154 protein-coding genes, 3 tRNA genes, 1 other RNA gene and 1 pseudogene are annotated in these 161,684 nt (G+C 56.6%); 59 read left to right on the top strand and 100 right to left on the bottom strand.

Translation table 11 applies throughout. The features are described from left to right. Positions 1 to 203 precede the first annotated feature (203 nt). The 8 genes from ACYVJT_RS03640 to serA form a co-directional block, all read right to left on the bottom strand. Positions 204 to 929: a LysR substrate-binding domain-containing protein gene (locus tag ACYVJT_RS03640; RefSeq protein ID WP_343956220.1), complete on the bottom strand. Its 726-nt coding sequence runs from the start codon at positions 927 to 929 to the stop codon at positions 204 to 206. A gap of 35 nt (positions 930 to 964) precedes the next feature. Continuing rightward, positions 965 to 1,672, bottom strand: a complete 708-nt coding sequence (locus ACYVJT_RS03645; protein ID WP_343956369.1) for an HAD family hydrolase — start codon at positions 1,670 to 1,672, stop codon at positions 965 to 967. Further along, entirely contained in the window at positions 1,666 to 3,177 is a 1,512-nt protein-coding gene (gene gltX, locus ACYVJT_RS03650) for a glutamate--tRNA ligase (RefSeq protein ID WP_343956221.1), read from the bottom strand. The genes ACYVJT_RS03645 and gltX overlap by 7 nt, the downstream gene beginning before the upstream one ends. Positions 3,178 to 3,238: 61 nt before the next feature. Next, on the bottom strand, positions 3,239 to 4,012 hold the full coding sequence (locus tag ACYVJT_RS03655) for a fumarylacetoacetate hydrolase family protein (protein WP_343956222.1): 774 nt from the start codon (positions 4,010 to 4,012) through the stop codon (positions 3,239 to 3,241). A gap of 25 nt (positions 4,013 to 4,037) precedes the next feature. Further along, positions 4,038 to 5,165, bottom strand: coding sequence for a branched-chain amino acid aminotransferase (locus ACYVJT_RS03660; RefSeq protein WP_343956223.1), 1,128 nt, complete (start codon positions 5,163 to 5,165; stop codon positions 4,038 to 4,040). Between the two features lie 30 nt (positions 5,166 to 5,195). Continuing rightward, on the bottom strand, positions 5,196 to 6,242 hold the full coding sequence (locus ACYVJT_RS03665) for a 3-isopropylmalate dehydrogenase (protein WP_343956224.1): 1,047 nt from the start codon (positions 6,240 to 6,242) through the stop codon (positions 5,196 to 5,198). An 11-nt stretch (positions 6,243 to 6,253) separates the two neighbouring features. Then, positions 6,254 to 7,852 carry a methionine--tRNA ligase gene (metG, locus tag ACYVJT_RS03670; RefSeq protein ID WP_343956225.1) on the bottom strand — a complete coding sequence of 533 codons (1,599 nt, stop codon included), beginning with the start codon at positions 7,850 to 7,852 and terminating at the stop codon, positions 6,254 to 6,256. Continuing rightward, positions 7,849 to 9,450: a phosphoglycerate dehydrogenase gene (serA, locus tag ACYVJT_RS03675; RefSeq protein WP_343956226.1), complete on the bottom strand. Its 1,602-nt coding sequence runs from the start codon at positions 9,448 to 9,450 to the stop codon at positions 7,849 to 7,851. The genes metG and serA overlap by 4 nt, the downstream gene beginning before the upstream one ends. A gap of 576 nt (positions 9,451 to 10,026) precedes the next feature. Here serA and ACYVJT_RS03680 point away from each other — a divergent pair. After that, a complete protein-coding gene (locus ACYVJT_RS03680; protein ID WP_343956227.1) occupies positions 10,027 to 10,578 on the top strand; it encodes a hypothetical protein in 552 nt (183 codons plus the stop codon). Positions 10,579 to 10,652: 74 nt separating this feature from the next. Here the strand turns inward: ACYVJT_RS03680 and ACYVJT_RS03685 are convergent, their stop codons facing one another. Continuing rightward, the gene (locus ACYVJT_RS03685; RefSeq protein ID WP_343956228.1) at positions 10,653 to 11,636 is read right to left on the bottom strand and encodes a COX15/CtaA family protein; all 984 of its coding nucleotides are present in this window, start codon (positions 11,634 to 11,636) and stop codon (positions 10,653 to 10,655) included. Positions 11,637 to 11,747: 111 nt separating this feature from the next. Continuing rightward, positions 11,748 to 13,160, bottom strand: coding sequence for an FAD-binding oxidoreductase (locus tag ACYVJT_RS03690; RefSeq protein ID WP_343956229.1), 1,413 nt, complete (start codon positions 13,158 to 13,160; stop codon positions 11,748 to 11,750). A gap of 141 nt (positions 13,161 to 13,301) precedes the next feature. Here ACYVJT_RS03690 and ACYVJT_RS03695 point away from each other — a divergent pair, with 141 nt between their 5' ends. The 4 genes from ACYVJT_RS03695 (at position 13,302) to ACYVJT_RS03710 (ending at position 15,161) form a co-directional block, all read left to right on the top strand. Continuing rightward, positions 13,302 to 13,634 carry an ArsR/SmtB family transcription factor gene (locus ACYVJT_RS03695; protein WP_343956230.1) on the top strand — a complete coding sequence of 111 codons (333 nt, stop codon included), beginning with the start codon at positions 13,302 to 13,304 and terminating at the stop codon, positions 13,632 to 13,634. Continuing rightward, complete coding sequence (locus ACYVJT_RS03700) at positions 13,627 to 14,076, top strand: SRPBCC family protein (RefSeq protein WP_343956231.1); 450 nt, start codon at positions 13,627 to 13,629, stop codon at positions 14,074 to 14,076. The genes ACYVJT_RS03695 and ACYVJT_RS03700 overlap by 8 nt, the downstream gene beginning before the upstream one ends. 121 nt (positions 14,077 to 14,197) lie before the next feature. Beyond that, positions 14,198 to 14,647, top strand: coding sequence for an SRPBCC family protein (locus tag ACYVJT_RS03705; RefSeq protein ID WP_343956232.1), 450 nt, complete (start codon positions 14,198 to 14,200; stop codon positions 14,645 to 14,647). Positions 14,648 to 14,789: 142 nt separating this feature from the next. After that, complete coding sequence (locus ACYVJT_RS03710) at positions 14,790 to 15,161, top strand: carboxymuconolactone decarboxylase family protein (protein ID WP_343956233.1); 372 nt, start codon at positions 14,790 to 14,792, stop codon at positions 15,159 to 15,161. 334 nt (positions 15,162 to 15,495) lie between these two features. Here the strand turns inward: ACYVJT_RS03710 and ACYVJT_RS03715 are convergent, their stop codons facing one another. From ACYVJT_RS03715 to ilvD, 5 genes are all read right to left on the bottom strand, one after another. Next, positions 15,496 to 15,672 (bottom strand): type II toxin-antitoxin system PemK/MazF family toxin, encoded by a 177-nt coding sequence (locus tag ACYVJT_RS03715; RefSeq protein WP_343956234.1) that lies wholly within the window; start codon positions 15,670 to 15,672, stop codon positions 15,496 to 15,498. A 311-nt stretch (positions 15,673 to 15,983) separates the two neighbouring features. Further along, on the bottom strand, positions 15,984 to 17,012 hold the full coding sequence (ilvC, locus tag ACYVJT_RS03720) for a ketol-acid reductoisomerase (protein ID WP_343956235.1): 1,029 nt from the start codon (positions 17,010 to 17,012) through the stop codon (positions 15,984 to 15,986). A gap of 28 nt (positions 17,013 to 17,040) precedes the next feature. After that, complete coding sequence (gene ilvN / locus ACYVJT_RS03725; RefSeq protein ID WP_343956236.1) at positions 17,041 to 17,550, bottom strand: acetolactate synthase small subunit; 510 nt, start codon at positions 17,548 to 17,550, stop codon at positions 17,041 to 17,043. A 2-nt stretch (positions 17,551 to 17,552) separates the two neighbouring features. Next, the gene (locus ACYVJT_RS03730) at positions 17,553 to 19,388 is read right to left on the bottom strand and encodes an acetolactate synthase large subunit (protein ID WP_425579848.1); all 1,836 of its coding nucleotides are present in this window, start codon (positions 19,386 to 19,388) and stop codon (positions 17,553 to 17,555) included. Positions 19,389 to 19,697: 309 nt separating this feature from the next. After that, positions 19,698 to 21,419 carry a dihydroxy-acid dehydratase gene (gene ilvD, locus ACYVJT_RS03735; RefSeq protein ID WP_343956238.1) on the bottom strand — a complete coding sequence of 574 codons (1,722 nt, stop codon included), beginning with the start codon at positions 21,417 to 21,419 and terminating at the stop codon, positions 19,698 to 19,700. A gap of 190 nt (positions 21,420 to 21,609) precedes the next feature. Between ilvD and ACYVJT_RS03740 the strand changes: the two genes are divergently transcribed. Further along, positions 21,610 to 21,685, top strand: a tRNA-Lys gene (locus ACYVJT_RS03740). A 200-nt stretch (positions 21,686 to 21,885) separates the two neighbouring features. On the opposite strand, the gene ACYVJT_RS03745 is transcribed toward ACYVJT_RS03740, so the two are convergent. The 3 genes from ACYVJT_RS03745 to ACYVJT_RS03755 form a co-directional block, all read right to left on the bottom strand. Further along, the gene (locus ACYVJT_RS03745) at positions 21,886 to 22,494 is read right to left on the bottom strand and encodes a class I SAM-dependent methyltransferase (RefSeq protein ID WP_343956239.1); all 609 of its coding nucleotides are present in this window, start codon (positions 22,492 to 22,494) and stop codon (positions 21,886 to 21,888) included. A gap of 384 nt (positions 22,495 to 22,878) precedes the next feature. Further along, complete coding sequence (locus ACYVJT_RS03750; RefSeq protein ID WP_343956240.1) at positions 22,879 to 23,181, bottom strand: addiction module antidote protein; 303 nt, start codon at positions 23,179 to 23,181, stop codon at positions 22,879 to 22,881. Then, positions 23,178 to 23,492, bottom strand: a complete 315-nt coding sequence (locus ACYVJT_RS03755) for a type II toxin-antitoxin system RelE/ParE family toxin (protein WP_343956241.1) — start codon at positions 23,490 to 23,492, stop codon at positions 23,178 to 23,180. Before ACYVJT_RS03755 ends, ACYVJT_RS03750 begins: the two co-directional genes overlap by 4 nt. Positions 23,493 to 23,913: 421 nt before the next feature. Between ACYVJT_RS03755 and ACYVJT_RS03760 the strand changes: the two genes are divergently transcribed. The 3 genes from ACYVJT_RS03760 (at position 23,914) to ACYVJT_RS03770 (ending at position 25,130) form a co-directional block, all read left to right on the top strand. Beyond that, positions 23,914 to 24,156 carry a type II toxin-antitoxin system prevent-host-death family antitoxin gene (locus ACYVJT_RS03760; RefSeq protein WP_343956242.1) on the top strand — a complete coding sequence of 81 codons (243 nt, stop codon included), beginning with the start codon at positions 23,914 to 23,916 and terminating at the stop codon, positions 24,154 to 24,156. A gap of 156 nt (positions 24,157 to 24,312) precedes the next feature. After that, positions 24,313 to 24,549, top strand: coding sequence for a hypothetical protein (locus tag ACYVJT_RS03765; RefSeq protein WP_343956243.1), 237 nt, complete (start codon positions 24,313 to 24,315; stop codon positions 24,547 to 24,549). A 158-nt stretch (positions 24,550 to 24,707) separates the two neighbouring features. Next, positions 24,708 to 25,130: a VOC family protein gene (locus ACYVJT_RS03770; RefSeq protein ID WP_343956244.1), complete on the top strand. Its 423-nt coding sequence runs from the start codon at positions 24,708 to 24,710 to the stop codon at positions 25,128 to 25,130. A gap of 34 nt (positions 25,131 to 25,164) precedes the next feature. On the opposite strand, the gene ACYVJT_RS03775 is transcribed toward ACYVJT_RS03770, so the two are convergent. Further along, positions 25,165 to 25,809: an NAD(P)-dependent oxidoreductase gene (locus ACYVJT_RS03775; protein ID WP_343956245.1), complete on the bottom strand. Its 645-nt coding sequence runs from the start codon at positions 25,807 to 25,809 to the stop codon at positions 25,165 to 25,167. Positions 25,810 to 25,969: 160 nt separating this feature from the next. On the opposite strand from ACYVJT_RS03775, the gene ACYVJT_RS03780 reads away from it, so the two are divergent. Genes ACYVJT_RS03780 through ACYVJT_RS03795 form a run of 4 tightly spaced genes read left to right on the top strand, consistent with a single transcriptional unit; the run spans position 25,970 to position 29,105 of the window. Beyond that, the gene (locus ACYVJT_RS03780) at positions 25,970 to 26,806 is read left to right on the top strand and encodes an ABC transporter ATP-binding protein (protein ID WP_343956246.1); all 837 of its coding nucleotides are present in this window, start codon (positions 25,970 to 25,972) and stop codon (positions 26,804 to 26,806) included. Further along, positions 26,803 to 27,441, top strand: coding sequence for an ABC transporter permease (locus ACYVJT_RS03785; protein WP_343956247.1), 639 nt, complete (start codon positions 26,803 to 26,805; stop codon positions 27,439 to 27,441). The genes ACYVJT_RS03780 and ACYVJT_RS03785 overlap by 4 nt, the downstream gene beginning before the upstream one ends. Beyond that, positions 27,438 to 28,133 carry an ABC transporter permease gene (locus tag ACYVJT_RS03790; protein ID WP_343956248.1) on the top strand — a complete coding sequence of 232 codons (696 nt, stop codon included), beginning with the start codon at positions 27,438 to 27,440 and terminating at the stop codon, positions 28,131 to 28,133. Before ACYVJT_RS03785 ends, ACYVJT_RS03790 begins: the two co-directional genes overlap by 4 nt. A gap of 42 nt (positions 28,134 to 28,175) precedes the next feature. Next, positions 28,176 to 29,105 carry an ABC transporter substrate-binding protein gene (locus tag ACYVJT_RS03795; protein ID WP_343956249.1) on the top strand — a complete coding sequence of 310 codons (930 nt, stop codon included), beginning with the start codon at positions 28,176 to 28,178 and terminating at the stop codon, positions 29,103 to 29,105. A gap of 18 nt (positions 29,106 to 29,123) precedes the next feature. Here the strand turns inward: ACYVJT_RS03795 and ACYVJT_RS03800 are convergent, their stop codons facing one another. After that, the gene (locus tag ACYVJT_RS03800; protein ID WP_343956250.1) at positions 29,124 to 30,392 is read right to left on the bottom strand and encodes an AI-2E family transporter; all 1,269 of its coding nucleotides are present in this window, start codon (positions 30,390 to 30,392) and stop codon (positions 29,124 to 29,126) included. 264 nt (positions 30,393 to 30,656) lie between these two features. Between ACYVJT_RS03800 and ACYVJT_RS03805 the strand changes: the two genes are divergently transcribed. From ACYVJT_RS03805 to ACYVJT_RS03840, 8 genes are all read left to right on the top strand, one after another. Next, positions 30,657 to 31,388, top strand: coding sequence for a metal ABC transporter ATP-binding protein (locus ACYVJT_RS03805; RefSeq protein WP_343956251.1), 732 nt, complete (start codon positions 30,657 to 30,659; stop codon positions 31,386 to 31,388). A 3-nt stretch (positions 31,389 to 31,391) separates the two neighbouring features. Then, positions 31,392 to 32,276 (top strand): metal ABC transporter permease, encoded by an 885-nt coding sequence (locus ACYVJT_RS03810; RefSeq protein WP_343956252.1) that lies wholly within the window; start codon positions 31,392 to 31,394, stop codon positions 32,274 to 32,276. After that, entirely contained in the window at positions 32,273 to 33,199 is a 927-nt protein-coding gene (locus ACYVJT_RS03815) for a metal ABC transporter solute-binding protein, Zn/Mn family (RefSeq protein WP_343956253.1), read from the top strand. The genes ACYVJT_RS03810 and ACYVJT_RS03815 overlap by 4 nt, the downstream gene beginning before the upstream one ends. A gap of 49 nt (positions 33,200 to 33,248) precedes the next feature. After that, entirely contained in the window at positions 33,249 to 33,725 is a 477-nt protein-coding gene (bcp, locus tag ACYVJT_RS03820) for a thioredoxin-dependent thiol peroxidase (RefSeq protein ID WP_343956254.1), read from the top strand. Positions 33,726 to 33,789: 64 nt separating this feature from the next. Continuing rightward, positions 33,790 to 33,872 (top strand) — tRNA-Leu (locus ACYVJT_RS03825). A gap of 193 nt (positions 33,873 to 34,065) precedes the next feature. After that, positions 34,066 to 35,679 (top strand): ABC transporter substrate-binding protein, encoded by a 1,614-nt coding sequence (locus tag ACYVJT_RS03830; RefSeq protein ID WP_343956255.1) that lies wholly within the window; start codon positions 34,066 to 34,068, stop codon positions 35,677 to 35,679. Positions 35,680 to 35,744: 65 nt separating this feature from the next. Next, a complete protein-coding gene (locus ACYVJT_RS03835) occupies positions 35,745 to 37,244 on the top strand; it encodes a malate:quinone oxidoreductase (RefSeq protein WP_343956256.1) in 1,500 nt (499 codons plus the stop codon). An 83-nt stretch (positions 37,245 to 37,327) separates the two neighbouring features. Continuing rightward, entirely contained in the window at positions 37,328 to 39,025 is a 1,698-nt protein-coding gene (locus ACYVJT_RS03840) for an HNH endonuclease signature motif containing protein (protein ID WP_343956257.1), read from the top strand. A 14-nt stretch (positions 39,026 to 39,039) separates the two neighbouring features. Here ACYVJT_RS03840 and ACYVJT_RS03845 read toward each other — a convergent pair whose 3' ends face one another. The 3 genes from ACYVJT_RS03845 to ACYVJT_RS03855 form a co-directional block, all read right to left on the bottom strand. After that, entirely contained in the window at positions 39,040 to 40,290 is a 1,251-nt protein-coding gene (locus tag ACYVJT_RS03845; RefSeq protein WP_343956258.1) for a Na/Pi symporter, read from the bottom strand. A 358-nt stretch (positions 40,291 to 40,648) separates the two neighbouring features. Then, positions 40,649 to 43,747: an AAA family ATPase gene (locus ACYVJT_RS03850; protein ID WP_343956259.1), complete on the bottom strand. Its 3,099-nt coding sequence runs from the start codon at positions 43,745 to 43,747 to the stop codon at positions 40,649 to 40,651. Further along, a complete protein-coding gene (locus tag ACYVJT_RS03855; protein WP_343956260.1) occupies positions 43,747 to 44,907 on the bottom strand; it encodes an exonuclease SbcCD subunit D in 1,161 nt (386 codons plus the stop codon). Before ACYVJT_RS03855 ends, ACYVJT_RS03850 begins: the two co-directional genes overlap by 1 nt. 46 nt (positions 44,908 to 44,953) lie before the next feature. On the opposite strand from ACYVJT_RS03855, the gene ACYVJT_RS03860 reads away from it, so the two are divergent. After that, a complete protein-coding gene (locus ACYVJT_RS03860; RefSeq protein WP_343956261.1) occupies positions 44,954 to 45,859 on the top strand; it encodes an ADP-ribosylglycohydrolase family protein in 906 nt (301 codons plus the stop codon). 2 nt (positions 45,860 to 45,861) lie between these two features. Here ACYVJT_RS03860 and ACYVJT_RS03865 read toward each other — a convergent pair whose 3' ends face one another. Next, on the bottom strand, positions 45,862 to 47,673 hold the full coding sequence (locus ACYVJT_RS03865; RefSeq protein WP_343956262.1) for a DUF2207 domain-containing protein: 1,812 nt from the start codon (positions 47,671 to 47,673) through the stop codon (positions 45,862 to 45,864). A 118-nt stretch (positions 47,674 to 47,791) separates the two neighbouring features. Between ACYVJT_RS03865 and ACYVJT_RS03870 the strand changes: the two genes are divergently transcribed. Then, positions 47,792 to 48,346: a hypothetical protein gene (locus ACYVJT_RS03870; protein ID WP_343956263.1), complete on the top strand. Its 555-nt coding sequence runs from the start codon at positions 47,792 to 47,794 to the stop codon at positions 48,344 to 48,346. Between the two features lie 72 nt (positions 48,347 to 48,418). Here the strand turns inward: ACYVJT_RS03870 and ACYVJT_RS03875 are convergent, their stop codons facing one another. Next, complete coding sequence (locus ACYVJT_RS03875; protein WP_343956264.1) at positions 48,419 to 50,758, bottom strand: putative Ig domain-containing protein; 2,340 nt, start codon at positions 50,756 to 50,758, stop codon at positions 48,419 to 48,421. A gap of 191 nt (positions 50,759 to 50,949) precedes the next feature. Here ACYVJT_RS03875 and ACYVJT_RS03880 point away from each other — a divergent pair, with 191 nt between their 5' ends. After that, on the top strand, positions 50,950 to 52,632 hold the full coding sequence (locus ACYVJT_RS03880) for a P-loop domain-containing protein (protein ID WP_343956265.1): 1,683 nt from the start codon (positions 50,950 to 50,952) through the stop codon (positions 52,630 to 52,632). A gap of 36 nt (positions 52,633 to 52,668) precedes the next feature. Next, the gene (locus ACYVJT_RS03885) at positions 52,669 to 53,298 is read left to right on the top strand and encodes a methyltransferase (protein WP_343956266.1); all 630 of its coding nucleotides are present in this window, start codon (positions 52,669 to 52,671) and stop codon (positions 53,296 to 53,298) included. Here ACYVJT_RS03885 and ACYVJT_RS03890 read toward each other — a convergent pair. After that, positions 53,287 to 53,511 carry a CDGSH iron-sulfur domain-containing protein gene (locus tag ACYVJT_RS03890; RefSeq protein ID WP_343956268.1) on the bottom strand — a complete coding sequence of 75 codons (225 nt, stop codon included), beginning with the start codon at positions 53,509 to 53,511 and terminating at the stop codon, positions 53,287 to 53,289. The genes ACYVJT_RS03885 and ACYVJT_RS03890 overlap by 12 nt on opposite strands. Continuing rightward, positions 53,508 to 54,449, bottom strand: a complete 942-nt coding sequence (locus ACYVJT_RS03895) for an iron-containing redox enzyme family protein (RefSeq protein ID WP_343956269.1) — start codon at positions 54,447 to 54,449, stop codon at positions 53,508 to 53,510. The genes ACYVJT_RS03890 and ACYVJT_RS03895 overlap by 4 nt, the downstream gene beginning before the upstream one ends. 141 nt (positions 54,450 to 54,590) lie before the next feature. Here ACYVJT_RS03895 and ACYVJT_RS03900 point away from each other — a divergent pair, with 141 nt between their 5' ends. After that, positions 54,591 to 55,211: a protein-L-isoaspartate O-methyltransferase family protein gene (locus ACYVJT_RS03900; RefSeq protein WP_343956270.1), complete on the top strand. Its 621-nt coding sequence runs from the start codon at positions 54,591 to 54,593 to the stop codon at positions 55,209 to 55,211. Between the two features lie 27 nt (positions 55,212 to 55,238). After that, positions 55,239 to 55,910, top strand: a complete 672-nt coding sequence (locus ACYVJT_RS03905) for an alpha-ketoglutarate-dependent dioxygenase AlkB family protein (RefSeq protein WP_343956370.1) — start codon at positions 55,239 to 55,241, stop codon at positions 55,908 to 55,910. 10 nt (positions 55,911 to 55,920) lie between these two features. Here the strand turns inward: ACYVJT_RS03905 and ACYVJT_RS03910 are convergent, their stop codons facing one another. The 8 genes from ACYVJT_RS03910 to clpS are packed head-to-tail and all read right to left on the bottom strand — an operon-like array spanning position 55,921 to position 61,824. After that, entirely contained in the window at positions 55,921 to 56,634 is a 714-nt protein-coding gene (locus ACYVJT_RS03910) for a hypothetical protein (RefSeq protein WP_343956271.1), read from the bottom strand. A 36-nt stretch (positions 56,635 to 56,670) separates the two neighbouring features. Next, positions 56,671 to 57,711 carry a 3'-5' exonuclease gene (locus ACYVJT_RS03915; RefSeq protein ID WP_343956272.1) on the bottom strand — a complete coding sequence of 347 codons (1,041 nt, stop codon included), beginning with the start codon at positions 57,709 to 57,711 and terminating at the stop codon, positions 56,671 to 56,673. Further along, on the bottom strand, positions 57,708 to 58,325 hold the full coding sequence (gene rdgB, locus ACYVJT_RS03920) for an RdgB/HAM1 family non-canonical purine NTP pyrophosphatase (protein WP_343956273.1): 618 nt from the start codon (positions 58,323 to 58,325) through the stop codon (positions 57,708 to 57,710). The genes ACYVJT_RS03915 and rdgB overlap by 4 nt, the downstream gene beginning before the upstream one ends. A 9-nt stretch (positions 58,326 to 58,334) precedes the next feature. Further along, a complete protein-coding gene (gene rph / locus ACYVJT_RS03925; RefSeq protein WP_343956274.1) occupies positions 58,335 to 59,072 on the bottom strand; it encodes a ribonuclease PH in 738 nt (245 codons plus the stop codon). Positions 59,073 to 59,083: 11 nt separating this feature from the next. Then, positions 59,084 to 59,893, bottom strand: coding sequence for an MBL fold metallo-hydrolase (locus tag ACYVJT_RS03930; protein ID WP_343956275.1), 810 nt, complete (start codon positions 59,891 to 59,893; stop codon positions 59,084 to 59,086). A 34-nt stretch (positions 59,894 to 59,927) separates the two neighbouring features. Then, on the bottom strand, positions 59,928 to 60,821 hold the full coding sequence (gene murI, locus ACYVJT_RS03935; protein WP_343956276.1) for a glutamate racemase: 894 nt from the start codon (positions 60,819 to 60,821) through the stop codon (positions 59,928 to 59,930). Then, positions 60,818 to 61,507, bottom strand: coding sequence for a DUF2017 family protein (locus tag ACYVJT_RS03940; RefSeq protein WP_343956278.1), 690 nt, complete (start codon positions 61,505 to 61,507; stop codon positions 60,818 to 60,820). The genes murI and ACYVJT_RS03940 overlap by 4 nt, the downstream gene beginning before the upstream one ends. A 20-nt stretch (positions 61,508 to 61,527) precedes the next feature. Beyond that, positions 61,528 to 61,824, bottom strand: a complete 297-nt coding sequence (gene clpS / locus ACYVJT_RS03945; protein ID WP_343956279.1) for an ATP-dependent Clp protease adapter ClpS — start codon at positions 61,822 to 61,824, stop codon at positions 61,528 to 61,530. Between the two features lie 101 nt (positions 61,825 to 61,925). Here clpS and ACYVJT_RS03950 point away from each other — a divergent pair, with 101 nt between their 5' ends. From ACYVJT_RS03950 to ACYVJT_RS03965, 4 genes and pseudogenes are all read left to right on the top strand, one after another. Then, positions 61,926 to 63,248 carry a nicotinate phosphoribosyltransferase gene (locus ACYVJT_RS03950; RefSeq protein ID WP_425579845.1) on the top strand — a complete coding sequence of 441 codons (1,323 nt, stop codon included), beginning with the start codon at positions 61,926 to 61,928 and terminating at the stop codon, positions 63,246 to 63,248. A gap of 54 nt (positions 63,249 to 63,302) precedes the next feature. Continuing rightward, on the top strand, positions 63,303 to 63,968 hold the full coding sequence (locus tag ACYVJT_RS03955; RefSeq protein WP_343956281.1) for an isochorismatase family protein: 666 nt from the start codon (positions 63,303 to 63,305) through the stop codon (positions 63,966 to 63,968). Between the two features lie 80 nt (positions 63,969 to 64,048). After that, positions 64,049 to 64,207: pseudogene (locus ACYVJT_RS03960) on the top strand (variant leucine-rich repeat-containing protein); the annotation flags it as partial. A 112-nt stretch (positions 64,208 to 64,319) separates the two neighbouring features. Next, positions 64,320 to 64,655: a DUF4870 domain-containing protein gene (locus tag ACYVJT_RS03965; protein WP_343956371.1), complete on the top strand. Its 336-nt coding sequence runs from the start codon at positions 64,320 to 64,322 to the stop codon at positions 64,653 to 64,655. Positions 64,656 to 64,893: 238 nt separating this feature from the next. Here the strand turns inward: ACYVJT_RS03965 and ACYVJT_RS03970 are convergent, their stop codons facing one another. The 6 genes from ACYVJT_RS03970 to ACYVJT_RS03995 all read right to left on the bottom strand — a co-directional run bounded on the left by ACYVJT_RS03970 (position 64,894) and on the right by ACYVJT_RS03995 (position 72,625). Continuing rightward, positions 64,894 to 66,660: a DEAD/DEAH box helicase gene (locus ACYVJT_RS03970; protein WP_343956282.1), complete on the bottom strand. Its 1,767-nt coding sequence runs from the start codon at positions 66,658 to 66,660 to the stop codon at positions 64,894 to 64,896. A 99-nt stretch (positions 66,661 to 66,759) separates the two neighbouring features. Beyond that, on the bottom strand, positions 66,760 to 67,110 hold the full coding sequence (locus ACYVJT_RS03975; RefSeq protein ID WP_343956283.1) for a DUF3039 domain-containing protein: 351 nt from the start codon (positions 67,108 to 67,110) through the stop codon (positions 66,760 to 66,762). A 54-nt stretch (positions 67,111 to 67,164) separates the two neighbouring features. Further along, positions 67,165 to 68,763 (bottom strand): hypothetical protein, encoded by a 1,599-nt coding sequence (locus ACYVJT_RS03980; RefSeq protein WP_343956284.1) that lies wholly within the window; start codon positions 68,761 to 68,763, stop codon positions 67,165 to 67,167. Continuing rightward, positions 68,748 to 69,527 (bottom strand): ABC transporter ATP-binding protein, encoded by a 780-nt coding sequence (locus ACYVJT_RS03985; protein ID WP_343956285.1) that lies wholly within the window; start codon positions 69,525 to 69,527, stop codon positions 68,748 to 68,750. The genes ACYVJT_RS03980 and ACYVJT_RS03985 overlap by 16 nt, the downstream gene beginning before the upstream one ends. A gap of 81 nt (positions 69,528 to 69,608) precedes the next feature. Further along, positions 69,609 to 70,529 (bottom strand): tetratricopeptide repeat protein, encoded by a 921-nt coding sequence (locus ACYVJT_RS03990; RefSeq protein WP_343956286.1) that lies wholly within the window; start codon positions 70,527 to 70,529, stop codon positions 69,609 to 69,611. A 41-nt stretch (positions 70,530 to 70,570) separates the two neighbouring features. Beyond that, positions 70,571 to 72,625 carry a hypothetical protein gene (locus ACYVJT_RS03995; RefSeq protein ID WP_343956287.1) on the bottom strand — a complete coding sequence of 685 codons (2,055 nt, stop codon included), beginning with the start codon at positions 72,623 to 72,625 and terminating at the stop codon, positions 70,571 to 70,573. Between the two features lie 145 nt (positions 72,626 to 72,770). Here ACYVJT_RS03995 and ACYVJT_RS04000 point away from each other — a divergent pair, with 145 nt between their 5' ends. Next, positions 72,771 to 74,009, top strand: coding sequence for an AI-2E family transporter (locus ACYVJT_RS04000; protein WP_343956288.1), 1,239 nt, complete (start codon positions 72,771 to 72,773; stop codon positions 74,007 to 74,009). Here ACYVJT_RS04000 and ACYVJT_RS04005 read toward each other — a convergent pair. After that, a complete protein-coding gene (locus ACYVJT_RS04005; protein WP_343956289.1) occupies positions 74,006 to 74,338 on the bottom strand; it encodes an Rv1322 family protein in 333 nt (110 codons plus the stop codon). The genes ACYVJT_RS04000 and ACYVJT_RS04005 overlap by 4 nt on opposite strands. Positions 74,339 to 74,415: 77 nt before the next feature. Here ACYVJT_RS04005 and nucS point away from each other — a divergent pair, with 77 nt between their 5' ends. Together nucS and ACYVJT_RS04015 are read left to right on the top strand one after the other, a co-directional pair. After that, positions 74,416 to 75,111, top strand: coding sequence for an endonuclease NucS (nucS, locus tag ACYVJT_RS04010; RefSeq protein WP_343956290.1), 696 nt, complete (start codon positions 74,416 to 74,418; stop codon positions 75,109 to 75,111). Next, entirely contained in the window at positions 75,089 to 76,033 is a 945-nt protein-coding gene (locus ACYVJT_RS04015; RefSeq protein WP_343956291.1) for a hypothetical protein, read from the top strand. The genes nucS and ACYVJT_RS04015 overlap by 23 nt, the downstream gene beginning before the upstream one ends. 71 nt (positions 76,034 to 76,104) lie before the next feature. Here the strand turns inward: ACYVJT_RS04015 and ACYVJT_RS04020 are convergent, their stop codons facing one another. From ACYVJT_RS04020 to argS, 19 genes are all read right to left on the bottom strand, one after another. Continuing rightward, positions 76,105 to 76,557: a DUF2550 family protein gene (locus ACYVJT_RS04020; RefSeq protein ID WP_343956292.1), complete on the bottom strand. Its 453-nt coding sequence runs from the start codon at positions 76,555 to 76,557 to the stop codon at positions 76,105 to 76,107. Further along, a complete protein-coding gene (locus tag ACYVJT_RS04025; protein WP_343956293.1) occupies positions 76,558 to 76,830 on the bottom strand; it encodes a F0F1 ATP synthase subunit epsilon in 273 nt (90 codons plus the stop codon). Between the two features lie 3 nt (positions 76,831 to 76,833). After that, entirely contained in the window at positions 76,834 to 78,285 is a 1,452-nt protein-coding gene (gene atpD, locus ACYVJT_RS04030) for a F0F1 ATP synthase subunit beta (protein ID WP_343956294.1), read from the bottom strand. A 64-nt stretch (positions 78,286 to 78,349) separates the two neighbouring features. Next, on the bottom strand, positions 78,350 to 79,243 hold the full coding sequence (locus tag ACYVJT_RS04035) for a F0F1 ATP synthase subunit gamma (RefSeq protein WP_343956295.1): 894 nt from the start codon (positions 79,241 to 79,243) through the stop codon (positions 78,350 to 78,352). Positions 79,244 to 79,307: 64 nt separating this feature from the next. Beyond that, positions 79,308 to 80,942 carry a F0F1 ATP synthase subunit alpha gene (gene atpA / locus ACYVJT_RS04040; protein ID WP_343956297.1) on the bottom strand — a complete coding sequence of 545 codons (1,635 nt, stop codon included), beginning with the start codon at positions 80,940 to 80,942 and terminating at the stop codon, positions 79,308 to 79,310. Between the two features lie 71 nt (positions 80,943 to 81,013). Beyond that, entirely contained in the window at positions 81,014 to 81,826 is an 813-nt protein-coding gene (locus ACYVJT_RS04045) for a F0F1 ATP synthase subunit delta (protein WP_343956298.1), read from the bottom strand. Then, complete coding sequence (locus ACYVJT_RS04050; protein ID WP_343956299.1) at positions 81,826 to 82,401, bottom strand: F0F1 ATP synthase subunit B; 576 nt, start codon at positions 82,399 to 82,401, stop codon at positions 81,826 to 81,828. The genes ACYVJT_RS04045 and ACYVJT_RS04050 overlap by 1 nt, the downstream gene beginning before the upstream one ends. Before the next feature lie 68 nt (positions 82,402 to 82,469). Next, on the bottom strand, positions 82,470 to 82,685 hold the full coding sequence (gene atpE / locus ACYVJT_RS04055) for an ATP synthase F0 subunit C (RefSeq protein ID WP_022871288.1): 216 nt from the start codon (positions 82,683 to 82,685) through the stop codon (positions 82,470 to 82,472). A gap of 167 nt (positions 82,686 to 82,852) precedes the next feature. Then, positions 82,853 to 83,695, bottom strand: a complete 843-nt coding sequence (gene atpB, locus ACYVJT_RS04060) for a F0F1 ATP synthase subunit A (RefSeq protein WP_486389584.1) — start codon at positions 83,693 to 83,695, stop codon at positions 82,853 to 82,855. A 324-nt stretch (positions 83,696 to 84,019) separates the two neighbouring features. Then, positions 84,020 to 84,427: a hypothetical protein gene (locus ACYVJT_RS04065; protein WP_343956300.1), complete on the bottom strand. Its 408-nt coding sequence runs from the start codon at positions 84,425 to 84,427 to the stop codon at positions 84,020 to 84,022. 1 nt (position 84,428) lies between these two features. After that, on the bottom strand, positions 84,429 to 85,592 hold the full coding sequence (locus ACYVJT_RS04070; protein ID WP_343956301.1) for an MraY family glycosyltransferase: 1,164 nt from the start codon (positions 85,590 to 85,592) through the stop codon (positions 84,429 to 84,431). Beyond that, a complete protein-coding gene (locus ACYVJT_RS04075; protein ID WP_343956302.1) occupies positions 85,589 to 86,305 on the bottom strand; it encodes an L-threonylcarbamoyladenylate synthase in 717 nt (238 codons plus the stop codon). The genes ACYVJT_RS04070 and ACYVJT_RS04075 overlap by 4 nt, the downstream gene beginning before the upstream one ends. Positions 86,306 to 86,346: 41 nt before the next feature. Then, positions 86,347 to 87,237 carry a peptide chain release factor N(5)-glutamine methyltransferase gene (gene prmC / locus ACYVJT_RS04080; protein ID WP_343956303.1) on the bottom strand — a complete coding sequence of 297 codons (891 nt, stop codon included), beginning with the start codon at positions 87,235 to 87,237 and terminating at the stop codon, positions 86,347 to 86,349. Beyond that, a complete protein-coding gene (gene prfA / locus ACYVJT_RS04085) occupies positions 87,237 to 88,322 on the bottom strand; it encodes a peptide chain release factor 1 (protein WP_343956304.1) in 1,086 nt (361 codons plus the stop codon). The genes prmC and prfA overlap by 1 nt, the downstream gene beginning before the upstream one ends. Before the next feature lie 92 nt (positions 88,323 to 88,414). Beyond that, a complete protein-coding gene (gene rho / locus ACYVJT_RS04090) occupies positions 88,415 to 90,520 on the bottom strand; it encodes a transcription termination factor Rho (RefSeq protein ID WP_343956305.1) in 2,106 nt (701 codons plus the stop codon). Positions 90,521 to 90,789: 269 nt separating this feature from the next. After that, the gene (gene thrB / locus ACYVJT_RS04095; RefSeq protein WP_343956306.1) at positions 90,790 to 91,764 is read right to left on the bottom strand and encodes a homoserine kinase; all 975 of its coding nucleotides are present in this window, start codon (positions 91,762 to 91,764) and stop codon (positions 90,790 to 90,792) included. Positions 91,765 to 91,766: 2 nt separating this feature from the next. Beyond that, a complete protein-coding gene (locus ACYVJT_RS04100) occupies positions 91,767 to 93,083 on the bottom strand; it encodes a homoserine dehydrogenase (RefSeq protein WP_343956307.1) in 1,317 nt (438 codons plus the stop codon). Positions 93,084 to 93,153: 70 nt separating this feature from the next. Further along, the gene (gene lysA, locus ACYVJT_RS04105) at positions 93,154 to 94,566 is read right to left on the bottom strand and encodes a diaminopimelate decarboxylase (RefSeq protein ID WP_343956309.1); all 1,413 of its coding nucleotides are present in this window, start codon (positions 94,564 to 94,566) and stop codon (positions 93,154 to 93,156) included. Then, complete coding sequence (gene argS, locus ACYVJT_RS04110; RefSeq protein WP_343956310.1) at positions 94,566 to 96,236, bottom strand: arginine--tRNA ligase; 1,671 nt, start codon at positions 96,234 to 96,236, stop codon at positions 94,566 to 94,568. Before argS ends, lysA begins: the two co-directional genes overlap by 1 nt. Before the next feature lie 156 nt (positions 96,237 to 96,392). Between argS and ACYVJT_RS04115 the strand changes: the two genes are divergently transcribed. From ACYVJT_RS04115 to hrpA, 3 genes are all read left to right on the top strand, one after another. Further along, positions 96,393 to 96,468, top strand: a tRNA-Arg gene (locus tag ACYVJT_RS04115). 182 nt (positions 96,469 to 96,650) lie between these two features. After that, positions 96,651 to 98,036 (top strand): NAD-dependent succinate-semialdehyde dehydrogenase, encoded by a 1,386-nt coding sequence (locus tag ACYVJT_RS04120; protein ID WP_343956311.1) that lies wholly within the window; start codon positions 96,651 to 96,653, stop codon positions 98,034 to 98,036. Between the two features lie 125 nt (positions 98,037 to 98,161). Then, positions 98,162 to 102,253 carry an ATP-dependent RNA helicase HrpA gene (hrpA, locus tag ACYVJT_RS04125; protein WP_343956312.1) on the top strand — a complete coding sequence of 1,364 codons (4,092 nt, stop codon included), beginning with the start codon at positions 98,162 to 98,164 and terminating at the stop codon, positions 102,251 to 102,253. On the opposite strand, the gene ACYVJT_RS04130 is transcribed toward hrpA, so the two are convergent. The 6 genes from ACYVJT_RS04130 to ACYVJT_RS04155 all read right to left on the bottom strand — a co-directional run bounded on the left by ACYVJT_RS04130 (position 102,250) and on the right by ACYVJT_RS04155 (position 106,838). Next, positions 102,250 to 102,678, bottom strand: a complete 429-nt coding sequence (locus ACYVJT_RS04130) for an HIT family protein (RefSeq protein WP_343956313.1) — start codon at positions 102,676 to 102,678, stop codon at positions 102,250 to 102,252. The genes hrpA and ACYVJT_RS04130 overlap by 4 nt on opposite strands. A gap of 79 nt (positions 102,679 to 102,757) precedes the next feature. After that, positions 102,758 to 103,744: a sulfurtransferase gene (locus tag ACYVJT_RS04135; protein ID WP_343956314.1), complete on the bottom strand. Its 987-nt coding sequence runs from the start codon at positions 103,742 to 103,744 to the stop codon at positions 102,758 to 102,760. 181 nt (positions 103,745 to 103,925) lie between these two features. Continuing rightward, the gene (locus tag ACYVJT_RS04140) at positions 103,926 to 104,738 is read right to left on the bottom strand and encodes an AAA family ATPase (RefSeq protein WP_343956315.1); all 813 of its coding nucleotides are present in this window, start codon (positions 104,736 to 104,738) and stop codon (positions 103,926 to 103,928) included. Continuing rightward, a complete protein-coding gene (locus ACYVJT_RS04145) occupies positions 104,738 to 105,166 on the bottom strand; it encodes a Mu transposase C-terminal domain-containing protein (protein ID WP_343956316.1) in 429 nt (142 codons plus the stop codon). Before ACYVJT_RS04145 ends, ACYVJT_RS04140 begins: the two co-directional genes overlap by 1 nt. Beyond that, on the bottom strand, positions 105,118 to 106,188 hold the full coding sequence (locus ACYVJT_RS04150; RefSeq protein ID WP_343956373.1) for a TnsB C-terminal domain-containing protein: 1,071 nt from the start codon (positions 106,186 to 106,188) through the stop codon (positions 105,118 to 105,120). Before ACYVJT_RS04150 ends, ACYVJT_RS04145 begins: the two co-directional genes overlap by 49 nt. 44 nt (positions 106,189 to 106,232) lie before the next feature. Further along, positions 106,233 to 106,838 (bottom strand): recombinase family protein, encoded by a 606-nt coding sequence (locus ACYVJT_RS04155; protein ID WP_343956318.1) that lies wholly within the window; start codon positions 106,836 to 106,838, stop codon positions 106,233 to 106,235. Between the two features lie 258 nt (positions 106,839 to 107,096). On the opposite strand from ACYVJT_RS04155, the gene cmtR reads away from it, so the two are divergent. From cmtR to ACYVJT_RS04170, 3 genes are all read left to right on the top strand, one after another. After that, positions 107,097 to 107,459, top strand: a complete 363-nt coding sequence (gene cmtR, locus ACYVJT_RS04160; protein WP_343956319.1) for a Cd(II)/Pb(II)-sensing metalloregulatory transcriptional regulator CmtR — start codon at positions 107,097 to 107,099, stop codon at positions 107,457 to 107,459. Beyond that, entirely contained in the window at positions 107,456 to 108,058 is a 603-nt protein-coding gene (locus tag ACYVJT_RS04165) for a cadmium resistance transporter (RefSeq protein ID WP_343956320.1), read from the top strand. The genes cmtR and ACYVJT_RS04165 overlap by 4 nt, the downstream gene beginning before the upstream one ends. Positions 108,059 to 108,290: 232 nt before the next feature. Then, positions 108,291 to 108,710 carry a Fur family transcriptional regulator gene (locus ACYVJT_RS04170; RefSeq protein WP_343956321.1) on the top strand — a complete coding sequence of 140 codons (420 nt, stop codon included), beginning with the start codon at positions 108,291 to 108,293 and terminating at the stop codon, positions 108,708 to 108,710. Here ACYVJT_RS04170 and ACYVJT_RS04175 read toward each other — a convergent pair. The 6 genes from ACYVJT_RS04175 to guaB1 form a co-directional block, all read right to left on the bottom strand. After that, positions 108,695 to 109,537, bottom strand: a complete 843-nt coding sequence (locus ACYVJT_RS04175; protein ID WP_343956322.1) for a metal ABC transporter ATP-binding protein — start codon at positions 109,535 to 109,537, stop codon at positions 108,695 to 108,697. The two genes, ACYVJT_RS04170 and ACYVJT_RS04175, sit on opposite strands and share 16 nt — an antisense overlap. Beyond that, entirely contained in the window at positions 109,534 to 110,406 is an 873-nt protein-coding gene (locus tag ACYVJT_RS04180; RefSeq protein ID WP_343956323.1) for an iron chelate uptake ABC transporter family permease subunit, read from the bottom strand. Before ACYVJT_RS04180 ends, ACYVJT_RS04175 begins: the two co-directional genes overlap by 4 nt. 35 nt (positions 110,407 to 110,441) lie before the next feature. After that, a complete protein-coding gene (locus ACYVJT_RS04185) occupies positions 110,442 to 111,461 on the bottom strand; it encodes a metal ABC transporter substrate-binding protein (protein WP_343956324.1) in 1,020 nt (339 codons plus the stop codon). Positions 111,462 to 111,580: 119 nt separating this feature from the next. Next, positions 111,581 to 112,675, bottom strand: a complete 1,095-nt coding sequence (locus ACYVJT_RS04190; RefSeq protein WP_343956325.1) for a hemolysin family protein — start codon at positions 112,673 to 112,675, stop codon at positions 111,581 to 111,583. Continuing rightward, positions 112,672 to 114,015, bottom strand: coding sequence for a hemolysin family protein (locus ACYVJT_RS04195; RefSeq protein WP_343956374.1), 1,344 nt, complete (start codon positions 114,013 to 114,015; stop codon positions 112,672 to 112,674). The genes ACYVJT_RS04190 and ACYVJT_RS04195 overlap by 4 nt, the downstream gene beginning before the upstream one ends. Before the next feature lie 167 nt (positions 114,016 to 114,182). Next, positions 114,183 to 115,640: a GMP reductase gene (gene guaB1 / locus ACYVJT_RS04200; RefSeq protein ID WP_343956326.1), complete on the bottom strand. Its 1,458-nt coding sequence runs from the start codon at positions 115,638 to 115,640 to the stop codon at positions 114,183 to 114,185. A 330-nt stretch (positions 115,641 to 115,970) separates the two neighbouring features. On the opposite strand from guaB1, the gene ACYVJT_RS04205 reads away from it, so the two are divergent. From ACYVJT_RS04205 to ACYVJT_RS04215, 3 genes are all read left to right on the top strand, one after another. Further along, entirely contained in the window at positions 115,971 to 119,729 is a 3,759-nt protein-coding gene (locus ACYVJT_RS04205; RefSeq protein WP_425579849.1) for a multifunctional oxoglutarate decarboxylase/oxoglutarate dehydrogenase thiamine pyrophosphate-binding subunit/dihydrolipoyllysine-residue succinyltransferase subunit, read from the top strand. A 132-nt stretch (positions 119,730 to 119,861) separates the two neighbouring features. Continuing rightward, the gene (locus tag ACYVJT_RS04210) at positions 119,862 to 120,473 is read left to right on the top strand and encodes a GDSL-type esterase/lipase family protein (RefSeq protein WP_343956328.1); all 612 of its coding nucleotides are present in this window, start codon (positions 119,862 to 119,864) and stop codon (positions 120,471 to 120,473) included. A gap of 50 nt (positions 120,474 to 120,523) precedes the next feature. After that, positions 120,524 to 120,598: a 50S ribosomal protein bL37 gene (locus tag ACYVJT_RS04215; RefSeq protein ID WP_425579850.1), complete on the top strand. Its 75-nt coding sequence runs from the start codon at positions 120,524 to 120,526 to the stop codon at positions 120,596 to 120,598. Between the two features lie 77 nt (positions 120,599 to 120,675). Here ACYVJT_RS04215 and rsrA read toward each other — a convergent pair whose 3' ends face one another. Both rsrA and ACYVJT_RS04225 read right to left on the bottom strand, forming a co-directional pair. Continuing rightward, positions 120,676 to 120,963: a mycothiol system anti-sigma-R factor gene (rsrA, locus tag ACYVJT_RS04220; protein ID WP_343956329.1), complete on the bottom strand. Its 288-nt coding sequence runs from the start codon at positions 120,961 to 120,963 to the stop codon at positions 120,676 to 120,678. Further along, the gene (locus ACYVJT_RS04225) at positions 120,960 to 121,640 is read right to left on the bottom strand and encodes a sigma-70 family RNA polymerase sigma factor (RefSeq protein WP_343956330.1); all 681 of its coding nucleotides are present in this window, start codon (positions 121,638 to 121,640) and stop codon (positions 120,960 to 120,962) included. The genes rsrA and ACYVJT_RS04225 overlap by 4 nt, the downstream gene beginning before the upstream one ends. Positions 121,641 to 121,890: 250 nt before the next feature. Between ACYVJT_RS04225 and aroA the strand changes: the two genes are divergently transcribed. The 10 genes from aroA to ACYVJT_RS04275 all read left to right on the top strand — a co-directional run bounded on the left by aroA (position 121,891) and on the right by ACYVJT_RS04275 (position 128,121). Further along, on the top strand, positions 121,891 to 123,252 hold the full coding sequence (gene aroA, locus ACYVJT_RS04230; RefSeq protein ID WP_343956331.1) for a 3-phosphoshikimate 1-carboxyvinyltransferase: 1,362 nt from the start codon (positions 121,891 to 121,893) through the stop codon (positions 123,250 to 123,252). Then, a complete protein-coding gene (gene rsgA, locus ACYVJT_RS04235) occupies positions 123,249 to 124,349 on the top strand; it encodes a ribosome small subunit-dependent GTPase A (RefSeq protein WP_343956332.1) in 1,101 nt (366 codons plus the stop codon). The genes aroA and rsgA overlap by 4 nt, the downstream gene beginning before the upstream one ends. Before the next feature lie 24 nt (positions 124,350 to 124,373). Further along, on the top strand, positions 124,374 to 125,198 hold the full coding sequence (hisN, locus tag ACYVJT_RS04240) for a histidinol-phosphatase (RefSeq protein ID WP_343956333.1): 825 nt from the start codon (positions 124,374 to 124,376) through the stop codon (positions 125,196 to 125,198). Continuing rightward, positions 125,179 to 125,637 carry a fluoride efflux transporter FluC gene (locus tag ACYVJT_RS04245; protein ID WP_343956334.1) on the top strand — a complete coding sequence of 153 codons (459 nt, stop codon included), beginning with the start codon at positions 125,179 to 125,181 and terminating at the stop codon, positions 125,635 to 125,637. Before hisN ends, ACYVJT_RS04245 begins: the two co-directional genes overlap by 20 nt. Continuing rightward, positions 125,634 to 125,978, top strand: coding sequence for a FluC/FEX family fluoride channel (locus tag ACYVJT_RS04250; RefSeq protein ID WP_343956335.1), 345 nt, complete (start codon positions 125,634 to 125,636; stop codon positions 125,976 to 125,978). The genes ACYVJT_RS04245 and ACYVJT_RS04250 overlap by 4 nt, the downstream gene beginning before the upstream one ends. Before the next feature lie 188 nt (positions 125,979 to 126,166). Next, positions 126,167 to 126,313: a P-loop NTPase family protein gene (locus ACYVJT_RS04255; RefSeq protein WP_343956336.1), complete on the top strand. Its 147-nt coding sequence runs from the start codon at positions 126,167 to 126,169 to the stop codon at positions 126,311 to 126,313. A gap of 12 nt (positions 126,314 to 126,325) precedes the next feature. Then, positions 126,326 to 126,667, top strand: a complete 342-nt coding sequence (locus ACYVJT_RS04260) for an AAA family ATPase (protein WP_343956337.1) — start codon at positions 126,326 to 126,328, stop codon at positions 126,665 to 126,667. Positions 126,668 to 126,676: 9 nt separating this feature from the next. Beyond that, the gene (locus ACYVJT_RS04265; protein WP_343956338.1) at positions 126,677 to 126,979 is read left to right on the top strand and encodes a hypothetical protein; all 303 of its coding nucleotides are present in this window, start codon (positions 126,677 to 126,679) and stop codon (positions 126,977 to 126,979) included. After that, complete coding sequence (locus ACYVJT_RS04270) at positions 126,976 to 127,893, top strand: ABC transporter permease (RefSeq protein ID WP_343956339.1); 918 nt, start codon at positions 126,976 to 126,978, stop codon at positions 127,891 to 127,893. Before ACYVJT_RS04265 ends, ACYVJT_RS04270 begins: the two co-directional genes overlap by 4 nt. Positions 127,894 to 127,899: 6 nt before the next feature. Further along, positions 127,900 to 128,121, top strand: coding sequence for a helix-turn-helix transcriptional regulator (locus ACYVJT_RS04275; protein ID WP_425579846.1), 222 nt, complete (start codon positions 127,900 to 127,902; stop codon positions 128,119 to 128,121). Positions 128,122 to 128,186: 65 nt separating this feature from the next. Here ACYVJT_RS04275 and ssrA read toward each other — a convergent pair. The 14 genes from ssrA to ACYVJT_RS04345 all read right to left on the bottom strand — a co-directional run bounded on the left by ssrA (position 128,187) and on the right by ACYVJT_RS04345 (position 139,621). Further along, positions 128,187 to 128,555, bottom strand: a transfer-messenger RNA (tmRNA) gene (gene ssrA, locus ACYVJT_RS04280). Positions 128,556 to 128,668: 113 nt separating this feature from the next. Next, positions 128,669 to 129,178, bottom strand: coding sequence for an SsrA-binding protein SmpB (gene smpB, locus ACYVJT_RS04285; RefSeq protein ID WP_343956340.1), 510 nt, complete (start codon positions 129,176 to 129,178; stop codon positions 128,669 to 128,671). Between the two features lie 109 nt (positions 129,179 to 129,287). After that, on the bottom strand, positions 129,288 to 130,865 hold the full coding sequence (locus ACYVJT_RS04290; protein WP_343956341.1) for a peptidoglycan DD-metalloendopeptidase family protein: 1,578 nt from the start codon (positions 130,863 to 130,865) through the stop codon (positions 129,288 to 129,290). Between the two features lie 61 nt (positions 130,866 to 130,926). Beyond that, positions 130,927 to 131,841, bottom strand: a complete 915-nt coding sequence (ftsX, locus tag ACYVJT_RS04295; RefSeq protein ID WP_343956342.1) for a permease-like cell division protein FtsX — start codon at positions 131,839 to 131,841, stop codon at positions 130,927 to 130,929. Continuing rightward, positions 131,841 to 132,575, bottom strand: coding sequence for a cell division ATP-binding protein FtsE (gene ftsE / locus ACYVJT_RS04300; protein ID WP_343956343.1), 735 nt, complete (start codon positions 132,573 to 132,575; stop codon positions 131,841 to 131,843). Before ftsE ends, ftsX begins: the two co-directional genes overlap by 1 nt. A gap of 146 nt (positions 132,576 to 132,721) precedes the next feature. Then, positions 132,722 to 133,912, bottom strand: coding sequence for an acetyl-CoA C-acetyltransferase (locus ACYVJT_RS04305; protein WP_343956344.1), 1,191 nt, complete (start codon positions 133,910 to 133,912; stop codon positions 132,722 to 132,724). A gap of 141 nt (positions 133,913 to 134,053) precedes the next feature. Beyond that, complete coding sequence (gene prfB / locus ACYVJT_RS04310; RefSeq protein WP_343956345.1) at positions 134,054 to 135,160, bottom strand: peptide chain release factor 2; 1,107 nt, start codon at positions 135,158 to 135,160, stop codon at positions 134,054 to 134,056. 40 nt (positions 135,161 to 135,200) lie between these two features. After that, positions 135,201 to 135,632, bottom strand: coding sequence for a Tad domain-containing protein (locus ACYVJT_RS04315; protein WP_343956346.1), 432 nt, complete (start codon positions 135,630 to 135,632; stop codon positions 135,201 to 135,203). Then, the gene (locus ACYVJT_RS04320; RefSeq protein ID WP_343956347.1) at positions 135,629 to 136,054 is read right to left on the bottom strand and encodes a TadE/TadG family type IV pilus assembly protein; all 426 of its coding nucleotides are present in this window, start codon (positions 136,052 to 136,054) and stop codon (positions 135,629 to 135,631) included. Before ACYVJT_RS04320 ends, ACYVJT_RS04315 begins: the two co-directional genes overlap by 4 nt. Then, positions 136,035 to 136,412: a TadE/TadG family type IV pilus assembly protein gene (locus ACYVJT_RS04325; protein ID WP_343956348.1), complete on the bottom strand. Its 378-nt coding sequence runs from the start codon at positions 136,410 to 136,412 to the stop codon at positions 136,035 to 136,037. Before ACYVJT_RS04325 ends, ACYVJT_RS04320 begins: the two co-directional genes overlap by 20 nt. Continuing rightward, positions 136,413 to 136,601: a hypothetical protein gene (locus ACYVJT_RS04330; RefSeq protein WP_343956349.1), complete on the bottom strand. Its 189-nt coding sequence runs from the start codon at positions 136,599 to 136,601 to the stop codon at positions 136,413 to 136,415. A 19-nt stretch (positions 136,602 to 136,620) separates the two neighbouring features. Continuing rightward, positions 136,621 to 137,553: a type II secretion system F family protein gene (locus ACYVJT_RS04335; protein ID WP_343956350.1), complete on the bottom strand. Its 933-nt coding sequence runs from the start codon at positions 137,551 to 137,553 to the stop codon at positions 136,621 to 136,623. Beyond that, the gene (locus ACYVJT_RS04340) at positions 137,550 to 138,398 is read right to left on the bottom strand and encodes a type II secretion system F family protein (protein WP_343956351.1); all 849 of its coding nucleotides are present in this window, start codon (positions 138,396 to 138,398) and stop codon (positions 137,550 to 137,552) included. The genes ACYVJT_RS04335 and ACYVJT_RS04340 overlap by 4 nt, the downstream gene beginning before the upstream one ends. Beyond that, on the bottom strand, positions 138,395 to 139,621 hold the full coding sequence (locus ACYVJT_RS04345) for a TadA family conjugal transfer-associated ATPase (protein ID WP_343956352.1): 1,227 nt from the start codon (positions 139,619 to 139,621) through the stop codon (positions 138,395 to 138,397). Before ACYVJT_RS04345 ends, ACYVJT_RS04340 begins: the two co-directional genes overlap by 4 nt. A 201-nt stretch (positions 139,622 to 139,822) precedes the next feature. On the opposite strand from ACYVJT_RS04345, the gene ACYVJT_RS04350 reads away from it, so the two are divergent. Further along, on the top strand, positions 139,823 to 142,801 hold the full coding sequence (locus ACYVJT_RS04350; protein ID WP_343956353.1) for an FtsK/SpoIIIE domain-containing protein: 2,979 nt from the start codon (positions 139,823 to 139,825) through the stop codon (positions 142,799 to 142,801). Here ACYVJT_RS04350 and ACYVJT_RS04355 read toward each other — a convergent pair. The 4 genes from ACYVJT_RS04355 to infC all read right to left on the bottom strand — a co-directional run bounded on the left by ACYVJT_RS04355 (position 142,798) and on the right by infC (position 145,149). Beyond that, complete coding sequence (locus ACYVJT_RS04355) at positions 142,798 to 143,664, bottom strand: TrmH family RNA methyltransferase (RefSeq protein WP_343956354.1); 867 nt, start codon at positions 143,662 to 143,664, stop codon at positions 142,798 to 142,800. The two genes, ACYVJT_RS04350 and ACYVJT_RS04355, sit on opposite strands and share 4 nt — an antisense overlap. A gap of 20 nt (positions 143,665 to 143,684) precedes the next feature. Then, the gene (gene rplT, locus ACYVJT_RS04360; protein WP_343956355.1) at positions 143,685 to 144,068 is read right to left on the bottom strand and encodes a 50S ribosomal protein L20; all 384 of its coding nucleotides are present in this window, start codon (positions 144,066 to 144,068) and stop codon (positions 143,685 to 143,687) included. A 72-nt stretch (positions 144,069 to 144,140) separates the two neighbouring features. After that, complete coding sequence (gene rpmI / locus ACYVJT_RS04365) at positions 144,141 to 144,335, bottom strand: 50S ribosomal protein L35 (RefSeq protein ID WP_029629501.1); 195 nt, start codon at positions 144,333 to 144,335, stop codon at positions 144,141 to 144,143. Positions 144,336 to 144,462: 127 nt separating this feature from the next. After that, complete coding sequence (gene infC, locus ACYVJT_RS04370) at positions 144,463 to 145,149, bottom strand: translation initiation factor IF-3 (protein WP_425579847.1); 687 nt, start codon at positions 145,147 to 145,149, stop codon at positions 144,463 to 144,465. Positions 145,150 to 145,536: 387 nt separating this feature from the next. On the opposite strand from infC, the gene ACYVJT_RS04375 reads away from it, so the two are divergent. Then, on the top strand, positions 145,537 to 145,923 hold the full coding sequence (locus ACYVJT_RS04375) for a DUF1844 domain-containing protein (protein ID WP_343956356.1): 387 nt from the start codon (positions 145,537 to 145,539) through the stop codon (positions 145,921 to 145,923). Here ACYVJT_RS04375 and ACYVJT_RS04380 read toward each other — a convergent pair. Further along, positions 145,920 to 146,330, bottom strand: a complete 411-nt coding sequence (locus tag ACYVJT_RS04380) for a hypothetical protein (RefSeq protein ID WP_343956357.1) — start codon at positions 146,328 to 146,330, stop codon at positions 145,920 to 145,922. The two genes, ACYVJT_RS04375 and ACYVJT_RS04380, sit on opposite strands and share 4 nt — an antisense overlap. A gap of 340 nt (positions 146,331 to 146,670) precedes the next feature. On the opposite strand from ACYVJT_RS04380, the gene ACYVJT_RS04385 reads away from it, so the two are divergent. Continuing rightward, on the top strand, positions 146,671 to 146,919 hold the full coding sequence (locus ACYVJT_RS04385; RefSeq protein WP_343956358.1) for a WhiB family transcriptional regulator: 249 nt from the start codon (positions 146,671 to 146,673) through the stop codon (positions 146,917 to 146,919). An 82-nt stretch (positions 146,920 to 147,001) separates the two neighbouring features. On the opposite strand, the gene ACYVJT_RS04390 is transcribed toward ACYVJT_RS04385, so the two are convergent. From ACYVJT_RS04390 to ACYVJT_RS04405, 4 genes are all read right to left on the bottom strand, one after another. Further along, positions 147,002 to 148,480 (bottom strand): sensor histidine kinase, encoded by a 1,479-nt coding sequence (locus ACYVJT_RS04390; RefSeq protein ID WP_343956359.1) that lies wholly within the window; start codon positions 148,478 to 148,480, stop codon positions 147,002 to 147,004. A gap of 48 nt (positions 148,481 to 148,528) precedes the next feature. Continuing rightward, entirely contained in the window at positions 148,529 to 153,391 is a 4,863-nt protein-coding gene (locus tag ACYVJT_RS04395; protein ID WP_343956361.1) for an NAD-glutamate dehydrogenase, read from the bottom strand. Between the two features lie 102 nt (positions 153,392 to 153,493). After that, the gene (locus tag ACYVJT_RS04400; RefSeq protein ID WP_343956362.1) at positions 153,494 to 155,068 is read right to left on the bottom strand and encodes a CpaE/TadZ family protein; all 1,575 of its coding nucleotides are present in this window, start codon (positions 155,066 to 155,068) and stop codon (positions 153,494 to 153,496) included. Positions 155,069 to 155,074: 6 nt separating this feature from the next. Next, on the bottom strand, positions 155,075 to 155,713 hold the full coding sequence (locus ACYVJT_RS04405) for a flagellar biosynthesis protein FlgA (RefSeq protein WP_343956363.1): 639 nt from the start codon (positions 155,711 to 155,713) through the stop codon (positions 155,075 to 155,077). 210 nt (positions 155,714 to 155,923) lie between these two features. Between ACYVJT_RS04405 and ACYVJT_RS04410 the strand changes: the two genes are divergently transcribed. After that, positions 155,924 to 156,151, top strand: a complete 228-nt coding sequence (locus ACYVJT_RS04410) for a helix-turn-helix domain-containing protein (RefSeq protein WP_343956364.1) — start codon at positions 155,924 to 155,926, stop codon at positions 156,149 to 156,151. A 15-nt stretch (positions 156,152 to 156,166) separates the two neighbouring features. On the opposite strand, the gene ACYVJT_RS04415 is transcribed toward ACYVJT_RS04410, so the two are convergent. Continuing rightward, entirely contained in the window at positions 156,167 to 156,736 is a 570-nt protein-coding gene (locus ACYVJT_RS04415) for a hypothetical protein (protein WP_343956365.1), read from the bottom strand. 225 nt (positions 156,737 to 156,961) lie between these two features. Here ACYVJT_RS04415 and ACYVJT_RS04420 point away from each other — a divergent pair, with 225 nt between their 5' ends. Continuing rightward, positions 156,962 to 157,990, top strand: coding sequence for a LysM peptidoglycan-binding domain-containing protein (locus ACYVJT_RS04420; protein WP_343956366.1), 1,029 nt, complete (start codon positions 156,962 to 156,964; stop codon positions 157,988 to 157,990). 37 nt (positions 157,991 to 158,027) lie between these two features. Further along, positions 158,028 to 158,678 carry an Rv3235 family protein gene (locus ACYVJT_RS04425; protein ID WP_343956367.1) on the top strand — a complete coding sequence of 217 codons (651 nt, stop codon included), beginning with the start codon at positions 158,028 to 158,030 and terminating at the stop codon, positions 158,676 to 158,678. On the opposite strand, the gene secA is transcribed toward ACYVJT_RS04425, so the two are convergent. Continuing rightward, positions 158,675 to 161,422: a preprotein translocase subunit SecA gene (gene secA / locus ACYVJT_RS04430; RefSeq protein WP_343956368.1), complete on the bottom strand. Its 2,748-nt coding sequence runs from the start codon at positions 161,420 to 161,422 to the stop codon at positions 158,675 to 158,677. The two genes, ACYVJT_RS04425 and secA, sit on opposite strands and share 4 nt — an antisense overlap. Positions 161,423 to 161,684: the final 262 nt, after the last annotated feature.

The raw sequence follows: 161,684 nt of genomic DNA on the forward strand, positions 1-161,684 counted from the left end.
TGTCGAAATGACCACTGCTGCATCAACAGCCGCATCACGAAACGGTAATCCGTCATCGAAATCTCCTATTTCAAAGATCACACAACCTCGTGTTGTGTGTGAAATAGAGCACACCACACAGCGGAGTCTCACCGCTACTGGATACCCATACCGGCGTTACCCGATCGTCAGACCGTCGTCACTGGATCGTCAGACAGCCGTTACTAAATACGCACTCCTAACATGACTAACGCAGCCGCCGCATCCCAGTCACTTGCATGATGGGCAACACTCGGGGTGAATCCGGCCGAGAGGCACGTGGTGAGAAACAACTGATAGTTGGCGCTGCCAACCCGGTCGGTGATCCAAGCTGCCGATGCCAAGGTGGCAAAATCCACCGAGTCCATCGCTGCCATGGACGAATCCTCATGCACCAGCAGATCCAGGGGATCTTTGACCAACAGGCTCTGTTCGAACCGCGGGTCGTTGACCGATGGCACTTCGGCATTGACCACAAGGACCGCGAGATCGGCCGTCTCGGTCACCAGCTTCTGGAAACAGCCCAGAGGATCAGCCTCCTCGATGCGGACCTGGAGGTAGGGGTGTCGTTCCTGGAGGCTGTTGGCCAACCGGGGCAACAGTGCGGCCATTGGGGTCGAGAAACCGCAGAGTCGAAGCAGCGATCGTTCCGCGTTGCCGCGCTGGGCAATGTCTGCGTGAATCTCATTGGACAACCGAGCGAGTTCAGCAGCCCGATCCGCTAGCAGCCGGCCGGCCGGCGTCAGCCGAACAAGGCGTCCTTCGGTGCGCAGCAGCGTCACGCCGAGGTGCTCGGCCAGACTACGCAATTGAGCCGATACCGCGGACGGCGTGTAGCTCAGGGCCTCGGCGGTGGCGGTGACGGTCCCGTATTCCAGCCAACGCTTGCAGTACCAATAACCGTCGGTCAATCATGCGATGTACCCGACCTCGGGTTCGACATAGCTCAGCTCGACCATAGTCTCGGCAGCTGCATGACGTCGTCCAACGAGCCAACAGTCAACACCTGATCCGGGGCGTGGAGCGTGTCCTGACGATCAACCAGCAGTGAGATGAGTCCCGCGTCCCGGGCGCCAAGCCCGTCATTGATGACGTCGTCACCAATCATCAGTGTGTTTTCGATACGAGACCCGAGCTGACGTGCGCCCTCCAGGAACATGGAAGCATCCGGTTTGGGCTTACCGGTGACGTCGGTGCCGATCACGACATCGAAGGCCAGACCAACTTGTTCAAGTTTCAGTCGCTGATAGTCCGTGACATTATTGGTTGCCGCACCATAGGGAATGCCGCGGGCCTGAAGTGCTTGCAGCAGCGGTGAGACATCCTCGAAGGGCGCCCAGTTGCTGGAGACGACGTCTTCGTAGCCCACGACCCAGAGCTCTTCGGCGGGCTGACCGTCGAGTTCGAGAATTCGCATCGCATCGCCCACCCGGGCGAGGCGTTGTTCAGCAAAGGACATCTTGCCGTTGATATAGGCGTTATAGAAGTTTTTCGGGTCGTGCACGAATGCTTCTGCCGCAACATCGAAGGCAGGATGCGATGACACCCCGTCACCACATTGGGCGGCCAGCTGTGTGCGGAAGGCAATGTGCTGGGCCCCGGCGAGGTTGATCAGGGTGTCATCGATATCAAAGAGGACTGCTTGGACTAGGATTGCGCTGCCTTAAAGTTGGCGATGCGCTCCAAGGCTTTCTCCGGTCCCATAATGACCAGTGATTCAAACAGCGGTGGTGACACCTTGCGGCCCGATACGGCGGTGCGCACCGGTCCGAAGGCGTGGCGTGGTTTCAGCTCCAGCTCATCGATCAGTGCTGTGCGCAGTGCCGCCTCGATGGATTCCAGCTCCCAGCTTTCCAGATCCGACAGCACGTTTTCTGCTGCGGCAAGGACCTCGACCAAGTTTTGCGGCATGCCCTTCATGGCGGCCGGTTCGACTTCGATGGTTTCGGTGAAGAGGAAGGCCAGCATGTCGGCGGCTTCCCCCAGTAAGTGCACGCGTTCCTGAACCAGCGGTGCTGCCTGGGTAAGGATTTCCGCTTCTCGATCGGTGAGTTCTTCGCCGACCAGGTCGCGATCCTGCAGGTAGGGAATCAAGCGGTTGCGGAAATCTTCTGCGTCCAGACGGCGGATGTGTGTGCCGTTGATGGCGATGGCTTTCTTCTCATCAAAGCGTGCTGGGTTGGCGAGCACGTTATGAATGTCGAAGTTTTCAACGAATTCCTCCGGTGTGAAGATGTCTTCGTCTGCTGACAGTGACCAGCCCAGCAGGGCCAGATAGTTCAGCAGGCCTTCGCGGATGAACCCGTTGTCGCGGTGGTGGAACACGCTGGACTGTGGGTCACGTTTTGACAGTTTCTTATTGCCCTCCCCCATCACGTATGGCAGGTGACCAAAGGTTGGTTGGAAGTCGGCAACACCGACGGCATATAGCGCACGGTAGAGCGCAATCTGGCGTGGTGTGGAGGACAGCAGGTCTTCGCCGCGTAACACGTGGGTGATGCCCATCAGCGCATCGTCCACGGGGTTGACCAGGGTGTACAGCGGTGATCCGTCGGCGCGGACGACCACGAAATCTGCGACCGAGCCCGCACTGAAGGTGATGGTACCGCGCACAGTGTCGGTAAACGCCAGGTCGTGGTCTGGCATGCGCAGCCGCCAGACGGGTTTGCGGCCTTCTGCTTCAAACGCTGCGATCTGTTCGTCGGTTAGGTTGCGGTCGTATCCGTCGTAGCCGAGTTTCTGGTCGCGACCAGCGGCCGCGTGACGTGCTTCGGTTTCCTCAGCGGTGGTGTAGGACGGGTAGATGTAGCCACCGTCTTTGAGCTTTTGGATGACGTCTTGGTAGATCTCACCGCGTTTGGATTGGCGGTATGGTTCGTGCGGTCCACTGACTTCGACCCCTTCGTCCCAGTCGATGCCCATCCATTGCATGGCATCGAGCAGTTGGAGGTAGGACTCTTCGGAGTCGCGTTTTGCGTCGGTGTCTTCCACGCGGAAGATCATTTTTCCGCCGGTGTGCCGTGCCCAACCCCAGTTGAACAGGGCGGTGCGAATCAAGCCCACGTGCGGGGTGCCGGTTGGCGATGGTGCGAAGCGCACGCGCACTTCGGCGTCGGAAGAAACTGCAGGGATATCGTCGGGATTGCGAAGCTGGCTCATGGTGACCAAGTCTAGCGTCCGTGACTGCGCTGCAGTGTCCTCGTGACCGTGTTGCTAGCCCCTAGCCAACGGTTGGACGCCGCACCGTGGTTGACAGGGTGCCGATGCCGTCAATCTCACATTCGACAATCTGGCCGTCTTCGACTGCGCCGACGCCGGCCGGGGTGCCGGTGAGAATCACGTCACCCGGTAGCAGGGTGAATGCTTCTGAGATATAGGACACCAGTGTGCGCACGTCAAAGATCATGTCCGCGGTGTTGCCATCCTGTCGCAGCTCTCCATCGACCCAGGAACGGATCTGCACGTCGTCGGGTTCCAGTTCGGTTTCGATCCAGGGCCCCAGTGGGCACGAGCCGTCGAAGCCTTTGGCACGGGCCCATTGATCTTCAGCACGCTGTACATCCCGGGCGGTGAGGTCGTTGCCGACCGTGTAACCGAAGATGACTTCGTCCACGCGCTCCACGGGTACATCCTTGGCGATGCGTCCGATGACGACGGCCAGTTCAGCCTCGTAGGAGACTTCTTCGGTCCAGTCGGGCAGCAGGACTGGTTCATCTGGCCCCACCACCGAGGTGTTGGGCTTGAAAAACAGTAACGGTGTGGATGGCACCTCGTTGCCGAGTTCTTCGGCGTGTGCTTGCCAGTTCCGGCCCACACCGATCACTTTGGAGCGCGGCAGCACGGGCGTCACCAGACGCACGTCGTCGAGTTTGAGCGTTTCGTTGGTTGGCACAATCCCGGCATACAACGGGTCATTGGCTAAAACGGTGATGGTGTCATCTTGGACGACGCCGTAATGAAATTCTTCGCGGTGTACAAAGCGTGCAATGCGCAAGGTCAGCCTCTTTCTGCGAACGCGTTTAGGCTAGGCGGTGCATCCAGCCGTAGGTGTCTTCTTCGGCTCCGGTTTGAATACCGACCAGGCGCTTCAGCAGCGCGTTGGCGACCGGGAAGTCCTCGGAGGGGGTGTCGTAGATTTCTTCGCCGTCGGCGACTCGGCCGATTGGGGTGATCACGGCGGCGGTGCCACAGGCAAACACTTCTTGGATGTCACCGGAGGCGACGCCATCTTTCCACTCATCAAAGGTGATGTGGCGTTCTTCGACTTCGAGGCCTTGTTCTGCTCCCAATTGCAGGATGGAATCGCGGGTGATGCCTTCCAAGATGGTGCCGGTGAGTCTTGGGGTCATGAGTTTGTTATCTTTGGTCACAAAGAACACGTTCATGCCACCGAGCTCTTCGAGTGAATCATCGGGGCTGCGGTCGAGGAAGATGACCTGGTCGTGGCCGCGGGAGGCACCCTGAAGTTGCCCGGCCAGTGACGCGGCATAGTTGCCCCCGAATTTCGCGGAGCCGGTGCCGCCTTCGCCTGCGCGAGCGAAGTCACGCGAGACCCAGATGCTCACGGGTTTTGGTTCCCCACCGAAGTAGTTGCCTGCCGGTGACGCGATCACGTGGAAGTTAAAGTTGCGGGCCGGACGGACACCGAGGAATTCTTCGGTCGCAATCATGAATGGACGCAAATACAGCGACTGCCCTTCGCCGTTGGGCACCCATGCGCCGTCTTGTGCCATGAGTTCTTCGAGTGCTTTGACGAACACGTCCTCGGGCAGCTGTGGCATCGCCATGCGGTGTGCCGAGCGGTTCATGCGTGAGGCGTTGGAGTATGGGCGGAAGGTCCAGATCGATCCGTCTTCGTGACGGTAGGCTTTCAGGCCCTCGAAAATTTCTTGGGCGTAATGCAGCACGGCTGCGGCCGGGCTCATGGCCAGTGGACCGTATGGTTCCACGCGGGCGTCGGACCAGTCCCCTACCATTTTCAGGTATTCACCGGCCTCAAACGCTTTGGCTTGACCGTCGAGGTCGGCCGTCCAGTCGACGGTGACCATGTGGTCGGTGAAGTACTGGCCGAAGCCGGGGGCAGCTAGGATGTCGGCGCGTTGCGCATCAGATAGTCGCTGTTGGTTGGGTTCAAACCTAAATTCCATGATGGACCTTCCTCCACGTGCTGTTTCGCATTAGACCTGTGCTGCAATCGCGTCGCCCACCTGCGAGGTGGTGCGAGCTGTGGCGCCTCGTGCGGCCAGGTCATCCCATACTGCCGTATGTACTTTTTGGGCTGCCTCTGCGTAGCCTTCTTGTTCTAAGAGTATGGCAGCCGAGAGGATGGCTGCGGTTGGGTCGGCTTGTTGGGTGCCTGCGATATCCGGGGCCGAACCGTGGACTGGTTCATACATGGATGGTGCAGTACCGGTGATATTCAAGTTGCCCGAGGCCGCCAGCCCAATCCCGCCGGTCACTGCTGCGGCAAGGTCGGTGACGATGTCGCCAAACATGTTGTCGGTGACGATCACGTCGAAGCGGTTTGGATCCGTGGTCATGAAGATCATGGCGGCATCGACGTGCAGGTAGTCGTGGGTCACGTCTGGGAATTCTTCGCCAACTTCTGCAACGATGCGGTTCCACAGGTGCCCGGCATGGACGAGCACATTGTGTTTGTGCAGCAGGGTCACGTGTTTGCGTTGGCGCTGCTGGGCGTATTCGAACGCAGCTCGCACGACGCGCTTGACGCCATAGGCGGTGTTGACCGAGGTTTCGTTGGCGACCTCGTATTCGGTGCCGGCGCGCATGGAGCCACCGTTGCCCACGTAGAGCCCCTCGGTGCCTTCTCTAAAGACCACAAAGTCGATGTCGCCGGGGTTGGCGAGCGGTGACGTGGCACCCGGGTAGAGCACCGATGGGCGGAAGTTTACCGCGTGGTCGAAGGCAAAGCGCAGTTTGAGCAGAATCTCGCGCTCGAGTAGACCGGACGGAATGCGGGTGTCATTCGGGGCGGCACCCACGGCGCCGAACAGGATGGCCTGGTGTTGACGGATGGCTGCCAGTGTTTCATCGGGCAGGGTTTCGCCGGTGGATAGCCAGTGCTCAGCTCCGAGACCGTATTCGGTGGTTTTAACGTGGTCTGCACCGATGGCTGCTTTGAGCACTTTGAGGGCCTCGGCAGTGACTTCGGGGCCAATGCCGTCGCCGGGGATGAGTGCCAGATCTAATACGTTGTTGCTCAATGCGTACCTTCTTACTCGTCTGCTTCTTCGTGGCGTGGGAAGACCGGGGTGGGTTTATCGATCGGTGTTCCCGGTGCAAGCTGTTCGTCCCAGGCGGCATAGGAGCGTGCTCCGGACCCAGAGGCGTTCGTGGCCCCGGCATCGGCAGATGCTTCCACACCGAGCGCGTCCAGGAGTTTCGTCGCTGATTCCGGCATGACGGCTTGGATGAGTATTGCGATGCGACGCACGACTTCTAGAGTCACCCAGAGCACGGTTTTCATCCGGGCCTCGTCAGTTTTCCGTAGGACCCATGGCTGCTGGTCGGCGAAGTACCCGTTGGTATCGTCGAGGACTTTCCATGCGGCAACGAGCGACCGGTAAAAGTCTTGGGTCTCGAAGTGGGTGCGCCAAGTTTCCAATAGTGACGCAGCATCGGAAAGGAGCTGTTCGTCTTGTGCTGTCAGCTCCCCCGGTGCGGGTATCTGGGCGTCGAGGTTTTTGTAGACCATCGACAGGCTACGCTGGGCCAGGTTGCCCAGGTTATTCGATAGATCCGCGTTCTTACGGCGCACGACCCCGTCGTGGGAGTAGGACCCGTCGGAACCGAAGGGGAATTCACGCAGCAAAAAGAACCGCACGGTGTCGAGTCCGTATCGGTCAGCCCAGTCTGAGGGGTGGACGACGTTGCCCACCGACTTGGACATCTTTTCGCCTTCGTTATTCAAAAATCCGTGGATCATCACGCGTTTTGGCAGTTCGATGCCCGCCGACATCAAAAATGCGGGCCAGAAAATGCAGTGGAAGCGCGAAATGTCTTTCCCGATGACGTGTAAATCTGCCGGCCAGAAGCGTTTGAGTTCGCTGTGCTCATCGGGGAAGCCTGCACCGGTGATGTAGTTGGTCAGCGCATCGACCCACACGTACATGACGTGGTTTTTCTCGGTGGCTAGTTCCGGGTTGGTCGGTTCTGGTACCGGGATGCCCCAGTCGAATGAGGTGCGCGAGATCGACAGATCTTCAAGCCCTGATTCCACGAAGCGGATGACTTCGTTGGCACGAGTGGTCGGGGCAATGAATTCCGGGTTCGCCGCATAGTGTGCCAGCAGTTTGTCTGCGTAGTTGGACAGCCGGAAAAAGTATGATTCCTCTTCGGTCCAGGTCACTTCGGTGCCGGTTTCGGTGGCAATGCGCTCACCTTCGTCATTGACGTGGGTCTCGTCGTCGGCGAAGAAGCGCTCATCACGCACCGAATACCAGCCGGCGTAGGTGTCCAAGTAGATGTCGCCGTTGGCTTCCATGCGGCGCCAAATCTCTTGGGCTGAGGCAGCGTGGTCGGTATCGGTGGTGCGGATGAACCGGTCGTAGGAGACGTTGAGTACGTCGTCATCCATCTGCTGGAAGACCGCAGCGTTGCGGGTGGCCAATTCCAGGGGTGCGAGACCCTGTTCCACAGCCGTCTGCTGCATCTTTTGGCCGTGCTCATCGGTACCGGTTAGGTAGCGCACATCGTAACCGTCAAGGCGTTTGAACCGTGCCATCACATCGGTGGCAATGTATTCGTACGCGTGCCCAATGTGTGGTTCGCCGTTTGGGTAGGCGATCGCCGTTGTCAGATAGTAGGTGTTCACCGGACAGTTTCCTCCAAATCAACCTCGGCGGCCTTTTCTGCGTGAATAGCATCTGCGACCTGGTCCATGAGTCCACCTGGTAGCGCCGAGTCCAGGGTGAGGATGGCGAGTGCTTTGGCACCGTCGGCGCGCAGGGCAACATCCATGGTGGCAATATTGATGCTGCGATCGCCCAGTTGCATACCCATGGTACCGATCACGCCTGGACGATCTTCGTATTCCAACACGAGCATGTGGTCTGCGATGGCGACTTCAAATTCGTAGTTGTTAATACCGACAAGTTTTTCAACTTGCTGTGGTCCGGTCAAGGTGCCGGTCACATTGAACTCTCGACCATTGGCTGAGACGGCTTTGACGGTGATGGTGTTGCGATAATGTGGAGAATCCGAGGTGGTCGACAAGCGGGTTTCGATACCACGACCTTCGGCCAGTACCGGGGCGTTCACATAGGAGACCTGTCCGGAAACAACGTCGGTGAAGACCCCTTTCAGTGCTGCAAGTTTCAGCGAGTCCACGTTCTTTTCGGCGAGTTCGCCAGCGACGACGACTTCGATGGCCGAAACCGAAACGCCCTTCATCACGGCAGATAGGATGCGACCAAGTTTTTCGGTCAGCGGAATGCCGGGCCGCACATATGGGTCGATCACTCCCCCGGCCACGTTCACGGCATCTGGGACGAGTTCACCGGCTAATGCCAGGCGAACAGATTTTGCCACGGAGACCCCGGCTTTTTCTTGGGCTTCTTCGGTTGAAGCACCCAGGTGCGGCGTCACGGTGGCGGAGTCGTGTTTGAAAAATGGCAGGTCTTTGGCTGGTTCTTCAACGAACACGTCGATCCCCGCACCAGCAATCTGTCCGGCATCCAGGGCACGGCCCAGAGCGTCTTCATCAATGAGTCCACCGCGGGCCACATTCACGACGTAGGCCGAGTCTTTCATCATTGTGAATTGCTCATCGGAGATCATCCCCAAGGTCTCTGGCGTCCGGGGCATGTGGATGGTGACGAAGTCTGAGGTTTCCAACAGCTCATCGAGGCTGAGCAGCGTGGCACCGAGCTGCTGTGCGCGCGCCGCGGTGACATAGGGGTCGTAGGCGGCGATGTGCATTTCGAAGGATTTCATACGTTCGGCAACCAGGGAACCGATACGGCCGAGGCCGATGACGCCGAGGGTTTTTTGGTAGAGCTCAATACCCTTATAGGCAGAGCGTTTCCACTGGCCGTCTTTGAGTGAGGCGTTAGCCGGGGCAATATTGCGTGCCGAGGAGAGTATGTGTCCACAGGTGAGTTCTGCTGCAGAGATGATGTTCGATGTTGGCGCGTTGACCACCATGACACCGGCTTCGGTAGCAGCTTGTGTGTCGACGTTGTCGAGTCCGACTCCGGCACGTGCGATCACTTTGAGATTGTTTGCCGCACCGATTGCTTCGGCGTCCATCGTGGTCGCTGAACGAATCAGCACAGCGTCGGCGTCAGCGAGTGCTGGCAGTAGCTGATCACGGTCGGAACCATCGGTGTTACGAATCTCGAAGTCGGTTCCAAGAGCATCCATGGTGGCCGGGGAGAGTTCTTCTGCGATGAGCACTACTGGTTTGGACACGAACGACACACTTTCGTTAATAGGAAAACTTTGTCATGAGCGCACAGCTCACCGCATCCATATTAGTGCCCGGAGGAACCGTGTTTTGCACTGGTACATTCAGTGAAGCTCCGCATCTCCCCCTAATGCCGGAACCAGTCCGCATAGGTTTGAAAGGTTGGCTACCTCGCGTGCCGGGTGGCTTATGGACCTAATGGAACCTCACGGAGCCGGTACGGCCTCCACTCCCCCGATCTTGGAACGTCAATGCTCGATGAAAACTCCTCATTTAGAGGATCTGCTTGAAGCCCAGCAGGGAAAATTGCGCTCACTTATTCGTTTTAACAAGCGTTATTTCTGTGTGGTTGTGACGATCTAACTCCTGACGTACAATTACAAACGTAAGCCCCGAGTGGACCGCTGGTTTCGACCATGTCGCCGGGGCACTGTTTTTGGCATACTGTTCCTATGGTTGATACGTGGATCGATAAGTGGCTTGGCACTGCTCGATTTCAAAGATATGTCAAAGAATGTGCCGGTGACCGTGCACGCGCGCTCGATCTTTACGAGTGAAATGTTAACGCTGGTCAGACACTGATGCACGACATTGCACATTTTGAAGTTGCACTCCGCAACGCATACGATGCTGCAATCTCCGCCGTTTGGCCCCATCAGAATCACTGGCTACTTCATCCTGAATCTCCGGCCGTCATGCCAATTTGGCGTACACGAAACGTGAAGGGCATTAAACGCGGCTCAGACGTCAACTTCGTTACCCGTAAGAACGTCGATGACGCGATCAAACGCTGTGGCTACGGCCGGGCGTCTCCCGGCAAAGTTATCGCTGAGTTTTCGTTTGGGTTCTGGCGTCAGCTAACGACGAAGGCCATGGAAAAAAGCATTTGGGTGCCATACTTACACAATGCTTACCCACAAGGAACTTCGCGGAGCATCGTCGACGCTCAGATCAAAACGGTGAATGATTTACGCAACCGTATTGCTCACCACGAGCCCTTATTTACCTCGACGCTAGATCCCACTCGCGCTCACGAGGGACTAACGCACTGTCTCCTGCTATTATCACCGGAAGTACATAATTACGTGTCAAATACATCGACGGTCGCCCAGGTGCTTGCTTCAAAACCCTGAGGCCTAATGTCTTGCAATAGAGCACGCCTTCCGTAAGCGAGATAACGCATCCCACCGCACCAGACCACGAACTGCTAAGCTTCGGCTGGCGTCTGCTCGATAACGAGTTCATTCTTCGGAGTGAGCTTTTGAGCCGGCTCTTTCAGCCGAAGCACCATAACACTGGTCATTGCCGCGACGAGGGCAGCGAGCACCATGTGGACACCGACAGCAATTGGTGGAAGTCCACTACGTGCTTGGTATACGCCGACTGCGATCTGGATCATCAGTAAGACCACCAGGCCCAGTAGCGACCGGTATGGCTGCAAATTGCTGGCCTTGGCCCAGACAAGGAGCACCAGGCACATGATACCGGTAATGTATCCGGGCCAGGCGTGAAGATGGCTCAGCACAGTCGCATCGAATCCATCACGCACGACATCTGCGTCACCCGAGTGAGGGCCCGCAGCTGTGGTAAACACGCCTGTGATAACAATGATTACGATGCCCAGAGCGGCGATTGCGGCAATAGCCCAAAACACTTTTGGTACGGCTGGAATTCGCGGGCCAGCCGGCTCAGTCATACGCACAAGATATGCGGCAGTTGTGCACACAATCACGATAGAAACCGAATAGTGAAAGCCCACAAGGACGGTGGCGAGACTTTCCCATACGACGAAAGCTCCAACGAGAGCCTGAATAATCACAAGACCTGTGACAGCAATTGAGAGACCAAACAAGTCTTTTCGTTGGGAACGGATACGCCAGGTCAGGACCAGTACGACAACAGCTGCCAACAGCACGGGCCCGCTGAGCGTTCTATTGGCAAATTCGATAATGCCGTGAATGCCTGTTTCGGCAGTTGGCGTGAGTGAGCCAGGAGTGCACAGTGGCCATTCGGAGCAGCCAAGTCCCGACCCGGTAAGACGCACGGCTCCTCCCGTTGCAATAATCACAACGTTTAAAACACACGAAATCCATGCAGCAGGCACGAGAAATCGAGGTAGACCACTGCGAGTGGTCCCTGAACTCTTGAGCTGGGACGACAAATCAATCCTCTCGAACCGGGCAGATAGCATAACGCGATCCCCGCCGAACTGGGGTATCTCCCTTACTCTAAAGCCCGATCATCCTGGCGATCACAAGTATTGCTGCCTTGCACACACCGCCTGCAACCCCATCACGGGCGATTATTCATCGGCAGTGAGGCCTGCGGGATCATACACGGCACCGGGGTTGAGGATGTTGTGCGGATCAAGCGCCGACTTTATCCGATTATTCAGCTCCAGAGCATCCTCGCCAATCGAGTCAACCAACCATGGCCGCTTGAGTCGACCCACACCGTGTTCACCGGTGATGGTTCCGCCGAGCCGAACAGCAAGCTCCATCACGTCACCATACGCCAGGTGTGCTCGTTGTTTCTGCTCGTCGTCCATCGGGTCGAACACCAGCAGCGGATGGGTGTTTCCGTCACCGGCGTGGGCAATCACCGCAATCGTCACATCCCGGTCTTGAGATATCTGCTGGACTCCTCGGACAAGATCGCCCAACCGAGGCAGCGGGACGCCGACGTCCTCCAACAGAATCGTGCCCTTTTGCTCAACGGCGGGGATGGCCATGCGGCGGGCCACAATGATGGCCTCGGCTTCTTCGACGTCGGACGCATGGAATACGTCGGTCGCGCCGTGCTGATGACACGAAGCCTCCATCATTTCGATCTCTCGTGCCGCGTACTCTGCTGGCTCATCGGACTGGATGATCAACATTGCAGCGGCGTCGCGATCAAGTTCCATCCCTGTGGCATCCTCCACGGCATTGATCGTGGCGTTGTCCATGAATTCCAGCATCGACGGGCGCATACTTGACGCGATCGCAAGCACCGCTTTGGTCGAATCATCGAGCGTTGCAAAAGTAGCAACCAGTGTGGTCGGCGGACGCTGAGCGGGTACTAGTCGTAGTGTGACCTCGGTGATCACACCAAGCGTGCCTTCACTACCGACGAAGAGTTGTGTCAAGTTCAAACCGGCAACGTCTTTGAGTCGCGAGCCGCCCAGGTTCACTTCCCGGCCATCGGCAAGCACCACCTTCATGCCCAGTACATAGTCGGCCGTCACCCCGTATTTCACGCAGCACAGTCCCCCGGCATTGGTCGCAACGTTGCCGCCGATGGAGCAGAATTCAAACGATGAAGGATCCGGCGGGTACCACAGGCCATGCTCAGCTGCAGCAGCCTTGACTTCGGCATTGAACGCACCCGACTGAACCACGGCAGTTCGGGTCTGCGGATCGATACTGATATCGCGCATATTCTCCATCGACACCACGATGCCGCCGTCGACCGCGGAGCTGCCGCCGGACAACCCGGATCCTGCTCCCCGGGTGACAACCGGCATGCCGTGGGCTGCAGCGAAACGTATGGTGGCCTGCACATCTTCAGAACTTGTGGCGCGCACGACGGCAACCGGCGTACCTGCACTGGGATCGTTGGCTCGGTCCCAGCGGTAGTTGTCTATCGTCGCCGGATTGGTTACGACATTCTGCGCGCCAACGGCATCGATGAGCCCCTGAAGTTGCGGTGCATGAACGGTAGATGTCTGCGCCAATTTCAGCCCCTCACGTGGCGATATTCTGAGTGCTATATGTCACCTCTGTGGATCGTATCACGCCCTCATCAAAGAAGGTCCTGTGATACACGTCATACATGAGTATTATGCAAGCAACCACTTACGTAAGAGGTCGCTTACATGACAACGCAAGATCGCCTGAGTTCAGCTTTCGCAGCGCTAGCTGATCCAACGCGCAGAGATATTTTGTATCGCTTGCGCGGAGGGCCACTGACGGTCAGTGAACTCGCGACACACTATCCCATGAGCCGACCGGCCATCTCGCAGCATCTAGCAGTACTTGAGAAGGCGGGCCTGGTAGAACGAAATCGCCGTGCACAGTGGAGCGAATGTTCACTAGCACCCAACAGCCTCGCCGAAGTTGCAGCATGGGTCGAGCAACAACACACCGCGTGGAACGAGCGCTTCGATCGACTCGAAGAATATCTCACCAAGGAGAAGCCCGATGAGTAAGACCGACATGACACAAGCTTTTACGATGATCCGAAACTTAGATGCCACTCCCCAACAGGTCTGGCACGCCTGGACAGATCCGGATGCCATCTCAGACTGGTGGCACCCGCGCGATACCTCCACTCCGCGCGAGGAAGTGGAGGTCGATGTCCGCGTTGGAGGACACTACATCTACACGATGGTCAATGACGGCACCGGCGAACGTGTTGTGACCGGTGGTGTCTACAAAGAAGTGATACCACCAAAGCGACTGGTCTTCACCTGGGGCGAGCCCGGAGGAGACCCCGAGGACACGCCGGTGGTCACCGTAACTCTTGAGCCCGATAACAACGCCACACTCATGACATTTGAGTTGCGCGGCTTTTCAGGTCAACCCGGCGACGGCTTCGTCTATGACGGCTGGGATGAAGCGCTTGACGTCCTGGAAGAGTATTTGGCCTAGTCGTCCACGCTCGACGCGTCTGGCGGATTTTTGGTCATTACGTCGCTTTTCAAGTAATGCGAGAGTAACATAGATCACACAACTCGAGCGGTGTACCATCGTTTCGACAAGGAGGATCACCATGAATACGACGAACTTAGCGCAAGGTTTTACCAACATCCGTTACGTTGAAGCGACCCCTGCACAGGTCTGGGACGCGTGGACTGAGCCAGATGCTATTGCCCAGTGGTGGCACCTCCCCAACACCACGACCCCTCGTGAAGGGCTTGAGTACAACGTCCATGTCGGCGGCTACTACATTTACACCAGCATCGACGATGAGTCTAGAGAACGGACCGTCTCCGGTGGAATTTTTCAAGATGTGACACCGCATGAGCGGCTCGTGTTTACCTGGGGTGCACCTGGTTTCGACCCAGAGGATCTGCCTGTAGCCACTGTTACTCTCGAAGAGACCGAAGACGGTACGTACGTTTCTTTTGAGATAGAGGGAGTATCCGGAGAGCTCGGCGATGAATCCTTCTACGACACCTGGGACCAAGCCTTGATCAGGCTCAAAGAATATCTCGCTTAACCATTTGCACGACGTTCGGCCGGTTTTCGGAAGGCGCCCGGAAGACCGGCCGAACTATGTCCTGACAAGCCTTTTCCCAACATCCCCAGAACTGTCTTGATGATAGCCTGCATGTGGTCCGTTTATTTTCAAGGAGGATGCAATGGAACTCAGCATGGATAAGGGCAATCAATTCGTCGAAGAAACTCAATCACCGGAAGGTACAGCTGCCTGGAAACAGCAGCTCGACGAGTACGCTCCTGGTGCGTCTGACTGGGTTGTTGGTGCAGTTTTCGGTGGAACGTATCAGCGTGAAGGTATTGCACTGCGCGACCGTCAGATGCTGAATATGGCCGCGCTGGCAGCGATGGGCGGTACTGAGCCACAACTGACCGGACATATCAAGACTGCTGTTGATGTCGCCGGCATGACCAAAGAAGAGGTCGCTGAATGCTTTGTCCACCTTATGCCGTACATCGGCGTCCCTAAAACGCTTGCAGCGATGCGTTGCATGAACGCTGCTTTCGAAGACTAATGTCACGTCGCAAAGTGCGACTAAAGATTTTTTTTAGTCCCACTTTCTCCTCAAACTGGGATTAGCGACAAGCCACTTGCACTGGGCAGCCCTGGATGCGGCCCCGCTACCAAAGCACGTCCGCAAGAATCACACGAGTCAGCTGAACGGTTATCACACATGCCGGACGGGTGCACGGTTTCGGTGGGCAATCCCATATTGCGAGAACCCGGGATCGCGGTCATTGATGAGCCTCAGAGTCTGTACTTTGACAGACCGGAGGATCGCCCAACAGATAACCACGGTTGATAATCTAACTCGAGCTTGTCAGCTCAGACTTGTCCCTGCACAACCGTCACAACCCAAGCACACGACGTAAGCCTTGGTCGACATCGCGCATGATGCTCTCGGGGATTTGCCCTGTCCAATCCGTTAGATCGCTCTGATCGAGAGTAACCAGTACGGTAATATTCACCACAGAATCTCGAGCCAACCCGCTGATTAGGCTCGGAAGAAACACGTTCCCCGGCATAACTGCAAGATACCAGGGCACCGTTGATCTGGTCCGTCAGCGAGCTGGCATCTAGTTCGTCGAGATAGTGATCAGCGGCATGCGACAAGAGCCCTGAGCGACTCATACCCAATTCGCTGGCTCGCTTAGTGACGTGATGATACGTCTCATCTGGCATAGAAATAGCAGTCTTCATAATTATGAGTATGACCTAGTATTACTCTCTGTGGAAGCGGTCGCTTCGCGGCAAAACTCGAAAAAATTGCATTAACGACTCAGCGGGGTATCGGAACTCTTTCCGATACCCCGCTGAGTCGTTGGTCTAACGTGACTTAGCGAGCGGCTGTGCCCTCGGTGTAGTCGTCGTCGGATTCGGCTAACCAGGAGAACATGCCACGCAGTTCGCGCCCGGTCTTCTCGATTGGGTGTGCTTCTTCTTGTTCACGAAGCTTCTTGAACTCTGGTGCACCAGCAGCCTGGTCGTCCATGAAGCGCTTGGCGAAGGTGCCGTCCTGTACTTCTTTGAGGACTTCCTGCATGTTTTCTTTCACGCGAGCATCGATGACGCGTGGACCGGAAACGTAGTCACCGAATTCAGCGGTATCGGAGATGGACCAGCGCTGTTTGGCAAGGCCACCTTCGACCATGAGGTCAACGATGAGTTTCAGTTCGTGCAGTACCTCGAAGTAGGCGATTTCTGGCTGGTACCCGGCTTCGGTGAGCACTTCGAATCCTGCCTGGACCAGGTGGGATGCGCCACCGCACAACACCGCCTGTTCACCAAACAGGTCGGTTTCGGTTTCCTCGGTGAAGGTGGTTTCGATGACACCTGCACGGGTCCCGCCGACACCCTTGGCGTATGCCAGAGCGAGGTCTTTGGCTTGGCCTGATTCGTCTTTTTCCACTGCCACGAGTGCTGGCACACCGCGGCCTGCTTCGAACTCGCGACGCACAACGTGGCCCGGGCCCTTTGGCGCGACCATGGCGACGTCGATACCGGCTGGAGCCTTGATGAATTCGTAGCGGATGTTGAACCCGTGAGCGAAGAAGATGGCGTTGCCTTCTTCAAGGTGCGGTTCGATGGATTCGGAAAATACCTGTGCCTGGTACTGGTCTGGAACCAGGATCATGATGAGGTCGGCTTCCTGAGCGGCTTCTGCCACGGTGACGACGCGCAGGCCTTCTGCCTCGGCTTTGACCTTGGACTTGGAGCCTTCCGCCAGGCCGATGCGGACGTCAACACCGGAGTCACGCAGGGACAGGGAGTGTGCGTGGCCTTGGGAGCCATAACCAATGACGGCTACTTTACGGTTCTGCAGCAGCGACAGATCGGCGTCGTCGTCGTAATATTTTTTGGCCATGAGAGTGTCATTCTCCTTGAGGGTTGGGTTATTTGGTCAGTGCACGGTCGGTCATGGATTTGCCGCCGCGGGCAACAGCGATAGTGCCGGATCGCACTAATTCGCGGATGCCAAAGGGTTCTAGGACCTCGAGCAGTGCTTCGAGTTTTTGTGCAGAACCGGTGGCTTCTACCGTGACGGCATCTGTGGAGACGTCGACGACATTGGCACGGAACAGTTCGACTGCTTGGACTACAGATGCGCGGGTGGAGGCATCGGAGCGGACTTTGACCAGGATGTGGTCGCGCTGGGAGGACTGTTCAGGGATCAGTTCAACGATTTTGATCACGTTGACAAGTTTATTGAGTTGTTTGGTGACCTGCTCCAGGGCATCGCCTTCTGCTTCGACGACGACGGTCATTCTGGACAGGTCCTCGACCTCGGAGGGGCCAACGGTGAGCGATTCGATGTTGAATGCGCGACGGGCAAAGAGTCCGGAGACGCGGGAGAGGACGCCCGGAACGTCTTGGACCAGTACCGAAAGGGTGTGGCGTTGCATGCTTAGTCCTCCTCGTCCCACTCGGGGGTCATATCCCGGGCTACTTGAATTTCGTCATTGGATACACCTGATGGCACCATCGGCCACACCATGGAATCGGCCGAGACCACAAAGTCGATGACCACGGGACGATCATTGATCTCCATGGCTCGTTCAATGGCGGGCGCGATGTCTTCCTCTGTTTCGACGCGGATGCCTTCGGCCCCGTATGCGTCAGCAAGTTTGACGAAGTCTGGCACGCGAATCGAGTTCGCACCCGTATTCAAGTCGGTGTTGGAATACCGGGAGTCATAGAACAGGGTCTGCCATTGCCGCACCATGCCCAGCGAGGAGTTGTTGATCAGCGCAACTTTGATGGGGATCTGGTTGATGACGCAGGTGGCCAGTTCTTGGTTCGTCATTTGAAAGCACCCGTCACCGTCGATGGCCCACACGGCACGATCTGGTTCGCCAACCTGTGCTCCCATGGCTGCCGGAATGGCAAAGCCCATGGTGCCCAACCCTGCGGAGTTCATCCACTGGTTGGGGCGCTGGTAGCCCACGAATTGTGCGCCCCACATCTGGTGCTGGCCAACTCCGGCCACATAGATGGCTTCCGGGCCCACATTTTCATACAGGGATTCGATGACCTTCTGCGGGGCCATCAAACCGTCATCGGTTGCGGTGTAGCCCAGCGGGTAGGTATCACGAGTGCGGTTGAGGATCTTCCACCAGTCCTCCAAATCCGGCGTACCGTGTTCGGCGAAGCTGGTGCTGACCTGTTCGGTCAGCTCGGGCAGGATCGCTTTGACATCCCCGACGATGGGCACATCTGCGGCACGGTTTTTCGAGATCTCAGCAGGGTCGATATCTGCGTGGATCACTTTTGCCAGCGGAGCAAAGGAGGACAGCTGACCGGTCACGCGATCATCGAACCGCGCACCCAGCGTAATGAGCAGATCAGACATTTGCAGGGCTGAGACCGCAGCGACCGTACCGTGCATGCCGGGCATGCCCAGGTTCTGGGGGTCCTCGTCAGGAAAAATACCGCGGGCGTTGAGCGTGGTGACAACCGGCGCGCCGGTGGCTTTTGCTAATTGGGCGAGCTCTTCGGCGGCTTGGGCACGCACGGCACCGCCACCCACGTAGAGCACGGGGCGCTTGGCGTCTTGGATGAGCTTCGCTGCTTCGCGCACCTGGCGGGAGTGGCCCCGGGTGACGGGACGATAGCCTGGCAGGTCCATGACCGGTGGCCAAGAGAATTCCATCTCCGATTGCTGGGCATCTTTGGTGACATCGACCAGTACGGGGCCGGGACGGCCACTGTTGGCAATGTAGAAGGCCTCAGCCAGTGCTTGTGGGATGTCTTGGGCGTCTTGAACTAAGAAGGAGTGCTTGGTGGTGGGCATCGTGATCCCCACGATGTCGGCTTCCTGGAAGGCGTCCGAACCGATGAGTTTGGAGCCGACCTGGCCGGTAATAAACACCACGGCTTCGGAATCCATGTTCGCATCGGCGATGGCGGTCACGAGGTTGGTCGCGCCTGGACCGGAGGTGGCGATGGCGACACCGGTTTTGCCGGTGGCCAGGTAGTAGCCCTGCGCGGCGTGGCCGGCGCCTTGTTCGTGACGCACCAGGATGTGGCGGATCCGTGAGGTGTCCATCAGTGGGTCATAGGTGGGCAGAATTGCTCCGCCGGGAAGCCCGAAGACATCGGTCACGTCGAGTTCTTCAAGTGAACGCACAATGGCTTGTGCACCGGTCATCGTGGTGGGCTCGACCACCTGGTTTGGCCCGGGGACGGCCTGCGCGTCGGAGTCGTGTACAGTTTTTTCCCGTTGTGGCGGGTGGGATGGCATCACCGACGGGGTGATATGTGATCCAGAACTCATGGAGTATGCCTCGATCAGTCGTAAGTTGTGTGCAGTTATTGCTGTCGACGTCGTTCACGTCGTAGGGTGCTGCGCGGTGTTGCGATACCCATAAAAAAACCCCGGCTTCGGCGGGTTTGCCTGCTCGGGGTTCAGCACATGGATGGCGGTGTCGCCTACTGAAATCTTCTTCAGTCCATGCGCTGCTAAATAACGACTACTAGGGTCTTCGACATGCCCCTTATATTCGTCGTGTTGCCCTAAAATGTCAAATCGGGCACCCCGAGCAGGTCTTGCCTATAGCTCGATTTCTACGTTGCAGTGTGCGCCTTCTGCCGCGGACTGCACGAGTTTTGCGTACTTGCCCAGCACACCGGAAGTGAACTTCGGTGGGATGGACTGCCAGTTTTCTTTGCGGGCCGCGAGCAGTTCTTCAGAGACATCCAGATCAATCGTGCGGTTGGCAATGTCGACGCGGATGACGTCGCCGTCTTCAACCAGTCCGATGGGGCCACCAACGGCGGCTTCTGGGGCAATGTGTCCGATGCATAGGCCGGTGGTTCCGCCGGAGAAGCGACCATCGGTGAGTAGCAGGACATCGGTTCCGAGCCCGGCACCTTTAATAGCACCGGTGATCGCCAGCATTTCGCGCATGCCTGGTCCACCCTTTGGGCCCTCATACCGAATGACGACGACGTCGCCTTTTTTCAGCTCATTTGCTGCCAGGGCGTCCATGGCTTGCTGTTCGCGTTCGAATACCCTCGCGGTACCTTCGAATACCTCTGCGTCGAAACCTGCCGATTTCACGACCGCGCCTTCTGGTGCCATCGAACCGCGCAGGATGGTCAGACCACCGGTTTTGTGGATCGGGTTGTCCAGGGTGCGCAATACGGCCCCGTCGAGCTTTTTGGGCTTGAGGTCTTCCAGGTTCTCGGCAACGGTTTTACCGGTGACGGTTAGTGCATCGCCGTGCAACAGGCCTTGGTCGAGCAGCGCCTGCATCACGACGGGCACACCGCCGATGCGGTCCAAATCAGTCATGACGTAGTCGCCGAATGGTTTCATATCCGCGATGTGTGGGATCTTGTCGCCAATGCGATTGAAGTCTTCGAGGTTCAGCTCGACACCGGCTTCGTATGCAATAGCCAGCAAGTGCAACACGGTGTTGGACGAACCACCGAACGCCATCATCACGGCAATGGCGTTTTCGAAAGCCTTCTTGGTCAAAATGTCACGGGCTGTGATGCCCTGGGCCAACATATTAACGACGGCTTCACCGGCACGGCGCGCATCATAATCACGACGACGATCAGCCGATGGCGGGGCGGCCGAGCCCGGCAGGGACATACCCAACGCCTCGCCGACCGATGCCATCGAGTTTGCGGTGTACATACCACCACAGGCGCCTTCACCCGGGCAGATGGCGCGTTCGATGGTGTCGAGATCTTCGTGGGACATCGTGCCGCGAGCACATGCGCCCACTGCCTCGAACGCGTCGATCAGGGTGACTTGACGTTCAACGCCGTCGGACAATGTGGCATAACCCGGCATCGTCGAACCGGCGTACACGAACACTGACGCGAGATCGAGACGAGCAGCTGACATGAGCATGCCCGGCAGTGACTTGTCACAGCCAGCCAGCAACACGGAACCGTCGAGACGCTGAGCCATCATGACGGTTTCGACCGAGTCGGCGATGACTTCACGGGACACCAGTGAGAAGTGCATGCCGTCGTGACCCATGGAAATACCGTCAGATACCGAAATGGTCCCGAATTCCAGCGGGAATCCCCCACCAGCGTGCACACCGGTCTTGGCGGCTTCGGCGAGACGGTCCAGCGAAAGGTTGCACGGGGTAATTTCGTTCCAGGACGAGGCGATACCAATCTGTGGCTTGTCCCAGTCGTTGTCACCCATGCCTACCGCGCGCAGCATGCCGCGCGCCGGAGCACGTTCGTATCCATCGGTTACATCGCGCGAACGCGGCTTCATGTCAATTTCAGGGTTCTTAGACGTCATGGATCAAATCTTACTGATCTCGTGTCCTACAAAACCTCACGTGACTGATCGTGTCTCACACAACACTCTGAGACGATGTTCACGCGGTGGTTTTTACGCGTCCTGTAGAGTCGTTGCAACGAGCTGACAATGGATTTTACCTAACCGTCATTCTTTGATAAAGTCTTTCTTCGTTGCCCAAGCGCAACGCGCGCCTTTAGCTCAATTGGTAGAGCACCTGACTCTTAATCAGTAGGTTCCGGGTTCGAGTCCCGGAGGGCGCACCATAGGTCTCATTCTCGCGCGGGAATGAGACCTTATTGGTTTAACAGCTCATCCACGACGACAATGAAGGGTTATGCCCGTAGTCCCATCTGTAAATGGTGCGAACTGTTGGGAATCAGATGAGTTAAACTGACCACTTTCATTGACGCAACACATCATGGATTCGGCATTACGGCTCACAATATAGCAGGGCTGACCGTGGTTACGTTGGTCGTCGCCAAACGAGGGCGTACCGAAACAGAGGAAGGCGCCTCCACTCACTTCCAGGCAGAGTGGCCCTTGCGATCCGTCTGGCTTCGGCATAGGCGTGCGGGAACTGCATTTCGACGGGTGCTGAGTGCTGCCAGTAGCCGTACTTGCGTGGAAGTGCCCTGTGCTGGACGGCGCCAAGCAAGTCGATGGTGTAGTCGCTCAGCGTGCTGCTCCGAGCACAACCGATGACGACGAGGACTCCGCCCGGTACCGTCAGGGCTGCAAGTCTGTTCAAGGTTGCCGTGAGGTCGGGAAGATGATGAACGGTGGCGATCGAAGCGACAAGATCAAAGTGACTCTCCGGCAGTGCAAGCTGCATGACGTCGCCGATGAGCCAAGTGATGTCCGAGCATTGTTCACGAGCCCGGGCGAGCACGTTGGAATCGATGTCAATTCCCGTGACATCCGGGATAGACTCACGCAACGCGTGTGCCAGCAAACCGTCCCCTGTACCGATGTCGAGAGCAGTCCCAGCCCCCTTCGGCATAGCACTCAGCACGAGGCGATCGTAATAAGTATTATGGTTCCAACGCTTTGCTGTGTTGTCTGCCCCTGCCATGCAACTCTTCCTGCGTTCGTCAACGCTTTCGCGTTGCCGTCCCGCAAAGTTATGCCAAACCCTCCTTCATAGTCACCCTGAAGCCATCCGACAACCTTGCCATCAATCGTGGCAAGATAATCGGATTCATGTCTGATATGCGCAAGAATCTCTCGCAGCCTATTTGCCAACTCCGTGTTCCAGCTTTAAATAAGTTGGCGAGTTGCGGCTTCTGCTTATCAGTCAGTGATTAAGTAGTAGCTACGAAGTTCTATTATTTCTATTATTCCCCCGAATGCACCCAACACTTCGGACAGACCTGAGAAACGCAGAGAAGCCTAAGATCTATTTTCATGAGGGCCGTATATTGCGCTTCTATCACTATGGAGTCGAGCTTGGACCGGATTATGCGATGGCTTCGAAGTGCAAACGAAGACCGAGAGCTCGAGCAACCTTCACCACAGTGGCCAGGCTCGGATTGCCATCAGCGGAGAGCGCTTTATACAGCCCCTCACGACTCATACCAGCTTGTCGGGCAATCTCGCTAAAGTTTCGTGATCGAGCAATAGCACCGAGGGCCCGCGCGATCACACTTGGATCATCGTCACCTTCTTCAATGATTGCCTCCAGGTACGCTGCAACGTCTTCGACAGAATTTAAGTAGTCAGCCGTATCAAATGGAGCAAAAGTTTCTATACCATTACTCATCGTGATCCTCCTTGCGCTTGTTTCCAAGTGTCAGCAACACTATGAGCAGTCGTTATATCTGCGCTCTGTGTCGACTTGTCCCCTCCTGCTAGCAACAAAATCAACTGATCGTCTTCTTGCAAAAAGTAGACTCTGTAGCCTGGACCATAACGAATCCGTAATTCAGAGACCCCACCACCGACCGGTTTTACATCACCGGGATTCCCTGCGACCAGTCGTTCAACCCTGACGAGGATTCGGGCAACAGCGTGGCGATCCTTCAACTTTCTCAGCCATCGTTCAAATATCGCCGACCTGACAACCTCAACCATATGTCAACTATAGTTCACGCCCGAGAAAGCTTGCAAGGTCCGGCACAGCAATTTGAAGACAATCTCTGGCGAACTATCGAAGAACAGATAATCAGTAGGCTGCCGGTTCGAGTCCGGCGGGTAGTACCATACACCCTCGTGCTGCACTCCAGTGCGATGGCATTTTTTCTTCAGACAGCTGTTATCCGACGCAGGATACGTCCATGCTAAAGGCGCTATACAATGAGCGGTCGAGGCTACGTCAGGACTGCTTTGACCGGAAAAGCTGGAAAGCCTAGGTTGGGTCAGGTCGCCGAATTGCGTTCCATTACTGAGACACAGATATAGGCCCATCGACCGTAAAGAGATGGGCTGCCCTGTGTTTTTCGGACACCTGATGCGCGCACTAGTTTTTAGCGCGTACGAGTTGGACAATGAAGTCATGACTTCCATCAGCCAGTCCGAGTTTCGCAATCATCAAAGTGACTACATTGCTGCGGCGCAGCGATCCCCCGTCGAGATTACTGCTCGCGGGACGAACCGCCGGGCGGTGATTGTCTCACCGGAATTTTACGACCGGGCCATTGAAGCACTAGAGAACCAAATTGACATCGAAGGCGCGAAAACGGCTCGCCAGGAAGAACGAATTTCGCATGATGAGCTGATGATGGAGCTAGATAGATAAGTTCACCAAACTTCACCTAGTTTACTCAGTCATACGAACCCTTCCGCGGCAAAAGCCCCACAAAAGATCCACTTCTCAGAACACAAACGACTTCTACAAGTCATATCGGAGAGGGCCTTCTCAACACCAGTCACCACAGTTTAGGCAGGATAATAGATGAGCACTGAGCAGGATGTACGTCAGCTCGCGACGGCATTACCCGAAGTTATTGAAAAGACCTCGTACGGAATACCCGCGTTCTATGTCGCCGGGAAAATTTTGGCGCGGATGCATGAACAATCCGACGTCCTGGTGTGTTGGCGTCCGAGTATGGAGCATCGCCAAGAACCACTCGATGCAGATCCCGAAAAGTTTTCACTACCGAGCATTATCACGGCCATGTCAGCGTACTGATTCGGCTCGATCATGTTGCCATTGATGAGCTGGCGGAGCTACTCACGGAAGCATGGGAATCGCGAGCGCCGAACCGGCTGAGTGACAAAGAGGGCCTACCGCAGCGGGAATCTACGACATAAACTGACGGCATCCAGCCTTCCGAACAGGAGACCGTCATGTCGCACTCACTGGCCACGTATGTAGCACTTCCCGGTACAACCGCAGAGGCAATGGAACACTGGCACGAGGTATTCGGAGGCGAGCTCAACATCCTGCGCTATGGCGATACGCCCATGGAGGGTCTACCCTTTGAGCCCGATCCCCAAGCCGTCGCACATTCGACGCTAGTACTACCCGCTGGCGTTATTGCAGGCGGGGATGCAATGGATGATGGCAAAGACTACCCGCTACAAGGCACTGCGTATTCACTCTTGTATACCGTGGACACCCCAGATGAAGCACGGACCTACATTGACAAGCTTGTCGATGGCGGCGGTTCCATCGGCATGCCGTTCGAACAAGCTCCGTGGGGTGACTGGTACGGTCAGATCTTTGATCGGTTCGGTGTGATGTGGGCATTTTCTTGCGAAACGGACTAGCCCTCGCCAACCTTTCACCAGTGGGCCCCGTAATTTAGCGAGCGACGGTCACGAACTGTCGAAACGTCACCGGATTCTCCAGCTGTTGAACTATACAATCTGCGACATCTGCCCGTCGGGCAAACACTGCGCCCGGCAGGTGGTTGTCGAAAGCAACCCGGTAGTGCCCACGTGCCTGGTTCAATAACTGCGGTGCTCGCACGACCGTCCACTCCAAGCGGCTGGCGACCATTTTTCCTTCCATCATGCGCAGATCGCGCAGACTCCCACGGAGAAAACCCAAAACGAGCGGACGAGCAATGCGCCGCATGAGCACGCCATCGCCCTTAGCGTTGCCAAAATCTACGGCACTCATGGCAATGAGCCGCCGGACGCCCGCTGCGCTCATCGCGTCGATAATGCTCCCCATCGCATCCGAACACACCGTTGTGGCACGCATGGGAAAACCGCGAGCGCCAAGCGTTGAGACCACCGCATCGGCGCCCTCAATATAAGGTGTAATGTTCGGTGGATTCATGACATCGGCGGCCGCGATGCTCAGCTGTCCTGGTGCCGTGGTCTCATCAGCAAACGAACCCGTGTTGCGCACTATCGCTGTGACGTGGTGACCTGCAGCGAGGGCTTGGTCCACGACGTGATGGCCGGTGCGTCCGCTGGCTCCGAAGATGGTGATTCGCATGCTCGATCCCCGTCACTATATCGTTCATGGTCTGCTGGTCACAGTATAAAAGTGTGTGCCTTCATGAGAAGTACTGATGGGAAAAGACCACGTCTCACGGAGAGTGTTCCTCACGCGATAGCATCGAAAGAGTCTGTTGTCCTCTCGAGGAAAGTTGCACATGATTTCATTTGAATCGGTCACGAAAACCTATCCGGGACCGCGACGTGCCGCACACGAGGTGGTGGCGGTCCAGGACACGAGTTTCACCGTGGATACCGGGACGATTACGGTACTGGCCGGTTCATCGGGATGCGGCAAGACCACCCTGTTGCGCATGGTCAATCGGATGGTCACGCCCACGTCTGGGACTATACGGATCGACGGGGATGATATTGCCGAGTTGGACCCGGTGAAGTTGCGACGCAGCATCGGCTACGTGATGCAACATGCCGGACTGCTGCCGCATAAGACCGTCGCCGAAAATATTGCCGTGGTCCCGCGGCTCAACGGTGCAACAAAAGCGACGGCCCGGGATGCCGTTGGCCGGATGTTGGAACTCGTCGAACTGCCCTCTGATATGGGCGGACGCTATCCGGCAGAACTCTCCGGAGGTCAAGCACAACGTGTCGGGGTTGCCCGAGCCTTGGCTGACGAGCCCAATATCTTGTTGATGGATGAACCCTTCGGTGCCGTCGACCCGCTCGTGCGTGCAGGGTTGCAGCAACAACTGCTCGATATTCAGCCGGAACTGGGCACCACCCTGCTGTTCGTGACCCACGATATGAACGAAGCACTGCGCTTGGGCCACGAGATCATTCTGCTGGCAGAACACGGCCGGATCGTGCAGCAGGACTCCCCCGGTCAGCTCGTCGCCGAGCCAGCCAATGCCTTTGTCGAGGACTTTCTCGGGCTCAACGGCATGGACCAGAACCTACGGACGCGCATCACCGAGGACGGTCGCACCCTGGTGGTGGATTCCCTGGGTCGTCCGGCAGGCTTCTTGGAGCAAACATGACGTGGGTGCTCGAAAATCTCGATGTCATACTGCGAGCGCTCGGGTGGCATATTGTGCTGAGCGTGCCGGCGATTGTTGCCGCGTTGTTGTGTTCAATTCCATTGGGCTGGTTGGCGCACAGGCTGCCGCGTTTGTCGGGACCGATTATCACCGGTTCGGGCCTGCTCTTTGCTATCCCGTCGTTGCCATTGTTGATCATCCTGCCCGTCATCACCGGGGCTGGACTTCGTGACGGAGTCAACGTGGTCATTGCGCTGACCCTCTACGGGATTGCCTTGTTAGTGCGTTCGGTTGCCGATGGGTTCAATGCGATATCGTCACAGACCCGGTTGGCTGCCACGGCCCTGGGCTACTCTGCGGTGCGGCGTTTCCTTACCGTCGATCTCCCGTTGGCCGCACCGGTCATTCTCACCGGGCTTCGCGTCGTCACCGCGTCGACGATCGCCCTGTGTACGGTCGGAGCAGTCCTGGGTATCCCGTCATTGGGCACGTTATTTACCGATGGTTTCCAGCGCCAAATCCTGGCTGAAATTTTGGTCGGTATCGTCCTGACACTGGGCCTGGCCGGCGCTCTGGACGGCCTTTTACTGGTGACGGGCAAACTGCTGTTGCCCTGGCGGAAGGTGGTTGCATGAACGTCATCGTCGAAACCTTCCGCTGGTTACTGCGTCCTGAAACGTGGAGCGCCGGTGGCAACGATCTGCTGACTCGTAGCTTCGAGCACCTGCAATACAGTGTGGTGGCCGTTGTGCTCGCTGCGCTGCTGGCGATTCCAACGGGTTGGTGGATTGGCCACACCGGAAGATTCTCCGGTCTCATTGTGTCGATCACCGGTGCGGCACGTGCCCTACCCACCCTCGGGCTCATCACCTTATTCGGGCTGCTGCTGGGCATTGGGGCCTTGCCCCCGATGATCGCACTGGTCATTCTGGCGATCCCGTCCGTTCTGGCGGGTACCTACTCGGGCATCAGCTCCATCGATCGTTCAGTATTGGACGCCGCCCGGGCGCAGGGGTTCACGACACCCCAGGTGGTCACACGAATCCATCTACCGCTGGGGCTAGCGATGCTGATCGGCGGGCTTCGGTCGGCTTTCATTCAGGTCATGGCTACCGCAACCCTGGCGGCCTACGTTGGCGCCGGCGGGCTCGGTCGGTTCATTTTCCTCGGGATCAACACGCAGAACACCCCGATGATGTTGGGCGCGGCCGTGTGGATCATGGTGCTGGTCATCGTCGCTGATGCACTGTTTGGGTTAGTGCAACGAGTGGCCACGCCCGCCGGCGTTCGTCGTCTCAATGTTGTGCTGGCAAGTGCCCGTCAATAATCCGTTGCCTTGGTCCGCACGCTGACCGTAATGTGAACTGATATGAAATCACAGCCTGCATCATCACGTCCCGTTCTGTACTCCGTCATCTCACTGACCTCCGCCGCGCTGTTGCTCACCGCCTGTGGTGCCAACACTGACCCACTGGAAGAGGGTGACGGTGAGACCACCTCCGGTGAAGACGCGATCGTCATCGGTTCGCAGGCGTACTATTCCAATGAGATCGTTGCAGAAATCTATGCGCAGGCACTCGAAGCAGAAGGCTTTGACGTGGAACGTGAATTCCAGATCGGCCAGCGCGAGGTCTACATGCCAGAACTCGAAGCCGGAGAAATCGACCTGCTCCCCGAATACACGGGCAACCTGGTGCAGTACTACCAGGATGAGGCCGAAACCGGCTCACCCGAAGCAGTCCACAGTCAAGCACAAGACGTACTGCCCGATGGCCTGCAAGTCCTCGACTGGGCCGAGGCGACCGACCAGGATTCCTATGTCGTGACTTCTGAGACGGCGCAGGAACACGAGCTGGAGTCCATTGGTGACCTGACGAATCTCGGCGACTCCGTCACGATGGCCGCCAACTCAGAATTTGAGGCACGTCCCTACGGGCCCGACGGCGCACAAGAACTCTACGGGGTAACCGTTGAAGTGGTGGGTGTCGAAGATTCTGGTGGACCGCTGACAGTGAGCGCGCTCGTCGACGGCGATGTGGACGTCGCCGATATTTACACGTCCTCCCCTGCAATTGCAGCAGAAGATTTGGTGATCTTAGACGACCCAGAACACCTCATCCTGCCGCAAAACGTGGTGCCGGTTGCCAGTGAAGACCTCGACGACCAAGCCGTCGAGGTCATCAACACGGTCCAAGCAGACCTCACCGCCGATGATTTGGTCGAGTTAAACACGCGCTCGGTAGACGACCAGGCTTCTTCGGATGATGTGGCTCAAGAATGGCTCGAGAACCGAGAATAACCTGTCTACCCGGCGCGGTTAGTCATCGGCAACAGCAGCTTTTTGCTTCTCGACCTCTTTACAAGCTTTCTTTGCTTTGGCTTCGGCCTTGCGGTCTTGCTTCTGTTGTTCCAGTACGCGCTCTCGTTCGGCGCTCACGGCTGCAATTTGCTCCTCGGCTGTATCGACCGGATCAACTTGCATGTGCTCATCGCGTCCGGTCCAGACTTTGATGACGCTCCAGGCCACCGCAACTAGCGGTACCGACAACACGGCCCCGACGATACCGGCGAGTACGGTACCCGCGGCCAGCGCGATCAAGATGACCAGGGCGTGTAAGTTCAGTGTTTGCGCCATGACCACCGGCTGCAAGAAGTTGCCCTCCAACTGGTTGACCAAAATCACCGCACCCAGCACAATCAGCGCGACGACAGGCCCATTGGCCACGAGTGCCACCAGCGTGGCTAAAATACCCGCGACTGTGGCACCAACCATTGGGATAAACGCACCAAGGAAGACGACCACACCCAGCGGGATCGCAAGCGGAACCTGCAAGATCAACAGTGCCAAGGTAATACCGACCGCATCGGCCGCGGCAATGATAGCCGTACCGCGAATGTAGCCACCGAAAGTATGCTGGGCACGATCCCCCGATGCGATCCATTGGCTACGGAAGTGCGCCGGGCTCCAGGAGACAAAGAACGCCCAAATCCGATCGCCATCTTTCAGCAGGAAGAACAGCATCACCAGCAGCAAGACGAGGCCGGTGAAAAACGAGCCCGCCGCGCTAATCGTCGTCACCGCGCCGGTCCCAAATTCCGCTGAGGTCAAAAAGCCAGTAACTGTGTCGATGGCCGAATCGATTTGCTGTTGGTCAATAGAAAACGTCAGATCCCCCATGACATCTTCAGCCCAAGTACGCACCTGGTTGAAACCCTGCACAGCCTGATCCACCAGGGTCTGCCACTCATTGATTACCGAGAACACTAACGCGGTACCGATACCACCCAGCACCAAGAGCGATCCCAGAAACACCGTCCACGCGGCCAACAGGTTCGACATGCCCCGACGACACAGACGCACCACCGGCCACAGCGCACACGCCAAAATGATCGCAATCACCGTGGGAATCACGACGACCGTGAGATTCAGCAGTGCAAGCACCACCAACCCCACCACGGTACCGATCAACAGCAACTGCAAGGCGCGCATACCCACGCGACCCACCGGGTCCGTCCACAGTTGTGACACGCTAAAGCTGGGCTGTTTCTTCCGCTGCTCTTTGAGTTCTTCAAGTGTGTTGTCCACTGAGCGCCCTCCAAGGCCTGTATTCCGTGGTCTATCTGTCCCTACGATACCGTTGTCGCAGTTAACCGCATAGCACCGGGCCTCGCGTGACACCACCCGTGCACCGAGCCCTCAACATGCACGAAACATTCGCCGAGCCATACTTGAAAGTTCGTCATGGCGAACATATCATCAGGGCATGCCGTTTTCGCGCCGGTGCATCCCATTGGCCGTAGATTAGGAACCACAGAATACAGCTGCTGCCCCAAGGTGAAAGGCCCACACGTGACCCGTGACGTGTTGTCGATCGAAAATCTGCACGTGTCATACCGTGGCGTCAAGGCTGTGAACAATCTCAGTTTCGAAGTGCCCGCCGGTCAGATGACCTGCATCATCGGCCCCAATGGGTCTGGGAAGTCGACCACTTTGAAGGCAACGCTTGGCCTGGTAGAAGCATCCCACGGTAAGGTTCGGTTCTTCGACCAACACGTCGATGCGATGCGCAAGCGCATCGGGTATGTACCGCAGCGTTCCACGACCGATTGGGATTTCCCCATCAATGTGTTCGACACCGTGCTGTTGGGAACCTACCCGAATCTGAAATTGTTCCAACGCCCCGGCCAACTGGAGCGCGAAATTGCCCGTCGGGCCTTAATGCGCGTGCACATGGAGGAGTTTGCTGATCGTCAGATCTCCGATCTTTCCGGTGGTCAACAACAGCGCGTCTTCATTGCCCGCGCCCTGGCGCAACGCGCCGACATCCTGATGCTCGATGAACCGCTCATGGGCATCGACGCGACCAGCGAAGCCAACATCATCGAGGTCCTCACCGAGCTGTGTGACAGTGGCTGCACCGTGGTCATGGTCCACCACGACCTGTCGACCATCGAACAATATTTCGACCACATGATTATGGTCAATCAACACCTCATCGCCCAAGGCCCGGTCTCTGAGACCTTAACGGCGACCAACCTCACCGCAACATTTGGCGCCAACCTGCTTGGCCTTCCGGAGTAATCAGTGGAATTTATATACGACCTGATCAACTACCCACACCTGGCACGCGCCGCCATCACAGCCGTTGCGATCGGCATGGTCTCCGGGGTCATTGGCTCGCTCATTATTCTGCGCGGCCTCTCCCTGATGGGCGACGCCATATCGCATGCCGTGATGCCCGGTATTGCGGTGTCCTTTTTCTTCGGGGCAAATATCTTCTTCGGCGCACTGATCTCCGGTCTGCTCGCCGCCGCCGGAATCGGTTTCGTCAACACCAACTCGAGACTCAAACGCGACACGTCAATAGGGATTGTCTTCACCGCGTTTCTCGCCGCCGGTGTCATCCTGTTATCGCGAACCGAATCGTCGGCGTCGTTGACCGCCATCCTCTTCGGTGACGTGCTGACCACCCGGGCAACCGAAATGTGGCAATCCATTAGCATTACGGTGCTCATCATCGGCCTCGTCGTGTTGTTCTATAAGCAACTGTTGATCACCACGGTCGACCCGGACGTGGCGACCGCCTATGGTTTTCCCACAAAACGGATCCACTATGCAGTACTCATTGGCCTAGCAATCGTTACCGTGTCGGCGGTCCAAACCGTGGGCGTGATCCTTGTCGTCGCCATGTTGGTCACCCCTGCAGCAACGGCCTACCTGCTGTCGAAGAAATTCTCGACGATGATGTGGTTGGGCGCACTGTTTGGCATGCTGTCTTCGATCGCGGGGATGTACTTCAGCTACGCCTTCAACCTGCAATCGGGCCCGGCCATTGTGCTGACCGCTTTCGCATTATTTGTCCTCGCATTCTTTTTCAGCCCCCATCAGGGATACGTGTGGACGCAGCTACATAAACGTCGCGATCGCCGTCAGGTCCACGACGCATCACGCAAGGCGCCGTTGCCATGAGCCGTCGCTGGATTGTTGCGCTGTTGAGCGTTTGCGCCGTGTTCCTGGCGGGCTGTACCACCGCTGAATCGGACACGCCCGCCTCGGATAACCTCCGGGTCGTCTCGACGTTTTCGATCCTGTCGGACATCGTCTCCGAGGTCGGCGGAGAGCACGTGGACGTGTACAACCTGGTGCCGGTTGGCCAAGACCCCCACGAATTTGATTCCACCCCAACGGATACCAAAGCCATGGCCGATGCCGATGCAGTCTTCTACAACGGCCTCAACCTGGAAGGTGGCGAAAACGGGTGGGCCTGGCGCATGATCGAAACCGTCGAGCACCCCGAAGACCACACGTATGCCGCATCCGAGGGCATCGAACCGCTATATCTGACCGATGACTCCGACGAGACGGTCAATCCCCACGCGTTCGTTGACCCCAATGCGGGGATGCTCATGGCCAAAAACGTGGCCGAAGGACTCATCGATGTCGACCCGGCCAATGCTGAAGCATATGAACAGAATCTCGCCGACTGCCTGGCCTCACTAGACGAGCTGGCGCAGCGGTATCAAGAAGAGATCGGTGACCTGCCCGAAGAACGCCGCGTGCTGGTGACTTCCGAACGCGCGTTCCAATACCTCGCCGAAAGCTATGATCTAGAAGAAGGCTATATTTGGGCCATCGATACCGATGAGATTGCCACACCAGACCAGCTCATCTCGACGGTCGAATTCGTCAACGAACATGAACCACCGTCGCTATTTATCGAGTCGAATGTGTCACAGGCGCCCATGGAGAGTATCGCCCATGAAACCGGCGTCGACATCCACGCGACCGTCTTCTCCGATGAGCTCGCGCCCGAGGGCCAACCCGGTGACACCTACCTCTCCTTCTTGGAAGAAAACCTCACCCGCATGTCCGACGGGCTCTCCCAGCAGTAACCACCCCGGTAGACTGGGGCCATCCCGCCTGATGCAAAGGAATGATTTCATGACGAACCGTTTGACCCCGGGCGACACCGCCCCCGCCTTCTCCCTGCAGGATGCCTACGGCAACACCGTCTCGCTCGCCGACTACGCCGGCCAGAAAGTGATCGTGTACTTCTACCCCAAGGCGATGACCCCGGGGTGTACCACCCAGGCCTGCGATTTCCGCGACCGCTTGGAGCGCTTCAGCGCCGATGGTTACACCGTGCTGGGCATCTCACCAGACCCCGTCGACAAACTCGAAAAGTTCACCGAAAAAGAAGAGCTGAACTTCCCCGTCCTCTCCGATGGGGACCACGCCGTCGCCGAAGCATACGGCGCCTGGGGTGAGAAAAAGAACTACGGCAAAGTCTCCGTGGGACTCATCCGTTCGACCGTCGTGGTGGACGAAGATGGCACCGTGGCACTGGCACAGTACAACGTGCGGGCCAAAGGCCACGTTGACAAACTGCGTCGTGACTTGGGCCTAGCCGAAGCCTGATATGCAATTATGCAATCTGTTGTGCATGGGATAAGCTTGTTCCTCGGTCCATCATGACGGATTCGCGGGCGTGGCGGAATTGGTAGACGCGCTGGATTTAGGTTCCAGTGTCTTCGAGACGTAGGGGTTCAAGTCCCCTCGCCCGCACTCCATTGACTGGCTAGGACGGCGCTGTCCTAGCCAGTTTTTTCATTCCACCCTTGCGATTTCTCATGGCGTGCGGTGTTGCATTTCCCCAACGCGTCGAAGCACAGATACCATAGTGATGATCTTGGCGAGATCTCGTGTTCGGGGTGGACCGCTCGCCGGCTCGCCGCACAAGTTTCAGGAAGGATCGACCATGCATCTTTCCCGACGCGCCCTGCTGGCTGGTTTCGCATCACTGGGGCTGACACCATTTGTAGCGCCAGCCGCTGCCTTGCCGCAACAAAGCCCAAGTCCGGGCTCGACCTCCCGTACCTTTCGCATCGGCGTGCCCGCGCGCGCATTAACCACCGATCCGGCCGTCACCAACGACATCGAAACCCACCGACTCGGCCGTCAGGTGTACCAAAACCTCATCGGCGTCGACGAAGAAACCGGTGAAACCATCCCCGAGCTCGCCATCGATTGGAGTTTCTCCAACGACGGGCTCGAACTCGTCCTAGAACTTGATGAGGACGTCACCTTCCACGACGGTACCGAACTGACCGCTGAGGTCGTCGTGTCAAACTTTGAACGCTGGGGCAACGTCGATGAGCTCCTCGGTGATGAGCAACTCAGACAGGTTGGCCGCCTGCCCTATTCGGTGGTGTTTGGCGGGTATGCCTCCGAAGATTCCTGCCTACTGGAATCCGTTGAAGCCACCGATGAATATACGGTGACCCTGACCCTGACCGACCCCGTGCAATCCCTCATTTCCTCGCTGACGCATCCGGCCTTCGCGATCAGCTCACCGGCCTCATGGGCCGCCTTTGATGAGGCATTGGACGACGGGTTACCACACGTCCCGCTGGCCGGCACCGGACCATACCGCTGGGGAGATACCAGCGGTTCGACGCTGGCGCTGGAATCCGTCAACAACGGCAACGACGTCGCCGTCATCCCCGTCCCCAACCTGCACGAACGGCTCTACGGACTGACCACCGAACAACTCGACGCCTTCGACGCGGTCTCACCTGCCATACTGCGCGAACTCGTCCAATCCGGCTACCAAGTGCTCCAACGCGACCCGTTGGCTGTGCTGTATTTGGGCATCAACCAGTCGCATCCGGCACTGCAAGATCTTCACGTACGCCAAGCGGTTGCTCACGCACTCTTCCGCACCGATATGGTCGACACGCTGCATTTGGAAGGGTCGTATGTGGCCCATCAGTTCAACCCGCCATCGTTATTAGAACGTTCCGATGGCGTCACCACCTACAACGCCAGTCTCTCGCGTGCCCGCAACCTTTTGGACGCCGCTGGTTATGACGGCGAACCCATCGAGTTTTGGTACCCCACCGGTGCCGAACGGGTCTACATGACGCAGCCGCAAAAGCTCTTCTCGTATCTATCGGGCCGTCTGGCCGCTGCCGGATTCAACATCGTGGCCAAACCCGGCAGCTGGCACAACGGCGACTACATGTCCCAAGTGATGGGCGGCTCCGCTGACCGCGGACTACACCTCTTTGGACGAAACGTCTACGTGCGCGATCCGTTCTACCTGTTGGCCGAGCTCTTCGAACAGTCCAGCGCCGAATTTTCTTGGAACAACCCGACGGTCGCCGAAGCACTGGCCCAGGCTCGGGTAGAAGACGATGCAGACGCCCGCACCGCCCTGTTAACCCGGGTCGAGGAAGCCATCAGTCTCGATATTCCCGCGGTGCCACTGACCTTCCCCATCACCGCGTTAGCCTCGGGGCACGACGTCGAATTTTATCCAATCTCACCGGTTTTGGATGAACAATATGCGCGCGTTCGACTGCTTGACTAAATTTATCGTTCACCACTGGACAGTAGTAGAGTGGCATGGTCATAAGTGTTCAGTTGAACAGATCAATGAAGATCAGGAGAAACCACGTGCCGCAGTCAGGTTCGCAATACGACGTTGTGTTGATCGGGGGTGGGATCATGTCTGCGACCTTGGGTACGATGCTCAAGGAACTGGAGCCAGACTGGTCCATCGCACTGTATGAAAATCTTCACCAGGCGGGTCAGGAATCATCTGACCCCTGGAATAACGCCGGAACCGGCCACGCCGCGTTGTGTGAGCTCAACTACTCCCCCGCGAAGGCTGACGGTTCCGTCGACGTCACCAAGGCCATCAATATTAACGAGCAGTTCCATGTGTCGTTGCAGTATTGGTCGCACCTGGTCAACAACGGCACACTGCGTAACCCTTCGAATTTCGTCAACTCCCTGCCACACATGTCGTTCGTGTGGGGCGATGACCACGCCAAATATTTGCAAACCCGGTATGAGGCAATGGCGCCGAACCCGTTGTTTGCCGACATGCAGCACAGCGAAGACCAAGACCAGATCTCCGAATGGGCTCCGCTGCTAGTTGATGGACGTGCTCAGGGCCAGCGCGTGGCTGCTTCACGGTTCGCATCCGGTACCGACGTTGATTTCGGTGCATTGTCGCGCCAGATGATTACCAAATTGGCCGATGACGGGGTGGATGTCAACTACGGCCACAAAGTCACCGGGCTATCGCGTGACACCGATGGCCGTTGGCAGCTTGACGTCAAAGACCGCATCGGTGGCGAGAAGCGCAGCGTCAAAGCACGCTTCGTGTTCATCGGTGCCGGTGGTGGCGCCCTGGAGCTGCTGCAATCCTCTGGCATTCCGGAGGCCAAAGGTTTCGGTGGGTTCCCCATCTCGGGCGAATTTTTGCGTTCGACCAACCAGGAAGTCATCGACCAGCACTACGCCAAAGTGTATGGTCAGGCCGCCGTCGGTGCCCCACCGATGTCGGTACCACACCTCGACACCCGATTCGTCGACGGTCGTCGCTCCTTGATGTTCGGGCCCTTCGCCGGGTTCTCCACAAACTTCTTGAAGACCGGCTCGATTCTCGATTTACCGAAATCGGTGCGACCACACAACCTGTTACCCATGCTCAACGTCGCCAAAGACAATTTCGACCTGGTCGGCTACCTCGTCTCAGAAATTACCAAATCGCAGGGCAAAAAAATCGACGCACTGCGCAACTTCTATCCCGACGCCGCAGACGAGGGGTGGGAACTGATCACCGCCGGTCAGCGCGTCCAGGTCATCAAAAAGGATCCAGCCAAGGGCGGCATCCTGCAATTTGGTACCGAACTCGTCTCGGGTGCGGAGGGTTCAATTGCCGCACTCCTCGGAGCATCCCCCGGTGCCTCGACCGCCGCACCAATCATGGTCGAATTGCTGCGCCGCAGCTTCCCGACGCGGTTCAATGACTGGGAGACGAAACTTACCGAGATGATCCCATCGCTGGGCAAACGTCTCAACGATCACCCCGATCTGCTGGCCGAAGTCACCAAGGAAACCACTAAAACGCTCCAGCTCGGCTAGTTATCCACACAACACACGACACGGCCGGCGGCGCGGCGCGATGTGTAGCAGGATGGTCTCACCTAGATCGGAGGTGAGACCCCATGACCATCGCGACCGCGCCCAACCTGCTCGAAACACTCGACCTCCCCGGTGTCGACGGGCCCGTTGACTGGGGTGAGCTGACCACCGAGCAACTCCACGATCTCATTCGCGGCGCATTCCAACAGCTCGACGACCAAGAGCCTGACGTGCCCAGTGACGGTGTGTTGCAGCGCTCTATGCAACTCGAGGAGACGTTGCGCGCGGCGACGCCCCTGCAATACCGTTACACAGGTCTGATCAAGGATGGCTTCGACACCGTCAAGCTGCGCGATACGCTGGGATTACCCCGGGGCAAAACAGCGTTCCGCGACACCAACGACCTCATCGCAAAGACCCATGGCATTCGCGGCCACGAGGCCGCCGGGCGCGTTCGTCTTGCGGCATCCATGACACCGGCGCGTGTTACCGACCCCGACCGCGGCACGACCGTGGGCGAAACTCGGCTGCCCATTCTTGGCGCATTCCAGGGCCGCGTGAATCCTGGGAAACTCTCTGCGGCCGTGTCGATGATCAACGACGTCGACAAAACTGCCGAAACCGCGGGCAAAGATGAAGCCTACCGCGCCAAACTGCGCACAGTGATTGAGAAGGATCTCGCCACGAAAATCGAGTCCACTACGCCCGAAGAGTTCAGCCGATTCGTCGGGGAACGCAAACGGCAAGCGATGGCATCACTCGATCCGGCCGACCACAACTTTTCCCAGCAACAGACCGACGCCATGTACGATGTGCGTCGCGTTGGGCCCGTCCGCGGCAACAAAAACGCCATCGAGTACAAAGTCATCATGGATGCCGAAGGCGATGAAGCGACACAAACGATGCTGTATGCGCTCACCAACCCGCGCGGCAAGGACGACGACGCCGAATTTGAAACCCGCAGCAAGGGCCATCGTCGGATGCATGCGCTGCGCGATCTCATCAAATTTGGGATGGCCAACTTGGACAAGTCCGGCTTCCGTGGCGCCAGCGGTGCGCACACACAAATGCTGGTGATTACCGATTATGCGACACTGTTGGACGGCGTCCGCAAAGAACTCGCCGGGCTGCTACCCGAGATTGACGCCGAGCAGCGCGAGAGACTGTTGACGCTACTGGCTCAGATGCATACGGCAGAAGTGTCCCAGGGCGAAAGTACCCATGTCCCCGAAATCGCTGGCGCGCAGGTGTCCGAGTCTTCGACGACGAACGTCGGCGAATCGGTCATGAGTCTTCCACCACCGAAAACCACAGATATTGGTGAGTTGTTCGACGATGACAATTTGGACCGACTCCAACCACGAGTCTCTCAGGGAATCTTTACTAGGTATATTCCCCCGGATGTCATTTTTCGAATACGCTGCGATGTTGGGGTTTCGCCAATCACACTGACCGGACGACGACAAGTGTTGTCGAGTGGTCAGCAACAACGGCAGTTTAGCGAGCCCATTCGACGCGCGATTCTTGCTCGAGACCGGGGCTGTGTTGTGCCCGGATGTTACTGGGCGGCGTCGTTATGCGAAGTGCACCATGTTCAATATTGGTCCGAAGACGGTGACACGAGTACGGCGAACGGGGTTCAATTGTGTTCGCACCATCACCAGGCTCTGCATGCTGATCAACTCCACATCAGCAAGGTTGATGGCGAATTCCGGTTTACGCTGCACCGGCTCATTGATCCTGGACAAGAGCCGAGGAAAAACTACTTCTTCCAAACCTAATACGCGCATTAAGTTTAGAACAGAGCAGTAATTCCTATCATGATGGCAGGCAGCACGACGAAGAGTCCCGCCAACCAGGCAACAACATAGAGTTTGTTCTTCGCTCCGAGTGCTCCAAGCCATGAAGCGCCCAGTACGGGCAGCGGACGTAGGAACGGCACCAAGAAAATCACCAATGCCGAGAAGATGTTGTAGAACAGGTGCACTGCGGCTGCTGTCATGGCAGCGGTTGCTTGGCCACCGGTAAAGCCGAAGGCGGCAATCATAGACGTAATGGTGGTGCCGACGTTGGCGCCCACGGTGAAGGGGTAGATCTGCCACAGCGAAAACTTGCCGGAGGCGGCCAACGGCACGGTCAGTGAAGTGGTGGTTGATGACGACTGGACCATCACGGTGATGAGCAGTCCCGAGAAGATCCCAGAGATCGGGCCACGACCGATGGCCTTGTGGAACATTTTCTCGACGTTGCCAACCAGCAATACCTTAAGCATGCTGGAGATGAATTTGATGACCATCAAGATCAGGCCAACACCGACGGCGATCATTGCGATACCTGCCCAGACCGGCGGAAGCGCTGCTGTGAGTCCGGCTTCGACGCCGTTTGCACCTGGATCGGTCACGGCGGAGACCGCGTTGCCAAACGTCGTAAATATGGTGGCGATGATGCCGCCATCGGAGCCTGTGGTCAGGCCGGCGAACCAGGTACCGACGTGATCCAGGATGCCAAATGCCCACTCGAGGGGGAAAAAGATCGCCACCGACAGGATGTTGTACATGTCGTGGACTGATGCCGCAGAGAAGGCCCTACGAAATTGATTCCGATCCCCGGCTGCCCCGAGTGACACAATCGTCGAGGTCATCGTGGTACCAACATTGGCACCCATCAAGATCGGAATGGCAGTAGCCAGTGGAAGTCCCCCGGCAACCATACCCACAACGATGGAAGTGGTGGTAGAGGAAGACTGCGTGAGGACGGTCGCGAGGATACCGATGACGAGCCCGACGACGGGGTTTTGGGCAAAGGTAAAGATGCTTTCGGCTTGACCACCGGTTGCCGCGCTGAATCCCGAGCCGATCACATTCACGGCGGTGATCAACAGGTACACCGCGAACACCACGGAGAACCATTCGATAACTTTTCGAGTTCTAGCGGTTACTGGTAGACGGTCCAGCAGGCGGGGGCGTTGAACTGTTTCAATAGGTGCGCCGTCGCCCGGAGAATCAAAATTTAGGACCCTGTTCTCCGTAGAATTATCTAGGCTCATACCCGAGATAGTCCCTTCGCTCTGTCGATGTCACACACAGTGAAACATCGATACATGAACGAAAGGTTAACCCAAAAATAATGGCCGGTTTTTAAAGACGGAATAGAGGCTCTGGTTGGCGCCTATTGAGTGCAAAAGGCCGGTTTTACCCCGGTCAGGCGGCACAAAGAGGTGTTCATCACGTTCATGGCAACTGGTCCAAGGTGAACAATCAGTTTTCATCAGTCTCCCAAATTAGTGCAACAATCGAGCCCTTGACCAGTTTGCTCGTGATGTAGGTTACGAACCTGTCAGGTTTACACCCGCAGGTCAATCGACCAGGCCCCATATAGTCAACTTGCGTTCACCAGCGGTTCGATCAAGCCAAGTCTGGGGCGATGACCTTCACACTGGAGCCGGTCTGCGTTTTGTGCACTTGGATGCGGTGCGGGATTTGCTGTTTCATGGATTCAACGTGAGAGACCAGTCCGATGAGACGCCCGTCGTCCTGTAATGCATCCAGGACCCCCATGACGTCTTCGAGGGTTTCTGCATCGAGGGAGCCGAAGCCCTCATCGATGAATAGGGTATCCATGGCGACACCGCCGGCCTGTGCTTGCACGGCATCGGCCAGCCCGAGTGCCAAAGCGAGTGAGGCCATGAACGTTTCACCACCGGAGAGGGTGGAGGGGTTGCGTACCGTGTCGTTGACGTGGTCGATCACTTCGAGATTCAGTCCGGCGTGGCCACGTCCGCCATGGCCCACAGCGTGTTTGAGTTCGTATCGTCCCCCGGTCATGCCGGTGAGTCGTTCGGACGCGTTCGCCGCGACCTGTTCCAACCAACCGGCCAGCACGAATGAGCGCAGTGGCATCGTCGCCGAGTTCTCTCCCCGGCCAGCAACGACATCGCTGAGGCCCGCGAGTTCTTCGTAAGTCGCCAACTGGTGAGCAGAGCGTCGACTGACTTCTTCCAATTGTTGATGTTGGCCGCGCGCTTGGTTGTGTGCGGCTTGGATGCTGCCGTGTTCTCGGTTGGCTTGTGACAGTGCAACTTGCGCCGCGTGCTGGGCGTCCCGAGCCGTTTCGAGGGCTTCTTCGGACGGCGCGCTGTGGCCCTCATCGAGGAGTTTGAGTCCGGCGACGACGGCGGGTTGGCCTGCTTTTTCCTCGAGCCGGTCGTGTTCGGTGGTCCATTGGCGCACCAGTTGGTCATGTTCTCGATACGTTTGAGCATCCAGCAGGTGCGCTGTGGCAGCATCGGCGTCGTCAAATGCGGGTTCCTCGTCGGTTGCAGATTTCCGCAACGCTTCGGCCACGCGATCGGCGCACGATGTTTGCTCCTTGACCGCCGTAGAGACGTCAGCCCCTTGATTCACAATCTGACTCACCGTTCGGTAAGCCGGTTCGACTGCGGAGCGCAACGCCTCAACGGTTTCGTATGCACCCAGGGCGGCGGCTAATGCTGCGCGCGATTGCTCGAGCTCAGTGGTGATGGAGGTGATCTGGGTAGTCGTTTCGGTCAGTTGCTGTTCTGCCGCGGATTGTTCGGCCCGCAACGCTTCGACACGAGTCTCATGTTCTTTAATGCGCGCGCGCAGTGCAGCCAGTTCGGTAACATTTTGCTGCGCGGTTGCCACGCTGTGTTCCACGGTGGCAACTGCTGCGTCGGCCTCGGTAACGCCCCATCCCCCGGCTCGCGTTTGGAGTTCGTGCAGGGTGGTCGATCGGCTTTGGTACGTTTGTTCGGCCTCGTTGGCGACCCGACGAGCTTCGGTTGCGCGATCTTCTGCCGTTTTGACGGCGTCATTGGAGATTTCTTCTAAGCCGTGAAGTTCGGCCGGGGCCGGGTGGCTCATGGATCCGCAAACTTCGCAGGGCTGACCGTCCTCGAGTTTTTCGGCCAGGAATCCGGCGGCCGCTTCAATCCGTCGACGCAGCAGCGTTTGGGCATGTTCCAGTGCGTCATCGGAGGTTTTCTTCGCCTCATCGCGGGCCTGTTCCGCGGTGTTTGCTGCCAATTGTGCCGTATGCGCCTCTTTGGCAGCAGACTGTTTCGATTTTGCGTCTCGAAGTTGCTGTTGCACGGTTTCGAGGGTGTGTTCGACGCCGGCGAGTTGTTCGGCCTTTGCCTTGCTCGCCTCGAGTTCTTCTCGGACCGTTTCGAAGGTTTGTTGACGGGCTGCAATCTGCTCAGTGAGTTGCTCTTGGGCGTGTTGGCGCTGTGTGAGTTGCTGTTGGTGTGCGGTGATCGTCGCCTGGGTCTTTTCGTGCTGCCGGAGTTGTTCGACGGCCCGAATGGCGGAGGACTCCACGGTTTTCCAACCATCCACCAACGCCGCCACCTCGTCGACGGTCACGGTGAAAATATCGCGGTCTGCGGCCCAGTGGACCACCATGGGGTCGTGTTGTGCCACGTCGAGCTGGTGTTGCCATTGCTCGATGGCTGCGGTTTGTTGCTGTTGAGCGGTCTGGAAGTGACGATGCGCGTCCGCGACAGGTTTGGCACGGTCGTGCATCGTGAGCTGTTGCCGGGCCGATTTCGCCGCCACAACGTCGTCACGGTGTGCTTGGTGACGCTGGCGGTAGTCAGTGGCGTCGCGAATCTGGGTTCGCTGTTCCTGGAGTTCGGCAAGCCGTTTCTGAGCTTGCTCTAGCGTCGTCTTCGACTGCTCGACTCGACGCCGGGCGTGGGTTTCAAGCCCGCTCATGACGTGCTCGACGTGTTCGATCAGCTGTTCGTCACTGAGTTCGCTCAGTTTTTCGTCCACGGGGTCGGTGGTGTCGTGAGCTGGCGCAGTGCACGTTTCAGCGATCTGGATGAGTCCGGCGCGCAGGCTTTCGCGACGCTCACTGTCTGCCTCGACGGCGCCGCGGAGTTTCTTGGCCTCAGTGGCCAGGTAGTCACCGATTTCGTCGAAGCGGTGGGTATTGAACAGCTGACGCAGGATGGCCTCACGATCATTACTCGAGGCTTTGAGGAATCGTGCGAAATCGCCCTGGGGCAACAGCACGACGGAGGTGAACTGTTCGCGGCTCAGCCCGATCACCGAGCGCAGGATCTGTTGAGCTTCGTCGACCCGGGTGGTCAACTGCCGCGATTCGCCCTCGATAATTTCGGTCAGGGCAATGCTGGCCTGACGGATCACGACGTCGTCGGGATCTTTGGCACCGCGGCGGGGTGCCAAGTGTTGCAGCACCCTGTCGATGACGAAGCGTCTCGAACCGAAAGAGACATCAAGCGTAATGGTCGGGGCGACACCGGGTTTGGCTAGCGTGGAGTGGAGCTCGGTATTTTTGCGCTCATCGTCGGCCTTGCCGTAGAGCGCAAAGGTGATGACGTCTAGGATGGTTGATTTTCCGGCGCCGGTGGGCCCGTCGAGTAAAAACAGACCGACCTGGTCGAGTTGGGCAAACGCCAGGTGCTGTTGCCCGGCGTAGGGCCCGATGGCTTGGAACGTGAGGGCGTGGATGCGCATTATTTCACGTCCTGTTCTTTGACACGATTCACGTGGTTCAGGGCGTCTTGCAACCAGCTGTGTTCTTGTACCGAGGCCTCTCGGTTGCGCACGTGGTGTACGAAGTCGAGCACGAGGTCAAGATCCGTGGTGGCTTTGGCAATGCGATCCGAGTAGGTGGTTTGCTGTTCGACACCGCCGGTGGGCGCGAGAATAAAGTTCAACATATCGGGGAAGCGTTGTTTCAGCCGTTGAAACGCGCGCGGCGGCCGTTGCGGATCAGTCACCGTAATTTGGCACCAGGCCTCCTCCGCCCAGGCGTATTCGTCAGATTCCAGAAGTGCTTCGAGTTCGTCGTGGAGTACGGCGAGTTTCTTCGGCTGCGGGATGTCGACCCAGTCAACCGTCATAGTTTTGGTTTCGATGAGCCACATGCCCTTGTGATGTTGGTGTTCCGAGAAGGAGTAGGCCACCGGGGAACCCGAATACCGCACGGTGTCGGCCATCGTTTGGCGGCCATGCAGGTGCCCCAGCGCCACGTAATCCATGCGCGCAAACATGTCGGCGGGCACCTGGCCCAATGAGCCGATTTCGGCACCGGCATCTTCACCGATGTTGCGTTCCGAGTCTGAGCCCGAGGCTCCGGCGGCAAACAGGTGGGCCATCATGATGTGTGTCGCATCCTCGAGCCCGCGCGCCGCAATCTGGGCGTGCACCTGTTCCATCACATGCGACATGATGCTGTAGTGGTTCGCATCGACCCCGAATTGAGCCGCATGCAGACGGGGCTCCAAGTAGGGCACCGTCCAGATACACACGTTTGCGTCGTCGAACATCACCGGGTCCGTGATCGAGTCCGGCATCGTGCGGATATAGACCCCGGCGTTGCGCATCATCCGGGACATAAATCCCAGCCGGATAGCCGAATCATGGTTCCCCGAGGTGACGACCACTTCGGCGCCGGCCGCGCGCATGTCCACGAGCGCCTGGTCAAACATGCGCACCGCATCGACCGGCGGCAGCGCGCGGTCATAGACGTCACCGGAAATAAGCACCAGGTCAATGTCGCGCTCGGTAATGGTGGCGACGATGACATCGATGGCGTGCTGTTGTACCGAAAGCATGTCTGTGTTGTGGAAAGACCGGCCCAGGTGCCAGTCCGAGGTGTGAAGAATCCGCATACCCTTCAGTCTAGGCATCCGGGTGGGACGCGATAAGGTTATGGCCATGGATAACTTCTCTTCGCGCATCGCCGGGGTGTTCTACGGAGGCGCCCGCGCCGAGGCCGCCGCGCTTGACCCCGAGGGCACTAAATGTTCGACCGGAACCCAACTTGGTCTCTACGTGGCCGACGGTTTGCTCGAGGTCTTGGAGTGGGCCAGCGATGGGCAGGCAGCCGATCCTCCCGCCGCCGTGTGGCTTGCCTTGTTGCGTTGGTATAAGAATCGGTACGGGGCTTTTGCACAAGGGGTTCCCGCCCCGCTTGACCGCTGGATCGACGCGCATCCGGTGGCCTCGGGCGTCGTCGATGACGCAACGAAAGCCGGGCTCGAAGAGTCCGACATGGGCACCCCACGCACGCCCCACGGTGCAGACTCCGTCGGTGCCGATGCGCTGGTGCGGTCTGCGCCATTGGGCATGATCCCCCAGGTTGATGCTCAATGGGTGGCCAAGATGTCCCATCAGGTCGCCGTGCTGACACATGGGTCCTGGCACGCACCGGCCGCGTATAGTCTGCTGGTCCACCACATCATCGCGGGCAAAACTCTGCTCAGCGCGGTCACCGACGTCCTAGCTTGGCTGACGGACCATGACGGTGTCGAACTGGCAGAACTCATCCGCACCACTCTGGCTGGCTCCGTGAACACGCCGATGACGGGCCACGAGGTGTTGGCGGCCGCAATCCGTGCGGTGGCCGATGCGCTGGAACAGCCCGTGGCACCCGAGCAGCTCTATGCCGCAGCGGTCACGAATGCGGTAAATTTCGGGGGCAATACACGTGCGACGGCGCTGGTTGCCGGTCAACTGATCGGCGGACTCCTGGGAGAATCCGGTACCAATACTCCCACGCACTTAGACCAGTTCAATGTGCTCACAGAAGTTATCGAGCGCTGGCTGAAACTCACCAGCTAGGCTTACCGGCCACCGGCGGCACCGCCTCCGCCACCTCCACCGGCAACACCACCACCGGTGGAACCTGCGCCCGAGCTCGAGGTCGCAGCGGCCGCGCTGACCGAACTGAGCATCGAACTCAACGGACTGAGACTGTCGGTACCGTGATGCAGTAGTGCTGGATACCATATCGGGGCCGGGACGTGGTAGTGCTGGTATGTGTCGAAGAGCACCTCGGACCATTCTTGTTCTTTGCCAAACAGCACGGCGTAGGGCAGTAACCGGTCATAGAGCTGGATCGTTTGGCTCTCGGAGTCAGGGCCCGCCGTTCGGCGGCTGGCGTGGGTAAAGGACTGCAAGATGTCTAATCGTTCGGTCTCGGAGGCGTCGATCATCTGGCGCATCCGCTCCAGTTGGGTGCGCTCGGCTGCGCCCCGAGGCGTCAGCACACGGTGTTTCACCACGCAAATGATCATGAGCATCAGACTGAGCAAACCCAAGCACACACTGAGCACGGTCATCACGGTGTTGTCTCGGCTTGCGCCCATGATGAGCAGCACGAGGGCCGGGATCAAAAAGACCGGCGAAACCCATCCGGCCACCGCCGCCCCGCGATGGCGAAGTTTTTGTTGATAGCCGCGCTCCAGCACGGCATCACCACTGTCTTGCACGACTTTCTGGGCTGCTTTGGTGAAGTCTTTTGAGTCTTTGGGGAACGTAAATGTCTCGCCCGGTGTGAGATCGGGGAATATGCCTTCGAGCAGTTGCCTCTCGAGCGGATCGGTGGCCAGCTGTGGGTCGATGAGCCGTAGGACGGGTTTCATTTTTGGTTTCTTCCCCGTGTGCTCTTCGCGTTCCTCAATCCGCAGCACACCACGCACGGCCAGATCAAGAATGGTCGCCACGATCGGATTGTGGCCCCTGCCGGTCACCCACCGGGCAATCAGCGGGTTCATGCCCTCTGGGATGCCGTATTGTGTGCTGGGCTGGCTGGTATCGTCACGGTATCGCCGAACCATGGCCAGCACGCTCAGCGCGCCACCGGCAGTCAGTAGGAATGCTGCGCCCACAAGCAGCAGCGGCACGACGTCAAGCAACACGTTTTCTTGGCGTTCGGGTGGTTGGGTCACAGTACCCGGTTCCACACCGATGGCCACCGTGACCCCTTGACCTGGCGGCAGCTGCGTTTCCGAAACGCTCAGCGCACCATCACCGGTGGTCTCAATACTGCAGGAGGCTGAGTCGTCCGGGGTGCCAACATAACAGGACGAGTTGCCCGTCATTGCAGCGCTTAGCGTGGAATCAAGCCGGATCTGGGCGGTCACATCCTCGATGGGTTGTTGCCGATCGACGGGGACCACATCCCAGTAGAATTCATCGGCCTGATCGGTGGCGTGCATGACGTCATCGACGGTGTAGCTGATGACATAAGTCTGGGTGCCATGGACGAACGTGTCGTCACCGACCAGGATGTTGCGGAATCCGTCCTCATCTTCCACCTCGAAGGGCACCTCATCACCGGCACCATCCGTGACACTGATGTCTTCGGGTGCCGCCGGCGCTGACTGGTACCGCAACGGTAAGGATCGGACGATGCCGCGGTTCTGATCGGTCTGCGGGAACTCAACTTGCAGTTCTTCGGTGACCTCTGCTTGCGCGCGAGAGTTGGCGTCGAGGCTGATGTCGTAGTTCAGATTCCAACTGGCATACTCAAAGTTTTCAACGTCTTCTGGTTCGTCCGCAGATGCGACACCGGCGGAGAGCAGAGAGACCAGCGCAACACCGGCCCCAACCACGAGGGTGGAAAACCTGATCCGAAATGCTTGAACGTCCATGGCGCCAGTCTAAATTATGTTCGCTGGCGTAGAAATTCAACACTAGCGGAACCATGCGTCTTCACTATTTTTCGGTACGATGGGCCACGAGCAGCATTATCCCGGAGAGGCGGTGTCCGTGACCAGCACAACTCGCACGAGCCAACGGCGACGACACATCACCGGCGCCGTCGTGGTCCTGGTCGCCCTCATTGTGGGTCTATCCTTCACTCGAGACACCCCGGTTGGTTCCACAACCGCGGCATGGTCGGCAGATGAGTCTGCCACCGGAGTGCTCCAGGCCGCCGAAATTCCTGCTCCCACGCTGACTCGCGATTGCCAGTTCCGACCGGGTTTGTTGGGACTTGGCGCAAGGGTACGGATTTTTTGGGACATTCCAGACGGTTACACATTCGATGACGTCGAAGTGAGTGCCTCGACCTCGGGGCTGGGGTCTCTTCTTGAACCGCTCACCGGTTTCAATCTCACTGGCAACACCGAGACCACAGACGATGGCTACCGGACAGATGTCCCGACCAACCTCCTGGGCGGTTTACTTGGACTAGGCTCCGAACTGGAAATCGCCATCAAGATTCAAGACCCACAAAGCGACTGGACCTCCGAAACAACGTCCGTAGCAAGTAACGCCGGTCTCATTGGTGGTATCGGCGGCAACTGTCGCAACCTGTCCTAATCGACAACTGAGCCCGTGGACTCTTGCTCATAGAGTCCACGGGCTCAGTCAGTTGACCGCGAGCGCTAGGGCTTAGGCTTGCTTGCGGCGATGCAGCATGATGGCGCCGGTTCCTAAACCAAGGAGGGCGAGTGCACCTACCACTAAGATTGTGGTCGAGCCTGCACCGGTGTTTGCGAGTCGATCACCAAAGCTCGTGGCTTGGGTGTCCTCATCGGCCGTTCCAGCACCGTCTCCTGAATCATCACTTGATCCGGCAGTATCGGTGTCGTTTCCGGTTCCGTTATCGTCGACGTCGCCTACTGGGTCAACAGTAGGAGCATTCGTAGGGCTGTCAGTTGGCTCACCCGTCGGCTCATCGGTCGGTTCATTGGTCGGATCCGGTTCGGGCTGTGGCTCGTCGGTTGGCTCAGGTTCATCAGTTGGCTCGGGGTCGGGCTCTTCCGGAGCGTCTTCGACCGTCATGGTGAAGCTCATCTGCTGCTCGCGGCCAAATTGGTCGGTCGCGGTCACCGTGACGGGATAATCGCCGGCAGCCTCAGGGATTCCGGTGATTTCACGGGCATCCGGTACACCAACCAAGCCCGCTGGCAGTTCTGAGAATTCGACGTTGGCGTCTTCATCGTTGACTGCCACCGTGATTGGTTCGATCTCAGTGCCGGCGGTCACCGTCACGTCCGCTTGCTGATCGATCACAAGATCCTGCTCTGGCTGTGGGTCCGGTGTCGGTTCGGTCGGTGGGTCCGTTGGTTCCGGTGTCTCTTCGCCTTCCGGCGGTTCGGTCACGGATTCAGAGTCCTCGCCAATGCGGACCTGATCCGTCATCAGCGTCGTGCCGCGCGAGCTCAAGGACAACGGTGCGGTGTACTCATCGGTTGACTCAATGTAACGACCTTCGGGGTCATAACCGGTGGCACCCATTGCATCGAGCTTCGGTGAGTAGGTGTTGACCTTCACCTCGCCGGCGTCGATATCGAATTGCAACAGCCGCATGAACCCGGTGTTGCGCTCGCCGCCAACCTCGTAGTTTTGGTAGTCGCCCAGCATCTCGAAGACCGGTCCGCCATCGCCATTGAAGTTCTGGTTCCAGGTGGTGCCGTGATAGTGGCCCGATGAGACCATCACCAGGTTGTCGTATTCTTCCACGACCTGGCTGCGCAGCAGGTGGCCGTTATCGCCGTAGCCAAGATTGCCGATCGCCTTGGACGCGTCAGCGTTGCTTGAGGCTCGCAGGTAGGCGTGGGTAAACAGGAATGCATCCCGGTCTGGGAATGCCTGCAGGACGTCGTTGGCCCAATTGCGCTGTGCGGTGTTGTGACCGTAGGGCAGATATACGGCAATGAACTCGTGACCTTCGACCTCGAAGAGATCATAGTGCGCCGAGTTGTCGCCTTCTTCCCACGGGCCGCCATAAGATGCGTTGTCCCAGTTCGCGGCTGCTTCCTCATATCGTTCGGCGGGGAAGTAGTCGTTGAACATGTCGTTGCCAAACGTGCCCCAGCCGTTGTCATGGTTGCCGGGGATGATGCCGTTGGGGATGCCTGCGTCATCGATGATGGACTGCATTTCGGATGCGAATTCGAACTCTTCGCGGGCCTGTGCTTCTGGGTGGTGGGGCAGCATCCAGTTTTCGATGATGTCACCGGTATGGGCGACATACGAGATCTTGCGGGAATCTTCGTTGTCCACGATCCAGTCCATTTGCGCACGGTAGGCCTCGGCAAAGCGTTCTTGCCCAACAGCCTCCAGGTCAGGATCAACGGCACCTTCCGACAGGAACTGGGTGTCGGTGACGTGTGCGATGGAAAAGTCGTAGTCGGCTGGATCAGCGAATTCGTTGGTCACACCGAATTCATCCGGCGCCCATTCCTCGGTCCGCGCCATGTGCCCGTCTTCACCCGTCACCGCAAGGTGGGTCTGACCGGTCTCGTTGGCATAGTCTTCGGAGAGGTAAGCTTCCAGCACGGTGTTTTCTGGGGCAGCACCGGATTCGGTGCGCAGCTGATCCCACGCGCCGGTCTCATAGTTCCAAGCCAGCAAGGTGACCTCGCGCGATGGGTCGACGACACCGGTCCATGAGACCGGAGCAAATTCCCCGGGATGCTCGAGTTCAAACGCCTGATAGGGCGACTCGGTTGGGCCAATGTTTTCTGAGTCCCACGTCTGGTCATCAACCGCAGCGATCGCAGAGTCCGCGGTAGTAAACTCCATGGTGTCGGGACTGCCCAGCTCATCGGTGAATCTGCCCTGTGCGGATGCGGTAGCTTCAGCTGCAGCAGCCTGAGGTGCCGGCACAATGACCGACCCGAGGCCCGTCAGCCCCAACGATACGGCGACGACGCTGAGGAAAGCGGTTGGACGATGAAAAGTTCTCTGACAACACGTGCCAGTCTCAACAGAATTTTTACACATGGACTCCACTGTGGAGTGCAGATATACGTTGGACTAACGACGACAAATCGTGTGGCTAACCATTGAGTGAATGTTCAGGAAACGAGCACCGCACAGTGCACAGTACGTACTGGACCCGTCGTCGACGCGGCTAACGCGCTTGGCGGGCCTCACGGATTTCGTGGCCGGGAACAGCTTGTTAGACTCCGGCCATGACTTCCCTCGCCAACAAGCTGCAACAACTCGACGGTTCCGGCTACGGAGGATACAAACGGATCGCCGGGACACACCGACTCAACGATAACCTCGAACTGTCGGTCGACCGAGTGCAATCCGATCCGTTTGCACCACCTTCGCTCGTCCAAGCCCGCGTCCCATTGGCGGCCACCGGCATCGATCCGGGGCTGCTGGAAGGTGTTGGCGCTGTTGCGGTCAGCGATTACCTCACCCGGCGTGTGCATGAGGCGATTCGTGCACACGCACCGGGTGGGGGCAAAGGCTCTGGCGCGCTGAGTATCGATACTCCAGGACAGCAGGTGCTCGAACGCACCTCGGTGGTATTCACGCAGCAGGCCCCACAGGTCGTGGTGCGGTTGGAAGCAGCCCTGCCCGCTCAGGGACGACGCATCCGAGGTCGGGCCGCACGCACCCTACTTACCGAAGCCCTGCCGCAGGTCATCGACCGGGCACTGTTGAACACCGATCATGCCGCGCTGGAAACCGCTGTTGTATTAATGCGCGACCAAACACGGTTGCGCAAGCTCTTGGTCGAACACGACTTGGTCGGCTTCATCGCCGACGGTGCCGTACTGCCTCGTGCCGCGGGCAATTCTGATCTGCCAGCAGACCAGGCCGTGCCATTTGCGTCGCCCGCATCGCTCCAGCGCAGTTTCACTTTGGATTCGGGAGTCGAAGTCACCGGTATGGCACTCCCCCGCGGCGTGAGTCTGATCATTGGTGGGGGTTACCACGGTAAATCCACTGTGTTGCGAGCGCTGGAACGTGGCGTGTATAACCATATTGGTGGTGACGGTCGCGAATTTGCTGTCACGGTGGATGACGCGGTGGCGTTGCGAGCCGAGGATGGGCGCAGCGTGGCCGATGTGGATATTTCGACGTTCATTGGTGACCTGCCCGGTGGTAGCGATACGTCTCGCTTTTCAACCACCAATGCGTCAGGTTCGACGTCGCAGGCTGCCGGGCTCGTCGAATCGCTCGAGGCCGGAGCTACCACGCTACTCATTGACGAAGACACCTCGGCCACGAACTTCATGATCCGCGATGATCGGATGCGCCAGCTGGTCCCCGGGGATAAGGAACCGATCACTCCGTTGCTGGACCGTATTCGGGCACTGTGGGAGGATCAGGGCGTGTCCACCGTGTTGGTGGCCGGTGGCTCGGGCGCATTTATCGATGTAGCTGACCGTGTGCTGCTGTTAGACCACTACCGTGTGTCTGATGTCAGCGAAGATGCTCGCGACCTCGCCGAACCGATTGCCACACAAGAGGCATTTCCTGCACCCCAACACCGCGTACTGCAGGGCTTGGAGCCCAAGGACTCAGGCAAACACCGTGGGGGCAAAAAGTCGTGGCAGGCCAAAGGCTTGCAATCGCTGCGTCATTCCAGTGGCACCATCGACCTATCTGCCGTACAACAGCTGGTCGATCCTTCACAAACCAACAGCATTGCCGCCATCCTGAAAGAGCTGGAACAACGCACCGGTACCAACCAGACGCTAGACGAGTTGGTCACCGAGCTGTTCCAGCAGATCAACGCCGACGGTGTAGAGACCATCTCCCCGCACCGGGGCCACCCCGGCCGGTTAGCTCGCCCCCGCCCACAAGAAGTATTCGCAGCCATCAACCGCAATCGCAGTCTCCGGGTGCACCGGTAAGGTGGATCGGTGAACAGCTTTCGAGAAAGAGTTTCCATGCACGAGCATTCCACCGCTAAGAGTCTCACATTTCAGGGGTTGAGCATCGCCTACGATCAGCAGGTGCTTGAACCCAGACCGTGGACCGAAGCACAATCTGGCTGGGCTGCCAAACTGCTCGGCGATGCGCCTGCGGGACCGGTCCTCGAGCTGTGTGCCGGGGTGGGGCACATTGGGTTGGGCGCTGTGCACAATTCTTCTCGACACCTGGTGATGGTTGACTTCAATCCAGTAGCACAACGGTTCGCACAAGAAAACGCGGCAGCCAACGGCCTCAATGCCCGCGTCGAGTTCCGGCTGGCGCAAATGGAAGATGCACTGGGCGCCAGCGAACGCTTTGCGCTGATTATTGCGGATCCACCGTGGGTGCGCAGCTGCGACACGGCACAATTTCCCGCCGATCCGGTGCTTGCCATCGACGGCGGCGATGACGGGCTTGACCTGGCACGAACGTGTGTCGAACTCATCGACCGTCACCTTGCCGAGCGCGGCTCCGCACTGTTGCAGCTGGGCAACACGACCCAGGTCGAGCGGATCGCCGACTACGTCCGCCAGCTGCCCGGCGGGCTCGAGGTTCAGGACACTCGGAGCTTTGACGACGGAGTCATCGTGCACCTAGCCCGATGACGGACCCTCGGAGCGCTTGCGTAAGAACTTGTGGGTGCCATCGCACCAGGGTTTGATTTGCGATTTGCCGCACCGGCACACTGCACTGACCGGACGCGTCGTCTCGTGTTCGATGCCGTCTTCGTCTTGGACGACATGGTCCCCGCGCAGCAGCATCGGCCCGCCGGGACACAGAATAATATCCGGGTGATCCGAGTTCGATGCATCACTCATGGCGCCCACTCTCGTAGCATACGTGCGGCATACCGGTCTTCAAGATCCATACTGGTCCATGCCCCAAAGTAGACGTCATCGTGGAGTTCCGGTGCCTCCTCAAGCAGTGCCCCACAGACGGTGCGCACCGCCAATTGTTCGTGGACCGCATCGGCTTCGACGTGTTCGGTGTAGTACTCGATCATTTCGGCCGGGAACTCGAGCCGGTTTAATCCGTGGGCAATTTTGCGCGACGGGGTCGAACTCGTGGCTTCAAAAGCGGCCAAGAAACCTAACGACGCGGCCCGGAGTCGACGGTTCAGCCCGAAGAGCGACATCGCATTGTTTTGTTCTAATACTTCCAACGGCGCGTCATCAATATAGGCACCGTAGGAGGATTCCAGGCCGCTTGCCGCCATTCCGCGAGCAAACATCGTGGCGTGTAATCGGTTCGGATCGCCGGCACCATATTCGTCGTACTGTAACTCCATCACGGCCGCCTTCACAGGATCGGGCACCCGTGGAATCACCCAGGTGGTGTGGTCGGATTCTTTCAAATGATAAATCGACTTGTGGCGCAAAAACTCGTGCACCTGCTCTGTAGTGGCCGATCGGTGCATATATGCTGCCAGTGACGGACCATCATGGTCGGCCACGAAGGAGAAAAACGTCTCGGAGAAGTCACCAGGCTCGGGAACCTGTGGGGTGCGAGCGCGAAGGGTTTGTTCAAAGTCCTGCTCCAAGCGACGCCGCACTGCAATCAGGTACGGATCCCACTCCAGGTCGTCTGACACATCATCGAAGCCGCCGTGGTGCTGTTCATACATGACCCACAGCGCCAATTGTGCGTCTTGTACGCTCTCGGGCTCCGGGGCGTTGTCAAGCTGGGCGGTGGTGCCATGACGCAATGCTTCCAGCACTCGTTCGCTCAGCGTTCCGCGTGCAGTAGGGCTCAACATGTCTAGGGTCTCCTCATCGCGGGGTAGCCTGGCTCAAGCTTCCAGTAAATCCAGCCCACCTGAACCATGTCAAGGCTTCATGCAGGCGGCGCGTAGAATGAGCAGGACATACCCCGAGCGTGAGGTAGGTGAAGACAGCATATGCCATGCCACGATTGGGAGGATATCGTCTCCTCGGGCGCATCCGGTCATGGCGCTGATGCCGTCCTAGAAGCCATGCGACGGCGAGAGCGCGAAGATTTTCTCCCCGAGACTCAACGCGACCGCGCTGGATTGAACCGACCGATCCAAATTGGCCACGGCCAAACGAACTCGCAGCCCAGCACAGTGGCCGATATGTTGCGTCTGCTGGACGTGCGTCCCGGACAGCGTGTCCTCGATGTCGGCGCCGGCTCTGGCTGGTCGACTGCCATCCTGGGCGACCTGGTGTCCGAAACCGGCACGGTGCTCGGCCTCGAAATCATCCCTGAACTCGCCGAGACCACCCACGAGGTCCTAGAGCACCACGACATGCCATGGATCAGTATAGAAACAGCGCAACGCGGTGTCTTAGGGGCACCGGAGAGAGCCCCCTTCGACCGTATACTGGTCTCCGCGGAACCTGCCCACTTGCCCCACGAACTCGTCGAACAGCTCGCCCCACACGGCATCATGGTCATTACCGTTGCCGGTCAGATGCTGAGGGTTATCCGCCACAGCGAAGATGCCGACGACGTCGAAGTGACCCAGCATGGTTCGTACAGGTTCGTGGAGCTGATCTGAGCAATGTCTGGTCGGAAGCAAGCTGCCATGAACCCATTATTCGGCGATGACATGGTGGAAAGGCCAGCCGTCGAGTTGCCCGAGGGCGCCCACCATGTGCCGGGGTGGCTGACGTTAGAACAGCAACGCTGGCTTGTCGACCGGTTCCACCAGTGGCGGCAAGGGCCGCTGCCCATCCGCTCTGCAAAGATCGGCGCGCATGAAATGAGCGTGCGCACCGTGTGCCTGGGTTGGCATTGGCGTCCCTATCAATACACGCGCGATGCCGTTGATGTAAACGGCAATCGGGTGCTCGACTTTCCGGACTGGATGGTCCGGTTGGGGCGCAAGGCGCTGGTGGCTGCCACCGGCGATCCACACGCCGGCGATGAGTACACCCCGGATGCCGCCCTGGTGAATTACTACGATGAGACCGCGAAAATGGGGATGCACCAAGATAAAGACGAACGCTCGATGGCACCGGTGGTCTCGTTGTCGATCGGCGATACCTGCCGTTTTCGGTTTGGCAATACCCAACACCACAATAAGCCTTATCAGGACGTCGACCTCGTCTCGGGCGACCTGTTCGTCTTTGGTGGCCCGTCCCGGCTCGCCTACCACGGTGTGACGAAAGTGCATCCGGGCACCGCTCCCGAAGGCTGCGGTCTCGAGCACGGACGCATCAATATCACCATGCGGGTGACCGGTCTCAGCACTTGACGCAGCACACTTAGCCCCGTGGTTCTGGTCCGACGGGCGTGAAAATCCCGGGCAGCAACATGTCGTTATCGGCGGGGTCACCGGTTAACGCACGTGGCGCTGCCGTGGCAGTGGCTCGCGCCAGTTCGGAAAATCCGGCTAACCCGGCGGCACGAGCAATGTCTGCGGTGGCTTGTTCGGCGCTACTGCGGGTTCCAATGAGCCACGGGAGGCCCATGCGGCCAGCGTGCTCGCCTCGCTGGGGCAATGCAGTATTGCGCCGAGCCTCGGCTGGGCTCGGCCCAGCAAGCGATACGCCGCGTCGCGACCACCACGCAGTGCGTACCGACGGCATCACTGGCAAGCCGGTGTGCTTGGCGAAACGACGGATGTTGCCGCTGATGGGCACGACGCTGCCGACCACAATCTGTTCAAAACGGATTGGGTAGGGTTTGAGCAACGGTGCCACGCTACCGATGAGCACACCGCCTTGACACACGATGAGTCGCTCGCCGGAGAGCATGGCGTAGATGATTAGCCCGATCACCGCGAACAGGATGGTGGGTGCGATTGCCAGCAGTGCGGTCTCTGACGGATTGATGAAGGTGAGTCCACTGAATACGAGCCACACGATAACAAAAGCCGTGACGGTCCCTGCGCCCGGTCGATCATGATGAATCGCGACGACATCACCGAGCCCGGCTCGTTGGGCGATACGGTGATAGGCCGCTCGAGTTTTAATCATGAGCCATGACATTACCAGGTGCCAAGAGTCAACGTCCTACATCGCGGTGGCGTGCGGCCAGTTCTCGTTGAGCATGCCGAGAAATTCTGGCTCGGTCACCAACACAATATCCTGACCTTGTGCACGACGCCGCACGACCTCTTGCATCTTGCGTTGCTGCAACCTGGGATTGTGTTCAAAATCGGCGAGTTCTTCGGGGCGGGTGCCATCACCGATAATGACCATGGTCGTGGTCGAACCGATACGTGATTGCGTCTGCGCGCCATACGCTGCGGCCTTCTGCTTGGCCTCTTGACGTGAGATACCCAGCAGTCCGGTGAACACAACGTGATGGCCAAAGAGCGGGTGTTTAGAGTCGGCGAGCTCATTGGCGGGCGGATTGCTGCCTTCATTGGGCCAGCGAATCAGATCCGGTAGCTCATCGGCGGCAACACGGTGATTTGTGGCATCAAACATGCCGGGCATGGTCAACGCGTGACGGGTGGGACGCGACAGCTCTGCCCCCACAGCACGGGCCACCAACACGCGGCGTTGCATCGCCGAAGTGTCCAAGAGCTCGTCGATAGATTGCACTTCTCGACGCGCCGCGATATCCACGACGATGGCTGCAGCGGCTTTGGCATCTTCGAGCGCATTGTGATGATTCTTCAGCACGAATCCCGCTTCGGCCGCGGCTGAGGGCAGCGCGTGAGAGGCGAGCTGGTAGTGCTTACGCGATAGCGTCAGTGAGCAGGCAAACTCCATGTGCGGGATGGGCAGCTGGGAGACTTCGAGTCCGGATTCAATCACTCCGATGTCAAAGCCGGCATTATGGGCGACCAGTACGTCGTCGCCAAGAAACTGGTGGAGTGTCTCGAAGTGCTCACCAAACGACGGTGCGGTAGCGACATCGGCGGGAGTGATCCGGTGGATTGCCATATTGCGCGGGTCGAACCGGTCATATCCGGCGGGTGGCTGCAGCAAAGAGTAGTGGGTTTCGGCGATCGCCCCGTTGCGGATTTTCACCGCGCCGATGGCACACGCCGAACCGCGAAAACCGTTTGCTGTTTCGAAGTCGATAGCGGTGAAGTCGATCACTTGCGCAGCGCACCTGCCAGGTGTGGTGCGAGTGCGCGGAAAGCCTTGCCACGGTGTGAGATCTCGTTTTTCGTCTCCGCATCGAGTTCAGCCGCAGTTTTGCCAAGGTCTGGAATCTCAACAATCGGGTCATAGCCAAAGCCGTTGTCACCACGTGGCGCAAAGGTGAGGTCACCGGCGAGTTCACCGAATTCTACGTGTCGCGTTTCACCGTCGGGTGTGGCAAATGCTGCCGCACAAATAAACGCTGCGCCTCGATGGGGCGCATCAATGTCTGACAACTGTGCCAGCAGCAACTCAAGGTTGGCCTGGTCATCCCCGTGTGTACCGCTCCAACGGGCCGAGAAAATCCCGGGTGCACCGTGGAGGACATCGACCGCCAAGCCCGAATCATCGGCCACGGCGATCAGGCCGGTCGCCTGGGCGGTGAGCGTGGCCTTTTTTAACGCATTGGCTTCAAAAGTCACACCGTCTTCGACGACATCTGGAGCATCCACCGATGCCGAGTCCACGACCTGTTCCGGCGACAACGACGGCATAGCTTCAGCCAAGATGGCGCGCAATTCAGCCAGTTTGCCCTGATTCGTGGAGGCTAATACCACAACGGGATCCACGTGTTACTCCTACTCGGTTGCTGCGGTGAGTGCGGCCTGTTGGATGTCGGTTAGCTGCGCGGTCCCTGCCACGGCCAAATCCAGCAGTGCATCCAGTTCGGCACGGTTGAACGGTTGTTCTTCTGCGGTGCCTTGAATTTCGATGAAGTCGCCCTCGCCGGTGGTGACCACGTTCATGTCCGTCTCGGCGCGCACATCTTCTTCATAGGGCAGATCCAGCATCGCCGTGCCGTCAATAATGCCCACCGACACAGCGGCAACCGAACCCGTCAGCGGTTTTGCACTCGAGCGGATAATGCGTTGACCGCGTGCCCATTCGATGGCTTGGGCCAGCGCAACCCAGGCGCCGGTAATGGCGGCCGTGCGAGTGCCACCGTCGGCCTGGATGACGTCACAGTCAATCACGATGGTGTTCTCGCCCAACGCTTTGGTGTCGACGACGGCACGCAGGGCCCGTCCGACGAGTCGGGAGATTTCTTGCGTCCGGCCCGACACCTTGCCACGCACGGATTCGCGTGAGCTACGTTCACCGGTGGCGCGGGGCAACATCGCATACTCGGCGGTCACCCAGCCACGATTTTTGCCCTTCAACCAGCGCGGCACACCTTCGGTAAAGCTGGCGGTGCACAGGACTTTGGTGTTGCCAAACGAGACCACCGCGGATCCTTCAGCGTGGGCAGACCACCCGGTCTCAATGGTCACGTTCCGCAGTTGGTCGACGGATCGGTTATCGGCACGAGTACTCAAATATGCTCCTCTTAGACGGTGTACGTTACACCGGATACGGCGACGGCCAGTTGACCATCATAGGTGGTACGGGCTTCCTGTGCGGTCACCAGCGGGTCGTTCCAGACTGGAATGTGGGTCAGTAAGAGGCGACCGACGTCGGCTTGTGTTGCCATGGCACCCGCCCGTTTGCCGGTCAGGTGTACGCCGTCGACTTCATCATCACGGCCCTCATGGAATGCCGCCTCACACAAAAACAAATCGGCGCCGGTGGCCGCTTCAACAAGCCCGGGATCAGTATCGGTGTCGCCCGAATAGGTCAACACCGAGGTGTGCTCGCCATCGGCGGTGGTTTCTGTGGTCTCGACACGCAGCGCATAGGCTTCTTCGATGGGGTGGCGTACCGGATAGGGGGTGACTTTAAAGGGGCCAATCTCCACGGGTTCGCGCACCTGCCAGTCGATAAATTCGAAATCGGGGTGCATCCCGGGATCCGTGTCCATACCGTAGGCAATCGCACTGCGATCGGCGGTCGCGGCGGGGCCATAGACCGGTATCCGTCCGGCGTCCCAGCCGTTGGGGTTCCAACGCACTACGACGTGCAGGCCCAACAGGTCCATGAAGTGATCCGGGTGGAGGTGTGACAGCAGGATGGCATCAATGTCTTCGAGTGCGACATAACGCTGCAGGGTACCCAGGGCCCCGTTGCCGAGGTCAAGCAGTATGCGCCAGGTCTTCGGGTCACCGTGTTCGTCCACCCCATTGGCCGACACCAGGTAGCACGAGGCGGGCGATCCGGGGCCGGGAAATGAGCCTGATGCCCCAATAATGGTGAGCTGCATATCCTCGATTCCTTTGACCTAGAGTGCCAACGGTTTAGTTGCCGCTGGCGTCGATTACCGACAGTGTACCCGTCGGAAATTGCTCGGCGACCGTGCGAATCTGGGTTACGCCGCCGACTTCTGGCCCGAGAAAACGCTGCGCCAACTGCGCGAAACTGCCCGGGTCCCCGGTCGACATGAACTTGTGTCGCGAGCTGGCAGGCGGTGTTTCGCCCGTGGCACCGGCCGGATTTTCCAGCCCGTGACGCACCAGTTCACGATACACCGCACGCGCCGTCGACTCCGATGACGTGACTAAGTTCACACTCTCACCCATCACGTAGCTGATGACACCGGCCAACAGCGGGTAGTGAGTACAGCCCAGAATCAGCGTGTCGACACCGGCTGTCTTGAAGGGTTGCAAGTATTGTTCGGCCAGCGCAAGCAGTTCGTCTCCGGTGGTAATGCCACGTTCGACGTATTCCACGAAGCGCGGTGCGGCCGATGAGGTGATCTGCAGTTGAGGGGCGGCAGCAAACATGTCTTCGTAAGCGCCCGAGGAGACGGTGGCCTCTGTGCCGATGACGCCGACCCTTCCGTTTTGCGTCGAGGTCACCGCTCGTTGTACAGCGGGCTGGATGACTTCGACCACCGGGATGCCGTAGGCCTTGGTGTAGCGCTCCCGGGCATCGCGTAGGACAGCTGCGGTCGCCGAGTTACACGCGATCACCAGCAACTTGACCCCGGCATCAACGAGTTCATCCATCACGGTCAGCGCCAGTCGACGCACCTGTGCAATGGGCTTGGGGCCGTAGGGCGCGTTTTCTGTGTCACCGACGTAGACGATGTCTTCGTCTGGTAGCTGGTCGATGACCGCACGGGCGACGGTGAGTCCACCGACTCCGGAGTCGAAAATGCCGATGGGCGCTCGAGGGGTTGGGGTGGTCACGATAGATCTCCGATCAACGCCTGCATCAAGGTTTCTTGGAGCCAGGAGACGAAGTTATACAATAGGGCCATGTAGCGTTCAACGTCGGTAGCCTGGTCGACCGAGTCGATTTTGTGTACGCGTTCGGCATCTTCTTCGTGTTCAATATTCAGCCGCGAGGACAGAACTAAGCGCACTTGATTCAACGCCCGCCCAAACGCTTCAGCCTCGCGCTCGTTCAACATCAACGACGGGCTCTGCAAGAGGGCATAAGACCGCTGCAGATCGGCAATCTTGTCTTGGCGAATATTGTCTTGAGCCAGATCACGGAACTGCGCTGAGCCTGCATCGGCGTCCTCACCTGACCGGGCTTCGGGGAGCAACCGCTGGACCGCAGGATCCGTAAGATCCACCTGCACATTATCCTCGGTCAACGAGCCCACCAAATCCCAGAATGCGGCGTCGGTGGGTGAACCTGTCTCAGCACTGTCTTCGGTCGTCGGAGTCTGAGGTAGATGCGCGGTATCTCGGGCTGGCCGGAACCGGTCCATAAACTTCGGCTTGTCCTCGGCGAGGGGCTCATCGGCAGGACTGACCCCGCCCAGCAGTGTCAAGACATCCGAGAACAGCGACCGAAGAATCTGACGTTCGGGCTTTTCTAGATACGCGGAGTAGCCGCGCAGAGTGGATTTAAACGCTAAAGCCATTGTGTTGTGTGTCGTGTCCTTTACTGATTTTGTTCATACGTTGCCCACAGACCAAACCCGTGCAGCGCTGCCACATGCCGTTCGGCTTCTTCTTTGGATCCATTGGCCACCACCGCTTTGCCTTCGTGGTGGACCTGCAGCATCAACTTATGCGCAATCGACGATGAGAACCCAAAATAGGAACGAAAAACGTAGGTGACATAACTCATCAGATTCACGGGATCATTCCAAACGATGACCTTCCATGGTTCCCCGACGGCGGTGAGCTCATCGACGACAATATCTGGTTCAACATCTACTGCGCACGTAATGGACATGCACCATATTCTAGGCAAGAACCAACCCGCGTGTGCGCCACATGGCCACGAGCACGGCCAAAATGTGTCAATGGCACGCAGAAAGGGTTAGTGTGGGACGCGTGAGTAACACACCACGTGGCGTGAGCCCAACCTCGTTTTTCACCGACCATTACGAACTGACCATGGTTGATGCGGCCCGCAAAGCCGGTACCGCCGATCGCAAAGCGGTCTTTGAACTCTTCGCACGAAGACTCCCCGCAGGACGAAGATACGGCGTCAGTGCAGGTCAAGGACGTTTCCTTGAAGGTCTCGCAGAGTTTCGTTTTGATGATGAACACCTCGGATTCTTATCCGATCATCACGTGGTCTCTGACGATATGTTGAACTGGCTGGCAGAGTACTCGTTTTCTGGCGATATTTATGCCTATGCCGAAGGTGAACCATACTTTCCAAATTCACCGATCATGCAGGTCGAAGCGACCTTCGCTGAAGCCGTCATTTTGGAAACCTACGTGTTATCCGTGCACAACTATGACACCGCGGTCGCCTCGGCCGCATCACGCATGACGATGGCTGCAGGTGGCCGCCCCTGTATTGAGATGGGGTCGCGTCGTGCGCATGAGGAATCCGCTGTCGCCGCCGCTCGCGCCTCAGCCATCGCCGGGTTCGCGTCGACTTCGAATCTGGCCGCCGGATTTCGTTACGGACTTGCCACCGCGGGCACGGCAGCACATTCATTTACTCTGCTCCATGACACTGAGCGGTCCGCTTTTGAAGCGCAAGTGGACGCCATGGGACGCGAGACTTCATTGTTGATCGATACCTATGACATTGCCTCTGGTGTTCGCAACGCAGTGGAAGTCGCAGGACCGACGTTGACGAACGTCCGAATCGACTCCGGCGACCTGTTAGAAGAAGCACATCATGTTCGGCGTCTATTGGATGATTTGGGCAATACCAACACTGGTATAGTGGTCACTTCGGATTTGGACGAATACGCCATTGCTGGGTTACGCTCTGCTCCGGTAGACTCCTACGGCGTCGGTACCCAACTGGTGACCGGCTCCGGTGCGCCCACCGCTTCACTGGTCTATAAAATGACCACTCGAGAAGACCACCACTGCAACTGGGTAGACGTTGCAAAACGTGCCCAAGGCAAAGCCAGCCGTGGCGGACGCAAATATGCTGCCCGACGCATGGACAACGGCGTTGCCACCGCTGAGGTGGTGACCACTGGTCAAGCACCAGACTGGGACACCAACCACCGGCCATTGTTGGTCAAAATGGTCGATGGCGGCGAAATCAATACACAATACACTGGTTCAACCGCGGTAGAAGACGCTGCGGCACACCACGAACAGGCCGTTGCCGAGCTCCCAAGCGCCGCTCGTCGACTGCAAGATGGTGAACCCGCCATTGCCACGGTATTTGAACTACAATAAGCTTCCCGGCCATCCATACCGGATTCGACTCTCCAACACAAAGGATTAGACACCATGCACGCGCTGATCATCGTGGATATCCAACAGGACTTTTGCGAAGGCGGCACACTGGCCGTAGAAGGCGGAGCACAAACCGCTGCATTGGTCACCGAATATATCAACCAGTGTGGACATAAATTTGATGTCATTGCGACCACACGTGACTGGCATATTGATCCGGGCCCGCATTTTTCGCAGACCCCGGATTTTGAGAACACCTGGCCGGTACACTGTGTGGCCGGCACACAAGGCGCCGAGTTGCACGAGGATCTCGACACCGAATCTGTTGTCGCCGAATTCCTCAAAGGGCAATACAATGACGGCTACTCGGGCTTCGACGCTGTACTTGGCGAACCGGACATGATTCGCAGTCAAGACGGTATGGCCGGCCCCTACGGAGCCACTGCCGCTGCCGCCGCAGCCAGCGATGACAATGCCATCACCCTGGACGATTGGCTCCGGGAACATGACGTCGAACAGATCACTATCGTCGGGTTGGCCACCGACCACTGCGTCCGTGCTACCGCCGTCGATGCCTGCGACGCCGGCTACGAAGTCAAAGTTGTCACCAATCTCACCGCGGGTGTCTCCGAAGCAACCATCGATGCCGGCCTCGATGAAATGGAAGACGTCGGCGTGATGCTCTCCGATTGGCCAGGCGCTAAAACGTTCACCCGCTAGGACATATCCTTTACTATTCTCGAAGTGCCGGTGGATGACACTCCACCGGCACTTTTTATGAACACGAAAGAAGACTCACCATTTCACCTACACCCCGGGACCCAGCCGACTACACCGCAGCGCATCTCAATGACCCGAACCTCGATGACGCGACACTGCAGCATATTGCAGCCTCACGGCCTGACCTCTGGTCCGCCATTTTGCATCATCCCAATACGTCCCCCGAGCTGGCAGACCAGATCCGACAGCGCATGCAACAGTCCAACCCACCTGGCGGGTATCAGCCTCAATATGCCGGCGGAGACCCCTACCGGGGCCAGCCGGTGTATGGAATGCATCAACCACCAGTGGATGCGGCAACGGAAAAAACCATGGGCATTATCATGCCGGTCCTGGCAATCTTTTTTTGGATTTCTCCCACCGTTAATTATCTGGCTAATTTACCGGGAACGCAGTGCGTTGCTCGACGCACAAGGTCGCTACGCGCTCAACTGGACATTCAGCTTTCTCATCTACGCGATCGTGGCGTGGGTGCTGACCTTCGTACTGATCGGTTTCTTGATGTACTTCGCGCTGATCATCATCAATCTTGTCGTGTGCATTATTGCTGCCGTCAAAGCCAATGAACGTATCGCGTGGCAGTATCCGTTGGCCATCCCCTTCTTCAAGGTCGAAGCACCACGCTAAAGCTAGACTGTTTGCATGAAACTGACCCGCCAAAACCCCAGCCGCCCACAGCGACGTGGTGGCTGATCAGCATTGCGATGGCGCTGACCATTTCAGCCCAAGTTGTCGAGTTGAGTAGGCAAACAAGTCCAGTAGACATGGCAGCTTCTTTGGCCATTACGATCGGCAGTAGTCTCATTCTGATCTACGCGATCTATAGGCTCATCAGGACTGCCAAACACAATGACAAGCCATAACGCTACTTCCGACCAACGAACCAACCCTGCAGTGTTTCTAAGCGCATTTCAATTTGTTCTTTGGTCGCCTGCGCTACGGCAGGACCACCCGAGACTTCCCGCAGTTTATTGTGAATAACCCCGTGCGGTGTGCCGGACCGTGTCGACCATGCTGCCACCGATGAGGATAGTTTTTTGCGGAGTTCTTTCATCTGCCGGTGGTCAACCACGTCTGCCTGGGGCTTGGGTGCTGGCTGACGTTTGAGCTGTTCGCTCTGGCGTTGCTTGAGTAACGTCGACACCTGATCGGCATCCAACAGCCCTGGGATGCCCAAAAAGTCAAGCTCCTCTGCTGAACCAATCGCTCCCCCGGTGCCGAACTCGCCGCCGTCGAAGAGCACCTTATCGAATGATGCCTGAGACTCCAGTGCCTGGAATTTTGCACCCGTGAGTTCGGAAGACGCTGATTCTTCCTGGTTGGCTTCGCGCATGAGATCTTCTTCAGGCGCATCTTCTAAGTCCTCGACCGACACTCCGGTGTCGAGTTCTAGCGCGTGATCGCGCTCCTCTTCCATGTCGTTGGCCAGCTCCATGAGCTTTGGCACCGATGGTAAGAACACCGATGCGGTTTCGCCCCGTTTACGCGACCGTACAAAACGGCCAACAGCCTGTGCGAAAAACATGGGTGTCGAGGTTGATGTAGCGTACACACCGACACAGAGTCGTGGCACGTCAACACCTTCAGAGACCATGCGCACAGCGACCATCCAGCGTTGGTCTCCTTCGGCAAAGGCTTCAATTTTTGCAGAAGCGCTCGGGTCATCCGAGAGCACCGTGGTAACTGTTTCACCCGAGACTTTCTCGAGCCGGTCGGCATACGCCCGGGCGTCCTCGTGGTCGGTGGCGATCACCAGGCCACCGGCATCCGGCACATTACGACGAACTTCTGTCAGCCGCCGGTCAGCAGCTTGAAGTACCGACGGGATCCATTCGCCCTTCGGGTTCAGCGCGGTGCGCCAAGCGCTGGCAGCCATATCCTTGGTGGCGGCTTCACCCAGCTGTGCTTCCATGACTTCTCCCGTAGAAGTCTGCCACCGCATCTGCCCCGAATAGGCCATGAAAATCACCGGGCGCACGACATAGTCACGAAGGGCAGGTCCGTAGCCGTAAGTGTAATCAGCTTTCGAACGCAATACGCCAGTGCCATCGTCCACGTAATCGACGAATGGGATTTGAGCATCGTCAGAACGGAAGGGTGTACCGGTCAATGACAAGCGCCGTTCTGCCGGTTCGAACGCCTCACGAATGGCTTCACCCCAGGACAGCGCATCACCGCCGTGGTGAACTTCGTCGAGAATGACCAGGGTTTTCGCTGCCTCGGTGCGATTGCGATGCAAAATAGGTTTGGACGCGACCTGCGCATAGGTGAGGGCAACGCCCATATATTCCGAACCGTGACGGCCATCCGCGTTTTTAAAGTTCGGATCGATCGCTAACCCGATGCGTGCAGCAGAATCAGCCCACTGACTCTTGAGGTGTTCTGTAGGAGCCACCACGGTCACGCGAGTAATGGCGCCAGACTCATGAAGCATCTTGGCCACACGCAGCGCAAAGGTGGTTTTACCAGCGCCGGGGGTGGCCACAGTCAAGAAGTCTTTGCGCGGTTGGGCGAAGTAGAGTTCAAGGGCTTCTTGCTGCCATTGACGAAGTTTCGGTGCGGTCCCCCAGGCGGCCCGTTCGGGCAGTGCAGGTGGGAGATCTTCTCCGATTTGAAACAGCGCATCACTCATCAGTGACTACACAGCCTCCTTCATGGCCAATATGTGCGGGGACGGCGAAACAAATATTGACCACCAATTTGGTGGCCAATATTTCCAAAACTGTCTGGCTTATTTTTTGCGACCGAAACCGAAGAAGCCACGGCCTTTGCCAGAATCGGAGGAATCGCCTTCTGATTCTAGCTCGTCCCAGATCTCTTGGCAGGAGGGGCACATGGGGAACCGCTCTGGATCGCGCGATGGAACCCAGACTTTTCCGCACAGCGCAACGACTGGCGTGCCATTAATCATGGCGTCGGTGAGCTTGTCTTTGGACACGAAGTGTTTAAACCGTTCGTGGTCGCCCGGCTCGGTGGATTGCAGCTGTTCTTCGCGCTCGAGAACGCCGGTGGAGCCACCATTGGTGTCTTCGTGCGGATCATAGTCAGTGGACGAGGCGTACACAGTATTCATCGGATTCATGCCTCCATTGTAGTCGGATGCGCAAACTTGTCAGGTTCACGACAGGCTGGCACCTTAGTATAGCGCCGCAACTTTGACAATCGACTGATAGGTTTCAGGCAGCGCTCGGTCGTACCATTTTGCGCCCATCTTGACGGCGATCCACAATATGCCGGCACCGTAGAGCACGCCCACCATTAATGTGATGATGGACCAGATCTGGCTGCCGGTCACGACCGCAATGATGGCCAACGCGATGATCGGCAATGCCACAATGATTTGTGCCAGCATGCCGAGGGTTTGGACCAACATGGTGCGTCCCATACCGCCTTCTGGCTGAGCCATTGGGCTGGCTCCCGGTGGTGGAACGGGATAGATGTAGCGTGCAGAACTGATCGAAGACACCGCGCATCCTGTCAACAACACGCCCACGGCAAGGCCTAACCACGCGGCAAGCTCCTGCGTTGAATCCGTGGCATAACTAAACGCGATGCTCAACACAATGACCATTGGCAAAGCCCACGTCAACAACGCAAAGACACGACCGAGTCGATCGTCGATGCCGCGCACACCAGAGGTCACATGCATCGAGAAACTCGTGGAGTCGTATGAGAGGTCAGCTGAGATCGCAAAACCGGTGATGTAGGCAATGGCAACGGGGATAATCGTGACGAAGAAACTCAGTTGTTCGGCGTCCAATAGCACCAGCTGAAAAATGCCGAATGCGACGAGCACACCAATGACCACGAGGCTAGCGCTATAGCGAGGATCTTTGAACCAGTAGAGCAACGAGCGCGCCCATATCACCTTCATGGGCGAATTGGCACGACCAATCAATCCCAGCCCACTGACTTCGCGCTGCTTTTCGCTAGTTGTCCCGGCACCCTCAGTTGCACGGTTGACGATAAGGTTATACACCCACAGCAAGATCAGCACGTAGACCAGCATGACGACGAGGTGCAGCGCGGCCATGCCCCATTGTCCTTGCGCAACCATGGATGGCAGTGCCAGGAACCCGGCGGGAGTGTAGGCTACCCACGCTGCGATCTCGGGGAGCAGACCCCAGAATTCTTGGATGGTTTCAATGGCCCCGAATATTAAGAAACCTGCGAGCATCAACGGCACCAGAATGATCATCTGAATGGTGTCTCGCACGGCACGCTTGGAGATGATGTTGGTCAGCAGGCCAACGATGACTTGCATCGCCAAAACACAGATGGCCGTCCCCAGCACCGCCGCAACGATGCCAGCAAGGATCGTGCCGAGATGTAGTCCCCACAGCACCGCACCGGTCATCAGAATGGCGAAGGTGCCGATACCGGTGGGGGCGATCATGCCCCCGAGCACTACGCCGGGCACAAATTTGCGATTAGGAATCCCGAAGGTCAAGAAGTTTTTGGGATCGGTAAAGGGGTTCACCGCCGAAAAGACAATCGGGCCCATGACCCAGCCGATGAGAAACAGTCCGCCGAGCAACACGAATGGCGCACCACGATCAGCAAACGATATGTCTGCTGCCGACGTGTTGGCGACCACAATGGCCGCCAAATAGGCCATCCCGATCATGTACAAAAAGCCCAATAACGAAAAGATTGCGCCGACCGTGGCACCTGTCGAGCGGCGAAAGCCGTTCCACATCAGTCGGTAACGCAGCCGGATCAGGTGTGAAACCATGACAGCCCCTCCCCACCGTCGTGGCTGGAGACCATGCCGACGAAGCGGTCTTCCAGCGAGGCTCCGTCGGTGACCTCAGTCATCGGTCCGGAAGCCAGGACTTCGCCTTTATCGATCACTGCGACGTGGTCACAGGTGCGTTCTACCAGGTCCATGACGTGTGATGAGATCATCACCGTTCCACCAGATTGCACATATTCATTGAGAATATTGCGGATACGAGAAGATGACACTGGGTCCACGGCTTCGAACGGTTCATCGAGGATGAGTACCTTGGGTGAATGGATCATCGCAGCCGCCAGCGCGACTTTCTTCGTCATACCAGCCGAATAGTCTGCCACCATCTTGTTGGCGGACTCTTCCAAGTCCATGACGCGTAGTAGGTCCGGTACGCGCTGTGCCACGACATCAGCGTCCATGCCACGCAATAATCCAGAATAGGTAATGAGTTGTGCACCGGTCAGACGTGGGAACGTCACCGCGCCGTCGACGAGTACACCCAGGATGCCTTTGGCCTCATGCGGGGATTCCCACATGTTGAAGCCGTGCATCCACACTTGGCCGTGATCGGGCCGCAGCAGACCGGTCATCATGGACATGGCGGTGGTTTTGCCCGCACCGTTCGGGCCAACGACCCCGTAGAAGGAACCCGCCGGGATGGTGAGGTTGATGCCGTTGACGGCAATTTTTTCTCCGAATTGTTTGCCCAACGATCGAATGACCACCGCGTGGTCGGGATCTGGAAGCGAAGCGTTTTCTAACATACTTCTTAGTGTAAAAAGATTCCGGACAAAACAAATCCCCCGCCCGGTTGAACTTCTGCTCGGACGGGGGACGGAGTGGCTTTAGAACAGTGCAGAAGCCAGCTTCCGTCGGGAGGCTGCTACTCGTTCGTCCTGGTCCCCGACGACTTTGTAGAGTTCCAGCAGGTGGAGTCGAGCCGTCTCTTTGTCATCACCAGCGCTGCGGCCAATGAATTTCACCAAGCGGTCGAAGGCATCCTTGACGTGGCCTCCCAGCACATCCAAATCAGCGACCGCGGTTTGGGAGGCAACATCGTTAGGATGCTCAGCTCCAGCTGCGCGTACCTGTTGAACATCAGCATCGTGGGTGCGCTGCATGAGGCCAACGCGGGCTTTGCCACGGACGGCCTCGTCGTCTTGGGGGTTCTCGGTAAGCGCTTTATCGTAGGCCGCGATGGCGTCATCGTAGTTTTCTGCTTGCAGGGCTGCTTCTGCTTCCTGGTGCAGGGGCGGCAGCACCGCATCGCCATCATCGTCGACGGCCTCGACCAGCGGCGGGACGGTCCCGGCCATACCGGCTTGGACTGCAGACGAATTGATTTCGTCTAAGAGTTGTTCCAGCTGTTCTGACGAAACAGCTTCATTGAACAGCGGCAATGCTTGTTGGCCCATCAGTGCCACAACCATGGGACCGGCGGGCACGCCAAACATTTGGAGCAGTTCTGGGTGTGCTTCGGTGTCGACGCGCCCCATTACCATACGTCCAGCGCGAGCGTCGATCGCTGGTTGCAGTACGGCATCAATGTGGGCAGACGCAGGATTTGATGGTGCGGCCAAGTGAATGATCACCGGCACGCTGGCCGCGTGCTGCAGGAGTCCTTGCAGTGCCTGCTGATCGGCGTCCTGCAAGACCCACGATTGTTCGGTGCCACCGGAGGCCTGCCCGGCAGACTGTGCCGGGATTTGGCTCAGATCAATGGCGTCACGGGAGTGCGATGGTGTGGAATCGGGCTGTTGAGTCATAACCTCTTCTTACAGATTCGGCTGGTATGTTTGCTTCCAGTCTAGTTACTTGGTGAGTCCACGGTAGATTGGACGGTCTCGTATCCGACAAGCGAAACTTCACCTTCAGGGGGCACAAGCAGCGCAAATTGTTCACGGTATCGGATCCGCACTTGGTCTTCTTGCTCGGCGGATTCAAATTCGCCGAGTTCTTGGGTGAGCTCATTGAGCTGGACGGTGCTATCTTCACTAGGGGTCAGCGACTCCATGGAGTTCATCGCCCCAAAGACCAGTGCAGAACCATCGGGGAGGCGAACAGAATTCAATGAGTCGTCGAAGATGGTTCGCGAAATCGACACATCGGTCTCTTGTTCCTCGTGGCTGTCGGTGAGTTCCTGTTGATACTCATGCACAGAGTCGATCCACTCGTTGTCAGCAACAGCATCGGCCGCGTCGGCACTTGGATCCGTCAGGTATTCGCTCAGTGCCTCGACTGCCGCGTCGGGTGACATGACCAAATCGGTCGAATCGTCAGTGCCAAGAGGTTCCACTTGGTGGTCTGCCAAATTGCCCGGTGGGAGCTCAGCACCCGGGGCAAATGGCGCATTCTGAATGAGCTTGTACTGTGAGCGGGCGTCATCCTGACGCAACACCAGCAACTGGGTGGCAGCACCTTCCTCATCGGAAGTGACCGCGTAAATGGTGCGGGGGAACTCGGCATCCTGGACCATCCATGTCGCTAAGATGTCTTCTGCAGCTACATCGGTGCGCATGGCATAGTCTTCATCAATGCTGTTGTTGCGGTAGCTCTCTTCACGCACGCTCAGTGCTTGGCCATCGACACGGCCGGTAAGTTGCTCTGCGTCACCTTCGGCGTCGCCCTCGGCCACAGCAGCTGACACGGCCCCGATGATGCGCTCAAATTGAGCGTCCACGACCACGGGGAACGAATCGGGTTCTTCGGGGTCGACTTCCTCTTCAACAGTTTCTTCATCGACTTGTTCTTCAATGTCTTCGTCGGCAGCAGGTGTTTCAGTTTCGGCGTGTGCCGGACCAGTCCCTAAGCCAACGGCTAGCCCGAGTGCCGACAGCGCTGTGATGGTGCGCCGCAAGAAGCCATTACCTTTTTCGTCGTCTCTCATATCGTCTCGGACCGGCGCAGTGTCAGTGGCTTCATCGCCTCGAGCGCCACTGTTTGTGTCATCGGTATCGTCGTTGTCGTCCGAGGGATCATCGTTGTCATCGATATCCTCAACCTCGTTGCCATCATCTTTGGCTGAGGCTGCATCAGCGGCTTGTGTCTCAGCGGAAAGATCCACCGGAGTTACCACCTGAGTGGGCTGATCGTCTGCTGCATCTTCTACTGGCTCACCGGCATCGACCTGTTCAATGGTCATGGTCTGATTTGCGTTGTCTCGATCCGCCACGACATCGGCCGCTGTGATGCCCGTATAGTCTCCACGAACGGCAGCCCGGCGGCCCGAAGTCCGTTTGGCCCGTCGGCGGAAATCCACAAAACGCCAAATGAGTAACACAATACCGATAACGACCAGTGCAATGCCGGCTATCATCAACGGCGTGATCCATGGCGAATCCGGTTCAATGTTGACCCAGGAAACGCTGAACTCAGTCGGTGCCGGGGCCGTGCCGTCAGCGGCAACTAACAACGCCCATTCACCAGCATCATGTTGAGCCCAGCGCTGTGTAACCTCATCAGTGACTTCTTGGGTGGCAAGCCAGAGGTCCGAGTTGGCAGGGTTGGGCACTTCGGCTTCACCATCGACATAGGTGGTCTCGACCGTTGGGTCTTCGCCTCGTTCCACATCGGTGTTAATGCTGGCGATGCGGTTATGGGCCGCATCGCCGACCCATGCCTCGATGTCACGCAATTGGCCATACATGAGGGTGAATTCCCCATCACCGCTGAGGGTGTACTCGATAGCCTCATCAGGATCCACGTCGATGTCATCGGTGATCAGTGTCAGAGGCGCTTCTTGGGTGTCTGATGTGGTCGCGTTAAATTCGGCCGGTGGTGCCCATATGGTTTGCAACCCCACGGACGCCAAAATCGCCACAACGCCCAAGATTATTGAGCCGATTCCGCTCAAAGTTTTCAAAACCTGCCACCTTTTAGGTCGAGAGTTCGGTTTGGCGCACCAATGAGGTGCCGCCCGGCTAGCTTTCCATCATAGTAGCAATCTGTGGCCAACCGCGCCGTTAGGGTCTGTCACCTTGCCAGCATGGTGTCGTAATGTGGGCGTTGTGGCAGAGCAATCTACAGCACGACGGGTTTTTTCGAACCTGTTCAAGGACGCAAAGCGGCGCCTAACCGGTGCCCGAAACCAGCTGGCCGATACTCGTGCTCAGCAACAGTTCACGCTGCCTGAACCGGATGAGTATCCGGCTACACCCATCACCCAGGCCGAGGATTTTGCGGCCGGCCCCGTGGAGGTCTCAGCGTCCGAGTCGTTCGCTCGCCCGGTGAAAACTGGCTTCATGCTGACCGTCGGTGTGGGTCTTGCCCTGGCCTTGTATCTTGTGGTGTCTTCCAACGTGCAGCTGTTGGTGTGGATTTTGGCAGCACTGTTTATCACGTTGGGTCTGGATCCAATTGTCGCCAAAATTCAGTCCTGGGGTGCGCCACGCGGCGTGGGCGTTTTAGCGGCCGTGGCCATCCTGATCGGTATTCTCACGATCTTTATTTCGGCACTGGTTCCGGTGATTGTGGAGCAGACCACCGAGTTCGTCAACAGGCTTCCCACGGTGGTCTCAGATTTCTTGGCCTCCGACGTCTTCCAACGTATCGACGAAGAATTTGATGTTGCATCCGTGGTGACGACCGAAGTCAACAATTTCGTGTCTGATGCCTCCAACATCACCAATGTGCTCGGCGGCATTTTGGGTGTAGGCACCGCGATCTTTAACGTCGGATTTTCCGTGTTGATCGTGGTCGTGTTGACCTTGTATTTCTTAGCTTCGCTTCCCACGATCAAAAAATGGTTACACCGTTTGGCCCCGCGCTCACGCCGTGAGCGCATCGAGTACCTTTCGGAGAGAATAACCGGCACCGTCGGTCAATATGTCGTTGGACAAACCATGGTTGCCACCCTCAACGGCATCGTCGCATTTATTGCGGCCTCGATTGCTGACTTGCAATATGCAGCGCTATTAGCGATCTTTGCGGCGTTTATGGCCTTCATTCCACTCGTGGGGGCGGTTACCGGCGGGATCGTCATTACCGGTCTCGCCTTTTTGGCCGGTTGGCAGGCCGCATTAATTTTTGGCGCTATCTATTTCATTTATCTCCAAGTGGAGGCCTACCTGATCTCTCCCAAAGTCATGCAACGTGCTGTCGCCATTCCCGGCGCGCTGGCTGTCATTGGTGTGATCGCCGGCGGTTCATTACTCGGCGTCTTGGGTGCCCTTATGGCGATCCCCACGGTGGCTGGCATTCTCGTCCTCGTGCGAGAGGTCTATGTGCCGTACCAGGATGCTCGTTAACCCAGATCTTGACGCCGGTTGCGCCAGCAGGCGGTATGCCAGTGCCGACGCAGGCGTCCGGCGTCTGCATCGCCCATGATCCAATCAGAACGCCAGGCGACAACGTGGGCTTGGCCTTGAGGTATTATGCCAACACATCCGGGACACGTGTAATCCTTTACAGCACGCCAGGCAGGAATCTGCCGGACATGCCATCCGCCATCAAAAGCGTCCTCATGGGTGTAATTCGTATCGAATGCGGCCCGGGAAAGACTGCTCGATGGTCCTGTCTGACGTTTCCGACCGCGTTTGGGATTCTGATCCCGTCGGGGTCTATTCTTCCGAGCCATGAATCCATTGTCACATATTCGCTGGGTGGCGACCGGAACCAACAAAGCCGAAAACACCCACTAGACTGATTGCCGATATGCGACTTGTCATTGCCGAATGTTCCGTAACCTACGCTGGCCGCCTCAATGCGTTCTTGCCTCCGGCCAAACGCCTCATCATGATCAAAGCCGATGGGGGCGTTCTAGTGCATTCCGATGGTGGCTCCTATAAGCCATTGAACTGGATGACCCCACCAAATAAGCTTCGCGTGACCGCGCCGTCGGAAACCGAGGCTCATGAGGGCATCGTAGAAATCTGGACGGTACAGTCCCAGAAAGTCGATGATCATCTGATCATCAGTATCTATGGGATCGAACACGATTCGGATCACGAGCTCGGCGAGGACCCCGGGCTGGTCAAAGATGGAGTCGAAGCAGACCTACAGCGTCTGCTATCTGAACAGATGCACCTGCTGGGTTCCGGCTATAAACTTATCCGACGGGAATACATGACGGCCATTGGCCCGGTCGATATTCTGGCCAAGAACGGGACCGGCGAGACCGTGGCTGTGGAATTGAAACGCCGCGGTGACATTGATGGCGTCGAACAATTATCCCGGTATGTCGAACTCCTCAACCGCGATCCCCTGCTTGCACCAGTCCACGGTGTATTTGCCGCCCAGCAGATCAAACCTCAAGCCCGTGTGCTTGCTGAGGACCGCGGTTTTAGCACGCTGACACTCGATTACGATGCCATGCGAGGCGTCGACGATGCCGATTCCAGACTCTTCTAGAGCATGTAGTGCAGACTTTGTTGATCGCCACATTCACGGCATAGCCGGCGTCGACTTTGCCACCTCCAGCGTCGCTGATATCCGCAGCGGGCTGGAGTATCTGTATTCTCGTCGCACCACGCGCGTCACCGCTTCCATCCCAACCGTTGACATCACGCAGCTTTCGGCGAGCCTGGAGCGACTGGGTCCTCTGGTAGCGGCAGGGTTACTCAAAGGCGTGCATCTAGAAGGCCCTTTTATTGCTCGTGACTACGCTGGGGCGCATCCAATACAAGCAGTCCTCTCCCCCGCGAGTTCGCAGGGCAGCTCCTACCTCGACGAGGTCTTAGCACATCAACGGACACACGCTGTGGTCACCATGATGACGCTCGCTCCGGAGTTGGAGGGCTTCGACGCCCTCGTGGAGACGCTGGTGGCCCATGGCATCGCTCCGGCGCTGGGACATACTGGTGCGACCTATGATCAAATGGCGCACGCAATCAACGTCATTCACGCTCTGACTGAGGCCCCGGTAGTCATCACTCATGCCTATAACGCGATGCGTGGGTTTCATCATCGTGACCCGGGGCCGATGTTGGCCGTGCTAGAAGCGGCCGCCAACGACCGAGCTATCGTTGAGCTCATTGCTGATGGTCGTCACGTTCATCTAGGCCTCATTCGTTGGTGGTTTGCACACCACCCCGAGGCGATCCGGCTTGTTTCGGATGCATCGGCCGCAACGGTACCGCCGGGCGGTCATCCCATCGGTGACAGCCTACCGCGACTTGGCCACGCGCAATTGGCCTATCCGGAGCTGCAGGGTCCCGTCGTGACCGATGACTCTACACTTGCTTCGGGTACCAAAGATTTGCTGGCCATCCATGACAATCTGGTGGCTGCTGGTGTGGATCATGCTGCGGTCTGTCCTGCAATGCGTGACTGATCTGTGCACTGTTAAACACGTCCGGTCGGCAGGGCCATCCACGTACCCTACCGACCGAACGGTGTATGCAGTTAGAAATACCGGCGTCGTTGACGTCGTCTGGGAGCATCACGCCAATGCCCGATCCCGATAGCGGGACCGGATTCGTACCAGGTGGTTAATTCGGAAACGTGTGCGTGCGCTGCACTGAGATCGAATCGTTCTTCGGTGTCCAGGTCATCTAGGCGCAGCCACGAGCGGATGCGTGTGCGACGTGGAAACCGGCTGACATCTAATCGGTGGCGCGGCACGGACACGCGCGGTCGTGGCCAGATAGAATAGACGGCAAAGATTTCGACCGAATACTCGTTATAGGACACGACCACGGGTTTGCCGGTACGAGGCGCATCGTGTTTGCTGACCAGGCGCGCTTTGAAGGAGCCGGGAGTTCGTAGCAGGCGTATCAACCGCCATACGATGATCACCACGGTGATAAACGCTACGAGGGCGACTCCAGTAAGCGTCCAGGCCAGCCACGATGGCATCTAGGCTGACAGCTCCGCTTGGCTGGCCGCAATGGTTACACGGTTGGCGTCATCTACCGAGAAGAAGCCACCTTGGGCTTGTGCGGTAATGGCCTCGCCATCTGCTGCTTCCACCACGACTTCACCGTCACCCAGTACTGCGAGCAACGGGAGGTGACCGGGAAGGATCCCGATCTCTCCGTCGATCGTACGGGCTGACACCGAGCGGGCTTGCCCAGACCACACGAAGTGGTCTTCGGCAACAATTTCGACATCCAGGAGGTTATCGGCCATAGGTTAGCCTTCCTTCTGGATTTTCGCCCATTCGCGTTCAACATCATCAAGGCCACCGACGTTGTAGAAGGCCTGTTCTGACACATGGTCCAGGTCGCCGTCGGCGATGGCCTTGAAGCCCTCGATGGTGTCCTTGATCGGAACGGTGGAGCCTTCAACACCAGTGAACTGCTTGGCAGTGTAGGTGTTCTGGGACAGGAACTGTTCCATCTTGCGTGCACGACCAACGGTCACACGATCTTCTTCGGACAGTTCGTCAACACCGAGAATCGCGATGATGTCTTGCAGTTCCTTGTTCTTCTGCAAGGTCTGCTTGACGCGAGTCGCAACATCGTAGTGATCCTGACCAACATATTGGGGGTCAAGAATGCGGGAGGTCGAAGCCAGCGGGTCAACCGCTGGATACAGACCACGCGAAGCCAGATCACGAGTCAAGTTGGTGGTCGCATCGAGGTGCGCGAACACATTGGCTGGAGCCGGGTCAGTGTAGTCGTCAGCTGGCACGTACACGGCCTGCATCGAGGTAATCGAGTGACCACGGGTCGAGGTAATGCGTTCCTGCAGGACACCCATCTCGTCCGCAAGGTTTGGCTGGTAACCAACGGCGGATGGCATACGGCCCAGCAGCGTCGAAACTTCCATACCTGCCTGAGAGAAACGGAAAATGTTGTCAATGAACAACAACACGTCCTGCTTCTGCACGTCACGGAAGTACTCGGCCATTGTTAGCCCGGACAGCGCAACGCGCAGACGGGTGCCTGGTGGCTCATCCATCTGGCCGAATACCAAGGCGGTATCTTTCAGCACATCGGCTTCGTCCATTTCGACCCAAAGGTCGTTACCTTCACGGGTACGCTCACCAACACCGGCGAATACCGAGGTACCACCGAAGTTACGAGCAACACGGGTAATCATTTCCTGAATCAGAACGGTTTTACCAACACCGGCACCACCAAACAGGCCAATCTTTCCACCCTGAATGTATGGGGTGAGCAGATCAATGACCTTAATACCGGTCTCCAACATTTCGGTGGAGCCTTCGAGGTCAGCGAAGTGTGGTGGCTGGCGGTGAATTGGCCAGCGCTCTTGAACGTCCAGTTCAGAAATATCGACGTCGAGGGAGTCCCCGAGCGCGTTGAAGATGTGGCCCTTGACCACGTCGCCAACAGGTACAGAGATCGCTGCACCGGTGTCGCGAACTTCTTGGCCACGAACGAGACCGTCAGTGGCTTCCATCGCGATAGCACGCACGAGGTTTTCACCAAGGTGCTGGGCAGTTTCGAATGTGACGGTCGAGGTTTCACCCTCGAGTATCAGTTCTACGGTCAAAGCATTGTAGATATCCGGCATAGCATCGGCTGGGAATTCAGCGTCGATGACCGGACCGGTAATGCGGGCAATGCGGCCCACTGCGCCGACGGTGGCGCTACCGGATTCGTTAATGGTGGCAGTCATGTAACTCACTTCTATGTGGATGTTGAATATTGGTCAGTGAGGCTGTTGTCAGCCCGTTGTTCGATTACTCGGCCAGTGCGTCGGCACCGGCAATGAGTTCGGTGAGCTCCTGAGTAATGGAAGCCTGACGGGCGTTGTTCATCAGCAAGGTGTAGTCACGGATGAGGTCATCGGCGTTCTCGCCTGCGGCGGCCATGGCACGCTGACGGTTCGCCAGTTCAGATGCGGCTGCTTGCAGCATGGCCGAGAAAATTCTCGACTCGATATACTTCGGAAGTAGCGCATCCAAGACTTCTTCTGGTGTGGGCTCATACTCATAGAGCGGGAAGAGCTCCGAAACGTCGCTGACCTCTTCCTCGACAATTTCGAGTGGAAGAAGTCGAACAACCGTGGGCTCCTGCACGAGCATCGACTTGAACTGGGTGAAGACGATATGGATTTCGTCGACGCCGCCGTCCTCATAGTCGGTCAGGAACGCGTTGACGAGTGTTTCGCCGATTTCCTTTGCGGTCTCAAACTCAGGCCGATCGGTGGACCCACTCCAGAAGCCGTTGTACTTACGGTTCCGGAAATCGAAGTACGCCTGAGCTTTGCGTCCGATCAGGTAAAGATCGGTCTCTTTGCCTTCGGTGTGAAGAAGTTCAAGCAGGGACTCTGTCCAACGCAAGACGTTTGCCGAATACGCACCTGCCTGACCGCGGTCGCTGGACATAATGAGCACCGCTGCACGGCGTGGATTCTCTGGCTCCGACGTCAGGACGTGTTCAATGTCCTGTTGTGAAGACACCGCAGATACGGCCCGGGTAAGGGCGTTTGCATAGGGCATCGATGCTGCCACACGCTGGCGTGCCTTACCGATTCGCGATGCAGCGATCAGCTCCATCGCGTTGAAGATCTTTTTCAACGACGACGTCGAATCGATCTTCTGGCGATAGACCCGAATATCGGATGCTGACATGCTTTTCCTTTCTGGGACCTATAGCTGGTGCCGGGTACACCCCGGCACCATAAGCTAGGGTCATTCAGCGTTTCTGTCGGACGATCTGTTCTTGTTCAACCGCATCTTCGTCAATGGCGTCGTGTTCTTCGTGGCCCGGCTGTACGCCGTCCTTGCTGTCACCCAAGAAAGACTTCTTGAAATTGGTGACTTCTTGAACCAAGACCTCACGAACATCGTCGTTCAGTAGCCCACTTTCGGCTATATCTGACAAGGCGATGTTGTTCAGACGCAGGTGCTGAATGAATTCGTCCTCAAACCGCAGCACATCTGCCACTGGAATGTCATCCAGGTGGCCCTGTGCCCCAGCCCAAATTGAGACAACTTGTTCTTCAACTGGCATTGGCGAATACTGTGGCTGCTTGAGTAGTTCCATAAGACGAGCACCGCGATCCAACTGCCGACGTGTCGAAGCGTCCAGATCGGATGCCATCATGGAGAACGCCGCCATGTCACGGTACTGCGCTAGGTCAATACGCAGGGTACCGGAGACCTTCTTCATCGCCTTGATCTGGGCGTCACCACCAACACGAGACACCGAGACACCAACGTCAACAGCAGGACGCTGGTTGGCGTTGAACAGGTCAGACTGCAAGAAAATCTGACCGTCGGTAATCGAAATAACGTTGGTTGGAATGTATGCCGAGACGTCATTGGCCTTTGTCTCAACGATGGGTAGACCGGTCATAGAACCAGCACCCAATTCGTCAGAGAGCTTCGCACAACGCTCCAACAACCGGGAGTGCAGGTAGAAGACGTCACCTGGGTAGGCTTCACGGCCCGGCGGGCGACGTAGCAACAGCGATACCGCACGGTACGCTTCGGCCTGCTTGGACAGGTCATCGAAGATGATAAGTACGTGCTTGCCGCCGTACATCCAGTGCTGACCGATGGCTGAACCGGCGTATGGTGCCAGGTATTTCAGGCCAGCGGGGTCGGATGCTGGTGCCGCAACGATAGTCGTGTATTCCAGTGCGCCTTCGCGTTCCAGTGTGGAACGTACCGATGCGATCGTGGAAGCCTTCTGGCCAACCGCTACATAGATGCAACGCACCTGTTTATTCGGATCCCCGGATGCCCAGTTGGCTTTCTGGTTCAGAATCGCATCGACACCGATGGCGGTCTTACCGGTCTGGCGGTCACCAATAATAAGCTGACGCTGTCCCCGACCAATCGGGATCATGGCGTCAATGGCTTTCATACCGGTCTGGAGTGGTTCGTGTACCGACTTACGTTCGGTTACACCTGGTGCTTGAAGTTCTAACGCACGACGACCCTCGTCCTCAATTGGACCGAGGTTATCAATGGGCTCACCTACGGGGTTGACTACACGACCCATAAAGCCATCACCGACAGGTACCGACAGTACTTCGCCGGTGCGGTAAACTTTCATGCCTTCTTGGATCTCTTGGAAGTCTCCCAGTACCACGACGCCGAGTTCACGTGGGTCGAGGTTCTGGGCAAGTCCGGTGGTGCCGTTTTCAAAACGCAGCAATTCGTTTGCCATGGCGGAAGGAAGACCTTCTACGTGGGCAATACCGTCAGCCGCGCTGTTGACGTAACCGACCTCGACACGTTCGGTGTCGGCCGGTTCGTACGACTCCGCAAACTCATGTAGGGCATCACGGACGTCGTCAGCGTTGATGGTCAAATCGGCCATCTACAGTCCCTGCTCTCTTGTCTGCCGCATCATTACGATGGGCCTTGTTGTGATTGTTTCGAGTGCCGGTTTCAGCCGGCCAATTTCGTATTCAGATCATTGAGTCGTGTTGCGACCGAGGAATCAATAACCTCGTCACCAACCTGGATCCGGATTCCGCCGACCAGCTGAGAGTCCGTCTCAATATTCAATGTCAGTTCCCGACCAAATGTGTTCGAGAGTGACTTTGCGAGACGATCTACCTGAGCCTGCTGGAGTGGACGGGCCACCGTCACATCGGCGATCCACTGACGTTGTTGCTGTGCGCTCAGATCAGCGAAACGACGAACAAGATCAACAGGCTTTAATCCACGAGGAAGCTCCACTGCCTGGCGAACCAGAACTTTCGTTGCTTCCATTGCGCCGTCTGACACCAATTTTACTGCCAGATCGCCACGGGATGTTACTGGTACTTGTTGCTCGGTCAGTGCCCGCTGCAGCTCATGGCTAGATTCAACGGCGTGGTTGAATTCCAACAGCTGCTGGGTGAGGGCCTCTAGACCGGCCAGACCATCCTGTTCGGTGCTGTAGACGACAGCGGTAGCTGCCATCTCTTCGACTGCGTCTCCCAACTCACGTTCGGTCGGCCAGCGAGCACCAGCAAGGCTTTGCAAGACATCGACGGCATTGGCCGAAATCTTGGTCGCAAAGACCTTACCGAGAAGTTCTTGACGTCGGTTGGCTTCAACCGTGGGGTCGGTGACCGCACGACGCAGAGCGCCGTTTTCGTCGATCACTTTCAAAGCCGCAAACAGTTCTGCGCCGAGTTCGACTCCACCGACTGAAAGGATATCCTTCAGTTCGGTGTGCAGTTGTGCCAATGAATCACGCGATGCTTGTGACATTACTCAGTTGCACCTGCACTCGTGGTCGAGGCCTGTTCTTGTTCAAGATCAGCCAAGAAGCGGTCGACTACACGCTGCGAACGAGCGTCATCATCAAGTGCTTCGCCAACGATCTTGGAAGCCAACGAGGTTGCCAACGTCCCAACTTCGGTATGTAGCGCCGATACAGCCTGCTGACGCTCAGCCGCAATCTGAACAGATGCCTGTTCGGAGATCCGGGACGCTTCAGCAGATGCATTCTGGCGGGCCTCTGCAACAATCTGTGCCGCTTCGGTACGAGCCTGCTCACGAATCTGGCTGGCTTCCGTACGGGCTTCTTGCAAAAGCTGTTCGTAGTTGTTTTTTAACTGGGCAGCTTCTGCCTGGGCAGCCTGGGCTCGCTCAAGTCCACCTTCGATCGCATCTCGACGTTCGACGTAGGATTTCTCCATGGCCGGTACGACGAATTTGATGACGATGAACATCAGCACAAGGAAACCAACCGAGGTGACCACGATTTCCCAGATGTTTGGGATCAGCGGATTCGCTTGTTCCTGCTCCGCGGCGGCTGCCATGATCATCATGCTATTGATCATTTCAAACCATCCTTAAGTGTTCATTACTGACATAGGTGGCCGGATATTCTCCCGACCGTGGATGGCGCCTAAGCTCCAATAACGAAGGCGAACACCAGACCAAGAATGGCAAGAGCTTCCGCCAGAGCGAAACCAAGCAGCGCGATTGGCTGCAGCTGTGACTGGGATTCTGGCTGGCGTGCAACACCGTTGATGTATGCAGCGAAGATCAGACCCACACCAATGGCGGAGCCAATTGCGGCCAGACCGTAACCGATCATGTTCAATGAACCATGCAGTTCCATTGTGTTCCTTTCAAGATGCCTCGTAGGCAGGTTGTGGAGGGTTCCCGGCGGGGATCCGATTGGTACCGGTACCAGGAAGTTGTTTCTCGGTGTGTATCTCACCGGCACGACTCGAAATACTGAGTCGTAAGTTTATATTTTGAGTTATGTAGTTTTTCGCAACGCCGTTAAGCAGCCACCGTGGCGGATGGTTCCGCAGCTGGTCCAGGTTGAGCAGCAATTGCTCCTTGGATATACAACGCTGTGAGAAGTGTAAAGACGAATGCTTGCAGGACCATGATCAGCAGCTCCAAAAAGTACAGTGCGACCGATCCGATAATGACGCCGACACCAAGTCCGGCATTGAACACACTGTCAGTTTGGGTAATGAGGTACTCTGCACCTGATCCAGCCAACATAATGATCATGTGACCGGCAAGCATGGTTGCCATCAAACGCAGTGAGTGCGTGAGCGGGCGAACAATGAAGTTGGAGATAATTTCCAGTGGGACCAGCAGTGGCAGAATCCAACCGGGTACGCCCTGAGGGACGACAGCCAGTTTGAAGTATTTGATCCCGTGGTGACGCAGGCCAACACCAATCCACACGATGTACATGATGATGGCAATGGCATAGGCGGCACCGGCGTGCGAGAATGACGGCAACTGAAGAACCGGTATTGCACCGAATAGGTTGTTAAGTAGCACAAAGAAGAAGGTCGCAAAGAGCAACGGAACCCACTGGCGGAAATGATTCTCACCGAGAATATCGCGACCCATCCCGTTCCGGACGAATGCATAACCGGATTCAGCGATCCATTGAAGGCGCCCTGGAACCAGAGACGGCTTGCGCATTGCCAGACCAAAGAACGCCCAGATCAGGATGATCGACAAAATGATCATCACCATCTGCTTACCAAAACCGGTGCCGTAATCAGCCATCCACGGAATGATGTCTGGTGGGTGCGCATCGTCGATCGTGGGCGGCACGTATCCCTGCGTGGGGAGATAACTTAGCACGAGTGGAAGCACGCAAATCCTCTCTCAATAATCCCTCGCGAGTGTGCAGGTAAATAAATCCTGCTTCGGGGATGTTGCCGAAATGTTGTAGGCAGGTGCGATTTTCAACGCGTTTTTGCCCTTGGTTAGTCTAGCAAAAACCCTAACTCGTGTCGCATTGAGTCGAAGGCTTCTTACGTTCACGCAGAGTCAATCTCGCAAAACGCGTGAGATATTGCTCACAGACACCCTTGTAGACGGTCGTAAAAACACCACAAAAGCCAAGTCAACAGGGGATTCTAGTGATTGCATCGCTGCGATTTGCCCGTCATAGTGGGCTTCGTCACATTCGATACCTTATTCGTAGATAAGTCGTCGCGTATTAATAAAGACCAAGACTTCGGCGGTTTGCCAGACAACAATCCCGACTAGCGCACCGATAGCTGCGCCGGTTGTATCCAACCACTCTGGTTGGGCCACAACGGTCAACAACAGTCCAAGAATGACGATTTTGGCGACGAAAGCGCCCATCGAAATGGGGATCGCTAGGTGACGGTACTTGTTCCAAATCAGCGCAATGAGCAGGATACTCATTGCAGACAATACCCAGACGATTAAACCCGCGACGAATGCAGACAGTCCCGCGGTTTCATCGGCAACAACGCCGAAGATTCCGCCTGTGACAACAACTGCTACCACAGTTGGCCAACTGGCATGGAGGAGTATCCCCCACCAGCCCTTTTTATTGACCATCTTTTTCGCCATGTCATTCACCGTATCCTGAAGTGGGCTCTTGTGCTCGTTGGGCTGCTCGTGCAGCCCGCATCTGATTGAGTTTTCGGTAATAGGCTCGTCGGATGATCCAGGGTCGAAGTGTCAAGAGCACTAGTAGACCCATAGCTATCGCACTCACCGAAATCACAACCACGCTGTGGAAATACGTCAACGACACTGCACCGTAACCGACAACAAAAGTCCACAGGTAGAGCAACAAGACAGCTTGTCGATGGGTGTAGCCACCATCAACGAGCTTATGGTGAATATGTCCACGATCTGCTGTGAATGGCGAGCTACGCCGAGCAGTGCGCCGAAGTACTGCCATGACGAGGTCCAGTAAGGGCAACAGCATCACGGCTAGGGGCAACAAGATCGGCATGTATGCCGGAATATTGCGGAAGCGGAAACCTTCGAGTGCACCTAGGTCTGCTGTCACTGCAACCGCGGCGGTGGCCATCAAGAGACCGATCAGTTGGGCACCAACTTCACCCATAAAGATTCTGGCCGGATTGAAGTTGAACGGTAAGAATCCTATACAGGCACCGATCAACAGCGCAGTCAACAACGTTGACAGATTGGAATAGTCATAGGCGTTGATGGTTCGAGTGAGCAGGTAACTGTAGAAGAAGAACGCTGAGCCACCGATGACGGCCACGCCGGCGGCCAACCCATCGAGGCCATCGATGAAGTTAAATGCGTTAATGGTCAAGACGATCACGAAGATCGTAATCAAAATTTGGGCTATTTCATTTTCTACGTGGATCCATCCCACGGGCATGGCTTCAACACGGATTCCCGCTGCGGCCACGACACCTGCTGCGAGCACTTGTCCAGCAAACTTGATAAGCCAGTGCAAATCCCAAAGATCATCGGCCACGCCCATGATCAATAGGATCATGGTGGCGATAAGGATGCCGACCACCGGTGCTTGATAGATGCCGGCGAGAAACGGCACGAGGGATCCCAATCCCATCACGGTCACCACTGAAATGGCCATCGCCGCTCCCCCAAGTTTTGGGATGGGTTCACGGTGCATGTCGCGTTTACGGGTTGGCGTGTACACGCGACCGCGCACACCCAACATCCGTGCCACCGGGGTCAGTGCAAAACTCAGCAGCGCGGTGATGGCAACGACAGCAAGATAGACCATCATAAGGACTGAGTGTCCTCCGATGTTGGTGTTTCGTGATCATCGGCGGCGGGTGCTGGATCATCAATATCCAACACATCAGCGACCACGGATCGAAGTTGTTCGGTACTAATAGCACCGGCACGCAGAACACGATGTGGTGTCACGGTGCAATCTACAATGGTGGAGGCCTGTTGGTCGTCGCGTCGACCCGCATTTATATAGACGGCTACTGCTTCGCCCAGCGACTCTTGCGCTTCGTCGATGGTCGTTGCGGCGGGTTGACCATGTCGGTTGGCAGAGGACACGGCCAACGGACCTGTTTGTCCCAAAATTTGTTGAGCTAAGGCATCATCCGGGAGTCGTAGCGCCACAGTTCCACGGGTCTCCCCCAGGTCCCACGCAAGAGATGGCTGGGCGTCCAAGACAAGGGTCAAAGCGCCCGGCCAGAAGTGTTGGGCCAGCTCGCGTGCGGTCGCGGGGATATCCACGGCCAGAGCGTCAAGCACTTGACGATTGCCTATCAGCACCGGTGGTGGCGACTGTCGTGACCGCCCTTTCGCGGCCAAAAGTACTGCCACTGCTTGCGGGCTGAACGCATCTGCGCCAATACCGTACACAGTATCGGTGGGCAGGACGATCAATTCACGTCGACCGATGGCTTCAACAGCCGCGGAGGTCGCGGCGGCTTCTTGTTCGGGTTGTTGTGCGTCAAACAGCTGTGTCACGTTAGTCATTGTGCCAGGATTCGGTAGGTTTTCGGTGGTGGGTGCAGCAGTTATGCTCTGATAGCTGATACGAATCGGTCGGTTGTGGTCAAGTCTTGCACGGTTGCAACGTGCTTCCAGCCGGGATTTTGTCTCAGCGTGTCGGCGATCGACTCGGCATGGGTGTGGTCATGTTCCATCATGAAAAATCCGCCCGGCGCCAGCCATTTCAATGCTTGCTCAGTGATGAGCCGCGGGATGTAGGTACCGTCTGCTGAGCCTCCGTAGAGCGCCAGTGCGGGATCTTGGTCTGCTTCTCGTTGGCTGACTCGGGTATGAGTTGGAATATACGGCGGGTTGCTTACGACCGCGTCGAACGTCCCGATGAGTTCGGCCAGGTCCGGGTCGGCGGCAACCATCTCGTCAGCGTCTGTGGCATCTGCGCACAAGACTGTAACTTTGTAATCCGCTGTGTTGTGCTGAGCCAGCTGGACGGCTTGGGGTTCTAGCTCAACCGCCCAGAGCATGGTCTCCACGTGCTGCTTGCCGAGCCTGTGGGAAAGTGCTGCTGCGATCGCACCGGTACCGGTACACAAATCTAGAATCTTCAGTGGCCCAGCCGCGCCCGAAAAGTGCTCCAGCGTGGTCTCTACGAGAATCTCGGTCTCCACCCGGGGTATGAACACCCCGGGTTCGACCTTGAGTTCCAGTCCGTAAAAGCCTGCTTCACCGGTGAGATGTTGCAGAGGGACGCGAGTGACTCGCGCGGCAACAAGCTGGTCAATCTTGGCAACGGTGTTCTCGTCGATGGACTCCCCAAGCGCTTGCATGACGCCCAGTCGGCCGCGTTCGACCTCCAAAATATGCGCCACGATCAGAGTCGCCTCGGCGTGAGGCGACTCGATGCCTGCTTGAGTCAGCCGATTCTGAACGTCCCGGATGACGTGATTGACTTCGGGCATTAGGAGTTTGTTTTTTCACCCAGGGCAGCCATACGTTCGGCCTCATCCATTTGGATCAGTGAATCGATCACCGGGGTCATGTCTCCTTCGAGCACACGGTCAAGATTATTTGCCTTATACCCGGTGCGGTGGTCTGCGACGCGGTTCTCAGGGAAGTTGTAGGTGCGGATGCGTTCGGAACGATCCATAGTGCGTACCTGCGATGCGCGCGTTTCAGCGGCTTCGGCGTCGATTTGTTCTTGCTGCCATGCCAGCAGGCGAGAACGCAGCACGCGCATGGCGGCTTCGCGGTTTTGGATCTGCGATTTCTCGTTTTGCATCGCGACTACAATGCCGGTTGGCAAGTGGGTAATGCGCACCGCTGAGTCTGTGGTGTTGACGTGCTGTCCTCCGGGCCCGGAAGACCGATACACATCGATCTTCAGATCGGCTTGGTTGATCGCAATTTCTTCTGGTTCATCAACCTCTGGGAAAACCAAAACACCTGCAGCCGAGGTGTGAATGCGGCCCTGCGATTCGGTCACGGGAACGCGCTGAACCCGGTGGACTCCCCCTTCATATTTCAGGTGCGCAAATACGCCTTCGGCTGGGTCATTCGAATTGCCAGTGATACCAATGTGGACGTCCTTATAGCCGCCCAGATCGGATTCCGTAGCCGAGATGAGTTCGGTTTTCCACCCCTTGTTCTCGGCGTAGCGCAAATACATGCGGGCAAGGTCAGCAGCAAACAGTGCTGCTTCTTCGCCACCTTCGCCGCCCTTGATTTCGAGAATCACGTTACGTGCGTCGTCTGGGTCGCGTGGGATCAATAACCGGTGCAACAGCTCGCTGGCCTCTTCGAGATCCGTTTCCAGTTGTGGAATTTCGGCTGCGAAATCTTCATCTTCTTCGGCCAGCTCCCGGGTGTCTTCGAGATCTTGCGCCAGTTGCTGCCAGCGTTTGTGGGCCTTGACGATCTTTTCAAGCTCGGCGAAGCGACGGCCGACCTTACGGGCCATAGCTTGGTCGGCGTGGACGGCTGGGTCGCCCATTTTTTCGGTGAGTTCGGCGTGTTCGTCAAGCAGGTGGTCGATGGTGTCAAACATGTTTTTCTACCTTGGAGTTGAAAGTCTTTGTAGTGAACCAAAAAACCATCGCGCAACCGGGGTCGGTTACGCGATGGTTTCATGTCAGGTTGCTAAGACTCTGCCTGACCACGCAGGGTGGTCTTGGAGACCAGCATCAGAAATTCCGCGTTGGTTTCGGTTTCCTTCAGCTTGGACGTCAACAATTCCAGGGCCTGTTGGGTTTCCAGACCGGACAGCACGCGGCGCAGACGCCACATGATGCCGATTTCTTCCTTGGTCAGCAGGTTTTCTTCGCGTCGGGTGCCCGAGGCGTTGATGTCGATTGCCGGGAAGATGCGACGTTCAGACAGTTCGCGGGACAGGCGCAGTTCCATGTTGCCGGTTCCCTTGAACTCTTCGAAAATCACTTCGTCCATGCGCGAGCCGGTTTCGACCAGTGCGGTAGCCAAAATGGTCAGCGACCCGCCACCTTCAATGTTGCGAGCGGCACCAAAGAATTTCTTAGGTGGGTAGAGGGCTGCTGAATCGACACCACCGGACAAAATGCGTCCGGAAGCTGGCGTGCTGAGGTTATACGCACGACCCAGACGGGTCATGGAGTCCAACAGTACGACGACGTCGTGGCCGAGTTCGACCATGCGCTTGGCACGTTCGATGGTCAGCTCGGCAACGGTGGTGTGGTCTTCGGCTGGACGGTCGAAGGTCGAAGCGATGACCTCGCCGCGGACTGAACGCTGCATGTCGGTGACTTCTTCTGGACGTTCGTCCACGAGCACCATCATGAGTTTGACCTCAGGATTATTGGTGGTAATCGCATTAGCGATAGATTGCAACATCATCGTCTTACCGGCTTTTGGTGGTGAAACGATCAGACCGCGCTGACCTTTACCGATCGGTGCGACCAAGTCGACGAGGCGGGGGCCCATGTCTTTGGGGTTGTATTCCAGACGCAGTCGTTCCTGTGGATACAGCGGCGTCAGTTTGTTGAACTCAACACGCTTGGGATGCTCGACGGCTTCCTTACCGTTGATCCAGCTGAGTTTTACCAGGGCGTTGAATTTCTGACGGTTGTTGCCGCCGCCTCCGCCACCACGACGGTTTCGTCCGCCGCGGCCGCCTCGACCGCCACGTCCACCCTGCTGGTTATTGTTGTTCTGCTGTCCGTCATCATCTTCTTGTGGTGCCCGGACCTGACCGCGAATGGCGTCACCTTTGCGCAGGCCATAGCGCTTGACCATGGACATGGAGACGTAGACGTCGTTTGGACCGGGGAGGTAGCCGGAGGTGCGAACAAATGCGTAGTTGTCGAGGACGTCGAGAATGCCCGAGACGGGGATGAGGTCTTCGTCTTCAGAGACGTCCTGATTATCGTCTTGGTCATTGTCACGACGGCGATCGCGTGAACGGTTGCGATCACGCTGACGCTGACGACGCTGGTTGCGCTGATCGTCGTTGCGACCACGGCCACCGTCGCGGTTGTCATCGTTGGAGTCATCCGAGTCACTCTGCTGTTGATCGCGGTTGCCCTGCTGATCACGCTTGTCTTGGTTATCTTGGTTGCTCTGCTGATCGCGGCCGTCACGGTTTTGACGATTGTCGTCGCGGCGCTGTTGGTTCCGCGTGCGCTGACCCCGACCACGGTTGTTGCCGTTGGAGTTCTCATCGTGACGATCATTCGAGTCGTCCTGGTCGGACTGCTGATCGTCATCAGATGTGTTGTCCGCGGCAGACTGCTGCTCATTGCGAGCTGCTTTGTTTTCACGAGCCTGCTTATTGCGTGCTTTGTCTTTTTGCGACTGCAGTTCGCGCTGCCGGGCTTCCTCATCGGAGATCTGCTGTTGCTTGGCAGCTTCCGGCTTGGCTTTGCTCTCCTCGGCTGGCTGCTCTTGTTTGGCAGCTTCCGGCTTGGCTTTGCTTTCGTCAGCTGGTTGCTCTGTGGCAGACTGCTCGGCTTCCTTCGTGGCTTTCGCCGAGGAACCGCGAGGTTTACGCTCTTTCGCGGCAGCCGTTTTAGCCTGTTCCACGGTTTCCTGAGCGGAAGCATTACCACCACGCTGGTGTTCGGCAATGATCTCCACGAGTTGTGCTTTCCGCATCCGTGAAGTGCCTGTAATGCCTAGCTGGGAAGCCAAGTTCTGGAGTTGGGCAAGTTTAAGGCTGCCCAGACCGGCAGACCCATTATCGGTTGGGGTCTGTAATGTGTCTTGTTCAGTCACGAAGGTTCCTTCCCCCTCGTCGGTACGGGAATGAGATACCCGCAAATTTGATAACAACCTTGACAGCGACTGTGTGAGTGTCAAGTTGCTAGAGTGATTTTCAATATACGTAACACCGTATGTTGCACACGAATGTCAACACTGATGTTTGAGATGTGGATAACCTGACATCTAGGATGATGGGCTATCAAAATACTCTCCGCAGATGTGCGGTAAAGACCAGGCCGAACACGATCGGATTGGATAACCAAACCGTAAAAACGTTCTCGTTATGGCCGGAATATCTCCATCGTAGCACCTTGAGTGGCAACTGGCAGAATCCGCACGTCCCAGTGTTGCGAAGATTTCGCTGCACGCTGTGACAGTTTGGTTTGTACAGCCGCTACTTCGGTCGTATCGGTAGCAAAAACACACAGTGTCGGCCCTGCTCCAGACACGACCGCAGCGTGTCCTTCAGCCCGTAGCGCGTCAATGTACTTCAGGGTCTCTGGCATCGAAGGCTGACGGTATTGCTGATGTAGCCAATCTTGGGTGGCAGCAAACATTAACCGTGGCGTTTGGGTCATGGCCGGGGCCAAGAGGGCTGCACGTGATGCATTGATCACGGCTTCGGAATACGGCACCGTACTCGGCAATAATGTTCGAGCCGCTGCCGTGGACAAGGGTTTTGCTGGAATGGCCACCACCGGGGTGATGTCGGGATGGGGCGCTAAATGGATGGCACGGTAAATGTCACCGGTGGCACGGTGTTCGTTCCATGACAGGGTCAAACCACCATAGACTGCCGGCGCAACATTATCGGGGTGCCCCTCCGCCTCCGAAGCCCACTGTAAGAGATCTTCGTCGGTCACGCCTGCATCCGGTGGCAGCAACGCCTTGACGGCCATGGCGGCGACAATGTGTGCTGCAGCTGACGAGCCGAGTCCGCGTGAGTGAGGAATCCGATTTATTGCCTTGAGCTTCAACCCCGGCAGATGCCAGCCGAGGGTTTCCAGACGCATTCTGATCTGGGTGATGATGAGATGGCGGGCATCGGTGGGCAGATAGTTGTGCCCTTCGCCTTCGATCTCGGCGCTAAATCCGGCGTCGGTGGTACGAACTTCCACCTCGTCATAGAGCGCAACCGCAATCCCTGCGCAGTCGAATCCGGGGCCGAGGTTCGCCGAGGTGGCCGGCACCTTAATGTTGGCGACGATACCGGCTGGCACTCGGTTTGCTGGTGGTGTGGTGGCTGGTGATGCCACGGTTATTTACCTTCTACCCGCATGACAGATAGCACCTCGTTGACGACGTCCAAGCCCTTGGTGGCTTCTAGCGTCTGGGCCAGTTGCGACTCTTTGGCACGGTGGGTAATAAACGCCAACAGTGCAGTCTTTTCGTCATCGCTCGAGGCTTCATCCGGGGTTTGATTCATGGATTTGATCGAGACTCCGTGGTCGGCAAATGTGCCGGCAACCTTGGCCAACACCCCGGAAGCATCCGCCGCACGTACAACGACCATGTACCGGGTCGTCGATTCTCCGATATCGAGGCATTCTAGCTCACGACGTGCCGTGTGGGTTCTGCCAGGACCGCCGCGTAGTCGGCGTTTAGCAATCGACATGACGTCACCCATGACCGCAGATGCCGTAGCTGAGCCCCCTGCCCCAGGTCCATAGAACATGAGTTCGTCGACATTTTCTGCTTCCACGAAGACGGCGTTATAGGCTCCGCGAACCGAAGCAAGTGGATGCTCACGTGGCAACAGGGTCGGATGCACGCGCAGCACAACCCCTTCTGGGTCCTCAAGCTGTTCGGCGATGGCCAACAGTTTAATGATGTAGCCGGCTTCGGCAGCCGATTTGTGGTCGAGGTCGGATACATCGGTAATGCCCTCGGTATAGACCTGGTCCAGGGTAAAGGGCGCATGAAACGCCAGGTGTGCCAGGATGGCCACTTTCGCTGCGGCGTCCTGGCCCTCTACGTCGGCGGCCGGATCTGCCTCGGCATAGCCCAAACGCTGCGCCTCGGCCAAGGCGTCGTTGAAGGAAGCACCGGTCGAATCCATCTGGTCCAAGATATAGTTGGTGGTGCCGTTAACGATACCCATGATGCGCGTGATCTTATCGCCCGATAGCGAATCGCGCAGCGGCCGCAGAATCGGAATAGCACCGGCCACTGAGGCTTCAAAGGAGAGCTGGACACCGGCTTGGGCTGCTGCTTCATAGAGCTCATTGCCGTGGGTGGCAAGCAGTTCTTTATTCCCGGTGACGACGTTGGCGCCTTGGGAAATCGCTTTGAGGATGAGTTCGCGTGCTGGCTCGATACCGCCGATGAGCTCCACCACGATGTCAGCGCCATCCATGACTTCATCAACGTCATCGCTGTAGTACTCGGAAGGTAGTTGAAAGTCTCTGGTTGCCTGCGGGTTTCGAACAAAAATTCCGGTCAGGTTCAGTTCGGCGCCGATACGCCCGGTGAGTGATGCGGCATCTTCGGTGAGAATACGAGCAACCTGTGATCCGACGGTTCCACCGCCCAACAATGCGATATTCAGGGCTGGTGTATCAGATGCAGTCGTCATGGTCCTCCGAGTAAGCGTTGAAAGAGTTTAGGCACCGTGTGGTTATTGTAGTCCAGTCATGGTCGGCACGTTACATTTCGACTTCACGGGCAAACAGGTCTTTATACGTCTCACGGCGAATAATTTCACGGGCTGTGCCGTCCTTGACGGCCACAATCGCTGGTCGTGGCAGCATGTTGTAATTGGAACTCATGGCATGGCCGTAGGCGCCGGTTGCAGGGACCACCACCAGATCGCCGTGATCGGTATCTTCGGGTAGATAGACCGTATTCACCACGATGTCACCGGATTCGCAGTGTTTACCGACGACCCGAGACAGCACCGGTTGTGCGCTACTGATGCGATTGGCTAAGACTGCAGTGTAATCCGCGTCGTATAAAACCGGCCGAGGGTTATCTGACATTCCCCCGTCGACAGCCACATAGCGGCGTGGGTGATGCTCACCGTCGTGTTCGGCCCATACCGTCTTCGTCGTGCCCGCTGTGTAGATGGTCATTCCGGCAGGTCCGGCGATGGAGCGTCCAGGTTCAATAGAAATTCGAGGACAGGTGATGCCCAGGCGCTGGATTTCTTGTTTGATGTGTGCGGCCAAATTGTTGGCAATCACGCCTGGAGCAACCGGTTCATCAGCCTCGGTGTAGGCGATGCCGTACCCACCGCCGATATCGAGCTCGTGGATACGGATCCCCTCGGAGTCGAGTAGAGCAATGAACTCCAGCATGCGGGTAGCAGCGGTTTCAAAACCCAATGAATCAAAGATCTGACTGCCGATATGCGAATGGAGCCCGACGAAGTTAATGCGGTCTGCTGATGCGGCGAAATGCACCGCCTGATAAGCAACGGACGTCTCAGCGTTTGGGGCCGGAGTCATCGTTAACCCGAATTTTTGATCCTCATGAGCGGTAGCAATGTGTTCGTGGGTTGACGCATCCACCCCCGGGGTGAGGCGCAGCATCACATTGGCGCTCAGTCGGAGTTCGGTCGCCAAGTTGTCCACGCGGTGCAGTTCTGGCAGCGAGTCGACAACGATGCGGCCGATTTGTTGGGTGATAGCGGTCTGGAGTTCTTCATCCGATTTGTTATTGCCGTGCAACCCGATCTTGGCCGGGTCAGTCCCCGCCCGCAATGCGATCGCGAGTTCACCACCCGAGGCCGTATCCATAAACAGGCCTTCTTCTTTGACCCAGGTAGCAACCTGGACGGTCAGCAATGCTTTCGACGCGTAGAAGACGTCGACTCCCCCGCACAACTCGGAGAATGCAGCATTGAAGTCATCGGCATACGCTCGTGCTCGGGCGCGGAAATCATCCTCGTCCAGCACCCACAGTGGACTGCCGAATCGTTCGACTAATTCGGTCACACCGATGCCTTGGACTGTGACTTCGGCGTCCTTGCGATCGACCCCGGTTGAGAAGATGTTGGGATCCAGCGCAGCAGTGTCTTGTGGCACGGTCAACCATGCGGGGGCGAGTGGTGATTGCATTACATTTTCTCCGGTGCTGAGACTCCCAGCAGCCCAAGACCGTTTGCCAGTACCTGGGTAGTGGCGTCATTGAGCCAACGGCGGGAGTAGTTCACGGTTTGTGGAACAGGCTTTGTGCCGTCGTGGTGTGGGGCAGGCACGATGCGTGCTGCAGCATACCAAGCGTGATAGGCGGCGGCGATGGATTCGAGATGACGGGCTACACGGTGTGGTTGACGGTGTTTGGCCGCATTGCCCACTATGGCTGGGAACTGTGCCAGTTTAGCCAGCAGTTCTTCTTCCGTCGGGTGGTCCAGTGCGGCGGCATCGAAGGTCTCGGTTTCGCGCAGGACCCCCTGTGCATCCGCCGTCCGCGCTGCAGAACGCGAGCGAGCGTGGGCGTATTGCACATAGAAAACCGGGTTGTCATTGGTCTGTGCTCGCAAGAGATCAGGATCAATCTCCATTGGGGAATCGTTGGGGTACCGCGCCAGTGAGTACCGCAGGGCGTCGACACCCAACCATTCGATAAGGTCTTTGAGTTCGATGATATTCCCGGCACGCTTGGATAGCCGTGCACCATCGACTGAAATGAGCTGACCGATCAGGATCTCGATGTTTTCGTCCATGTCGTCACCGGCACATGCGGCCAGCGCGCGAAGACGATTCACATAACCGTGGTGGTCGGCGCCAAGCAGGTAAATCTTCTGCGCGAAGCCGCGATCTTTCTTGGACAGGTAGTAGGCAGCGTCGCCAGCAAAATAGGTTGGTTTGTTATCGGCCTTGATCAGGACACGGTCTTTATCATCACCAAAGTCTGTGGTCCGTAACCAGAAGGCGCCATCGTCTTCAAAGGTGTGCCCCTGTGCTTTGAGCCGTTGTAACGCATCTTCCACTGCACCGCCTTCGTGCAGTGCCGACTCGGAAAACCACACGTCAAAGTGGACTGCAAAGTCATCGAGGGTTTCTTGGATATCTGCCAGCTGCAGTTCGTAGGCGCGCGTGCGCAACTGCGTTAGGGCCTCTTCATAAGTTTTGTCTTTGATGCTGGGATCTTCGGCCAGAATGGTCTCGGCGATTTCATGGACGTATTTGCCCGGGTAACCACCCTCTGGCACATCGTTGCCGTGCATCCGAGCCCACACCGATGACGCGAATGTTTCCAGTTGAGCACCATAATCATTGATGTAGTACTCGTTGGTGACCTGTGCGCCTGAAGCACGCAACAAACGACTAATCGCATCGCCCAGCGCTGCCCAGCGGGTGTGCCCAATATGCAGTGGCCCGGTGGGGTTGGCCGAGACAAATTCGAGGTTGATCACATCACCTGCGGCCTGGTCATTGCGTCCGAATTCCTCACCGGCTTCCACGATGATACGGGCAAGGTCACCGGCTGCAGCCGCATCGAGCGTGATGTTAATGAAGCCCGGTCCGGCAATTTCGACGTTGGCGATACCGTCGAAGGCCTGCAACTTTGGCGCCAGCACCTCAGCGAACTGGCGTGGGTTCATGCCAGCTCTCTTGCCCAGTTGCATGGCGATATTGGTGGCCCAATCCCCGTGGTCTCTGGACTTCGGTCGTTCCACGCGTGGGGCTTCGGGTACCGCATCTGCTGGCAGGTCAATTTCGCCCGCCTCGATTGCAGCGTGCAATATGTGGGCAAGAGCTTCAGAAAGAGTTTCAGGATTCACGAGACCAAGTTTAGCGATCGTGTCATAGCTCGGCACCTTTAATGCAGAGTTTCACGAGATTGGGTGGCGAATCCAACCTCGTGTTTCATTGGCGCTGGTTTTTGCGGTAGGGTGTTCAGGGTCCGGTCGAACCAACACGGTGCACACTGGATCCCCGCCTCCGTAGCTCAGGGGATAGAGCGTCTGCCTCCGGAGCAGAAGGCCACAGGTTCGATTCCTGTCGGGGGCACCAGCTCCACATGGTCCTACAACGCCACCGTGGAGCTTTTTCTATGCCCATTGAGCTGTCATGCTCAACCGTTATCACCGGGTGTACTTCTTTGCATGTCCACTTCGCTGCGCAGCCCGTGATTTCGAGGCCAGGTTGGTTTAGATTGATGTTCGACACCACCTGTTACGAGCCCTAGGGATGACATGAGCGCAACGTATCGGATTCAAAATCCAGCCACTGGCGAACTCATCGAAGAGTTTTCTTTCGCCACAGATGACGACATTCAACAGCATCTTGCAAATACAGCACAGGCCTACACGGCCTGGTCTGCCATGGCCATGTCACAACGCGGCAAAGTACTGCTGAAACTTGCGGACCTCTTTGAGCAAAATGCCGAAGAGCTGGCGGCTCAGGCCACGTTGGAAATGGGAAAGAACACTCGCGAAGCCATCGGCGAAGTCAAATACTGTGCGCGCATCATTCGGTATTACGCCAACGAAGGCGAGCGGCTCACTGCAGATCAAGAACTGAAAAATATCGATGGCCAAACCGCAATATTGCGTCGTAGGCCCGTTGGGCCGGTTTTGGGGATTATGCCGTGGAACTTTCCCTACTACCAAGTGATCCGCTTTGCCGCACCAAACCTCATGCTCGGCAACACGGTGCTGCTCAAACACGCCGAAATCTGTGCGGGTACCGCGCTGAAAATCGAATCATATATGCGTGAAGCCGGAGTACTCGAGGGGGCATATCTCAACGTATTCGCCACCCACGAGCAGATCTCCACCATCATTGCTGATCCACGCATTCAAGGTGTGTCTCTCACCGGTTCCGAACGCGCCGGTTCGGCCGTGGCTGAACAAGCCGGACGGCATCTGAAGAAGGCCGTGCTGGAACTGGGCGGTTCTGACCCCTACATTGTGTTGGATTCTGCTGATGTGCCGGACTCCGCCCGTCGCGCGTTGTTCTCTCGACTGTCGAATGCAGGTCAAACGTGTACTTCGAATAAACGGTTAATCATCATGGACGATATCTATGATGAATTTGTCGCGGAGCTGTCCAACCTTGCCCAAGAACTCACTCCGGGCAATCCTGCGGACGCCAACCGCGGCGAGTACGCACCGTTGTCCTCTGAGGCGGCCGCTGTGGGGCTGATGGACCAGATTGAGGAAGCACGCAAAGCTGGTGCCACAGTGCAGGTTGGCGGCGAGCGCCCCGATCTGCCTGGCTACTATGTTGCCCCGACCGTGCTGACCGATATCCCTGAGACCTCGCGAGCATATTCTGAAGAACTCTTCGGCCCGGTCGTGATGATCTATCGCGTTCAGTCCGAAGACGAAGCCATTGAGTTGGCGAATTCCTCGGTTTATGGACTGGGTGGATCGGTCTTTTCCACCGACGAGCAGCGTGCCCAGGCCGTCGCAGATCGTCTCGAGGTTGGCATGGTGCATATCAACGCATTCAACATGGGTGGCGAAGATCTGCCATTCGGTGGCGTCAAGCGCTCGGGCTTCGGCCGTGAACTCGGCCCGCTGGGTATGGATGAGTTCGTCAATAAACAACTCGTGACGGTCACCTCGCCTCGCTAACGCTCCCGCCAATGCCGGGTGGCCAGCGGTTGGTCACCCGGTGTTGTGCATTCTCACCGGTGTGTTTGGGCTATCAGCGTCGCAGGTGCGCAAAGTTGTAGCTCCTCCCGTAGAATTTCGGCATCATGTCCAATGCATCGTCGCTCGATTTCTCTGCCATCGCGTTTCCCGAAGAGCTACCGGTCTCACAACACCGAGACCAGATTATGGCCCAGCTGGCCGAACACCAGGTACTGATTGTTGCCGGTGAAACCGGTTCGGGGAAGACCACACAACTGCCCAAAATGTGTTTGGCTATGGGTTTGGCCGACGCCGGCATGATCGGTCACACGCAGCCTCGTCGCATTGCCGCGCGTTCCGTTGCTGACCGTGTTGCCGAAGAACTCGGTCAAGGCACCGGGGACACCGTCGGGTACCAGGTGCGCTTTACTTCGGAAATCTCTGCTGGGACCCAGCTCAAGGTGATGACCGACGGTATTTTATTAGCCGAAATTCAACACGACCCTACGTTGTCCCGCTACTCAGTGATTATCATCGATGAAGCCCACGAGCGCAGCCTGAACATCGACTTCCTTTTGGGTTATCTCAAACGGCTACTGGCCACACGTGATGATCTGAAAGTCATTATTACTTCGGCCACGATCGATCCAGAGTCGTTTGCTGAGCATTTCGCCGATGCCAGCGGTGAGCCTGCGCCCATCATCGAGGTCTCCGGTCGCACGTATCCCGTCGAAATCCGATACCGGCCCCTCCAACAAGAAGCTCTGGCCGATGATCCGGATGATGAAGCCGACGACTTGGAAGAGGCCCGCGATCCGCTGGATGCCATTGCGGATGCCGTTGAAGAACTCGCCGGTGAAGAACCCGGCGATATGTTGGTATTCTTTCCCGGTGAGCGCGAAATTCGTGACGCAGCCGATGTGCTCAGTACCCGTCTGGCTCGACATCCCCGCCTGTCGAAAGCAGACATTCTGCCGCTGTTCGGACGCTTATCGCTACAAGATCAGCAGCGCGTGTTTCGTCCCGGAAGCAACCGGCGCATCGTGTTGGCCACCAACGTTGCCGAAACCTCACTGACTGTTCCCGGGATCAAATACGTGATCGATACCGGCACCGCTCGGATCTCGCGCTATTCTCAGCGCACCAAGGTCCAGCGTCTGCCTATTGAACGTATCTCGCAGGCATCGGCCCAGCAACGCTCGGGACGTGCTGGCCGAACCAGCCCCGGCATTGCTATCAGGCTGTATTCCGAAGAGGATTTCGAAGCCCGCCCGGAATTTACCGACCCGGAGATTTTGCGCACCTCGCTGGCCTCGGTCATTTTGCACATGGCCTCGATCAACATCATCACTACGGCCGCAGAACTTGAAGACTTCCCGTTCTTACAGCCACCGGAGCACAAACAAATTACCGATGGCGTCACCCTCTTGACCGAATTAGGCGCCCTGAACACCGGCCGGCCCACCCGGGTACGGGGCCGCGGGGGACGTTGGACGACCCGGACCTTCAAAGCCGGCACCATCACTCCCCTGGGTCGTCGTCTGGCGCGGCTGCCGGTTGCCCCACGTTTAGGCCGTATGATTTTGGCCTCCGAGGACCTCAACGTCGTGGCCGAACTGCTGGTGCTCACCGCGGGGCTGACCATTCAAGATCCGCGAGAACGACCAGAAGAACACCGGGCAGCAGCCGATGAGCTCCACGGCCGGTTTACCGATGACAAGTCAGACTTCTCGGCGCTGTTAAACCTGTGGAATTATCTCCACGAACAGCAACACGAACTGTCTGGCAACCAGTTCCGCAAGCTCTGTCGCCGAGAATTCATCAATTACCTGCGGGTTCGCGAGTGGCAGGACCTGGTGCGCCAATTGCGTCAGATCACTCGGGAAGTCGGCATCACCTCGCCCCGCAACGCACAAATCGACGCCGTCAAACACCATGATGGTGTCCATAAGGCGCTACTGACCGGCATGCTCTCACAGATTGGCTCGTGGGATGAACGACGTAAGAACTACCAGGGCGCTCGCGGGACACGCTTTGCGGTCTTTCCAGGTTCTGGGCTGTTCAAGAAACGCCATGATTTTGTGATGGCCGCTGAACTTGTGGAAACCTCACGGCTGTGGGCCCGCCAGGTTGCTGCCATTGAGCCCGAATGGATCGAAGAGGCCGCCGGCTCGGTCGCCAAGCGCAGCACCTCGGAGCCCTATTGGTCCCGAAAACAAGGCACGGCCATGGCTAGACAACGCGTCACGGTCTTTGGAGTCACGATCGTCGCCGATCGACCCGTGCGGTATTACCACGTCGATCGTGACGTTGCTCGTGAGTTGTTCATCCGTCATGCGCTCATCGAGGGTGACTGGAATACTCGCCACCACTTCTTCAAACGCAACCTGGAACGCATGGCGCAAGTCGAGGAAATGGAAACCCGGATGCGTCGGCGCGACCTCATGGTCTCCGAAGACGTCCTCTTTGCATTTTACGATGCGCGAGTCCCTGCGGATGCGGTCTCCCAGCGGCATTTCGATGCGTGGTGGCGTCGCGAACGGCATCAGAACCCAGACCTGTTAGATATTGACCCGTCCCAGTTGCTTGCCGAAGGCGCTCAAGATGTTGACCCGCATGAATTCCCGGATGTCTTTCACCATCCCACTGCCACCGGCGACGTCGAGCTGCCCCTGCACTATGAGTTTACCCCGGTGGCTGCCATTGGGGCGGATGCCTCTGGTACAGGAGAACCCGCCGGACCGCGTACCGACGGCGTCACAGTAACCGTTCCTGTCGCGTTGCTGCATCAGATAGACCAGCAACGCTTTGATTGGTTAATCCCTGGACTGCGCACCGAACTCATCACCGCACTCATTCGAGGTTTGCCAAAGCCAGTTCGCAAACACCTCGTACCTGCTCCCGATACCGCCCGGGCTGCAGCACAGGAGCTCGCTGGCCACGACCCTGCAACAACGAACTTCTTTGAAGCACTCAACGCCTTCCTACGCCACACGAAGCACCAATACGTACAACTCGACGACTGGGCTCCCGAAAAACTGCCACCGCACCTGCGCTTTACCTATCAGGTCGTGGATGAGCGCGGCGCCATCCTGGGGACCGATGACGACTTGGGCAGGTTACAGCGAGAGTTGGCCGGACAAAATCAGACGGCCCTCGCGGCGTCGTTGACCGACGCGGCCAACGCCCAGGGTGTGGCACTGCCCGGTCAGCAAAACTCGTCACCTCACACGCCCGGTACACCGTCCAAGACCAACGCCAAGGCCACTCCTCAGACTCCTCCCACTGCTGAGCACCCTGCAAGTACTGCTTCTTTTGAACCGCAAACGGGACTCACGAGCTGGAGCATCGGCGATATTCCCGAGACGATACAGACTGCCATCTGGACTGGCACGGCGAATCAAGACGTCACGGGCTACCCCGCACTACAAGCCGAGCAGGGCGCTACGCCATCGGCTGCACTCGTGGTGATGCGCACGGCCGGCGAGCAGCAAGCCGTACATCGTGGGGGTGTGATAGCGCTGTTGCAAGCAGACCTACCGGATCCACAGCGCTATATCCTGGATCACCTTTCGGCTACCGAGAAGCTCGCGTTTGCGCACTCGCCCTATCCCAATAGTGCAGCGCTGGTAGCTGACTGCGCCCGCACGGCAATTGACGCGTTACTTCCCGAGAGCCTACCGATGCGCCAGCGGGACTACCAACGGGTGGCCCAAACGGTGCAAGAACACCTCATCGACACCACATTCCAGGTGACCAGCGTGGTGGCAACGATTTTGAATCTGTCACGAGATGTGGATCGTCGTATCCGAAAAATCCGTTCGTTGAGCTTAGCGGCCGCGGCAGCAGATCTACGAAACCACCACGACCAATTAGTAGCCCGGCGGTTTGTGTCGGGCACCGGGTGGGCGAACTTGCGTCATGTGCCGCGCTATCTGGAGGGTATTGGCCTGCGCATGGACAAGTTGGATGCCGGGGGCGCCCTACAACGCGATGGTCTGAATATGCAGCTCGTGCAAGGGCTAGAAAAAGAATATGAAAGCCTGAAAGAACGGGCCCCCGAGGGTGTACCCACCCCGGTTGCCATCAGCGACCTCTTTTGGCAACTGCAAGAACTGCGAGTCTCGTTGTTTGCCCAAGAGCTGGGCACGGCCACCAGTGTGAGCGAGAAACGGTTCCGACAAGCACTCAAAGCCGCCGAGGCCTCGCTGCATTAGTCGGCGGGGATGAACTCGCCGTGACCGGCTTCGCGAAGTGCCGCACGCAACTTCGTTGCGGCCTCGTCCATCTTGTCCTGATCAGGATCGCGCATCACCTTGCTCAGGTCGAAATCCGCCAGCGACTGGGTTGGGAACACATGTAGGTGCAGATGCGGCACTTCGTATCCTGCGATCATCATCCCAGCCCGCGCCGCACCCAGTGCGGTCACCTGTGCGTTCCCGATGCGCGAAGCGACTGTGTACAGATGTGCGTTGAGTTCTTCGGGCACTTGGGTCCACATATCAATTTCTTCACGCGGAACGACCAACGTGTGGCCATACGCCAGCGGCCCGATATCTAAAAAAGCAGCGCATTGCTCGTCCTGCCATATGAAGCGGCCCGGCAGTTGGCCGTCAATAATTTTGGTAAAGATCGTTGACATGTTCTCTCCTGAACAACGCTGACAGTGGGTGCATGCCTCAGTCTAGTGACCGAAAGGCGAAAAATTCAGGGCTGATGCGCTATGCGTCGTCTGGCATTTCACCAGGGTCTTCGCCTGTGGCGACGGGCATGCCACGGGTAGCAGACCAGGCCGACCAGGACCCCGGATACAGTGCGGCCTCAACACCGGCTAAGGCAAGCGCCAGCACCGTTTTAGAAGCAGTGACCCCAGAGCCGCAATAAGCGGCCACGGCAGCATCGTTCGTCGCGCCGAATTGCGCGAAGTGCTCGCGCAGCGACTGTGCTGACAAGAAGGTGCCTGCTTCTTGGGTCAGGGCTGATCCCGGAGCAGAGATGGCGCCCGGGATATGTCCTGCAACGGCGTCAAGCGGTTCAACTTCCCCGCTGTATCGCTCAGGGGCTCGTGCGTCCAGCAGGACACCGTCCGATCGTACGAACGTCGCGACGTCTTCGGTGTCGAGCACCGGCATTTTGCCCCAGGACAGGTAGGCGGAACCGATGCGCGGGAGGACTTCACCGGCTTGTAGCGGCAGATTTGCTGCGCGCCAGGCCTCCAGTCCACCGTCCAGGACATAGACTTCTTGCATCCCCGCGTACCGCAGCAACCACCAGGCGCGTGCGGCCGCAGCTGAAGCGACTGCATCGTAGACCACGACGGTGTCGTCGTCGTTGAGCCCCAGCATCCGCACAGATTCGGTAAACTCTGCCGGGCCCGGCAGCGGATGACGTCCCATAGCGGGCGAGCCATGACCGGCCAGGTGACTGGTCATCGACACATACACGGCACCGGGCAGGTGTCCTTGGCGGTATGCTTCGTGGTTTTGACTGTGATCGGTCGCAGACCAGCGCACATCCCAGATCACGAGCTTCCCGCGTGCCGGCATCGGTGTGGGCGCTGCGAACCCCTCGGGCTGCTCCGATAACTGATTCGACAACATCCGGGTGCGAACCTCAACGGTGCTGTGATCCGGCAAGGAGTTATCCGTACGGTCTATGCCCATCCACGCAGCGAGCACATCGACACTGAGAATTACGGGTCGATTCATTGAATAATTCCTCCAGCAAGATTGGCACCGTTCAAGGATTTTCGTCGTATGACACGTCTTGTGCCGAGCTGTTGAGCAATTTTCACATCCCCAACTGTAGCTTTGTGTTGGGATAATTGCACGGTTAGCGTTGTGACTGTTAACTTCGTTTGGCGGGATTTTGCAGCTTCATTTGGCGGCTTCAGGTCAGGCCAACCACCAGAGTTGATCGGGCTGCTTCAACGACGTCGTCGGTGATGGTGTGCAACTCGTTGATCTTCATGATGCGTTCCATTTGAGTGAAGAGTCTGTCGACGAGGCGGAAGTTGCCCCGGGTGATGCGGGCGATCGCGGCGATGGCTTGGGCGTCGGTGTAGTCCTCGGGGTCAAGGGTTTGACCGAGTTTGCGCCAGCGTCGTTCCAGGACAAAGCGCAGTTCTTCCTCGGCCAGGGGGCGGTATTCGTGGGCGAAGCCGACCCGGCTGTAGAGCTGGGGGTAGCGGCTGAACTGTTTTTCGATGCCGGGCATACCAATCAGGATCAGCCCGGTATTGGTGCGGTCGTAGCGATCTCGGAGGTATTCGATAGCGCTGGGACGCAGGCGTTCGGATTCATCGATGATAATCAGGTCAATATTTTTAGTACGCATTTTGGGTGGCCCGGTGAGTTTGCCGAGGGTTTCGAGATGCTGGTCAATGCAGATTGAGACACGAGCAGTGATGTGGGCGAGGTCATCTTTGAATTGCCGCGGAGTGGACAGCACTTCGGGGGTGAAGAACACGGTACGTTTCTGGGCCAGGGCAGCGTAGACCTTATAGTCTGAGTCGTCTCTGGGGCCCCATTCCTGCAGCAGGGCTTCGGCTTTATGCCAGTTGGCATAGCGGCGTGCGGACAGTGTTTTGCCGGTTCCTGCTTGTCCGTAACAGATGCCGATGGTGCGTTGTCGGCGCACGGCGTCAGCAAATTCCACGAATCTGCGGTGTTGTTTCGTGACGACGAATCGCTGCGGTGCCATCAGTCATCCTCCAGATATGTGCGAAGTTTCGGTTTCTTCCACCCAGGTTCTTCTGGCGGTGACCCAGACACGGACGGTGGGGTGGGCTGGGACGAGGTGACCACGGTGATGCGCTCATTGATCTGGCCACGCAGTTGGCGTCGCCGGGCGGAGCGTGCCGCTTGGATATCTTTGAGACTGACCGTGGCCGAAGCGTGCTCAGGGTTGACGGCTTTGCAGATGTATTGGCCTTTATGGAAGACCCGAATCTCGGAAATATCGCGAGGATCGCAGCGGATCACCACCGGTTCTTTGACATAAGCAGCCAGCAGGGGCGAGACATAGCGCAAACCTTGGAAGTGGATACCGTCGCGGTGCACGATCCGGGGTTTGGCCACGGTCAGCAGCAGCAGGTTGAGGTCATCGATACTTTCCGGCAGTCGTGGCAACCACCCATCACCGATCCAGGTCTCGGGGTAGCGTCAATTTCTGGGTGTTCGCGTTGGTGATAGGTCTCGGCGATGAACGACCCGATCGCTGCATCGAGTTCCGGCAGGGTCAACACTGGCTTCGGGTGCCGCTGGTCCTGGCTGAGGTGGCCGGGCAAGTCGGCCAGCAGCTCGGTGTTGATGGTGCCGAAGAGCCGCTCGCTCTTCCCCCGGCCCTGGGGTCTGGCCACCGTGGAGTAGATGATTTCGAAACGCACGTCCTTGGCCGTTTGTGCCAGATGGTCGCTCGTGAAATCTGGACCATGATCGACATAGAGCCGATCTGGGACCCCACACATCGGCCAGTCGGGATCGTTCTTTGGCCAGATCCCATGACGCAAGGCCAAGGCGGTGTTCATCGCTGATGGTGCTCCGAGAAAGACCATGTAGCCACACACGGCCCGGGAGTGATCATCCAGGATTCCGGTCATCCAGGGCCGGACGGGTTGCTGATTGGTATCCAGGATGACAATGTTGAGTTCGGTGTGATCGGCCTGCCAAGTCGCGTTGGGCTGCTCGGCCCGGTGCCGCCAGATCATCTCGTAGTTGTCCCGGTAAGCCGCCGACCCCTGGTGAGCCAGCGTGACCATACCCGGATCCAGCGCGGTGACGATGGCGCGCACGGTGCTGTACGAGACCATCGGCCAGCCTCGCTGGGTCGCTTTCGCCTGTGCTTTGCGAGTGATCGCAGCGGTCGACAGTTTGGGTTTGCTCAAGGCCAGCCCCTCGATCAACGTCTGCAGTTCCGGATGCGTGCGGCGTGCACGTTTCGGTACAACCGGCAGCAATCCGGCAACACCATCCCGTCGGTAAGCCGCTAGCCAGCGCTGTAACGTCCGCACCCCGATGCCTTCAAGACCGGCCAGTTGCGTCAACGGAGTGCCATCTTCAACGTGTCGCCGCAGAACATGCCACCGGAACTTGGCCGTATGCTCGCGCACGGCGGTCTCGCCTGCAGTCGAGAAACGCTGGTCTCTGGCCATAGCCACGACGTCCTTGTCGATATGTGGGCCGCTATGAGGCCAGTTTACTCGGCTAATACTTGGCTGTCGCCGACGGAGAGCTGTTGGATACGCCGGTACAGGGTAGCTCGGGACATGCCAAAATCACGGGCCACCTGGGTAGCTGGCTCCCCGGCGTCAATGAGTTTCATCGCGCTACGGATCTGACTGTCGGTAAAGGCGCGGCGTCGGCCGCCCAGATCTTTGCCAGCGGCTCGGCGCTTGGCCACCGAATCGGTGATCCGTTCACGCTTGATATCCAATTCCATCTGCGCCAACGCGGCCATCACCGTGAACACCATCGACCCCATTGGCGTGGAGGTATCCACATCTCCACCGCCCAGATTGAGCACCCGCAACCCCGCACCCCGCTCCCGCAGCTGCTGAGCGAAAGTCAGCATGCTCTGGGTGGACCGGCCCAACCGGTCCAACGTGGCAATCACCAACGTGTCACCGGACTGTAGTGCTGCGAGAGCTTGATCGAAGCCTGGACGGGAGGTTCGAGCCCCAGAGACGCCATGATCGACATACAGGTCATCGCGCCGAACACCAGCGGCCACTAAGTCCTCGATTTGCCGATCGGCCTGCTGGCCACGAGTCGACACCCGCGCATACCCAATAAGTTTATTCATGCCACCTCACACTGTCTTACAACCCACGTTGTTGACACCATTCTAGACTTTCGTTGCAAGACAGAGCTGCAAGACACCCAAATGCTTGAATTCGTGTGAGCCTCAAAACTTTGGGCGAGACGTCTTGCAAGCCATCCGCTGCAAGACGCTACGCCTGATGCCCGGCACCGCTCGTCCCCATCGCCCAGCTGCGACCGATAATGCAACATTGGGAAATTCGGAGAGCGCTAGTTCAGTATCCGCTGTATAGTTCAGCCTATGCTGATTAATGCTGTTCGTTTAGATGTGATGCACCGGTTGGGTCGAGCCATGGCCGATCCGACACGGTCCCGAATTCTGTTGACGCTGTTGGAGGGGCCTGAATATCCGGCAGTGCTTGCCCGCGATCTTGGGCTGACCCCTTCCAATGTATCCAACCATCTGGCCTGTTTGCGCGACTGTGGCATTGTGGTCGGACAGCATCAGGGACGCCAAACCCGCTATGAGATCGCAGACCCACACTTGGCTCAGGCACTGACAGCGTTGGTGGACACGACCCTGGCCGTTGACGAAGCTGCCCCCTGCATTGATCCGGTCTGCACTGTTACCGGATGTGCTGGCGACGAGGAGTTCAGCGCGTGATCGTCTCCTCCATCCTGCAGGCGATCGGGCTGTTTATCGTCACCAACATTGATGACATCGTCATCCTGTCGCTGTTCTTCGGGCGAGGCCAGGGACAACCAGGCACCACTCGCCGCATCCTGGCGGGACAATATCTAGGATTCCTGGGCATTTTAGGCGCTGCGGTAGCAGCAGCCTTTGGTGCCCAAGTGCTCCTGCCTGAAGCCATACTGCCGTACTTCGGTCTGATCCCCCTGGGGCTCGGACTCTGGGCAGCATGGCAGGCCTGGCGCAATCGCGGCCAAGACGACGATGACGAAGCACAAATCGAAGGCAAACGTGTCTCGGTCTGGATCGTCGCGGCAGTGACCTTCGCCAACGGTGGCGACAACATCGGTGTTTATGTGCCAGTGTTCGTCAGCGTCAGCTGGAGCGCAGTGCTGGCCTACTGCATCGTCTTCTTATTGCTCGTTGCCGCTCTCGTATTCCTGGCCAAGTGGATTAGCTCCAGAAAACCCATTGCAGAAGCCCTGGAACGGTGGGAACATATTCTCTTTCCGGCCGTCCTCATCGGCCTAGGTATCGTCATCCTCGTCAGCGGCGGAGCCTTCGGACTGTAAGCAACGGCCACACCACGGAATATCCTGAGTGGCTAACATGCTTCAGGCCAGTCATTCCCATTCTCTCGGACCGGCAAGCGACACGACGAAGACCGCCAAACGAACCTGCAAAAACCGCCAAATGAAGTTAACAGTCACAGTTAGCGTATCCACTACCGAACTCTTCGGTCTGTCGCAGATCCTTGTTACACTATAGGCCGAGTTCACCACGTCTGAAGGAGAGCAATCCACAGTGTCGTCAACTTCATCGTCCCGGCCGCGCACACGCAACACGTGGCAAAAACAGGCCATTGATGAAATTTTGGACGGTAGTGCCGATTTCCAGTCGGCTCAGCAAGTCCACCAGTCGGTAGCCGACACTGGTCGTTCAGTCTCGCTGGCCACCGTGTACCGGGTATTACAGTCTCAGGTTGAAGACGGTGTGGTCGACATTTTGGCTCTCGACGATGGTCAGACCCTGTTTCGGAAATGTGCTGCAACGGGTCACCATCATCATCTGGTGTGCCGTAACTGCCGAGCGACCCAAGAGATCGAAGCTCCCAAGATCGAGCAATGGGCAGATAACGTCGCTACCGATTTCGGTTATATCGACGTCAACCACACCATGGAAGTTTACGGGCTGTGCCCGCAGTGTGCTCAAAACGCGTCATAACGCCCGGAACGTCCACCGTACGCGGCCGGTTGTTCGTCCCAATCGTCAGCATCGCCATCAGTGGTGCATTCGGGTAATTCCACCACGGTTGTGCCATTCACATCGGCCGGTTCGTGCAAGCTGCCCAAACCATAGGCTTGTTCAAGGTTTACTCGGGTCAAAACCTCTTCTGGCGAACCAGAGGCGACCACTTTCCCATCCATGAGAATCACGTGGTCTGCCGCAGCAGCTTCATCGAGATCGTGCGTGGTCAAAACCACCGAGTGACCGTGTTCTTCAACTTCTGCGTGGATCACCTCATCGATGATCCGTCGGGATTTCAGGTCCAGCCCGGTCATCGGTTCATCAAGCACCAAAATCTCATGGCCCTGGGCAATCCCCTGGGCTACATAGACACGCTGACGTTGCCCGCCAGAGAGTTCTTCGAGGTGTCGACTCTTGAGGTCAGTAATATTCATCGTCTGCATCGCATAGTTGATTGCCGCACGATCCTGTGCACGAAACATACCGAACCAGCCACGCTGGGCATAGCGCCCCATACTCACCACGTCTTTGACCGTAATCGGCGTCCCGGTCGGAAACACAACGGATTGCATCACAAACGAGATGTCGTGTTTGACGTCTTTGACGGGTTCACCCAGCACCATGATCTGGCCGGCACTGGGGGACAGAATTCCCGCGATGGCTTGTAGCACGGTGGTTTTACCGGACCCATTGGGCCCGATCACCGCAGTAATCTTGCCGCGTGGGATCGTAAAACTCGATGCGCCGACCGCAAGGTGAGCACCACGGTACAACACAATATTTTGGGCTTCGACGAGACTCATGAGACTCCTTGCTCAGCTGGTATTGCGCTACGTTGGCGTCGGCGCAGCGTCTTTGTCACTTCTTGAATGGTAAGCACCAGGAAGAAACCGACGATGGCGACGAGCGCCATCGACGCGCCGGCAGCAGTTCCTAAATGGTAGCTGAGAATCAACCCAACCGTAACAGAGACCACACCAATGACGAGTGATGCACTAATCATATGCGGTACCGTGCGCGTCAGTAAGGCTGCCGTTGCGGCAGGTCCAATCAGCAGACCGAGGACCAATAACGTACCTACGGCTTGGAACGAACCAATCACGGCCGCTGCAATCATCAACAGCAACAGCCAGTGCGTGAGCTGAGGGCGCATCCCCAAGGCATGTGCTTTATCGGGCGAAAAGGACAGCGCCATCAACGGTCGATACAGCAACAGAGACAACAGACCCACACCAATGACAAACATGACCTGTGTCCGGATGTCTCCCCACGTCACACCCAAGGCGTCACCAAAGAGGATGGCGGTCAATGACCCCTGAAAGCTATCCGCACGAGAGATCAGCACCACGCCGAGTGCCATCATGCCCACAAACAGCAGTCCGATAGCGGTGTCTTCCTTCAGCGTTGTCGTTCGGTGAATCAACTCGAGCAAGCTCACCATGACGAGTGCTGCCAGGCCTGCGCCCAAAAATGGTGAGAAATCGAACAGCACGGCCGCAGCTATACCTGGGACCACGCCGTGAACGAAGGCGTCACCAAAGAAACTCATGCCCCGCAAAACAAGCCACACGCCGACGAAACTCGACATGAGGGCGGCCAAGAGTCCACCCAGCAGAGCCCGTATTTGGAAACCTGCTTGGAATGGTTCAACCAGCCAGTTGTACAAGTCCACTTAGCGGTTACCTTTCACTTGGTCGTTTTGCACGGTTAGTTTACGGCTTCTGCCAGCGCATTGGCGTTGTACAGCATCGCGCCCTGATATGTTTCGGCATCTGATCCAGGCTCCCCGATCGCACTTTCGTAGAGCTCCACGACGGGAATATCTTGTTCGGTTTCCTGTGCTAAAGCACTAATCATACGGTTGGTATTGGCTTTTGAGGTGACAAGGGCATCTGCACCTTCATCGTCGAGCAGGCTGGTCAAGGAAGCCAGATCTTGTGAGGAGGGTTCGCCATCTGTTGAACCACCGGGAATCACGACGCCGCTGATTTCGATACCGTAGCGGTCAGCAAAATACCCGTACGCAGCATGATCCGTCACGAGTCGGGGCGAGTCCATTTCGCCGAGAATATCTTCAATCTCAGCATCGGTTTCGCGTAACGACTCGGCCACGTCGGCACCACACGAAACGTAGGTGTCATCCCCACTGGTTTCAGCAATCCTTTCACCGATTAATTCCGCGCCATCGGCCATGCGCGCAACATCCAACCAAACATGGGAATCATAGCTGCCATGTTCATGAGACTCTTCGTCCTCACCGTGATCATGTTCATGCCCGGCGTGATCGTGTGATTCCTCGCTTTCGCCATGATCGTGTTCATGATCATGGTCGTCGCCCAGGGGCAGCGGATCCAGTTGTGGTGCCACTTCAAAGACCTCGGCTCCATCGGACTCGGCGTTCTCAATGGACCGCTGCATCGATGCTTCCAACCCCAACCCATTGATCAACACCAGATCGGCGGTCACCATATCGGCAATCTGTGCACTGGAGGCTTCGAATTGGTGGGGATCATCGCCGGCGCTCATCAGGATTTGTGTTTCTCCCCCGGCACACTGGGTAATTTGTTCGGCGATAGAGCCCACCTGCGTCGTGGTAGCAACAACTGCTGCCGTGGGATCGGAGTTGTTTGCGTCGCCGCTGCCATCGGTGGTGCAGGCCGCGAACAAGAGTCCACAACCCGAAATTGTTCCCGCTATAGCGAGCGTGCGGCTCCGGTGAGTAAGCATAGTGATCCTTCGAACGTTGACGAGGCCAGGGACTCCAAAGGTCCATGATTCATCATCCGATATTAATGCAAATCGTTCGCATTAGCAATAAAGGGGTGTCCGGTGCCTGGAATTGACTACTACGAAGCAGCCGCACCGCCGGCTTTACCCATGCGTTGACGAATGGTGACGGTCTGGGATTGTGTGACATCTCGTATTTCTCCGACCAACACTTCAATGACGTCTTCTAAGAACAGTACGCCGACGGTTGCACCGGAGCCGTCCTGCACACGCGCCATGTGGACACCAATCCGTTGCATCACGGTCAGTGCGTCGTCGATGTGTTTATCGACGGTGATGTTGACCATTGAACGCACGCGGTTGACCGGTATTGGTGCGGTATAACGATCACTTGGGATCGACATGAGGTCTTTAATGTGCAGGTAACCGATGATCGTGCCGTCACTGGCGTCCTCGACGACAAGCCGCGAGAGACCCGTTTTTCGGACTGCTTGGTCAAATCGCTCCGGGGTGTCACTTGATTGAATCGAGACGATGTCAGCGATCGGTACCATTACCTCTTCTGCCGGGACATCGGAAAAGCTCAGCGCACCAGAAATAATTCCGGTGTGGTCATCGACCAGCCCGGTGCGTTGTGATTCCTCAACAATCGATTGGACTTCTTCCAGCGTGTATGTGGAGGTGACTTCTTGTTGAGGCTCGACTTTGAACAATCGAAGAATGATATTCGCTGACCAGTTCAACAGGCGAATGATCGGTCGCAGCACTCGTTCCAAGAACACCAGCGGAGGCGCGAGCAACATCACGGCGCGGTCTGCCATACTGACCGCCGCATTCTTGGGAACCATCTCGCCGACCGTGACGTGCAGGAATGTGACCGCGAGCAGGGCGAGAATAAACGCGATCGTGCCGGCGAGGCCCGGATCGAGCCCAACCATTTCTAAGGGGACCCCCAGCAGATACGCAATTGCAGGTTCCGAGACGTTGAGGATCAACAGTGAACACACCGTGATGCCAAGCTGACAGATTGCCAAAATATCGGTGACGTGTTCCATGGCAAACAGGGCATGTTTGGCAAGTTTTGAGCCATCTTCGACGCGCGGTTCGATTTGGGAACGCCGTGCACCCATCACCGCAAATTCACCGGCCACGAAGAAGGCGTTACCCGCTAGCAGAACAATGAGCCATAAAAGACCCGGAATATGCTCGCTCATGCTTCCGCCTCCTGTCCTGGCACTGTCGTCTCAACTGCTTGGCTTTGTTCCGGAATGTATTTCACCCGTTCAATGCGATGGCCATCAACGCGCCGCACCTCCAACACGCCGTGCTTTAGAGACACGACATCTCCGATGTGAGCGACGCGGCCAAGTTCAGCCATGATGAAGCCACCAACGGTTTCATACGCTTCATCTTCATCAATCTTGAGGCCTTCTACCTGGGACATGATTTCGTCAGGGCGCAACACCGCGGGGAAAAACCAGCCGCCGTCTGCGCTTTGTAACACTCCCGGTGTAATCCGGTCATGCTCATCTGCGACCTCGCCGACAATTTCTTCCACGAGGTCTTCAAGCGTGACGATGCCGGCTGTCCCCCCGTATTCATCCACCACCAACGCCATTTGGAATGGTGCTTCACGGAGTTCTGTGATGAGGGTGTCGAGCGTGACGGACTCCGGAACACGAGCCATCTCACTGGTGATCGTGCCCGCCGTCAACGTACTGCGCTTTGACTTTGGTACGGCAATCGCTTTTTTGATGTGCAGTATCCCGTGAATGTCGTCAGCGTGGCGTTCGGTCACTGGAAAGCGAGAAAAACCGGTTCTGCGTGCAAACGACAAAACATTATCGAGCGTTTGATCTGCACCGATCTTTTCCATGTCCATGCGTGGCGTCATGACATCGGCCGCTGTGCGTGCCGAAAATTTCAGGGTGCGGTCCACGAACGTTGCCGTTTTGACATCGAGTGTGCCCATTTCTGCAGAGCGCCGTACCAGTGATGACAATTCCTCGGGAGTACGCGCTCCAGAGAGCTCCTCTTGAGCTGCTAACCCGAAGAGACTCAACACCCAGTTCGAGAAGTTGTTTAGGCCTGCAATGATGAATCGGAAGATCGTGGTAAATACTAGTTGGGGCCGTGCGAGGAGCCGAGCCACGGGCATAGCCTTGGCTAGCGACAGGTTTTTTGGCACCAATTCACCAATGAGCATCGACAAGCCGGTACCAATAATCATGGCGATCGTCAGCGATGTTGAGTACATCAGCGCTTCATTACCGTTGAACACTGCTTGCAACGGGACCACAAGCAATTGGCCCAGGGACGGCTCCAGGAAAAAGCCTGTCAGCAGGGCGGTCAGCGTAATGCCAAGTTGACAAGACGACAGTTGCGTGGACAGCGACTTGAGCGCCTTGAGTACCGGCTCTGCTCCTTTATCACCGTTGTCTACCATGCGTTGCACGGTCGGCACATCGAGGGAAATGAGCGAAAACTCGACGGCGACGAAGAACCCATTACCCAAAATCAACAACATACTGACTGCGAGCAGGAACCATTCCATTGCCATCTAGATCACCAGCCAGCAGGGGCTTAGCGGCTGGAGACCGTCGTATGCAGCGCGACTCGGAGGCTCCATTTCATTCGCCGGAGCGTGGCGATTCGTTCTGAGGTTCGTGCGTCGAGCACGTCTGTCATTGTCCATGATGAAGTTTATTATAGGGCCCTTGGCTACCACGAGGTAGCAACCGGGCGTCCTTCGTCATATCCGGCGGCCGATTGGATGCCAACGACTGCACGCTGATGAAATTCTTCGAGCGTTGTCGCACCCGCATAGGTCATCGATGAACGCACGCCAGCGGTAATGTCGTCTAGCAGGTCTTCAACCGATGGATTGGTCGGGTCAACGTACATTTTTGATCCTGAAACACCCTCTTCGAAAAAGGCCTTGCGTGCTTGATCAAACGCATCGTCTTGCCGTGTCCGAGCGGACACGGCTCGCGCGGAGGCCATCCCAAAGTTTTCCTTGTACTTGCGGCCATCACGATCTATAAACATGTCTCCCGGGGATTCAATGACCCCGGCGAACCAGGAACCGATCATGACCTGAGAAGCACCTGCGGCCAGTGCGAGTGCAACGTCGCGAGGATACTTGATACCACCATCAGCCCAGACATGTTTCCCGTGACTTGCCGCAGCTTGCGCACATTCGTGCACCGCAGAAAATTGTGGCCGTCCCACTGCGGTCATCATCCTGGTGGTACACATTGCCCCTGGGCCGACGCCGACTTTCAAGATATCCGCGCCGGCTTCGATGAGATCGTGTGCCCCATCGGCCGAGACCACGTTGCCTGCAACAATCGGGACGCGAAGTTCAGACAGGCTGCGTAGCGCTGTCAGCATTTTCTCTTGGTGACCATGCGCTGTATCAACGACCAGTACATCAACGCCACTGGCCACCAATGCCTCAGCATGTTCCGCAACATCGGCATTGACGCCCACGGCGGCCCCGACTCGTAGCCGATTCTTGTCGTCAGTGGCCGGGGTAAAGATCGTGGACCGCAACACGCCATTGAGTGTGAGCGCGCCTTTGAGACTGGTGCCCTCTACGACCGGGGCGAAGTTGACCTGAGCTTCATGCATTTTCATGTAGAGACTGCGCAGGGCTTTATCACGGGCGTCAGCAGGCAGTTCGTTGAGTTCGGATGCAGCAACTGTCAGTAATGGTTCGCGAAGCAGTGATTGGACCGAAGCAAATTGGTCGATCCCTTCGGTGTCGGCGATGTCCACAATGCCCAACAGCGACCGATTGTTATCAACCACGCACACAGCCGGATGGTTCCGCTTTTCGGCCAGGTGCCGCACATCGAGGACACGATCGTCGAGCCCCACGTATAACGGTGTCTCAAATAATGTGTCCCGCGATTTGATCCAATCAATGGACTCTTGCATAAGGTGCAGCGGGGTGTCCTGCGGAAAGATGCCAATCCCACCGCGGCGCGCGATCGTTTCCACCATGCGACGGCCGGTGACACCGTTCATATTCGAAGACACGATCGGGATCGTTGTGCCCGTACCATCCGTCGAGGATATATCAACATCCATACGGGAACTGATCTGAGAAAAAGACGGCACCAGAAAAACATCTGAGTACGTCAAATCTGTGGTGACAGGATTGAGAAAACGCATGGTTCTATCATGCCAGCTTTTGTCCACTGCAGCAGCAGTTGTCCCTCCATGAAACGCGAAGAGCGTATTTTGTGTCACAATTATCAGCGCACTATTTTGCGCGCAGCCGATCTCTACGCAATCGAATGTGTTTTGTGGCAATTTGCCAAACTTTATCATTATGATGGGTCCAGTTGCTGTTGATGGGAGCATTGAGTGATGCACGCTCGCTCAGGCTCAGTACCGGGACACCATCGACAGCCCCCGACGGCGAGTTTCGTCGTGCCCGGCGTTTCGAGCCTCGCCACGTGTATGCACAGAACACAAGAACTTACGGAAGAGGCCTTCACCGTGCCAGAACTTACGTCCGCCCAGCTCTCCGAGGAATTTCCCGGCAATGAATGGCTTGTTGCGGATATCTACGAAAAGTACAAGGCGGATAAGTCTTCTGTGGATGAGAAATGGGCCGAAATTTTCGCCCGCTTAGAAGCTGCTAATACCTCGGACACCCCTGAGAAAGCAGCCCCAGCCCAGACCGCCGCACCCGCTCAGTCCAAAAACTCACAGCCTGCCCAATCGGCAGCCGCCACACCCAAAAAATCGGCGAAGACTGAGTCGGCAACACCTGCGGCAGAATCCAAACAACCGCCAAAACCGAAAGTTCGTCGCGCAGCGGCAGCACCCGAGGCCATCACCTCTGAACCTTCCATTGCTGCACGTGAAGATCGCGCTCAAGTCGAGACCGAACAGGTAAAAGAAGATGAGTGGGTCCGGCTTCGCGGTATGCCCCAGGCGATCGCAGCCAACATGGACGCCTCCCTGTCCATGCCAACGGCAACTACGGTTCGCGATATGCCGGTCAAGGCACTCGTGGACAACCGCACCACAATCAACAACCATCTCAAGCGCACACGTGGTGGGCGTGTTTCCTTTACGCACCTGATCGGCTACGCCGTCATTCGTGCGCTCGTCAAGCACCCCGAGATGAACGCGATTTACCGCGAAGATGACGGTAAAAAGTACAAGATCAACCCGGCCCACATCAACTTCGGTTTAGCGATCGACGTGCCTGGCTCCAAGGGTGAACGCGCACTGGTGCAGCCATCCATCAAGGCCGTCGAGTCTATGAACTTCCGCGAATTCTGGGAAGCGTATGACGACCTCGTCGATCGTGCACTCAACAACAAACTTTCCATGGATGACCACTCGGGTACCACGGTGTCACTGACCAACCCGGGCGGTATCGGTACCGTGCACTCGGTACCACGCCTTTCTGAGGGACAAGCCGCCATCATTGGTGTTGGCGCGTTGACCTACTCCGCGGAATTCGAAGGCACATCCCAAAAGGTACTTTCTGATCTTGCGGTTTCCAAGACCATGACTGTTACCTCTACCTACGATCACCGTGTGATCCAAGGTGCCGGCTCCGGCGAGTTCTTACGCACCGTGCACAACCTGTTGTTGGGCGAAGATAATTTCTATGATGAGATCTTCGTCAATCTGCGTATTCCGACCGAGCCCATTCGTTGGGCACCAGATGTACAGGTCAATCCCGAAGACGAAGTTGGCAAAGCCGCTCGTATTCAGCAGCTTATCCATTCCTATCGCGTCCGTGGACACTTAATCGCAGATACTGATCCACTCGAATATCGCATGCGCACCCACCCGGATCTCGATTTAGATTCACACGGATTGACGCTGTGGGATCTCGATCGCGTCTGGCCAACCGGTGGCATCGGCGGCAAGTCGCACATGTTGCTGCGCGACCTATTGGGCGTGCTGCGTGACGCATACACCCGCAACTCGGGCTACGAGTACATGCACATTGATGAGCCTGAGCAGCGCGCCTGGTTCCAAGACAAGCTTGAGCACCCGTTCGAAAAACCCAATCGTGAAGAACAACTTCGCATCTTGGGCCGACTCAATGCTGCCGAAGCGTTCGAAACGTTCTTACAAACCAAGTTCGTTGGTCAGAAGCGATTCTCGCTGGAAGGCTCTGAATCGCTGATCGCGCTATTGGACGCCATCCTGTCTGGCGCAGCAGACGAAGGCCTCGATGAAGTCGCCATCGGCATGGCGCACCGCGGACGTCTCAACGTCTTGACCAACATTGCAGGCAAGACCTTCACTCAAGTATTCCGGGAATTCGTCGGTGACGCAGATTCCGACGTTGCCCAAGGTTCCGGTGACGTGAAATACCACCTGGGAACTGAAGGCACTTTCACGTCCTATAATCGCAACACCACCACCGTCTCTGTTGCCGCCAACCCATCACACCTCGAGGCCGTCAATCCGGTACTTGAGGGTATCGTTCGCGCCAAACAGGACCGTTACGACCACGGGGCTGATTCGCCGAAATCATACTCTGTCCTACCGATTCAGGTGCATGGTGACGCCTCGTTTGCAGGCCAGGGCGTGGTCTTTGAAACCATGCAGATGTCCCAGCTACGCGGCTACCGCACTGGTGGCACCGTGCATGTAGTCATCAACAACCAAGTTGGTTTCACCACCCCACCATCGCAATCACGCTCATCCACATATGCAACCGATGTGGCCCGCTCAATTCAGGCCCCAGTCTTCCATGTTAATGGCGATGACCCAGAAGCCGTGGTCCAGGCTGCCCAACTGGCCTACGAGTACCGTCAGCGCTTCCACCGCGATGTCGTCATCGATCTCATCACCTACCGCCGTCGCGGCCACAACGAAGGTGACGATCCATCAATGACCCAGCCTGGCATGTACAACCTGATCTCCAATAAGACCTCGACCCGTCGTCTCTACGTCGACTCGCTGGTCGGTCGTGGCGATATCACCCGAGAAGAAGCAGACCAGGCTGCCACCGACTATAAGAATCGACTGGAAGCCGCATTCGCTGAAATCGGGGAAGCCGAAACCTCACCGATCCCAATATTGGGTTCAGCCCACGGCATTGAGGATCCATCCCAAACGTATACGCCTGAATCAACAGCAATTTCCGATGAGATGCTGCGCCGTGTTGGTGAAGTCCACGCGGAAATCCCAGAAGACTTCAATGTCCATCCGAAACTGCTTGCACTGTTAGAGCGCCGCAACAAGATGGCCGTCGACGGGGGCATCGACTGGGGCTTTGCAGAGCTCGCAGCCTTCGGGTCTTTGATGATGGAAGGGGTGCCGGTCCGGTTATCCGGTCAAGATTCCCGTCGCGGAACTTTCGTCCAGCGTCATGCCGTGTTCTATGATCGAGAGACCAATGATGAGTGGACACCACTGGCTTCCCTGACAAATGACCAGTCGAAGTTCTGGATCTACAACTCGCTGTTGTCCGAATATGCCGCAGTCGGTTTCGAATACGGTTACTCCGTAGAACGCCCCGAAGCACTCGTGCTATGGGAAGCCCAATTCGGCGACTTCGTCAACGGTGCACAAACGGTCATCGACGAGTTCATCTCGTCATCCGCCCAGAAATGGAACCAGCACTCCTCCATCGTGCTGCTCTTGCCGCACGGGTACGAAGGCCAAGGACCAGACCACTCATCGGCACGCATCGAGCGGTTCTTGCAGTTGTCTGCAGAGGAAAACATGCGCGTGGTTCAACCCTCATACGGCGCAAACCACTTCCACTTGTTGCGCGAACACGCGTACTCGACACCACGTCGACCGCTCATCGTGTTCAGCCCTAAACAGCTGCTTCGCCTGCGCGCTGCGGCATCCCAGGTGGAAGACTTCACCCGCGGACGCTTCATGCCGGTTGTTCCAGACCACAGCGCAGCAGACTCAGCAAAGCAGGTTATCATGGTCTCCGGCCGCGTTTACTATGACATAGCCGACCGACGCAAGAAGCTTGAGATGGAATCTGAAGTCGCCATCATTCGTGTCGAACAGCTCTACCCGCTGCCAGTCGAAGAAATCAAGGCGCAACTGTCCAAGTATCCAAATGCTACGGTTTCATGGGTTCAAGACGAACCAGAAAACCAAGGACCTTGGCCATTCATGCTGCAGAACCTGTTGCCCCAGCTGGAACGCGATGTCCAACTCATCAGCCGCCCCGCGGCTGCCTCACCGTCGGCGGGCAATAAGCCACGCCACGACGACGAGCAAGAAACACTGCTACAGGACATCTTCGGCGCCTAGACCGCCCACAACGTGAAACATCGCCCGTTGCGGTCCAGCTTTTTTGGGCCGCAACAGGCGTTTAACCACAGTTTTCACCGCGAGAAGGCTACAGTGGAGACAAAAGAACGCTAGTTGAAAGAGGCAAACTTCGTGCACACTCGAAACATCCGGTTGTTCTCCATCGGAGCCCAAACACTCACCGGAGTTGGCGACGCACGCGGCTTAGGTTGGTTGGGGCGCGTTTTAGCAAAAACCGAAATCCCAGACCTACAAATAGAGTCCTATCCGTTAGTGTTCCCCAACGAGACCACAGAGGAAATGTCCGACCGCTGGGAGCACGAAGTCCTGCCCCGCCTCGCCACCGAAGATATTGAAAACCGTATGATCATTGCGGTCCCCCACGACCCAGTCGCCATGGCCGGCTCATCAGCACGTGCAAGACTGCACCTGGCAAATATCCTCGACCGAGCCAAGCAACACAACATCGCAACATTCGTCGTCGGCCCCACACCGACACAAGACCACGAGACGAACCGCCACCTCGCCCAACTCAATGAGGCCTACCAAGGGGTCGCGGAACGACGCGACGTACTCTACGTCGATGCATTTACAGATCTTGTGAACCACCAAAACTTCAACGAGGACCTCATGGTCAACGAAGGCCTGCCCGGGCAAGCAGCCTACGGACTCATTGCCTGGCTCGTGCTCAATCGCGGATGGTTCGACTGGCTTGGAATCGTTGACCCGAACATTAATGGCTAAGCCAGAATGATAATATAGCTTGGAACCCCACGACGGAAAGGAGCATCACGATGAGTCAACGTGGTCGTAAACGTAAGGATCGTCGCAAGACACGCGCAAACTCGGGTAAGCGCCCGAACTCGTAGTGCCGAGTCGATCAACACGATACAAGTAGGGCTGAACCAGATGGTTCAGCCCTACTTGTATCGTGACGCCTCAGCGTCTAGCTGGTCTTCAAAGCCTCAATTCGGTGAAGAATTCTATCTTTGAGAGACTCTGGAGCTTTTTCATCGCACGAACGACGCACGACGTCGCGAATAATAATCTCTAGATCATGCTCCGACTGGCACGGTGTGCAGTTTTCAATATGAGCTCGGACCTCAGTAAAATCCTGCTGCTCCAGCGCCCCATCTAAATACTTATAAATACTATCCATACGGGATTCGGTGCAACCACCGTTTTGAGCGCAATCGTCGGACTCGGTCCCAACGTCTTGAGTTTCGTGTGTCATTTTTGGTCCTCCTCCGATGCCTTGGCGTGTTGTTTCTTCTGCAATTCGATTGCGCCTTGAATACCGCGGTCCGCAGCGTAATCGGTCAGTAGCTCCCGCAAACTGCGCCGCCCGCGGTGTAACCGAGACATGACTGTACCAATCGGCACGTCTAAAATGTCGGCAATCTCTTTATATGCAAAGCCTTCGACATCAGCTAAATACACCGGTATGCGAAAATCCTCAGAAATCTTAGCGAGCGCGTTCTTCACGTCACTATCCGCCAAATAATCCAACGCCTCGGTCTCGGCAGAGCGAAGACCAGTGGCAGAATGTTCCGCAGCTCGAGCCATCTGCCAATCTTCCACACCATCACCGTCAGCCTCTTGAGGACGACGCTGACGCTTGCGATAGATATTGATGTACGTATTGGTCAAAATACGAAACAGCCAAGCCCGTAGGTTTGTTCCAGGTTTGTACTGGTGAAACGAAGAGTAGGCCCGAGCAAAAGCTTCTTGGACCAAATCTTCGGCATCCTCGGGATTACGCGTCATACGCAAGGCACCCGAGTACAGCTGATCCAGGTACTGCATCGCATCCTGTTCGAAACGGGCACGACGCTGATTATCTGTCTCAGCCTTTGGATCGATACGAGATCCGTCATCGGCGGCGGGAATATCAGAAGGCAAATGAGTCATCCCGGCCCAGTCTAATCTCAAATCTGTCACATGAGATGTTTCTATCGGCGCATTGATCGTCAGCACTGGTATAACAACACCCTCCCATTATGCGACCACATACATTCTTCTAGCAGGTACAGCCGGAAGAGTGAGAGAATTATTCCCCTCGATACAGGCCCATCGACAACGCTGAGGGCGATAACAAGGTATCTTGGAAGGTGTCACACACAACGCTAAATACGATTGAAAGAGGTATCTGTTGGTCACAATGACTCCTGCCCCCGGTGAAGAGTGGGCTGCCCCCTTTGCCAGCGCACCGGTTTCTGCCACCGTGGCGTTACCTGGCTCCAAGTCATTGACGAACCGGCACCTCGTGTTAGCTGCCCTGTCGGAAACACCCTCACGGCTCACAGGCGTGCTGGTGTCGCGGGATACTGATTTAATGGTTGCTGCCCTGACCGCACTGGGCGCATCATTTACCCGGGTCAATGATGATCCGACCGTTCTGGACATTACCCCGATCAAACACGCCGACACGACCGGCAACATCACCGTGGACTCGGGCCTAGCAGGCACTGTCATGCGCTTCATTCCCGGCGTTGCCGCAAGTACCCATGCAACCGTCCTGGTTGATGGCGATGAACAGTCCTATGCTCGGCCTATGGGGCCGGTGATCGATGGGTTGATCCAAGCCGGTGTGAAGATCACAGCAGAGCAGCAGTCTAAGGTGACGCATCTGCCCCTGACAGTGCACGGTGCCGGTGCACCCGTTGGAGGCACCGTATCCATTGACGCAGGAGGATCCTCTCAGTTCATTTCGGCACTGCTGTTGATCGGTGCCACCTGCACTGATGGCCTAGATATTCGTCACACGGGCAAACACACCCCGAGCCCGGAACATATTGCCATGACGATCGCATTGCTGGCAGAAGCTGGTGTCTCGGTCACCACGCCTGAACCCGATCGTTGGGTTGTTCCCCCGGGCGCCATCACGGCCGGTGACAGTGCTGTGGAGCCAGATTTATCAAACGCCGGCCCTTATCTTGCCGCTGCCGTCGTGACAGGTGGCCGTGTCACGGTCCCGTATTGGCCGATGGAAACCACACAAATTGGCGACCGATGGCGCACCCTTCTGGCGCGGTTCGGCGCTGAAGTCACGTTCGAACCTGTGTCAGGTACAAATTACGGCGACCTCACGGTCACCGGGGCCCTGACTGCGGCAGGCCAGCCGGTCATTACCGGTGGTGGCGAAATCAGCGACCTTGCTGAACTCGCACCCACCACGGCCGCTATCGCTATGCTCGCCGAGGGTCCAACTCGACTCACCAACATCGGGCACCTTCGGGGGCACGAAACAGACCGCCTCAGTGCACTCACGACCGAAGCCAAAAAGCTTGGCGCCACCGTCGAGGAAGGCGACGACTATCTTGCGTTTGCCGGCAGTTATCAACTCCAGCCAGCGGTCATTGACTCATATGCCGACCACCGCATGGCTACCTACGGTGCAATCATCGGCCTGCGTGTCAACAACACCAGCATTGCTGACGTGGCCACCACGGCGAAAACCATGCCTGATTTTCCACTCGCGTGGACACAACTAGTCTCCGGGAAACGGCAGATCCGCGCATGAGCCGTTTCAGTATCGATTACTCTCGCTATGACGAAAGTTCGGCACCAAAACGTCCCTCAAAACGTGGCTCACGACCGCGGACCAAAGAACGTCCGGCACATGAAGACGCCGTCACCGGTCGTATCACCACCGTAGACCGCGGTCGTTACACGGTGTACATGGCGCCAGTTCGGAAAACGAAACAGCAATCGGGCCAGAAGGCACGCTACCTCACAGCCATGCGAGCCCGAGAAATGCGCAACACCGCCATCGTCACCGGCGACCTCGTCGATCTTGTCGGTGACACCTCCGGTGAACAAGGCAGCCTGGCTCGCATTGTCCGCTTGGGTGAACGAGAAACCGTCCTACGACGTTCTGCCGACGATACTGACGCATACGAGCGGATAGTGGTGGCCAATGCTGACACACTGGTGATTGTTGTGGCCGCTGCGAATCCAGAGCCGCGCACCGGATTCATTGATCGCGCCATGGTGGCCGCGTTCGATGCTGGCATCACCCCGGTCTTGTGCATCACGAAATCTGATCTCGCGGACCCTGGGACACTGCTCGAGCACTATGCACACCTGGACTTAGAAATTTTTACCATCGGCCCCTCCAATGCCGAAGACGAAGATACCAGCGCCTCCCCGATCTTGCATCCAGCCGATCTGGACGCGCTCGAGAACCGTCTACACGGCCGTATTACCGCGCTGATCGGCCCCTCGGGGGTAGGAAAATCTACCCTGCTCAATGCCCTGACCGGTGCTCATCGCGCCGTCGGACATGTGAACACTGTGACAGGTCGCGGTCGACATACATCATCGTCAACGCTGGCGATCCCGTTGAATCAGGCAGGGACGTCGATGTTGATCGACACTCCCGGGATCCGTTCGTTTGGCATGGGCTTTGTGGATCCAGATACTGTGGTCGCAGCGTTCGAGGAACTCGGCCCCGCCATCACACAGTGTCCTCGCAGTTGTACCCACACACAGGACTCCCCCGGTTGTGCCCTCGATGGATGGGTGGCCTCCGGTCACGCCGGAGACTCCGGCCCCCAACGGCTCGCGTCCTTGCGACGGCTGTTAGCAAACCGGATAGAAACCGACGACTTTGACTAAACCCCAATAGGAAGGCACACCACTATGCAGCTCTCCACACCCCGTCAGGGGTACCGTGAAGATCTCAACCTGGCGCTGGTGATCGCGGATGCCGTTGACGCACTGACCATGTCACGCTTTCAGGCTGTCGATCTCGAAGTTTCCACCAAACCGGATATGAGCCCGGTTTCGGATGCTGACCGCGCTGCCGAACAGCTGATTCGTCAGCAGCTTCGGCGTGCTCGTCCACGGGATGCCGTCACCGGAGAAGAGTTCGGCACCGACGGTGCATCAAAACGTCGTTGGATTATCGATCCCATTGATGGAACCAAGAACTTTGTGCGCGGCGTGCCTGTCTGGGCCACACTGATCGCCTTAGTTGATAACGACCGCCCCGTCGTGGGTGTCGTATCAGCTCCTGCCCTGTCGCGCCGTTGGTGGGCCTACGAGGATGGCGGTGCCTACACCGGTAAATCACTATCCAATGCTTCACGCATCCACGCTTCCGATGTCACGGAACTCTCCGACGCGTCGCTGTCCTTTTCATCCATCGAAGGATGGCGACAACGCGGCAACATCAGCGAGTTCCTTCAGCTGACCTCAGATGTATGGCGCGTCCGTGCATTCGGTGACTTTTGGTCGTACATGTTGGTGGCAGAAGGTGCCGTGGATATCGCCTGTGAACCAGAGCTGGAACTCTACGACATGGCAGCCCTGGTGCCCATCGTGACCGAAGCCGGCGGAACGTTTACCTCGCTCGACGGTGAACCAGGGCCTTGGGGCGGGCACGGGTTAGCAACCAATCGTCATCTCCACGACGATGTCTTGGAACGTCTCAATCCTGAACTTCGTGGCCAATCGCGTGCCTAAACCGCGCCCTGCAACACTGGCTGCCGTAGCGGTCGGTGGTGCACTCGGTGCTGTGGCCAGGGTGTTCCTCCCCTGGCCCACCTGGTTGGATGCTTCGCTCACCGCGCTCGATCCGTTACCCATCGTATTCATCAACGTCATCGGCGCGGCACTGCTCGGTCTCGTCACGGGCTATACCGGGCAACGGCAGGTGCCTGAACCGTGGGCCAAAGGCATCACCACCGGTTTCTTGGGTGCTTTCACAACGATGTCCGCGCTCGCCGTCGCCTTCATCGGCCTCACTGCAGGCCAGGCTGTCTTCACGGCCGGTTCCATAAGCCAGGGAGTATTCGTGGCCTTGGTCATCCTGGTGGGACTTGTTGCCTTCCTATATGCTACGACGATGATCACCCTCGGTACCATCAAACTTGGTAGGCACCTCGCCAAGGACAAACCATGATGATCTTCGTGATCGCGGCGATGCTGGGAGCTGTCGTGCGGTATCTCGCCGACTATTACCTTCCCCACCACGGCATTTTAATCGTAAACATGATTGGCTCATGTATTGCAGGCATCGCGGTCAGCCTGGCACTGCTATTGGAACTGAACGAAGTGGTCATGCAAGCGATCATTGGCGGTTTTGCTGGTTCCCTCACCACGTTTTCAACCGTGGCTGTTCAGGCTGCCGAACAGCGTCTTGATAAAACCGCTAGCGCAGCGAAAATTTGGGTGCTGCACACTGGCTTGTCGGTTGTTGCCGGCCTCACAGGTGCATGCCTGACACTACTGTTCCTGCATTAATTTACGCCCGCACCTACCCAAGCCCTGCGTCAAAATGTAGTATAGGTGCTACATTCTGACGAATAGAGTGGCTATTGGTTGTATGGCCCAGCACTACGTACCCGACCAGGTGATTTCTACACGTGGACTGCAGATACGCTATGGCACCAAGCAGGTCTTGGACGGCATTGACCTCACGATTAACGCCCATGAAGTCGTCGCGGTCCTCGGTCCGAAATGGGGCCGGCACGAGCACAATCGTTGAAATTTTTGAAGGCTTCCGGGCCCGTTCCGGCGGCGAGGTCACGGTCTTGGGCGCAGACCCGGCCACTGCTGACGAGTCGTGGCGGTCCTAAGTTGGTGTGGTTTTGCAGAATTCAAATGATCACGGCAAATGGCGTCCACAACAAATTTTGAGTCACATGGCCGACTACTATCGTCCATACGTCGACCCATGGCCCACCGAAGAATTACTCGCGCTTGTCGGTCTCACCGAACAAGCAAACCAAAAAATTAACACCCTTTCGGGCGGACAACGCCGCAGGCTCGATGTTGCACTCGACGTCCTTGGACGCCCACCACTGTTGTTTCTGGATGAGCCTACGACCGGTTTCGATCCCAAGGCGCGTCGGGAGTTCCACGAACTGGTACATCGACTCAGCGATCTCGAAGATACTACCATCGTATTGACCACGCACGACCTAGCATAGGCAGAAAAATTGGCGAGTCGTATCGTGATTTTGGCTGGTGGCCGCATCATCGCAGACGGTTCACCGCTGCAGCTGATGGAGGCTGTCTCAAGCACCGCCGAAGTCCGGTGGAAGCAGGATGGTCACCACCACGTGCACGCCAGTCAGGATGCCACCAGTTTTGTGCGCGAGTTACTCTCCAGAGCGGGTGACGCCGTGACAGATTTAGAGATCTCACGAACCACCCTTGAAGATGCATACCTGTCCATCGTCGAACAATTTGAACAAGGGGAGACTGTCACAGTGACAGACTTCGAGGAGGCTGCACGATGACCACGAACCCTACGTCACCTAATACCCAACCCGCACCGAAGTCATCGCGTAGTCCATCGACGAACCCAACGATAAATGCCTACCGAACCGGCCTACGTCGGGGCATGATCTCCACGAAGATTCAGCTGGCATCTCTCGGGGATGTTCTCGGCATGGTAATCCCCTTGGTGATCTTTGTCGTCGTATTACTCTTCTTGAATCGGGTCGACCTTGACGGGGCGGCGGTGTCTTTGGGAGCGATGAACATTCCCGGCCTGATTGCGATGAGCGTACTGTTCAGCGCCGTAATGGGGATTGCCGGCGTCTTATCGATGGATCGAACAAATGGTACGTTGCTACGATCCAAATCGGTACCGGGCGGCACGACCGGATATCTGGTCGGTGAGATCACCGCGAATGCGATCATTACGATCGTCTCAACGCTTATCCTACTGGCTGCTGGACTGCTGCTCTTCGACGGGCTTATCTTTGGCAGTGTTGACCGGTGGCTGCTCTTTGCCCTGGTGATGTTGCTCGGATTAGTCGCAACACTGGCCATCGGCGCCGTCGTCGGTGCCCTCGTGAATAGCCCGAAGAACATGGGCCTCGTGATGCTGCCGGTGATGGGTCTGATCGGCATTTCAGGGATCTTCTATCCGTTGATAGCACTGCCCATATGGCTTCAATGGGTTGCACAAGTATTTCCGTTGTATTGGTTCGGTCTTGGTCTCCGTGCTTCGATGCTGCCTGAGTCGATGGCATCTGTGGAAGTTACTGAATCCTGGCGAATAGAGTGGGTCTTCGTGGTGCTTGCTACGTGGGCGATCGTCGGCATGGCATTGGCTCCGAAGCTGTCGAGTCGAATGGCGCGCAGAGAATCTGGTTCGACCCTCGCGGCCCGGCGGCGGGATATTCAACAGGATTGGGGCGTGTAGGCTTCAGTGTCCGAAACAGTTCACAACCGAATCGCGATGCTGCGTGCTGAGCGAAAGGTCTCGCGTAAGGATCTGGCCGAAGCCTTGGGAGTCCATTACCAAACCATCGGGTACTTGGAGCGCGGAGAATATAGCCCCAGCCTGTATTTGGCTTTGAAGATCGCAGACTACTTCGACGTTCCCATGGAAGTCATCTTCTCAACCGAGCCATTTCCTAGACTGGCGTAAGCAGAGCTGGCAACTGGACAGCATTAAACAAAAAACCCGGATTCCTTGCGGAATCCGGGCCATTGTTGTGGAGATGCGGGGAATTGAACCCCGGTCCGATGTGGCATCCGTTAGGCTTCTCCGTGCGCAGTCTGCTCGGAGTTTTATCGACCACAGTTGACTCGCAAACTAGCAACTGTTCGGTCTAGTCGGCTTTAGGTCTCTGCCACTTCCCCCGACAGGGGTGGCAGACAGTGGCTATCTAAGCGACGCCAGGCACCAGGACGATAGCAATCCCTGGGCTGACGGACTCGTTCGCTACTTAGGCAGCGAGAGCGAAGTCAGTGCGTTTAGAATCGGCACTTAATTGGTTGCAAAGGGCGTTTACGAGGTGACTTTGCGTCCTCGGCACGCTGACCTTACGTCAACTCACATCGTCGAAACCGATCATCCCCATATTCTGTTTTTATAACAGCACCCGGCGTTGCCAGGACGTTCCACTCTAATGCAGAAGCGTACTATGTACAACCCAAATCGCTTCGTCTTTATTCCTGAACGAGTAAAGGCCTTACAGAATCGATTTGCCGCGACGATTTGCTTCGCGCATGGCGCGCTGGGCTTCAAGTTTATCTTGTGCCTCACGCAGCGCGTGACGCTTATCAAAGTCACGCTTACCTTCAGCCAGGGCGATCTCTACTTTGGCTTTACCGTCCCTGAAATACATGGATAGAGGCACGATCGTAGTACCGGCTGCGTCGACTTCACGTTGCAGCTTGTTGAGCTCGCTACGATGCAACAATAACTTTCGACGTCGACGCGCAAAGTGGTTCGTCCACGTCCCATAACCATATTCGGGAATGTAGACGTTTTCTAACCACAGCTCATTGTTTGTGAACATCGCGAAACCATCCACAATCGAGGCATGACCATCGCGCAGTGACTTCACTTCGGTCCCCATCAATGCGATCCCAGCTTCGAAGGTATCTTTAATGGTGTAGTTGTGGCGTGCCTTGCGGTTGGTAGCGATAACTTGTCGATCTGAACGGGCAGGTTTACTGCGACCAGATTTCTTGGACATTCTCACTCCTTCCGCACAGCAATTTTGTCCAACCTGCAATTATACATGCCCTGTCAACGCAACGCCCTCAGCCGGTGTGACCGAATGAGGGCGTAATGGTGGTTGACATTTAGAGCAGACCAGCGGGGTTGACCGCTGAACCGTTGCGGAGTGTTTCAAAGTGTAGGTGGCAACCGGTGGAGTTACCAGTGGTCCCGGTGTAGCCGATGACTTCACCTTGGGAAACGGATTGTCCTGGGCTGACGACGTAACGGGTCATGTGGTGATACTTGGTAGCTAACAGGTCACCGTTGACAGTGCCGTGGTCAATCACGACACGATTACCAGCTGTCGAGACCGCCCAGTCTGCATTGATAACAGTGCCGGACCGTGCTGCCTTAATTGGGATGCCGCATCCTCCACCGTAGTCAATACCGGTGTGGACGTACCCGCCGCGACCACCGTAATCGTAGCTGCCAGCGGGCGTTGGACGCCAGCCAAATCCGGAGGTCTGGTAGGTATTGATTGGCACAATCAGACCCCATGCGCTGCCGGTATCGGCCGCCTGCTCGGTGACCTTTTCCTCAGCTGCTTGATACTCTTGATCAGCTTCATCTGCGTCATCACGGGCTTGGGCGGCAGACTCTTTTTGCTCTTGTGTTGCCCGCTGTTCTGCAGCACGCTGCTCTGCCTCACGCGCTTTTCGCTCCGCCTCTGCAGCTGCTTTGCGTTTGGCTTCCGCTTCAGCGACCGCCTCGTCATATTCGGATTGAAGGTCTGAGATTTCCGACGACTGGGAGTTTACTTTTTCCTGCTGTTCCAAAATCTGCTCATTGACATCACTTGCCGCCGACCGGTTCTCTTCGATTGCCGACTCGATACGTGGACGTTCTGCTTCGAGCTCTTCTGTCAGACGTTCATTCGTGTCAATCATGCCGTCGAGTTCCTCTTTGGCAGTATTGGCTTCTTCACGAGCGCTTTTCTCGGCAGCCAGCGCGTCTTCAGCCTGAGATTTCAATTCGCGAATCTCTGCCTCAACGGCTTCCAATCGTGCTTCAGCATTGACATCTTGGGCATTTTCCTGTGAGACATCGGCGATCTGACTATCTTGGATACGCAGCGCTTGCTGAGCCATCCCCATTGCTTCGGGAAGTGATGAGTCTGAGACACCGAGTAAGAACGACAAGTCATTTACGCCACCAGATTTATATGCATCGGCCGCAATCTGCCCAACTTCATCTTGGGCTAGGTTCAGTTCTTGCTGAGACGCTTCGATTTCTTGCTGAATATCAGATAACCGACCTTCTGCTTCAGCCACTCGATTGTTGAGTGAGTTCACCTCTTGTTGAGCCGCTGAAACGCGGGCCTCAGCATCTTCGACGGCTTGCTGGGCGCCTGGCAATTCGTCCTGCAAGTCTTGGAGTTCGGTGACCTTGTTTGCTATGTCCTCGTCGAGACCTTCAAGTGATGCATTGAGATCACCGCGATCAGAATCCAGATTTTCCTTCTCGTCGTTCAAGTTCGACAGCGAATCGTCTAATCGATCGCGTTCATCCCTGGAATCATCAAGCTCACGTTCAAGCCGGTCGACTCGGTCCTGCCCAAAGGCGGGTACTACGGAAGTGACACCAAGGACGGCAATGATGCCTGCGGCCGCAAAAGCATTTGAGAACCGTCGTTGAATCATGTTCATGTCTCCTTCAGACACGTGCAAAGTATCTTCAGTTTGAAGTTCGAATGTGGCTCGGTAGTTAGCATCTTCGGAATATTTACACTTTGAGGTAGCGCCTCAGCGTCAGCATCGAAGACACTGCGGCGAGTATGAGAGCGATAACGAATAACAGGGGCACAAGCCATAGGGCTTCGGCTGATGAGATGAAGCCAGTTTGTGGGTATTCACTAGCCAACCAATCGGCGATAAAGAATTTTGCGATCGCCCAGGTGGCTATCGAGGCCAAAGCCGCACCCAACATGGCCGCGACAACACCTTCTGCTAAGAATGGCAGCTGGATCATGGTTTTAGATGCACCGACAAGGCGCATAATCCCCGTTTCCCGCCGTCGCGAGAAGGCGGAGAGACGAATGGTCGTAGCTATCAGCAAGATGGCTGTGATCAACATGATCACAGCAAGTGCAATAGCTATGACCGAAGCAATATTCATCAAAGAGAATAGTGATTCCAGTAATTCCCGTTGGTCCGAAACAACCTCGACACCAGCCATGCCCGAAAACATCTCGTTGACCACTTCGTATTGCTCTGGATTGACCAGTGAAACTCGGAAGGATTCTGGCAGTTGGTCCGCTGTCACGCTGTCAGCCATGTCGAGATTTGAGTACTGTTCTTGGAACAGTTCCAGTGCCTGATCCTGGGACTCATACTCGTAGCTTTCGACGTATGCGGTGGCTTGTTGGGACTCAAGTTGCGCTTCGATGGCGTCGCGCTGACTGTCGGTGACGGCCCCGCCAGCACAGCTAGCCGCGGTGGAGGTGTCGTTACAGAGGAAGATGGCGACTTCGACGCGGTCGTACCAGTAACCCTTCATCTGGTTGATCTGCATTTGCAATAATCCAGCGGATCCAACGAACGTGAGTGAAATGAAGGTCACCAAAACAACTGAGATGACCATTGAGAGGTTTCGGCGAATACCAGAAAGCGTTTCCGAAACAATAAACGCGAATCGCACTAGTTCACCTCCGACTTTCTCAACCGAGATTGCAGTTGAGCGGTGGTGTCGGCGGGTTGGTAGCCACCTTCAGCTTCGTCACGATTCACCACGCCCTGGTCGAGTTCTACAACACGACGACGCATGGTGTTCACTATTTCGTGGTCGTGGGTGGCCATGACGACTGTGGTACCGTTTTGATGAATTTTGTCGAGCACTTCCATGATGCCCCAGGACGTTTCCGGATCGAGGTTACCGGTGGGCTCATCTGCAAGAAGGATCGCTGGCCGGTTGACGACGGCACGAGCGATGGCAACACGCTGTTGCTCACCACCGGATAATTCGTGCGGAAAGCGTCGCCCTTTGTCTTCGAGACCAACGGTTTCAAGCACCTCTGGGATTGCCTGGTTGATCAGTCCTCGGCGTTTGCCCAGCACCTGCATGGCAAACGCGACATTCGAAAAGACATTTTTGTTCGGGAGAAGTCGAAAGTCCTGAAATACGACTCCAAGATCCCTGCGTAGATGCGGCACTCGCCACGATGAGAGTCGGGCGACGTCGCGTCCGGAAACATACACGGTGCCTGAGGAAGCTTTTTCCTCCCGTTGTACGAGCCGAATGAATGTTGACTTCCCCGACCCTGACGGACCAACTAAGAATACGAACTCGCCGCGTTCTATTTCAGTGGTCACACCGTCCAGGGCAGGACGCGAGGTCGTGTCATAAACCTTCGTGACATCTTCGAATCGGATCATGTTGTTTCCTAGGCCGAACCGGCACGCGGCTCACCGGTACTCGGCCTTGTTGGGGAAGTAAAAGCACCAGCCCTTCAAGACTAATCACGGTTCGATAACATCCGTGGGATCTTGGGGCTGGTGCTTACGGTGTGTTGAAAATATTTCTAGAGTTCAAGCAAAATAGCTTCGCCTTGGCCGCCACCGCCACACAAAGCGATGGCAGCCCTTCCACCGCCGCGACGCGCGAGTTCTTTCGACGCGGTCAGCACGAGGCGTGCTCCTGATGCACCGACTGGATGGCCAAGCGCGATGGCACCACCATAGAGATTCGTTCTCTCAAGCGGGTAATCGAGGTCTTTGAGGGATTGCACGACAACTGCCCCGAATGCCTCGTTGATTTCAATGAAATCCAAGTCTTCAGTTTCCCAGCCTGAGCGCTTCGTTGCGGCAGCAATTGCATTCGACGGTTGCGAATGCAATTGGGAATCACGCGGTCCAGCTACCTGCCCGTAACCAGCAACCGTCGCCAGAATCGTATGCCCGCGCTGCTCAGCGTAGTCACGAGACGCGACGACGAGGGCCGCAGCGCCATCAGAAAGTTGTGACGAGTTGCCAGCCGTCACCGTACCGTCTTGTGCGAAAGCTGGGCGCAGGTCTGCCAAGCTGTCTGCCGTGGTGTTCGAGCGCACTCCTTCATCTGCATCAAAGAGCATTGGCTCACCGCGGCGTTGTGGGATCTCAACCGGAGCAATTTCCTCGCCACGTACGTCCCTCCCAGCCTCGGCGCGCTGGTGCGACAAAGCAGCCACCTCGTCCTGGCTGGCACGATTCAAACCAAATTTTTGATTGCCCTGTTCCGTCAGCACTCCCATGGAAACCCCACTGCCCTGGTCGCTGAGTGCATCATGATCAGTTGCATCCAACATGGTAACGGGACCGTATTTATGCCCGGCACGGGAGCCCGGGATGAGGTGCGGCGCGTTTGTCATAGACTCCTGCCCGCCAGCGACGACCACGTCGGCATCGCCGAGCGCAATCATCCGTGCCGCATCTATCACAGCGGTCGCTCCCGATAGGCACACCTTATTGATGGTGATGCCATGAACATCGCGACCGATACCAGCATGAAGCGCTGCCTCACGTCCGGGATTTTGACCTGCCCCTGCTTGGATCACCTGGCCCATCACGACGGTATCTACCGTCTCGGCCGATAGGTTTGCATCGAGCATGGCGGCTTTGATCGCGTGGGCGCCCAAATCAATAGCTGAGTGCCCGGAGAGAGAACCAAGCAGCCGCCCAAACGGGGTGCGAGATCCACCTATAATCACTGCATCACGTGGCGAAGGTGTAGACAAAGGGACTCCTAAGTTGTATGGCGTGGCTTCAAACACATTGTAGTTCAAAAACACCATAAACCGGACACTTGTATAAGACTATTTTTCCACTTTCAGTGAAAGGCCATTAACTGAACTCAGCTGAGTTTTGTCTACCTTTTCTTAGTGACGGCCTTCAGCTCGCCACCGGATACCAGCATCGATAAAATCGTTGATTTCCCCATTAAAGACTTTCTCCGGGTTGCCCTCTTCATGGCTGGTGCGGAGATCTTTGACCATTTGATACGGGTTAAGAACGTAGGAGCGCATTTGGTCGCCCCAGGACGCCTTCACGTCGCCCGCAAGCTCCTTCTTCTTGGCATCCTCGGCTTCTTTGCGAAGTAACAAGAGTCGAGACTGCAGCACGCGTAAGGCCGCCGCGCGGTTCTGAATTTGTGATTTTTCGTTTTGCATAGAAACCACAATTCCTGTGGGGATGTGGGTCATGCGAACCGCAGAGTCAGTAGTGTTCACGTGTTGCCCGCCCGGGCCTGAGGAACGGAAAACGTCAATTTTCAGGTCGGTATCCGGAATTTCGATCGAATCATCAGTCTCGATCAAAGGAACAACTTCTACAGCAGCAAATGACGTATGCCGACGGCCCTGGTTATCAAACGGTGAGATGCGCACGAGTCGATGCGTTCCCGCCTCAACAGATAGCGTGCCGTATGCGTACGAAGCATTGACTTCAAAAGTCGCCGATTTCAGCCCAGCCTCCTCAGCATAGGAGGTGTCCATAACCTTGGCAGGATACCCATTGTGCTCGGCCCAGCGCAGATACATACGCAGTAACATCTGAGTAAAGTCTGAGGCGTCCACTCCCCCAGCACCCGCTCGAATGGTAATGACGGCCTCGCGCTCATCATATTCACCACTGAGTAGCGTCACGGTTTCTAATTGGGTCAAGGATTTTGAGATGCTGGCTAATTCCGTGGCAGCCTCAGCATAGAGGTCAGTGTCTTCGCCTTCTTGGGCGAGCTCCGCCATGACTTCCAAATCATCAATACGAGAGTACAACGAGGTCAGGCGCCCGAGTTCATTTTCTTTCCGCGACAGGGCCGAAGTCACTTGTTGTCCCACGGCTGGGTCATCCCAGAGATTAGGCGCACTGGCTTCTTCGGAGAGCTCAGCAACGTCCGCTCGTATCTGTTCAATGTCAGATACGGCTTCGATGGATTCGTATGTGTGGCGCAGATTTGCGATTTCTGCGGAAAAGTCTATATCAGCCATGGCCTTTCAAGGATACGCGATATGGGGTGCAGGTCATAAACTATTGTTCGAGACGCGTACGCGCCGTGCCTTCAGCTACCACTTGTACCCCCGCTGGGATTACCCAATTCACAATGGGAGGATGGGCTGTGGCAGATAGTTGCACTTCGACCGTGGTATCTCCGATGACGCGTACTGATTCGATGTTGAGGTTTGGAAACCGCTGCACAGCATCAACATTTGTCAAATGTTCTGAGACCTGGCGTGTGGCCGTGCTGTTGGTGATGGTCGGCGACAACTCCTGAGGATCGGCAATAGTAAACGAGGTGGCGGCGCTTTGAGCTGCCGAATCGGCCAAAGACAACAACTTTCGATGTTGCAACGTCACAGCCATAATTGCTGTGATCGTCAAGGCGAAGAGGAGCACGATAACCGTGGCACCGATGACGAAGATTGAGGTCTGTCCGTCGTCGTGCCGGACACGTTTCATCATTCAAATTCTCCTATCACGTGGTATCCGGTGGCATCCATCGTGGCGACGCTCGTTTGAGTGCCAAGAAACGTTGGTATAAGCGGCAGCGGAACGTCGATCGATACGTTGACTGTTATACGAGTGCCAGGTGTAGTGCACGATGTGTTGCTACATTGAATTGTTGTGTGCGTTGTGTCGGGATCGAGCTGGTAATTTTCCGCAGTCAGGTGGACTGTGTTGATCGCACGAGCCTCGGCTTGAGCATTGTCCGATGTGTGGGCAATAGTTTTTGCAGCTTGGTCTGATGCCGCCACCACGGCATAGCCTGCAGCTTGGAGCTGGGAAATAGTTACGAGCAAATAGATCGCCGGTATGAGCAGGATGATACACAGCCCGATGAATTCTACTGTGGCAGAGCCGTTGTCATTGCGGTGTGAGGTCATACGCTTGGGCTGTAGCTGATAGTGGGATGGGGCCTGTGATAAAGCCCAGGAGTGGAACACGGTGGGTAATAGTCACGCTAATGAGTTCTCCGTCAGCGGCTCTATTAATGCTTACCTCGGCAGATTCGGCATTTGGAACGGCTGTGGTGAGCAGGGTTGTTGTGCGCTGTTGACCGTCCGCCAAAGTTCTATCGGCCAGTGCTGCGTGACGTGCACCGGCCGAGGCCGCATCAATCATGGTGTTTCTCGTATGGATGACGACGCCTAATTGCAAAATAGTGCCACACAACAGTGTGATCAGCGCGATGATCATTGCAGATTCTGCAACGATCGACCCGGATTCGTTTTTCCCGGACATTTAGGCGTCAGAGACTCTACTAATTGCATCTTCGAATAAGCCGTTCAGCGCTGGGCCAGCGATGGCAAGTAACCCTGCGACCAGGATGGCAGTCATCAGCGTAATCATGACCCAGCCGGGTACATCGCCGCGTTCATCAGCCACATTCTCGGGTGATAGGTGTGTGAGGAGGAGAGTGATAAGATGCAAGGTGATTTTCCCTTCAAGGTTAGAGTCCGATGTTGAGGAGTGAGAGCCCTGGAAAGACCGCAAACACTACGGTCAGTGGTAGGACGCCGAAAATAAGTGGAACAAGCATCCCGATTTCTTTCTTGCCGGCGACTTCTAACAGTTCGCGTTTTGTCAGTTCACGAACATCCGTGGCTTGCGCATGAAGAACGGTCGCCAGCGGTGTGCCCCTTTCGTGGGCCACTGTAAGGCCTGCAATGAAGCGTTCGACAGGATTGAGCTGGAGCCTATCCGAGCATGCTTTCAAAGCCGTTGTGAGTCCATCCCCAGATCGAATATCAGCCAGCACAATACTAAATTCATATGCGAGTTCACCGTTTGCCGTGGTAGCAACGCGTTCGAGCGCACCGCGTGCGGAGTCGCCAGCTGCCACGGATAGCGCCAGCAGCTCGGCGATTGTTGGAAATTCTGCGAGAATCTTTGCCCGTCGTCTGTTAATTTGTGTGGTCAGAAGATTGTCTCGGGCAAAGAACGCCAAGATCGTGGCCGTGAGTACAAGGACCAGTCCTAGCAAGGGATGCAAAGCGTGGTTGATCGCAGCCCAAATGCATCCTGCAGTTGCCACGGCAGCTGCTGCCACCGCCATCACCAATTGTTGTGCCCGATAGTCTGCAATATTAAGTCTCGACCCCGCCTGCGCAAGTCGGGCGTTCAATTGAATGTTCCCCAGGTTCAATCTGTTGAGCTGGTTCACGCCCGATTGGATGATCGGCGCGGTGATGGTGGAAAGGGTTCCTAGCGCCGTCAGCGACTGTGGCTCAGTTTGGTGAGTGCGTGCCGGTCCTCGCATCTGTGGGGCGACACGCTGAACCAACGTAGGTTTATTGAAACGAAGAGCAACCATCGCCAGCATCGTGAGACCGATGCCACCAATACTAGCCAAACCAATAGCGAGCCAAAGCGTTGCGGTCACAGTACCCTCCGTTCTGCGGGCAGAGCACCGATACGCAACATGAGTCGATAACACACGACTGAAACTGCTATACCGCCCAGTAGGAGGACTAACCCGGCCACCGACTGATAAGCTGCCGCGGCCTCAGGTTGGGTTGCTAGGAGTAACAACACTGCCCACGGTGCAACAACGGCCAACCTGGCACCATTCACTGTCAACGATTGACGGGCTTCAAGTTCAGCTCGCGTACGAGAGTCGTCGCGTAAGAAATCCGACAGAGTTTCTAACAGACGACCAATATCAGCGCCGCCAACTTCACGGGTGACCCGTAGGGCTGCGATCAATCGGTCTGCGGTGGGGTCAGATAGCGTTTGTCTGAGACGATCTAAAGCGTCTGTAAATCGGGCTCCCGAACGATAATCATTGGCGAAACTCGCAAACGCATCTTGAAGTTCCATAGGTCCGCGTTCTGCTAACTGTGCCAGCGCTTCCGGAAGGGTCAGACCTGCTCGGACAGCTGATCGAAGGTTGTCGATGGCATCTGGCCATATCTCTCGAAGGGCCGTCTGACGGCGCTTTGCTTGCCAGTTCAAAGCCACCCACGGTAGGGCTCCAGCAAACAGTCCAAAGCACAGCGCGATTGAGGCAGCGCCGGTCAATGCGGTCAAAGTTATGAATACGATGAAGGCTAGGACGAACGACAGGGTCATCACACCCGAAACCGTGATACGTCTGATCCCACTCCTGGCCACCAATTGCTCGAGCCTAGAGGGTTTGATATGCCCACGTCGAGGTTTTCTTGGCCAAAAGGACCACCAGATGAGCAGCAATCCGGCGCCGAGTCCTAAACCAATAACGACGCTCATGCAGTCGTCCCCACAACAGATCGGATATCGATCCCGGTATCGGCGAATTTTGGATGATCTATGAGACCCGTAGGGTTGAAAGTCAGGTGATCATCGACCATCTGAAACACTGGAGATGACTCAATGATGCCGCCTTCGACTCGTTGTCCAACCGATAGAATCTCTGTGACTTGTCGATGGCCGTTGGGTTTGCGAGCGCAATGAACAACTAAATCAAAGCAGCTGGCAACGGTTGGGGTGACAAAGTCCCGGCTAATATTCTCACCGGCGAGTAGTGGCAGCGTGCAGATTTTGGTCAATGCATCGTATGAGGAGTTGGCATGGACCGAACACATGCCGCTCAAACCCGCGTTTAAGGCCACTAGCATATCGAGTGCTTCTGCTTCGCGAACCTCCCCTACGATGATTCGATCGGGGCGCATCCGAAGCGCTTCTTTGACCAATCTTCGCAGGGATATTTCGCCAATACCTTCAAGGTTGGGCTGACGACATTGCATATTGATGACGTCGCGCTGAGGTATTTTGAGTTCGAAGATTTCCTCAACTGTAATGACTCGCTCACGCGGTCCGATAGAAGCAGCCAAGCAATTGATCAGCGTAGTCTTACCGGCCTGAGTCGCGCCTGAAACCAATACATTCAGTCCAGTTCCGATAGCTGCGTCCAGGAATGCGGCAGCTTGAGCCGTCAAGCTACCCTTCCGGACTAAATCGTTGAGACGGTGAGCCCGAACAACGAACTTCCGGATATTCACCGCCCAATGTTTTGCCGTGATATCCGGGATGACTACGTGGAGACGCGAACCATCCGGGAGCGCCGCATCAACAAACGGCGTCGACAAATCAAGCCGACGACCACTCGATTTGAGCATCTTCTCCACCAAATCAGCGACTTCCTGGGTGGACAACGAAATGTTGGTGAGTTCAGTGACACCAGACCGTGCACAAAAGATCTGGGAAGGCGAGTTGATCCAAATCTCTTCAACTTCTGGATCATCTAACAATGGCTGTAACGGGCCAAAGCCTGCAACGGCGTCGAAAATCTCCTGCTGGGTAGTCGGGATATCGTCCAGCATGGGCAGTGGTGCATGCATGCTGCGCGCGTCATAGTCAGCAGCAGCACTTGCTACGAGCTCTCGAACCTCATCAGGCTGTCCCGCCGGATCAATGCCGCGAGATCGAATTAGCTCACGAACTTCTAGTTCCAACAATTGTTTCGCTTGCATCTTGCTCCAAAATCAACTTCACACGCCTAAGAATTTGTGACAGGTTTCACTCTATTTATTCCGCAGATGGTTTCAAGGCCTCATGGGCGCTTTGTGGATAAGTTTTATGGAACTTGAGTTATCCCCAACCTTGTGCGCCGCACCCTCTCATTTCAGTATTCCCTAGCATGATGGGGTCCATCAAGTGTTGAAAGGATGACCATGCTGTTGCAGATTTTCGGGCTGACCACCGAACCCACTTGGTGGCATCTCAACCGGATTCCGTCTGAAGGCGGGGGTGAGTTGTCACGAGTGCTCACAGAGGTGCTGCCACATGCTAAGGCCCTCGAGTTCTTCACTCATGACGGGCCGTTAACAGCGCAATCTGCAGAGGTCCTATCAGCCCGGTGGTCTGATGGTGTAGGACAGATTGTTGCAAAGCCCAGCGGGTCTATACCGCGTCATCAACCGACCTCCGGCTTATCCTTGGTCACGAGTGCCGGTCCCGACTCTGGACGTGTTTTTCCGCTGACACGGAGACCGTTATCTGTGGGTCGAGGCCGATCAAAGGCTCGGATACGGGACCCTTGGCTATCCGCACACGCGTTTGATATCCAGCTCTCGTCGAACGGAATTCTTATCACACCGGTTGGTAGACCAGCGAAGCTCTGGGCAGACGATGAACCTTGGAAGGCAGGACGATCGGAATTCATCCTGCACCGCGGTGTCGGCGACCACCTAGACGCCCCGAAAGCGCCTGGACCGTTCGAAATCCATCCTGGTCAGCCGCCTTCACCTCCCAACATCGTGTTGCAAGTCATTGGAGCTGCCGCACCCTTGGTAATTGGTGTCGTGCTGATGGTTATGACAGGAATGTGGTACTTTCTGCTGTTTTCCGGTATTTCGGTGATCATTGCTGCCGTGATGATCGGTCAGTATCGACGTGCTCGACGCGTCTTTGCCGACAAAATTGGGGCTGCATTACAACGCACAGCTGAGTCATTCCAGCGATGCATTTTTACTCCGCACGAGTTTGTGCAAGCTTTATCGTCGCACCATCCCGATCCGCTGGGCCTTCAGTCGACACAAACCGAACATCCCGTGCTGTATCTGGGTCCGGGGCTCCGAAAAGCCGATCTGACGCAGACTCAAGACGCCTCGCGTTGGGATGAGTATCTCGTCGGTGAAGTCGGCATTATTCTCACATGCCAACCGGGAGCTCGAACGATAGTGGTCGGCGATTCTTCCATTCTTCGACCAGTCAAGAACTGGTGCATTGCCCAGCTACTGCGTCAAGCGAAGGCGACAGGTACCGGCTTCACCGTGGACAATAGGACGTTGGGCGGTGAATCAAGTGTTGAAGTGACCAATGATCCTGCGACGGTCCCGCGATCAGAGGTACACCACCTCGTGTTCTGTGACGATGCGAAACAGACTCCAGATAGCCACACCACCGTCGTCAACCTGCAAGCACAAACCATCCAGGGCACTATCAGCGCAACGAATGTGACGGTACCCGGCATAAGTTCTCCGACTTTGGAACGGATTACCAAAGAAATCGCATTAGACCAGCCGAAAGAGACGGCCTCTTTGCAGCATCTGAGTTTATCTTCCAGCACGATGCAGCATCGAACAACAACCGAACTCTTCACCAGAGTCGGGGCGGGTAGCATGGGCTTATCTATCGACCTGGTGAACGACGGCCCACATTTGCTGATTACCGGAACCACGGGGTCAGGGAAATCCGAGTTACTGCTGACCGTTCTCATAGGCGCGGTTGAAGCCTATCCGCCTACCGAAGTTGCCATGGTTCTGCTGGACTTCAAGGGTGGCTCGTCATTCAACGTGCTGGCTTCATTACCGCACGCCATGGGCGTTGAAACAAATCACGTTGCCGCAACTTCGTTCCGTTCGTTGGATGCTATTTCTGCCGAATTGCACAGGCGAGAGCTGCTCTTCGCGCAACATCAGGTGGCTGATTACCAATCCTTTCGACGCCGTTTTCCGCATCTCGTGTTACCTCGCCTCGTTGTGGCGATAGATGAGCTTCGGGTGCTCGTAGATGATAACGCTGAGGCTGCAGACTTACTCGCCCGTCTGGCGGCCACAGGGCGCTCTTTGGGTTTCCACCTGATTATCGCCACCCAACGAACCCAGGGCGCCGTCAATGCCGATATTCGGGCCAATATCGGCGCTAGTATGAGTTTACGAACAGCTACGGAACACGATTCGTGGGAAGTCCTAGGAACCGCAGACGCGTATCGAATTTCACCGTCAACACCAGGGCGAGCGTATTTCAAGTCCGGAGCAGACCAACCGCGACTTTTCCAAACATCTCGGTACATACTGGAACATGAACCCATCACAGTTACTGAGCACAATGAGACAACCTCACAGGTGTTACAAACGACCACAGACTGGTCCAGTCTCGTCGAAGAGCTCAGTGATCGTGCTTCCGATATGCCAGTCCCCAACCCAATCATCCTCCCGCCCCTGCCCGAATATGTCGATGATCAGGACCTTCGGGACACGCACCATATTGAGGCTTCATCTGCCGTAGTCGGTTTGGTCGATAATCCAGCAACGTGCAGGCAATATCCGGTGATCCTCAGCCCGAGCTCAACTCGTACCGATATCGTAGTCTTATCTAAATCTGTCGCGTGGGTGGGTACGGCTGGTAGCGGTATCGAAGCAGCGCTAACTACTGTTCAAGAATACGTGCTCGGCACCACCAACACGAAAGTCTTTCTAGATGGCGGCCAGCTCCCAGGCGATGAGAAGGGTTGGGACTACTATCTTCACGTATCTGATGCTGATCCGGATATTCTCAAAGAGTTTCTGCAATGGCTAGAAACAAACATGGCAAAGCAAGAAGACACAGTAGTTGTCATAAACGATTGGGGTAGCTGGATACATCAGATGGTGACCGGACACTTCCAGGGGTTAGAAGATCTGTTAATCCAACTGTTGCGCCAGTACGGCGCAGTGTTAACCATGTATATATGTGGCAGCAGAGAATTAGCCGGTGGCCGGATGATTGGGATGATCCCTGATCGCTTCTATCTCCCCACGAATTCGACACCGGAACATCGTATGCTCTGGCCCAAACTCATCGCGGTTCCAGCAGTGCGCGGACGTGCAGTATTAGTCAGCGCTGATCAGCCCACAGGTGGACTCGCAATCCAACTGGCCAACGACTAACCACCACGCTGCGCCATAGCTGAGGAATATAAACAGATGGTGGCAGCAGTTGCCACATTGAGGGATTCTGCCCGACCATACAAGGGCACCGATACACGCTGGTCAGCGAGGTCACGTTCATCGGTGTCCAGACCTTGTGCCTCGTTGCCAAATAACCAGGCGGTTGCTTGCATAAGCGCAGCCGCTGGCGCTTCATCCAAAGAAAGATCACCATAGCCGTCAGCTGCGAAGACTCGGCCTTGATAGGCAGCGACAAATTCCCGCAGATCGATATTGGTATACACCGGTACATGGAACAACGATCCAGCACTAGAACGAACCGTCTTGGGGTTGTACACGTCGACACTGCGCTGTGTGGCGATGACGTAGTCGACACCTGCCGCATCGGCGGTCCGAATGATTGTTCCAGCATTGCCGGGGTCTTGCACGCGAACCATGCTTGCAACCAGCTGAGCGTCTGGTGTGGGCTTCAGATCGACCCTTGGTAGATGTGCAACGACAATGATGTTCTGGTGCACTACGGCATCAGACATCGCATGCATGACCTCATCGGAGGCTTCTGCGACGAATACATCGCCCGTAATTTTGCCAATGTAACCCGCGAGCTCTGGATGTGACGACGATAAGCGTTGGGTGTAGTACACCTCAGCGACCGTGTGATCTTTCGGCCAAAACTGTGCTGTCTGGGCCGATAGATCCAGCAATCCGAGGTGTGCACGGATCGCTTCGGTAGCAGACTGCGGGCCTTCTGCCAGAAATCGTTGACGACGGTTTCGGACGGCCGAACGCCCCGCCAACTGGGCCACCCGTTTCACGCGGTCGGCGTTCGGGTTATCCATCCAGTTGACGGGGCGTGTGCGCATATATTCTCAGTCGCTAAGACTTACTTAGCGGCAGGAGCGTTCACATCGGCTGGCAACGCTTCTTTTGCTTTCTTGACCAGTGCAGAGAACGTTTCTGCATCAGAGACAGCAATTTCAGCAAGCATACGGCGATCGAGTTCAATTTCAGCCAGTTTCAGACCCTGGATGAAACGGTTGTACGTCATGCCGTTGGCACGTGCCGCAGCATTGATGCGGGTGATCCAGAGGCGACGGAAGTCACCTTTGCGTTTACGGCGGTGCTGGTAGTTATACACGTACGAGTGCAGCAGCTGCTCGTGCGCTTTGCGGTACAGACGTGAGCGCTGACCGCGGTAACCTTTAGCACGCTCCAGTATTGTGCGGCGTTTCTTTTTTCCGTTAATCGAACGTTTGACACGTGCCATGCGTTCTACTCCTTTTGTATATTCCCGGGACGGGACGAAAGACTTCTGTTGCGCTACCTAGATAGCTGTGGACTAAATACCCAGCATGCGACGGATGCGGGCGACATCGCTTTTTGCAAGGGGGACGTCTGGCTTCAGGCGACGTTTGTAGCTCGATGGCTTGTGCTCCAGGTAGTGACGGCGATTAGCACGCTCGCGCATCAGTTTTCCTGACCCGGTCACGCGGAAGCGCTTGCGGGCACCATTATGAGTTTTCATTTTCGGCATGGGGGCCGTTCTCCTTCTTGTTGATCGCTGGCTTCCGCTTGAAACCAGTCTTAGTCTTCTTCACAAGACTCTCTAGCCCAAAATATGTTCTGAGTTTTTGGACAAAACTTTGCGATAGTTGGACTATCTAGCGCTCTGAACCTGGCTTCGGGCCATCGGATGATTCCGACGCCTGCTGCTTCAGTTCTTCTGGCATTGCATCAGCTATCGAGTTTTTTGGCTCGGCTTGCTGTGCTTCTGCTTCACGTGCCTCTCGAGCTGCAGCTGCGCGACGATCGCGGCGTGATCCACCGCCGTCACGCTCTTTGTGCGCTCCACCCTTGCCCTTCGTGGCTTGGTTACCGCGCATCGGCCCGACGACCATGACCATGTTTCGTCCGTCTTGACGAGGTTTGGATTCAACTTCACCAAACTCGGCAACATCATCGGCAAAACGTTCCAAGAGCTCCACACCGAGCGATGGACGCTGCTGTTCACGACCGCGGAACTGGATCATAGCTTTTACTTTGTCACCAGACTTCAAGAATTTTTGTGCCTGAGAGATCTTGGTCTGGTAGTCGTGGTCTTCAATCTTCAGACGGAAGCGAACTTCCTTCAGCTGAGTCGTTGCTTGGTTCTTTCGTGACTGACGGGCTTTGACTGCAGCCTCGTACTTCCATTTACCGAAATCCATCAATTTTGCAACAGGTGGTTTCGCTTTCGGTGCTACTTCCACTAGATCTAAATCAGCTTCAACAGCCAGCCGCAACGCATCTTCGATGCGCACGATGCCGACCTGTTCGCCCTCTGGGCCAACTAACCGGACCTCGGGCACGCGAATGCGTTCGTTTACTCTTGGCTCGCTAATGAGACATCTCCTTGTGTAGGTTGGTGTTGGTGTTCGCCAACTCCCATGGCTAGCACTCACAGCAAGGCATAAAAAATACCTCCCTGTGAAGACAGTGGAGGCTCAAACAGTTGCGAATCAATTCGCACAGTTCTTCAAACAAAAACTTCTGCAAGTTTCCGCTTGGGCAACCCGATAACTAAACAGTCAGTCCGTCGGCGGGTGGGAGGTTCACTCCACTTATCATTCGCCTGCCAACACTACCAAGATCTCAAACTAAACACAATTCGTCATTGAGGCTGGTCGCGCTACTCTCAGCACGAAAAATTGGTCGAACGGCATTTTACATCTGGGAGTTATGCCAAGCTTGGAGCTATGACTGAACCACATGATCACGCACAAGATGGCGTTTATGAATTCGGATTGAACGATGTTGAGAACCAAGTTCGTCAAATCCACGAAGTCCCCGCAGCTGAAGTTATTTCAACGACTGCTGTACACCTGATGACTGCAGCAGCCGTCAAAGTCGGTTTGGGCGATATGCCCAATGCCCGCGACCACATCGACCTTGACGAAGCACGCAAGATCATCACTGCTCTCGCCGGCTTGATCGTCGCTGGTGCACCGGATATGGGCTCCGCCCACGCAGCGCCACTACGGGATGGCCTGCGCTCACTTCAGCTAGCATTCCGCGACGAGTCCGTCGTGCCAGACCCACCGGGGCAGGGCCCAGGCGAGAAATATACCGGGCCAGTCAATTAGTCCTGTTCACGACTTCGGCGCTGGACAAGATGTCCGTTCAGCGCCGGAGTGAACAGTCCGATCAACACGATACCTCCTGAGATCAACAGAGACGCCCCCAGCACGACATCGCCCAACTGAAAAAACGTGAACGACACAATCACTGCTAGCACCTCAGCAACGACCAGCGCGCCGCGAGGCCACGCTTTGCCTTGATAGACCCCACGGGCGGCGGCAAAGAGCCATATTGCACCCAGCACGTACAGAAACCCCAGAAAGAATATTGCTACACCCGGTAACTCCTGGGAGTTCGGGTCGATGAACGTCAAGATAGCATTCACAATAAGTGCAATGGCTTGGCCGGCCACGACGGCAGCCACAAGGAACACTACCGGTGATGGTCTGGCGCTCTGCGATGTCTGGGGCATGAAGTAACTCCGTGATGAATAGAGAATGTCCAACGATCGATGTACTATTCCAGCGTAGCTTCATAGCAGCCTTGGAATTGTGACGGCTGCGTCACTTGGTTGGACGAATGCTCTGGAGTGTGATTAACGACTCGCTGTTTTTGCAAATTTTCCTTAAAAACCTCTTGAACAGGTGCACACTCCATGAAAAGCTGGTACATAACACATTAACAAGGATCAGTAGTTACTTTGTCATTCGGAGACACCTCACGTCGTTGCGATATGCCGAACGTTTGGAACTACTGGTGAGTAACCAAGTTTTTTATTTACGCTGATAAGCGTTTTCTTAGGGAGCGATCACATGGATTGGCGCAGCCGCGCAGCCTGCCTGGACAAGGATCCAGAACTCTTCTTCCCGGTTGGTAATACCGGACCTGCACTACTGCAGATCGAAGAAGCGAAAGCAATTTGCCGAACATGCCCTGTGCAGGAGGTCTGTCTGCAGTGGGCCATTGATAGCGGACAAGATTCCGGTGTATGGGGCGGCATGAGCGAAGATGAACGTCGTGCGCTCAAACGTCGTAAGGCTCGGGCGCGTCGCGCATCGTAATGCTACATTAGCCCTCGAAAAATGGTGTTGCACATGTGTGCAACACCATTTTCATTTCGTGGACGAGGGACGTGGATTTCGTTTAATGGTCTAGCGGAATGAGCACCACAGCCCGTGTTCCAACGGCTCCGTGCTGATCAAATCTCTGTCGGTGCCACCTGATTGTGCCTCGTAAATCAGACTCCACCAGGGTTCGAATGATTTGAGTGCCGAGACCACTCCCGATGGTAGTGATTGCATCGGGCGCATCAACGACTCCTTCGTCTACCACTTCCACTTGCACATAAGGATGGGAGTGGCCAGGCCGTTGCAGTCTTTTAACGCTCAAGTCCACGTTGCCGCCAGTAGCACTGGTCCCATGCTCGACCGCATTCGTTGCCAACTCATTGACGACCAGCGCAAGCGGTGTGGCCAAGTGTCCCGGGAGGGCTCCGAAGCTGCCGTCAATCGTGGTGGTCACCGCTCGACCTTCGGCGGCAATATCGACTGCCATCCTGAACTGTCGGTTGAGCAGGTCGTCCATATCCACCGTGGCATCCATCGTTTGAGATAGCGTTTCATGGACCAACGCGATGGCATCAACCCGAGACATCGCCTGTAATAACGCTTGGCGGGCACCATCGGAGGTCATGCGTCGTGATTGCATCCGTAACAACGAACCAACAGTTTGTAGATTATTTTTAACACGGTGATGGATCTCGCGGATCGTGGCATCTTTACTGATCAGCTGCTCATCACGTCGACGAATTTCTGTAATGTCGCGCAGCAGCACCAGCGCAGCGAAATGTTCCCCACTGCCATCGATGAGTGGAATCGAACGTGCAGATAAGACGACTTTTCGTGTCTCGATATCGACACGAGCCGAGTATCTGCCAAAAAGTACCGTGGGCATGGATTCATCAATGGGTATGCCCTGATCCAGCTGATTGGTCACCATTCGAGAAAGTTGGCGCCCATCCACGGCCTCCCGCACTCCGAGCTTTCTGAAGGCGGAGGTGGCGTTAGGGGAAGCATAGGAGACGAGACCATGTGCATCAATGCGCACAAGTCCGTCACCGACCCGGGGATTTCCGTGACTCGTCGATGATGCCTTCGAATTTTCAGCAGGCCATATACCGTTGGCGATCATCACGAACAGGTCATAGGCCGATTGCCGGTAGACCTCTTCTAACCGTGACGCGTGCCGCTGGGAGACGAGGTTCTGGTGCACAGTGATCACGGCAATGGTGTCGTTTTTCCACACGACGGGCCAGGCTGAAACCCCAGGTGGTCCCACGGGGTAGTCCTCACCCGCACCGACCGGTTGTTGGTTCGCAACGACGTGAGCGAGCAAGGGCTGCAGATTTTCTGGTGGTCGGGTACCCGTGAGGTCCTGCGGCAATGTGGTTTGCGCCGTGACCGGGCGAGCCTGATCGTGCGCCAGAAAGGTATCGTCTTCCGCGTACCAGAGCACGAGGTCACAGAACGACAGATCAGCGGCGATTTGCCATTCGCTGGAAATGAGCTCGAGTCGTTGGAGATGTGCTTGGGAATGAGAAGACCCGGGAGACGAGGTGCGCATGATAGTAGCGTAGTCTCGTCCCCCGGGTTTTACGAAGCTATGTCGTGTTTACAAGATCAGCGTACGCAGCCGTCGAAGTACAACGGTCAGCATCGACAAATCGGTATAACCGTTGTCGGTGTCTTGTTCGTTCAGCTGTTCGGACAGCTCTTCGAGGAAACTTCTCACGCGCGCCACACGGCGCAGATGGTCCGATTCCCAGTGATCGATTGCTTCGACAGCATCGAGTTGTTCGGTACCTTCGGTTAGTACTACTTCTCCGGTGAGTTCTGTCAACCACGAGTACAGGTCCTCGCGCATGGAGACTCGTGACAGCGATTCCCAGCGTGTGCGGCGTGGGAGTCCGGTGATGAGATGCAACAGGTTGCTCACCCCAAACTCATTATGCAGCGCAAAGAATACACCGACCACTCGTTGTGGGTCTACGTCGATGCGTGACGATAGCTCTACAATGTCCAGCAGCGAATATGCCTCGAAGATGCGCGCTGTTCGGGCCGCCAATTGTTGTGGGAACCCCGCCTCAATCAGATGGTCACGATCCGTTTCGTATCGCTTCTGCGTGTCACCGATAAACAGTTCGGTAATTTGTGGAAGCAGTGATCGGACTTGGTCTTGATAGGCGCTGATACGCTGGTCCATGCTCAGGTCTGCGCGCTGGTGGTGAATAATCCAGCGAGTGAGCCGATCGGTTAAGCGACGCAGTCCATAGCCTGATTGCCAGCGAATCTCGGCATCCATTGACCGCGGTAACGTATCAAGTTCGCGACGGTATTCGTTGAGACCGTAGACCTCTTGTGCAGTCAAAAATGATTCCACGACGGTGTGAACATCGGCACCGGTCTCTTCTTGTGCCCTAAATACGGACGTAATACCCCCGGTATCAACCACATGATTCGCGATGAGCATCGCGGTGATTTCGTTGGCCAACGGGTGGCGCAGTACCGTACTGCCCGCGCGTTGTTGCAACGTTTTCGGAAAGTATGCGTAGAGCCACTTGTCGAACCACTCATCCTCAACCAATGGTGAGGCCAAGATGTCGTGCATGAGTTGAATCTTGGTGTAGGACGCTAAGACGGCCAGTTCTGGGGTGACGAACCCTTCACCGTGTCGAGTGCGCTCTCGAATCTCCTCTTCGGTTGGGATGGATTCTTGTGCTCTGTCCAATCCAGCATGTTCTTCTAACCAGGCCGTATGTCGGATCAGGGTAGGCGTCCAGTCGTCTTCGAGGCCCTCTTCGAGTCGCAACAACGCGTTTTGGGCCACGTTCGTCGATAGGACGAGTTCTGCAACCTCGTCCGTCATGGACAGTAACAAGTCGGTACGTTCTTCTGGTTCGATGACGCCTTCGGCCAGCATGGTGTCAATCAGGATTTTGATGTTGACTTCATTATCTGAGGCATCCACGCCACCAGAGTTGTCGATTGCATCCATATTGAGGAGCACGCCATTGCGAGCTGCCTCTATACGACCGGACTGGGTGGCGCCAAGGTTTCCGCCTTCACCGACAACTTTTGCCCGCAGTTGATCGCCATCCACGCGAATCGGGTCGTTCGCCCGATCCCCCACCTCGTCGTGAGTTTCTTCAGATGACTTGATATACGTTCCGATCCCGCCGTTGTAAAGCAGGTCTACGGGGGCTAGCAGCACTGCCTTGATGAGCTCATTGGGCGTCATCTGAGTCACGTCGGCTTCGATATTGAACGCTGTGCGCATTTGCTCGGTGATCTCCACGGAGCGCGCAGAGCGTTTAAAGACTCCACCGCCTGCTGAGATCAGGTCAGCATCATAGTCTTGCCACGTAGACCGCGGCGTGAAGTAGAGACGTTCACGTTCTTCAAAGGAACTTTCCGGATCGGGATCCGGATCAATGAAAATATGCAGGTGGTTGAATGCTGCGAGCAGTTTGGTATGACGTGAGCGGCGCATGCCGTTACCGAAGACGTCACCGGACATGTCACCGATGCCCACAACCGTAAACGGTTCAGCTGAAACGTCTTTGCCGAGTGTGCCAAAGTGCGACTTGACGGATTCCCACGCACCCCGGGCAGTGATACCCATTTCCTTGTGGTCGTAACCGACGGACCCACCGGAGGCATATGCATCCCCCAACCAATGATCATATTCAGCTGCAATCTCGTTGGCTGTGTCAGAGAATCCTGCGGTCCCCTTATCTGCGGCAACCACCAGGTACGAGTCCGTGTCATCATGGCGAATAATGTGATCGCGGGTGATGATGTGCTGCTCACCATCGATCATTTTTTGGTTATCGGTGAGGTCGAGCAGACCTCGCATGAAGGTCCGGTAGGCCTCCCTGCCCGCTTCCATCCACGCGTTGCGATCGACCGCCGGGTCCGGCAGCTTGTGGGCGAAGAAGCCACCTTTTGCGCCCTGTGGAACAATGACTGCATTCTTGGTTTGCTGGGTTTGGACTAGAGAGAGCACTTCGGTGCGGAAATCTTCACGACGATCGGACCAACGCAGCCCACCGCGTGCTATCGCGCCAAAGCGGAAGTGCACACCTGAAATTTCTGGTGAGTGGACCCAAATCTCATGAAGGGGTTTGGGCAGTGGCGCAAACGGTATTTGCTGCGGTGATAGTTTGAAACTCTGCCAGCCGTGACCCGTATACACGTTGGTGCGATCGGTGGCTTGAATCACGGTCAGGTATTGGCGCAGTAGTCGGTCCGCATCCAGGGTTGCGACCTGGTCTATCCGTTCCAGCAGACTCTCAACGATGGTTTCTTGTGCATCCTTGCGGGCCTGCGAGGCGACACCATTCGGTTCCTCTCCTGCGGCGGGAAGGTTCGGATCGAAGCGGGTCTCGAAGTATTCGATCAGGCCGGCTGTCACCGCGGGGTTCGCTAACAATATCTCGGCCATGAACTGCAGCGAGTTTGGCACTTGGAGCTGCCGTAGGTAATGGCCGTAGGAGCGCAGCACTGAGACTAAGTTTGGCGCGATTCCCTGATGCAAAACGAGCTTATTGAAGGAGTCGGCTTCAATGTCTCCAACGATGGCTGCGGCAACGGTGTCTTCCAGCAGCTGTCCAACACTGGAGAGGTTGACATCGTCTCGTGCAAGGAGTCCTACGTCGTAGAGATAATAGCTGTCCCGATTGCGCGGTGTTATACGGAATGGGTATTCGTCGGTGACGTCCAGCCCGAGCTCGCCGAGAATGGGCATCAGGGTGGTCAATGTGATGGCTTGGGCTGAATAGATTTTGAGGCGCGCACCGGTTTCACTGGGGACAAGATAGATTGCCGGGCAGTTGCCATCCAGCGCGGTGAAGCGAGAAATATCCTCCATCGCATCATCAACTTCGAAGCGCACTCGGTAGTTTGGCGGAAACGCTTCGTCCCAGACCTGGGCTGCTTCAATCCCGGAGTTTTCTCCAAACACCGTGACCGATTGAATATCCACGCCCTCTTTCCACGAGCGCACCGCCATCACAAGGTCTTCTTCAATATCTTGATGATCTAACGAGTCGTACCCCTGCCAGTCCTGTGGCAACTGTATGCGGTAGAACATGCGAGCTAAGACCGACTCATCAAGGTACACATGGTAGTCCAGTGATTCGGCGCTGAGGTGACGCACCAACACATCTTGAATACGCAAGCGAACAGAGGTGTTATACCGATCACGCGGAATGTATACCATCGCGGTCATGAAGCGACCGTATATATCCGGCCGCAAAAAGAGCCGTGTTTTACGGCGTTGCCCCAATGATAAAATCCCCAGCATCGTGTCCAGGATTTCCTTGGGCTCCATCTGTAGCATCTCATCGCGTGGGTAGCGTTCGAGTTCGTAGTCTAATGCTGCAGCTGAGTGAGAATCTGGGGCGAAACCGGAATCGGCTCGGACCTGTTGAGCTAATTCGCGCGCATAGGGCACCTGGTCGATTGGCATGGATTCTAGCGTGGGGCGCCACAGCCCAATGAAACGACGCTCCCCCACTACGGTGCCACGGTCATCGTATTTCTTGGCAGCAATGAAATCCATGTACGCATTGCGGTACACACGCGACCGAGAATTCGTTTTCGTGATGATCAGCGGCGACGGGCTATCGATTTGCTGCTGCCCTAATGCGGTCAGTGCTCTGGCCGTTGAGGACCGGTCTCGCATGACTCCAAGTCCGGTGTCACGATTTGCGTCTAAGAACTGTTCACCGTCGGCCGTGGTCGCCAATTCATACTCGCGGTACCCGAGAAAGACAAAGTTGTCGTCGCGCATCCACTCGAGTAATTGCGCTGCATGCTCGGCGCCCCGGGTCGATTCAGGACTTTCGGACCGCAACGCATCAGCAGTGTGGGTTGCCGCTTCTTTGAGTAGCTCGAAATCATTATCGGCCGCGCGAGCATCGGCCAATGCGCCAGACACGGCGCTTTCGAGTTCAGCAATTTGTTCATCATCCAGCGGCACGCCCGTCTGAATGGAGATCCATGACTGCAATTCAGCTCGGTAACCATCGGGCGCCGCTGGGATTTGTTCCAGCGGCATGGCCGGATCTCCAGAGATTCTGGGTCGGTGAGCCGGCAGTTCGAAGATGGCGGTGAGCTTGTCGTCATTTTCCGAGTGCTGGGCGACCACAATCGGGTGGACGATCACTGAAATTGGCACATCGAGCTTATTCAGCTCTGCCGAAACCGAGTCCACCAGGAACTGGATATCTGGATGCACTACTTGAATGACGGCATGCCGTGTGGAACGTACGACACCAATCTCGGGTTCTCCTGCGGCTTCGACGGCCAGCTCTAGATGCGATTGCACCATGGCCGCGCGTCCTTCCTCGCCGAGGACTTGTTGGTCAGCCGGAGCGATATGACGGAAGTAGGCCTGTATCAGCTCGTCAGTTGCTTCGAGTTGACTACCTGCGGACGGCGCTGTCCACAATGGATCTTTAGCGGGCATCATGTATCTTTCTGTTGCGAAACATTGCAGAGGGGCGGCTCCATTGCCGCCACCACACACCCTAGCTTCTGCTCCGATCAAGCCATAGGGTTGGTCGTCAAAAATCTACTGACGAATCTGTTCTCGGTGTCGCTTGACCATCCGATGTTTCACATTTCCAAGAACTCCGCGTAAGCCCAGTTTGGTTCCGGCACTATCGGCCGTTTCGGACGTCGAACTCGCTGCGGTCGATACGGGTGCCGGCACACAAGTGTGCATAATTTTTTGGATAGCTTTGCGCAACTCGGCCTTCGGCGCGGTTTCGGCCAAAGTTTTGCCGCCTAATAGCGCTGCTGCAGTGACATCTGGTGCCCAGGACAAAAAATGTCGAAGTTCCAAAGACGGGCCGAAGCGTTCCCAGACACCCGACAATTGGTGTTTTGGGCTCACCCCGGAGGTCATTGAGGCGACCTTATTTACCACCGGCACAATGCTGGACTGGGTGATTTCACTCAGCCGTTCCAGCCCTTTCATATAACGCACGAAACCCACTGGATCGCCAGTACCCACCGCGATGACGGTGTTCGCGGTGGTGACCGCAGTGATCGTAGTGGCGTTTCGTTGTGGAGCCGGGATATCAAAACTCAGCTCTTCATCTTGTTCCAGGCTAAATCCACAATCGATAAAGATCTGGTCCCAACCACTGCGAGCTGCGTCCAGTACCTGCGACCACGCGGCCGAGCGAAGTTGAGGCCAACGTTCAGCACGGGTCAGCCCGGTGATCACGTCAAGCTGTGTCCCGTGTACTCGGACCTTCTGGGCGAACCCCGCGAGTCCGGCTGCATCAATACCGCGATGTTCTGCCGCTCGGCATACCTGCGCAATCGCTGCGGTGTCGTCCAACAGCCCCAAGTGCACTGCAACAGCTGCCCCATAGGTATCTGCATCGATCAATAGTGTTCGGTGGCCGGCGATCGCAGATTCCACGGCCATATTCACCGCAACGGTCGTCACTCCAGGCGAGCCGGTGGGCCCCCAAACTGCGGTGACATGACCAAGCGGAGGTCGTTCAATAGGCTCTTCGTCAGGCTGTATTTCCGGCTCGTCATCGACTTCCAACTTATCGTACGTCGGTGGTTCGTGGCCAAGCGCCTGCGCCTGAACGTCGTCGGGTGGTATGTCGGTGGTCGGATCATATGGCGCAGCACGTCGTCCAGGACGCGATGTCGACGCGAGCTTGTCAACGGCCTCTGTAGTGGCTGGCGGCTTATGTTCCGGATCCATCTGCTCTAGAAACTGCAGTTCGTCTGCAGTCAATTCACTCGATGCTTGAGCATGCACGGTCTCCTGACTGTGTACCTCTTGTAGCCATTGCACAAACTCGTGCCCTGAGAGATGCGGTGAGGCCACCGGTATGCCCAGTTCGGTCAGGCGTTGTCGGTCCTCCGTGACGTCACTTATGGCGGCGACCCTGGGGCCGTATCCGTCTGCACCTGCGAGTTGTTGGAGTGCTTCTAGGTTCACCAGTTCCAGGTCATTTGCCACAAGCACCATATCGACTAATCCAGAGCGAGCGACTGCTATCAGCTCGGCGATCACATGGCACCGATGAGTGATGGTCACGTCTGAACGAGTTGATTCAATCGGGGTGACGTGGTCAAAACGTGGGTTGATGGTTGTTGCAACGCTCAGTATTTTCATCACGTATTAGTTTTCGACGGTCGTAGGCACTAGAGAGATCTGCGCCCCATTGGCTTGGGCGTCCAATACCGACGGAAGCGCCTCGTCAGACAGCATCAGATGCACTGTGGTCGTATCTGCCGCGGCAAAAGCCGATGTATTGTCATCCATGCCCACCACCTCGGCGTTGTTTATCATCTTGGTCGGTTCTTCAAAACCCCGCCCATCAGTACTCGCAAGAGCTACCCATACGTCGGCCCGTGACCCAACGTCTACGGACGCGGGCATATCCTGCGATACTCGCACACCAACCTGTTGACGCCCGTCGGGATCAGACTCGGCCACATCGAATTTGGGGAGGAGTTCACCCTGTCGAATGGTGGAAGAGACGAGAAATTGTGGCGGCAGTTCCTCGTCTGCTAACCAGTACTGATCCGAAGATTCTGACATACTTGCCTGGACAATATGAAAATCTTCAGCGTTAGCTTGGGCGCCGGGCACAACATCAACTGATGCCGCCCAATACCCCTGGCGAGAGTCCGCTGCCTGAATGAGTGCTACGACCCCTGCGACAGAGAGCACGACAAGAATGACCCCAACGATCAGTCGTGGATCCCGCCAGCCAGGCGGTCGAATACGGGACGCTTCTGCTGGTTTTTCGATCATGTATTTTCCTCAGGTGTGAGTCTTCCAAACATCTACTGTGTCCGATCAGACCAAAGAACGAAAGTCCTGATTCCCCGCTTCAGAAAGAATTTCGGCAAAAACCGCCTATTTATCAAGGTTATGCACATAGTCGCACTTGTGAACAATTTGGCCCTGCAGTACTCTAAAGTTAACAACGAGCATTAAACTATCGTATTTTTAGGAGCTGCAGTGCCTCGCTTTCTGACTTTGACGGATGTTGCAGAAGAACTCCAAATCTCAACCGCGGCGGTTCGCACCATGGTATTGAAAGGTGAACTAGAGGCCTTTCAGATTGGTGGGCGTGGACAGTGGCGCGTCGATTCACAAAAATTCGAGGACTTTATCGATCAGCTCCACCAAGAACAACGACAGCGCGTCGTGGATTCGGAACACCAGCAGACCAACCAGCACCAGTAGGTGCGTGCCCAGAGTCTAGATATCGTCCAGGCCCATCGGTGAAGCTCGCACCATCATGATGGCTTCAAATGGGATGACACGAACCCCTTGCAGCACTGCAGCACGACGGAACTCGTCCCTGGCATGTAATGCCACATCAACGTGATCTTTTCCGACGCGGTCAATCGTGCCTTCGGCAATGGTCGTTCCGTTACGCCCCACGATTTGGATCGCTTCTCGCCTGCGTGCCAAAATGCGATAGATCGCGGCCATACTTGGACCAGCCCGTAACGGCCGATCGGGCACGATAGCGCCTTTGAGATTCGCGTCGATGCCTGCAATGGCGTTTCGCGTAATCACCACCGCGCTCATGTCATCAACGCCACCAACCCAGACGGGCCCAACGGTCTGCAATTGCAGATCCTGTGTGCGCCCATCTTGTAATACAAAACGCATCCGTTGCCTCAGCGCCGCGCGCACACGATCCATCAGCGTCAAATCTGCCCATATGCCACGAGTCAGCTCCGCTGCGTCTTGTTCAACGGCTTGCCACTGCCCAAATTCCAGCTGGGACTCTAAATCAGCGAATAAATCATTCCAACGCATGAATTTACCCTAAGTCCTGTCGCAGCAAAACTCACTGCATGAGCCGCTAAGCATTGAAAATCAAACCCATGCCGCACATGAGTCGGCATATTTCATGGTCGTAAATAATTCAAATGAACCAAACATGATCAAATGAGTTCTACATGAAGCATTGACATCTAAAACTCCTCTCTGTAAAACTACAGTCATTGAACAAAATCATTTGCACTTGGCTTCAGGAGAATCATGCAACGGCACAACTCTGACGGTAGTTCACAACGGCTGGCTACCGAGGATATTCTGCTTACAGTTCTAGGATTGCTTGCGGGACCGCTGCTGTGGTGGATCGGTCACACATGGGAAAACACCCCTGCAGCGTCATCCATGCAAACCTTGGAATATTGGATCGCCTTGCTTTGCGGTTTCGTTGGAACCGGTCTGAGCATCTTGTGGTTTATCTTCCTCATCGCAGGATTGGGCTTTGCCGTAGCGCTGAAGACCAGGAACAAGGTGATGGCCTATTGGTCAGGGCTCTTGACCCCAAAATTCCTGCAGCGCATCATCATTTCGGTATTTGGCATACAGCTTGCATTCGGTTCACAAGCATTCGCTGCGGAGGAATCGCCGCCACCGTCGACCGAAGTTGCCTCCACGCCGACTGATAATCCGTTTATGCCTGACGTAGCGGAGCAGACGCCACAGACGCAAGCTTCACAGCAGCAGGCTGGAGCGGAATCAAATCCAACAAGCTCCGTGGAAGCGCCGATTGCTACATCTGAGCAATCCGACTCGCCTCGTGATCAGCACTCACCCACTGTCACCACCACGGTGCCAACAGAGCGTCTGTCCAGTGAGATCCATCCTGAGGGTCAGACGGCTTCCCCTCCCGATAAAGAACAGACCGGTGGTGCAGTCCAACCTAAACCTCGGCAGACGACCACGATGCCGGTCACCCCCGTCCCAGCTACTGACAAGTCGAAGGAGGTTTCACCCAATCGGGGCATGCCGGAGGTCTTCGTGCCCCAAAAACCATTGCCGTCGCCATATATTGCTGCTCCAAACCCCGACCGACACGACGCAGACTCCTCTCTCGTCATCAAAACAGGTGACAGTTTATGGGACATCGCCCATCAGGAGCTTGGTGCTGAAGCCACGCTGACACAAATTGATCAACGCTGGCGTCAGTGGTGGCAGCATAACCACGATGTACTCGGCGATGATCCCCACTCCATCACACCAGGAACGGTGCTGAACGCACCGCCGTTCACCCACTAATCTGCTCATCTCATGCACACCGTAAGAAAGGGAAACCATGTCTACCGCACTCCACGAACCATTACATCTCGAGAATCTCTCAGAAAACGATGTGCCCCTCAAAAGGGCACCGAACCTCGCGCCGGTCGCTGACGAGAAGCTCAGCATCGATACTGTTCCGGGGACCCTCACAACCGATGTCCGCCATGCTGCCAATGTCTCGCTTTCAGTCGCGCAGCCCCTCGAAGAATATGCACCCGCCGAAAGTCTCCGCGGTGGTCTTGTTCGCTCCAATGTCGTCGACTTGCAACAGAAGCGCGCCCCAAAATCCATCGATAATCGGCATTTGCTGCAAATTGAGTCCATGAAGAACATGACCCAAACCATCGGATCAGCGTTTGTCGAAGCGGAGCTGGGGCTACGGCCGTTTATGCAGCTGAGTTCGTGGATGGAACTGGACCTGTTTCATAAACTGCGACCACGGGTTGAGCACACAGCCAATGGGAAATATCTCATGGCCCAGCGCGGCGGCGAGGACTCCACGAAGGTTCCCTCGATTACTCCTATCGCTGTTCGCGCCGCCGTGTGTCAAAACGGCGCGTGGGAGACTTCCATGACCATAAAGGTCGGTCAGCGCGCCCGGGCGATCGCGATGCGTTTGGAACTACATCGCGAACGCTGGCGGGTAACGGCATTCGAAATTGGCTAGGAGTTCTTCCGAGCCTTCTTCGCTGCCTTGCGTGCTTCACGGTCGTCTGCCTTACGTTCGGCACGAGACTTCTGCGGTTGAGTCACCTTTTGTCCATCAGCGGCACGAGTCTGGGTAGTGGTAGCCCCCGGAGAAGATGCGGACGGCCCAGAATACTGCAGCGGTTGTTGTTTCTGATTTCCGAAGTTCGCGATCTGTGAGAAATCAGCGGCAACCCCGGGCATGTTCGAGCCGACCTTAAGCTCCGGTTTACGAACCTTGGCGTGAAACATTTTGTACACGGTGTCTTCTCTAACGGCCTGCATCATCGACTGGAACATCGTGTGGCCTTCACGCTGGTATTCCACCAGTGGGTCCCGCTGAGCCATAGCTCGCAGTCCAACGCCTTCACGCAAGTAGTCCATCTCGTAGAGGTGTTCCTGCCATTTCTGGCCCAATGATTCCAGCAACACTCGACGTTCGACGTTCCGAAGCAAGTCTTCACCGAGCTCCTCTTCGCGGAGCCCGTAAAGGACTTTGGCATCAGAGATGAGCTCTCGTTTCAGATCAGCCGGTTTCACCGAGGAGAGTGAGCCCAGTTCTTGTTCAATATCTTCTTGTGTGAGCGAGACCGGGTAGAGCCCTTTCAAGTTGTGCCATAGCTGGTCCCCGTCAACTTCCTCGTCGTTGCCGACCTGGAATGCATCATCGACGATGTCGGAGATCGAACCCTCAATGAACTCTTCGATCTGCGTCTGCAGATCTTCGCCTTCTAGGATCTGGCGACGGTCGGCATAGATTGCTTCACGCTGGGAGTTCATGACCTGGTCATATTTGAGCACGTCTTTGCGCTGCTGCGTGTTGCGCTCTTCCACGGTCCCCTGGGCGCGTTCAATCGCCTTCGAAACCATCTTCGCTTCCAGCGGCATATCGTCTGGATAGTTGCTCATGCCCATAACGCGTTGGGCCATCCCTGCGTTGAATAACCGCAAAAGGTCATCTGTCATGGACAGGTAAAAGCGAGATTCGCCAGGATCGCCCTGACGGCCAGAACGACCACGAAGCTGGTTATCGATACGACGCGACTCGTGACGCTCAGTGCCGAGGACATACAAGCCGCCGCTTTCTTTAACTGCTTCGCGTTCTTGTTTCGTATCTTCTTGAGCTTGGGCGAAGACTTCAGTCCAAACGTTTTCATACTCTTCGGCGTGCTCTTCAGGATCCAAGCCGCGACGATTCATTTCGGCTACGGCAGCAAACTCTGCGTTACCGCCAAGAATAATGTCGGTACCGCGACCAGCCATGTTGGTAGCAACTGTCACAGACCCAAGACGCCCAGCTTCAGCAATGATGGCTGCTTCACGAGCATAATTCTTTGCGTTCAACACTTCGTGTTTGACGCCTTCCTTGGCCAGTAGCTTGGAGACGTATTCAGATTTTTCTACCGATGTCGTACCAATCAAAACAGGTTGGCCTGCTTTGTGGCGTTCCACGACATCTTCTACAACCGCAGCGAATTTAGCTTTCTCATGCTTATATACGAGATCCTGCTGATCATGACGCTGTACCTCCCGGTGTGTTGGGATTGGCACCACGCCAAGCTCATACGTGGACATAAACTCAGCCGCTTCAGTCTCTGCTGTACCGGTCATGCCCGAAAGTTTGTTGTACTTGCGGAAATAGTTCTGCAAAGTCACCGAGGCAAGCGTTTGGTTTTCCGCATTAACTTTTACTTTTTCCTTGGCTTCAATGGCTTGATGCAAACCATCAGATAGCCGACGCCCTGGCAACATACGCCCGGTATGCTCATCGATAATACGTACTTCGCCGTCAATGATTTCGTACTCACGACCGCGCAAAAATAATTCCTTTGCACGGATAGCATTATTGAGGTGGCCAATAAGTGGGGTATTAGCAGACTCATACAGATTCTCGATGCCAAGCCAGTCTTCGACCTTATCGATACCGTGTTCTAATACAGACACAGTCCGCTTTTTCTCATCGATCTCGTAGTCAATATCGATTTTCAATCGAGGTGCAAGACTCGCAAATTGGGAGTACCAGCCGGAGACATCACCCTGTGCTGGGCCCGAGATAATGAGCGGCGTACGTGCTTCATCGATCAGAATAGAGTCGATTTCATCGACGATGGCAAAGCCGTGTCCACGTTGGACCATATCGTCTTTCGACATCACCATGTTGTCACGAAGGTAGTCGAAGCCGAATTCGTTGTTCGTGCCGTAGGTGATGTCGGCATCGTACTGCGCTTTGCGCTGGGATGGTGGTAGCCCGGAGGAAATCACGCCGGTGTTCATTCCCAAGAACCGGAAAATACGCCCCATGAGTTCAGATTGGTATTCCGCAAGATAATCATTCACTGTGACAATATGTACGGATTCGCCGCTCAACGCGTTCAAATATGCTGGGGCCGTCGCGACCAGGGTCTTACCTTCACCCGTCTTCATTTCAGCGATCATGCCTTCATGTAAGGCGGCGCCACCCATAAGCTGCACGTCGAAGTGCCGCAGGCCAACTGTACGAGCGGCAGCTTCTCGCACAGCACCGAACGCTTCAGGTAAGAGTGCATCGAGCTTCACGCCATCGGCAATTTGCGTTTTAAAGCTATCTGTCTCGGCACGTAACTCGGCATCAGTTAGCGCTTTGAAGTCTTCTTCGACCAAGTTGACGGCGTCTGCGTATTGCCGCAATCGTTTGAGACTGCGTTTCTCACCGGTTCGCAAAATCCGTTCAATAAATGATGCCACGTGTCTTGTACTCCCGAAGTCTACGTATTATGGCGGGGTTGTGTGCCGCGCACTCTTGACAGTCTACGTCTCGAGACTTCACAGTTGCCAAACTGAGAAGCCGACACGTACATGATGCCCCACCGTTGGCCGGTGAGGCATCATGTTTAAGCATCCAGCTTTAAGCCTTGATCCACCGATGAGTTGGGTGTGGTTACGGCGTTTTAACGTGGAGGTGCGTCTTTGACGTGGGAAAATAGTGAGTGTTGAGACCACTATTCCA

It is taken from the genome of Yaniella soli (genome assembly GCF_054782375.1).

Bases quoted from the DNA above. Each gene is read 5' to 3' on its own strand.
- gltX (WP_343956221.1), bottom strand. From the start codon at position 3,177: ATGAGCCAGCTTCGCAATCCCGACGATATCCCTGCAGTTTCTTCCGAC.
- ACYVJT_RS03660 (WP_343956223.1), bottom strand. From the start codon at position 5,165: ATGGAATTTAGGTTTGAACCCAACCAACAGCGACTATCTGATGCGCAA.
- ACYVJT_RS03680 (WP_343956227.1), top strand. From the start codon at position 10,027: ATGCACGACATTGCACATTTTGAAGTTGCACTCCGCAACGCATACGAT.
- ACYVJT_RS03685 (WP_343956228.1), bottom strand. From the start codon at position 11,636: ATGCTATCTGCCCGGTTCGAGAGGATTGATTTGTCGTCCCAGCTCAAG.
- ACYVJT_RS03695 (WP_343956230.1), top strand. From the start codon at position 13,302: ATGACAACGCAAGATCGCCTGAGTTCAGCTTTCGCAGCGCTAGCTGAT.
- ACYVJT_RS03700 (WP_343956231.1), top strand. From the start codon at position 13,627: ATGAGTAAGACCGACATGACACAAGCTTTTACGATGATCCGAAACTTA.
- ACYVJT_RS03705 (WP_343956232.1), top strand. From the start codon at position 14,198: ATGAATACGACGAACTTAGCGCAAGGTTTTACCAACATCCGTTACGTT.
- ACYVJT_RS03710 (WP_343956233.1), top strand. From the start codon at position 14,790: ATGGAACTCAGCATGGATAAGGGCAATCAATTCGTCGAAGAAACTCAA.
- ACYVJT_RS03715 (WP_343956234.1), bottom strand. From the start codon at position 15,672: ATGCCGGGGAACGTGTTTCTTCCGAGCCTAATCAGCGGGTTGGCTCGA.
- ilvC (WP_343956235.1), bottom strand. From the start codon at position 17,012: ATGGCCAAAAAATATTACGACGACGACGCCGATCTGTCGCTGCTGCAG.
- ilvN (WP_343956236.1), bottom strand. From the start codon at position 17,550: ATGCAACGCCACACCCTTTCGGTACTGGTCCAAGACGTTCCGGGCGTC.
- ACYVJT_RS03730 (WP_425579848.1), bottom strand. From the start codon at position 19,388: ATGCCATCCCACCCGCCACAACGGGAAAAAACTGTACACGACTCCGAC.
- ilvD (WP_343956238.1), bottom strand. From the start codon at position 21,419: ATGACGTCTAAGAACCCTGAAATTGACATGAAGCCGCGTTCGCGCGAT.
- ACYVJT_RS03745 (WP_343956239.1), bottom strand. From the start codon at position 22,494: ATGGCAGGGGCAGACAACACAGCAAAGCGTTGGAACCATAATACTTAT.
- ACYVJT_RS03750 (WP_343956240.1), bottom strand. From the start codon at position 23,181: ATGAGTAATGGTATAGAAACTTTTGCTCCATTTGATACGGCTGACTAC.
- ACYVJT_RS03755 (WP_343956241.1), bottom strand. From the start codon at position 23,492: ATGGTTGAGGTTGTCAGGTCGGCGATATTTGAACGATGGCTGAGAAAG.
- ACYVJT_RS03760 (WP_343956242.1), top strand. From the start codon at position 23,914: ATGACTTCCATCAGCCAGTCCGAGTTTCGCAATCATCAAAGTGACTAC.
- ACYVJT_RS03765 (WP_343956243.1), top strand. From the start codon at position 24,313: ATGAGCACTGAGCAGGATGTACGTCAGCTCGCGACGGCATTACCCGAA.
- ACYVJT_RS03770 (WP_343956244.1), top strand. From the start codon at position 24,708: ATGTCGCACTCACTGGCCACGTATGTAGCACTTCCCGGTACAACCGCA.
- ACYVJT_RS03775 (WP_343956245.1), bottom strand. From the start codon at position 25,809: ATGCGAATCACCATCTTCGGAGCCAGCGGACGCACCGGCCATCACGTC.
- ACYVJT_RS03780 (WP_343956246.1), top strand. From the start codon at position 25,970: ATGATTTCATTTGAATCGGTCACGAAAACCTATCCGGGACCGCGACGT.
- ACYVJT_RS03785 (WP_343956247.1), top strand. From the start codon at position 26,803: ATGACGTGGGTGCTCGAAAATCTCGATGTCATACTGCGAGCGCTCGGG.
- ACYVJT_RS03790 (WP_343956248.1), top strand. From the start codon at position 27,438: ATGAACGTCATCGTCGAAACCTTCCGCTGGTTACTGCGTCCTGAAACG.
- ACYVJT_RS03795 (WP_343956249.1), top strand. From the start codon at position 28,176: ATGAAATCACAGCCTGCATCATCACGTCCCGTTCTGTACTCCGTCATC.
- ACYVJT_RS03815 (WP_343956253.1), top strand. From the start codon at position 32,273: ATGAGCCGTCGCTGGATTGTTGCGCTGTTGAGCGTTTGCGCCGTGTTC.
- bcp (WP_343956254.1), top strand. From the start codon at position 33,249: ATGACGAACCGTTTGACCCCGGGCGACACCGCCCCCGCCTTCTCCCTG.
- ACYVJT_RS03830 (WP_343956255.1), top strand. From the start codon at position 34,066: ATGCATCTTTCCCGACGCGCCCTGCTGGCTGGTTTCGCATCACTGGGG.
- ACYVJT_RS03835 (WP_343956256.1), top strand. From the start codon at position 35,745: ATGAAGATCAGGAGAAACCACGTGCCGCAGTCAGGTTCGCAATACGAC.
- ACYVJT_RS03840 (WP_343956257.1), top strand. From the start codon at position 37,328: ATGACCATCGCGACCGCGCCCAACCTGCTCGAAACACTCGACCTCCCC.
- ACYVJT_RS03845 (WP_343956258.1), bottom strand. From the start codon at position 40,290: ATGAGCCTAGATAATTCTACGGAGAACAGGGTCCTAAATTTTGATTCT.
- ACYVJT_RS03850 (WP_343956259.1), bottom strand. From the start codon at position 43,747: ATGCGCATCCACGCCCTCACGTTCCAAGCCATCGGGCCCTACGCCGGG.
- ACYVJT_RS03855 (WP_343956260.1), bottom strand. From the start codon at position 44,907: ATGCGGATTCTTCACACCTCGGACTGGCACCTGGGCCGGTCTTTCCAC.
- ACYVJT_RS03860 (WP_343956261.1), top strand. From the start codon at position 44,954: ATGGATAACTTCTCTTCGCGCATCGCCGGGGTGTTCTACGGAGGCGCC.
- ACYVJT_RS03865 (WP_343956262.1), bottom strand. From the start codon at position 47,673: ATGGACGTTCAAGCATTTCGGATCAGGTTTTCCACCCTCGTGGTTGGG.
- ACYVJT_RS03875 (WP_343956264.1), bottom strand. From the start codon at position 50,758: ATGTGTAAAAATTCTGTTGAGACTGGCACGTGTTGTCAGAGAACTTTT.
- ACYVJT_RS03880 (WP_343956265.1), top strand. From the start codon at position 50,950: ATGACTTCCCTCGCCAACAAGCTGCAACAACTCGACGGTTCCGGCTAC.
- ACYVJT_RS03885 (WP_343956266.1), top strand. From the start codon at position 52,669: ATGCACGAGCATTCCACCGCTAAGAGTCTCACATTTCAGGGGTTGAGC.
- ACYVJT_RS03890 (WP_343956268.1), bottom strand. From the start codon at position 53,511: ATGAGTGATGCATCGAACTCGGATCACCCGGATATTATTCTGTGTCCC.
- ACYVJT_RS03895 (WP_343956269.1), bottom strand. From the start codon at position 54,449: ATGTTGAGCCCTACTGCACGCGGAACGCTGAGCGAACGAGTGCTGGAA.
- ACYVJT_RS03900 (WP_343956270.1), top strand. From the start codon at position 54,591: ATGCCATGCCACGATTGGGAGGATATCGTCTCCTCGGGCGCATCCGGT.
- ACYVJT_RS03905 (WP_343956370.1), top strand. From the start codon at position 55,239: ATGAACCCATTATTCGGCGATGACATGGTGGAAAGGCCAGCCGTCGAG.
- ACYVJT_RS03910 (WP_343956271.1), bottom strand. From the start codon at position 56,634: ATGATTAAAACTCGAGCGGCCTATCACCGTATCGCCCAACGAGCCGGG.
- ACYVJT_RS03930 (WP_343956275.1), bottom strand. From the start codon at position 59,893: ATGCAGCTCACCATTATTGGGGCATCAGGCTCATTTCCCGGCCCCGGA.
- ACYVJT_RS03940 (WP_343956278.1), bottom strand. From the start codon at position 61,507: ATGGCTTTAGCGTTTAAATCCACTCTGCGCGGCTACTCCGCGTATCTA.
- clpS (WP_343956279.1), bottom strand. From the start codon at position 61,824: ATGTCCATTACGTGCGCAGTAGATGTTGAACCAGATATTGTCGTCGAT.
- ACYVJT_RS03955 (WP_343956281.1), top strand. From the start codon at position 63,303: ATGCACGCGCTGATCATCGTGGATATCCAACAGGACTTTTGCGAAGGC.
- ACYVJT_RS03965 (WP_343956371.1), top strand. From the start codon at position 64,320: ATGCGGCAACGGAAAAAACCATGGGCATTATCATGCCGGTCCTGGCAA.
- ACYVJT_RS03970 (WP_343956282.1), bottom strand. From the start codon at position 66,660: ATGAGTGATGCGCTGTTTCAAATCGGAGAAGATCTCCCACCTGCACTG.
- ACYVJT_RS03975 (WP_343956283.1), bottom strand. From the start codon at position 67,110: ATGAATCCGATGAATACTGTGTACGCCTCGTCCACTGACTATGATCCG.
- ACYVJT_RS03980 (WP_343956284.1), bottom strand. From the start codon at position 68,763: ATGGTTTCACACCTGATCCGGCTGCGTTACCGACTGATGTGGAACGGC.
- ACYVJT_RS03985 (WP_343956285.1), bottom strand. From the start codon at position 69,527: ATGTTAGAAAACGCTTCGCTTCCAGATCCCGACCACGCGGTGGTCATT.
- ACYVJT_RS03990 (WP_343956286.1), bottom strand. From the start codon at position 70,529: ATGACTCAACAGCCCGATTCCACACCATCGCACTCCCGTGACGCCATT.
- ACYVJT_RS04005 (WP_343956289.1), bottom strand. From the start codon at position 74,338: ATGGCTCGGAAGAATAGACCCCGACGGGATCAGAATCCCAAACGCGGT.
- nucS (WP_343956290.1), top strand. From the start codon at position 74,416: ATGCGACTTGTCATTGCCGAATGTTCCGTAACCTACGCTGGCCGCCTC.
- ACYVJT_RS04015 (WP_343956291.1), top strand. From the start codon at position 75,089: ATGCCGATTCCAGACTCTTCTAGAGCATGTAGTGCAGACTTTGTTGAT.
- ACYVJT_RS04020 (WP_343956292.1), bottom strand. From the start codon at position 76,557: ATGCCATCGTGGCTGGCCTGGACGCTTACTGGAGTCGCCCTCGTAGCG.
- ACYVJT_RS04025 (WP_343956293.1), bottom strand. From the start codon at position 76,830: ATGGCCGATAACCTCCTGGATGTCGAAATTGTTGCCGAAGACCACTTC.
- atpD (WP_343956294.1), bottom strand. From the start codon at position 78,285: ATGACTGCCACCATTAACGAATCCGGTAGCGCCACCGTCGGCGCAGTG.
- ACYVJT_RS04035 (WP_343956295.1), bottom strand. From the start codon at position 79,243: ATGTCAGCATCCGATATTCGGGTCTATCGCCAGAAGATCGATTCGACG.
- atpA (WP_343956297.1), bottom strand. From the start codon at position 80,942: ATGGCCGATTTGACCATCAACGCTGACGACGTCCGTGATGCCCTACAT.
- ACYVJT_RS04045 (WP_343956298.1), bottom strand. From the start codon at position 81,826: ATGTCACAAGCATCGCGTGATTCATTGGCACAACTGCACACCGAACTG.
- ACYVJT_RS04050 (WP_343956299.1), bottom strand. From the start codon at position 82,401: ATGATCAATAGCATGATGATCATGGCAGCCGCCGCGGAGCAGGAACAA.
- atpE (WP_022871288.1), bottom strand. From the start codon at position 82,685: ATGGAACTGCATGGTTCATTGAACATGATCGGTTACGGTCTGGCCGCA.
- ACYVJT_RS04065 (WP_343956300.1), bottom strand. From the start codon at position 84,427: ATGGCGAAAAAGATGGTCAATAAAAAGGGCTGGTGGGGGATACTCCTC.
- ACYVJT_RS04070 (WP_343956301.1), bottom strand. From the start codon at position 85,592: ATGATGGTCTATCTTGCTGTCGTTGCCATCACCGCGCTGCTGAGTTTT.
- ACYVJT_RS04075 (WP_343956302.1), bottom strand. From the start codon at position 86,305: ATGACTAACGTGACACAGCTGTTTGACGCACAACAACCCGAACAAGAA.
- prmC (WP_343956303.1), bottom strand. From the start codon at position 87,237: ATGCCCGAAGTCAATCACGTCATCCGGGACGTTCAGAATCGGCTGACT.
- prfA (WP_343956304.1), bottom strand. From the start codon at position 88,322: ATGTTTGACACCATCGACCACCTGCTTGACGAACACGCCGAACTCACC.
- ACYVJT_RS04100 (WP_343956307.1), bottom strand. From the start codon at position 93,083: ATGACGACTGCATCTGATACACCAGCCCTGAATATCGCATTGTTGGGC.
- lysA (WP_343956309.1), bottom strand. From the start codon at position 94,566: ATGCAATCACCACTCGCCCCCGCATGGTTGACCGTGCCACAAGACACT.
- ACYVJT_RS04120 (WP_343956311.1), top strand. From the start codon at position 96,651: ATGAGCGCAACGTATCGGATTCAAAATCCAGCCACTGGCGAACTCATC.
- hrpA (WP_343956312.1), top strand. From the start codon at position 98,162: ATGTCCAATGCATCGTCGCTCGATTTCTCTGCCATCGCGTTTCCCGAA.
- ACYVJT_RS04130 (WP_343956313.1), bottom strand. From the start codon at position 102,678: ATGTCAACGATCTTTACCAAAATTATTGACGGCCAACTGCCGGGCCGC.
- ACYVJT_RS04135 (WP_343956314.1), bottom strand. From the start codon at position 103,744: ATGAATCGACCCGTAATTCTCAGTGTCGATGTGCTCGCTGCGTGGATG.
- ACYVJT_RS04140 (WP_343956315.1), bottom strand. From the start codon at position 104,738: ATGGCACCGCAGCGATTCGTCGTCACGAAACAACACCGCAGATTCGTG.
- ACYVJT_RS04150 (WP_343956373.1), bottom strand. From the start codon at position 106,188: ATGGCCAGAGACCAGCGTTTCTCGACTGCAGGCGAGACCGCCGTGCGC.
- ACYVJT_RS04155 (WP_343956318.1), bottom strand. From the start codon at position 106,838: ATGAATAAACTTATTGGGTATGCGCGGGTGTCGACTCGTGGCCAGCAG.
- cmtR (WP_343956319.1), top strand. From the start codon at position 107,097: ATGCTGATTAATGCTGTTCGTTTAGATGTGATGCACCGGTTGGGTCGA.
- ACYVJT_RS04175 (WP_343956322.1), bottom strand. From the start codon at position 109,537: ATGAGTCTCGTCGAAGCCCAAAATATTGTGTTGTACCGTGGTGCTCAC.
- ACYVJT_RS04185 (WP_343956324.1), bottom strand. From the start codon at position 111,461: ATGCTTACTCACCGGAGCCGCACGCTCGCTATAGCGGGAACAATTTCG.
- ACYVJT_RS04190 (WP_343956325.1), bottom strand. From the start codon at position 112,675: ATGAGCGAGCATATTCCGGGTCTTTTATGGCTCATTGTTCTGCTAGCG.
- ACYVJT_RS04195 (WP_343956374.1), bottom strand. From the start codon at position 114,015: ATGGAATGGTTCCTGCTCGCAGTCAGTATGTTGTTGATTTTGGGTAAT.
- guaB1 (WP_343956326.1), bottom strand. From the start codon at position 115,640: ATGCGTTTTCTCAATCCTGTCACCACAGATTTGACGTACTCAGATGTT.
- rsrA (WP_343956329.1), bottom strand. From the start codon at position 120,963: ATGACACACGAAACTCAAGACGTTGGGACCGAGTCCGACGATTGCGCT.
- ACYVJT_RS04225 (WP_343956330.1), bottom strand. From the start codon at position 121,640: ATGACTCATTTGCCTTCTGATATTCCCGCCGCCGATGACGGATCTCGT.
- aroA (WP_343956331.1), top strand. From the start codon at position 121,891: ATGACTCCTGCCCCCGGTGAAGAGTGGGCTGCCCCCTTTGCCAGCGCA.
- rsgA (WP_343956332.1), top strand. From the start codon at position 123,249: ATGAGCCGTTTCAGTATCGATTACTCTCGCTATGACGAAAGTTCGGCA.
- hisN (WP_343956333.1), top strand. From the start codon at position 124,374: ATGCAGCTCTCCACACCCCGTCAGGGGTACCGTGAAGATCTCAACCTG.
- ACYVJT_RS04250 (WP_343956335.1), top strand. From the start codon at position 125,634: ATGATGATCTTCGTGATCGCGGCGATGCTGGGAGCTGTCGTGCGGTAT.
- ACYVJT_RS04255 (WP_343956336.1), top strand. From the start codon at position 126,167: ATGAAGTCGTCGCGGTCCTCGGTCCGAAATGGGGCCGGCACGAGCACA.
- ACYVJT_RS04270 (WP_343956339.1), top strand. From the start codon at position 126,976: ATGACCACGAACCCTACGTCACCTAATACCCAACCCGCACCGAAGTCA.
- smpB (WP_343956340.1), bottom strand. From the start codon at position 129,178: ATGTCCAAGAAATCTGGTCGCAGTAAACCTGCCCGTTCAGATCGACAA.
- ftsE (WP_343956343.1), bottom strand. From the start codon at position 132,575: ATGATCCGATTCGAAGATGTCACGAAGGTTTATGACACGACCTCGCGT.
- prfB (WP_343956345.1), bottom strand. From the start codon at position 135,160: ATGGCTGATATAGACTTTTCCGCAGAAATCGCAAATCTGCGCCACACA.
- ACYVJT_RS04315 (WP_343956346.1), bottom strand. From the start codon at position 135,632: ATGATGAAACGTGTCCGGCACGACGACGGACAGACCTCAATCTTCGTC.
- ACYVJT_RS04320 (WP_343956347.1), bottom strand. From the start codon at position 136,054: ATGACCTCACACCGCAATGACAACGGCTCTGCCACAGTAGAATTCATC.
- ACYVJT_RS04325 (WP_343956348.1), bottom strand. From the start codon at position 136,412: ATGTCCGGGAAAAACGAATCCGGGTCGATCGTTGCAGAATCTGCAATG.
- ACYVJT_RS04340 (WP_343956351.1), bottom strand. From the start codon at position 138,398: ATGAGCGTCGTTATTGGTTTAGGACTCGGCGCCGGATTGCTGCTCATC.
- ACYVJT_RS04345 (WP_343956352.1), bottom strand. From the start codon at position 139,621: ATGCAAGCGAAACAATTGTTGGAACTAGAAGTTCGTGAGCTAATTCGA.
- ACYVJT_RS04350 (WP_343956353.1), top strand. From the start codon at position 139,823: ATGCTGTTGCAGATTTTCGGGCTGACCACCGAACCCACTTGGTGGCAT.
- ACYVJT_RS04355 (WP_343956354.1), bottom strand. From the start codon at position 143,664: ATGCGCACACGCCCCGTCAACTGGATGGATAACCCGAACGCCGACCGC.
- rplT (WP_343956355.1), bottom strand. From the start codon at position 144,068: ATGGCACGTGTCAAACGTTCGATTAACGGAAAAAAGAAACGCCGCACA.
- rpmI (WP_029629501.1), bottom strand. From the start codon at position 144,335: ATGCCGAAAATGAAAACTCATAATGGTGCCCGCAAGCGCTTCCGCGTG.
- ACYVJT_RS04375 (WP_343956356.1), top strand. From the start codon at position 145,537: ATGACTGAACCACATGATCACGCACAAGATGGCGTTTATGAATTCGGA.
- ACYVJT_RS04380 (WP_343956357.1), bottom strand. From the start codon at position 146,330: ATGCCCCAGACATCGCAGAGCGCCAGACCATCACCGGTAGTGTTCCTT.
- ACYVJT_RS04385 (WP_343956358.1), top strand. From the start codon at position 146,671: ATGGATTGGCGCAGCCGCGCAGCCTGCCTGGACAAGGATCCAGAACTC.
- ACYVJT_RS04390 (WP_343956359.1), bottom strand. From the start codon at position 148,480: ATGCGCACCTCGTCTCCCGGGTCTTCTCATTCCCAAGCACATCTCCAA.
- ACYVJT_RS04395 (WP_343956361.1), bottom strand. From the start codon at position 153,391: ATGATGCCCGCTAAAGATCCATTGTGGACAGCGCCGTCCGCAGGTAGT.
- ACYVJT_RS04400 (WP_343956362.1), bottom strand. From the start codon at position 155,068: ATGAAAATACTGAGCGTTGCAACAACCATCAACCCACGTTTTGACCAC.
- ACYVJT_RS04405 (WP_343956363.1), bottom strand. From the start codon at position 155,713: ATGATCGAAAAACCAGCAGAAGCGTCCCGTATTCGACCGCCTGGCTGG.
- ACYVJT_RS04415 (WP_343956365.1), bottom strand. From the start codon at position 156,736: ATGCGTTGGAATGATTTATTCGCTGATTTAGAGTCCCAGCTGGAATTT.
- ACYVJT_RS04420 (WP_343956366.1), top strand. From the start codon at position 156,962: ATGCAACGGCACAACTCTGACGGTAGTTCACAACGGCTGGCTACCGAG.
- ACYVJT_RS04425 (WP_343956367.1), top strand. From the start codon at position 158,028: ATGTCTACCGCACTCCACGAACCATTACATCTCGAGAATCTCTCAGAA.